The sequence below is a fragment of the Streptomyces sp. CoH27 genome (assembly GCF_020181035.1).
Taxonomy (GTDB): Bacteria; Actinomycetota; Actinomycetes; order Streptomycetales; family Streptomycetaceae; genus Streptomyces; species Streptomyces camelliae.
On record NZ_JAIQYY010000004.1, the window covers coordinates 184,215 to 397,384 of the forward strand.

Here is a 213,170-nt window from a genome sequence, read left to right on the forward strand (position 1 = left end):
GGGAGCGCGGCTGGCTGCTGGAGCGGGAGCGGGAGAGCGCCGCCGAGGCCGCCATCGCGGCCGAACGCGACCGGATCGCCCGGGAGCTGCACGACATCGTCAGTCACAACGTCAGCCTCATGGTCGTCCAGGCGAGCGCCGCGCGCGAGGTGCTGGGCACCATGCCGGACGAGGCCGCGACCGCCCTCAGAGCCGTCGAGGACGCCGGCCGGGGCGCCATGACCGACCTCAGACACCTGCTGGGCCTGCTGGCACCGGCCCCGGACGGCACGGAAACCGACACCGACGCCGGACCGGGCGCGGACCGGTCGAGCACCCCGCTCGCCCCGCAGCCCGGCCTCGACCGGCTCGGCTCCCTGGTGGACCGGATATCGTTCGCGGGACTCCCCGTCGAGGTCCGCGTTTCGGGCGAGCCGCGCCCGCTGCCCCAGGGCATCGACGTGACCGCCTACCGCATCGTCCAGGAGGCCCTGACCAATGCGCTCCGGCACGGCGACGGCGGCACGGCGGAGGTGAGCGTGCGCTACGCCGACCACGCCCTGCGCGTCGAGGTGCTCAACTCCGGCCCCAGCGTGCTCACGGGTGACGCACCGGCCGCGCCGAGACCGCGCGGCGAGGGCACCGGCCGCGGCCTGCTCGGGCTGCGCGAACGGGTCGCCGTCTACGGCGGTGACTTCGACGCCCGGCGCCGGCTCGGCGGTGGCTACCGCGTCCGCGCCCGCATCCCGCTGGACCGCCCATGACGCCGGACACCCCCGAGTGGGCGCCCCGCGTCCTGATCGCCGACGACCAGACCCTGATCCGCACCGGCTTCCGGCTGATCCTCACCGCCCGGGGCATCGAGGTGGTGGGCGAGGCAGCCGACGGCGCCGAGGCGGTCGCCGCGGTCCGGGAACTGCGCCCGGACGTCGTGCTGATGGACATCCGCATGCCGGTCATGGACGGCCTGGCGGCCACCCGGCGCATCCTGGAGCGGGTCCCCGACTGCCGGGTCCTCATGCTGACCACGTTCGACCTGGACCGCTACGTCTACGAGGCTCTGTCGATCGGCGCCAGCGGCTTCCTGCTCAAGGACGTCACCCCGGAGCACCTCGCTGCGGCCGTACGCCTCGTCGGCACCGGCGACGCCCTGCTGGCCCCGCAGATCACCCGGCGCCTGGTGGAGCGGTACGCGGCCGAGGCTCGGCACACGGCCGAGGCCCCGCCCGCCGACCTGGCCGCTCTCACCCCGCGCGAGCGTGAGGTGCTGACCCTGATGGGCCGAGGCCTGTCCAACACGGAACTGGCCACCGAACTGACCTTGAGCGAGGCCACGATCAAGTCCCACGTGGCCCGCATCTTCGCCAAACTGGGCCTACGGGACCGCGCCCAGGCCGTCGTCCTCGCGTACGAGACAGGGCTGGTGGCGCCCCGAAGGGGCGCGGGGCCGTGTTGAATGTGCGGCTCTGCCGCGTGGGCGCGACCAGCCACGACGCCGCAGACGCCTGACGGCCTTCCCGGCACTCCACTGGGCGCTGTCGCTCAAGCAGACTCGCGCCGCACCAACTCCGTAGGAAGAATCACCGCCGCCGGATCCTCCCCGCCCATCTGAGCGAGCAGCACCCGCACCATCTCACCGCTGATCCGGTCCCACGGCTGCCGGATCGTGGTGAGCTCCGGCGTCGCGGCCGTCGCCGCCGGGGAGTCGTCGAAACCCCCGACAGCGATGTCATCCGGCACCCCCTTGCCGGCCCGGTGCAGCGCCGCCAGCACGCCCTGCGCCATCAGGTCGGAGGCCACGAACACCGCGTCCATGTCCGGTGCCTGCGCCAGCAGCCGCTCCGCGCCCGCCTCACCGCTCGCCCGGCTGTAGTCACCGGAGACGATGAGCTGCTCGTCGACCCCGATGCCCGCCTCGGCGAGCACCTCCTTGTACCCGGCGAGCCGCTCCACACCACCGGGAGTGTCCAGCGGACCGGTGACCACACCGATCCGCCGCCGGCCCAGCGACAGCAGGTGCCGGACCATGTCCCGGGCGCCGTCCCGGTCGTCGGCGGCCACGTAACTCACCTTGGAGCCCAGGCCGATGGGCTTGCCGCAGGCGACGAGCGGCACGCCCGCCTCCCGCAGCTCCTCCGCGACCGGGTCACCGGAGTGGCTGGAGACCAGCAGCACCCCGTCGACGTGCCCGGCGGTGATGTACCGCGTGATCCGCCGCCGTTCGTCCTCGGTGCCCGCCAGCATCAGCAGCAGCGGCACGTCGTGCGCGGCCAGCGCCTGGGTGCAACCGCGCAGCAGGACATTGAAGTTGGGGTCCTCGAAGAACCGCTCCTGCGGCTCGGTCAGCAGAAAGCCGACCGAGTCGGAGCGCCCGGTGATCAGCGAACGGGCGTGCCGGTTCACGACGTACCCGGTCTTGCGTATGGCGGCGTTGACCGCCTCCTGCGCGGCGGGACTGACGTAGTGCCCGCCGTTGAGCACGCGCGAGACGGTGCCGCGCGAGACGCCTGCCTCGCGCGCCACGTCGTGGATCGTCGGCGGTTTGCGCCGGCCCCCCGGATTGCTCATGGTCATGACTTTACGGCCCCGGAGAGCAGGTCGAGGCTCCAGAACCGCTGAATGATCAGGAACAGCGCGATCAGCGGGAGGACCGCGAGGAACGCGCCCGTGATCACCAGCGTGTACAGAGCCGGCGTGTTGGAGCCCTGTTCCAGCAGCGTGTACAGACCCAGTGTGAGCGGGAACTTGTTGTCGTCGCTGAGCATGATGTACGGCAGCAGGAAGTTGTTCCAGATCGCGACGAACTGGAACAGGAACACGGTGACCATGCCCGGGATCATCATCGGCAGCGCGATGCGGGTGAAGATCCGCCACTCGCTCGCCCCGTCCATCCGGCCGGCCTCCACCACATCGGTGGGGACGGCGGCGGAGGCGTAGATCCGGGCGAGGTAGACGCCGTACGGGGAGAGGATCTGCGGCAGCAGCACGGACAGGTAGGAGTCCGTGAGGTTGGCCTTCGCCAGCAGCAGGTACTGCGGGACGGCGAGGATCACCGGCGGCATCAGGACGCCCGCGAGCAGCACGTTGAAGATCGTCTCGCGGCCCTTGAACCGGTAGGTCGCGAGCGCGTAGCCGCTGAACGCCGACACGGCCGTGGACAGCAGGGCGCCGACACCGGAGTACAGGGCGGAGTTGCCCATCCAGCTCCAGTAGATGCCGCCCCGGTAGGCGTTCAGGTCCTTGATGTTCTGCGTGAACCCGGTGCCGGGCAGGAAGGTGAAGGTGGAGAACAGCTCGTGCCCGGACTTGGTGGACGCGATCACCACCCAGGCGACCGGCAGCAGCGTGTAGATCGCGCCGAGCAGCAGGGTGATCGTCGGCACCAGCGCGATCCGGCGGCGCAGCGGCGGGCGCCGTGCCGTACCGGGTGTGGTGCCGGCCGCCGGGGCGGCCTTGTGGACGGCGAGGGTGCTCATCGCGCCTCCTGCTTGTTGCGGCGGTTCGCGGCCCGCAGGAAACCGAACGACAGGACCAGCGTGACCAGAGCGATCAGGACCGCCTCGGCGGCCGCCGAGTAGATGTCGTTCCGGTGGAAGGCGTCCTGGTACACCTTCATCAGCGGACTCCAGCTCGTGTCGACGGAGTTGGTGAGCGGTTTGAGGGTGGTCGGCTCGTTGTACACCTGGAGCGTCGCGATGATCGAGAAGAAGAAGGTCAGCACCAGCGAGGGTGCCACCATCGGGATCTTGATCTTCAGGGCGATCTGCAGCGGCGTCGCGCCGTCCAGCCTCGCCGCCTCGTACACCTCGGCCGGTATGGACCTCAGCGAGGTGTAGATGACGATCATGTTGAAGCCGGTGCCGCCCCAGACCGCGATGTTCGACAGAGCGAGATAGAGCGGACCGCCGTCCAGCAGGTTCGGCTGCGGCAGGTGGAGCTTGGCGAGGACGTAGTAGAAGGGGCTCACGTCCGGCAGGTACAGGAAGCCCCACAGCAGCGCCGCCACCACACCGGGGATGGCGTACGGCAGGAAGATCGCGAGCCGGGTGAACGGGGTGAACCGCACCTTGTCGGAGTCCAGCATCAGCGCGAACAGCAGGGCGAGGCCCAGCATCACCGGGACGACGATGCAGCCGTAGCCGAGCACCCGCAGCGCGCCGTGCAGCAGCTCGCTGTCCTTGAAGGCGCCGGTGTAGTTCTCGACGCCGGCCCAGACCTCCTTGCGGGCGTTGGCACCGAGCCCGAGCCCGGAGACGTGCACCTTGCGGAAGCTGAGGAAGACCGCGTAGCCGATGGGCAGCGCGAAGAAGAGAGCGAAGAGGATCGTGGCGGGGAGGAGGAAAAAGTAGGGGGCGCTTCGCGCTCGTCTGAGGGTGGTGGTGGGAGACGGGTGGGCGTACGGGGCCCCCTTGGCCCCGTACGACGTCCGGCTTGCGGGGCTTGTCACTGGGAGACCTCGAAGCCCTGCTTCTTCATGTCGGCGACCGTGGCGTCCTGCATCTGCTTCAGGGCGGCGGCGAAGTCCGACTTGTTCTTGGCGGCGGCGCCGAACGCGTCGTTGAAGGTGGCGTACGCGACGTTCACGTTCGGGCCCCAGGCCGACGGCGCGGTGGTCTTGGCGATCTCGGCGGCCTTCGGGTAGAAGTCGGCCTGGTTGGAGAAGTACGCCGGCGGGTTCGAGAAGGCGCCGCTGAGCTGCGCGGACGTCGAGGCCGGGTAGATCCCGCTGTCCTTGGCCAGGGCGTCGAGGGCGTCGTGGTCGGTGTTCAGCCAGGCGGCGAACTTGGCGGCGGCGTCCTTGTGCGCGGAGTCGGTGGTCACGGCCGTCGAGGAGCCGCCCCAGCTGCCGGTCACGTCCTGGCTCGCCGACCACTGCGGCAGCGGGGCCATGGCCCACTTGCCCTTGGTGTCGGGCGCGGCCGTGGTCAGCGTGCCCGGCGCCCACACGGCGCTCACCCAGGCGATCTGCTTACCGGTGTCGAGAGCCTTGTTCCAGGACGGCGTGTACATCGGCTGGTTGTCGATGACGCCCTCCTTGACCAGCCCGCCCCAGAACGTGGCGACCTTCTGGGTGGCCGGGTCGTCGATCGCGACCTTCCACTTGCTGCCGGAGGTGGTCCACCACTTGGCGCCGGCCTGCTGGGCGAGGCCCGCGAAGAGACCGGAGTCGTTGGCGGAGAAGGTGGTCAGCGCCTTGTCCGGAGCCTTCTTCTTCAGCTGGCGGGCGGTCTCGGCGAACTGGTCCCAGGTGGTCGGGACCGTCAGGCCGTACTGCTTGAACAGGTCCTCGCGGTAGTAGAACATCATCGGGCCGATGTCCTGCGGGACCGCGTAGACGGCGTCCGTGCCGAGCGTGGTCTGCTGCCAGACGCCCTCGGCGAACTTGTTCTTGACGTCGCCGACCTGCTTGGAGATGTCGGCCAGCGCGCCATTGCTGACCAGGGTCGGCAGCGCCTGGTACTCGGCCTGCACCAGGTCCGGGGCCTGCTTCGCCTTGTGCGCGGTGAGGATCTTGGTGATCAGCGTGTCGCCGCCGGCCTGCTTCTTCGCCGTGACGGTGATCCGGTCCTTCTTGCCCGGCCCCTTGTTCCACAGGTCCACGACCTTGTCCATGCCGGGCGTCCAGGTCCAGTACGTCAGCGAGACCGGACCGGACTCGGACTTGCTGTCGTCCCCGGAGCCGCAGGCGGCGAGGGTGGTCGCGCCCAGCGCGACGGCGAGGGCGGTTGTCACGAGGCGACGGCGCTTCGTGTGCGGCATGGTTTCTCCCCTGACCTGGGTCCCCGCCCGCTGCGGGGACCTGCCATGCAGATGTGCGCTGTGCACGTTCACATGACCTGGGTGCTCGCCCGTCGCAAGCCCCTGCCATGCTTCTGTGAGCGTTCACAGTAGAGAAACATCCCGGACACTTGTCAATGGTTGTTGCTGTGCGGTTATGTTGGGCTCGCACCGCCGCCGCTGTGTGTGCACGTTCCCAAATGATCGATTAAGCGGGAGACATCCATGCCGGACACCAGCCCCAGGGGCCTCACCAGGCTCGCCTTCGGTGGCGACTACAACCCCGAGCAGTGGCCGGAGAGCGTCTGGCAGGAGGACGTCCGGCTGATGCGGGAGGCCGACGTCACGATGGTCAGCGTCGGGATCTTCTCCTGGGCCCTGCTGGAACCGGCCCCGGGGGAGTACGACTTCGGCTGGCTGGACCGGATCATCGGCCTGCTGCACGAGAACGGCATCCGCGTCGACCTCGGCACGCCCACCGTGGCCCCGCCCGCCTGGTTCTACCGGGCGCACCCCGAGGCCCTGCCGGTGACCGCCGAGGGCATGCGCCACGAGTTCGGCTCCCGCGGCGCGATCTGCCACAGCAACGCCGACTACCGGGCCGCCGCCAAGGCGATCACCGTGAAGCTCGCCGAACGCTACAGCGACCATCCCGCCCTCGCCCTGTGGCACGTGCACAACGAGTACGGCGTCCCCGTGTCGGCCTGCTACTGCGACTCCTGCGCCGCCCACTTCCGCCGCTGGCTCGCGCGGACCTACGGCACGGTCGACGCGGTCAACAAGGCCTGGGGAACGGCATTCTGGGGCCAGCGCTACACGAGCTTCGAGCAGATCAACCCGCCCCGGGCCACCCCGACCGTCGGCAACCCGGGCCAGGCCCTGGACTACAAGCGGTTCGCCGACGCGACCATCCGCGAGAACTTCCGCGCCGAACGCGACATCCTGCACCGCCTCTCACCCGGCGTCCCGGTCACCACCAACTTCATGACCGCGCTCAGCCAGTGCGACTCGATCGACTACTGGGCCTGGGGCCGCGAGGTCGACCTCGTCACCAACGACCACTACCTGATCACCGACGGCCGCCGCACCCACGTCAATCTCGCGATGGCCGCCGACACCACGCGTTCGGTCGCTGGCGGCTCGCCCTGGCTGCTGCTGGAGCACTCCACCTCGGGCATCAACTGGCAGCCCCGCAACCCCGCCAAGGCCCCCGGCCAGATGGCCCGCAACTCCCTGGCCCATGTGGCCCGCGGCTCCGAGGGCGCGATGTTCTTTCAGTGGCGCCAGTCCCGGCGCGGCGCCGAGAAGTTCCACTCGGCGATGCTGCCGCACGGCGGCACCGACACCCGGGTGTGGCGCGAGGTCGTCGAACTCGGGGCGTCCATCGACTCGTTGAGCGCCGTCCGCGGCACCCGCACCCAGGCCGACGCCGCCATGCTGTGGGACTGGCAGTCCTGGTGGGCGCAGAATCTCTCCTGGCGTCCCAGCGAGGACCACGACGCGCGTGAGCGCGCCGACTCCTTCTACGAGGCCCTCTACGACCGCCACCTCACGGTCGATTTCGCCCACCCGGAAGCCGACTTGTCGGCCTATCCCCTTGTCGTCGTACCGGCCCTGTACCTGATGACGGAGGCGGCCGGGAACAACGTCCGGGAGTACGTCGAGAACGGCGGCACGCTCGTGGTGTCGTACTTCTCCGGCATCGTCGACGAGCACGACGCCGTGCACGAGGGCGCCTACCCGGGTGCGCTGCGCGACGTCCTCGGCCTGACGGTGGAGGAGTTCTCGCCGCTGCTGAAGGACGAGCGGGTGCGGCTGACTGGCCCCGACGGCTCCGAGCTGTCCGGGGACGTGTGGACGGAGTTCGTCGTGCCGCGCGGCGCCGAGACCGTGTGGACCTACGCCGACGGACTCACCGCGGGCCGCCCGGCCGTCACCCGGCACCGGCTCGGCAAGGGCACCGCCTGGTACGTCTCCACCCGACTCGGCGCCCAGGGCCTGGACGCCCTGATCGGCTGGGCGGCCGACGACGCCCAGCTCGCCCCGCGCGCCGACCTGCCCCGGGACGTCGAAGTGGTGTGCCGCAGCGGCGAGTCCGGCACCTACCTCTTCGCGATCAACCACACCGCCGGCGACACCAAGGTGCCGCTGGACACGCCCGGCACCGAGCTGCTGACGGGCGAACGCGCCGCGGGCCGCCTCCCGGTCCCGGCGGGGGCCGTCCGGGTCGTACGACTCGACGGCTGAGCAGGCTCCCCTCCGCCCGCGTGTGCCACGAGAGCCGTGGGCGGAGGGGTTCTCCTCCGGCCCCACCGGAGGCCCCCTCCCCAGTTACGTCGAAGGGACGACGGACGATGAAGTTCCATCCCAGACGCACCATCAGAGCTCTGCTGCTGCCGCTCACGGCCGGGCTCGCCCTCACCTTCCTGCCCGCGCAGGCCGCGCACGCCGCGAGCACGCTGACCAACGGCGGTTTCGAGGCCGACGGCACCGGCACCGCCACCCCCTCCGGCTGGTCCGAGTACGGCGACACCGGCGCCTCGTACACCGAGGCCGGCGGGCACAGCGGGAGCTACCGCCTCACCCACTACTCGGCCTCCGCCTACAAGGTGGAGACGTACCAGTACCTGTCGGGCCTGACCAACGGCACCTACACGTTGACCGCCTGGGTCCGCTCCAGCGGTGGGCAGAACGCCGCGTACATAGCCCTCAAGAATTGCGGGAGCGCGGAGCAGCGCACCGATCTGCCCATCTCGTCCAGTGGGTGGATCCGTATCGTCACGCCGATCAATGTGACGAACAATCAGTGCACCATCAGCATCAACAGCGACGCGAACGCCGGCAACTGGATCAACGTCGACGATCTGACCTTCACGTCCGGCACCACCGGCACGTCCATCCACGGCGCCGACATCTCCTCCCTCGCCAAGAGCGAGGCCAAGGGCGGTGTCTACAAGACCAGTTCGGGCACCACCAGCGACGCGCTCGCCGTCCTGAAGTCGTACGGCATGAACTACGCCCGCCTGAAGGTCTGGGTGAACCCGGCGGACGGCTTCAACGACAAGACGCACGTCCTCGCCATGGCCAAGCGCATCAAGGCGCAGGGCATGAAGCTCCTGGTCGACTTCCACTACTCGGACACCTGGGCCGACCCCGGCGCCCAGACCAAGCCGGCCGCATGGACGGGCCATACATACAGTCAGCTCAAGACTGATGTGTACAACCACACGTACGACGTGTTGAACGCCTTGAAGGCTCAAGGCACCACCGCCGACATGGTCCAGATCGGCAATGAGATCAACGGCGGCATCCTGTGGTCCGAGGGATCCACGTCCAACTGGAGCCAGCTCGCCGGTCTGCTCAACTCGGGCTACGACGCCGCCAAGGCGGTCAGCTCCGCCACGGTCGTCGCGCTGCACCTGGCCAAGGGCGGGGACAAGGCCGGCACCGAGACGTTCTTCGACAACGCGGTGGCCAACGGCGTGAAGTTCGACGCGATCGGCCTGTCGTACTACGGCTACTGGCACGGTCCGCTCTCCGACTTCCAGACCACGCTGGACGACGCAGGCTCCCGCTACGGCAAGCCCGTCTTCGTCGCCGAGACCGCCTACCCCTTCACGCTGGCCAACGACGACTCGCTGGAGAACCAGATCGACACCACCGCCAAGCTGGTCTCCGGCTACCCGGCGACGGTGGCCGGCCAGACCAAGTGGATGAACGACGTGGCGAGCATCGTGGAGGCCGTCCCGAACCACCGAGGCCTCGGTGTCTTCTACTGGGAGGCCACCTGGACCGCCGTCACCGGCAACGGCTGGGACCCCACCGACGCCACCTCGGGCAATGGCTGGGAGAACCAGGCCCTGTTCGGCTACGACGACAAGGCGCTGTCCTCCATGACGTGGTTCAGCCACCGCTGAACCATGCCACGGGGCCCGGCCGTAAGGGGCGGCCGGGCCCTCTCCCTGTTCAGGGGCTGCGCAGGACGCTCCTCGGCCGCCCTGCGCCGCGTACCGGACAACGACGGGCGAGTCCCTGACGCGACGGCGTCGCCCGGACCACAGTGGGAACACTGCGTACGAGGAGGCCGGGACGGAGGGCGGACGGATGACGGGAACTCCCTCGGGCCGGATGCGGAAGACGATCCTGGAATGGCTCAAGGACCCGGCGGCCCACTTCCCGGCCCATGGCCCTGGTGACCTCGCCGAGACCGGTGTCACCGCGCGGGCCGTGGCCGCCAAGCTGGGCGTGCCCCACCGGACCGCCCGCGCCCACCTGGACTTCCTCACCCGCCTCGGCCTGCTGCGCACCCGCCGCGTGCGGTGCCGCGTCTGCTACCGGCGCGACGAGATCCGTATCGCCGAGGTGTCCCGGGTGTTCGAGAAGGGCTGGTGAACACGGGGCTCGGCGGTGCGACGGTACCCTGGTGCCCGGCCGTGATCACCCGTCGGGGCGGCCGAACAGGAGACGTACGAGCATGACAGCCCCGGAAGCCGAGAGCATCCGAGTCCGTCCCGCGCCGCGGGGGCGGTCGGAGTGGCGTGCCCAGGCGCCCGTCGTCGCGGTGGTCGCGATCGGCGGCGCCCTCGGCGCGTGCGGCCGGTACGGGCTGAGCCTCGCCTGGCCCACGCCGCCGGGCTCCTTCCCCTGGGCGACCTTCTGGACCAACGTCATCGGCTGCGCGGTCATCGGCGTGTTCATGGTGCTCATCACCGACGTGTGGGCCGCCCACCGCCTGATCCGCCCCTTCTTCGGCACCGGCGTCCTCGGCGGCTTCACCACCTTCTCCACCTACGCCGTCGAGATCCGCAGGCTGGTCGACGGCGGGCGCCTGGGCATCGGGCTGGCCTATCTCGCCGCGACGCTGTGCGCGGCCCTCGCCGCGGTGTGGCTCGCCTCGGCCGCCGCCCGCCGGATCATCGTAGGGAGGCAGCGATGACGTCTCTCACCGGCCGGGCCCTCCGGCTGACCGTCTACATCGGCGAGGACGACACCTGGCACCACAAGCCCCTCTACTCCGAGATCGTGCGCCGCGCGCACGCGGCCGGGCTCGCCGGGGCCAGCGTCTTCCGGGGCGTCGAGGGCTTCGGCGCCTCCTCGCGCATCCACACCTCCCGCCTGCTGTCCCTGAGCGAGGACCTGCCCGTGGCCGTGGTCGTCGTGGACACCGAGGAACGGGTGCGGGCGTTCCTGCCGCAGCTCGACGAACTCGTCGACGAGGGCCTTGTCACGCTGGAGGAGTGCGAGGTGGTCCGGTACGTGGGGCGCTCCGCGGATTCGGACACAGGGGAAGCGAAGGGTAAGAATTCATTGTGAACTGGCTCCTGGTGATCGCGGGGGCCGTGGTCGGCGCGCCCCTGCGCTATCTCACCGACCGTGCCGTGCAGGCCCGCCACGACTCGGTCTTCCCCTGGGGCACCTTCGTCGTCAACGTCGTCGGCAGTCTGGTCCTCGGACTGCTGACCGGCGCGGTCTCCGCCGGGTCCGCCGGGCCTCACCTGCAGCTTCTCCTCGGTACCGGGTTCTGCGGGGCGCTGACGACGTACTCGACGTTCTCCTACGAGACTCTGCGGCTGACCGAGGCCGGCTCGGGGCTCTACGCTGCCGTCAACATCGTCGGTAGCGTGGCGGCCGGGCTCGCGGCGGCGTTCGCCGGGTTCTCCCTCGCCGACGTGCTGTTTGCCTGACTCTTGCTCTACGGTCGGGCATAGTAAGAATGTCTACAGCACTGTCGACCAACTCTTACCCAGAACTGGATCCCATGAGCGCCATCTCCGTCGGTCAAGCCGTCGTCCTCGGTGTCGTCGAGGGGGTGACCGAGTTCCTCCCGGTGTCCTCCACCGGTCACCTGAAGATCACCGAGGGGCTCATGAACATCCCGGTCGACGACAAGTCCGTCGTCGGCTTCTCCGCCGTCATCCAGGTCGGCGCCATCGCCGCCGTGCTCGTGTACTTCTTCAAGGACATCAAGCGGATCGTCTCCGCCTGGTTCCGCGGTCTGACCAACCGCGAGGAGCGCTACCACCACGACTACAAGTTCGCCTGGTGGGTGATCGCCGCCACCGTCCCGATCGTCCTGGTGGGTCTGGCCGCCAAGCCGCTGATCGACGGCGCGCTCGGCTCTCTCTGGGTGGTGGCCGGCTCACTGATCGTCGGCTCCGCCGTGATGTGGTGCGCGGACCAGATGGGCCGGCACAAGCGCGGCGAGGACGACACCTCGTTCAAGGACGCGATGTGGGTCGGCTGCTCCCAGATCCTCGCCCTGCTCTTCCCCGGTTTCTCCCGCTCCGGCGCCACCATGTCCACCGCGCTCATCCTGGACCTGGACCGTGTCGCCGCCACCCGGCTGTCGTTCTTCCTCGGTATCCCGGCCCTGACCGGTGCCGGGATCTACGAGCTCAAGGACGCCCTCGGCGCGGGCGTGGGCGCGGCCCCGCTGGCCGTCGGCACCATCGTGTCCTTTGTGGTCGCCTACGCCTCCATCGCCTGGCTGCTGAAGTTCGTCGCCAAGCACTCCTTCAACGCCTTCGTGATCTACCGGATCGTGATCGGCGCAGGCCTGCTCGGCCTGCTCGCCACGGGCGTGCTCGACGCCTGACCGGACACCGCTGATCACCCACGGGGTGCGGATGCCAGTTTTCAGGCGCCGCACCCCGTGAATGTTTCCTTGCATGATGCCTTGACAGTCCTGGCACGCAACCCGCAGGATCGCTCCCGTGAACCTGTCAGACAGCCAGACAGGTGGTCCGGGCCCTCGGCGCGTGAGCGCCATGGAAGCGGTTCTCGGCCACCTCCGCGGCGCCATCGAACGCGGCCAGTACGCCATAGGCGACAAGCTGCCTTCCGAGGCCGAGCTGTGCCGCACCCTTGAGGTGTCCCGGCCCGTGCTGCGCGAGGCGCTGCGCGCGCTGCAGACGATGGGCCTCACGGTCTCCCGGACCGGCAAAGGCACCTTCGTCGTCGCGAACGCCGTCGAGGACCCGACGTTCGGTGACTACGCGGCCAGCGACCTGCTGGAGGTGCGGCGGCACATCGAGATCCCGGTCGCCGGGTACGCGGCCGCCCGCCGCACCCCGGAGAACCTGGACCACCTGGCCCACCTGCTCGACCGCATGGAGCGGGAGACGGACACCACCGCGTGGGTCGCGATGGACACCCTCTTCCACCTCGCCGTGGCCGAGGCCGCCCAGAACCCGGTCTTCCGCCGGGTCATCGAGGAGATCCGGGACGCACTGGCGCGTCAGTCGGCCTTCCTCAACGAACTGGGCGGCCGCCGCGAGCAGTCCAACCGGGAGCACCGGGCCATCGTCGAAGCGCTGATCGACGGTTCCGAACACGACGCGGTGGAGGCCATGAGTCACCATCTGGACCGCGTCGAGACGACCCTCACCGACATCGTGCGTCCCCAGCGGACGGACGACCTCCCCACGGAAGGCGGACCCGAGGCGTGAGCGAGCAGCACCTCAAAGACGAGACGCGCCCCTCGTCCGGCCATGTCGACGCCGGAGACGCCGGCTACAGCAAAGGCCTGAAGCACCGGCACGTCAACATGATCGCCATCGGCGGAGCCATCGGCACCGGCCTCTTCCTCGGCGCGGGCGGCCGGCTCGCCGACGCCGGGCCCTCCCTCTTCATCGCGTACGCCGTGTGCGGCGTCTTCGCCTTCCTGGTCGTGCGCGCCCTCGGCGAACTCGTCCTGTACCGCCCGTCCTCAGGCGCCTTCGTGTCGTACGCCCGGGAGTTCCTCGGCGAGAAGGGCGCGTACACCGCGGGCTGGATGTACTTCCTGAACTGGGCCACCACCGGTATCGCCGACATCACCGCGGTCGCCACCTACACCCACTACTGGGGCATGTTCTCGGACATCCCTCAATGGTTGATCGCATTGATCGCCCTGGCCGTCGTGTTGACCGTCAATCTGATCTCGGTCAAGATCTTCGGCGAACTGGAGTTCTGGTTCGCGATCGTCAAGGTCAGCGCGCTGGTCGTCTTCATGTGCATCGGCATCTTCCTGCTGGTCACCCAGCACCCGGTCGCCGGCCACCACCCCGGCCCGTCGCTGATCACCGACAACGGCGGAATCTTCCCCAACGGCCTGCTGCCCATGCTGCTGATCATCCAGGGCGTCGTCTTCGCCTACGCCTCCGTCGAGCTGGTCGGCGTGGCCGCCGGCGAGACCGAGAACCCCGAGAAGATCATGCCGAAGGCGATCAACTCGATCATGTGGCGCGTGGGCCTGTTCTACGTCGGCTCCGTCGTCCTGCTCTCGATGCTGCTGCCCTGGAACAAGTACCACGCCGGCGAGAGCCCCTTCGTGACCGTCCTGTCGCACATCGGCGTCCCCGCGGCCGGCGGCGTGATGAACCTGGTCGTCCTCACCGCGGCCATGTCCTCGCTCAACTCCGGCCTGTACTCCACCGGCCGCATCCTGCGCTCCATGGCCATGAGCGGCTCGGCGCCGAAGTTCACCGCGAAGATGAGCCGCAGCCAGGTCCCGTACGGCGGAATCCTGCTGACCAGCGGTATCTGTGTCCTCGGCGTGGGCCTCAACTACGTCGTCCCCGCCGACGCGTTCGAGATCGTCCTGAACTTCGCGGCGATCGGCATCCTCGCGACCTGGGGCATGATCATGATCTGTCACGCGCTCTTCTGGCGGAAGACCCAGAAGGGTGAGCTGACCCGGCCGTCCTATCGGCTGCCGGGCTCTCCCTGGACCGAGATCGTGACGCTGGCGTTCCTCGTCTCCGTCCTGGTCCTCATGTACGCCGACGGCGGCGCCGGACGCACCACCGTGCTGTGTCTGCCGCTGATCGTCGCAGCGCTGGTCGCGGGCTGGTACGCCATCCGCGGCCGCATAGCGCGCACGTCCACCGGCGCCGACGCGTGACCCGCGAACCGGCCCGCCCCGACCCATCGATGCAGGCAGTGATGTACAGCAGTTCCCCCGCCGACGCACCCGTCGTCCGCGAACCCCTCCACACCCCCGTCGCCCACCTCGTCCGCGGCGGGGTCGTCGAGGGCATCCACTACGGCTCCGTCGTCGTCCTCGGCGCCGACGGCCGGGTGGAGTTCCAGCTCGGCGACATCGAGGCCGCCTTCTACCCGCGCTCGGCCCTCAAGCCCGTCCAGGCCGTGGCCATGCTGCGGGCGGGGCTTCCCCTCGACGGCGACCTGCTCTCGCTGACCGCCGCGAGCCACTCCGGCGAGGAGCGTCACCTCGCAGGCACCCGGCGCATCCTCGAACTCGCGGGGCTCACCGAGGACGACCTGCGCAACGTCCCCGACATGCCGTTCGACCCGGTCGTCCGGGACACCTGGGTCCGCGAGGGCCGCCTGCCCTCCCGGCTCGCCCAGAACTGCTCCGGCAAGCACGCGGCCATGCTGTGGACCGCCAAGCTCAACGGCTGGTCCCTCACGGACTACCTCGACCCGGCGCACCCGCTCCAGCAGGCCATCCAGGAGATCGTCGAGGACCTCACCGGCCAGCACGTCGCCCGGGTCACCGTCGACGGCTGCGGCGCGCCCCTGTTCTCCATCTCCCTGCACGGCCTCGCCCGCGCCGTCGCCCGGATCGCCTCCGCCGCGCCCGGCACGCCCGAGGCCAAGGTCGCCGACGCCATGCGCTCGCACGCCGAGATGGCCTCCGGCTCAGGGCGTGACGTCGCGGCGCTGATGCGGGCCGTGCCGGGGCTGCTCGCCAAGGACGGCTTCGAGGGCGTACAGGTCGCCGCGCTGCCGGACGGCCGGGCCATCGCTGTGAAGATCGCCGACGGGGCGAACCGGGCGCGTGTGCCGGTCGCCGCGGCCGCGCTCGCGCGCGCGGGCGTGGCTCCCGAGTCGCTGACCGAGTTCGTGGGTGAGCCGCTGCTCGGGGGCGGGGAGCCGGTGGGGTCCGTGCGTGTGGTGCGTGCACTGGATCCGGTTCCGTTCACTGCTTGCGCGTAGTTCACCGAACACAGATCACCTCTGTAGCCCAGAAAGAGGACCTGAACCCTCATGACCGCCGCCGCCACCCGCAGCGAGCACGATCTGCTCGGCGACCGTGACGTACCCGCCGACGCCTACTGGGGTGTGCACACCCTGCGTGCCACCGAGAACTTTCCCATCACCGGTACGCCGATCTCCGCGTACCCGCATCTGATCGACGCCCTCGCCGCCGTCAAGGAGGCCGCCGCGCTCGCCAACGAGGAACTCGGGCTGCTGGCGCCCGAGAAGGCGCGGGCGATCGTCGCCGCCTGCCGGGAGATCCGGACCGGCAAGCTGCACGACCAGTTCGTCGTCGACGTCATCCAGGGCGGCGCCGGCACCTCCACCAACATGAACGCCAACGAGGTCGTGGCGAACCGGGCGCTGGAACTGCTCGGGCACGCCAAGGGCGCGTACGCATATCTGCACCCCAACGAGGACGTCAACCTGGGTCAGTCGACCAATGACGTCTACCCGACCGCCGTCAAGATAGCGACGGTCTTCGCGGTGCGTGGACTGCTCAAGGCGATGGCTGTACTGCAGGACTCGTTCGCCCGTAAGGCCGTCGAGTTCCGTGACGTGCTCAAGATGGGCCGTACACAGTTGCAGGACGCCGTGCCGATGACGCTCGGTCAGGAGTTCTCCGCCTATGCCGTCATGATCGAGGAGGACCGCAGCCGTCTCGCCGAGGCCGTCGAGCTGATCCATGAGATCAACCTCGGTGCCACGGCGATCGGCACGGGCCTCAATGCGCCCGTCGGCTACGCCGAGGCCGCCCGCCGCCACCTGGCCGCGATCACCGGGCTGCCGCTGGTCACCGCCGCCAACCTGGTGGAGGCCACCCAGGACTGCGGTGCCTTCGTCCAGATGTCCGGCGTGCTCAAGCGGATCGCGGTCAAGCTGTCCAAGAGCTGCAACGACCTCAGGCTGTTGTCCTCCGGTCCGCGCGCGGGCCTCGGCGAGATCAACCTGCCGCCGGTGCAGGCCGGTTCGTCGATCATGCCGGGCAAGGTCAACCCGGTCATCCCCGAGGTCGTCAACCAGGTCGCCTTCGAGGTGATCGGCAACGACGTCGCCATCACCATGGCCGCCGAGGCCGGACAGCTCCAGCTCAACGCCTTCGAGCCGATCATCCTGCACTCCCTGTCGGAGTCGGTCACGCATCTGCAGAGCGCCTGCCTGACGCTGGCCGAGCGCTGCGTGAACGGCATCACCGCCAACACCGAGCGGCTGCGCGCGAGCGTCGAGAACTCCATCGGCCTGGTCACCGCGCTCAACCCGCACATCGGCTACACCGCGGCGACCGACATCGCCAAGGAGGCCCTCGTCACGGGCCGCGGGGTGGCCGAGCTCGTGCTGGAGAAGGGCCTGCTGCCCGCCGAGCGGCTGGCCGAGCTGCTGCGTCCGGAGATCGTCGCGGGCAGTGCGGCACCGGTCGCCTGACCTGCGGTGACGCGGGCCCGATGACGCTCCGGGACCGGCGGGAGGCACAATGGTGATCATGACAATGACGTCGTCCCACACCTTCCTGCCGGTCCTGGAGCGCATCGCCGAGGAGATAGGCCGCACCCCCGGCCGCGGCCGTCCCGCCGACTACATCCCGGCCCTCGCCGCCCGCGATCCGCGCAGCTTCGGCATGGCGGTCGCCGAGCTGGACGGCACCGTGTACGGGGTGGGGGAGTGGCGGGAGCCGTTCTCCGCGCAGTCCATCACCAAGGTCTTCACGCTCGCCCTGGACCTGGCCCGTGAGGGCGACGAACTCTGGGAGCACGTGGGCCGCGAACCCTCCGGCAACCCGTTCAACTCCCTGGTCCAGCTGGAGTACGAGAACGGCATCCCGCGGAATCCTTTCATCAACGCGGGCGCGCTCGTCGTCACCGACCGCCTCCACACCCGTACCGGCGACGCGGCCGGACATCTCCTGGACTTCCTGCGCGCCGAGAGCGGCAATCCGGCGCTGGACTTCGACAAGGAGGTCGCCGCCTCCGAGACCGCCCACGGCGACCGCAACGCCGCCCTCGCCCACTTCATGGCGTCCTACGGCAACATCGACAACGACGTACCGGTCCTGCTCGACCAGTACTTCCGGCAGTGCTCCGTCGCCGCCTCCTGCGCCGACCTGGCCCTGGCCACCGGCTTCCTCGCCCGGCACGGCATCCGCGCCGACGGCGGGCGGCTGTTCACCCGCAGCCAGGCCAAGCAGGTCAACGCGGTGATGCTGACCTGCGGGACGTACGACGCGGCCGGAGACTTCGCCTACCGCGTGGGCCTGCCCGGCAAGAGCGGCGTCGGCGGCGGCATCATCGCGGTCGTACCGGGCCGCTGCACGCTGTGCGTGTGGAGCCCTGGGCTGGACGAGCGGGGCAACTCGGTGGCGGGGGTGGCGGCCCTGGACCGTTTCACGACGCTCACCGGACTGTCGGTGTTCTGACGGGTGCCTCGCGCCCCTTGGCCGGTTCCCACCCCCCGCCGGTCACATCTCGGCCCCCGCCCGGTGGGCTCGCCGTATCCTTCCGGCCACCCGGCGTTGACACGCTGAAGCAGTGTTGGCCATGGCATTCCCCGTCGATCTCCGCCGCTGCCGGCTGCTCGGGCTGGCCGGTACCGCCTTTCTCGCGCTGGGCGGTGAGACCGCCGGTGCGCTGCCGGTGCAGGACCTGCTGGCGCCCGCCTCGGCGCAGGCGGCGCTCGGGCTGGTCGGCGTGTACTTCGGTGTCGTCCTGCTGATAGCGGCCTGGGTGCTGCTCGGGCGGCTGGTGCGCGGACCGCGGCCACCGAGCCCGCGTGCCCTGCTGCTCGTGCTGGCTGCGTGGACGGCCCCGCTGCTGCTCGCCCCGCCGCTGTTCAGCCGGGACGTCTACAGCTATCTCGCCCAGGGCGCCATGGTCGACGCCCACATGGACGTCTACGCCCACGGTCCGGACCAGCTCGGCGGCCCGCTCGCCGGCGAGGTCGCGCCGATGTGGCAGCACACCGGCGCCCCCTACGGCCCCGCTTTCCTCGGGCTGGCCTCCGCGCTGTCCGGCCTGACCCGCGGGGAACTGCCCGCCGGCCTGCTCGGCATGCGCCTGGTCGCGCTGCTCGGTGTGGCCCTCATGGCGCTCGCGCTGCCCCGGCTCGCCCGGCACAGCGGCGCCGACCCGGCCGCGGCCCTGTGGCTCGGCGCCCTGAACCCGCTCGTCCTGCTGCACCTGGTGGCGGGCGCCCACAACGACGCCCTCATGCTCGGCCTGCTGGGGCTCGGCCTGGTCGCCGCGCGCGGCCGGCACCCCGCCGCCGGGATCGGCGCGGCCGTCCTCGTCACCCTGGCCGCCCTGGTCAAGGCGCCGGCCGCGCTCGGACTCCTGGCGGTGCTCGCCCTTCAGGTCCGCTCCGGCCGCCGTCCGCTGCCCGCTCTCCTCAGCACCGCGGCCGCCTCCGCCGCGACCACGGTTGCCGCCACCGCCGTCGCCGGTACGGGCTACGGCTGGATCGGCGCTCTGGCCACCCCGGTCTCCCCGCAGAACTGGGCCCTGACCAGCCTGCTCGGCCGGGCCACCGGTGCCCTGCTGCACCACCTCGGCAGCGGCCTGGCCCCGCTCGCCATCCCGGCCTGGCATCTGCTGGGCCTCGCGGTCACCGCCGTCCTCGTCGCGCTGATATGGCTCCGGCTGCGCCTCAGACCCGTGTACGCGCTGGGCCTGAGCCTGCTGACCGTCGCCGTGTTCGGCCCGGCGATCCGCCCCTGGTACGTGCTGTGGGGCCTGTTCCTCATCGCCGCCGCCGCGCCCGACACCTCGGTACGGCACCGCGTCGCGGCCCTGGCCGGTGTCCTCGCCCTCGCCGTCCTGCCCAGCGGCGGCCCCGCCGACCCCGGCCAGCTGGTGCTCGCCGTCTCCGGCGGGGTGCTCGGCGTGGTCGTCCTGTGGCAGGCCCACCTGGCGGCCCAGGCCCCGGCACCGGGACGTACGGCGTGAGCGCACTCGGAGTGACCGGGCCGCGCACGACCCGGGGCCGGCTGCTGCTGGTCCTGGTCCTCGCTGCCACGGTCACCGTCTTCACCGCGACCGTGCCGCTGCTGCGCGACTTCTTCGACCTGCGTGTCTACTACGGGACCGTGCACACCTGGGTGCACCACGGGGGCCGCATCTACGACTACCACGTCCCCGGCACCGCCTACGGCTTCACCTATCCGCCGTTCGCCGCCCTCGCCATGCTGCCGCTGGCCCTGCTCGGCCGGACCACCGCGATCGCGCTGTCGCTGCTGGTGAACCTGGCCGCGCTCGCGACGGTCCTGTGGATCCTGGCCGGCTCCGGCCGCCGGCGGCACGGCTGGTACCGCTGGTCGCTCGCCCTGTGTGCGCTCGCGCTGTTCGAACCGCTGCGGGACACCTTCAGCTTCGGCCAGGTCAACCTGGTGCTCCTCGCCCTCGTCCTCGGCGACTGCCGGCTGCTGACGAGCGGCCGGGGGCGCTGGGCGGGCGCCGGGATCGGGCTCGCCGCCGCCGTGAAGCTGACGCCCGCCCTGTTCATCGGCCTGCTGCTGCTCGCCGGGCGCCGCCGGGCGGCCGGTGTCGCGACGGCCGTGGCCGTCGCGGCGAGCGCGCTCGCGGCCTGGGCGGACCCGAGCGCGTCCCGCTTCTACTGGACCGATGCGCTGTGGGACACCAGCCGGGTCGGCCGCCTCGCCTACGTCTCGAACCAGTCGCTGCAGGGTGTGCTGGCCCGCCTCGGCGAGACCGGCCGCCCGCTGTGGGCCACGGCGGTCCTGCTGACCTTGTGCGTGTGGGCCTGGCGGGCCCGGCGGGCGGTGACGGCCGGGGACTGGACGGCGGCCTTCGCGCTCACCGGCGCGGCGGCCTGTCTGGTCAGCCCGATCACCTGGGTGCATCACCTGGTGTGGCTGCTGCCGTCGTTCGCGGTCCTGGTCCGCGCCGGACACCCGCGCATCGCGGGGGGCCTGTACGCGGTGATGTGCACGAGCGTGGTGTGGCTCTGGTACGACGGCGCCTCGGGCGTCGGCGGGTTCCTCGGCGGCAACCTCTACACGTGGATCACCCTCGGCCTGCTGCTCGGCCTGCCGGTGGGTCAGTCGCGCGCGGCCTTGCCCTTGGCCCGCAGCACCAGCGCCACGGCCGCCCCGGCGCCGATCCCCGAGAGCCCCGCGACGAGCGCGGTACCGGACCAGCCCGAGTCGTCGTCCGGGACTCGCGACGCGGCCGCGGCCACCGGTACCGCCGGTTTCGCCGGGCGGGGCTTGACGCGCAGCCCGTCCAGCGAGCCGACCGGATCGACCTGCCCGGCCGCGTCGAAGCCCCAGTCCAGCAGCTGACGGGCCTCCTTGTACACCGTGAACCCGCCGCCCGCCTGAGGGTTCATCACGGTCACCACGAGCGTGCGCCCGTGGTGGCGGGCCGCGGCCACCAGAGTGTTGCCCGCGTGGGACGTGTAGCCGTTCTTGATGCCGATCAGCCCCGGATACGGTGCGACGCCGTCCCGGCCGGTCAGGAGCCGGTTGGTGTTCGAGATCCCGAATGCCCATCCGTCGGCGGGGAACGTGGCCTCGGCGGTGGAGCAGTAGCGGGCGAAGTCGGGGTTGCGCAGCCCCTCCCGGCCGAAGACCGCCAGGTCGTAGGCGGAGGACACCTGGCCGTCCGCGTCGTAGCCGTCGGGGGAGACGACATGGGTGTCCAGGGCACCGAGCGAGCGGGCCTTGGCCTGCATCCGCGCGGCCGTGGCGTCCCAACCGCCGGCCATCGAGGCGAGCACGTGCACGGCGTCGTTGCCGGACCTGAGGAACACCCCGCGCCACAGATCGGCCACGTCGTAGGTGCGCCCCTCCTGAATGCCGACCAGGCTGCTGCCCGGGCCGATGTCCGCAAGCTCCGCGTCCCGCACGGTGTGCCGCATCCCGCCCGGCAGCTCGGGCAGCACGGTGAGGGCGAACAGCGTCTTCAGGGTGCTGGCCGGCGGCAGCCTGAGGTGGGCGTCGCTCGCGGCCAGCACGTCCCCGCTGCCGGCGTCGGCCACCACCCAGGACAGCGCCGACACCTCCGGCACCTCGGGCGCCCCCCGGTGCGGCCGGACCTGCGTACCTGAGCGGTACAGCTGGGACGGCCCGGGCATCACCGCCTGGGGGCCGGGCGGAGCGGGGTCCCCCGTGTGCTGCCCGGCGGAGACGGCGGCCGGCGCGAGCGCCAGCACCCCCGTCACGCACAGGGAACAGGCCGACAAGGCCGCCCGATGAGAAAGTCCGGTGATCATGTGATGAACGTACGAATACCTCTCTCGTTCTTCGCGCTCTCCGGGCCGTTCGGCCCACGCGAGCAACCCGGACGAGGCACCTCGGGCGAGGCGTGCCGGGGCGGTGGTCAGCCGGCCGGCAGTGTGGGCCGGATCTGCCGCAGGAACGCGGCGTTGCCGGGGGTGGCGCGCAGCCGCTCCAGCAGGGTCTCCAGTCCGGAGGGACCGCCCTCCCGGCCGCGCAGCACGCGGCGCAGCCCGTGCACGGCCGTCAACTCGGCCGGAGTGAGCAGGAGTTCCTCGCGGCGGGTTCCGGTGGCGTCGATGTCCACGGCGGGGAAGAGGCGGCGGGCGGCCGCCTCCCGGTCGAGGCGCAGCTCCATGTTGCCGGTGCTCTTCAGCTCCTCGAAGTAGTACTGGTCGGCGCGGGAGCCCGTGTCCACCAGCACGGTGGCGAGGATGGTGAGCGAGCCGCCCTCCTCGGCCTGGCGGGCGGCGCCGAAGAACCGCTTCGGGCCGAGCAGCGCACCGGCGTCGACACCGCCGCTCAGGGTGCGTCCGCCGGCGGCGGAGGCGTTGTTGTGGGCCCGGCACAGCCGGGTCAGCGAGTCCAGCAGGACGACGACGTCCTCGCCGGCCTCGACCAGGCGCTTGGCCCGCTCGACGACGAGTTCGGCGAGCGCGATGTGCTCCTTGGGCGTCCGGTCGAAGGTGGAGGCGTACACCTCGCCGCGCACCGAGCGGCGCATCTCGGTGACCTCCTCGGGCCGCTCGTCCAGCAGCAGGACCATCAGCCGGCACTCGGGGTGGTTGCCGGCCACGGCTGCGGCGAGCTGCTGGAGCAGCACCGTCTTGCCGCTCTTCGGCGGGGCGACGATCAGGCCGCGCTGGCCCTTGCCGACCGGCGCGAGCAGATCGGTGACCCGGCCGGCCGGCCCGGAGGCGGGATGTTCGACGCGGAGGCGGTCGTGCGGGTGGAGCGGGGTGAGGTCGCCGAAGCGGCGCCGGCCGACCGGGCCCGCCGGATCGCGGCCCTCGACGCGCGTGATCTCGGTCAGCGCCCGCCGCTCGCCCCGGACGCCCTCGACGAGGTCGCCCTTGCGCAGCCCGTGGCGCCGGATCAGGGCCGTGGGGACCTGGGGGTCGGCCGGCGTGGACAGGAGGTTCGTGGCCCGCAGATGTCCCTTCCCCTGCGCGTCGATGTCGAGGACACCGGTGACGAGCCGGGCGGCCGGGGCCTGCGGGACCACGGGAGGATGGTCGAGTGTGGTGGTCATGGTGGGAGGTCCTTTCGCGGACGGGAGAAACAGCGTGGGAAGGGGGAGGGGCCGCGAGCGGCAGGCGGACACATGCCTGCGGGCGGCGGGAACGACACCTCGGGGTACGGCGGAAACGCCCTGGTCCGAGGTGGTGCTGAGAAGAAGCCCGGGCCGGTCGAGAGTCCTGGCCGAAGGGCTGGTGGAGAGAAGAGCGACACCGATGTCCGTACGACGGGACACGCACATGCGCTGATCGCACTATACCCGTGCGTCCGGTGACGTCAACATGAGGGCGTCCACGTCTATTCCTGCCCCGCCCGACCGTCAGAAGAACCCCGTGGAACTTCCTCCCGCCCGGCCCCGTCCCCTCCGGCGGCCGCCCGTACGCCGTCAACGCGCGCCTGCGGGCGCAGGGCACCGTGGCCCCGGTCGAACTGCCCGGCGGCATCGAGGGGACGGTCGTACTCGGCACGACGCGCCCAAGGATCCCTCCGGCATCCCGAAGTCGCCAAGGACACACGGCACTTCACGGCCCTGCGGGAGGGGCGGATCGTTCCCGGCCGGCCGCTGCCGACCTTCGCGACCGTACGGGGGCATGACCACCGCCGACGGCGACGACCACCGCCGGCTGCGGTCCCTGGCCGGCCGCGCCCTCACCCCGCGCCGGTGGCGGAACTGCGGTAGCAGATCGAGGAGTTGACCTGAGAAGATCTCGACGGCCTCGCCCGTGCCGCCGACGCGGGCGACGGTGTCGCCGATCTACGCCGGCACTTCGCCCTGCCCCTGCCGATGGGCGTCATCAGCGAACTCATCGGCGTGGACGGCGAGTTCCGTGACCGGCTGCATCACATGAGCAACCAGGTCGTGGCCACCGACATCATGCCGGCCCGGGCCGGTGCCGCCAACCTCGAACTCGTCGCCGTGCTCGGTGAGATCGCCGCGGCGAAGGCCGCGCAACCGGCCAGGAGGACGCGATCGCGCTGAAGCGGCTGTTCACCCGGTTCCCCCCGAACTCCAACTCGCCCCACATGAAGCCGACTTGCAGCCTCACTCCGGCTTTGTCGGCACCAGCGTCCGGACAGACCGTGCCCGTCCCCCTCCGGCCGCATGTCCTCAGACCGTAACGATCCTGGACGTCAGGGGACTTGCCCGATAAGCGTGCACTATGTTCAGGACATGTCCACGCCATCGCAGCCGCCTCAGCCGGCCGATCAGCCGGCACCACAGCCCGCGCAGCCGCCGCAGCCGGCCGTCCCGCCGCAGCCGACGGCCTACCCGTACCCGAGCCCGCAGTCCCCGCCGCCCGGGAACTTCTATGCGCAGCCCACCCTGGTCGGCCAGCCCGCCGCCCAGCCCCTGCCGGTGCCGCACGGACAGCAGGTGCAGCCGGGGCAGTTCGGCGGGGCGGGGCAGCCCCAGCCCGGCAACCCCTATGCCCAGGCACCCCAGTACGGCCCCGGCGCTCCTGTTCCCCCATCAGGTGGCGGCGGGGCGGGCAAGGCGGTGCTGTGGGCGGTCGTCGGCGCGGTCGTCGCGTCCGCCGCCTGGGCGGGCGGTGTCTTCCTCATCGGCGGCAAGAGCGACAGCGCGGACCTGCGGGGCTACGCGGCGCCGGCCGACATGTGCTCCCGCGCCGACTACTCCTCCTTCAAGAGCGAATACCCGCAGGACGACACCACGCCCACCAAGAACACCCTCAAGAACCCGGCGCTGGACGAGAGTTACTGCAGTCTCGGTCTGAAGAAGACCGGTTCCACCTACGCCGACGCCTACCTGACCATGCAGCTGGACCTGCACAGAAAGACCGATCCGGGGCCCGAGTTCACCGCCCTGTGGAAGAACTACGCTGACAGTCACAGCGGTTACGAGGTCTCCACGGTCAACGGCATCGGCGACGAGGCCTACCTGGTCAGCCAGGACACCACCGGCGGCTCCGCCGGCAGCGGCTCCCGCTATGCCACGCTCGCCGTGCGCGACGGCTGGGTGACGTACGAGATGACCTACAACACGTACCTCAGCTCGTACGACCAGGACAAGAACCCGCCCAGCCTCGGCAGTGTGACCGACTGGCTCAAGAAGGACGCCAAGGCGACCCTGGGGCAGCTGAAGGGCTGACGCGTCACGCCGATCGTGCCTCCGCCTCCTTCGCGATCTCGTCGAACCGCGCGCCCATGGCCTCGGCGAGGGCATGGGCGCCGGACAGGGGGCGGACCATGACCATGAAGTCGTCGATCAGGCCGTCCTCGTTCACGTGGATGAAGTCGCAGCCGGTCAGCTCGCGGTCGCCCACCCGGGCCGTGAAGACCAGCGCGTGGTCGGCGCCGTCCGGGGCCCCGATCTCCCGGACGTAGCGGAAGTCCTCGAAGACCTGGGAGACCGCGCGCAGGATCGCCGCGGTGATCGCCTTGCCCGGATACGGCTTGAAGACGACCGGGCTGGTGAAGACGACGTCCTCGGCCAGCAGCGCCACGGCGGCGTCGATGTTCCCGGCCTCCACCGCCTCGCGGAACGCGCGCATCGGATCACCTCACATAGTCAATTAATTGATTAGGTGCGGATGAGATTAATCAAGGGCTGCTAACCTGTCCACATGTCGCTCAAGTACGCCGTCCTGGCCGCTCTGCTGGAGGGCGAGGCCTCGGGCTACGAGCTGTCGAAGGCGTTCGACGTCTCGCTCGCGAACTTCTGGCCTGCCACCCCGCAGCAGCTCTACCGGGAGCTGGAGCGTCTGGCACAGGACGGGCTGGTCCAGGCCCGGACCGTGCAGCAGGAACGCCGGCCCAACAAGCGGATGTTCACGCTCACCGGGGCCGGCCGGGCCGAGCTGACCGCGTTCGCCGCCGAGCCGCCGAAACGGCCCACCGCCGTGCGCGACGAGTTCCTCATCAAGATCCAGGCGATGGACGGCGGCGATCCGGAGGTCACTCGCACGCTGGTCGAGGAGCGGATGGGCTGGGCGCGCGGCAAGCTCGACCGCTACTGGCGGGTCCGCGAACGACTCCTCGACGGGCGGAGCGAGGAGGAGTACCTCCGCACCGCCGAGCGCGTCGGCCCGTATCTCACCCTCATGGCCGGGATCGCCTTCGAGGAGGACAATCTGCGCTGGTGCGAGCGGGTCCTCGCGGTCCTCGCCCAGCGAGTGGCCCTGGGTTGAGACGATGTTCGGTCCCGAAGGTCCCCGCCTGCATGAACTCGCGGTCCAGGCGCTGTCGTCCGTCGAGCGCGGCTACGACCTGCTCGCCCCGAAGTTCGACCACACCCCGTTCCGGACCCCCGACGAGATGCTGGAGTCCGTCGCCAGGGCGCTCGCCCCGCTCGGCCCGTTCGCGGACGGGCTCGACCTGTGCTGCGGCACCGGCGCGGGCGTGGAGGCGCTGACCGGGCTGTGCCGGCGGAGCGTCACCGGCGTCGACTTCAGCGCGGGCATGCTGGAGGTGGCCCGGCAGAGGGTGCAGCCACCGGCCGGCGGGCCCGGAGTCGCCTGGGTGCGCGGCGACGCCCGCGCCCTGCCGTTCGTAGCCTCCTTCGAACTCGTCGTCTCCTTCGGGGCGTTCGGCCACTTCCTGCCGCGTGAGCTGCCAGGGCTGTTCGTGCAGGTCCACTCGGTCCTGCGGCCCGGCGGCCGGTTCGCCTTCCCGGTGCTCGCCCCGCCCCGCCCGACCCGGCCCGGCTACTGGCTGCTGCTCGGTTTCGACGCCGTCATGCGGGTGCGCAACGCCCTGTGGCGGCCGCCGTTCGTCATGTATTACCGCACCTTCCGGCTCGGCGACGTGCTGCGGGAGCTGGGGCATGCGGGCTTCGAGGTCGAGCTGCACCCCCTGCCGGAGTTCGGGCGGCGGGACGACGGCAGCCCGCGCGCCCGGCTGGTGGTGGCCCGGCGAGGTCAGCCCGCGGCGGGCAGCGTGAACTCGTAGACCAGCATGTCCTGTTCGTTCACCACCAGGTCGGTGATCTCCAGCGGCCGGGCGTACTGGTCGTGCACCCGCCGGGTCACCCGCACCGAGGAGGCGTCGCCGACCTGGCTGATGGCGTCCCGGTGGTGCAGGGCCAGACCGGCCTTGCGCATCCAGTCGTAGGCCCGCAGCAGCTGCGCGGGCGTGGCCCCGTCGGCCCGGTCCCGGTACCGGGCCAGCTCGGCGACCTCGGCCAGCGCCACCGCCGAGAACGACGTCACCGCCGTCCGCAGCGAGCGGCCGTCCGGCGTGGCCGACCGGTAGCGGTGCACCAGTGTCGGCCGGTGCGGGGCCATGCCCAGCGCCCGGGCGTGCTCCGGCGGCGGCGCCTCCCAGGTCACGGTGGCCCGGTCGACCGCACACGGGTCCGCCGGGCGGGCGCCCAGCGGGAACACAGGCGTCGCCGGGGCCTCGACCGGTCGGCCGGGCAGCGTGGCGTGGCTGCCGCGCCGGTCGGTCGCGACCAGACCGCCGCGCCGCAGCACCTCCAGGGCCTGCCGGACGGTCTCCCGGCTGACCCCGTAGTGCGTGGCCAAGTGCCGTTCGCCCGGCAGCCGTTCGCCCGGGGGAATGGTGCCGGCGCGCAGTTCGCCGAGCAGCAGAGCCGCGATCCGCCCGTACAGGGGCCGGTCGTCGTGCGGTGCGGATTCGTGACTCTGCGCGGATTCGTGGCTCTGGTCGGGTTCGTGCGGGGTGGTGCGGGCCATGCCGCGCCCTCCTGTGGTGACAAGACGTAGCCGTGCGGGCTCATTGCGCGACCACAATTAGCATTGGTCTAAACCACGAGGGAAGAGCGGCCTGCCGGTTCGGCCGAAACCCGCCCCGCCGGCTCAGGAGCCCGCCCCGCCTCTCAGGCGTACGACCGCAGCCAGCGCACCTTCGCCGCCTCGTGGAAGGGGCCGCCGCCCTCGTGGTCGTTGAAGTCGTACACCTCGATCGCCTTGTCCTCGTGCGCCCAGGCGTTGAAGGCCGCGAACACCGTCGACGGCGGACAGGTCTGGTCCTCCAGAGCGGCCGAGAACAGCGCCGGCGCCCGGCCCCGGGCCGCGAAGTGCACACCGTCGAAGTACGCCAGGGTGCGCTGCACCTCCGCCGAGCGGCCGCGGTGCGTCTTGAGGAACAGGGCAACCTCCCGGTACGGATGACGGTCCGTCAGGACCGTCGCACGCGGGAAGTCGCACAGGAACGGCACGTCGGGCGCGATCGCGGCCAGATCCGGAACCAGACCGCCGACGGCCAGGGCGATGCCGCCGCCCTGACTGGCGCCGAGCGCCACCGTGCGTGCCGCGTCGGTCAGCGGATGCGAACGGGCCGCCTCGACCGCGCGCACGGCATCTGTGAACACCCGCCGGTAGTAGTAGTTCTCGGGCGCCTCGATGCCCCGCGTCATGAAGCCCGGGTACGCCGGGGCCGCGCCCACCGGGTCCGCCGTGCCGCCCCCCGCGCCCCAGGTGCTGCCCTGGCCACGGGTGTCCATGGTGAAGTGCGCCCGGCCCGTCGAGGCCCACAGCAGGTTCTCGTGCGCCAGTCCCCGCCCGCCGCCGTACCCGACGAACTCCACGATCAGCGGCAGGGGCTCCGTCGCGCCGGCCGGCAGTCGCAGCCAGCCCTTGACGGGGTGACCGCCGAACCCGGCGAACGTCACGTCGTACACCTCGACCGTCGACAGCCCGGTGTCCACCGGCTCGAAGCGGGCGTCCAGCTCGTGCTCGCGCGCCTCCTCCAGGGTCTTGCCCCAGAAGGCGTCGAAGTCCTCGGGTTCGGTGGACTCGCTGCGGTACGCGTGCAGTTCGGCGAGGGAAAGGTCGAACAGGGCCATCAACAACCGCCTTTGTGAAGGGACAGTGCGTCAGCTCACCGTACGTGGATGATCGGAGGACTGACCAGGCCCGGGAGGCGCGCCCGAACGGTTTCTTGGTGGTCGACGTGCCTGGTCATAGGGTGAGCGAGCGCTTGCTGTCGGGAGTGGCGGTGTGCGTCGGGCGGAACGTGGTGATCGGGTGACCGTCAGGCCTGATGCTGGGTCCACCTCGGCCCGGTCCGCGCCCACGCGCGCTCCCACTCCGCCATCCGGCGGCGCAGCGCGATCCGCCGCTCCACGGCGTACCCGAACAGCACGACAGCGGCCGTACCGCCCGCCGCACACACGCCGACGGTCACCGCGTGCTGCCAGACGGCCGCGTCGCCCGGGGGCGGGGCGACCGCGCGGCCCCGCGCGTCGAACCACACGGAGACCGTGTCGCCGGTACGGGTCCCGGAGGGCACCCGGGCCCAGGTGGTACGGGGGCCCTTGCCGGGTTCGGTCCAGCGGACCTCGGCGCGATAGGGGCGCCGGCGGTCGCCCTCCACCGCCGGTACCCGACGGGGCGGGTCGCCGATCACCACGGCGCGCACCTGGTGGCGTTCGGCGCGGGCCGCCGCCGCGAGCGCCCGGGCCTGGTCATGAGCGTGCAGGCCCGCGGCCGCCCCGGCCAGCGGCGCCACCACGAACAGCAGGACGGTGACCACCAGCACCGTCCACGCCTCCACGACGTCCGAGTGGCGCCGCAACGGATTGCGCTGCCAGCGCCAGCCACGCACCCGGGTCCGCATGTCCACCTCCTCGCCCCGTCGGAGCTGGAGCGCCGACGGACCGCTGTCGCGCGCCCGCCGTCCCCCCGCCGCTCACGCACACGAGCGTCCACACCCGTCTCGTACCCCGTACGGTGCCCCTCGTTCACGCTGCGAACCGTGAGTTCAAGCCCGTTTGGAGCGCGGAACGAGCCACGCGCCCCACGGCCACACGGCCGGCCTACGGCGTGCGACCGGGGTGCCCGGGCGTCAGAGGACGGACGTGGCTGGCCACCGGGCTCGGACAGGGTTCCCCGAAGGAGCGGGCGGGAGGTTCAGCCGAAGCGTTCGATCCGGATCCGTTCCACCGGCTGGCCGGCGGCGACCAGGAGCCGGGAGGCGTGCTCGGCGAAGCCGTTGGACCCGCATACATAGGCCTCCCACCCACCTGGAGGCTGCTCGGACAGGAGGGGCGCCACATGTGCGGACGTCATACGCCCCACGGGCACCCCCTGTGGGGCGCTGCGTGTGAACACGGGCGTCGTCTCCGCGCCCAGCTCCGACGCGTAGAACAGCGACTCGGGGCTGCGCGCGGACACCAGCAGACGCAGCGGCACGGTGAGGCCGCGCAGCCGGTGGTGCCGCACCATCGACATCAGCGGTACGACCCCGGAACCGGCACCGAGCAGCAGCGCGGGCCGGTCGCCTTTCCAGGCGAAGAAGCCGCTCAGCGGTCCACGCACCTCGATCGTGTCCCCGGGCCGGGCCACGGTGTGGAACCAGCCGGAGACCTCTCCGTCCGGCACATGGTCGAGAGTCAGTTCGATGTGTCCGGAGTCGTCGGGTGCCGACGCGATGGAGTAGTGGCGCTGCGCCGTGTAGCCGTCCGGCGCGGTCAGCCGCAGCAGCAGATGCTGTCCGGGCAGATGCCCCGCCCAGCCCGGCACGGCCAGCCGGAACGTGGCCGCGTGCGCTGTCTCGCGCCGGATCTCCGTGAGTGTGGCCGTCTGCCAGACCGCCGCGGCCTGGTCACTCACCGCGATCCGCCCGGGCACCGCGAACCGGGTCACCGCCGGGTTCGTCGTCACCGTCTCAGTCACCGGAGTACCGCTGCTCCTCCCAGGGATTGCCGCGCTCGTGGTAGCCGTTGCGCTCCCAGAAGCCGGGCTCGTCGTGGTCGAGCAGGGTGAGACCCGCGATCCACTTGGTGCTCTTCCAGAAGTACAGATGGGGCACGATCAGCCGCGCCGGGCCGCCGTGCTCGGACGGCAGCGGCTCGCCGTCGTACTCCCAGACGATCCAGGCCCGCCCGCCGGTGAGGTCGGCGAGTGGAAGATTGGCGGTGTAGCCCGTGTGGGAGTGGGCGACGGCATGTGTGGCGGACGCCTGGGGCCGCACCCTGTGGAAGAACGCGTCCAGCGAGACACCGCCGAACCGCACGCCGAACTTCGACCAGCCGGTCACACAGTGGATGTCCCCGGCGTACGCCGACTCCGGCAGGGCGTGCGCCGCGTCCCAGTCCCAGGTGTGCGGCCGCTCGACCAGGCCGTCGATACGGAAGGACCAGTCGGCCGGGGCGAGGTCGGGGGTGACCTCGGCGGACAGGACGGGCCAGTCCTCGCCCGCGTCGTACTGGCCGGGAGGCAACCCGGGGTTGTGTACGCGCGGGCGGCCCGTGAAGCCTCGCGTGACGTTCATCCGTCAACCGTACGCTGTCACATCCCGCGCTCCGTCCCAGCTCACTGTCCGGATCTTCCAGGCCACCGCGCGATCGTTGCGTCCGTATGAACTCTTTCGGGCCCGGGGAATAGCTCTGCGGCGCTTCTCCTTTGCGCTCGATGCCGGCGCCGGTACACCGGTGACAGCGCGAGAGAAGCGAGGAAATTGCATGCCCAAGGCATACGTCTATACGCGGCACGGCGGACCGGAGGCCGAGGCGCTGACCGAGCTGGACCGGCCGCACCCCGGCCCCGGCGAGATCCTGATCGCGGTCCGCGCGGCCGGGGTGAACCCCGTCGACTGGAAAATGCGCCAGGGCTTTCTCCGCCCCGGCGAAGACCCCCGCGACTTCCCCACGGTCTTCGGCAGTGAGGCCGCCGGGGTCGTGGCGGAGACCGGCCCGGGTGTGACCGGGTTCGCGGTCGGCGACGAGGTGTTCGGCAGCACGGTCCACGGCGGATATGCGGAGTACGCGCTCCTCTCCGCCGACGTGACCGCCCACAAGCCGGCCGCGCTGTCCTTCCGTGACGCCGCCACCCTCCCGGTCGCCGCGGCCACCGCCTACGACGGCGTCCGCCAGCTCGGCCTGCCGGGCGGGACGACCCTGCTGGTGACGGGCGCGGGCGGCGGGGTCGGCAGCGCGGTCGTGCAGATCGCCCGCGCCTTCGGACTGCGGGTCGTGGGCGTGGCGAGCGAGGGCAAGAAGGACTTCGTGGAGTCGCTCGGCGCCGTCCATGTGGCCTCCGGTCCCGGCCTCGTCGAGCGGGTGCGGGCCGCCGCCCCCGACGGGATCGACGGGGTGTACGACCTGATCGGCGGCCCGGTGCTGGCGGAGGCCGCCGAGCTGCTGAAGGACCGCGGCAAGCTGATCACGGCCGGTTCCCCGCTGGAGGCGGTCGCCGCGCTGGGCGGGGACCGGGTGCAACGCGCCCGCACCGCCGCCGTTCTGGACGCGGTCGCCGACCTCGTCGTACGCGGCGACCTGAAGCCGCACGTCACCCGCACCTTCCCCCTGGAGCAGGCCGGCGCGGCGCTGCGCGCCGTGGAGGACGGGCACACCCGCGGCAAGATCGTCATCGAGGTGGCCGCATGAGCCACATAGTCGGCCCGGGCGGCGCCCCGGCCACCGCCGCCCCGCAGCTCCTGGACGATCCGGCCGTCACGGCCACTGCCCCTCAGGGCATGGCCGATTCCGCCGCCGCCACCTCTCAGGCCCTGGCCGGATCCGCCGGCCCGCACATCCTCGACAACCCCGCCCTGGCCGCGCTGACCGGCCCGCACGCCCGCTTCGCCGAGCGGCGCGGGCGGGTGCTGCGGTACCCGGTGGACGTCTCCCCGTGGCTCGCCCTGCCCGACGAGCCGGACGCGCGGGACTGGGCGGATGCCGCCGCGCTGGCGGGTCCCGGTGCCGAGGTCCCGCTGCTGGGGTTCAGCGGTGAGGCGCCGGAGGACTGGGAGATCACCTTCCGGGTCGAGGGCGTTCAGCTCGTGGACGACGGCCTCGTCGCAGAGCCGGACGCGGAAGCGGTCCCGCTCGGCCCGGCCGATGTACCCGAGATGTTCGACCTCGTGGCCCGCACCCAGCCCGGACCGTTTCTGCCGCGGACCATCGAACTCGGCACCTACCTCGGCATCCGCCGCGACGGCGCGCTGATCGCGATGGCGGGGGAACGGCTGCACCCGCCGGGCTGGACCGAGATCAGCGCGGTCTGCACCGACCCGGCCCACCGCGGCGAAGGCCTCGCCACCCGGCTGATCCGCGCGGTGGCGCACGGCATCCGCGAGCGTGGCGAGACGCCGTTCCTGCACACGGGCGCGCAGAACACGAACGCGATCCGGCTGTACGAGTCGCTGGGTTTCCGGCTGCGCCGCCGTACCGCGTTCGGCGCGGCCCGCGCCCCGGAGCACCTGGCCGGTGACCGCGCGGCGGTACCGCTGGCGTAGCCGGCACGCGTACGTGGGGGCGCGTCCCGGTCGTACCGCTGCCGGAGCCGGGGCGCCCGGCTCCGGTCAGTCGGACCCGGTACCGCCCGGGCCCCCGTTGTACCGCTCCAGATAGGCCGCGAAGCGGATCAGGTCCTCCTCCGGCCAGCCGGTGAGCCGCTCGCGGAAGGCGGCCCGGCGGCTGCGGGTGACCCGGTCGAGGATCTCCTGGCCCGCCTCCGTCAGATGCAGCACCTGGACCCGGTGGTCCTCCGCGTCCAGCCGGCGCTCGATCAGCCCGGCCCGCTCCAGTGCCGCCACCTGGCGGCTCACCGTGGACTTGTCCAGGGCGTAGTGCGCCGCCAGGTCCGTCGCCCGGCAGCCGCCCTGCTCCTCCAGATGGCCGAGCAGGGTGTACGACACCAGCGACAGCTCGGGGTGCATACGGCCCGCCGAGGCACGGGCCCGGCGGGCGAAGATCGTCATCTCGCGCTGGATCGTCTCGACGGCCGACTCCGCTGCGCTCACGGGAATACCTCCTCAGGCGTTCTAGTTGTATAGTACAACTTAAACTGAGAGTTGTATAAGCCAACCTTTGGAGGTCTGCGCGATGAGGTCACCGGCACTGCGCCATGTGCTCACGCACCTGATCACCCCGCTGCTGATGTGCATAGGCATGGGGCTGGCGTACATGGGGGCCTTCGTCACCCCCGAGCCGCACCACCTGCCGGTCGCCGTCGTCGGCACCACCCCGCAGGCGAAGGTGTTCGCCCAGACGGTCAAGGACACCGCGGGGGACAAGCTCGACGTCCGTACGGTCGCCACCCGTGCCGACGCCGTACACCTTCTGAAGTCCCGCGATGTGACCGGCGCCTATGTGCCGAGCGCACACAAGCCCGAGCTGCTCGTGGCCAGCGCCGCCTCCGACATGGGCGCGACGGCCGTCGAGAAGGTCTTCACTCCGGTCGCCGCGGAGCAGGGTGTGCCGCTGAAGGTCACCGACGTGGCCGCGCCGGTCGCCGACGACCCCACGGGCCAGGGCCTGTTCTTCCTGCTGATCGCGGTCAGCATCGGCTCCTACGCCTCGGTCGCCGCCCTCGGTGCCGCGGGCGCCGAGCTGCCGATGCGGGTACGGGCGCTGCTCGCGCTCGGTGTCTCCGCCGTGGTCGGCGGTATCGGCACGCTGCTCGCCGGGCCGGTGTTCCATCTCGCGCACCACGACCTCGCGAGCGTGTTCGGCATGGCGTGGCTGTACTCGGCGGGCATCCTCCTCATCGGCGTCGGCCTGCACACCTTCCTGAAGCGGTGGACCACGCTCACCATGATGGTGCTGTTCGTGATGCTGAACTTCACCAGTTCCGGCGGCCTGTTCCGCCCCGAGCTGCAGAACGGCTTCTTCGGCACCCTGCACGCCTTCTGGAACGGCGCCGGCTTCGTCGAGGGCATCCGCAGCCTGCTGTACTTCGGCGACGACGGCCTCGCGCGCACTGTATGGACCCTCGCGGCCTGGCTGCTGGCGGGCCTCGTGGTGACCGGGATCGCGGCCCTGTACGAGCGGCCCCGGCGCGCCCGGCACGCGGCCGCCCACGGCGAGACGGCCACCGCCGGGCCGACCGCCGCTCCCGCCGTGCAGCGGACGGCGGCGGACCAGGCGGAGGCGGAAGCGGAGACCGAGGAGGAGATCGAGGAGACGGTCGGCGTCTGATCCGGCACCGGCCACCGAGGACAGGGAGCGCACCGCCCGGCCTGGGGCGGTGCCCCTGCCGGTGTGTCAGCCCGGCCCGGAACCGATCGTCACCACCCGTGCCCACGCGGGTGGTTCGTCCGGTCGGTAGTCGGGATCGTTCTCGTCGTACGACCCGCCGGCCCGGGAGAAGAGGCCCACCACGGTCCGGCAGGCGGGCCGCGCCTCGGGCCACGGGGTCTGGCCGTCGGTCAGCACCACCACCACGTCGGGCCGGGTCCGCAGTGCCCGCGCGAACCCGGCGCGCAGGTCCGTCCCGCCACCGCCCGTCAGCTCGATGCCCTCTGCCCGGCACAGCGGCTGCACGGTCCGGGCCGCGGCGTCGCAGGACAGCACGGAGACCAGGTCCCGCCGTCCGCCCAGGGCCCGGCAGATGGCGGCCACCTCCAGCAGCGCACTGCCCAGTTCGGCGTCGCTGACCGAGCCCGAGGTGTCGACGACCACGCAGACCCGGGGCGGACGGCGCCGCAGGCTCGGCAGCACCACCTTGGGCACTCCGGCCGAGCGTCGTGCCGGACGGCCGCGGTGATAGTCCTCGCCCGCACCCGGTGCACAGACGGCCGAGCGCAGCGCCGAGCCCAGCAACTGCCGCCACGGCTGCGGCGGATGGAACACCTCTTCCGCCCAGCGCCGCCAGCTCTGCGGGGCGCTGCCGGGAGCGCCCTTGATGCCCTGGGCCACGCGGAAGCGCACCGCGTCCCGCTCCTGCTCGCTGAGCCCGTGTGCGCCGTCGGGGCCCAGCTCCCACGCCCGCTCCAGCCCGTCCGCGCCGCTGCCGCAGTCCAGCCACCCCAGCCGGTCCAGCGGCGGCCCGAGCCGGACATGCCGTAGGTAGTCCTCCATCAACCAGCCTGCGGGCACCCCCAGTTTCTGCGGTGTCACCGCGTCCTCGGGACACACCAGACCGTCGCCGTAGACGTCGTCGTTGATCTCGCAGTCCGCGGCGATGTTCATCCGGAGCCGCTCCGCCGGGCCGGTCAGTCCGCGCTCGCGCGCGATCCGGTCGCCGCGCCCGTGGTGGTCGCGCAGCAGATGCGCCACCTCGTGCACCCACACCGCGGCCAGTTCCTCCAGCGCAGTGCGGTCCACGAACGCCGGGGAGACGTAGCACCGCCAGTACTGGTCGACCCCCATCGTCGGCACCTGCCGTGACTCCACCGGGCGCAGCGCGAACAACGCGGTCGCCAGGTACGGCCGGGCGCGGGCCGCGTGCAGCCGGGCCGCGAAGAGCTTGCCGAGGTCCAGCGCCCCGGGTGTCCGCGTCGTCATCGCCGGGCCCCGGCGGTCCGCACGGAGCGGCGGGCGGCCTCGTCGGCCCGCCGGGACAGGGACACCACCCCGGCCAGCCGCTCGACCGCCGCCGGCACCTCCCAGTCCTCCCGGCGCAGCGAGGCCAGCGTGGTCGCCGGGACGACCACCACGTCCGGCGCGCCGGTCTCCATCGCCCGCACCAGCAACGCCCAGGCCGCGTCCCAGCGGGCCCGCTCCGGTCGCCCCCGCACCGCGGCCACCACTCCGTCCAGCGCGGCCTGGCGCAGATCCCCGCGCTCGGGCAGCACGGCACCGGCCGGGTCGGCCAGCAGCGACTCCGGGTCGGGCAGGTCCATCCGGTCCAGGCTCGCCAGCAACTCCAGCCCCGGACCGTCGCCCACGGTGCCCCGGACCAGCAGCGACAGCACGTCCCGCGAGGATCCGGCGGACGTGGCGAAGGCGATCAGCCGCAGGGTCGCCTCCCAGCTCCGCGGCGACGGCCATGCCCCGCCCCGCCGGCTCTCCCCACTGGGCAGCCGGTGCACGAGCCCCGGCCGCGCCTGAAGGAAGGCGCACACCGCGCGCCGGGCGAAGTCCACCGCCTCGGGCAGCCGTTCGGCGTCGAGCCGGGGCAGGGTGGCCCGCGGCCAGGTCCCGCCGAGACCGCGTACGACGACGTCGTGGTCGTGGACCCACTGCAGATGCACGAACCGGTTGGCGAGCGGCGGGCTCAGTTCCCAGCCGTCGGCGGCCGAGGAGCGCGGGTTGGCGGCGGCCACGATCCGCACCCCGGCCGGCAGCCGCAGCGCACCGATCCGCCGCTCCAGCACGAGCCGCAGCAGCGCCGCCTGCACGGCCGGGGGAGCGGTGGACAGCTCGTCCAGGAACAGCAGCCCCCGCCCGGCACGCACCAGCCGCACCGCCCAGTCCGGCGGCGCCATCGGCACGCCCTGTACGGCGGGATCGTCGCCCACGACGGGCAGCCCCGAGAAGTCGGACGGCTCGTGCACGCTCGCGATCACGGTGGTCAGCGGCAGGTCCAGAGCGGCGGCGAGCTGGGTCAGCGCGGCCGTCTTGCCGATGCCGGGCTCGCCCCACAGCAGGACCGGGAGGTCGGCGGCCACGGCCAGGGTCAGCGCCTCCAGCTGGATGTCGGCGCGCGGCTCGGTGGTGGTGTCGCGGAGCAGGGTCAACAGAGTCTCGGCTACGTCGAGTTGAGGGAGGGCGGGCAGGGCGGAAGGAGTCATGTGGCATCACCTGAAGTCGGGAGAAGGGAAGGGGTTTGCGCCAACGGGGCAAGAAATAAAGGGAGTTCAGTGCAGACGGTTGGGCTGCCGGTGCCGGATCCGGTTGCGGTACGGGTCGGCCGGGGCGTGGGCGGGGCCGGTCAGGCCGGCCCGGTAGATACCGTGGGCGATGCGCCGTTCGGCCGCGGCCGCCAGTGCGTCCCGCAGTGGACCGTCGCGCAGCACCGCCTGAGGACCCAGCAGCGCTTCGACCACGGCCAGGGCCCCGGCGCTGTCGCCGTGGTCCAGTCGCTCGCGGACGCCGGTGAGGCAGTCCGGACGCCGGTGCGCCTCGTCGATGACCCGCAGGCAGGGCAGCGCAGGACCACCGAGCGAGGCCAGCAGCTCCTCGCGCCGGATCTCGTCCGGGGCGTGGTCCAGTGGGACCAGGACACCGTCGACCAGGCCGATCCGGTGCCGCTCGCCCCGGCACTCCACGACATGGGCCCCGGCCACCGGATCGGCGTCGGGCGGCGGCCCCTGCGGCCGGTGGCCGGGGGCCAGCGCGGCGGCCACCAGGGGATGCAGCCGGTCCGGGCCGAGCAGCCCGGCCCGCAGCAACTCCAGATCGGGTGTCACCCAGGTCGCCGCGTCGGGCAGCACCGGCACGGCGCGCAGGCCGCCCGGCACGCGCTGGGCGACGATCCGCGGACAGGGCGCACCGTCGCCGTCCGCGACGAGGTGCGGGTGGTCACGGGGCCGTGGCCCGGACAGGCCGGGGAGTTCGTCGGCCTGTCCGGCCGCGTGCCGGTGTCCGGTCGGCTCCGGGGTGTCGTCCGCGTCCACCGCCAGGATCAGCCGGTGCCGGCTGCCGAGCCGTACGGCGAAGACGCCGGCGGACCGTTTCTCGGCGCCCAGCAGGACGCGCGCCTCGGCCGCCCACCGGCCCACGGCACAGCCCTGCTCCGGCGGCGCGAGCCCCAGCGGGTCGGCGTCCGGCGGCGCGGGCCCGCCGGCGCCCGAGCGGTCGCGCAGTTCGGCGGTCCTGCGGGCGTCCCACAGGTGCCGGTGCAGATCGAGCCGGTAGCGACGGTTCGGGCGGGGATGCGGATGGCCGCCGCTGTGCGCGCGGGCCGGATCCCACAGGGCGAGGCTGATCCGCTGGCCGGCATCGGCCCAGGCCGGCGGGGTACGGGCCACGAGATGCAGCGGACCGGCCCGGCCGGAGGTGCCGTACCGGGCCAGGGTGAGGGTCAGCCCCGGGCGCAGCAGCCCGTCGGGCGCGATCCTCGGCATGTGCCAGCGCAGCAGGTCGGGGGCGAGATGGCGGAGATCGGTGCGGAGCAGGGCCGCCAGTTCCCGGCCGTGGGCGCGGGCGACGGAACGCAGATCGAGGTCGACGTCGACCCGGGCGGCGGCGCAGGCCCCCGCCCAGTCCCCGACGGCACGGCGGCCGGCGGCCAGCTCGATCATGGACGGTGGCACGGCGTACGCACGCACACGCTGCCACAGGGAAAGCCGGGTGTCCCGGTACGCGGTCGAGGTGGGCATCAGCACTCACCTTGCGCGGACGGGACCCCCAATCGCTGAGTCGAGTGAGTGGTCATCGCCGGGATCGTAACCACGGTCCGGGCCGGGCGTCACCCGTTTTTCCCGGCGGCCCCGGTACGGCGACCCCGCGCGGCCGTCGGTGTAGGGTGGCCGTCCGGTCGCGAACGGTCGCGGCCCCGATCGCCGAGGAGGTGGGACCCATCACCGCTGTGTCAGCCGGGGTGCTCTCTCCTCAGGACGGCGCGGTGCACCGGCAGCGGTGACCGCGGGAGCGCCCATCCGGTATCGCGCTCCCGAAAGGCTCTCGCCCGCCGTGCTTTCCCCCTCTTCCCCTTCCGCCGTCGTCTCCGCGCTGCGCGCCGCCGGGTGCGTCTTCGCCGAGGACGAGGCCGAGTTGATCCTCGCCACCGCCCGCAGCGCCGAAGAGCTGACCTCGATGGTGGACCGGCGTGTCGCCGGGCTCCCGCTCGAACAGGTCCTCGGCTGGGCCGAGTTCCACGGTCTGCGCATCCACGTGGAACCGGGGGTGTTCGTGCCCCGCCGCCGTACCGAGTTCCTCGTCGGCCAGGCGCTGGCCCAGGCGCCGGACGCGTCCGTCGTCGTGGACCTGTGCTGCGGTTCCGGTGCCCTCGGCGCGGCCCTCGCCGCCGCCCTGGACGGTGCCGAGGTGCACGCCGCGGACATCGACCCGGCCGCCGTCCGCTGTGCCCGCCGCAACCTCGCCCCCTTCGGCGGCCGGGCGCACGAGGGCGACCTCTACGACGCCCTGCCCTCGCACGTGCGCGGCCGCGTCGGCGTCCTCATGGCCAACGTGCCCTACGTCCCCACCGCCGAGGTGCCGCTGCTGCCGGCGGAGGCCCGCGACCACGAGCCGCTGGTGGCGCTGGACGGCGGCGCGGACGGCCTCGACGTACTGCGCAGAGTGGCCGCCGGGGCGCGTGAGTGGCTCGCCCCGGGCGGCTGCCTGCTGACCGAGACCAGCGAACGCCAGGCACCGGCCGCCGTAGAGGCCTTCGCCGACGCCGGCCTGACGGCTCGTCTGATGGTGTCGGAGGAGCTGTACGCGCATGTGGTGATCGGTGAACTGCCGTAAGTATTAAGGCAGTTGCTGTGCCCGAGCGATGAGCAGGGCCACGTCGTCGTGGTTGTCGGGGTGGTGCAGGGTCCGCAGGAGGAAGTCGCAGGTCTCCTCCAGCGGGCGTGCGGGGTCGTCGAGCAGGGACAGCAGGAAGTCCAGGCGCTCGTCCAGCGAGTGGCGGCGGGTCTCCACCAGCCCGTCGGTGTAGAACACCAGCACGTCGCCGGGCTCGAAGTCGACGGCGACGGTGGAGAAGCCGACCCCGCCCACCCCCAGCGGCACCCCGGTGGGCAGGTCGAGCAGTTCCGGCGGCCGGCCGGGGCGGACCCGGGCCGGCGGAAGATGGCCGGCGTTGGCGATCCGGCACTGCCGCAGATGCGGATCGTGGACCGCGTACACACAGGTCGCGATGGAGTGGTCCAGGGCCGACGTCGTGCTGTCCAGGTGCTCCAGCAGCATCGCCGGGTCCAGGTCGAGGGCGGCCAGCGTGGTGGTCGCCGTACGCAGCCGGCCCATGGTCGCGGCCGCGCTGATGCCGCTGCCCATCACATCGCCGACCACGAGCGCGGTCTTGCCACCCTCCAGCGGGATCACGTCGAACCAGTCGCCGCCGACCTCGCTGGTGGCCCCGGCCGGCTGGTAGCGCGAGGCCACCTCCAGGCCGGTGGTGACCGGCGGATGACTGGGCAGCAGACTGCGCTGGAGGGTGAGGGCGGTGTTGCGAGCGTTCTGGTACCAGCGCGCGTTGTCGATCTGCACCGCCGCGCGGGCGGCCAGCTCCCGGGCGAGCAGGACGTCGTCCTCGTCGAACGGCGCCGGATTGCGGGTGCGTTTGAGGTCCAGGGCGCCGAGCACCTCGCCGCGCGCGATCAGCGGTACCGCGAGATACGAGTGCAGTCCCGCCCGGGCCAGCAGCGCGGCGGCCTCGGGGGAGCGGGCGATGCGCGGCAGGTCCTCGTCCTTGACCTGCCGCACCAGCACCGCCTCACCGGAGCGCACGCACTCGGTGACCAGGCGGTCGGGGCCGTACGTCGCGATCCGGCCGGGCCGGTCGGCGGCCCGGAGCGCGTCGGAGCCGTCCTGCGGACGCACGGCGAGGGCCCGGATCACCGCCGGCTCCGCCGGGCCCAGCGTGCTGCGCCGGCCCTCCACCACCGGGTCCAGCAGGTCCACGGCGGCCACGTCGGCGAGTTCCGGCACGGCGACGTCGGCCAGCTCGCAGGCGGTGCGGTCCAGCTCCAGCGTCGTCCCGATCCGGGCGGAGGCGTCGGCGATGACCGCCAGCCGGCGCCGGGCCGCCTCGGCCTCCAGGGAGGCCCGGTGCTGCTCGGTGATGTCGACGATGGAGGCCGCGACGCCGAGCACGTTGCCCAGCGCGTCGTCCAGGCGGTACAGCGACAGCGACCAGGAGTGGTCCTCCTCCGGGTCGGCCGCGGTACGGCCCACCACGAGCCGGTCGATCAGCGGCACGCCGGTGTCCAGCACCCGCCGGGCCTCCGCCTCCAGGACGTCGGTCTCCAGCAGGGGCACGACCTCGTGCAGCGGGCGCCCCACGTGCTCGGCGGCGGACAGCCCGTTGATCCGCTCCAGCGCCGGGTTCACCGAGACGAACCGCAACTGCGGGTCCAGGACGGCGAGCCCGCTCGGCGACTGCTTCACCACCCGCTCGGACAGCGCCACGTCCTGCTCCAGCCGCCGTACGGTCGACTGGTCGGCGGCGAGTCCGAGCGCGTACACGTCACCGCGGTCGTCCAGCAGCCGCATGTTGCGGAACTCCACCACGCGGGTGCTGCCGTCCTTGTGCCGGATCGGGAAGCCGCCGGCCCAGCTCTGCCCGGTGCGCATCACATCGGCGAAGAGCCTGCCGACCAGCTCGAAATGCCGCTCGTGGACCATGAGCCGGGCGGCGTACTGGCCGAGCGCCTCGCCCGCGCTGTACCCGAACAGCTCCTCGGCCTGCGGGCTCCACAGCACGATCCGGCCGTCGGTGTCCAGCACCACCGACGCCACGCCCAGCACGTCGAGCAGGCCGCCCGGGCGCACCGGGCCGCGCACCGGCTCGCCGCCCTGCGTCACCGGAGCCTCGGCTGCACCCATGCCCTGCACCGCCTTCGCCCGTCGGCTCGGCACGTCGTCCCCCGTGCCGGCTCCCCTTGGTCCACCGCGTCACACCCGACTCCCCGGCACCCTCGCCGGCTACCTCCACCATCTCTCACCACGGCGGCGCACGTCCGCCGGAGCCGCCGTGCCCGGCGTCCGCTCCCGCGCCGTCCCGCCGTGCCCCGCACGGGTTCCCGTCCCGCACATCCTGCACGCGCCGTGCGCGGGCCGGGAGAGTTCACGCCCATGTTGCTGTATTGGTCTGTACATGACTACCGCGCCACGCCAGACTGTCCGCCGACCGAGTACCCGTCCCCCCGCCCGAGGAGTCGGCCATGCCCGCGCCCGCCCGGCAACGTTGTCACGCAGTCCTCGCCGGACTCGTCACCCTGGCCACCGCCGCCGTCGTGTCCCTCGCCGCCCCCGCGCCCGCGTCCGCCGCCGACACCTGGACGGAGACCGGCTCCGACCGCGCCGACCCGCTGACCGAGAGCCAGGGCCTGACCTCGGTGGAGGTCCCGGCGAACAGCCCCAACCGGTACACCGGCATCGGCACCATCCCGCTCAGTGTCTCCGTCCGCGGCTGGAACCACGTCGGCGACCCCGACGCCTCCTACAACGGCTACTACATCGAGCCCTACCAGGAGGACTCGGGCAATGCGAAGATGTACCGCGCGCAGGCGCCCGACGGCACCTGGTCGGAGTACGTGCACACGCTCAGCCCCGGCGAGGCCCTGAACAACTCCTGGGACGCGATCTCCCCCGACGGCCAGTGGATGCTCTCGGGCGAGTGGGGCACGATGAACCGCTTCCTGGTCTTCCCGACCCCGGGCGTCAACGCGAGCACCTCGCCCTCGGCGAACCTCCCGCTGGCCTCGAAGGTGAACCTGGACCACCCGGTCCGTGACGTCCAGGGCTGCGACTTCTCCGGCCCCACCACCCTGCTGTGCTCCTCGGACGACCCCGACGGCACCCTCTTCGGCATGACCAAGCCGCTGCTCCGGATCGACCTGTCGGCCACGCCCGGCTCCTCGGACGTCACCGGCCACGTCACCGCCCTGCGCCAGCTGCCGCTGCGCAGCTCCTGCTCCGGCACCTTCGAGGTGGAGGGCATCGACTACGACCGGCGCACCGGCATCCTGCGCGTGATCGTGATGTCGCCCGGCTTCTGCATCCTCACGGACAGCAAGACGTACAAGTTCTCGCGCGGCTGAGCCCGGCTGGGGGTGTGTTCCGCGGCCGGTGGTGCTTTCCTGAGGATGGACGCGGTTCGGCGGGGTACTCCCTTCCACCGCAGCACGGCCACGAAAGGAGCGATCAATGGCACACACGGAGCGGTCGCATCCGGAAACCGTCACGGTGGAGATCAGCGGCTCCAAGGAGGACGCCCGGATCGTCTTCGACGCCCTGAGGTCCTGCTTCGCTTCCGACCGGGGCGCGGACGAGGTGCCGCAGCAGTTCCACGAGGTCCGGCCGATGGTGTGGCTCGGCACGTACGACGTCGCGGACGAACACGTGCCGCACTGTGCGCCGGTCCACCTCGGCGCGTCCGTCCAGGCGGACGTCCAGGGCGGCTACTGGGCGGTGAACCGGTTCCGGCACACCCTGGACTCCATCTTCACCGTCCAGGAGACCTGCGCGGCCTCCGGCGACCAGGAGCGGGACCTGCATCTGCGCCTGGAGAGCGCCTGACGCCGATCGCGCAGCGCGATGACAGCGCCCCGGCCGGCTCCTCGCCGTCCGGGGCGTACGTTCGCCGGATCCGTGCCGGTGCGCTCGCCTGTACATACGAGTGGTCACAGAGTGGCTGGGGTCACCCTCCGTCGGTTATGCAACTAGTTGCATAAAGGGGTTCGCGTCCTCTACAACAAGAGGCGACGACACCGCGCACGGAGGGCCCGATGAGCCGTTACCCGCATCTGATGACCCCGCTCGACCTGGGCTTCACCACCCTGCCCAACCGCGTGCTCATGGGCTCCATGCACGTCGGCCTGGAGGAGGCCGAGCGCGGCTTCGAGCGGATGGCGGCCTTCTACGCGGCCCGGGCGCGTGGCGGCGTCGGCCTCATCGTCACCGGCGGCATCGCGCCCAACGACGAGGGCCGGCCGTACGAGGGCGGTGCCCGGCTCACCACCGAGGCGGAGGCCGAGCAGCACCGCATGGTCACCGAGGCCGTGCACCGCGAGGGCGGCCGGATCGCGATGCAGATCCTGCACTTCGGGCGGTACGCCTACCACCAGGACCTCGTCGCGCCGAGCCCGCTCCAGGCGCCGATCAGCCCCTTTGTGCCGCGCGAGCTGACCGACGCCGACATCGAACGGACCATCGACGACTACGCCCGCGCCGCCTGCCTCGCCCGGCAGGCCGGCTACGACGGCGTGGAGATCATGGGCTCCGAGGGCTACCTCATCAACGAGTTCATCGCCGCGCAGACCAACCAGCGCACCGACCGCTGGGGCGGCTCCTACGAGAACCGGATGCGCTTCCCCGTCGAGATCGTCAAGCGGGTGCGCGAGGCCGTCGGCGAGGACTTCATCGTCATCTACCGGCTCTCCATGCTCGACCTGGTCCCCGGCGGCTCCTCGCTGGAGGAGGTCGTCACGCTCGGCAAGGCGGTCGAGGCCGCCGGGGCGACGATCATCAACACCGGCATCGGCTGGCACGAGGCCCGCATCCCCACCATCGCCACCTCGGTACCGCGCGGCGCCTACACCTGGGTCACCAAGAAGCTCATGGGCGAGGTGTCGGTGCCCCTGGTGACCACCAACCGCATCAATACCCCGGAACTCGCCGAGGAGTTGCTGGCCGGCGGCTTCGCCGACATGGTCTCCGTGGCCCGCCCGATGCTCGCCGACCCCGACTTCGTCGCCAAGGCCGCCGCCGGCACCCCGGAGGCCATCAACACCTGCATCGGCTGCAACCAGGCCTGCCTCGACCACACCTTCAGCGGGAAGATCACCTCCTGCCTGGTCAATCCGCGCGCCTGCCACGAGACCGAGCTGGTGCTCTCCCCGACCCGGCTGAAGAAGCGTGTCGCCGTCGTCGGTGCCGGACCGGCGGGTCTGGCCTGCGCGGTCTCCGCCGCCGAACGCGGCCACGAGGTCACGCTGTTCGACGCTGCGAGCGAGATCGGCGGCCAGCTCAACGTCGCCCGCAAGGTCCCCGGCAAGCAGGAGTTCGACGAGACCCTGCGCTACTTCCGCCACCAGCTCGACGCGCACGGGGTCGACGTACGCCTCGACACCTGGGTCACCCCCGAGACGGTCGGCGGTTACGACGAGGTCGTCGTCGCTACCGGCGTCACCCCGCGCACCCCCGACATCCCCGGCGTGGACCACCCTCGCGTCCTCGGCTACCTGGACGTCCTGCGCGACGGCGCCCCCGTCGGCGACCGGGTCGCCGTCCTCGGTGCCGGCGGCATCGGCTTCGACGTCGCCGAGTACCTCACCGACGGCGGCGACAAGGCGAGCGAGGACCCGGCGACGTACTTCCGCGCCTGGGGCGTCGACATGGACTACCGGGTGCCCGGCGGGCTCGCCACGCCCGAGCGGCCGGCCCCGCCGCGCCAGGTCCACCTGCTCCAGCGCAAGACCACCAAGGTCGGCGCCGGACTCGGCAAGACCACCGGCTGGATCCACCGCACCGAACTGAAGCACCGCGGCGTGACCATGGTGCCGGGCGTGCGCTACGACCGGATCGACGACGCGGGCCTGCACATCACCGTCGGCGAGGAGAGCACGGTCCTGGAGGTCGACACGGTCGTCCTGTGCACCGGCCAGGAGCCGCGCCGCGACCTGTACGACGCCCTGACCGCCGCCGGGCGCAGCGTGCATCTGATCGGCGGTGCGGACGTCGCGGCCGAGCTGGACGCCAAGCGGGCGATCAAGCAGGGTACGGAGCTGGCGGCGACGCTGTAGGGCTCGTCCCGCGCGTCCCTAGGATGAACCCATGTCACTCCCGCACGCGATCCTCACCGCCCTGCTGGAAAAGCCGTCGTCGGGACTGGAACTGACCCGCCGGTTCGACAAGTCGATCGGCTACTTCTGGTCCGCGACGCACCAGCAGATCTATCGCGAGCTGGGGAAGCTGGAGGCCGAGGGGCTCATCCGCACCCTGCCGTCCGAACAGCCCGCCCGCGGGCAGAAGAAGAGCTACGAGGTGCTGCCCGCGGGCCGCGCCGAACTGGCCCGCTGGACCGCCGCCGCCCAGGACCCCAAGCCGCTGCGGGACACGCTCCTGCTCCGGCTGCGCGCGGCGGCGGTGGTCGGCACGGCGGGCCTGGGGGCGGACCTGCGCCGCCATCTGGAGCTGCACCGGCGCCAGTTGACCGAGTACCAGGAGATCGAGCAGCGCGACTTCCCACCGGACCGGGACGCCCCCGAGGACCGGCTGCGTCATCTCGTGCTGCGCGCCGGCATCGACCTGGAGACGTTCTGGACCCAGTGGCTCACCCATGCCCTGACGGAGTTCGACGACCTGCCCGACGCCGGCTGAGCCCCGCGCTGAGCCGGTACGGCCGTGCCGTTCGACGCGTTGCTCAGAGCCGGTACGGCTTCGAACGGCGGCGAAGGTACCACCCCGTGGCGATCACGCCGGTGCCGACCAGCGCCGCGCCGAGGCCCAGCGTCAGCGGGCCGTAGTCCCGGGCGGCGCCGCCCAGGCCGCCCAGCACACCACGGGACGGGGCCGGCGAGGACGTGGCGGAGATCGTCGGCGCCGAGGGCGAGGATACGACCACCGACTGGGTGCCCGCCGTGCTGCCGCTGGAGCAGACCACGACCACCGTGTACGTCCCCGGGCGCACTCCCGGCCAGGCCGCGGACTGGCTGACGGTCGTGCCCGCCAGGGCCATCTGCCGGCCCTGCGCGAAGTTCGCCTGCCGGCTGGTGAGCAGGGCCGCCTTGCCCCAGCTGCCGTTGATCTGCGCGCACGCGCTGGTCACCACCGAGACGGTGGAGCCGGTGGTACTGACGGAGATGCCCGAGGCGGCGGTGGACGGACCGGCGAGGACGAGGGGCAGCGCGGCGGCGGCCACCAGGGCCGGACCGGTGCGCAGGAGGAGTCGCGAGGTGTGCATGGGCTGGCCTCCGGCGGCACGGTCGGCGGTACGTCCCATGCGCCGCCGAGGGTCGGGAAACGTCCGTGCTGCCTGGTCAGCAGCCAACGCGGCCACGGGGGTGCGCGCACCTGGGGACAGCCGGTCAGGTGACGGTTTCCTTCGTGCGGCGCAGGCCGGGTGGGGCCGGGCCGCCCGCCATCACCGGCGGCAGCGGACGCGCGGCCTCACTCACCCGTCGTCACGGTTCGTTCCGCCGACCAGCCGCCCCACGTGCCGTCCGGCAGCTTTGCCCGCAGCCGGACCCGGTGTTCCTCGCCGGAACGGGAGTTACGTATGCTGATGCTCCCTGCGGCTGAACTACCCGAGAGGGCAGGGGAGTTCATGCCGTCGGCGCGGACACGCTGTCGTCGCTGGAGCCGCGCCGTCGCGGGCGGCCGGGGGATCCGGCCGGAATCGTCCCGGATCCCCGGCCCCTGTTGTCCGTCGACATTCCTCTTGTCCCTCACGGGGCGTCAGAAGCGTGCTCCATCCGGCCCCTTCCCAGTGCTCCGGACGGACCAGGGCCCGGGCCCGCACCACAGTGGGCTGGATGCCGGCCCGTTCCTCGACGGGCCGGATGTCCGTCCCGTCCCCGACGAGAGGGTCCCTCATCGTGCGTGTCCCGTTGCTGACGCTGGCCGCGGCCGGCACGGCCCTGCTCGCCCCGGCCGCGCTGTCCGATCAGGCCGCCGCCGTTCCGCCGCCGCGGCGGCCCGTGGTGCGGAGCGAGGGGGCCGTCGCCGCGGTGGATCTGCTGGCCCGGCTGGGCGAGTGCCACCAGATCTCCCACGGCCGGTACCGCACCGACGCCGGCAGCCCGGCGACCGTCCCGGTGTGCGGCACCCGGGACGCCGTCTACTGGAAGGCCGACCTGGACATCGACTGCGACGGCCAGGCCACCGCGCGCTGCAACCGCCGTACCGACCCGGTGTTCGCCACCACCACCTCGTTCCAGCAGTCCGACGGGCGGCACCTGAACGCCGAGACACTGCCCTACATCGTCGTCCCGGCACCGAGCCGGATCTGGGACCATCGCGCCGCCGGCGTCCAGGGCGGCTCCGTCGCCGCTGTCGTCTACCGGGACAGGGTGCAGTACGCGGTGGTCGGCGACATCGGCCCGCGCGACCTCATCGGCGAGGCCTCCTACGCCACCGCCCAGGGCCTCGGAATCCCCACCGACCCGCGCGGCGGCGGGGTGCCCTCCGGCGTCACCTACATCGTCTTCAGGAACTCCCGCGTCGTTCCCATCGAGGACCACGCGGCGGCGGCAGCGGCAGGCGAGCGCATGGCCCGCCTGTTCCTCACCGACCACTGACGATTTCCGGCCTCGGCCACGCACCACTGACGGAGCCTGCCCGGGCAGCGAGCCGATGACAGGGCCCCTCGTCCCGGCTGTGCGTCGATGACAGGGCCCCTCGTGCCGACTGTGCGTCGATGGCAGGACCTGGTCCCCGTCGGGGGTCGATGGCACGGTCTGGCTACGCGCCGTCGACCAGGAGTTGCGCCGGCGGCGCGCTGCTGACTGGCGCGGTGCCGGTCCGCGCACCGCGGACCGGCTCCGGCGACACCACAGACCGGCCCCCTTCTGGCCGCGCGCCGATGAAATGGGCCGGTCACGTGCCGGTCACCGGCCGCGTCACGAGCCATGCGTCGTCGGGCGGCCGGGCCACGGGCCACGCGTCGTCAGGGGCCTGGGTCAGCGGCCGTGTACAGCTCAGGCCGGCCCCGCTCCCGCCGCGCCACCCGGGGCCGCGTCACGTCTTGCGGTAGCTGTACGCGTCCGTTGCCGCGGCTTCCACGGCGGCCAGGTCGGCGCCCGTGGAGGCGGTGACCACCGCTGCGACCGCGCCCTCGACGAACGGCGCGTCCACCAGCCGGGTGCCGTCCGGCAGTTCGTCGCCTTCGGCGAGCAGCGCCTTCACGGTCAGCACGGCGCTGCCGAGGTCGGTGAGCACCGCGACCCCGGCACCCCGGTCGACCGACGCCGCCGCGGCGGAGATCAGCTCGGCGCTGGTGCCGAGCCCGCCGCCCTCGGTGCCGCCCGCCGGGGCCACCGGTACCGCCGTGGCCCCACCCGCGAGGGCCTTCGCCAGCTCGGCGACCGACGCGGCCACCCCCGCGCTGTGCGACACCAGCACGATCCCGACCAGCTTCTCCCCGCTCACGCCTCAGCCCTCCGCCGACTCGGCCGCCGCGGAGAGTCCGGCGATCAGCAGCGCCGACGAGGTCGCCCCCGGGTCCTGGTGGCCGATGCTGCGCTCGCCGAGATAGCTCGCCCGGCCCTTGCGGGCCTGCAGCGGGATCGTGGCCTCGGCGCCCTGCTCGGCGGCGGCACGCGCGGCGGCGAACCCGTCCCCGAGCGCATCCACGGCCGGCACCAGCGCGTCGATCATGGTCTTGTCACCGGGCACCGCCCCGCCGAGCTTCATCACCCCGTCCACGCCGTCCCGCAGCGCCGCCGCCAACTGCCCCTCACTGACCTCGGCGGCCTCGCCGAGCGCCTTGCCGGTCCGGCGCAGCAGCGTGCCGTACAGCGGTCCGGACGCGCCGCCGACCTTGGAGATGAGCTGCCGACCGGCCAGGATCAGCACGGCACCCGGGGTGTCCGGCGCCTCCTCCGCCAGGGCGGCCGTCACGGCGGTGAAGCCGCGCTGCATGTTGATGCCGTGATCGGCGTCCCCGATGGCCGAGTCGAGGTCGGTGAGCCGCTGCGCCTCACGGCCGACGGACGCGGCGGTCGCCGCCATCCAGCGGCGGAAGAAGTCGGCGTCGAGCACTGGAACTCCTTGCGTGGTAAAGGGGTTGATCGGTGGGGCAGAGGTGTCGGTCGCGGTGGCGGTCGCCTTCCGCACCGCCGTATCACATCCCCCAGCGCAGCGCCGGGGTCTTCACCGGCGCGTCCCACAGCCGCAGCAGCTCCTCGTCGACCTGGCACAGCGTCACCGAGGCGCCCGCCATGTCCAGGGAGGTGACGTAGTTGCCCACCAGCGTGCGGGCCACGGCCACACCGCGCTCGGCGAGCACCCGCTGCACCTCGGCGTTGAAGCCGAACAGTTCCAGCAGCGGGGTCGCGCCCATCCCGTTGACCAGCACCAGCACGGGGTTGCGCGGAGGCATGTCCTCCAGGATCGCATTCACCGCGAAGTCGGCGATCTCCCCGGAGGTCATCATCGGCCGCCGCTCCCGGCCCGGCTCGCCGTGGATGCCGACGCCCAACTCCAGCTCGCCGTCCGGCAGATCGAAGGTCGGGCTGCCCTTCGCCGGGGTCGTACAGGCGCTCAGGGCCACACCGAAGCTGCGGGAGTTGCTGTTGACCTGGCGGCCGATCGACTCCACGCGCTCCAGCGGCTGTCCCTCGGCCGCGGCGGCGCCCGCGATCTTCTCCACGAACAGGGTCGCCCCGGTGCCGCGCCGGCCCGCCGTGTAGAGGCTGTCGGTGACGGCGACGTCGTCGTTCACGAGCACCTTGGCGACCTGGATGCCCTCGTCCTCGGCCAGTTCGGCCGCCATGTCGAAGTTGAGCACGTCACCGGTGTAGTTCTTCACGATGAACAGCACCCCGGCGCCGCTGTCCACGGCGGCCGCGGCGCGGGCCATCTGGTCCGGCACCGGCGAGGTGAACACCTCGCCCGGGCAGGCGGCGGACAGCATGCCCGGACCCACGAACCCGCCGTGCAGCGGCTCGTGCCCCGACCCGCCGCCCGACACGAGCGCGACCTGCCCGGCGACCGGGGCGTCCCGGCGGACGATCACCCGGTTCTCCACGTCCACGGTCAGATCGGGATACGCGGCCGCCATCCCGCGCAGCGCGTCCGCCACGACGGTCTCCGGAACGTTGATCAGCATCCTCATCGATGTCTCCTCGTGCGGCTTGCGGGAGCGGGGTGGAGTACGGAGCTACTGGCAGTATCGACCTTGGACCCGGCGAGGTCACGCGCAGAAGCGATGATCACGGAGCGCGATGTGTGTCGCCCCGGCGGTGATGGCCGGGACGGCGGGAGGAATCACCCTGGCCGCCGTCGCGCGCCGGCGGTCCGGTGGCGTACGCCCGCTCGACGGAACGGGACGGCACCAGGACCGGAGGGTCCGGCGGCCGGCACCCGACTCACCTGGCATTCTGGCCAGTTGCTTCCCGGACGGCCGGACGCTGAGCAGGAGCCGCCGGGCCACAGCCCATTCCGCGTCCCCGCCGGGAAACGGCCCGTTGTTCCCCGGGGGAGCCAGGCCCTGTACGCGGCCCGCCACGGCGGGCAACTCCGGGTGCGCGCACCGGCCTTCAAGCCCTCATCGCCGCCATCGCGGGCTCCGTGCCGGCGGGGCTGAGCTCGCGGGGCCGGGAGTTGGCGGCCGGGGCGGCGTCGGAGCACATCCGTTCGGTGGCGTCGCCCGGGGGTGCGACACGCCCGGGGAAAGTCGTTGCATCGAGCGGACGCGCGGAGCACAGTGAAGCCCCGGTCAAGACGCGGCTGGCTGATCCTTCCCCACTCAGGAAGCCCGATCCCATGGAAAACGGTCAGCCGTCCCGTGCTCACGCCCACCCCCGTGGCCCGGCCCCGCTGCTTCTGCAGACCGTGCACGAGCGGCGTCCCGAGGTCGGCGTGATCAGCGTTCTGAAGGCCCGGGGCACGGTCGACGCCTCCAACGCCATGGAGTTCTCCGAGGTGCTGGCCGAGCACATCGCCCACGCCGACAAGGCCGGAGAACACCCCCTGCTGGATCTGACCGAGATGTACCTCGCCTGCGCCGCCGCCGTGCGCTCCCTGGACCGGGCGACCGGCGTCCTCGCCTTCTCCGGTCGCGCCCTGCCCGTCGTGCAGCCCCGCCCGCACGCGCGGGACGCGCTGCGCACCGCCGGGCTGCCGGGCGTCCGGGTGCACGCCACGATGGCGTCCGCCCTGAACGCCCTGGAGGCCCGAAGGGACGCCGTGGACGCGGACGTGGACGCGGGTACGGAACCGGGGGCCGCACCGGACGCCGTGACGACGCGACGACGGGCGGGACCATGACACCCGCTTCCGGCAGCTCGGGCGCGTCGGCCCCGCTGGTCATCGAGTCGTCCGTGGTCGAGGGACTGCCCGCCGAGGGCGCACTGCTGCTACGCATGTCCGGCAGCCTCGACGCCGAGGGCGCCCGCTCCTGGTCGGCGCAGCTGCGCGGCCACCTGGAACAGGCGGACCTGGCGGGGCTGCGGCCCGTCCTCGACCTGGCCCATGTGCAACTCGGCGGTGCCGCCGTGCTGCGCGCGCTCAGCGAGACGACACGCGCCCGCACCGGCCGCCCGGACCTGATCGTCGTCCGGGCCCGGCCAGGGGTGCGTGAGGCCGTGCACCTCGCCCGCCTGGACGGCGTACAGCTCTACGCCACCCTCGACGAGGCGCTGCGCGAACTGGCCCGTGCCGCCACCAGCAGGGCGGACCTGCCCGCCTGGCGGTCGCAGATGGCGGACCCGCTGCGGCCCAGCTACGAGGATCTGCGCAAGGAGGTCCGCGCGCTGCGCTCCCGGGTGCGCACCGCCCCGGTCATCGGCCTGGCGCAGGGCGTGCTCATGGTCCGCTACGGCCTGCCCGACGCCGGCACCGCCTTCCGGGCGCTGCGCGAGGGCTCGCAGCGGTTCAACGTGCCGCTCCGCGTCCTCGTCTCCGCCGTGGTGGTGGCCCGGCCGCCGGACGGCGCGGTGTGGTTCCCGGGCCGTCGGCCCCTGCCCGTGCCACCGCTGCGGATCCTGGCCCGCGAGGGCCGGGACCCGCGCAGCCGGCGGCAGATGATCGACGCCGTGCTGCACGAGGCGCTCGCCCTCGGGCGGGCCTCGGCCGGTTACGTGCAGTGCGTCGACCCGGCCGTGAACGCGCTGGTACCGGAGTCCGACCACGGCTGTGCGGATACGTTTCTGGACCATCTGGTGCGCGGCTGGGACGAGGGTACGGCGGACGCGCTCGCGTACCGGCGCCGGCGCCCGGTGAGCGTGCCCGACGTGGCCGCCGACACACTCCTGTCCGAGGAGTCCCGGCGCGTCCTGCTGGCCACGGGCACCCGTGCCGTGCAGAGCGTCCCCGTACTGTCCGGGTCCGGGTCCTGCGCCGGCGTACTGACCCTGCACTGGCCCGACGCCGGACACCGCCCCACCACCGACCGGTCCGAGGCCCTCGCCCTGCTGGCCTCCGACACGGCGGCCTGGCTGAGCTGGTACAACCGCTCGGTCCTTCTCGACGCCCTGGAACACCTGCATCGCGTCCTGACCGCATCGGCCGAGCCATGACCTGAGCCCGGGCGGCCGACGGCCCACGATATGACGGCGCCATGGCGGTGTCAGTGCCGGTGGTCGGCCCTGGCTCGCCTCGATCATCGCAACGGCGTCTGCGGCAGGTCAGTCGCGGTCGCGCTTCATCCCCGGGTTCTGCCGGGCGAGCGCGGGCAGCAGGACACGTCGGGGTGTAAGGCCGGGAATTCGTCGCTGTCCAGACCGGCGGAGTGGACGAACTCGGTGCGCACGGGCCCGGGACACAGCACGGCGACCGTGACACCCGTACCGGCGAGCTCCGCGCGCAGGCCCTCACTGCAGATCTGGACGAACGCCTTCGTCCCGGCGTATCCGGCCTGGCCCGGAGTCGGACAGAAGCCGCTGACGGAGCCCACGTCGAGGATCGCGCCGCGTCCGCGCGGCACCATCTGCTGCACCGCCCAGGTGGTCAGATCGACGACCGCCCGGGCGTTCACCCGCAGCTGCGCGACCTCGGCCTCGACCGGCGAATGGGCCACCGTGTAGACGGTGCCGATGCCGGCGTTGTCGACCAGGACGTCCACCGTCAGCCCGCGCTCGGCGACGGTGTCGAACAGTCCCGCCCGCTGCCCGGCTCGCGCGTGGTGTCGGCGCCGATGCCCGGGGAGGCGCCGGTGACGACAGCGGTGGTGGGGGTCGGCTTCGGCAGAGCCGTGCGTCCGCCCTTCACGGTCGACCTTGCCGGGCAAGGTGTGGACGGTGGCTATGCGGTGTCGAGGGTGCCGACACCGGCGCGCAGAAAGGCCATCGCCATGCCGATGTCGGCTTCCTGTGTGCGATGGCAGACCTCGCCGATGACCGCTGCGGCTGCCGCTGCCGCCATGCGGGGACCGAAGTCGTCCGGCGCGGCCCCTCGTTCCTCGGCGAAGATGCGGGCGCCCTCCTGGATGACCTCTGTGAGGCGGGCGTTGGCGATGGCCCTGAGCTGCGGGTTGAGGTCGAGCATGCGGTCGTGGAGATCGTCCAGGTCGCTGCGCTGGGCCCCCTCGCCGCGTAGCCAGTGCTCCAGTGCGTCCAAGGTTGTCTGCCCGTCCGGCCGTTCGCGCAGCGCGGTGCCCAGCCGGTCGGCGAACGCGTCGAAGTGGGAGGTCGCCAGTTCCAGCTTCGAGGGGAAGTACAGCGTGACGGTACGCGGCGACACCTCGGCGGACGCCGCGATGTCGGCGATCGTCGTCGCCTCGAAGCCGTGATCGGCGAACAGCTCGTACGCAGCCCGGAGGATCGCCTCCCTGCGGCGCGCCTTGGACCGTTCCCGTAGACCCTCGCTCATGACAGCAACGTTACCACTCGTAGTGAATTTACAGTGGACTGCAAAAATGCCGTACGGTGTAGCGAGTCCGGATCGGACCACCGTGGAAGAGAGGAAACACGGGCATGGCCTCACGCCTGTACACATGGGCGCGCTGGGTGGTACGCCGTCGCGGCCGGGTCATCGCGGTCTGGCTGCTGCTGCTCGCTGTCGTCGGCGGCCTCGGGATCACCCTGCACGGCAAGGTGACCACCGAGTTCTCGGTGCCTGGGATCGAGTCACAGAAGGCGCAGGACCTGCTGAAGGAGAAGTTCCCCGAGGCCGCCGGCGGCGTGGCCCGGGTGGTCTTCGCGGCGCCCGAGGGGCAGAAGCTGACCGAGCCGAAGACGGCGGCGGCCGTTGAGGCGAGCCTGAGGAAGGCCGCCGGGGTCTCCGGCGTCGTGAACGTCTCCGATCCGCTCAAGACCAAGACGGTCTCGCCCGACCTGCGCATCGGCTATGCGGACGTACGCTTCCGCCGGCAGGCCAGTGATGTGCCGCAGTCGGCCAAGGACGCCCTGTCCCGCGCGATGGCCCAGGCCCGCGACGCTGGACTGCGGATCGAGTTCGGCGGTTCGGCGATGGATGCCAAGACGGAGGTCGGCGGCCCGGCCGAGGTGGTCGGCGTCGTGATCGCCTTCGCCGTCCTGGCCCTGGCCCTCGGCTCCCTCATAGCCGCCGGGCTGCCGCTGCTGACCGCCCTCGTGGGCGTGGCGATCGGTGTCCTGGGCGTTGAGTTCATGACCCGATACGTCGAGATGACCAGCACCGCCACCGTGCTCGCCCTGATGATCGGGCTGGCCGTGGGCATCGACTACGCGCTGTTCATCATCTCCCGCCACCGCGAGCAGCTTGCCGACCCCGAACAGGACACGGAGGACTCGATCGCGCGTGCCGTGGCCACGGCCGGCGGCGCGGTCGTCTTCGCCGGTGCGACGGTGATCATCGCGCTGGCGGCGCTCGCGGTCACCGGCATCCCGTTCCTGACGGTGATGGGCCTGGCCGCGGCGGTCACCGTACTGCTGGCGGTCCTGGTCGCCGTCAGCCTCGTACCCGCCGTCCTCGCCCTGTTCGGCGACCGGCTACGACCGCGCAGTCGCGCTACAGCCGAACGCGCCCCCGGCGCCTGGGGCCTGACCTGGGCCCGCGTGGTCACTCGCAAGCCGCTGCTCGTCCTGCTGGCGGGAGTGATCGGTCTGCTCGCGCTCGCCGTACCCGCTCGCGAGTTGCGCCTCGGCCTGCCCAGCAACGCTTCGCAGCCTGTCGACAGCACCCAGCACAAGAGCTACGACCTGCTGACAAAGGGATTCGGGGCCGGCTTCAACGCCACCCTGACGGCCGTGGTCGACCTGCGTGACATGCCGGCGGCCGATCGCGGCTCGGCAGTGACGCATCTGCGGGCGAACCTGGCCGGTGACCGCGGCGTGGCCGTCGTCACCCAGCCGGTCGCCAACGCCGACTCGACCCTCGCCGTCATCGCCGTCGTCCCGAAGACCGGGCCGGACGCCCGGGCCACCACCGACCTCGTGCACCGGCTGCGGGAGAACGCCCCCGCCGTCGACAAGGCGGGCGGCACCCTCTACATCGCGGGTACGACCGCGGCCGCGATCGACGTGGCGGGCAAACTCGCCGACGCACTACCGCTGTTCATCGCCATCATCGTGATCCTGGCCCTGATTCTGCTGACCATCGCCTTCCGGTCCCTGCTGGTCCCGGTCAAGGCCGCGCTCGGCTTCCTGCTGTCCGTCGCCGCGTCCCTGGGAGCCACGGTCTGGGTCTTCCAGGACGGACATCTCAACGGTGTCCTCGACATCCCGTCGGCGGGCCCGGTCACCAGCTTCCTGCCGGTCCTCCTCATCGGCGTCCTCTTCGGACTCGCCATGGACTACGAGGTCTTCCTCGTCAGTCGCATGCGCGAGCACTACGAGCACACCGACGACGCCACCGAGGCCATCACCCACGGTGTCGCCCGCAGCGGCCGGGTCGTCAGCGCCGCGGCGCTGATCATGGCGGCGGTCTTCGGCGGCTTCGTCTTCAACCATGACCCGATCATCAAGTCCATCGGTTTCGCCCTGGCGTTCGGTGTCCTCGTCGATGCCTTCGTGGTCCGCATGACCCTCGTCCCGGCGGCCATGGCCCTGCTCGGCCGCCGCGCCTGGGGTCTGCCCCGTTGGCTCGACCGGATCACGCCGGATGTCGACATCGAGGGTGCGCGGCTTCCCGTGCGCGCGGAGGCCGAGGCGGACCGGAAGCCGGACGAGGTCGCCGTGCGCTGAACCTTCGGCAGCTCGTCCATGGTCTGTCGGTCCGGTGGCCGAAGCGGGGTGTCGTGGGGTCTGTCCCCACTGCGCTGCTCCGGCCACCCCCTGTTCGGCACCCTTGCAGAAGGAGGGCACTGGTTCCCGAACCGGAATGTGCTTCCGCCTTCGAGGAGCCCGTTCTGACCCTTGTGAGTCGGTGTCCGACCGCTACGGCGCCCACGCCCGCAGCGCCGCGTCCACCACACTGTCGACCGTGTCCGGGCCGAGCGGGGAGCCCACGAGGAAGCGCTGGTAGACCAGGGGGCCGACGGTGGTCATGGCGAATGTCTCGGCGGTGACGTCGACGCGGAGCCGGCCACGCTCGGCGGCGGCGGCGACGGCGGGGCGCAGGGCGTCGACGATCTGGGTCAGTAGTGTCTGCCGCAGGTGTTGCATCCTGCCGTCGTGCTGGGCCCCGCCCAGGACCGCGGCGAGGACTGCTCCGGCCTGGGCGTCGTCGAGCCGCTCGCCGAGCTGGCGCAGATAGTGGACCAGCTCGGCGCGCGGTTCGGCACCGGACGCGGCCCGCACGTCCTCGGGGGCCGGCGACAGGGGTGGCATCCCGGCCTGCAGCGCGGCCAGGCGGAGGCCGAGCAGGTCGGGCCAGTGGCGGTAGACCGTGGCCCGACCGACCCCGGCACGGGCGGCCACTGCCTGATGACTCACGGCCTCCAGCCCCCCCTGCGTGAGCAGCTCGGTGGCCGCGGCCACCATGGCCTCACGGCTGCGCACCTGGCGCGGGTCGGCTCGCTCCTCCGGCATGCTGCACCTTCCTGTGAGACAACTTGACTCACATGTTAACCGCAAGGTGCCGTGGCAGGGCCGTGCCGGGCGTCTCCTGACCGTCGGCCGCACGGGCCCGCCCGACCAGGGCGTACGACCTGGTCGTCTGACGCATGACGAGGGTGCGCAGCGCCAGCTGGAGTCCGCGGTCGACGTCGCCTCCCACTGTCAGCCAGAAGTCGGCGGCGTGATCGGCGTACGCCTCCGGGTGCCGCAGTACCAGATCCTCATACTGTTCGGCCGCCCGGTCCCGCCATGCCTGCGCTTCCCGGTGCCGGTCGGCGGCCCGCAGGGCGCGCGCGAGATGGGCGGCGTACTCGGGGTCGTCGCTCGTTTCCGCCAGGGAGCGCAGCCGGACCACGGCGGCCCGGGGATCTCCGAGGAGGAGTTCGACTTCCGCGAGGTGGCCGGTTGCCGGCGCGTAGCCCGGCACCCGGCGACATGCTGCCTCGAACCACCGCCGGGCCCTGGGCAGATCGCCCTCCTGCATCCACATCACACCCCGCCGGAAGTCCAGTTGGGCGAGCGGGAAAGGAGAGACGCCGTGACAGCGCCGTCGCGCCTCCTCGAAGACGTGCTCCGCCTCTGCGGTCTCACCGCGTTCTGCCCGGAACACCGCAAGGGCCCCCAGCATCGCGAAGCCGGGCTGGTGCAGGGCGGCCTTTCTCAGCAGGGAACGGGCTTCGGCGTGACAGCCGACCGCCTGCAGAATCGCCGCCCGTTCCGCGTCCGGAGTGGCCGGTGCGGCGCCGAGCCGGTCCGCCGCGTCGAGGTCCGCCATGGCTTCGGCGAAACGGTGCAAGGTTGCCCGCGCCCGGGCGCGGGCCAGCAGGGCGGCGGTGCGCTCGGGAGCGCGGCGTACCAATCCGTCGGCGAGCCGGGCCGCCTGCTCGTAGTCGGCGATGCGACCGAGGAAGTGCCCGCGCAGCGTGAGCAGGTCGACCAGGCCCGCCTGTGGTGCGACGGTGAACGGTCCGGCGTGGTCCGCCTGCCCTGCTTGTGCCGTCAGGCCGTCGATCCGGGCCGACAGGTTCACCAGGGCGATGGTGCCGTTCGTCGTGATCGGCTCGTGGTCGCCTCGGACGGGTGCGGGTGTCATGCCGCTTCCCCCTCCGGCTCGGGCGCCGCCGGCAGCGCGGTCATCACGGTCATGAGGTCCGGCGGGTTCGGGTTGGGGGCCACCAGGTAGGGGAAGCGGTGGGTGGCCGGCCGGGTCCCGTGATCGACGCCGTCGCTGATGCGGGCTCCGTCGACACCGTGCACCAGCAGCGTGTACAGGGTGTCCACGATGTCGTCGTTGGGAGCCCTGCCGCCACAGGTCGTGTGTTCGCGGCCGGCGAGGAGAGCGGTCTCGATCTCGAAGCAGCTGCTCTCCGAGAACTGCTTGGAGACATCCACGACGAGGAAGTCCGCGAGAAGCAGCCCGGTCAGCGGGTGACCGCCCTGTCCGTCCAGCGGCCAGACGGTCTCGCCGTCGAGGCGGTCGAAGAAGGCCAGGTTCGCGTCGAACCGTGCCCGGTAGGCGCCGGCGTAGTCCGGTCGTACGGCGAAGGCGTCCTCCTCGTTGTACAGGTCCCGGATTTCGAGGTTGCTGTTGACGGGGTCGAACTTCCTGCTCGCCAGGACGACGTTCTTGATCTCGGGCTGGCCCATGCGCTCCAGCCGGACAGGACGTCCGCCCGAGGTCACGGTCTCGCCGACGACGGCGAGCAGCGGGCCGCTGTCCGGGCCGAACACCGTCTCGGGGTCGACCTCGACGACGATGCTCAGGACGTTCATGCCTTCGAGGGTGTTGGCCGCGCCGGGCCGGAAGGCCAGCTTCTGTGTGGCGTCGGCGGCCAGTACGCCCGCGAGGTCGATGAAGAACGGGTCGAGCCGCGGCCCGGCGAAAATCCGCAGGCCATCGGTGTCGACGGGCGTCTCGTCGCCGACCTGGAAGACGACCTGTCCACCGTCCGGCGTCGTGCAGAGGCCTGTCTGCACCGACCCGTCGACGCCGAGGACCCGGTCGGGCGCGGCGAAGGTGAAGTCGAGGGCGTACTCGGCATCGCCGACGACGAACGCGGCCCCCTCGGACGCCGGCGAGACCGGGCGGACCCGGAAGCGGTAGGTGAGGGCGTCGGAGAACAGCGCCGTGGGTGTGGCGGCCGGGAAGACGTCGAGGACGAGGACCAGACGGCCGGGCCGGTCCGGGCTCGGGAAGACGAAGACGTCGGCGACGTCGGACGCGGGATCGAAGAGGATGCGCGGTCCGGAGAAGTGATCCGCCATCGGGAACTCCTTTGGGAGGGATGGATGTGCCGGAGATCCTTCAACTGTGAGACAGGCTGACTCACAGAAGTGTTGTGAGTCAACTTGTCTCATAGTGGTGTGCGTCATGCCGCTGATTGCGAGCGGCGCGTTGACAGGTCGGACGGGTGAACTGATGATGTAATCAGTTATGTGGACTTAGTCAGAGGTGTCGACCGGCAGGTGGGCGCCCCGAACCCGAGGAGAAGTGCCATGAGCGAGAAGGACCTGCACGCGAAGTTCCAGACGCTGCCCGAGGCCGTCCGTGAGAAGGCCGACTCGGCACTGGCGGACGCCAAGATCGCACTCAAGCTGAAGGTCGCCGAGATCCTGGCCGACAAGGAGGAGGTGGCCGAGCACGCCGTCACGACAGCCGGCCGGATCGGCGCCAAGAGCGGCGAGGTCTCCGAGCTGACGACGATCCTGCCGCTGAAGCCGGGCGGTGCCGAACGGCTGCGGAAGTTCTTCAAGCTGGTCGGCGGGAACCTGGCCGGCGCCGGTCAGGTCGGAACGCTGCACAACATGCGGTTCGTGTTCCTGGACAACGACACCAAGCTGCTGTTCGCGACCGCCTTCGACGGCGAGTGGGACCCCTACATCGACGACTTCGCCACCAAGATCCCCGACTTCATGGACTACCTGTTCAGCAACGTCGAGGGCTGGCCCGGCATCACCTCGCCGGACGTGAAGGACTTCATCGTGAAGTACCAGATCCCGGCGGAGGCGTGGTTCGTCGCCCACCCCAACCTCACCGTCGCTGAAGGCCACCGGCTCAAGCGGCAGGAGGCCGCCGTGCAGCGTTTCCTGTCGGACCTCAACTGAAGGCAGGCGCGCCATGCCTTCTCCGCTGTTCCGACGCCTGCGCCGCCCGCCCACCCTGGACCTCGACGACATCCAGGCGACCCTGCTGCGAGCCCGGCCGGAGCCCTACTTCGGCACCCACGCCATCCTGGAGATCACCGAGCCCGCCGCGGGCAGAGAGCTGCTGCGGCGGCTGGCGCCCCGGGTGACCTCGGCTGCCCGATGGGACGAACCGCGGCCGTCCTGGCTGGCTCTCGCCCTCAGCTATCAGGGACTCGTAGCCCTTGGTGTGCCGCACGAGTCGCTGGCCTCCTTCCCGGCCAACTTCCGTGCCGGGATGGCCGCCCGCGCCGAGCGGCTCCGTGACACCGGCCCGAACGCGCCGGAGCGCTGGGAGTTCCCGTTCGGCACGCCGCGCGTGCACGTCGCCGTCACGGTCTACGCCGCGAGCGAGCACGACTGGCGTGCCGAAGTCGCCGCCTACGAGACCGAGTTGCGCGAGGTGCCGGGGGTGCGGCTGCTGTCGCACCAGGACTTCGCGGCCGACGGGTTCAATGTGTTCGGGTACCGGGACGGCTTCAGCCAGCCGGTGGTCGAGGGCAGCGGCGCCGAACCCCTGCCCGGCGACGGCCGCCCGATCAAGGCCGGCGAGTTCGTGCTGGGCTACCCGAGCGAGACCGGCCATCCCCTGCCCGTACCGGCTCCGGACGTCCTCGGCCGTAACGGCACCTACGTGGTCTTCCGCAAGTACCACTCCCATGTCGCCGCCTTCAACACGTGGCTGCACGACAACGCCCGCACCGAGGCCGAACGCGAACTGCTGGCCGCCAAGCTCGTCGGCCGCTGGCGCAGCGGCGCGCCCTTGGCCCTGGCTCCGGAGCGTGACAACCCCGCGATCGGCGAGGACCCGAACCGGATCAACGACTTCGACTACGCCGCCGACCCGCGCGGCCTGCGCACGCCCCTCGGATCGCACATCCGCCGGATGAACCCCCGCGACACGAAGCTGACGGTCCTCACCGACGTCAACATCCGCCGCATCATCCGGCGCGGCACCTCCTACGGCACCCCTCTGCCCCCGGACCGCCTCAAGGACGACGGCAAGCCGCGCGGCCTGGACTTCATCGCGCTCGGCGCGCGTGCGATCGACAACGTCGAGTTCCTGCAGAGCGAGTGGGTCGGCTCGGGCAACTTCATGGGCCTGGGCAAGGAGAAGGACCCGATGATCTCGATTCAGGACAAGGGCGCCTACTTCACCGTGCCCGGCACCCCGCCGCGCCGGGTGCAGAACATCCAGTCCTTCAACACCCTTCTCGGCGGCGAGTACTTCTTCATGCCGAGCCTGACCGCAATCCGCTGGCTGAGCAGCATCTGACCCCACCCCGCGCGGAGGCATCCCATGACCTCGTACGTCCGCTACCGGCCCGACCTCGAACAGCCCTTTCCGAACGAGCAGGAACTCGTCCGCCAGGTCGTCGAAGCCATGGGCAAGGCCAACTGGCAGGTCGCCGACAAACACCGCCACGGCCTGCGCGATGCCCACGCCAAGAGCCACGGCGTCCTCGCCGGCGAACTACGCGTCCAGCCGAACCTGCCGGCCCACCTCGCCCAGGGGCTGTTCGCCGAACCCGCCGTCTACCCGGTCATCGTCCGCTTCTCCTCGGCGCCGGGCGACCTGCGCTCCGACCAGGTACCCGTCCAGCGCGGCATCGCGATCAAGGTGATCGGCGCACCCGGACCCCGTGCCGTCGACGACGGCTTCACCACCCAGGACTTCCTCCTGGTCAACCACCCCACCCTGCCCTTCGGCAACATCGCCGAGTACGCCAAACTGCAGGACCTGCTGGAAAAGCAGCCCGCCAAAGCGACCAGCAACTCCAGCTCACCGGACTGGCCGCCCGCATCGCCGCCAAGGCCCTCACCCGCGCCGGACGCCCGCTTCCACCGGCCGTCGAAACCCTGGCCGCGGCCAACCACCACATCCTCGGCGAGACCTTCCACTCCATGGCGGCGCTGCGCTACGGCCACCACGTCGCCAAGATCTCGGCCGCGCCGCGCTCGGCCGACGTCAAAGCCCTCACCGGTCGGCCCGTCGACCGGAAGGCCGGAGAGTCGGCACTGCGCGACCTCGTCGTGGACTTCTTCGCGCACAACAGCGCGGACTACGACATCAGGGCCCAACTGTGCACGGACATCGACCGCATGCCCGTGGAGGACGCCTCCGTCCTGTGGCCCGAGGAGCTGTCGGCGCACGAGGTCGTCGCGGTGCTGCATCTGCCCGCCCAGGACGCCTACAGCGACGCCCGCCGCCGCTACGCCGACGACGTCCTGTCCTTCAGTCCGTGGCACGCCCTGGAGGCCCACTGCCCGCTGGGCTCCATCATGCGCTCGCGCCGGGCCGCCTACCCTGCCTCCAGCGACTTCCGTCACCGCCTCAACGATGTGGAGCCGCAGGAGCCGTCCGACATCAAGGAGCTTCCTGCCTGATCCTCCCCGCCTGTCCTCCCGGCGTGATGTGCGGATGCGGCCGCAGATCGCGCCGGGCGCTCGCATGTCAGAATGGAGGCGCTCGTACGTCGTCCGGTCTTCATCGAGGTTCTCCGTGTCCCAGCCCGTCGGCCGCGTGCCACAGCGACGCAACGCACGGTCCAATCGGGCGCGCATCCTGGCCACCGCACGCCAGGAACTCGGACGGAACCCCGACATCACCCTGGAGGAGCTGGCCCGCGCCTCCGGTGTCGTCAGGCGCACCCTTTTCGGACACTTCCCCGGACGGGCGGCGCTCCTGGAGGCGCTGGCCGAGGAGGCTGCCGAAGCTCTTGAGACCGCCGTGGCGGTCGGGGCGCCGCCGACGGAGCCGGCCGAGCGGGCGCTCGCGCGATTCACCCTGTCGATCTGGCCGGTGGGCGACCGCTACCGGATGCTCTGGGCGCTCGCCCACCGTGACCTGGGCACGGAACGTGTCGACGAGATCCTCACGCCCGCCCGGGTCAGGGCCACCGCCATCGTGGAGTACGGACAGCGCGACGGCGTCTTCCACTCCCATCTGCCGCCCGCAGTGCTCGGCGCTGCCCTGGAGGCCATGACGGTCGCCCTCCTGGAGGAGGTCAACACCGGCACGTTCGAGGACGACGGCACCCGGGTGGCTGTCGCCACGCTCATCGCGGCAGGTGTCCCGGAGAAACAGGCGCGCGTCGTGGTCGACGAGGTGGTGGCCACGGCAACGGCGGAGGATGCCGTGGACGGCTGAGCCGCCGTGCGGCCGGCCAGGCAGAGGTCCGATCGGACCCCGGTGCACATGCACCGGGGTCTCGTCATAGGTGCCGCTGCTACTTCAGTGAACCGCTCCCATTCCGGCGGACCGCACTGGGAGCCGACGGCCAGTTGCGGCCGACCTGCTGACAGCCGGGGAAACCGCGGTTCTGTCCGGGTGCGGACAGCGAAAAAGGGACGGTGCCGGGCGTCCCCTCCCGGCACCGTCCGGGGCCGTGCGCCGCTCAGGCACGGCCCGTCCTTGGGTGGTGGAGGCCGGATCGGGTGTCCGGCCCGTCACCTCGTGGGGCTCAGGCGGCGCCCACGGACTCGGTCTCCTCCGGCGCGACCACCGTGTCCTGCTGGCGGTGCTTCCCGGTGTGCTTGCGGCCGGGCAGGACCGCGATGACGATCACGGCTCCGACGGCCATGATGATGCCGCCGATGAGGCTGGTGTGGGCGATGGCGTGGGCGAAGGACTCCTGGACGGCCGCGACCAGGGCCTGGGCCTGCTGGGCTCCGCCCTGCGGGTTCTTCGCGACCTGCTCCGCGACCGCGAGGCCGCCGCCCACCGAGTCCTTGGCGGTGCTCATCGCGGCGGCGGGGAGGTGGCCGCCGACCAGGTCGGTCAGCTTGTGCTTGTAGGACGTGGCGAGGAGCGAGCCGAGGATCGCGATGCCCAGGGAGCAACCGAGCTCCAGCGCGGTGTCGTTCGCACCGCCGCCGACGCCCAGTTCCGATTCGGGGAAGGAACCCATGATGGTGTCGGTGGCCGGGGACAGGCTCAGCCCGATCGCGAAGCCGAGCACCAGCAGGGAGGGCAGGAAGTCGGTGTACGTGGAGCCCGCCTCGACCCGGGTGAGCAGGACGACGCCCGCCGTGCCGAGCACCATGCCGACGCCCACCACCGCCTGCACACCGAGCTTCGGCGTCAGCTTCGCGGTCACGGCGGCGCCGACGAAGACGGCTCCGGCCAGCGGCAGCAGCCGTATACCGGTCTCCAGGGCGTCGTAGCCGAGGACGAACTGCAGGAACTGGGTGGAGTAGTAGATCGAGCCGAAGGTGCCGAAGAAGAAGAACAGCACCGCGAGCATCGAACCGGAGAAGGGGCGCTCGGTGAACTTGCGCACGTCCAGCATGGGGTTGGAGTGACGCAACTCCCAGGCGACGAAGGCCAGCAGGCCCACGCCGGCGACCACGGCCGCGGTGATCGGGCCGGCGCCCCAGCCGAAGTGCGGGCCCTCGATGGTCGCGTAGACCAGGCAGCCGACCGAGACGATCGACAGCAGACCACCGACGTAGTCGATGCGGCCCATGCCCTCGGCCCTGGACGGCGGCACGAGGAGCAGCGCCCCGATGACGCCGAGGACGGCGATGGGCACGTTCATCAGGAAGGTGGAGCCCCAGGCGTGGTGCTGGAGCAGCCAGCCGGCGGCCAGCGGGCCTGCGGCGATGGCGAGTCCGGAGGTGGCGGACCACGCGGTGATGGCCTTGGCGCGCTCGGACTTCGGGAAGATCGCGACGAGCAGGGACAGGGTGGCCGGCATGACGACGGCGGCGCCGACGCCCATGATCGCGCGGGCCGTGATGACCAGGTCGGTGTGATGGACCTGGCTGCCCATCACCGAGCCGCCCGCGAAGATCAGCAGACCCAGGACCAGGGCGCCACGGCGGCTGTACTTGTCGCCGATCGCACCCAGCACCAGCATCAGCGCGGCATACGGGACGGTGTAGCCGTCGATGACCCACTGCAGGTCACTGCTGGACAGGCCCAGGTCCCTCGTCATGTCCGGCGCCGCCACGATCAGCGACGTATTGGCCATGACGACGATCAGCAGGCTGAGGCACAGCACCAGCAGCGCCCACCAGCGCCGGGGGTACGGCCCCTTCATCTTCTCGACGGGGGTGGTGGCAAAGAGCGGCATCGAAAGCTCCTCGGCAGAGGCGAAGCAGAGGCTTCGGAGGTTCGTGGATCGGTGTGAGCGGTGCGGGCGCGGCCGGGAGCCTGCGAAGCACCGGGGCAGTTAATTGCCCATCGATGTGCAGGCTAGTTTATTGCCCATGGATGTGCAACTATCGAGGAGCCCCCTCCCACCGTCGACCGGAGATCCCCGCATGACCAGCGCACACGTGGCAGACAGCCCGGGACGCAGCCGCACCCGCATGACCCGGGCCCGGATCCTTGAGGCGGCCAGACAGGAACTCGGCCGTGACCCCGACAGCAGCCTCGGAGACATCGCGGAGGCCGCCGGCGTGGTGCGTCGTACGGTCTACGGCCACTTCAACGGCCGGGCCGCACTGGTGGAGGGGCTGGTGGAGGATGCCACGCAGGCGCTGCGGCGGGCGCTTGAGGTCCCCCATGCTTCCGAGCCGGATGCCGTCGCGGCTCTGGCGCGTTTCGTCCTCGCCGTGTGGCCTGTCGGTGGCCGTTACCGCATGCTGCTCCGCCTCGCTCCCCAGGATCTGGGGGCCGAACGGGTCGCCCAGGTGCTCGCACCCGCGCGCGAGACGGCGGCGACGATCATCGCCCAGGGGCAGCGGCAGGGGGTCTTCCAGAGCAGCGTCCCGGCCGATCCGCTGAGCCGGGCCCTGGAGGGCCATCTGCTAGGGCTCCTGGAGTGTGTGAACGCAGGGACGTGGACCGATGACGGCACGCACACTGCGACCGCCGCCCTGATCGCCATGGGCGTGGACCGCGACATCGCCGTCGCCTGCGTCCGACACCTCCGCCGGCCGGACCTCGCCGGTGCCTAGCTGCACATATCGGTTCCAGACACATAGCCCGAGAAGTTCCCGAGCACGTCCAGGAAAGGACGCTCATGTACCAGTCGCAGCCCTATGGCGAATTCGACAGTCGGTCCAGCTACGACGACGCCACTGTCTACGCGAGCCCGCCCCCTCCCGGGAGGCGACGCAGGATCGTCATCGCCGCGTCCCTGGCTGCGTTGCTGGTGGGCGCCGTCGTGGTCGACCGCACTGCCGCCGCCCATGCGGAGAGCCGTACGGCGGAGGCGTTCCAGGAGGGCATGGGCACATCTGACCAGCCTTCGGTGCACGTCAGCGGCTTTCCCGTGCTGACGCAGCTGGCCCGGGGCAGTCTGCGGCACGTCGAGATCACCGCCCGCGACATACCGGCCCGCGGCACGACCCGGCCGCTGCCGGTGACGAAGCTGACCGTCGGCCTCAACGGCCTCAAGACGTCGGGGAGCGCCAAGGAGGCCCATGCCCGCAGCGTCGATGCGACCGCCTTCGTGTCCTACGACGACCTGTCGAGTGCCCTCGGCGTACAGATCTCAGCGGGGGACAAGCCCGGACGGGTCGACGCCACGGTCGGCCTTCCGCTCGCCGGCGACGTCACCGTGAGCGCGGCCGTCTCGGCGGCCGACGGCAACAGCATCGCCTTCTCGGACATCCGCGTGGCCCAGGGCGAGTTGATCCCTCCAGCCAAGGCGCTGCTCGACAAGGCCCTGTCGAAGCCCGTCCCGCTTCAGAACATTCCGGAGGGGCTGCACCTTCGATCGGTGACCCCCACGGAGAGCGGCATCGATGCCCGCTTCACGGGAACGTCCGTCACCTTCCGCCCGAGCACGTCGCCCGCCGCGTAGACGTGCCAGGCGGTCAGTCGAGGGTGGGGAGGGGGCGCCGGGCGACCTCGTGGGCGTCGTCCGGCGGGACGCCCAGCATGCGCAGGACCATTTCTGCGAGGTTCACCGCCGCCTCTTCGCCGTCCACGTCGGGACGGGCGAATCTCAGCTCCACCATGGACAGCAGCGTTCCGCCCAATGCCGACAGCGCGACCGTCGGGTCGACGGCGGTGAAGCGGCCGGAGGCCATGCCGGCCTGGAGGTCGCGCAGCGCCCGGACGGCGAGGCCGTTGTCCGAGTGGATGTGGCCGAGGCCGCGGCGGCGCACGACCTGCATCAGCTCCGGATGGGACGCGGTCAGCCGTGCGCTGAGCCGGAATCCCGCCGCGACCAGCTCGGCCGGGTCGTCGATCCCCGCGAGGTGCTTGTCGAAGTTCTGGCCGAACTCCTCCAGGGCGTCCACCACGGCCGCCTCGAAAAGCTCCGTCTTCGACTCGAAGTGGTTGTAGAAGGAGCCGAATCCGACGTCGGCGCGCTCGGCGATCACCTGGATGCTGGCGCTGGTGTCACCGGTCTCGGCGAGGATCTGCCGGGCCGCGCGAATGAGCGCCCGCCGGGTCTCGGCGCGGCGCCGCTCGAACCGGTTGCTGGGCGGGGCTGACGTAGACATGCGCCGAGTCTAACGGCAGGGCGATGGCGATCGCAGTCCTGATGAATTCATCATTTCCTGCCGTGAACAGCTTGACGACAGAACTGTCACAGTTGATGATTTCCTCATTACGGCAATGTTGCTCGGAGGGCACCATGTCTGAAACCCGCAACAAGGGGGCCGTCGTCAAGACGGCCCACCAGGACCTCCACAGCGAGCAGGGCGCCCTGCGTGGCGAACATCCGGGCAGGTCCCGCAACCCGGTGATCAAGGTGGCCGACCTGGCCTGGCTGGAGTTCGAGAAGCCGGACCTCGACCGGGCCGAAGTCTTCGCCCGCGACTTCGGCTTCCAGGTCGCCGCGCGTACCGAGCGCGAGCTGTGGCTGCGTGGCACCTTCGCCGGCTCGCCCTGCATGGTGATCCGGCAGGGCCGCACCTCCCGATTCATCGGCCCGGCGTTCCGGGCTTCCGAGCGGGCAGACCTGGAGCGGCTGGCGTGCGCCACCGGTACCGACGTACGGGACGCGGACGTGCCCGGCGGTGGCAAGACGGTCGGCCTGCTGGACCCGTCAGGCTTCCCGGTGCGCGTGGTGCACTGCGGTGAACAGCTGCCAGAGCTCCCCGAGCAGCAGCCGCTGCTCCTCAACTTCGGCACCGACCACCGCCGTACGAATGCCGCGCAGCGGCCTCCGCGCGAGCCGTCCCGTATCCAGCGGCTGGGCCATGTGGTGCTGGAGACCCGAGTGTTCGGCCGGGCCCTCGACTGGTACCTGGACACCCTCGGAATGATCGTGTCCGACTTCCTGTTCCTGGACGGACAGCGCGACCGCGGGCCGACCATGGCGTTCATCCGCTGCGACCAGGGCAGCGTGCCGGCGGACCACCACACGCTGGCCATGCACCTGGGGCCGGGAACGGGGTACGTCCACTCCGCCTACCAGGTCACCGACCTGGACGCGATCGCCGTCGGTGGCGAATACCTCAAGGAGCGCGGATACAAGCGAAGTTGGGGGATCGGCCGGCATATCCAGGGCAGCCAGCTCTTCGACTACTGGCGCGACCCCGACCACTTCATGCTGGAGCACTTCGCCGACGGCGACCTGTTCTCCTGCGACGTCGAGCCCGGCTGGGCGCCGATGTCGACGAGCGGCCTCGCCCAGTGGGGACCGCCCGCCACCCGAGACTTCCTGGGCGCCAGTCCCTCTCCGCAGCGTGTCCGCGACGTCGTCCAGGCGCTGCGCGGCGACAACGAGCTGGACCCCGCCCGCCTGCTCGGCCTGCTCAAGGCCGCCAACTCCTGAGCCCGACTCCCCTCACAAAGGAACCGATCATGAGCACCAACGTCCTGCGCACCGCCGACGGCTGGTGGGCCGTCCGCGGCGACCGCGCCGTCCCCGTCGACACCAAGGCCGCCACCACCGCCGAACTGATGGCCGACCGCGTCGCCGTACGCGAGGCGACCCTCTCGGACGATGCGGGCACCCCCGTCGCCGACCTGGTCGCCCTCTCACCGGTCACCACCCCGTGCCGCGTGGTCGCCCAGATGGTCAACTACCGCAGCCACGCCCGTGATTCGGGCTTCACCGGCGACATCCCGCCCGCCTTCTTCCGCAAGGCGTCCGGCTCGGTCAGCGGCCCGGCACAGAGCATCGTCCGGCCTGCGCACGTGAAGTTCCTCGACTACGAGATCGAACTCGGCCTGGTCATGGGCGCACCGTTGCCCGTCGGCACCGTCGTCGAGGAACGCGACCTGCCGTCGTACGTCGCCGGTCTCGTGATCACCAACGACGTCAGCGCCCGTGACGTCCAGCTGACCAAGACGCAGTTCTACGAGAGCAAGTCGTACCCCACCTTCACGCCGACCGGTCCCTACCTGACCCTGCTGGAGCCGGAGGAGTTCGCCCATCTTCTCGACCTGCGGCTGAAGCTGTCGGTCAACGGCGAACTGCGCCAGGACCGCACCCTCGCCGACATGATCGTCCGCCCGGCACGGGCACTCACCCTGCTCGCCCGCTTCCAGAGCCTCGACCCGGGCGACCTGCTGCTGACCGGCACCCCCGGCGGCACCGCGCTCAAGGCCCCGCCGAAGGCTGTGGAGAAGATCGGCTCGCTGCTGCCCCCCGCCGCGAAGTGGAAGGCGTTCTTCAAGAGCCAGGCCCGCAACCCGCACTACCTGCGCACGGGTGACGTGATCACGGCGACGATCTCGACCCCGGACGGCCGGATGGACCTCGGTGAGCAGCGCACGCCCGTCACGGACGCCAAGTAGGGACCCGAGGTGAGCCGCACATGACCGCCGACCAGGCACCACCCCCGGACTCCGCACCGCACGCACCCGTCGTGATCATCGGCGCCGGGCCGGTGGGCGTGACCGCCGCCCTCCTGCTCGCCCGGCGCGGCGTCCGCACCGTCGTGCTGGAACGCCACCGGGAGGTGTACCCGCTTCCGCGCGCCGTCGCCACCGACGACGAGGTGTGCAGGATTCTCCAGGCGGCGGGCGTAGGAGAGGAGTTCGCCGCGATCTCCCGTCCCGCCAAGGGGCTGCGGCTGCTGGACGCCGGGCACCGGGTGATGGCCGAGTTCCGCCGCTCCGTGCACGGCCATCACGGCTACCCGCAGACCAGCATGTTCGACCAGCCCGAGCTGGAGCGTGTGCTGCGCGACGCCCTGGGCCGCACCCCTGAGTGCGAACTGCGGGGCGGAGTGGAGGTCACCGCCGTCGGCCCGGACACCACGGGTCCCGTGCGCGTGACCTACCGCGATGACAACGGCGAGCACCATCTGTGGGCAGAAGCGGTCCTCGGCTGCGACGGCGCGAACAGCCTCACCCGCGAGGCCATCGGCGCCGTGTGGGAGAACCTGCGCTTCGAGGAACGCTGGACGGTCATCGACGTCCGGACGAACGCCGACGTCCGCTGCTGGGAGGGCGTCGACCAGGTCTGTGACCCGGACCGGCCGGCGACCTTCATGCGTGTCGGCGAGGACCGCTACCGCTGGGAGTTCCGCCTGGGGGAGCGGGACGAGCCGGTCCGTGAGCTGGTCGCCCCGTGGGTGTCGCCCTCGTACGACGGAGACTTCGAGGTCGTCCGCAAGACGCAGTACACCTTCCGGGCGCGGGTCGCCGACCGGTGGCACGGTGGACGGGTCTTCCTCCTCGGCGACGCCGCCCACCTCACCCCGCCCTTCATCGGACAGGGGCTGTGCTCCGGCCTGCGGGATGCCTACAACCTCACCTGGAAGCTCGCCCGTGTCCTCCAGCAAGGCGCCGAGGAAAGCCTGTTGGAGACATACGAGAGCGAACGCAAGCCGCACGCACGGCACGTGATCCGGCTCGCGGTCGCCATGGGCTGGGCCATGACCGGCGGCCAGGACGGCGCCGCCGCGCTCCGCCGCAATCTCCTGGCCGTCGCGTGCCGCATCCCCGGCCTGGCCGAAGCGGCCGGCCGCGACCTCAGCCCGGCCCTGACCGCAGGGCCGCTCGTGCGGCGCCGTGCGCGCCGGGGTCTCGCGGGCACACATTGCCCGCAACCGTGGGTGAACGCCGACGGGCGGCGCAGCCGTCTCGACGAGGTGCTCGGCGACTCCTTCATCATCCTGACCGCCACCGACCCCTCGCCCTCGCTGACCGCGCTCGCCCACGGGCTCGGCGTCCGGGCGGTCCCCGTGACCGAGCTGCGTGACGACGGCACGCTCGCCGCCTGGCTGCGCGCCGGCCGGGCGGACGCCGCACTGCTGCGCCCCGACCGCGTCGTCCTGGACATCGTCCCGGCCGGCGGCCGGGGCTTCACGGACACCGCCACCTGGGCGCCCCTGCTGCACACCACGCGCGGACCCCATCCCTCCCCACGAACCGCCGAGAAAAGCCTGTTGAGGAGCGCCACACGATGACCAGGCCATATCCGGACCCCTTCACGATGCCCGACCCGCAGGCCGTCGCCGGCAGCCGCATCATGGACTTCGCCCGCCACGCCGGGCAGGACGGCACCGACTACGCCGCCCTGCACCACTGGTCGGTCACCGACCTGGAAGGCTTCTGGGGCGCGGTGTGGGACTACTTCGGCATCGACGCGGACACCCCGTACGCGTGCGTCCTGGCCGAGGAGACCATGCCGGGTGCCCGCTGGTTCCCGGGCGCCACCCTGAACTACGCCCAGCACGCCCTGCGTCATGTGCCGGACGACGGTGTGGCGGTCATCGCGCTGGACGAGACCGGCTCGGGGTACCAGGTGACGGGGAAGCAGTTGCGCTCCCTGGTCGCCTCGGTGGCCGCGACGCTGCGCGACCTGGGTGTGGGGCCGGGCGATCGGGTGGCGGGCTATCTGCCCAACACCCCGCACGCGATCGTCGCGTTCCTGGCCGCCGCGAGCCTGGGCGCTGTGTGGTCGGTGTGCGGACAGGACTATGCGCCCAGGGCTGCCGCCGACCGCTTCGCCCAGCTCGAACCCACCGTGCTGATCGCGGCCGACGGCTATCTCTTCAACAGCACCGTCCACGACCGCCGCGAGGCAGCCCTCGAACTGGCCAAGTCCCTCCCGACGCTGAAGGCCACGCTGCTGGTCGATCATGTGGGTCTGCCCTGGCCCGAGGGCTCCTGTCCGTCCCTGGTCATCCCGTGGGAGGACGCTTCCACCCGCACCGAGGAACTCACCTGCGTGCCGGTGCCGTTCGACCACCCCCTGTGGGTCGTGTTCTCCTCCGGCACCACCGGCCTGCCCAAGGGCATCGTCCACGGCCATGGCGGCGTGCTGCTGGAACATCTGAAGACCCTCGGCCTGCACTCCGACCTCGGCCCCGGTGACCGCCTCCTGTGGTACACCACCACCCACTGGATGATGTGGAACCTGGTCGCCTCCACCCTGCTGACAGGCGCCACGACCTGCACGTACGACGGCAGCCCGGCGCCGCACGCCAAGCCCGACGTCCTGTGGGAGCTGGCCGCGCGCCACCGGGTGGCCGTCTTCGGCACCAGCCCGCAGTACCTGCTGGGCATAGCCAAGTTCGGCATCGACCCGTCCGTGCACGACCTGTCATCCGTCCGCGTGGTCGGCTGCACCGGCTCCGCCCTGCCCGCCTCCGCCTACCCCTGGGTCCGCGATCACGTCGGCGACCACGTGCTGCTCGTCTCCATCAGCGGCGGCACGGACGTGGTGTCCGGCTTCGCCGGCAGCGCGCCCAACACACCCGTGTGGGCAGGTGAGTTGTCCGCGCCTCACCTCGGCGTGGCCCTGAGCGCGTACGACGCCGAGGGCCTCCCGGTCACCGACCAGGTCGGTGAACTGGTCGTCACGCGCCCCATGCCGTCGATGCCGCTGTCCTTCTGGAACGACCCCGACGGCACCCGCTACCGCGACGCCTACTTCTCCACCTACCCCGGCGTCTGGCGCCACGGCGACTGGATCACGGTCACGGGACACGGCTCGGTGATCGTCCACGGCCGGAGCGACAGCACGCTGAACCGCAACGGCGTGCGCCTGGGCAGCGCCGACATCCACGACGTCGTCGAACGCCTCCCCGAGATCGCCGAGGCCCTGGTCATCGGTGCGGAGGAGCCCGACGGCGGCTACTGGATGCCGCTGTTCGTCGTGCCGGCCGCCGGAGTGACCGTGGACGACGTCCTCCGAGAGAAGATCAAGGAGGCCATCCGCACCGGCGCCTCACCCCGTCACGTCCCCGACGAGATCATCGAAGTGCCTGGAATCCCGCACACCCGGACCGGCAAGAAGCTGGAGGTCCCGGTCAAACGCCTGCTGCAGGGCGCGCCGGTCGAGCAGGTCCTCAACCCCGCTGCGGTGGACGCTCCCGACCTCATCGAACACTTCGCCCGCCTGGGGGCCGAACGGCGGGAACGGTCGGCATGACGACCGTGCACGTCATCCTCGCCGTCGCGTCGGCCGCGGTTTTCCTCCCGCTCGGTCTGGCGAAGCTCGCCGCGGTGCCGTTCATGCGCCGGGCGGCGGCGCACCTCGGCATGACGACCGGCCTCTACCGGGTTGTCGGCTCCCTGGAGGCGGCCGGAGCCGTCGGGCTCCTGCTCGGACTGGCAGTGGTTCCACTCGGGTTGGCCTCCGCGGCAGGGCTCGCGCTGCTCATGGCCGCGGCCGTGATGGTGCACCTGCGCCATGGAGACCCGCCGGTACGGGCCGTGCCCGCCGCTGTCCTGGCCCTGGCAGTGATGGCATACGCCGGGGCGGCGGTGGCCGCCGGCTGACGGAGCGGGATGTGTACGGCCTGATGAGGAGGTCCGTCGACCGGTCACGGGTTTCCCGTCGGGCGTAACGTCGACAGTGTGGACCTCACGGCCGACGGCCTCGTGCGCCGTGCCGTACATGAGCTTGCCCCGCAGGCGGACGAGCTGATCGTGGACGTGGCGCGGCGCCTGCGGAGCGAGGTTCCCGAGCTGTGGGACGACCCGCACCTGGTCCGCATGACCTCCGAGAACATCGCCGAGCACGTCCGTGGCGTCCTGGCCGGCCTGGAACTCGGCATCGAGCCGAGCGGCATAGAGCCGCCGTCGGCCGCCGCGGAGCGTGCGCGTGAGCTGGCCCGGCGCGGCATTTCCGTCACCGTGATGGGGCATGTGCTGCCCGCCGTGGTGACCCGCGACGGAACGGCCGACCTACTCGACCTGCCGCCCGGCCCGCCTCTGGGCCTGGGCGGCCTGCCGTTCGAAGCGACGGACATCGACCTGCCCGAGGGCAGCCTGCTCGCCCTGTACACCGACGGCCTCATCGAAGCCCGCGACCACGATCTTGAGATGGGTATCAATCTGCTGCGTCACGCTCTCGCCCAGCCCTCCGCCTCCCTGGAGGACGCCTGCGACATCGTGCTCCAGTCCCTCTTGCCGACTGATCACTCCCACGACGACGTCGCCCTGCTGCTGGCCCGCACACCGGGGCCCGTTCGAATCGGACTGCTCCGCCGTACGCTGCGGGAGAAGACTGCGCTGCAACGTGATGTCCGCAATTGATGTCATCGAGCTATCGAGCTCTCCGACCTGCGAGGATAGAGTCGCACATGATCATCTCCGTCTCCTCCGACATGGACGAACCCGTGGCCCGGCTCCTCCTCGCCGAGCTGGAGAAGCGCGGCCACGAGGTGCGGGCGCACGGTGCGCTGCGGCCCGGGGCCGACCCCCAGTGGGCCGTGTGCTCCGAGGCGGCAGCCCGGGACGTGGCAGAGGGTGTCGCCGACCAGGCCGTGGTGTGCTGCTGGACCGGTACGGGCGCGTCCATCGCGGCCAACAAGGTGCCCGGCGTCCGCGCGGCCCTGTGCACGGACGCCGGGACGGCGGACGGCGCCCGCCGCTGGAACGACGCCAACGTCCTCGCGCTCAGCCTGCGCCTGACCTCGGGACCGCTGCTGACGGAGATCCTCGACGCCTGGTTCGCCGCCGAGCCCAGCGAGGACCCCGAGGACCGGCAGAACGTGGCCCGCGTCGGCCGCCTGGACGCCGCCCGGAAGAACTCCTAGGGGCATACGGCGGGCCGGGGCTGTCAGGGGCGGGGCCGAACCGGCTCGGGGATCAGTGGGCGCCGAGGCCGCCGCCACCGAACGAGCCGCTGGACCCCCTGCTCCAGCGCGGCCGCTCCTTCGACGCGCTCGGCCTGGTGTCCTGGTTGCTCAGCTGGTACGGGGTGAGCGGGCGGCCGCCCTCGGGGGGCACGGGAACCTCCTGGGATTCCCTGTTCTCCCGCACTTCGCGCACCGGCCCCTCCGGCGGCAGCTTGGGCTGCTCCTCGGGGCGCGGCCGGGGGGATTCGCGGTACTTGACGCGGGAGGTCAGCCAGAAGCCGCCGGCGAGAAACCCGAGCACAGCCACGGCTACGACGAACAGGACGAGGCTCATGAGGCCGCTCGCTGCGGCCAGCTGCGTCGATGCGGTACTCATAGGACAGGCATACCCCACTCAAACCCGGGCGAACCAGACACAATGCGTGACCAATTCTTCCCGGGCACGCCATTCCCAATTTCTGTAACACGTTCTACGGTGTGCGCCGTCAGGACCGCCCTTGGGGAGCCTGGAGGCGCCGTGCACCTCGACCACACGCCCGAGCAGCAGCGACTGCGCGCCGAGCTGCGCGCCTACTTCGCCGAACTGGTCCCGGACCATGCCTACGCCCGCTACGGCGACAAGGCCGCACAGAAGCGGTTCTACCGTGAGACCGTCCGCCGGCTCGGGACCGACGGCTGGCTCGGCGTCGGATGGCCCGAGGAGTACGGCGGACGCGGCATGACGGCGATGGAGCAGTTCATCTTCTTCGACGAGGCCGCGCAGGCCGGCGTACCGCTGCCGCTGATGGCGCTGAACACCGTCGGCCCCACGCTGATGCGGTACGGCACCGAGGAGCAGAAGGCGTACTTCCTGCCACGCATCCTCTCCGGCGAGATCGACTTCGCGATCGGCTACAGCGAGCCCGGCGCCGGCACCGACCTCGCCTCCCTGCGGACCAGGGCCGTACGCGACGGCGAGGAGTACGTCGTCAACGGGCAGAAGATCTGGACGACGAACGGCGACACCGCGGACTGGGTCTGGCTGGCCACCCGCACCGACCCCGCCGCCCCGCCGCACAAGGGCATCACCATGCTGCTGGTGCCGACCTCCGACCCCGGTTACTCGTGCACCGTCATCAACACCCTCGCCTCCCACGACACCACCGCGAGCTACTACGAGAACATCCGCGTCCCCGTCTCCCGCCGCGTCGGCGAGGAGAACCAGGGCTGGCGGCTGATCACCAACCAGCTCAACCACGAGCGGGTCACCCTCGCCGCCCACGGCACCATGGCCGTCCGCGCCCTGTACGACGTCCAGCGCTGGACGATGGAGACCAAGCTCGCCGACGGCCGCCGGGTCGCCGACCTGCCCTGGGTACGCCGGCTGCTGGCCCGCACCCACACCCGCCTCGACGCGCTGAAACTCATGAACTGGCAGATGGTCACGGCTGTCCAGGAGGGCACCCTCACCCCGCAGGACGCCTCCGCCGTCAAGGTCTACGGCTCCGAGGCCCGCCGGGACGCCTATGCCTGGCTCATGGAGATCGTCGCCGCGGCCGGACCACTGAAGGAAGGCTCCGCGGGCACCGTCCTCCACGGCGAACTGGAGCGCGGCTACCGCTCGGCGGTCATCTTCACCTTCGGCGGCGGCAACAACGAGATCCAGCGCGAGATCATCTCCTGGATCGGCCTGGGGATGCCGAGGGTGCGGCGCTAGCCTGCGGGCATGGGCGATCCCGGGCTCTTCACGCCGAACTCCGTGACCTGGCAGATGCACGGCGACCCCATGATGTGGGTCGCCGGTGTCCGCGCGCTGTACCTGCAGGCGCTGCACCCGCGCGCGGTGCGCGGGGTGATCCAGAACTCGGACTTCCGGCGGGACGCCTGGGGCCGGCTGATGCGCACCGCGAACTTCGTCGGCACGACGACCTACGGCACCACCGAGGCCGCCGAGCGGGCCGGCGTCCGCGTCCGGAAGATCCACAGCATGCTGACGGCGACCGACCCGGACACCGGCGAACGCTACGGCGTGGGCGAGCCGCAACTGCTGCTGTGGGTGCACTGCGCGGAGATCGACTCCTATCTGCACGTGGTGCGCCGCTCCGGCTTCCCGCTCACCGACGCCCAGGCCGACCGCTACATAGCCGAACACCGGGTCAGCGCACGCCTGGTGGGCCTCGACCCGGCGACCGTACCGGCGAGCCGCGCCGAACTCGCCGCGTACTTCGAGAAGGTGCGCCCGGAACTGGCCGCGGGAACCGAGGCACGCGTCGTGGACGACTTCCTGCTCCGCCCGCCGACGCATCCCCTTCTCGTACCGGCGCGCGAGCTGCTGTGGCGGCGCGTGGCGCAGTTGGCATACGCCGCCCTGCCGTCGTACGCCCATGAGCTGTACGGCAGACCGGCCCCCGCACCCGCCGTCGTCACCCGTCGGCTGCGGGCCACGGGCAGGCTCCTGCGTGCTGTTCCTGCAACGGTGCGCTGGCAACTGCCGCCCAAACACATCCTGCGCGCGACGGCGAGGCTCGGACCGGGCGCGCGTCCGGCACCGTACAAACTCGGACGATAGGCCGTCATACTGGACGAGCAGGGGGTGTGGCGCGGATCGGGCCGGCGCGGTGTGTCCGGCCGCGGTCCGGGGCGCATCCCGGGGCGGGGCGGACGGCGACGGGGGCGGCGGATCGCTATGGGGGAGAACAGGCTGGTTCAGGGCCGGTACCGGCTGCTCGAACTGCTCGGGCGGGGCGGGATGGGCGAGGTGTGGCGGGCCCGGGACGAGTCCCTGGGCCGGCACGTCGCGGTGAAGTGCCTCAAGCCGCTCGGCCCGTACCACGATCCCGCCCTCGCCCGCGTCCTGCGGGAGCGGTTCCACCGCGAGGCCCGGGTCGCCGCGTCGCTCTCGCACCGCGGAGTGACCGTCGTCCACGACTTCGGCGAGTGCGACGGCATGCCGTACCTGGTGATGGAACTGCTCGACGGCCGCGATCTGAGCCGGCTGCTGGAGGAGAACAAGGGCCACCCGCTGCCCGTCGACGACGTCGCGGACATCGCCGCCCAGGTCGCCGCCGCCCTGGCCTACACCCACCAACACGGCATAGTCCACCGGGACTTGAAGCCGGCCAACATCGTGCGGCTGACCGACGGTACCGTGAAGATCTGCGACTTCGGCATCGCCCGCCTCGGCCACGGCATCGGCTTCACCGCCCGGCTGACCGGCACCGGCGTCGCCCTCGGCACCCCGCACTACATGTCCCCGGAACAGATCGGCGGCGGCGAGGTGGACCAGCGCAGTGACCTGTACTCGCTGGGCTGTGTGCTCTACGAAATCGCCACCGGGGCACCGCCGTTCGACCTGGAGGACGCCTGGGCCGTCCTCATCGGCCACCGCGACACCCCGCCCCGCCCCCTGCGCGAGCTGCGCCCGGAACTGCCCGGCCACCTCCAGGAGATCATCCACGCCCTGCTGGCCAAGCGGCCGGAGGAACGGCCGTACGACGGTGGGGAGTTGCTGCGCAGAATCCGGACCGGGCACATAACGAGCAAGCCAGTCAAGGCCGTTGAGTCAGCTGTCGCGGAGGAGGGGGGCCGACTGCCGTCCTGGACCCATCGCATGACCACCGGGCACAAGGCGCTCGGCGCCGGACCGGGCGCCCTGCCGCCGGACCCCGGGGCGGTGCTGTCGGGCCGTTGGGTCGTGACGCCGGAGGCGGTCGCGCCCCTAAGGAGCGCGGGGTCCCATCTGACCTGGGGCCACCGCCGCGGAGGCGCGAGCGGCCGCAACGGACCGGCGGGCGACCGGCACCCCGTTCCGGCCCTCCCCGCGGAGCGCCTCGGTCCCGACCGCCCCGAGAGCCTGGCCGACCGGTACGAGGCCGCCTTCACCCTCCTGCGCGCCGGCCGGGTCACCGAGGCGCTCGACGCCTACACGGACGTCGCCGAGGCCAGAGCGCGCGTACTCGGTGCCGACCACCCCGACACGCTTGCCGCCCGTCAGGAGACCGCCTACGTGCTCGGCCGGCTGGGCCGCCACTTCGAGGCCCACCAGGTGTACAGCACGGTGCTCGCCGCCCGGGTGCGGGCCATGGGCCCCGACCACCCGGACACCCTGCGCTGCCGGCACAACCTCGCCTGCACCCTCGGCCGGCTCGGCCGGCCGGCCGACGCGCTGCGCGCCGCCCTCGACGTGGCCGGGGCGAGGGCGCGGGTGCTCGGCGCCGACCATCCCGACACCCTGGTCTCCCGCTGTGAAGTCGCCTACGCGCAGGGGCAGTCGGGCCACTGGGAGGAGGCCCTGCGGCTCTACCGCGAGGTCGCCGAAATCCGGGCCCGCGTCCTCGGCGAGGATCACCCCGACACCCTGGCCGCCCGCTACGAGACCGCCCTCAGCCTCGGCCGGCTCGGCCGCAGCGCGGACGCCCTGCGCCTGTACCGCGACCTGATCGAGGACCGCACCCGTGTCCTGGGTCCCGGCCACTGCGACACCCTGCGCGCCCGGCACGGCCTCGGGGTCAACCTCGGCCGGCTCGGTCGCTGGGAGGAGGCCCTGGCAGAGGCCCGCGACGTGTGCCTGCTGCGCGAGCAGGTGCTCGGCCCCGCCCACCCCGACACGCTCGTCAGTCACCGTGAGATCGCCGTGGCCCTGGGCTGGCTCGGCCGCTGGGAGGACGCCCTCACCGAGTATCGCCGGGTCGCCGCCACCCGCGAGCGGACCCTCGGTCCGGACCATCCCGACACCCTCGCGGGCCGCAACGACGAAGCCCACTGCCTGGAGCGGCTCGGCCGGGGCACCGAGGCCGGCGAGCTGTACCGCCGGGTCGCAGTGGTCCGCCACCGGCTCGCGCCCGGCAGCGCCTGACCACGGCGGGGAGCGTGTCGGCGGGGCGGGACTGGTCAGGCCGGGGGTCTGCCGGGGGGTGGGGCGTCTGGCCGCGCCCCGGGGCGTGCCGGTGGGACGGGACTGGTCACGGCTGGGTGTTTGCCAACAATGTGGAGCGCCTGAGCACGGCTGGTGGCTGCCGGTGGCGTGGGGCGTCCGGCCGCGCCGGTGGGGAGGGGCCTGATCGCGGCCGGTGTCTGGCGGTGGCGGGGCGCCCGACCGCGGCCTGCGCCTGCGCCCGACCACCCCCGAGGCCCGCCTGGGCTCCACACGCGGATTCTCCCGAGGCCCGCCTGGGGCTCCGCGCCTGACCACCCCCGAGGCCCGCCGGTGCCGCCGGGCCTGGACACCCCCGAGCCCCGCCCGGGGCTCCGCGCCTGACCACCCCCCGAGCCCCGCCGGTGCCGCCGGGCCTGGACACGCCCGCGGCCCGCCGGGCCCGGATACTCCCGAGGCCCGCCTGGGGCTTCGGGTCCGGACACGTCAGGGGCGCACCTCTGGCCGCCGTGGATCAACACGTGTTACGAAGAACCATGGCTGCCCCTCACGCAACCCGCACGTACGACGCCGTCATCGTCGGCGGTGGACACAACGGCCTGGTCGCCGCCGCCTACCTGGCCCGGGCCGGCCGCTCTGTCCTGGTACTGGAACGGCTCGACCACACCGGCGGCGCCGCCGTCTCCACCCGCGCCTTCGCCGGCGTCGACGCCCGGCTGTCGCGCTACTCCTACCTGGTCAGCCTGCTGCCGCGGAAAATCGTGCGCGATCTCGGCCTCGACTTCCGGGTCCGCGCCCGCACCATCTCCTCGTACACCCCCGCCGAACGCGACGGCCGACCCATCGGCCTCCTCGTCGGCGGCGGCGAGCAGCGCACCCGGGAGGCCTTCGCCCGGCTGACCGGCGGCGCACGCGAGTACGCGGCCTGGGAGCGCTTCTACGGCATGACCGCCCGCGTCGCCGAACGGGTCTTCCCGACCCTCACCGAGCCCCTGCCCACCCGAGAGGAACTGCGCCGCCGCATCGACGACGAGACCGCCTGGCGCACCCTGTTCGAGGAGCCGATCGGCGTCGCCGTCGAGCAGGACTTCGCCGACGACCTGGTGCGGGGCGTGGTCCTCACCGACGCCCTCATCGGCACCTTCGCCGACGCTCACGACCCCTCCCTCGTCCAGAACCGCTGCTTCCTCTACCACGTCATCGGCGGCGGCACCGGAGCCTGGGACGTACCCGTCGGCGGCATGGGCGCCCTCACCGACGCGCTGGCCGCCGCAGCCCGTTCGGCGGGCGCGGACCTCCGCACCGGTCACGAGGCGGTCCGGATCGCCACCGACGGCGACCGTGCCGAGATCACCTACCGCACGGCCGACGGAGAGGGCGTCGCCGCCGCCCGGCACGTCCTGGTGAACGCCTCCCCGCACGAACTGGCCGCACTCACCGGGGACTTGGCACCCGAGCCGGCCGAGGGCGCCCAGCTCAAGGTCAACATGCTGCTCACCCGGCTGCCCAGGCTGCGTGACCCGGACGTCGACCCGCGCGAGGCCTTCGCCGGCACCTTCCACATCGCCGAGGGCTACCGGCAGCTCGCCACCGCCCACGCCCAGGCCGCCGCCGGCGAACTCCCCGCCGTACCGCCCTCGGAGATCTACTGCCACTCCCTGACCGACCCCTCGATCCTCGGCCCCGAACTCGCCGAGCGCGGCTACCAGACGCTCACCCTGTTCGGCCTGCACACCCCTGCCAGGCTCTTCGACCGGGACAACGACGCCGTGCGCGAGGAACTGCTGAAGTCCACGCTCGCCCAGCTCGACGCCCACCTCGCCGAGCCGCTCACCGACTGTCTGGCCACGGACGCCGACGGCCGTCCCTGTATCGAGGCGAAGACCCCGCTCGACCTCGAACGCGACCTCAGGCTGCCCGGCGGCAACATCTTCCACCGCGCCCTGTCCTGGCCCTACGCCCAGGAGGGCACGGGCCGTTGGGGAGTGGAGACGGGCCACGCGAACGTCCTGCTGTGCGGGGCGGGCGCGGTGCGCGGGGGAGGGGTGAGCGGGGTGCCGGGGCACAACGCGGCGATGGCGGTGCTTCAGGCCACCGCGTGACACCGCTACCGCTCACAGACCACCGGTCCCCAAAAAACTGACGGTACGTCAGAAAAACTCTTCCGTCGTCCGGCCGGCTGCGGCATCCTGCGCCCATGCAGACGGAGCTGAGCAAGAGACTGGGAGTCGAGCACGCCGTCTTCGGCTTCACGCCGTTCCCTGCCGTCGCCGCGGCCATCAGCCGGGCCGGCGGCTTCGGCGTGCTCGGCGCGGTCCGCTACACCGCCCCCGACGACCTCAAACGCGACCTCGACTGGATCGAGGCGCACGTGGGCGACCGGCCGTACGGGCTGGACGTGGTCATGCCCGCGAAGAAGGTCGAGGGCGTGACCGAGGCGGACGTCGAGGCGATGATCCCCGAGGGGCACCGGCAGTTCGTACGGGACACCCTCGCCCGGCACGGGGTGCCGGAACTGGCCGAGGGCGAGGCGTCCGGGTGGCGCATCACCGGGTGGATGGAGCAGGTCGCCCGCACCCAGCTCGACGTCGCCTTCGACTATCCGATCAAGCTGCTCGCCAACGCCCTCGGCTCGCCGCCCGCCGACGTCGTCGCCCGCGCCCACGAACGGGACGTCCTGGTCGCCGCGCTCGCCGGCAGCGCCCGGCACGCCCGCAAACATCAGGAGGCGGGCATCGACATCGTCGTCGCCCAGGGCTACGAGGCCGGCGGCCACACCGGGGAGATCGCCACGATGGTGCTCACCCCCGAGATCGTGGACGCCGTCGACCCGCTGCCCGTCCTTGCCGCCGGCGGCATCGGCAGCGGACAGCAGGTGGCCGCCGCGCTCACCCTCGGCGCCCAGGGTGTGTGGCTGGGCTCCATATGGCTGACCACCACAGAAGCCGATCTGCACTCGCCCGCTCTGACCCGCAAGCTGCTCGCCGCCGGGTCCGGGGACACCGTCCGCTCCCGCGCGCTGACGGGGAAGCCCGCACGGCAGCTCCGTACCGAGTGGACCGACGCCTGGGACGATCCGGCCGGACCCGGCACCCTGCCCATGCCGCTGCAGGGGCTGCTGGTGGCCGAGGCGGTCTCCCGGATCCAGAAGTACGAGGTCGAACCGCTGCTCGGCACCCCCGTCGGGCAGATCGTCGGCCGGATGAGCAGCGAGCGCAGCGTCCAGGCCGTCGTCGACGACCTCACCCGCGGCTTCGAGCGGGCCGTGGACCGCATCAACCGCATCGCCGGAAGGAGCGGCCGACCGTGAGCGCACCCGTGAGCACGCCGCCCGCCGGTTTCTGGGCCGAGGCCGCCCGGCATCCCGATCACACCGTCCTCATCGCCCCCGACGGCGAGGAGTGGACCGCCGGACGCCTGCACGCCGCCGCCAACCGGCTCGTCCACGGGCTGCGCGCGGCCGGTCTCGAACGCGGCGACTCCTTCGCCGTCGTGCTGCCCAACGGCGTCGAGTTCTTTACCGCCTACCTGGCCGCCACCCAGGCCGGCCTCTATCTGGTCCCGGTCAACCACCACCTCGTCGGCCCAGAGATCGCCTGGATCATCGCCGACTCCGGTGCCAAGGTGCTCATCGCCCACGAGCGGTTCGGCGCCGCCGCACGCGCCGCCGCCGACGAGGCGGGACTGCCGTCGCGTCACCGGTACGCGGTCGGCGAGGTCGAGGACTTCCGGCCGTACGGCCAACTCCTCGACGGACAGCCGGAGTCGGTCCCCTCGGGCCGCGAACTCGGCTGGGTCATGAACTACACCTCCGGTACGACCGGACGCCCGCGCGGTATCCGCCGACCGCTGCCTGGCAAGGCCCCGGAGGAGGCCTATCTCGGCGGCTTTCTCGGCATCTTCGGCATCAAGCCGTTCGACGACAACGTCCACCTGGTCTGCTCACCGCTCTACCACACGGCCGTCCTGCAGTTCGCGGGCGCGTCCCTGCACATCGGCCACCGGCTGGTGCTGATGGACAAGTGGACTCCTGAGGAGATGCTCCGCCGCATCGACACCCACCGGTGTACGCACACCCATATGGTCCCGACCCAGTTCCACCGGCTGCTGGCCCTCCCGGACGAGGTGAGGGCCCGTTACGACGTCTCGTCCATGCGGCACGCCATCCACGGCGCCGCCCCCTGCCCGGACCACGTCAAGCGAGCCATGATCGACTGGTGGGGGCACTGTGTGGAGGAGTACTACGCGGCCAGCGAGGGCGGTGGTGCCTTCGCCACTGCCGAGGACTGGCTGAAGAAGCCCGGCACGGTCGGCAAGGCCTGGCCCATCAGCGAACTCGCGGTCTTCGACGACGACGGCAACCGGCTGCCGCCCGGCCGGCTCGGCACCGTCTACATGAAGATGAGCACCGGTGGCTTCTCATACCACAAGGACGAGGCCAAGACCCGCAAGAACCGCATCGGTGACTTCTTCACCGTCGGCGACCTCGGCGTACTCGACGAGGACGGCTACCTGTTCCTGCGCGACCGCAAGATCGACATGATCATCTCCGGCGGGGTCAACATCTACCCGGCGGAGATCGAGTCCGTGCTCCTCTCCCACCCGGCCGTCGCCGACGCCGCCGCCTTCGGCATCCCGCACGACGACTGGGGCGAGGAGGTCAAGGCCGTGGTCGAACCGGCCCCCGGCCACGAGACCGGCCCGGACCTCGCCGCCGCCCTGCTGGACCACTGCGCGCGGCAACTCGCCGGTTACAAGCGGCCCAAGAGCGTCGACTTCATCGCCGAGATGCCCCGCGACCCCAACGGCAAGCTGTACAAGCGGCGCCTGCGGGACCCGTACTGGGCAGGCCGCACACGTCCGGTCTGAGCAGGTGTGGTCCCGCCCCATGTGGGACGGGACCACATACTCAGCGGTCGTGCACGTGGACGACCTGGAGCGCGGGCGAGGACAGGATGTCCTTCTCGCAGAACCGGGCCGTCACCCACCGCTCACCGGAGAACAGCCGGGTCTGGTCGCTGGAGTGGGGCGAGTCCGGGTTCGAGGACTGGGAGTACGTCAGCAGCGTGCGGGCCACCGGGCAGGGGCTGCCGTCCCAGCCGACGGCCTGGATGTGACTGGAGCCCGTCGTCACGTCCGCGTAGCCGCCCTGCGCCGCGTTCCAGACGCCCTCGACCTTGTTCCACACGCCGAGCCGCTCCGTGCCGCCGGGCACGGGGATGCGCCGGCCGTCGCGCACCACGAACTGGTGCTCCCCGAGCGGGGAGTCCAGCGCGAAGCCCGCCGCCCGCAGCTCCTGCACCGTGTCCGCGAGCGCCGTGGCGAAGGCCGGGGTGCCGGTGTTCAGCGTGTTCGGCGTGCGGACCGGATCCGCCGTCGAGAACGGCACCTTCCACAGCCGGCCCGACGGCACCGCGTTCGTCAGCTTCCGCCAGAACCGGTCGAACAGCAGGGCGCCCCGGCTGCCGGTGCCCATGGTCCGGTCCCATGCGGCGAGCACCGGGCAGGCCGCGCCGACGTCGACCCGTGTGCCATCGCTCGCCGTCGCGGTGCCGCCGGGCAGCGCGGCACAGGCCCTGGCCGTGTCGGCCGCGGCGAGCTCTCCCGCGGGCGCCCGGTCGGTGAACTCCTGGTGCTGCAGGTCGCGGACGGTCAGCCCGCCTCGCTGCGCCATGGCCGCCACGTCCTCGATCGCGCCCCGGGTGCGCAGCGAGCGTTCGGTGCCGACCGTGCCGAAGATCCGCTCGTACCCGGTCAGCGGCCGGTCGGCGTTGGTCAGCCAGGCGCTGTTGTTGGAGTTCTCCGCGTACGGGGCGTCCTTGAGCGTGGGCATGCGGGCGGGCCCGAAGATGCCGGGCTGGACGGCGTCGGGGTCGCTGCCGGGCGCGCAGTCGCCGCGGGAACCGTCGAGCACCGCGAGCCCCGCCGCCGGGTAGGTCTGCCTGCCGAGGTCGGTGGAGCACCGCGCCACGAGGTCGTCGGTGATGCGGGGCAGCACCTGCGACTGGGTGTAGAGGGTGTGGCCCGAGGAGTCCGCGGCGATGGTGTTCACCCAGGGCAGTCCCTGATGCCGGTCGAGGGACGCGAGGACGTCCGCCGTGGAGCGCGCCTTGGCGAAGTCCAGCGAGGTGTCCGCGAACCGCATGTTCGTGGCGTTCGGGTCGCTGAACGCATAGGCCGTCGTGGTGGTCCAGGGCAGCGGCGGGTTGCCCTGGCTGTGGGCGACGACCGGGCCGTAGCGGGTCCACCACTGGGTCCGGGTGACCGGAGTGCCGTCCTTGACGGCCACGGTCACGGTCCGCCGGGTCATCCGCTCCCGCTCGCCGTCGACCAGGTAGACGGTGGGGTCGGCCGGGTCGAGGGTCAGCCGGGTCAGGTTGTACGGCACCCCGGTGGCGACGGTATGACTCCACGCCACATGTGCGTTGTAGCCGATGGAGATGACCGGCGAGCCGAGCAGCGAGCCGCCCGCGACGTTCAGCTCGCCCGGAATGGTCTCCTGCGACTGCCAGAACCGGCGTCCGCCCTGCCACGGGTAGTGCGGGTTGCCCAGCAGCAGGCCGCGGCCGTTCGCCGTGGTGGCGCCGCTGAAGGCGACCGCGTTCGAGCCCATGTCCGAGTCGGCGGTCCGGGCCCGCACGGACGTGATCAGTGCCTGTGCGTCCACGTTTCGCGGGCGGGCCGCGGAGCCGGTGGGGGGCTGCGCCGAGGTGATGTCGTCCACGGCGCCGCCCTGGCCGCCGAGCACCGCGAGGGCGTAGAACCGGGCGGCCACGTCCAGGGTGCTGACGGGCCGCACCCAGGCGGCGTCCCGGCACGCCGGATCGGTGATCCGGTGCTGCTTCAGCCAGGCGTTGTAGCCGGCGGCGAAGCCCCGCATCAGGTCCTTCACGTCCTTGCTCGGGCCCAGTGGTGCGGGTGCGGCGAGGAGCTTGCGCACCGTGCCGGCCTGCCGCACTCCGCGGAAGTACAGGTCGCTGGAGAGGTTGTCGGACGCGGAGGACAGCGACAGATCGGTCTTCGCGTCCGGTCCGAAGAAGCGCGAGCGGTCGCCGCGTACGGTCACGAAGCCGTCGGCGAGCGTGCACACCTGGTCGGCGGCCTGCGCCCAGCCCGTGCCGAAGCCGAGGTCCGGGTAGTCCTTGGCGACGATGTGCGCAATGCCGTACTCGGTGTAGCGGATGACGGCGGACAGCCCGCCGTGCGAGGGGTGTTCCGGCGGGCTCGGCCGCCCGGCCGCGGCGGCCGGGAGCGCGGACGAGGCGGTGAGCAGGGCGACGGCCGTGACGGCCAGTCGTCTCAGGTGGCTGCGCAATGTGCCTCCCAACGTCATTGAGGGAAGGAGCGGTTGAACCCACCGGGGGGACCATCCTCCCCGGTGCTTGACCTGCCCCGGCGACGGACCGAGGATCATGAGTCATGACGCAGGGACACGGCAGCACGGTTGACGGGGTGCTGCGGCGCAGCGCCCGGCGCACCCCGGCACGGGTCGCGGTGCAGTACGGCGAGCGCCGTTGGACCTACGAGGAACTCGACGACGCCGTCTCCCGCGCGGCCTCGGTGCTGCTCGCCGAGGGGCTCGCGCCGGGCGACCGGGTCGCCGCCTACGGCCACAACTCCGACGGCTACCTGATCACCTTCCTCGCCTGTGCCCGCGCGGGGCTGGTCCATGTGCCGGTCAACCAGAGCCTCACCGGCGACGACCTGGCGTATCTCCTCACCCAGTCCGGCAGCACCCTCGTCCTCGCCGATCCGGGCCTGGCCGCCCGACTCCCGGACGGCGTACGGGTGTTGCCGCTCAGGGACGCGGCGGACTCGCTGCTGGCCCGCCAGGCGGAGGCGCCGCCGTACGAGGGCCCGGAGCCGCGCACCGAGGATCTGGTGCAGTTGCTGTACACCTCCGGTACGACGGCCCTGCCCAAGGGGGCGATGATGACCCACCGGGCGCTGGTGCACGAGTACTTGAGCGCGATCACCGCCCTCGACCTGAGCGCCGGCGACCGCCCGGTGCACGCGCTGCCGCTGTACCATTCGGCGCAGATGCATGTGTTCCTGCTGCCGTATTTGGCGGTCGGCGCGACCAGCATCATCCTGGACAGCCCTGACGGGGACCGTCTCTTCGACCTGATCGAAGCGGGCCGCGTGGACAGCTTGTTCGCACCGCCCACGGTGTGGATCGGCCTGGCGGGCCGGCCCGACTTCGCCACCCGTGACCTCGACGGCCTGCGCAAGGCCTATTACGGCGCCTCGGTCATGCCCGTCCCGGTCCTGGAGCGTCTTCGCGCACGCCTGCCGGGGCTGGCCTTCTACAACTGCTTCGGGCAGAGCGAGATCGGCCCGCTCGCCACGGTGCTCGCCCCTGACGAACACGAAGGCCGGCTGGACTCCTGCGGCCGTACGGTGCTCTTCGTGGACGCGCGGGTCGTGGACGACAAGGGCGAGGACGTGCCCGATGGCACCCCCGGTGAAATCGTGTACCGCTCACCGCAGTTGTGCGAGGGCTACTGGGACAAGCCCGAGGAGACCGCCGAGGCCTTCCGGGACGGCTGGTTCCACTCCGGTGACCTCGCCGTCCGCGACGCCGACGGCTACTTCACGATCGTGGACCGGGTGAAGGACGTCATCAACTCCGGCGGCGTACTGGTGGCTTCGCGCCAGGTCGAGGACGCCCTCTACACCCACGAGGCCGTCGCCGAGGTTGCGGTCGTCGGCCTGCCCGACGACCGCTGGATCGAGGCCGTCACGGCGATCGTCGTCCCCCGCGGCGAGGTGACGGAAGAGCAGCTCATCACCCATGTGAAGGAGAAACTCGCCCCCTTCAAGGCTCCCAAACGGGTCGTGTTCGTCGACGAGTTGCCCCGCAACGCCAGCGGCAAGATCCTCAAACGCGAACTACGGGACCGCTTCGGCGGCTAGCGCACCCGGCGCCGGGACAGCGTCAGACGGCGTCGCTCCCGGTCGAGGCCGGTGACGACGACCTGGCGTCCCGGCACCCTGGCGTCCCGGCACCCTGGCGTCCCGGCACCCTGGCGTCCCGGCACCCTGGCGTCCCGGCACCCGGGCGCCCCGGCACCCGGGCGCGCCCCGCCCCGGCATCTGTGCCCGTGGCGCCCGGTCGGTCGGAGGCTCCGGCCCAGCTCGGCGACGAGGCCGGCGATGCGCTCCTCGTCACGCTCGTAGTGGGTCCACTTGCCCACCCGGGTGGCCCGGACCAGGCCCGCGCGCCGGAGCTCGGCCATGGAGGCCGACACGGTCGACTGGGCCAGTCCCGCCTTCGCCTGGATGTGGCTCACGCACACACCGACCTCGGCCGGGTCGGCGATGGCCTTCTCCGTCGGGAAGTGCCGCTCCGGCTCGCGCAGCCGGCGCAGCATCTGCAGCCGCATCGGGTTGGACAGCGCCCGCAGCGCGTTGACCAGGTCAGGGTCGGTGTCCCGGAGGGGGGCGGTGTCCGTCATGGCTCCGGAGTACAGGTCGCCGACGGCGTTTCGAGGTACGTCGATACGATCACCTCTCACTGCCCTGCGTCCCGCGACCGCAGGTCCACGATCCGGCGGATCTTGCCCACCGACCGCTCCAGCGACTCCGGGTCCACGATCTCCACGTCGACCGAGACCCCGATGCCGTCCTTCACGGCCACGACGATGGAGCGGGCCGCCGCCTCACGCGCCTCGGGCGGTGCGTCCGGGCGGGCCTCGGCGCGGACGGTCAGCCGGTCCAGGCGGCCCTCCCGGGTCAGCCGGAGCTGGAAGTGGGGTGCCACCCCGGGCGTGCGGAGCACGATCTCCTCGATCTGGGTCGGGAACAGGTTCACCCCGCGCAGGATCACCATGTCGTCGCTGCGCCCGGTGACCTTCTCCATCCGCCGGAACACCCGGGCCGTGCCGGGCAGCAGCCGGGTCAGATCCCGGGTCCGGTAGCGGACGATCGGCGTGGCCTCCTTGGTCAGCGAGGTGAACACCAGCTCACCCCGCTCGCCGTCCGGCAGCACCTCGCCCGTGATCGGATCGACCACCTCCGGATAGAAGTGGTCCTCCCACACGGTCAGCCCGTCCTTGGTCTCCACGCACTCCTGCGCCACACCGGGACCGATCACCTCGGACAGTCCGTAGATGTCGACGGCGTCGATCGCGAACCGTTCCTCGATCTCGGACCGCATCTGCTCGGTCCAGGGCTCGGCACCGAAGACACCGACCCGCAGCGAGGTGGTGCGCGGGTCCACGCCCTGTCGTTCGAACTCGTCCAGGAGCGTGAGCATGTACGAGGGGGTCACCATGATCACGGCCGGTTTCAGATCCCGGATCAGCTGCACCTGCCGCGCCGTCATGCCGCCGGAGGCCGGGACGACCGTACAGCCCAGGCGCTCGGCACCGTAGTGAGCGCCCAGGCCACCGGTGAACAGCCCATAGCCGTAGGCGACATGCACGATGTCACCAGGCCGCGCGCCCGCCGCCCGGAGCGAGCGCGCCACCATGTCGGCCCACATGGACAGGTCGTTGTCCGTGTAGCCGACCACCGTGGGCAGGCCCGTGGTGCCGCTGGAGGCGTGCAGCCGGCGGATCCGCTCCCGGGGCACCGCGAACATGCCGTACGGGTAGTGCTCCCTCAGATCGGCCTTGGTCGTGAACGGGAAGCGGGCGAGGTCCGCCAGTGAGCGGCAGTCCTCGGGGCGGACGCCGGCCTTGTCGAAGGAGTCGCGGTAGAACGGCACGTGCGCGTAGGCGTGCCGCAGCGAGGCGCGCAGCCGCTCCAGCTGAAGTGCCCGCAGCTCATCGGGCCCGAGCCGTTCGCCCGCGTCGAGCAGCTCCGTCGCATCCACCATCGACACGCCTCCCTCGCCGACCGTACATTCCGGACGACCGATCATTCGGTCGATCTGTTCGGGGCCAGTAATTCAGGCCATCGGCCGTCAGGCAAGAGGGCTGCGCGGATTTTCCGTACGGCCGTCTCGCTTCAAAGGCGTTGCGCCCCGCCACCCCGGACCGAAAGGATCACACCCATGCCGACCTTCACCGCACCCGACGGCACCCCGCTCGCCTACCACCTGCGGGGCGAGGGCGATCCCCTGGTCGTCCTGCCCGGCGGCCCCATGCGCGCCTCGGCCTATCTCGGGGACCTCGGCGGGCTGACCGCGTACCGCCGCCTGGCCCTGCTGGACCTGCGCGGCACCGGCGACTCCGCACTGCCGGCGGACCCGGCGACGTACCGCTGCGACCGGATGGTCGAGGATGTGGAGGCGTGGCGTGCGCACCTGGGCCTGGAACACATGGATCTGCTCGCCCACTCGGCCGGCGCGGCCCTGGCCACGCTCTACGCGGCCCGCTACCCGCAGCGGATACGCCGCCTGCTGCTGATCACCGGCAACCCCTTCGTCCTGGGCCTGCGGACGACCCCCGAGGACCGGCTGGCCGCGGCCCGGCCGCGCGCGGCCGAACCCTGGTTCACGGAGGCCTTCCCGGCCTTCCGGGCCTGGCTGGCGGGCGAGGCGGACTTCGACGACGCATTCGTACCGTTCTTCTACGGCCGCTGGGACGCCGCCGCCCGGAAGCACGCGGAGGCCGAGCCGGCGCAGACCAACGACGAGGCGGCCGACCGTTACTTCGGCGACGGGGCCTTCACTCCCGACGCGACCCGGACCGCTCTCGCCGCCCTGACCGCACCGGTCCTGGTGTACGCCGGCGAAGTCGACGGCGGCCCTCGTCCCGGCCTCGCTCGGCGTGCCGCCGAGGCCTTCCCGAAGGCCGAGTTCACCGTCCAGCCCGGCGCCGGCCACTTCCCCTGGCTGGACGATCCGGAGTGGTTCGCCGACCGCGTCCTCGCGTTCCTCGACGGAGCCGCGGCCACGGCTCTGCCCCCGGCGGAGTAGGCGGCCGGGTCCCGGCCCGCCCGGCCGGCGTGCCGGCCTGGGCACCGCGCAGCCGCAGATCGTCAAGGCCGATGGCATGACCCTCCGGGCCGATGACGACCAGCGGGCGCCGTCGGGGTCCTGTCACCGGCCCGGCTGTGGCCCGTACGCCGTCAGGAAACGGTCGCGGAAGGCGTCCATCGGCCAGAGGGGGGCGTCCGGGGCGGGTTTCAGGCCCTCCGTCCAGCCCCAGCCGGAGATCCGGTCCAGCACCGTGGGGTCGTGGGCCACGATGGTGACCGGCACGTCCTTGCGGGGGCTGTTCGCGGTGACCGTCGGCACGGGCTGGTGGTCGCCGAGGAACACCAGGACCGTGTTCCTGTCGCCGTAGCGCTGGAGGAATCCGACGAGGCTGTGCAGCGAGTACTCGATGGAGGCGCGGTATTCGGCGCGCACGCTCTCCGGGCTCTTCCACACCTCTTCCTGGGACTTGCCCTCGCGCCTGATCTGCTGGAAGACCGAGCCGTCGCCCAGCTTCGCCCAGTCGGTCATGCGCGGCACGGGCGCCCAGGGGTAGTGGCTGGAGGTGAGGATGATCTCCGCCATCAGCGGGCCCCGGCCCGCCTTGCCGAACTCCTCGCGCCGGAAGGTCTCCAGGGTGAACTGGTCCGGCACCTGTGACCAGCCGAAGTCCGGGCCGTGGTAGCCGAGATGATGGCCGTCGTAGATGTGGTCCAGGCCGAAGAACCGGCCCTCCGGCCAGGCCACCAGCACGCCCGGCACCACGCCGACCGAGCGCCAGGCACCGGTTCTGCGGAAGGAACCGGTGAGGGTGGTGCGGTCGCTGGAGGTGAGGCTGCGGAACCGCTGCTGGTTGCTGATCCACAGGCCGGACAGGAAGGTCGAGTGGGCGAGCCAGCTGCCGCCGCCCGTCACCGGCGAGCGCAGCCAGCCACTGCGCGCCTGGAACCCGGCCGCCTTCAGGCTCGCCGTGCTCTCCTTGAGCACCGCGTCGATCCGCGGGGCCATCGCCGGGTCCTCGATCGCCGAACGGCCGTAGCTCTCGACGAAGGTGAACAGCACGTCCTTGCCGCGCAGACCGGTGAGCAGCCGGTCGGCGGGGGTGTGAGCGAAGGCGTCGACGGCGGCCTGGCGGCGGAAGATCCGGGCGTCCGCGAGCGAGGCGCGGACCTGGTGGGCGCGGTCGCCGAGCAGGTCGGCGTCGAGCGTGGCGGCCACGGGCTGCCCGGCGCTGTGCAGGCCGAGCACGACGCAGGTGACCCAGGCGGTGCCCAGCGCCAGGGTGCCGCGGACCGAGCGGGCGCGGTGCCGGGCCATCAGCGTGGTCAGCCGGACGGTGGCGCCCGTGGTCAGGACGAGGACCGCGACCGCGAGCAGCACGGCGCCGGCGATGGTGGCCAGCTCACCCGTCCGGCCGGACGTCTCCCGCAGATAGTCCGCCGCGCTGCCCAGCAGGCCCCAGTCCAGGACCAGGTCGAAGGGGCGGTACAGCACCGAATAGAAGCCCAGGTCCAGGCACTTGAGGAGGACGAGCAGCCCGATCAGCACGCCGCCGGCCACCGCCCCGGCCCGCCGCATCCGGGCCGGCAGTGCGAGCAGCAGCGCGGCGAGCAGGATGCCCTCGGCCGGGAGCCGCACGAACGCCTTGGGTGTGAGGTGGTCGGGCTGGTCGGGCAGCACCAATGCGACCAGCAGGAGGGCAACCGCGAGGACGGTCGTGCCGATGGCCACCCCCCGCCCCGTCCTGGTGTGCCGACGCAGCCACGCGAGCCGTGGACGAGGCGTGGGGTGCGACACCTGGGGGTCCTTCCGTGCGGGGCCGTACGACCGAACGCCACCGTCAGTGATGAAGTGACGTCGATCGCGCACACAGAGTAATCCTCCGGTGTTGTTGAGACGGCGGGACACCCCGGATCTACGGCCGGTCCGCCGCCACCGCCACCTCCCGCGCCCACCGGTAGTCGGCCTTGCCGCTCGGGGAGCGCTGGATGGACTCCGTGATCACCAGCTGGCGGGGGACCTTGTAGCCGGCCAGCCGGGTACGGCAGTGGGTCTGGATGTCGGCCAGGGAGGGCTGGGACGCTCCCTCGCGCAGCTGCACCACGGCCGCCACATGGTTGCCCCACGTCGCGTCCGGTACTCCGGCGACGAGCGCGTCGTACACGTCCGGATGCGCCTTGAGCGCCTGCTCGACCTCCTCGGGATAGACCTTCTCGCCCCCGGTGTTGATGCACTGCGAACCCCGGCCGAGCACGGTGACCACGCCGTCCTCGTCGACCGTCGCCATGTCGCCGAGCAGCACCCAGCGCTGTCCGTCCTGCTCGAAGAAGGTCTCGGCGGTCTTGCGCGGGTCGTTGTAGTAGCCGAGCGGCACATGGCCGCACTGGGCGACCCGGCCGACCTCGCCCACCGCGACCGGCTCGTGTGTCGCCGGATCCACCACCTGCGTACGGGAGTTGACCCGGATGCGAAAGCCCCGCTCGGGCCCGGAGTCCTCGGTCGCCGTGCCGTTGAAGCCGGACTCGGAGGAGCCGAAGTTGTTCAGGAGCATCGCGTTCGGGACCAGCTCCCGGAACTGCCGGCGCACCGTCTCCGACATGATCGCGCCGGAGGAGGAGACGCTGAACAGGGTCGAGCAGTCCGTGCCCTTCAGCGGTCCGCCGAGCGCGTCGATCAGCGGGCGGAGCATCGCGTCGCCGACCAGCGACATGCTGGTGACCTTCTCCTTCTCGATGGTCCGCAGCACCTCCTCCGGCACGAACTTACGGTGCAGGACGACGCGTTGGCCGAAGTTGAAGCCGATGAACGCGGTGAGCGTCGAGGTGCCGTGCATCAGCGGGGGAGTGGGGAAGAAAGTGATCCCGGTGCCGCCGGCCGCGACTCGTTCGGCCAGTTCCTCCGGCGTCTTCACCGGCTCCCCGGTCGGTGCCCCACCGCCCAGCCCCGCGAAGAACAGGTCTTCCTGACGCCACATCACCCCTTTGGGCATACCCGTCGTGCCACCGGTGTAGATGATGAACTGGTCGTCCCCGGAACGCGCCGGGAAACCCCGCTCGGGCGACCCGGCCGCCTCCGCGTCCGCGAACGGCACCGCCCCCGGCACCCCGGCCGCACCCGCCCCCGGCACCTCTGCCGCCCCCGCCCCCACGCACAGCAGATGCCGCAGCCCCGGTGCCCGCGGCAGCGCCCCCGCCACCCGGTCCGCGAACTCCGCGTCGAAGACCAGCGTGACCAGATCGGCGTCCCGATAGAGGTATACCAACTCCTCTTCGACATAACGGTAGTTGACGTTGACCGGGACGACCCGTGCCTTCAGGCAGGCCAGCACCGTCTGGAGGTATTCGACGCCGTTGTACAGGTGGAGGCCCAGGTGCTCCCCGGGGCGGATCCCGCTGTCGATCAGGTGGTGGGCGACGCGGTTGGCGGCCGCGTCCAGCTCCGCGTAGGTCAGACGGCGTTCCGCGCCGGTGCCGGGACGGTCGAGGTACACGAGCGCCTCGCGGTCCGCGGCCACGTCGACGACCGACTCGAACAGATCGGCAAGGTTGTACTCCACCGCTCCTCCTGACCCCGGCAGTCCCGGCGAAGAAAGGTGATCGCTTCGCCGGTCATCAGAGCAAAGGGCGCCGCAACTGTGAAGGGGCCGCACCAAACAAATCTGACTGACTGTCAGAAAACTCTTGAAGTGCCTCCCCGGCTACTGCAACCTGTTCTCGTTCTCACCGAGGGAGGATGGCCCATGGGCGGGACGGAACACCTCACCGTGCGGCGCGAGGGTGCCACACTGGTGCTCACACTCAACCGGCCCGACGCCAGGAACGCGCTCTCGCTTCCGATGCTCGTCGGCCTGTACGACGGCTGGCTGGAGGCCGACGCGGACGACGAGATCCGCTCGATCGTGCTCACCGGCGCGGGCGGATCCTTCTGCGCCGGCATGGACCTGAAGGCGCTCGCCGGGAACGGCATGGCGGGAGAGCACTACCGCGACCGGCTGGGGGCCGACCCCGATCTGCACTGGAAGGCGATGCTGCGCCACCACCGCCCGCGCAAACCGGTGATCGCCGCCGTCGAGGGGTACTGCGTCGCGGGCGGCACCGAGATCCTCCAGGGCACCGACATCCGGGTCGCGGGCCAGTCCGCCACCTTCGGCCTCTTCGAGGTCCGGCGCGGCCTGTTCCCGATCGGCGGCTCCACCGTGCGCCTGCAACGCCAGATCCCGCGCACCCACGCCCTGGAGATGCTGCTCACCGGACGGCCGTACACCGCCGAGGAAGCCGCCCGCATCGGCCTGATCGGCCATGTCGTCCCCGACGGCACGGCACTCGGCAAGGCTCTGGAGATCGCCGAGCGGATCAACGCCTGCGGCCCGCTCGCCGTCGAGGCCGTCAAGACGTCCGTGTACGAGACCGCCGAGCTGACGGAGGCCGACGGCCTCGCCGCCGAACTCACCCGCGGCTGGCCGGTCTTCGACACCGCCGACGCCAAGGAGGGCGCCCGCGCCTTCGCCGAGAAGCGGCCCCCCGTCTACAAGCGCGCCTGAACCGCCGAAGGAGTCCCCAAGGATGCCCGAAGTCCTCCGAGCCCCCCTCGTCGTCGAGTTCCCCTTCACCCGCTCCCTCGGCCCCGTCCAGAGCGCCTTCCTCACCGGCCTGCGCGAACGCGTCGTACTCGGCGTGCGGACCACCGACGGACGCACCCTCGTCCCGCCCGTCGAGTACGACCCCGGCACCGCCGAGGAGATCCACGACCTGGTGGAGGTCGCCCCCACGGGCACGGTCACCACCTGGGCCTGGAACCAGGCCCCGCGCCGCGGCCAGCCCCTCGGCAGCCCCTTCGCCTGGGTCCTCGTCCGGCTCGACGGCGCCGACACCGCTCTCCTGCACGCCCTCGACGCCCCCGGCCCCGACGCCGTCAGCACCGGCATGCGGGTGCGCATCCGCTGGGCCGAGGAGCGCACCGGCGCCATCACCGACATCGCCTGCTTCGAGCCGTACGACGGAGAGCCCCAGCGACCCGATGGCCACACCGGCGAGTTCGAGGACCCGCTCACCGGGATCGTCGCCCCGGCCCGCCTGGACTACATCTACTCACCCGGCCGTGCCCAGTCCGACTACATCAACGCCCTTTCCGAACGACGGACCGTCGGCGAACGCTGCCCCTCCTGCCGCAAGGTGTACGTCCCGCCCAGGGGGGCCTGTCCCACATGTGGTGTCGCCACATCCGAACGGGTCGAGGTAGGTCCCCGGGGCACGGTCACCACCTTCTGCATCGTCAACATCAAGGCCAGAAACCTGGACATCGAGGTGCCGTACGTCTACGCGCACATCGCCCTCGACGGCGCGGACCTCGCCCTGCACGCCCGTATCGGCGGCATCCCCTACGACCAGGTGCGCATGGGCCTGCGGGTCGAGCCGGTGTGGGCGGAAGGGGCTCGGTTTCCCGACCACTACCGCCCCACCGGCGAACCCGACGCTCCGTACGAGACCTACAAGGAGCTGCTTTGAATCCTCCCCCTCGCGAACGACGGGGATTCCTGGCTCACGCTGCTCGATCGCTCAGCGAACAATCCAGTCTCACGCGATCAGCGCCAGCCGGGTTGAAACCAGCCCGGTTGTATGAAGTTTTGGAAGGAACTGCCATGCGGGCTTGGCTCTCGCTCCGCAGTCAGGACTCTACAGCCTGGAGACCTCGTGACGCGTGAGATCGCAGTAATCGCCTTCGCCCAGACCGACCACCGGCGCTCCACCGAGGAATCCTCCGAGGTCGAGCTGCTCATGCCGGTGCTGCACGACGTCCTCGCGCAGACCGGCCTGAACACCGCCGACATCGGCTTCACCTGCTCCGGCTCCAGCGACTACCTCGCCGGCCGCGCCTTCTCCTTCACCCTCACCCTCGACGGCGTCGGCGCCTGGCCGCCCCTCTCCGAGTCGCACGTCGAGATGGACGGCGCCTGGGCCCTGTACGAGGCCTGGACCAAGCTGCTCACCGGCGACGCCGACACCGCGCTCGTCTACTCCTACGGCAAGTGCTCACCCGGCTCCGTACGCGACGTGCTGACCCGGCAGCTCGACCCGTACTACGTCGCCCCCCTGTGGCCCGACTCCATAGCTCTGGCCGCCCTGCAGGCACAGGCCCTCATAGACGCCGGCCACACCGACGAACCGGCGCTCGCCGCCGTCGGTGCCCGCAGCCGGGCCGATGCCGAAGCCAACCCGCACGCCCAGCTCAAGGGCCGGGTCCCCCAGGGCGACTACGCCGTACGGCCGCTGCGCACCGGCGACTGCCCACCCGTCGGCGACGGCGCCGCCGCCGTGATCCTCGCAGCGGGGGAGCGGGCCCGCCGGCTGTGCGCGCGGCCCGCCTGGATCCGCGGCATCGACCACCGCATCGAGGCCCACGGCCTCGGCGTCCGGGACCTCACCGACTCGCCCTCGGCCCGGCTCGCCGCCGAGCGGGCCGGCGCCTTCGAACGCCCCGTCGACACCGCCGAGCTGCACGCGCCGTTCACCGCCCAGGAGGTGATCCTGCGCAGGGCCCTCAGGCTCGGCGACGACGTGCGCGTCAACCCCTCCGGCGGGGCGCTGGCTGCCAACCCGCTGATGGCCGCCGGACTCGTCCGCATCGGCGAGGCCGCCGCCCGCATCCACCGCGGCGCCTCGGACCGCGCCCTCGCCCACGCCACCTCCGGCCCCTGCCTCCAGCAGAACCTGGTCGCCGTACTCGAAGGGGATGCACGATGAGCAAGGAGCCCGTGGCCGTCACCGGCATCGGCCAGACCAGGCACGTGGCCGCCCGCCGGGACGTGTCGATCGCCGGACTCGTCCGCGAGGCGGCCCGAAGGGCATTGGCCGACGCCGAGTTGACATGGGCCGACATCGACGCCGTCGTCATCGGCAAGGCGCCCGACTTCTTCGAGGGCGTCATGATGCCCGAGCTGTACCTCGCCGACGCGCTCGGCGCCGTGGGCAAACCCATGCTGCGGGTGCACACGGCCGGTTCGGTGGGCGGGTCGACCGCGCTGGTCGCCGCCAACCTGATCGCCGCCCGGGTCCACGGCACCGTACTGACCCTGGCCTTCGAGAAACAGTCCGAGTCGAACGCCATGTGGGGCCTGTCCCTGCCCATCCCCTTCCAACAGCCCCTGCTGGCCGGGGCGGGCGGCTTCTTCGCCCCGCATGTGCGCGCGTACATGCGGCGCAGCGGCGCCCCCGACACCATCGGCGCCCTCGTCGCCTACAAGGACCGCCGCAACGCCCTGAAGAACCCCTACGCCCACCTCCACGAGCACGACATCACGCTGGAAAAGGTGTTGGCCTCACCCATGTTGTGGGACCCCATCCGCTACTCCGAGACGTGCCCCTCCTCCGACGGCGCCTGCGCCATGGTCCTCACCGACCGCGCCGGAGCCGCCCGCGCGCCCCGCCCGCCCGCCTGGATGCTCGGCGGCGCCATGCGCAGCGAACCGACCCTGTTCGCCGGGAAGGACTTCGTCTCCCCGCGGGCCGGCCGGGACTGCGCCGCCGACGTCTATCGGCAGGCCGGTATCGCCGACCCGCGCCGGGACATCGACGCCGTCGAGATGTACGTGCCGTTCTCCTGGTACGAGCCCATGTGGCTGGAGAACCTCGGCTTCGCAGCGGCGGGCGAGGGCTGGAAGCTCACCGAGTCCGGCGTGACCGAACTCGACGGGGACCTGCCCGTCAACATGTCGGGCGGCGTGCTGTCCGCCAACCCCATCGGCGCCTCCGGCATGATCCGCTTCGCCGAGGCGGCGCTCCAGGTGCGCGGCCAGGCCGGGGAACACCAGGTGGACGGTGCCCGGAAGGTCCTCGGGCACGCCTACGGCGGCGGCTCGCAGTTCTTCTCCATGTGGCTCGTGGGATCCGCGCCGCCCGACGCCTGACCGACCGGGCGGCGACTGACCGAAGTCCTTCCCACGTGGCCTGTCGGCCGTCGTGACCGGTCGCTAGGCTGACCCGCGGACGACGAACCGGGAGGAGCACGGACGTGGCCGAGAGCACCATCCAGCAGCAGCCGTTCGCGGGCTGGGACAAGCCGGACCTCGACCTCAGCAACGCGGAATGGCAGTCCAGCAGCCGGGGTCTGGGCGATGTCCAGATCGCGTTTGTCGAGGGTTTCATCGCGATGCGCAACAGCGGCCGCCCGCAGAGCCCTTCGCTGATCTTCACGCCCGCCGAGTGGGGAGCCTTCGTCTCCGGCGCGCGCGAGGGGGAGTTCGACCTGACCTGAGCCGGACCGGGGGTGTTCCGGCCGGATTTCCGGACACGCGACCAGCGGCGCCGCGCTGGGGCCGGGCCTTGCGTCAGGCTGGCCCCAGCAAGGGGAAGGTCGTGTTCCGGAGGTGAGGAACGATGAGCACTGCGCCGGTCATCGCCGCGGTCGACGGTTCGGACGACAGTCTGCGCGCGCTGGACTGGGCCGTCGACGCCGCCCGGCGCCGCGCGGCACCGCTGCGGGTGGTCCACGTACGGCAGTACGCCGCCTGGGGACAGGCCGACGTGCTGGTCGCCGGGCCGCCCGACGCGGAGGGCGATCCGGTCCTGGACGAGGTGCGCGCCCGGCTCGCGGACCGCGCCGTGGCACCCGCCGTGGAGTACGTCGCCCTGGAGGGCGTACCGGGCGCCGTACTGCCCGAACTCGGCAGTGACGCCGAGCTGTTGGTCCTCGGGTCCCGTGGCCGCGGCGGTTTCGCCAGCCTGCTGCTCGGCTCCAACGGCCTCGCCGCGGCCCGGGACGCCGGGTGCCCGGTGGTCGTCGTACCCCGGCCCGGCCGGGAGGTGCACGGCGACGGGCCGGCCGAGCCCGGACCCCGGGTGGTCGTCGGCCTGCACGTCGACAGCCCCGACGACGGAACCCTCGCGTTCGCCTTCGCCGAAGCAGCCCTGCGCGCGGCCCGGGTGCAGGTGATCGCCGCGTACCCGTGGCCGGTGCAGACCTGGTCCGCGCCCGGACAGCTGATGCCGCCCGCGCTCGACCAGGACGCCGTGGAGAGCGAGACCCGCACGCTCGCCGAGGGCTTCCTCGCCCCGCACCGCGAACGGCACCCCGAGGTCCGCGCCGACACCGAGGTCCTGCCCGGCGACGCGGCCGGCCACCTCGTCGCCGCCTCCAAGGAAGCCGACCTGGTGGTGGTCGGCCGCCACCGCCGCCGCCTGCTCGCCCCGGCCCGCATGATGGGTTCGGTCACCCAGGCCGTCCTGCTCCACGCGGCCAGCCCGATCGCGGTCGTACCACCGGCACCGGCGGGGGACTGAGGCCGGCACGCCTGCCACTCCACCGCCCCGCGCGCTTCCCCACCGATCCCCAGCCGCTGAAGCCGAGGGGGTCCTGGACCGGGCAGCCGGGGGGCGGTGCGTCCGGCCGGGTTCGTGGCTCGGGCACGGGCGAGGGAGCGAAGGCGACACGTACGACGACCGTGCCGAGCGCGACAGCACCGGCGCGCAGGCTTCCCGGCCCGGTCCGTGCCGCGTGCCCGGCCGTCGGCCCGGCACCTGTCCGGCCACGTGCTCGTGGCCCACGCGCGCGTGGCCGCCGGGAACCGCCGGGCCTCGGGCCGGTTCATCCGCCGGGCGGCGCTCACCCGTGGCCACGCCGGCCCACCGGGCCGGGCGCCCGCAGCGGCGGGTTGTGCGCGGCGGCAGGCCGACGGCCACAGCGGCTCCTCATCTCACGTCTTCGCCCGCCCGGCACCTTCCCCGGGCCGCGTGGGCCGGTCGTCCCGGGCCGCAGGTGCCCGTCGTTCGCCGGGTGCGGTCCGTGATGCCCGGTCGTGTCCGCGCGGCCGATCCGCGGCGCGGATGGAGCCCGTGCCTCCCGGGCTTCTCCCGGCGCCCCGGTCCGAAGCCGCTGCCGGTCGGCCGCTTCACCGGCCCCCGCCGAGCCTTCCCCGGCGACCCCGGCCGCGCCTGTCACCCACACCGCCCCCGCACCCCCTGCTCGGGTGCCCGCAGGTCACCCCCCGAGGCGTGGGCACGTACCATGGCCGCATGTCGTTCCTCCGCCGCCGCAGCGCCACTCCTGCCGGACCCGACTTCGATGTGCTGGCCATGGATCCGGGCGACTGGCCCGGCAATCTCGGTGCGGGTCTGCTGCCCGCCCCCGACGGCACCTGCCAGGGTGTCTTCCTGCGCTACGACCTCTTCGGCGGCCGCGGGCCCGCGATGATCATCGGCAATCTCCCCGAGGGCTCCCCTGCCCGCGAGGTCGCCGAGGGCGAGATCCCCTTCGAGGTGGGTCAACTGCTGCTCGCGCTGGAGAACGACGAGGAGGTCACCGTCGTCGGCACCGAGGACACCCCCGTCCTGCAGGGCGACAACCTTCTGATCGTGCGGCGGCTGAAGCTCTCGGAGAGCCGGATCTCCTGCGTCCAGTTCGACCGCAGCGACGGCGTGCTCGTGACCATCGCCGCCTGGGACCGCCCCATCACCGACGACCTGTACGCCCTGCTGAAGCCGCTCCCGGCGGAGCTTTTCCAGCAGGGCTGAGCGATCGCCGGCGCCCAGGGCTCTAGGGGGTGTCGGCCGAGCCCTCCAGGGTGACGTCCGCGGCACGGACGAACGCGACCCGGTGGCCGTACTGGATCTCGTAGTACAGGTCCTTGCCCACCACGACCCGGTGCGAGTCTGTGGTGAAGGTGACCGAGTAGTAGTACTCGCCCGGCACCTCGTCACCGACCACGTACCGCTGCCCGGCCGGGATCGTGTACGGCAGCGGCACGACCGACTGCGCGGGGACGCCCGTCGGGTAGGCCTCCTTCTCCGGGTAGGCGCGGCCGTACACGGGAACGCTCGCCAGGCCCTCCTTCGGCGTCACCACCAGGCCCTTCGCCGCGACAGCCGTCGGCGCGGTGCGCGGGTTCTGGAACCAGGCCATCTGCCCCAGGTACCAGATGGCCGTCCAGTCGCCCCAGCGGTCCGCCACCGCGTACTGCTGGCCGGTGGAGGCCCGCGAGGACAGGTCGTTGACGTCGATTGTCGGGTCCTTGCCCCGGCCGATGTCCTTGATCAGCGGCGCGGTCACGTCGTGGTCCGCGTACAGCCGCACCTCGCTGGAGCCGTGCGCGGTGCAGGGCTGGCCCGATGCGGTGCAGCCCGTGTACGCCGGCTGGTTCGTGGCGTAGTCCGGCAGGATCGTCACCAGGCCGGACCGCTTGCCGGCGGTGCGCTTGAAGGGGTGGCCCAGCAGCTGGAAGTAGTGCCGCCAGTCCCAGTACGGGCCCGGGTCCGTGTGCATGCCGGGGATGGTCGACGTGGTCGGACCGGGCACATTGTCGTGGCCCAGGATGTGCTGCCGGTCCAGCGGGATGCCGTACGTACGGCTCAGATACTTCACCAGCCGCGCCGAGGACCGGTACATCGCCTCCGTGTACCAGGCGTCCGGGTTGGCGAGGAAACCTTCATGCTCGATGCCGACGGACTTGGCGTTGATGTACCAGTTGCCCGCGTGCCAGGCCACGTCCTTCGCCTTCACATGCTGGGCGATCAGACCGTCCGTGGAGCGGATCGTGTAGTTCCACGACACATAGGTGGGGTCCTGGATCAGATTCAGTACTCCGTCCCAGGCGCCCTCCGTGTCATGGATGACGATGTACTTGATGCTCTGCGACGCCGGCCGGTCGCCGAGGTCGTGGTTGCCGTAGTTGTTGTTCCCGAACTGGGAGTACGGCGCCCACACCGCCTCGCAGGACACCGACTTCGGGCACTCGACGCCGTCCGTGGGCAGCGTGCGCAGGCCGGCGTGGATCAGCTGGGCCGTGTCGGCGGTCAGCCGCGGCTGGGCGGCCAGCGCGACCAGCTGGCCGTCGTCCGTGGTGCGTTCCTCGCCCGTGCGCAGGACGTCGTACACGTCGTTCGCGTACGCCGCGGCCGTCGCGGTGTCGTCCGCGCCGGAGAAACGGGCCACCGCGCCGTACCAGTCGGCCGGGTCCTCGCTCAGCGGCTCGCCCAGCTGCTTCTGCGTGGCGGCGAGCAGGGCGGCGCCGCCGGTCACGTTCGCCACCGGGTCGGTGCGCAGCCGTTCGGCGGACAGGCCCGTCAGCTGCGCCGCCCTGGACAGCGTCTTCAGCCGGGCCGGGAGCACGGACTCGGCCGGCGCCTTGACGGCGGGACGCACGGCCGGGCGGATGCCGTCGCCGCGGGCGTCCTCGGTGCCTTCCGCGTAGTGCTCCGTGGTGGCGATCGCGGTCCGGGCGTCGGTCAGATGCATGGGGCCGTAGCCGCCGGTCACGCTGGGCGCGCCGCCGTGCCAGTCCCAGCGGGACTGCAGGTAGGAGACGGCCAGCAGAACGCTCTGCGGCACGTGGTACTCGGTGGCGGCGGTGGCGAACGCGCGCTGGAGCCGGCCCGCGGAGGAGTCGCCGGCGCTCTGCGCGGGGGCTGCGCCGAGCAGCGGCAGCAGCAGGGCCGCGGTGGCCAGGGGGGCGGCGGCGCGGCGGAGATGTCTGTCGGGTCTGGACGTGGGATCGGTGGCGGAACCTCGCAATGCGGCCTCCTGTGACGGGCGGGCGTGGCGGGGCGTACGGCGCCGAGCTGGGTCAGTGGTACCCGCTTGCCGACGATCCGTCAATAATGCCTTCGAATCGGCGATTTCCCACGTCACGGAGGGTTTTCGGCGAGTTTCGCCGTGATGGTGCCCGGGCCTGCGGGGCGTCACTGGCATACACCAGTGGCCGCGGACCGGCCCGGACGCACGAAGGTCCGCGATGCGCCGCCGCTCTGGCGCACCGCGGACCCGTCGTCCCCGTCAGCGAGTGCCGACCGCCGCCCGGACGGCCTTGCGGGCCATCTGGCAGTCGTCGTGCAGCCGCCGGAGCAGCAGCCGCTGTTCCTCGCCGGACGGCGCGGCACCCGGGTGGGCCGTACCCGGTGCCGCCGGGGCCACCTCGTGCATCGAACGCTGTACGGCCGTCTCGTACGTCCGGATCTCCCGGGTCAGCAGCAGCATCAGGTTCACCAGGAAGGCGTCCCGGGAGGCCGGGCCCGCCGACTGGGCGATCTGGCTGATCTGACGCCGTGCCATCGGCGCGTCTCCGAGGACCAGCCACAGCGTCGCCAGGTCGTACCCCGGCAGATACCAGCCGGCGTGATCCCAGTCCACCAGCACTGGACCGGCCGGGGACAGCAGGACGTTCGACAGCAGGGCGTCGCCGTGGTTGAACTGGAGCATGCCGTGCCGGCCCACCTCGTGGGCGATGCCGTGCAGCAGCTTCTGGAGGTCGCCGAGATCCCGGTCGGTGAGCAGGCCCAGCTCGTGGAACCGGGAGATCCGGGCGCCGTAGTCCAGCGGCATGTCGAACGTGCCGGCCGGGGGCCGCCAGGCGTTCAACCGGCAGATCGCGCCCAGCGCGGCCCGGATGTCCGGGCGCGGCGGCGCCTCCACCGGATGGCGCTGCAGCGCCGTCACCCGGCCCGGCATCCGCTCGATCACCAGAGTGCAGTTGTCCGGATCCGCTGCGATCAGCCGGGGCACACGGACCGGGGGCCGGTGCCGGACGAACGAGCGGTATGCGGCTATTTCGTGGCGGATCCGCTCCGCCCAGGCGGGCGAGTGGTCCAGCAGACACTTGGCCACGGCCGTACTGCGCCCGGTCGTCCCGACGATGAGCACGGACCGCCCGCTGCGGCGCAGCACCTGCACCGGAGCGAACTCCGGACAGATCCGGTGCACCGAGGCGATCGCGGAGCGCAGCTGCGCCCCCTGGGGACCGGACAAGTCGAGTCTCCCGCTGAGCGGTGGCGTGCCCGGCTGTCCCGGGACCCGCCGGAGCCGGCCCGCGACCGGCACGGGCCCGCCCGGACGCGCCACCGGGTCGAGGTACGGCCCGCCGCCCGCCGGGCGGGAGCGCAGCGGCCGGGGCGGGGCGGACACGGAGGACGATGCTGCGTACATGGGAGATACAGATCCCTTCGTGTGCCTGCGGTGCCTGCCTGTGCAAGTCCTTGCGCGCAACCCGGCCCGGTCGCCCAAGGGGCACCCTGGGGAATGCCTCTGTCATATTGACGGGAGACCGGGTCGGGGTGGCGCTTTCCTACCTGACACCCGATGGGCAGTGGCACACCATCTGGCGCACCCTGGCGAACCGTGGCGAATAGTCGCTCGGCAACCTCCACCGGGCTACTGTCAACTCAGCCGAGAACCTGGGGGCTTGACGTGAGCGGACAACCCAACACCCGCCTATCGGACCTGTTCGGCCTGGCCGGCTGGTCCAAGGGTGAACTCGCGAGGCTGGTCAACAAGCAGGCGGCGGCCATGGGCCACCCCCAGTTGTCGACCGACACCTCCCGGGTGCGGCGGTGGATCGACATGGGAGAGATCCCGCGCGATCCCGTGCCGCGGGTGCTGGCGGTGCTGTTCACCGAGCGTCTCGGCCGTGTCGTGACCATCGAGGACCTCGGTCTGGTGCGGCACGGGCGTAACGGGAAACGGCAGGGCGACGGGATCGAGGAACATCCCGACGGCGTGCCGTGGGCGCCCGAACGGACCGCCGCGGTCCTCACCGAATTCACGGGAATGGACCTCATGCTCAACCGACGCGGCTTGGTGGGCGCGGGTGCCGCGCTCGCCGCGGGATCCACACTCAGCAGCGCCATGTACGACTGGTTGCACACCGACCCGGCCCTGAAGGCCGACGCCCCCGTCCTCGACGATCCCCTGCACGCCGACCCCGCTGGGTTCGACCGCTATGAGGCCGCCCCCATCGGGTCGCAGGAGATCGAGGAACTGGAGCGCTCGGTCGAGGTGTTCCGCGCCTGGGACGCGGCCCGCGGCGGCGGGCTTCAGCGCAAGGCGGTCGTGGGCCAGCTCAACGAGGTGGGCGGCATGCTCGCCTACCACCACCCTCCCCATCTCCAGCGCCGCCTGTGGGGCGTCGCGGCCAACCTCGCGGTCCTCGCGGGCTGGATGTCGCACGACGTGGGCCTGGAGCCCACGGCGCAGAAGTACTTCGTCATCGCCGCCCACGCCGCCCGTGAGGGCGGTGACCGGCCCCGCGCCGGGGAGGCCCTGTCCCGGGCGGCCCGGCAGATGGTGCACCTCGGCCGGCCCGACGACGCGCTGGACCTGATGAAGCTCGCCCAGGACGGCTCCGGCGACCGCCTGCAGCCGCGCACGAAGGCGATGTTCCACACCATCGAGGCCTGGGCGCAGGCGTCGATGGGCAAGGGCCAGGCGATGCGCCGGACCCTCGGCCAGGCGGAGGACCTCTTCGTCTCCGACCGGCAGAACGAGGAGACGCCGGACTGGATGCAGACCTTCAAGGACGAGGACCTGTACGGCATGCAGGCCCTCGCCTACCGCACGCTCGCGGAGTTCGACCCGGCCGCGGCCGCGTACGCCCAGCACTACGCGGAGAAGGCGCTCGCCCTGCGCATCGACGGGCGGGAGCGCTCGAAGATCTTCGACCATCTGTCCATGGCCTCGGCCTGCTTCATCGCCGACGACCCGGAACAGGCCGACCGCTTCGCCCGGCTGGCCCTGATGTCGATGGGCTCGAACTCCTCCCGCCGCACCTGGGACCGGCTGCGCCAGATGTACCAGCTCACCGCCCAGTACGCCGAGTACCCGAAGATCCACGAGCTGCGGGAGGAGATCAGGAACGCCCTGCCCAAGCCGAGGGCCAAGGGCGGTAACAGCGCACAGGCGTGAGCCCACGGGCACAGGAGGCCCGTGGGCGCGACGTCCCTGTCATCACTACCGGTTCACGCGGTGACCCTGGCGACGAGCACGCATGCCTCGTCCTCGCGCCCGGCTCCGCCGAACTCCTCGACCACTGTCCGGACACAGTCCTGCGCGGTGCGCGCCGCGTCGAACCGTGGGGCGAGGTCAAGCAGTCGGTCCACGGCCGCCGTGGTGATCCGGCCCGGTACCAGCCCGTCGGTGTGCAGCAGCAGCAGGTCGCCCGGCTGGAGAGTCTCCTCGGCCTGCCCGTAGACGGCACCCGAGGTCGCGCCGAGCAGCACGCCGTCCGGCGCGGTCAGTACACGCCCCGTCCCGTCGCGGTACAGCAGCGGGGCGGGGTGTCCTGCCTGAGCCCAGACCAGGGTGCGGTTCTCGGGCCGGTAGCGGCAGCAGACGGCGCTGCCCAGGGCGGGCTGCACGGTGGTGTCCAGTAACCGGTTGAGCAGGCCGAGGAGTTCACCGGGCCGGGTGCCGGCCACCGCCATGCCGCGTACGGCGCCGAGCACCATCGCCATGCCCGAGGCGACGGCCACCCCGTGTCCGGTGAGGTCGCCGACGCTGAGCAGCATCTCGCCGTCGGGCAGGTCCAGCGCGTCGTACCAGTCACCGCCGATCAGGGTGCTCGTCTCCGGCGGCAGATGGTGCGCGGCGAGATCCAGGGTGCCCGGTCCCCGGTGCGGGAGCCGCAGGGAGCCGAGCCAGGGCGGCAGCACGGCTTCCTGCAGTTCGGCCGCGATCCGGTGCTCGGTCTGCTCCTGCCTGCGCTGACGGTGCAGCGAGTCACGGGTCTCGCGCACCGTGCGCTGACTGCGGCGCAGTTCACTGACGTCCCGCAGCACCGCCCACATCGAGGAGGTGCCGCCGTCAGCGCCGAGCACCGGCTCGCCCATCATGTGGACCGTGCGCACCGAGCCGTCCGGCCGGACGATGCGGAACTCGCCGTCGATCGGCCTGCCGTCGACCAGACAGCCCGTGACCATCGCGGTGAGCTGTGGCCGGTCCTCCTCCAGGACCAGCGAGGGCAGCTCGTCCAGGGTGAGGGCGGGGTCGGCCGGGTCGCGGCCGAGGATCTGGTACAGCTCACCGGACCAGGTCGCCTCGTCCGTCAGCAGGTTCCACTCCGCGCTGCCGACCCGGCTGAGCAGCGAGCCGCGCGGGCTCACGGCCGGTGCCGTGCGCAGTCCGGACGCCTCGGCGGGCTCGGCCGGGGCCTCGGGCGCCGGGTCCGGGCCGTCGCGGAGCTGGGCCAAGTGGGCGTCCAGGTCGTTCAGTTGATGCAGCGCGAGGTCGTACAGAGCGCGCTGCCAGCGTTCCTCGGGGTCCGCACCGTCGCTCTGGGTGTCCCGCCGTACGGCGTCCACGTCGCCCCGGAGTCGCCGTGCCTGCGTGATCAACGCTTCGACCGAGCCATGTCCGGGTGGCTGGGCGGCTGGGCGGCCCGCGGAGACTGGGGACGGCATGACGCACTCCGATGGGGGACGATACGGCCAAGCAGGACGGGGGACCGTTACGACTCTTGCACAGCCCGCGACGCCCTGTAAGGGATTTGGCAACACACGATACGGTGGTGCTTCCGGCATATGCCAGAGTCTCCCCGGAGTGATCCGGAGGCGTGAATGACGTACGCGCCCGGCGGTCCATGTCGTAGAAATCCTACGAGAGTTGTCCCGCGTGGGTGATCTTCGTGTAGCGCTCACGCGGCTGTTCGACGCACTTGTGTTCGCCAGTGCCGCGACCGGCCGGTACCCGTCGAACTCTGACCGGAATTGGGGGCATGCGAACGGCCTTCGCGCACTCCATATAAGCATGGACACCACTGTCGAACAGCCCGTGCTCGCCCGGCTCATCACCGCGGAGGACCAGGAGATCCCCGTGTCCGCCACGCTGCGCTACACCACCGGGGATCCGCTCGCTGTCTTCGTGGACTTCCCCGCCGAGGCAGCCCTGGAGGGCGAGGACGTCACGTGGACGTTCGCGCGCTCCCTGCTCGACCAGGGGCTGCGGGCCCCGGCGGGTCACGGGGACGTGCAGATCTGGCCGTACGGGCGCACGCGGACGGTCATCGAGTTCCACTCGCCGCACGGCCTCGCCCTGTTGCAGTTCCACGCCCTCGCCCTGCGCCGCTTCCTGCTGCGCAGCTACGAGGTGGTGGCGCCCGGACAGGAGGACGTGGTCAGGGTGGTGGAACGAGGGCTCAGCGCCCTGTTCGGCGGGGTGTGACCGGCCCGGGGCCGACTTTGACTTCTGTTCACCTTCGCCTCACCACACGGGTATGGACCCTGACGTTCCCCCCGTGCACCCTGTCGCGCGGTGTGCCGGAGGGGCACACGAGCTGACGAGGACGGGGCGAATGACACCGATCAGCCGAAGAGGCTTCGTGGGACTGGGCGCGTCCGTCGCGGCGGGGGTGGCGCTGGGCGCCGGCACCCCCCGGACGGCGGCTGCCGCACCGGCCACGGCGACCGGCACGATCAAGGACGTCCGGCACGTGGTGATCCTGATGCAGGAGAACCGCAGCTTCGACCACTACTTCGGCCGTCTGAAGGGTGTGCGCGGCTTCGACGACCGCAGTGGCATCACCCTGAGCGGCGGGTACCCGGTCTTCGACCAGCCGAACGGGCTGGGCCGTCAGTACCCGTGGAAGCTCAGCGCGACACCGTCCGCCGCGGGCGCGGACGGCGAGACCCTGGCCCAGTGCAACGGCGACCTGCCCCACTCCTGGTCCTCGCAGCACTCCGCGTGGAACAAGGGCCGGATGGACAACTGGGTCGCGGGCGTCGGCAACGTCCGCTCGCTCGGCTACCTGGACCGCTCCGACATCCCGTTCCACTACGCGCTCGCCGACAACTACACGATCTGCGACGCCTACTTCTGCTCCACACTCAGCGCCACCGGCCCCAACCGGACCTACCTGTGGAGCGGCAAGGTCGACTCCTCCTCTTACGACGGCGGCGACGAGTCGGGTCTGACCTGGCAGAACTACGCGGAGGCGCTGCAGGCCGCCGGGGTGAGCTGGAAGGTCTACCAGAACGCGGCCGACAACTACGGCGACAACGGCTGCGCCTACTTCAAGAACTTCGCGAACGCCAAGGCGGGCGACCCGCTGTACGACCGCGGCATGTCCTCGGTGCCGAAGGTGACCGGCTCGACCCCGGACGACATCGCCGCCGCGATCAAGGCCGACGTCCTCGCGGGTACCCTCCCGCAGGTCTCCTGGATCGTCCCCAACCAGGCCTTCTCCGAGCACCCGTACGCCCCGCCCGGCGACGGCGCCCACTTCGTCAGCCTCGTCTACCAGGCCCTCGCGGCCGACCAGGACGTCTTCGACTCGACCGTCCTGTTCCTCAACTATGACGAGAACGACGGCTACTTCGACCACGTGCCCCCGCCGGTGCCGCCGGCCGGAACGGCCGGGGAGTTCCTCAACGGGGTGCCGTACGGCTTCGGCTTCCGCGTCCCGATGATCGTCGTCTCACCCTGGACGCGCGGCGGCTGGGTCTCCTCGGAGGTCTTCGAGCACACCTCGGTGCTGCGCTTCCTGGAGACCTGGACCGCCGCCCTCGGCACGCCCGCCACGTGCCCCAACGTCAGTGACTGGCGGCGCACGGTGAGCGGCGACCTGACCGGCGTCTTCGACTTCGCCAACCCGGTCTACGGCGCGGTCTCGCTGCCCGCGACCAGCGTCATCGGCATCAACACCTGCGGCCCGCTGCCCAATCCGGTGCCGACGGACAACGCCCTGCCCGCCCAGGAACCCGGCACCCGGCCCGCCCGCGCGCTGCCGTATCAGCCGAACGGCTATCTGGACCACCTGGAGTTCGGCGCGGCCGGCCAGATCCTCGCCTGGTTCACCATGACGAACCAGGGGGACCCGGCCACCCGCGCGGCCCACTTCTCCATCCACCCCAACGCCTACCGGGACACCACGCCGTACCAGTACACGGTCGGCGCGGGCGGAACCGCCTCCGACTACTTCAACATCGGCACGGGCTTCGGCGGCGGCAGGTACGACCTGACCATGGTCGGCCCCAACCGCTTCCTGCGCCGCTTCCAGGGCGATGCCACCAAGGCGGGCAAGTCGGCGGAGGTGAGCACCCGTTACGCCGTCGAGCCCGGCACCGGCAAGCTCGCGATCTACTTCAAGATGACCAACTCGGGCTCGTCGTCGGTGAAGTTCACCATCACCTCCAACCACTACCGCGGTGACGGTCCCTGGACCTACACCGTGGCCGCGGGCGGCTCGGCGGAGGACTTCTTCAACGCCGTCGCGTACCAGAACGGCTGGTACGACTTCACGGTGACCGTCGACTCCGACGCGACCTGGTCGCGCCGGTTCACCGGGCACCTGGAGACGGGCGCCGCGAGCGTCAGCGGCTGACCCCGGCGCAGGGGTCGTACAGGTCCGGGCGCGGGGCCAGGCCGACGGTCACCCGGCCGCCGCTCTCCAGCGCCCGGACCCCCGCCTCGGCGACGACCGAGGACGCGTAGCCGTCCCACGCGCTCGCGCCGGTGACCTCGCCGCGCCGGGTGGCGTCGACCCAGGCCTGCACCTCGCGGTCGTAGGCGGCGGTGAAGCGGACGAGGTAGTCCTGCGGCACCTCCTCGCGTGCGGCGCCGCCGGTGGTGACCACCATGGTGTGCTCGTCGCCGATCCGGGCGCTGCCCCGCTCGCACACGGCCTCGCAGCGCACCTGGTAGCCGAAGCCGCAGTTGACGAAGACCTCGACGTCGACCAGCGCGCCCCCGTCGGTCTCGAACAGCACGAACTGCGGATCGAGCAGGCCGGCCGGAGCGTCCGAGGACGGTGCGGGCCGCAGCACGGTCACCGCCGTCAGTTCTTGTCCGAGCAGCCAGCGGGCCGCGTCGATCTCGTGCGAGACCGAGCTGTTGACGAGCATGGCGCTGGTGAAGTCGGGTGGCGAGGAGACATTGCGGTGGGTGCAGTGCAGCATCAGCGGCCGGCCGAGACTGCCCCCGTCCAGCAGGGCCTTCAGCCGCCGGTACTCGGTGTCGTAGCGGCGCATGAAGCCGATCTGTGCCAGCCGGCGGCCCACCCTGGTCTCGGCCTCCGCGATCCGCAGCGCGCCGGCGGAGTCCGGCACCATGGGCTTCTCGCACAGCACTGGCAGGCCCCGGGCGAAGGCGGCGAGCAGTGCCTCCTCGTGGGCCGGGCCGGGAGAGGCGATCAGCACGGCCGCGACCCCGGGTGCGTCGAGCGCGGCCTCCGCGTCCGGGTGGACACTCACCCCGGTGAGGCCGGCCACCGCTTCCTTCGCCCGCTCGACGTCCGGGTCGGCCACGGCCACGACCCTGGCTCCGCTCACCACCTGGTCGAGCCGTCGTATGTGATCGGCGCCCATGTGTCCGGCACCCAGTACCGCCACACCCAGCAGGTCACCCATGCGTGCGCTCCCTTACGCCGACGATCACGCCGTAGCGTACGCCGCGCAGGGAGCGCCGCCAGTGGGCTCAGTACCGCAGCACTCCCGCGATCCCGTCGGCGTCGCCCAGGGTGCCGTCGGGCACGAAGCGGACGTCGGCGCCGGTCTGCAGGCACTGCTCGACGATCTCGTCCACGATGTCCTCGCGGGCGTCCAGATCGCCGGGCTCGGCCGGCACCAGATGCGCGCCGAGGTCGCGGACGGTGGCCCGGAAGTTCTCCTCGACGGCGAGCAGCCGCACCCGGCCCTCGCGGGCGCTCTGCCACAGCTCGTCCAGACCGGCCGCGTAGGTCTTGCGGCCGCGCGCGGAGGTCAGCTCGTCGATCACGGACCTGGTGTCCTTGCGGGCCTCGTCCTCCAGCACCGGCCGCAGTGCCTGCCACACGGCCTCGGGACCTGCGTGCGTGAGGCCGCCGTGCGGGACCTGGACGGCGCACTTGGCCACGCTGCCGGCCTCCTCCAGCAGCGACAGCGCCGCCTGCTCACCGGTGACGTACAGCGGCCGGGGCTCCTCGCGCAGCAGCGCGGCCATGGCGGTGTCCGCCTCGCGCAGGAACTGACGGGTGGCCTCGTCGCTGTACGCGCTCGGCATGTCGCCGATCTGCTCCTGGCGCTCGGGGTCGAAGTTCGGCTGCCGCCGCTCCAGCGGGAAGCCGCCGGACTCGTCCGCCACGACACGGCCCTCGCCGCCGCTCCACAGGGCGACGCGGTCCGCGGACACCGACAGCACCCAGAAGGGCCGTTCGGCCGCCTGTGCGGCGACCAGGTTGCGGGTGAGGAAGGTGTCCGAGAGCACCACCCGCTCGGGGACGGATCGGGCCAGGGACCAGACCTGGTGCTCGCCCGGCGCGGCGAAGATCACCAGACCGTCCTCGGCGTGGGCCAGGTCCACCTCGGCCAGTGCCCGGTCGAGCTGGGCCTCGACGTCGTTGCGCCGTTCACGGGTGACGGCGGGATCGGCCTCCAGGCGCTTGCGCGCCTCGGTGAGGACATTGCGCAGCCGGACGGGATCCTGCCCGTTCTCCGGTTCACGGCGGTGCGTCGGGGTCAGTACCGACACCGCCGGGTAGGGACGCGGGCGCCGCAGTTCGGCCAGGGTCGCGGGACTCAGTGCGTGCTCCATGACAGCACGATAGGGCGGATTCACGCGTACGGCATTCGGGGTAAACCGGACCCGCCTGCCACCGGGAGTTCCCCGGCGGAAGGCGGTGACGCGCCGCCCCGGGCCGGATACCGTACCCGCCAGTAACTACATGCTGCCGCACCCCTCAGGAGGCCCCCATGCCGCAGTTCGACGTCGCCGGAGCGACCCTGACGTACGACGACGAGGGTCCCCGGGACGCGCCGGAGGTGCCCCTGGTGTTCGTGCATGGCTGGACCGCGAACCGGCACCGCTGGGACCACCAGACGGCGCACTTCTCCGAAAGACGCCGGGTGATCCGGCTGGACCTGCGCGGGCACGGGGAGAGCAGCGGGGCCGGCGTGCGCACGATCGCCGAGCTGGCCAACGACGTGCTCGCCCTGCTCGATCATCTGCGGGTCGAGCGGTTCGCGCTGGTCGGCCACTCGATGGGCGGGATGATCGCGCAGACCATCACCCTCGCCCACCCCGCGCGGGTGGAGCGGCTGGTGCTGGTCGGATCCATCGCCCGGATGGCGTACAGCCGCGGCCGGGGGCTGCTCATGGCCGCCTCCACGCTGGTGCCGTTCAGGCTGTTCGTGGCGGCCAACATCCGGCGCGCCTTCGCGCCCGGTCATCCGCGCGAGGAGATCCGCGCGCACATCCGCGCCTCGGCCGGCACCCCGCGCGAGGTCGTCATGACGCTCTACGGCGCCATGCGCGCCTTCGACGTCCTCGACCGTGCCGGTGAGATCCGCACGCCCACCCTGATGGTGCACGGCTACCACGACGTCCAGCTGCCGGTGCGGCAGATGCTGCGGATGGCCAGGGTCTGGCCGGACGCGGTCGTGCGCATCCTCGACGCGGGTCATGAGCTGCCCCTGGAGAGGCCTGCCGAGCTGACCGACGCACTGGACCGGTTCCTGACCGAAGCCCGACCCCTCCTGACCGAAAACAACTGACGGATGTAGCGCTTGGGGAAGTTTTTGCCTCTGGCCGGTTCCTGGCGGCGCCGGCCCGACGGTGCGGCTTCCACCGGATTTCGCGCGAGCAAAAAGCGGCCGAAAGCATGGGGGAGGTGGAGCCGTCCGTGTTACGCCCACGTTGACTGCCTCGGGCAACTGACGGACGCTCGTACCTATAGGTGCTCAATACAACCGGTTTGCCGACCGGAACCCGGATCACCACGGAACGCACAGGTGAAAGCGGAGAACGGCAGCGAACCGGAGGCAGGAGGCAGCGCATGTGCGGCATCACCGGATGGGTGTCCTTCGACCGTGATCTGACCGTCGAGGCCACCACATTGGATGCAATGACCGAGACGATGGCCTGCCGGGGCCCCGACGACCGCGGCATCTGGACCGAGGGCCCGGCCGCCCTGGGACACCGCCGGCTCGCGATCATCGACCTTCCCGGCGGCCGTCAGCCGATGTCCCTGACGACCCCCCAGGGAACCATCGCCATGGTCTACTCCGGGGAGGCCTACAACTTCACCGAGCTGCGCCGCGAACTCGAAGGCCGCGGCCACCGGTTCACCACCGACTCCGACACCGAGGTCGTGCTGCACGGCTACCTCGAATGGGGCGACGAGGTCGCCGAACGCCTCAACGGGATGTACGCGTTCGCCGTCTGGGACGGCCGGCACGACAAGCTCGTGATGATCCGCGACCGGATGGGCATCAAGCCGTTCTACTACCACCCCACCCCCGACGGCGTGCTGTTCGGCTCCGAGCCCAAGGCCATTCTCGCCAATCCGTTGGCCCGCCGCCGGGTCACGCTGGACGGCCTGCGCGAGCTGTTCGTGCTGATCAAGACGCCCGGGCACGCGATCTGGGACGGCATGCGCGAGGTGGAGCCCGGCACCGTCGTCACCGTCGACCGCTCCGGCATCAGCACCCGCGTCTACTGGCGGCTGCGGACCCTCGCGCACCCCGACGACCGTGAGACCACCATCGCCACCGTGCGCTCCCTCCTCGACGACATCGTGCGCCGCCAGCTGGTCGCCGACGTGCCGCGCTGCACCCTGCTCTCCGGCGGCCTCGACTCCTCCGCGATGACCGCGATCGCCGCCCGGCACCTCGCCGAACAGGGCGAGCGCGTAAGGAGTTTCGCCGTCGACTTCGTCGGCCGGACCGACAACTTCATCGCCGACGAACTGCGCGGCACCCCCGACACGCCCTTCGTGCACGACGTGGCCGAGCTCGCCCGGACCGACCACCAGGACATCGTGCTCGACGCCCAGTCCCTCGCCGACCCCGCCGTGCGCGAGCGGGTGATCCGCGCCCGCGACCTGCCGGCCGGCTTCGGCGACATGGACTCCTCGCTGCTGCTGCTCTTCCGCGCCATCCGCGAGAAGTCCACCGTCGCCCTGTCGGGTGAGTCCGCCGACGAAGTCTTCGGCGGCTACCTGCAGTTCTTCGACGAGGAGGCGCGCCGCGCCGAGACCTTCCCCTGGCTGGCCAGTTTCAACCGGCACTTCGGCGCAGACGGCGACGTACTGCGCGACGACCTGACCAAGTCCCTCGACCTGGAAGGCTACGTCGCCGACGGCTACCGCACCGCCGTCGCCGGCATCGAACGGCTCGACGGTGAGAGCGACTTCGAGTACCGGATGCGGCGGATGAGCCATCTGCACCTGACCCGCTTCGTGCGCGCCCTGCTCGACCGCAAGGACCGGATGAGCATGGCCGTGGGACTGGAGGTCCGGGTGCCGTTCTGCGACCACCGGCTGGTCGAGTACGTCTACAACGCCCCCTGGGCCCTGAAGTCCTTCGACGGCCGGGAGAAGAGCCTGCTGCGCGAGGCGGCCGCGGACGTCCTGCCGCGCTCGGTGTACGAGCGGGTGAAGAGCCCGTACCCCTCCACCCAGGACCCTCGGTACGCCGCCGCCCTGCAGGAACAGGTCAAGGAACTGCTCGCCCGGCCCTCCCACCCGGTGTTCGACCTGCTGGACCGGGAGCGGGTCCGTGCGGCCGCCGAGCGCGAGGCACCGGTGAGCACCCAGGTGGAGCGGCGCGGGCTGGAGCGCGCCCTGGACCTCGCGGGCTGGCTGGACGCCTACTCCCCCGAGGTGGTGCTCAGCTGAGACCGATGGCCCGGTCCGCGGCCGCCGCCGTGGGCTGCCACCACGTCGTCACCGGCTCCCACACCAGGACCTGCTTCCCGGTGCCGAGCCGGCCGGCGGTGAAGGAGCGGCCCCGGTGTGCGGCCGAGGCGGCCACGGTGAGGTCGTCCGTCCGGCGGGCCTGAGGGTCCGCCGGGTCGGCGATGGTCCGTACGTCCGCGTAGGCGCTCCGGCCCGCCGCGAGCCGGTAGGTGCCGGTGCCGCCCGCCGGCACCGGCAGCGCCGCTCCGTCGAGGTTCCCGAACGTCACGGTGGGCACGAGGTCGACCACGCAGGCGCGGGCGCCGCGGTTGGTGACGCTCGTGCGCACCACCGTCGGGTGGCCGGGCACGGCCTTCGCCCGGAGTGCCAGTGGCGGCTCGGCGCAGCGGACGGTCCGGGCGTGATCCCTGCCGGCCGTGGTGGCGTGGCCCGGCTGTGCGGTCAGCAGCAGGACCGCCACGGCGGCCGGGGCGGGTACGGCGAGGGCGGCGCGGACACGCATGGCGGTCTCTCCCTGTCGCGGTCACGTACACCTGTCATCCGTCGTCGGTGTTCCCCGTCGCGCTCCAGTCCTCCCCGTCCGCCGGGCAGGAACTGCCGTTCGGCGGCAGGGTGCCGTACAGCAGGAAGTCGTCGATCTTCCGGTGGACGCATGGCGAGGAGTCGTACCCGGTGTGGCCGTCCCCCTTGTTGTCGAGCACCACAGCCGACGGGCCGAGCCGCGCCGCCGTCTCCACGGTCCACCGGTACGGCGTCGCGGGGTCGCCGCGCGTGCCCACGAGCAGCATCTTCGCGGTGTCGACGGCCTTCACCCGGTCGCGGATGAAGTCGGTGCCCCTGGGGCGGCCGTAGCACATCAGCAGCTCGGTGAGCCGGTAGCGGCCGAAGACCGGGGAGGCCTGCTCGTACCGGGCCGGCAGGTTCTTGAGGTCCTCGGTGATCCGGGCCGCGCCGGGCCGGTCGGGGTCGTCCGCGCAGTTGATCGCCATCAGTGCGGCCAGGAGGTTGTCCGCCGGGACGTCCTGCGGCTCGACCAGCCCGCCGTCCGTACGGATCCCGGCGTACGCCGTTGCCGTTGCCGTGCCCGAACGGACCGGCAGGCTGGTGCCCCCGGCCGCGAAGTTCAGCACGCCCCGGGTGTCGCCGTCCTGGACCAGTGAGGCCAGCGCCCGCTCCAGCGAGGGCCACAACTGCTTGCTGTAGAGGGCCTGTCCGATGGCTCCCACCAGGTCCTGGCCGGAGATCGTGCCGCCGACGTCGGTGGGGACCGGGTTCTCGTCGAGCGAGTTCACCAGCCGTACGACCTGGTCCCCGGCCGCCCGCCGGTCCTGCCCGAACGGGCATGCGATGTCCGTCGTGCACCAGTCCAGGAAATCGTCCAGCGCGGTCTGCTGCCCCTCGGCCCCGGCCACCCCCTGCTCGGACAGCGGCTCGGTCAGGGTGTCCACGCCGTCGAGGGCGAAACGGCCGACCTTGTGCGGGAACTGCGCCGCGTACACCGCGCCGAGCCGGGTTCCGTAGGAGAAGCCCAGGTAGTTGAGCTTCTTGTCGCCGAGCGCCTGGCGGATGACGTCCAGGTCGCGGGAGGCGTCCACGGTGCCGATGTGGGCCAGCACCGGGCCGGAGTACCGGGCGCACTCCTCGGCGGTTCGCTTCAACTGCCGTAGCAGTGCCTGCGGATGGCCGAGGTCGGTGTGGTCGTCCGTCGTGCCGGAGGCGTCGTCGCCGCCCTCGCCGCAGCTGACGGGGGAGGAACGGCCGACGCCGCGCGGATCGAAGGTCACCACGTCGTAGCCGTTGGTCAGGTCCATGAACTTCCGGCCGTCGGAGGCGAGTTCACTGACCCCCGGACCGCCGGGACCGCCGAAGTTCAGCAGCACCGAGCCCTGTGACGTCCCTGTCGCCCGGTAGCGGGCCAGGGCTATGTCGAGGGTGCCGGCGCGGGGGCGGGCGTAGTCGAGCGGGACGGTGACCTTGGCACACTGCAGGTCCTTCGGCATGTCCGGACCCTTGCAGCCCGTCCAGGCCGGCTTCTGCCGGTAGAACCGGGACAGGTCGGGTTGCGACGGCCGGTCGACCGCGGCCGCGGGCAGCCCGGCGCCGAGCAGCGCCAGGGTGAGGGCTCCGGCGCCCGCGCAGCGCCGCACGGCGGGTCGTGGGGACAGCTTGACCAGCATCGATCGCCTCCCGGGACGCCTGTCGCGGACCGGAGGGACGGCGCCCTCGGATCACCATAAGCGGGCCCCGGAGCGCCCGCCTCCGGACGAGCGGGGCGGCGCAGGGTGTCGTATGGTCCGCCCCTTCTGTCGCCTGTCGATGATCATTGATCCGCTTTACATGCGGTTAGCAACAGGTGTCACTCGATGGGGTGAAAGAGCGATAAGCCATAACTCGGATGGTTCGCATGCGTTTTTACAAGGTGCGGGTGAGTGCCCGTGATGATGTCTGGAAGGCAGGGAACCTCATGAGACGGGCTACCCGAAACGGCGTGATCGCCCTCGTCGCAGCCTCCGGGGCGATGGCCGTGGCGCTGCCGGTGTCCGCCGCCTTCGCGGCCGACGGCGCCTCCGCCGACGGCTCCGCGGCCGACTCGCCCGGGTTGATCTCCGGCAACGGCATCCAGCTCCCGGTACACGTACCGGTGAACCTGTGCGGCAACACCGTGAACGTGGTGGGACTGCTCAACCCCGCCGCGGGTAACGGCTGCGCGAACACCGGCGGTACGGCACAGGCCGGCTCGGCCGCCTCCGGCGGCGCCTCGGCTCATGGCACCGCGCAGGACTCGCCCGGCGTGCTCTCCGGCAACGGTGTCCAGCTCCCGGTGCACGTACCGGTGAACGTGTGCGGCAACACCGTGAACGTGGTGGGACTGCTCAACCCTGCCGCGGGTAACGGCTGCGCGAACGCCGGCACCGTCGCCCAGCCCCCGCGCAGCCGGCCCTCCACGCCGCCGGTCTCCACGCCGCCGGTGTCTACACCTCCGGTCTCCAGGCCCCCGGTGTCCACACCTCCGGTCTCCACACCCCGGGTGTCTACACCTCGGGTCTCCACACCCCGGGGGTCCGTGAAGCGCCGCCTCGCCCCGGCCGCACCGCGGCAGACCGTGTCCTCCCTGGCCCACACCGGTGCGGACGTCACCCTCCCTGCCGTCGCCGGCAGCGCCGCGCTGCTCCTCAGCGGCGCGATCCTCTACCGCCGTTTCCGCCCGGCCCGCACCTCCTGAATCCCCCCACGCCGCATGGCCCCACCGGACGCCGGCCCGGTGGGGCCGGATCATGAGTGCAGTACGTCGTCCCGGTGACGGACGGCATACGCGGACGATGGCGGGCGCTGCCGCGCCGGGCGCGGACGGGTTCTCCTGGTCTGCGCTGCCGGATTCCCGGAAGGGACCGGCGACCACGCCCTGTACCTGGCGCGCGGCGGACTGCCCGCCTATGCCGGCTTCGGCCCCCCGCCGTTGCAGGTGTTCTTCGTCGCTCTGGTCGTCCTCGACCCGCTCGCCGCCGTTCTGACGCTGTGGCTACGGCCCTGGGGCTTCCGGCTGGCGGCCGCTGTCATGACACTGGACGTCCTCGGCGACTGGAACGTCAACTGGCCCTGGGTGAAGGCGCATCCCGAAGAACTGCTGCGGCCGGTGGGGCTGCTGCCCATCACCCTCTTCGGGCTGTTCGTGGTCGCGACGGCGCCGGTGATGACGCGCGTGGTGCGGGGTGCCGTAACGGCTGATCTTCCCGTGGCGCGGCCCCCGTTGATCCGGAAGGATGCGGCACGGCATTCCGGTCCCGACGGAAATGGAGCGCATCGATGACCTCTGCGGCCCCGCACGACCTCGTCGTCACCCAGGCCACCCTCGCCGACTGGCCGGTGATCGCCGGCTGGGCGGCGGCGGAGGGCTGGAATCCGGGGGTGTCCGACGGGCCCGCGTTCTTCGCGCAGGACCCGGACGGATTCTTTCTCGGCCGGATCGACGGGGAGCCCGTCTCGGCCATCTCGGTCGTCACCCACGGCCCCGACTACGCCTTCCTGGGCTGCTACCTGGTCCGCCCCGACCTGCGCGGCCACGGGCACGGCCTCACCACCTGGAAGACCGCCCTGGCCCACGCCGGGAACCGCACCGTGGGCCTGGACGGAGTCGTCGCCCAGCAGCACAACTACCGCCAGTCCGGGTTCGAACTCGCCTACCGCACCGTCCGGTTCACCGGCACCGCCCCCGAGGCCCAGGTGCCCGCCGGTGTCCGCCCGGCCGGTCTCGCCGACCTCGCCGTCATCAGCGCCTACGACGGTGCCTGCTCCCCGGCCGACCGTCCGCGCTTCCTCGCCGAGTGGCTCACCGGCCCCGGCCACCGGGCCTTCGTCCGCCACGACGGCGAGCGCGTCACCGGCTACGGCGTGCTGCGCCCCGGCCACGACAGCCTGCGCATCGGCCCCCTCTTCGCCGACACCCCCGAGGACGCCCGGGCCCTGTTCGCCGCCCTCACGGCCGAGGCCGCCGGACGCGAGGTCGCCATCGACGTGCCCGAGCCGAACACGGCCGGCGTCGCCCTCGCCGAAGCGGCCGGATTCCAGGCCTCGTTCGAGACCGCCCGGATGTACACCGGACCGGTCCGCGCCCATGCCCAGCACCGCGTGTTCGGCGTCACCACCCTCGAACTGGGCTGAAACAACCAGGAGTTTTCGGAATCGGCTGAGTGGCAGGGGTTACGACAGCAGGCGGCGCCGGTGCAGCTCCCGGACCTGGTCCAGCAGCTCCGGCTCCGGCCCCTCCACGGCCACGCCGGGCGCGATGTCCTGGACGGGCAGCGGCCGCACCGGCGGCTGCGGTGCGCCCAACTCCGTGAGCCATCCGGACAGCTGGGCGGACGAGGCGACGTACACGATGCGGCCGAGCCCCACCCAGGCGTGCGCGGCCGCACACATCGGGCAGTGCTCGCCGGAGGTGTAGACGGTGGCCCCCGCCCGCTCCCCGGGTGTCAGATGCGCGGCCGACCAGCGGGCCAGCTCGAACTCGGGATGCCGGGTGTGGTCCCCGCCGGCCACCCGGTTGCGGTCCTCGGCCAGCACCGTGCCGTCCGCCGCCACGAGCACCGAGCCGAACGGCTCGTCACCGTCCCGAAGCGCCTCGCCGGCCAGCTCCACACAGCGGCGCAGATACCGCAGCTCACTTTCCTTCACCATCGTCCACCGACCTCCTCACGGCATGATCTCCGGCGGCGCACGGTACGGCCACCGGGCAGGGCTCGGCCGGCGGGTTCGCCTCCGGGGCAACACCGCGCCGCACGGCGGGGAAGGCGTACCGGCGACCCGCCGCGACCACCCCGAGCGCCACCACGGCCGGTGCCAGCGCGGTCCAGGGCAGGGCCCCGGCACCCAGCACGTCAAGTGCCACCCCGCCAGTGAGGGAACCGGCTGCGATGCCCGCGTTGTACACCGTGGTCTGCAGCGAGGTCGCCACATCGGCATCGGCCGGACCGGAGGCGTCGACCAGCGCCGTCTGGATCAGCGTCGGCGCCCCGCCGAAGGCCACGCCCCACACCGCGACCGCCCCGACCAGCAGCACATGCGCCGCCGCGCCCAGGCCCAGTGCCAGCAGCACGCCCGCGAACAGGGCGAGCGCCATCAGCAGGGTGCGGCGCGGCCACCGGTCGATCAGCACCCCGGTGAGCCAGATCCCGGCCACCGTGGCCGTCCCGAACACCGCGAGCAGCAGTCCCGTGCGGCGGTATCCCGCGTGCGCGGCGAACGGGGCGACATAGGTGTACATCACCTGGTGCCCCAGCAGCAGGAACAGGGTCACAGACAGCACCGGGCGGATCCCGGGCCGTCGTGCGACCCGGGTGAGCGGCACGCGCGCGTGCGCCGGTTCGCCGGGGAAGGCGGGCACGCGCAACCGTATCCACGCCACGAGCAGCACCGCGAGCACGGCCAGCGTGCCGAAGGCCGCGCGCCAGCCCACCGCTCCGGCCAGCGCCGTACCGGCGGGCACCCCGAGCGCCAGGGCCAGGGTGATCCCGGCGAGCACGATCGCGATGGCCCGCCCGCGCCGGTCGGCCGGCACCATCCGGGCCGCGTAGCCGGCCAGCATCGCCCACAGCGTGCCGCCCATGGCCCCGGCCAGCAGCCGGGCCGCGAAGGTGAGCGGGTACGCCGAGGACAGCGCGACCAGCGCGTCGCTCGCGGCGAACCCGAGCAGCGCCCCGCACAGCACCGTCCGCCGCGGCAGCCCGCGCAGCGCCGCGGTGACCGGGACCGCGGCCACGAACGACGCGGCCGCGTAGGCGGTGACGAGGAAGCCGACCCGGGACTCGGCGACCCCCAGCGGTGGCGCCATCACGGGCAGCAGCCCGGCCGGGAGCAGTTCCGTCAGGACGGCGGTGAACGCGGCACAGGACAGGGCGAGCAGCCCCGACCACGGCAACCGACCGCCCTTGAGCTGGGGATACGTGGAAGACACGGAGAACACGGTCATGCGACCATGGTGGGAGCTTCACATCAGTGTGAAGGTCAAACACGTGCCGGGAGAACATGATGCGGATCGGTGAGCTGTCGCGCCGCACCGGCGTCCCGACCCGGCTGCTGCGCTACTACGAGGAACAGGACCTGCTCCACCCCGAGCGCTCCGGCAACGGCTACCGCAGCTATCCCGAGTCCGCGGTGGCCGACGTCCAGCAGATCCGCGGCCTGCTGGACTCCGGGCTCACCACCGAGATGATCCGTGTGATCCTGCCGTACCTGTCCGGGCCCGGCGAGCTCCATCCGCCCGCCGCGTGCGTGCCCCCGCAGACGGCCGCCCTGCTCCAGGGGCACATCGACCGCATCCAGGCGCGCATCGACTGCCTGGCCCGCAACCGCGACCGGCTGACCGCCTACCTCGCCGCCGTACGGCCGGACGGAAGCGGGCCCGACGCGCGGTAATCCCCGTTGCCCGGCCGGGGCCGGGCTGATCGGCTGGGCGCATGGATCACACCACGGTACTCGCCCGCTACGACCGCGACATGCGCGAACGTGCACGCCCCGACGGCCCTGGCGCCCGGATCGAACGGGCCGGCGCGGTCGTGCGCCAGGTCGCGGACGCCCACGGCTGGAACGGCGTGCTCTGGAGCGCTCTGGACGCGGCCGGCGCCGACCGGGCGATCCGCGAGCAGATCGACCACTTCACCGCCCTCGGCCGGGACTTCGAGTGGAAGCTCTACGGCCACGACCGGCCCGCGGATCTGGGCGCCCGGCTCACCGCCGCCGGATTCCGGGCCGAGCCGGAGGAGACGTTGCTCGTCGCCGACGTCGACGCCCTCGCCCTGGACGCCGAACCGCCCGCGGGCATCCGGCTCGTGGCGGCCGACGACGAGGCCGGCGTCGATCTCGTCGTCGGCGTGCACGAGCAGGCCTTCGGCACCGACGGCACCCGGCTGCGGCACCGGCTGCTCGCGCGACTGGCCGCCGACCCCGGCACGGTCGTCGCCGTGGTCGCGCTCGCCGGGGACGAACCGGTCAGCGCCGCCCGCATGGAGCTGGTGCCCGGCACCCCGTTCGCCGGGCTGTGGGGCGGCGGCACCGCCCCGGCCTGGCGCGGCCGGGGCATCTACCGCGCGCTGGTCGCCCACCGCGCCCGCGTCGCCGCCGCCCGCGGCTACCGCTACCTCCAGGTCGACGCCTCACCCATGAGCCGCCCGATCCTCCAGCGCCTCGGTTTCCACGCCCTGAGCACCACCACGCCCTATCTGTACGGGGATTGAGCTCGGACCCGCCGAGAGGGGAGGGCGGGGCCGGCTCGTTCATTGCCCGGACTTTCTGTTCACCGGACCGTCATGCCATGTACCTTTCAAACAGTCCACGCGTGTAGAACCCTCAATCCGGTTCTACGCGCGCAGATTTGGCGTCCCCCACCGCCACTCCCCACCCCTCAACGGAGGTTCGCCGGATGCTTGGATCCATGAGATCCCGCCGCAGACTCACCACCGCCCTGGCCGGATTCGGGCTGCTCCTCACCGGAGCCGCCGTCCAGGTCGGCAGCGGCAGCACCCCCGCCCACGCGGCGACCGCACACCGCATCCTGTTCGACAACGCCCACGCCGAGACGGCCGGCAACGCAGACTGGATCATCTCGACCAGTCAGCCCGACCCGCTCGGCGAGAACTCGTCCCCGTCCGCCGAGACCGACTGGACCGGCGCCATCTCCTCCTGGGGCGTGGCGCTGCAGAAGACCGGCAACTACAGCCTGAAGACGCTGCCGTCGGGCTCCAGCCTCAGCTACGGCGGCTCGTCCTCGCTCGACCTGTCGAACTTCGACACGCTGGTCCTGCCGGAGCCCAACACGCTGTTCACGAGCGCCGAGAAGACGGCGATCATGAACTTCGTGAAGAACGGCGGCGGGCTGTTCATGATCTCCGACCACACCGGAGCCGACCGCAACAACGACGGCTACGACGCGGTCCAGATCCTCAACGACCTGATGACGAACAACAGCGTCGACTCCAGTGACCCGTTCGGCTTCTCGATCGACTCGCTGAACATCTCCTCCGACCACCCGGCCGCGATCAGCGACAGCACCGACCCGGTCCTGCACGGCTCCTTCGGCACCGTCACCAAGAGCCTGATCGCCAACGGCACCACGGCCACCCTCAAGCCGTCGGACAACGCCGCCGTCAAGGGCCTGCTGTACCGCACCGGTTACTCCGCCAACACCGGCGCCTTCTTCCTGACGTCCACGTTCGGCAGCGGCCGTGTCGCCTTCTGGGGCGACAGCTCCCCGATCGACGACGGCACCGGCCAGTCCGGCAACACCCTGTACGACGGCTGGAACGACTCCAGCGCCACCAACGCGGCTCTCGCCCTCAACGCCACCGAATGGCTCTCCGGCGCCAGTGGCACCAGCGGTGGCGGCGGGACGGGCGGCGGCACCGGCGGAGGTACCGGTGGCGGCACGGGCGGAGGTACCGGCACGTGCACCGCCGCGCAGCTCCTCGGCAACCCGGGCTTCGAGTCCGGCAACACCACCTGGAGTGCCTCCAGCGGTGTCATCACCAACTCGACCGGGGAGTCGGCCCGTTCGGGCTCGTACTACGCCTGGCTCGACGGCTACGGCACCGCCACCACCGACACGCTCTCCCAGTCGGTGACCATCCCGTCCGGGTGCTCGGCCACGCTGAGCTTCTACCTGCACATCGACACCGCCGAGACCTCCACCAGCACCGCCTACGACACCCTCAAGGTCCAGGTGCTGAACAGCTCGGGCACGGTCCTGGGCACCCTGGCCACGTACTCGAACCTCAACGCGGCCTCCGGTTACACCCAGCGCAGCTTCGACCTCAGCAGCTACGCCGGGCAGACCGTCACGCTGAAGTTCACCGGCACCGAGGGCTCCCAGTACCAGACGTCCTTCGTCGTGGACGACACCGCGCTCAACGTCGCCTGAACCGCACAGCGGTACGGGGGCGGGCCCGAACGGCCCGCCCCCGCTCCGTATGTCCGTCATGCCGCCGGGACCGTCCGCTCCGGTGTGTGCCGGCCGGTGCCCCGCACACTCGGCGCCGAGCCGTGCAGATCGGGCCATCGAGGAGAGCCCCTTGAGGTCGGCCTGGCCGGACCACGTCCGCGTCGGTCTTCACCGGCCTGCTCGGCGGCTCCCGCGTCCCCTACGACGCCGCACGCGACCGCGCCCTCTTCCGCCCGTACGAGAAGCTGCACCCGAGGCACCGCTTTCCCGCGCCGGGACTCGCGACGCTGGGTGTGATCACCGCGGTCGGCTTCCTGATCGGCCGGCACACCGACCTCGCCACGCTGATCCAGTTGCTCACCACGGTCGTGGTGATCGTCCAGGCGCTCGCCCAGATCATCGCGCTGACCGTGCCGCGCCGGCGGCGGCCGGACCTGCCCCGAGGAAGCCACGACCGACAAGCCCGGCTTCGGCCGGCCGGCCGTGCTGTCCGACCTCAAGTCGCTGCTGGAGACCGGGCGGGCCTGCCGCAGGCGCCCTGGCTGGTGCCGAGCCGCTGAGCGGGCGCGGCGAAGGCCGGTCCGCCCGGGCGGACCGGCCTCACCTGGTCACCTGTCCTTCCTCGCCTCTTCCTCTTCCTTCTCTCTCGCGTCTCCAGCTACGGCCTGGGTGTGCTCTTCGCCGCCGTGCCGGCACAGAGCAGTCCGAGGAGAAGCGCCAGGGCGCCGATGACGACGTTGTTGATGATCACGCCCCTGTCCGGGCCGCTGCCCACGATCCACGGGGCGATGATCAGCCAGACGCCCATGGCGCACATGGCCCAGCTGAGGCCGTACATCCGCTCGGGGGCCCTGGTGAAACCGAGTGCCAGCAGGCCGATCGCTATGCCCATGATCAGGTTGTGGGTCATGAGCGCCGGCTGGCTCGCCGTGTAGTGCACGATCCACGGTGATGCCGCGCAGTACAGGCCGAGCAGGAACACCGGCCCGTCCACGAGCGCCACATCACGACCGCCGAGCATGCGGGCGTAGCGTGCCCGCATTTCGGAGACATCGGGGTGAGTCGTCATGTCACCCCTGTGCGAGACATTGGCCATGACTCGTCTCCTTTGACTTCGCTGGCCAGACCGCGTCTGGTGCAGTACGGGTAAGCACCGCTTGCTACCATTTTGCTCTTATTTCTTCTTTATGTGTAGGCCTGTGGCGGGTCGTCCCGGACCCGCGCCGGGCGCGGGTCCGGGATACGAGACCGGTCGGGTTTTCCTTGACGGCCCTCACCGGCGGCTGCCACGATCAACAGCATGACGATGCGACTGGACCTCACGCGGCGACGCCATGTCGACCTCGCGCGCGTTGCCAGTGCCTCCTGTTGCGCCGCGGCCTGATCACTTCTCGGCGATCCGCCGCGCTTTCTCCTTTTCCCGCCTGAGTTCACCGTGCCGGCACCTCTCTTGGCGTGCCCGCGCACCCCTTGGGTTCGGCGTGCCTGAAGGCTCTCCGCACCAGGAGTCCAGCGGGTGCTGCCATCGACGTGCGGGCGAAGAACCGGAGTTGGTCTCCGTCGCGGCCCACGGCTGACCGCCGGCAGCACCCCGCACTCCCAGAAACGAGGCACCCATGGCCACCGTCCTGTCCGTCTCCGGCAGCCCCTCCGCCACCTCCCGCACCGGCCGTCTGCTGCGCCACCTGGACCAGCGCCTGACCGCCCAGGGGCATGACGTGATCCCGCTCGACGTCCGCAGCCTCCAGGCCGAGGCCCTGCTGGGCGCGGACGTCCGGCACCCGGCGATCGCCCGGGCCGCCGAGCTGGTCGCCCGCGCCGACGGCGTCGTGATCGGCACGCCCATCTACAAGGCGTCGTAGTCCGGTGTCCTCAAGGCGCTGCTCGACCTGCTCCCGCAGTACGCCCTCACCGGCAAGACCGTGCTGCCGCTCGCCACCGGCGGCTCCACCGCGCACGTCCTCGCCATCGACTACGCGCTGCGCCCGGTGCTGAACTCCATGGGTGCCGCCCACATAGTCCAGGGCTGGTTCACCCTCGACAAGGACATCACCGTACGCGAGGACGGCTCGCTGACCATCGCCCCGGCCACCGCCGAGGCGCTCGGTGAGGTGGTGGACCGGTTCTCGGCCGCCCTCGGCCGGACCCCGGTCCTGGCGGCGGCGAGCTGACCGGCCAGCGCGCTTCGTGGCCGGCACCCGTTCGGCACCCAACTCCTCCCACCCGTGCCGTGATCGGCGCGGCACCCGCATCCACACCCGGTACCCCCCGCCCCGCCGCGGCCTGCTCTGACGCACGATCCCGAACGGAGAGTCCCGTGTCCCTCACCTTCCACTGGTTCCTGCCCACCAACGGCGACAGCCGCGATGTCGTCGGCGGCGGTCACGGCACCCCGGCGACCGCCTCCGGTCTGGACCGGCCGCCCACGGTCGGCTATCTGAGCCAGATCGCCCGGGCCGCCGAGCAGCTCGGCTTCGCCGCCGCGCTCACGCCGACCGGTGCCTGGTGCGAGGACGCGTGGCTGACCACCGCCATGGTCAGCCAGAATTCCGAGCGGCTGAAGTTCCTGGTCGCCTTCCGGCCAGGCTCCGTCTCGCCGACGCTCGCCGCGCAGATGGCGTCCACCTTCCAGCGGCAGAGCGGCGGCCGGCTGCTGCTCAACGTCGTCACCGGCGGCGAGACCCAGGAGCAGCGGGCGTACGGCGATTTCCTCGACAAGGACGCCCGCTACCGCCGTACCGGTGAATTCCTGCACATCGTGCGCCAGTTGTGGGAGGGCAAGAGCGTCGATCTGCACGGGGAACACCTCCAGGTGGAGGACGCGAAGCTGAGCCGGCTGCCCGACCCGGTGCCCGAGGTGTACTTCGGCGGCTCCTCGCCCGCCGCCGGCGAGGTCGCGGCCAAGTACGCCGATGTGTACCTGACCTGGGGCGAGCCGCCCGCGCAGGTCGCCGAGAAGATCGCCTGGATCCGTGAACTGGCCGCCGCGCACGGCCGTACCCTGCGCTTCGGCATCCGGCTGCACGTCATCACCCGGGACACCTCGGAGCAGGCCTGGGCGGAGGCGGACCGGCTGCTCGACGGCTTCGACCCCGAGACCGTCAAGGCCGTCCAGACGGGGCTCGCGCGCAGCGAGTCCGAGGGCCAGCAGCGCATGCTCGCCCTGCACGGCGGCAGCCGGGAGAGCCTGGAGATCCACCCCAACCTGTGGGCCGGCATCGGCCTGGTGCGCGGCGGCGCGGGCACGGCTCTGGTCGGCAGCCATGACGAGGTCGTGGAGCGGATCAAGGAGTACCACGCCCTCGGCATCGACGAGTTCGTCCTCTCCGGCTACCCGCATCTGGAGGAGGCGTACTGGTTCGGCGAGGGCGTACTGCCCCGGCTCGCCGCCCAGGGACTGTGGACCCATCCCGACGCCCCCGCACCGGGCCCCTCGGCGCAGGTGCCGTTCGCGAGCTGACCAACCCGCCCTGGCAGACTGCCGTTTCATGACGCGAGAACCGGACGAGGCCTCCGCTGCCGTCACCTGAGGCCTGCCGGCCGCCTGGGCCCTGCACGACACCGAGGAAGTGGTCATGGTGCCGCGTTGGGTGCGGGCCCATCTGCCGGAGCTGCGCAAGCGGTTCCGCCCGGTGCCGCAAGGCGGTGTGGCGGGGCCGGAGTCCGCGGACGCGCGGGAGTTCGCCCCCGCGGTCGACGCGATGGCGGTCGTGGTGGCGGCAGCGGCCGCCGACGGCCATCGGACCGGCGGCCGCTGCGCCGTCCACCAGACCGCGCTCAACGCCTTCGGGCTGCACGGCCTGGTCCATCTGGCACAGGCGGCCGCGATGCGCGGCTGCACACCGGGTTCGCTGACCACCCCCCTGGTGGTTCTGCCCTTCACCGTGTGGGCCCGGGGCCGGCTGCGCCGCTCGGGCGTCCTGCGCCCCACACGGCCCCGGGACCTGGCACAGGGCCTCGCCTTCGCCGCGGCCGCCGCGGTCGCCACCCACGCGCCGGCCCAGGGAGTACGGCACCGACGGTGAAGGCTCAGCCGCCCGTCAGCGCCCGCAGATGGGCCGTACGAGTCTCGGCCGTCTGCCCCTGCACCAGCAGGAACAGCGCCTCCCGGGCGAGGCGCTGGGCCCGGCTCGTCAGGGCCATGGAACGGCCGCCCCCGGCGACCACCGCCGCCGTGGTGGCCGTACGCAGCACCTCGTACGCCTGTGCCCGCACCGCCAGCCGTTCCTCGGCCCGCTCCAGCGGCACCGGGTGGTCGGCCAGGGCGTAGGCCCGCCGGCGGACGTCGGCGAGGCGGGCGCGCAGCGGGGCGGCCCGCTCCTCGTCCAGCAGGGACAGGGCGGCCTCGGCGACGCCGAAGACCGCGGGGCCGGCGTTGAGGGTCCGGGCCCGGTCGCCGGGCGCCCAGCGTTCGTACGGCGTCCGCAGGGCCACCGCCTCCTCGGGCAGCCACAGCCCCGCCAGCTCCAGCGACACCGTGCGCGCGGCGGTGAGGGCGGCCAGGCGCATCGGCGCCGAGGCCCGCAACCCCGGCTGGTCGCGGGCCTCGGCGAAGGCGAACAGCACCTCGCCGGTGTCGGTCACCCCGGCGAGCAGCAGCACGTCGTTCAGCCCCCAGCCGGTGTACCAGGGCACGGTGCCGTCGAACCGCCAGCCGCCGCCCTCCCGGCGCACGCGCACCGGCACGCGCGGATACGACCGCAGATGCGCGTACGCCACCCCGGACAGCAGCTCCCCGCGCGCCAGCGGGCCCAACAACCGCTCCCGGACAGGCAGTTCGCTCTGTGTCAGGGTCTGCACCGGCGTGTGGTGCTGGGTCTGCACGAACCATGTCGCACAGCACGCCCCGGCCAGGATCTCGGCGGTCTGCCGCAGTACGGCGGGCGGCGCGCCGGAGCCGCCGTACGCGACGGGTGCCACCACCCCGAGCAGCCCGGACCGTTTCACCGCGGCGATGTGGCTCGCGGGCACGCCCTCCTGGTCCACCCGCTCGGCCTCGGGGACGAGCAGCTCGGCGGCGAGCCGCCGCGCCCGGGTGACGAGGGGGTGTGCGCTGGTGGTCATGACGAAGATTCTTCCGGACTTTTCCCGGCGACTCGTGGGCCGGGTGTCGATCCGGGGGGCCGCCGTTCGTGTAGGAGGTGACAGGGAGCCGAGAGACCCTGAGAACACAAGGAGAACGTCATGAAGCACTACCTGCTCAGCGTGGTCACCCCGGCCGGCGGCACCCCGCCCGCCCCGGACGCGCTCGCCGCGATCATGCGGGACGTCGAGGCCTTCAACGACGAGCTGCGCGCCGCCGGGGCCTGGGTCTTCGCCGGCGGACTGCACGGCCCCGAGACCGCCACCATGCTCCGCCCCCAAGGCGGCGACGTCCTGATCACCGACGGCCCCTACGCCGAGGGCAAGGAGTACCTCGGCGGACTGTGCCTGATCCGGGCCGCCGACCTGGACGAGGCGCTGGAGTGGGGGCGCAAGGCAGCGCTCGCGACCACGCTGCCGATCGAGGTGCGGCCCTTCGTCGACCAGCACTGATGTCCGGCGCCCCCGACATCGAGGCCGTCTTCCGCGCCGAGTACGGGCGCGCGGTCTCCGTCCTCGTCCGCTTCCTCGGCGACATCGACCTCGCCGAGGAAGTGGTGCAGGACGCCTTCACCACCGCCGTACGCACCTGGCCGGAGACCGGCGTGCCGCCGAGCCCGGCCGGCTGGATCATCACCACCGCCCGGAACCGGGCGATCGACCGCCTGCGCCGCGAGTCCTCCCGGGACGCGCGGCAGGCGGAGGCCGCGCTGCTGCACGCGCCCGACCCGTCCGCGCCCGACACATCGCCCGAGGAGGGCCCCGTGCGCGACGACCGGCTCCGCCTGATCTTCACCTGCTGCCACCCCGCGCTCGCCCTCCAGTCCCGCGTCGCCCTCACCCTGCGCCTGCTCGGCGGCCTCGGCACCGCCCAGATCGCCCGCGCGTTCCTGGTGCCGGAGCCGACCCTGGCCCAGAGACTGGTGCGGGCCAAGGCCAAGATCCGCGACGCGCGCATCCCGTACCGTGTGCCGCGCGACGCCGACCTGCCCGACCGGCTCGGCGGAGTCCTCGCGGTGCTCTACCTGATCTTCAACGAGGGCTACACCGGCGACCCCGCCCTGTGCGCGGAGGCGCTGCGGCTCGGCCGGCTGCTCGCCGCGCTGATGCCGGACGAACCCGAGGCCACCGGCCTGCTCGCGCTGATGCTGCTGACCGAGGCACGCCGGCCGGCCCGGCAGGACGCGGACGGCGCCCTCGTACCGCTGCCCGAGCAGGACCGCACCCGCTGGGACCGGGCGCTGGTCGCCGAGGGCCAGGACCTGGTCCGCCGCTGTCTGCGCCGGAACCGGCCGGGGCCGTACCAGATCCAGGCCGCGATCAACGCCGTGCACAGCGACGCCCCGACCGCAGGCGCCACCGACTGGGGGCAGATCCTGGCCCTGTACGACCAGCTCATGGCCGTGGCACCGTCCCCGGTCGTCGCCCTGAACCGGGCGGTCGCGGTGGCCGAGACCGAGGGACCGGCCCAGGCGCTCGACCTGGTCGAGGCACTGGACCTCGGCCGCTACCACGTGCTGCACGCCGTCCGCGCCGACCTGCTGCGCCGGCTGGGCCGGACCGCCGAGGCGGCCACGGAGTACGGCCTGGCCGCCGGGCTGGCCGCGAGCGAGTCCGAACGGGCCTATCTGGAGCGGCGCGGGCGCGATCTGGGCGTGTGAGCGTGATCACTTCCCTCCGCCGGAATCAACTTGAGGACCTGAAAGGTTGGCATTTACATCCGACTGTGAGAGATCCGAGATCCGGGCCGAACCGCCCGGCACCACCAGCGAGGCCCCCGTGAACCACCCCGCCATCGAGCAGCCCGCCGACATCGTGGCCCGGCTGCGCGCCACCTTCGCCACCGGCCGCACCAAGCCCGTCGAGTGGCGCACCGACCAGCTGCGCCGCCTGCGCGCGATGCTCACGGAACGTGGTGCGGACCTCGCCGCCGCCCTCCGCGCCGACCTGGGCAAGAGCCGCACCGAGGCCTACCGCACCGAGATCGACTTCACGATCCGCGAGATCGACCACACCCTGGAGCACCTCACGGACTGGCTGCGCCCCGAGCCCGCACCCGTCCCCGCCCACCTCGGTGCCGACGCCACGGCCTGGACGCAAGTCGACCCGCTGGGCGTCGTCCTCGTCATCGCCCCGTGGAACTACCCGGCGCAGCTGCTGCTCGCCCCCGTGGTCGGCGCCCTGGCCTCCGGCAACGCGGTGGTCGCCAAGCCGAGCGAACTGGCCCCGGCCACCTCGGCCGTCCTCGCCGAGCTGATCCCCGCCTACCTCGACACCGACGCGGTCGCCGTGGTCGAGGGCGGCATCCCGGAGACCACGGCCCTGCTGGCCGAGCGCTTCGACCACATCTTCTACACCGGCAACGGCGCCGTCGGCCGTGTCGTGATGCGTGCCGCCGCCGAGCACCTCACCCCTGTCACCCTCGAACTCGGCGGCAAGTCCCCGGTGTTCGTGGACCGTGATGCCGACCTCGACGTGGTCGCGGACCGGCTCGCCCGCGGCAAGTTCCTCAACGCCGGGCAGACCTGTGTCGCCCCCGACTATGTGCTGACCGACCCGGAGACCGCCGCCGCGCTGGAGTCCGCGCTGGTGCGCGCCGTCGGGACGCTGTTCGGTGCCGACCCGGCCGAGTCGCCGGAGTACGGCCGCATCATCAACGAGCGCCACTTCGACCGCCTGTCGGCACTGCTCGACTCGGGCCGGGTGGCGGTCGGCGGCACGAGCGACCGTACGGCCAAGTACATCGCGCCGACCGTCCTCGCGGACGTCGACCCGAAGGCGCCGGTCATGCAGGAGGAGATCTTCGGACCGATCCTGCCGATCGTCACCGTGTCCGGCCTGGACGAGGCGATCGCCTTCATCAACGACCGCGACAAGCCGCTCGCGCTGTACGTGTTCAGCGAGTCCGAGCAGACGCGCGGGCGCATCGCCGCCGAGACCTCCTCCGGCGGCCTCGGCTACGGCCTGCCGCTCGCCCATCTCACCGTCTCCGATCTGCCGTTCGGCGGCGTGGGGGAGAGCGGTATGGGCAACTACCACGGCCGCTACTCCATCGAGACCTTCAGCCACCGCAAGGCGGTGCTGGACAAGCCGCTCGGCTGAACTCCCTTGTCCGGTCGGCCGGATGTGCGAAACTCCGCCGAATGACTGCTGACACGATCACCGCGGACGCCTCCGGCACCTGGGAACTCGGCGACCTGCCCGTCCACCGCATCGGCCTCGGAGCCATGCGGCTGACGGGCAGCGCCGCGTTCCATCTGGGCACACCCAGCGACCGGGAACGCTCGATCGCCGTGCTGCGACGGGCGGTGGAGCTCGGCGTGAACCACATCGACACGGCCGCGTTCTACTTCTCCGCCACGCGCTCGGCCAACGAACTGATCAACACGGCCCTCGCCCCGTACGCCGACGACCTGGTCATCACCACCAAGGTCGGCCCCTTCCGGGACTACCACGGCGAGTGGGGCGCCTCGGCCCGCCCCGACCAGCTGCGCGGTCACGTCGAGGAGAACCTGCGCCAGCTCGGCCGCGACCACCTCGACGTCGTCAATCTGCGCCGGATGCGCCAGGACTCGATCGCCGAACACTTCGGCGCCCTCGCCGAGCTGCGTGAGGCCGGCCTGATCCGTCACCTCGGCATCTCCGGCGTCGAACCGCGCCACCTCGCCGAGGCCCTGGAGATCGCCCCGGTGGTGTGCGTGCAGAACCGCTATGCCCTGGACCGCCCCGACCCCGTCGACGACGAGATGCTCCGCCTGTGCGGCGAGCACGGCATCGCGTTCGTCCCCTTCTTCGCCGTCGCCGGACAGGCGGGTCCCCAGGCCGCACCCGACACCCACGGCGACGAGGTACGGTCCATCGCCCGGGCGCACGGCGCGACCCCCGCCCAGATCCGCATCGCCTGGACCCTCCACCAGGGCCCTCACGTCCTGGCCATCCCCGGCACCGGCAATCCCGCCCACGTGACCCAGAACATCGCCGCCGGGGCCCTGCACCTCACACCGGAGGAACTGGCCCGCCTGAACGCCGTGCACGACGCGGACCGGTAAGCCGGGGCTGGGGCTTCTGGTGGGGGGCTCGGTGGGCTGCCACCTCCCGTCGCGCCGGCCCCCGCATCCTCAGCCGCCGCCCCTCTCGCCACCGCGCTCTCCCATAATGGGCATGTCGGCGCACAGGCGTGCGAAGGTGCGGTTGACTACCATCGTGTAGACGGTCTCCGGGCCGCAGAGAAGGGCAGCGAAGGACGGGGTGAGGAACGTTTCATGACCGAGGCGAAGGACGAGCGCCGGCCGGCCGGTGAGCTCGAAGCGAGTGTCATGGCCGCGCTCTGGGCCGCAGGCGGGCCGCAGACGCCCGGCCAGGTCCAGTCGACCCTCGGCGCGGAGCTGGCCCGGACGACGGTGACGACGATCCTCACCCGGCTGCACGACAAGGGGGTCGTCCAGCGGCACCGGCAGGGCCGCGGGTACGCCTACTACCCCGTGCGGGACGTCCAGGACGCCCAGGGGCTGACCGCCCGCCGGATGCACAGCGAGCTGGACCGGGACGGCGACCGCCAGACCGTGCTCGCCCGGTTCGTCGCCCAGCTCACCCCCGACGACGAACGCATCCTGCGGGACCTGCTCGAATCCGACGAGTGATGACCGGCCTTCTCCTGCTGCCCCTGCTGCTGCCGTTCGCGCTGCCGGCCCTGGCCCGCCGGGCGCTGGACCGGCTGGCCCCGGTCGCCGCGCTGTGGGCCGTCACCGGCTGTGCGGTCGTCCTCGCAGGCTGCTCACTGGCCGCGCTCGGCGGTTTCGTGCTGATCGGTCTGCTGAAGGTGCCGCTCTTCGCCGCGCTCGGCCGGCTGGTCCAGCCCCTGCACACCGCATCGGACCTCGTCGTCCTGCCCGCGGCCGCGACGTCCGTCGGCGTGCTCGCCGTGTGCGGCTGGACCCTCGTACGGTCCGTGCTGCACCAGACCCGCGCCTTCCGTGCCGCCCGCACCCAGGCCGGGAGCGGGCCCGCCGCCGGTGATCTGTGCGTCGTGGACTCGCCCCGTCCGGACGCCTACGCCCTGCCCGGCCGCCCGCACCGCATCGTCGTCACCACCGCGATGCTGCGCAGCCTGGACGGCCCCGAGCGGGAGGCGCTGTTCGCGCACGAGCGGGCGCACAACGACGGCCGTCATCACTACTTCCTTGCCGCCGCCGAGCTCACCGCGCACTGCCACCCCGCCCTGCGCCGGGTCCGCGAGACGATCCGCCTCGCCGTCGAGCGCGCCGCCGACGAGGCCGCCGCGGCCCGGGTCGGCGACCGGCGGCTGATCGCCCGGGCCATCGCCCGTGCGGCCCTGGCCGGACAGGCCACCCGCTCCGAGCGCCCCGACTTCGCGCCCGCCGCGAACGCGGGCCCTGTCCCGCTGCGCGTCCAGGCCCTGCTCGCCGCCCCGCGCGCCGCCCGGACCGGCCGTACGATCGCCGCCCTCCTCCTCGCCTGCACCGCCGTCTCCGGCGTGGCCGCGGTCGCCGGGATGGCCGACGTCCACCACCGGGTGGAGGTCGCCCAGGGCGAGGATCGGCCCTGAGCCGGCCTGCCCCACACCACCCGCGCCACCCCTGCGGAAACCTGTACTGGGACGCCCTGGTGCGACGCGCGTAGAACAGGACTGGCGCCCGTGAAGTTTTACGTATAACCTCACCGGCTAACCAACCCCACCGGAAGGTCCCGATGCGACGCGTCGCCCTGGTCACCCTTGTCGTGGACGACTACGACGAGGCCATCCGCTTCTACACCGAGGCCCTCGGCTTCCGGCTCGCCGAGGACGCCCCACGCCCCGACGGCTCCCGCTGGGTCGTCGTGGAGCCCGGCGGCCCCGCGGCCGGCACCGGGCTGCTGCTCGCCCGCGCCAAGGACGAGGAGCAGCGCGCCCGCGTCGGCGACCAGACCGGCGGACGCGTCGGGTTCTTCCTGCACACCGACGACTTCGCCCGCGACCACGCCCGCATGACCGCGGCCGGAGTGACCTTCCTGGAGGACCCGCGGCACGAGCCGTACGGCACCGTCGCCGTCTTCCAGGACCTCTACGGCAACCGCTGGGACCTGCTCCAGCCCGCCGCCTGATCACCGCTGAACCACCTGCCGAGGAAAGCCCTGCCATGACCGCGCCCCGCATCGACACCGAGACCCTCCGCCGGCTCCCCAAGGCCGTGCTGCACGACCACCTCGACGGCGGCCTGCGCCCCGCCACCGTCGTCGAACTCGCGGCGGAGATCGGTCACACCCTGCCCACCACCGACCCCGACGAGCTGGCCGCCTGGTACTTCGAGGCCGCCAACTCCGGCGACCTGGTCCGTTACATCGCCACCTTCGAGCACACCCTCGCCGTCATGCAGACCCGCGAGGGCCTGCTGCGCACCGCCGAGGAGTACGTGCTGGACCTCGCCGCCGACGGCGTCGTCTACGCCGAGGTGCGCTACGCCCCCGAGCTGAACACCCGCGGCGGGCTCACGATGCGCGAGGTCGTCGAGACCGTCCAGGAGGGCCTCGCCGCCGGCATGGCCAAGGCGGCCGCCGCCGGCACCCCGGTCCGCGTCGGCACCCTGCTGTGCGGCATGCGGATGTTCGACCGGGTCCGCGAGGCCGCCGATCTGGCCGTCGCCTACCGGGACGCCGGCGTCGTCGGCTTCGACATCGCCGGTGCCGAGGACGGCTTCCCGCCCGCCGACCACCTGGCCGCCTTCGAGCACCTGCGCCGCGAGAGCGTGCCGTTCACCATCCACGCCGGTGAGGCGCACGGCCTGCCCAGCATCCACCAGGCCCTGCAGGTGTGCGGCGCCCAGCGCATAGGCCACGGTGTACGCCTCACCGAGGACATCCCCGACCTCGCGGCCGGCAAGCTCGGCCGGCTCGCCTCCTGGGTGCGCGACCGCCGGATCGCGCTGGAGATGTGCCCCACTTCCAACCTGCAGACCGGCTGTGCCACCTCGATCGCCGAGCACCCGATCACGGCCCTGAAGGACCTCGGCTTCCGGGTCACCCTCAACACCGACAACCGCCTGGTGTCGGGCACGACGATGACCCGCGAGATGTCCCTGCTCGTCGAGGAGGCCGGCTGGACCGTCGAGGACCTGCGCACCGTCACCGTGAACGCCCTCAAGAGCGCGTTCATCCCGTTCGACGAGCGCACGGCCCTCATCGAGGACGTGGTCCTGCCGGGTTACAAGGCGGCGCTCTGAGCGAGCCCCCTGAGGTAGGCGGCCTGTCCGACGTGCTGAAGGTCGTCGGACAGGACGCTCACCAGGCGCACCCCCAGCGAGACCGGGGGATCCCAGCGCTCGTCCACGATCCGTTCCAGGTCCTTGGCGGCGAGCCCCCTGAGCGCGTCGAGGGTCTGCTCGTGGACGGCGTCGTAGTACCCGCTCAGCAGGTCGGCGGAATCGACCCTGACCTTCGCGACCTGGGCGGTGGAGTGCCCGAACCCGTGGTCACGGGGCGGCAGGCCGAGGCCGAAGCGCTTGTGCCAGTCCTGGGCGAGCCAGACCTGTTCGAGCCCGAACGCGTCGGCGATGTGGTCGTCCTGCACCCGGGTGAGGTGCCAGACCAGCCAGGTGATGGAGTTGGCGTCGGGCGCCGGGCGGTGATTGAGCTCGTCCGGTCCGAGGCCGTCGAGGGTGGCGTGGACTTCTTCCTGGATGCGGCCGTAGCCGTCGATGAGGATGTCCTTGGCATGCATACCGTCCACCATCCCAAACGACGGCCGTTCACGCGCCCGGAAATTCAGCTCCGTGCACTCCCGCGCCACGAGGACCGTGCCCACCGCCCCGGGCGCGGCCCGGCAGGCCGGATCCCGTCAACTCCCTTGCGCGGCAAGCCGATGCGGGGCGCCGGGCGACGGCCTTGAGCCCGGTGCGGCGGACGGCCCGGCGGGCATCAGGAGGCCTCGGTCCCTTCCCGGAGCGGTGCCAGGCCCTCGGTCTCCAGAAGCGTGACGAGCGCGCGGGCGGCGGGGCTGGTCGCGCGGTCCGGGGGCAGCAGGGCGACGGTCTCGTACTCCGCCTCGCCCGTGCCCTTCAGCGGCAGTGCCGTGAGCGCGGGCCGCTTGTGCCGGAAGTGCCGGGGGACGACCGCGATCCCCAGGTTCTCGTCCACCAGGTCCAGCAGGCTGTGCACGTCGTTCACCTCCAGCGCCACCGTGCGCCGGATCCCGGCCGCGGTGAACGCGGCGTCGGTCGTGCGGCGCGGGCCCCAGTCCGGATGGAAGTCCACGAAGACCTCCCCGGCCAGGTCCTCCGGGGTGAGCGCCGCGCCCGCCGAGGCCAGCCGGTGCCCGGGATGGCACAGCACGGTCATCGGCTCGCTCGTCAGCGCCACCGAGCGCAGCTGGTCGGAGTCCGCCTGGGTGCGGTAGGCGAAGGCCAGGTCGAGCCGCCCGGCCGCGACCTCCTCGGCCAGCGCGCCCGAGCCGGCCTGCCGCAGCCGGATCTCCACGTCCGGGTGCAGCCTCCGGAACCCGGCCAGCAGCCGCGCCACATGCACCCCGGCGATGCACTGCTCGGTGCCGAGCGCAAGCGTGCCGCGCAGCACGCCCTGCACGGCGGCCACCGCCTCGTGCGCCGAGCGCACCTGCGCCAGGATCCGCTCGGCCTCCACCAGCAGCGCGCGCCCCGCCTCGGTGAGCGTCACCCGCCGGGTGGTCCGCACGAACAGCGGCGCCCGCAGCTCCCGCTCCAGCGCCCGGATCGACGCCGACAGGCCCGACTGGGACACCATCAGGCGTTCGGCGGCCCGGGTGAAATGCTGGTCCTCGGCGACCGCGACGAAGTGCTGGAGATGACGCAGTTCCATGATTGAGAAGCTTATCCGCTGAATTCCATCGGATTCTTCTGTTGGACCACTGCGCGGCACCCGGGGAAGAGTGGGTCCGGTAGACCGTGTGCCAACCCCTCTGGAGTCGCGTTGTACACCGCACACCCCGGCCGCTACGACGGCATGCCCTACCGGCGCACCGGACGCAGCGGGCTGAAGCTCCCCGCGCTGTCCCTCGGCCTGTGGCACAACTTCGGCCCGGACCGGTCCGTCGAGACCCAGCGGGCCATCCTGCGCCGCGCCTTCGACCTGGGCGTCACCCACTTCGACCTCGCCAACAACTACGGCCCGCCGCCCGGCGCCGCCGAGTCCGCGCTCGGTGAGGCGCTGAAGGCGGACTTCGCGCCGTACCGCGACGAGCTGGTCATCTCCACCAAGGCCGGCTACCTCATGTGGCCCGGCCCGTACGGCGAATGGGGCTCGCGCAAGTACCTGCTGTCCTCCCTGGACCAGAGCCTGAAGCGCATGGGCCTGGACTACGTGGACATCTTCTACTCGCACCGTCCCGACCCGGACACTCCGCTGGAGGAGACGATGGGCGCGCTGCACTCGGCGGTGCAGCAGGGCAAGGCGCTCTACGTCGGCGTCTCCAACTACTCGGCCGAGCAGACCCGCGAGGCCGCCCGCATCCTCGCCGACCTCGGCACGCCGCTCCTCATCCACCAGCCGCGCTACTCGATGCTCGACCGGCGCCCCGAGGACGAGGGCCTGCTCGACGCCCTCGACGAACTCCAGGTCGGCTCGATCGTCTTCTCCCCGCTGGAGCAGGGCCTGCTCACCAGCCGCTACCTCGACGGCATCCCCGAGGACTCCCGGGCCGCGAGCGACAGCCCCTTCCTCGACTCCGACGCGGTCACCGAGGACCTGGTCGCCCGGCTGCGCGCCCTGGACGAGATCGCCAAGTCCCGCGGCCAGACCCTCGCCCAGCTGGCCCTGGCCTGGGTGCTGCGCGGCGGCCGGGTGACCTCCGCACTGGTCGGCGCGAGCAGCGCACGCCAGATCGAGGACAGCGTCGGCGCGATCCAGAACCTGGACTTCGACACCGAGGAACTGGCCCGCATCGACGCCATCGTGAAGCCCTGAGAACGCCGGGCGGCGGCTGCCGTCAGGGGGCAGGGGGTGAGCCGAGACCCCGGGGCAGGCCGTATGCCACGGGAGGTCGGCGACCGCTTGCCCGGGCGTACGGCGCTCGGCCTGCCCGTAGCCGCGGGGCGGCCCGTGGCCACCGACCGGGGTGCGTGGTGCCGGCCTGGGGTGCCTGCCGAGGGTGGGCCGTGGCCGCTGGTCCGGGTTGCACGGCGCCCGCGCGGTCGCCCGCCGGGCCTCCTCGGTGACGTGCTGGGCGAGATGCCGGGCTGCACGGCGAAGCGCTATGCCCTTCGCCCGGCCCCAGCCCTGCGCCTGGTGCACGCAGGCCCCGCCCCCGTCGGGGGACCGCCGGGAGCTGAGCCACCGCAGCCTGTTTCAGGCGCCCGCCGGCACCCGGTCCAGGAAGCCCAGCACCTGGCGGATCCGGCCCTCCTCGTCCAGGGTGACCACGTCGAAGCCGGCGACCGGGGCCGAGCCGTCGGACTCGCCGACCAGCTCCCAGGCGAAGCGCGCGGTGTCGTGGTGGCCGTCGACCGGGCCGAGCGGGCGGAAGACGAAACCGGGGAACTGCTCGTGGACCGCGGCGATCACGGCGGCGACGCCCTCGTGCCCGCGGACGTCCGCGAGGGGGTCGGTGTACCCGCCGTCCGTGGTCCACGCGGCGGCGACCGCCTTCCGCAGCGCCTCCGGCTCGGTGGCGTTCCAGGCCTCGAAGTAACGGGCGGCCGCGGTCTCGTAACGGTTGGTGTTCACGGACATGGTGAATCAGCCTCCATCGAGGTCGTCACTGCTGGTCAGGCCCGGATCCGGGGCTTCGCCGATCCGGTGTGACCACCATGCCGGAGACCGGCGAGGCGGGTCGATTACCTCCCCGGTAATGCCGGGCGGCCCGCACACGCCGGTGCAATCTCGGCCAGAACGGGCACCGAATATGCCAACAGGCTGGCCGGAAAGTCATGGTGACAGTGTTTCGGGAGAGGCGATACTCGAACGTCAGGGGCACTTCACCGCACAGGAGCCGCACGGAAAGCGAGGCCTGAGCCGGCACACCAGCGAGGCGACGGGGGAGTCAGACGTGCACGACGAATTCCTGTGCCATGTCACGGCATACGGCATGTGCGACGGCCGGCGCATCGGCGTACCGCTCGGCACCTATCGCGCGCCGACGCTGGCCCTGGCCCTGTGGTGGCTGCGGGACCGTGCGTCCTGGATCGCCGAGCGGCTCGACCCCAGCCCGGAGGATCCCGCCTTCCCCGCGGGTGCGCTGGTGCCGGTGGCCGAAACCGTCGCCGACGTGCCCGCGCTGCTGCGTGCCTGGTGTGCCGACGACGTCCGGCAGGAGCTGGTCGCCGACGAGCTGGCCGGCGGCCGGCTGGTGCGGATCGCCGCCAGCGACGACACCACCGAGTACGAGCTGCTCGCCGAGTCCGTCGACGCCCTGCGGATGCAGCGGACCCTGCCCGTCCTCGTCGTACCCGTCGCCTGACACGTGTCCGCACGCCGGGCACCGCACCATCTCGCTGCGGCGCGTATGTGAACAAATCGGTAGAATTCTGGCCATGGCGGAGCGGCCGGTCGCCCCGACGGCGCCCGAGCTGGTCCTGGAGACCGACACGGGCTCCACGGTGATGAGCCCGGGGCGTGACTACCACGTCGGACGTGACCCGTTGAGCGACATCGTCTTCGACGATGCCCGGGTCTCGTGGCACCACGCCGTGCTGCGCTGCGACCACGATCACTGGACCCTGGCGGACCGGCACAGCACCAACGGCACCTATGCCGACGGCCGCAGGATCGAGGAGTGGGAGGTGCGTCCCGGCAGCGAGATCCGCTTCGGCAACCCCGCCGACGGCCCTCGCGCGGTGCCGGCCGGCGCCCCGCCGCCCACCCCCGACCGCCCCTCGGCGGTGTCGCTGCCCCTGCTGACCGGCACCTTCCGCCGCCCCACCAGCGTCCGTCCGCTGCCCGTGCGCACCGTGCGGATCGGCCGGGCACCCGACAGCGACCTGGTGGTGGACGACCTGACCGTCTCCCGCCGGCACGCCGAACTGCGCGCCCACGCCGACGGCACGTACGAGATCGCCGACGTCGGCAGCCACAACGGCACCTACCTCAACGGCCGGCCCGTCACCCGGGCCCCCCTCGGCCCCGGCGACATCGTCGGCATCGGGCACTCGGCGTTCTGCCTGGTCGGCGACGAACTGCAGGAGTACGTCGACACCGGCGAGGTCTCCCTCGACGTGCAGGAACTCACCGTCGCCGTCGACCGCGGCCGCAAGATCCTGCTCGACGGCGTCTCCTTCCCCGTGCAGGAGAAGTGCCTGCTCGCCGTGGTCGGGCCGAGCGGCGCCGGCAAGTCCACCCTGCTGAACGCCCTGACCGGGCAGCGGCCCGCCGACCACGGCACCGTGCTCTACGACGGCCGTGACCTCTACCGCGACTACGCCGAACTGCGCCAGCGCATCGGCCTGGTCCCCCAGGACGACATCCTGCACGTCCAACTGACCGTGCGCAGCGCCCTCACCTACGCCGCCGAACTGCGCTTCCCCGAGGACACCGCGAAGTCCGAGCGCGTGCAGCGGGTGGAGGAGGTGATCCGGGAGCTGGGTCTCGAACAGCGTGCCGAGCAGCCCGTGCACAGCCTCTCCGGCGGGCAGCGCAAGCGGGTCAGCGTGGCCCTGGAGCTGCTGACCAAGCCCTCCCTGCTCTTCCTCGACGAGCCGACCTCCGGCCTCGACCCGGGCATGGACCGCTCGGTGATGAACATGCTGCGCGGCCTCGCGGACGACGGCCGAACCGTCATCGTCGTCACCCACAGCGTGCTCAGCCTGGACGTCTGTGACCGCCTTCTGGTGCTGGCGCCCGGCGGGCGGACCGCCTGGTTCGGCCCGCCCGGAGACGCCCTCGGCTTCTTCGGGTTCGAGGAGTGGCCGGAGGCCTTCGAGGCGTTCGAGCGGGACACCGGCCGGGACTGGGCGGGCGAGTACCGCGCCTCGTCGTGCCACCGGGAGTACATCGTGAACTCCGGAGCGCAGCCGCGTGTGCCGCGTACCGGCCCGGTCGCCCCCGCACCGCCGCCGAGGCCGCGCAGCTGGGGAGCCCAGTTCGCCACCCTGGTGCGGCGCTACGCGGCCGTCCTCGCCGCCGACCGCACCTTCCTCGCCATCATGATCGGGCTGCCGTTCGTCATGGGCGCGATGGCCCGGGCCGTCGCCGGCAGCAAGCTGACCGCCGACACCGCGACCAACGCGCTGCTCACCCTGTGCGTGGGCGGGGTGCTGACCGGCGCCGCCAACGCCGTGCGCGAACTGGTCAAGGAACGCGTCGTCTACCAGCGCGAGAGAGCCGTCGGCCTGCCCCGCTCGGCCTACGTGATGTCGAAGGTCGCCGTCCTCGGTGTGATCACCGTGCTGCAGGCGGTCGTCCTCACCCTCGTCGGACTCGCCGGTGTCGACCTGAACGCGCCCCGCGGCGACGGGGTGCTGCTGCCACCCCTGCTGGAGATCACCGTCGCCGTGGCCGTGCTCGCCTTCACCGCGATGCTGCTCGGCCTGCTGATCTCCGCGCTGGTCCGCAAGGAGGAGGTGACGATGCCGCTGCTGGTGCTGCTCACCGTCGTCCAGGTCGTCTTCTGCGGGTCCCTGCTGAAACTGAACGGCGTGCCCGGCCTGGAGCAGTTCGCCTGGCTGGTGCCCTCGCGGTGGGCGCTGGGCGCCATGGCCGGCACCGTCGACCTGGGCCGGATCGTGCCGGGCACGCTCACCGCGGACCCGTTCTTCCGGCACTCGGCCGGCGTGTGGCTGCGCAACATGATCATGCTGGTGGTGCTGGCGGCCGTCTTCGGCTGCGCGCTCTCCCGGCTGCTGCGCCGGCACGAGCCGGCCGTGACGCGGAGGTAGACGGCACGATGACCCATGCCCCGGACACAGACACGGACACACTGGCAGGCGCCCGATGAGCAAAGCGCCCGGCCCCGGATTCCGGCCCACGCACGTCGTCCCGCCGCGCGGCATGCCCGCCTGGGAAGCCCCCGACCCGGCCCGGCCCACCGTGCCCCTCGACCCGCTGCTGCCGGTCCAGCTCATGGAACGGCGCGGCGACTGGAGCCACATCCGCTGCGCCAACGGCTGGGCCGCCTGGGTCGACGGCCGCCACCTCATCGCCGTACCCGAGGACCCGCCGGCCGCCGAAGGCCCGGCCGGTACCGCCGACCCCCGGCCGCTGCTGGCCCGCGCCGCCGAGGCCCTCGCCGACTACCGCGCCGCGGTCGGTGAACTGACGGCCGGCGCGCTCGACGGCGAGGACTTCGCGGACCGCACCCGGGACCTGCGCATCGGGATCGTCGTCGACGGGGAGAAGATGTGGCTGTACGACCCCGAGGAGAGCCGCTGGATGTACGGCGACGGACGGCGCCTGACCACGTACGCCACCGACCGCCCGGTCACCGGCGACACCGACGCCGGACACGCTCCGACCCGGCTGGTGGCGTCCGACGGTGAGCCCTGATGGCGCGCGAGACCAGCCTGTTCTCCGGCCGGCCCTCCGAACTGATCGGCCGGAAGGTGGCGAACTACCTGGTCGAGAGCGAGGTCGGGCGCGGCGGCATGGCGGTCGTCTTCCGCGCCCGCGACCTGCGCCTGGACCGCACGGTCGCCCTCAAACTGCTCGCGCCCGAGCTCGCCCGCAACGACACCTTCCGCAAACGCTTCACCCACGAGTCCCAGGTGGCCGCCGCGATCGACCACCCGCACATCGTGCCGGTCTTCGATGCCGGCGAGACGGACGGCGTGCTCTACATCGCCATGCGGTACGTCTCCGGCAGCGACCTGCGCCATCTGCTGGACGCACGCGGCCCGCTGCCGCCCCCCGACGCCGTCCGCATCGCCGCGCAGGTGGCCTCCGCCCTCGACGCCGCCCACGAGCACGGCCTGGTCCACCGGGACGTCAAGCCCGGCAACGTCCTGATCGCCGAGGGCACCGACAGCGACCACCCCGAGCACGTGTACCTCACCGACTTCGGCCTCACCAAGAAGTCGCTGTCCCTGACCGGCTTCACCAGCGTCGGTCAGTTCGTCGGCACCCTCGACTACGTGGCCCCCGAGCAGATCTCCGGCCGCCCGGTCGACGGCCGCTGCGACGTCTACGGCCTTGCCTGCGTCGTCTACGAGACCCTCGCCGGCCGTCCGCCCTTCCAACGCGACGACGACATGGCCCTGCTGTGGGCCCACCAGTACGACGAACCGTCCCCGCCGAGCGCGGCCCGGCCCGGTATCCCCCCGGCCGTCGACGCCGTGTTCGCCAAGGCCCTCGCCAAGAGCCCGGACGACCGGTACGACACCTGCCTCGACTTCGTGGCCGCCCTGCGCGCCACCCTGGCGACCGGTCCGGCCGAGGTCCGCCCGGCGCCGGAGACCGGGCCGGAGCCGGCCCGCACGGTGACCGAGACCCCGCCGCCTCCGCACTGGGCCGGGCCGGTGTTCCACGGCTGAGCGCGCCTGGACACTGGCTCAGCGCGGCGGTGCGCCGACGTCACCCCGGCGGCGCACCGGCAGGGCCAGCAGCCCGCCCAGCAGCCCGGCGACCAGTCCCCACAGCGCGCCCAGGCCCACTGCCTGCCAGAGCATCGGCCTGAGGAGCAGTTCGCCCGACAGACCGCCGCCCAGATCGCCGATGCCGAGCAGGGACAGGCCGTAATGCGCCGAGACACGGACCGTCAGACAGATCATCAGCACCGTCAGCGCCAGTGCGACGGCCAGGCGCAGGGCGTGCTGCCACAGCCGGATCCGGGCCGGTGAGCTCACCGCCATCCGGAAGGCCACGGCGAGCAGCAGGAGTGCGTCCACGACCACCAGCCACCACCAGCGGCCGTCGTAGCCGGTGAGCGAGCGCAGACTCAGCGTGGACACGTCCGGGGTGCGCAGCAGCACGTCCAGGACATGCGGCATCGGCAGCCCGAACGGGCCGTCCACCCGGCCGTGCCAGGTCGCGCCCAGACCGAGGGTGAGGGCCAGCCAGGCCAGGTTGGGCAGGCCGAGCAGGATCAGCGCGAAGGTCGCGGAGGCATGTCCGCGGCCGGCCGCCGCGATCAGCGCGACGACCAGGGCGACGACGACGTAGCCGAGGAGCAGGACCACCATCGCGTGGGCCGCCGGGCGCACCGACTCCTGGCAGCGCACCAGCCGCCCCGGCAGCGGAGCCCCGCGCGCGACCAGCACCGCCAGCAGCAGCACCCCGGCCAGCCACACCAGCCCGAGCAGCACGGTCAACGGCACGTCGGTGGTGAAGCCGACCCTCGGTGCGGCCTCGAACAGCCCGGTCAGATCGCTGAGGGTGCCGCTGCCCACGTCGACGGCGAAGGTCTGCCGGGCGCCGAGGGCCAGGCCGATCAGCACCAGCAGCCACAGCGCCGCGATCCGGGCGGCCCAGCCGGCCAGCTCCGCGGCCGAGGCCACCGCCCGGTGCCGCAGCGGGCGCAGAAAGCCGGCCCCGATCACCAGGGCACCGGCCAGCGTGACCGACAGCGGGAGCACGGTGAGACCGGCCCGGCTCTGCGCCAGCGCCCCCGCGTTGCCGGACAGCTCCACGCTGCCGCCGACGGCCGTGGCCACGGTCGCGGCCACCACCCTCGGGAACGCGCCGTCCGGCAGATCCGCCGCACCGGCCGCCCACAGTCCCAGTGCCGCCACCAGGACCATGACGGCCAGGCCGGTCAGCACCACACCCAGGGCATGGGCCCAGCCGTGGCGGGAGGCGGGCCGCGCGGTGACGGTCGGAGGGCTCACACCGGCCACGCTAAGCAGCCGCCGGGCATCCCGCCCGTCAGCTTGCGAGCATCGCGACCTTGAGACACACAATGGGACCAATGTGCATCCAAATGCATGAAACGGAACTTGACTGCGAAAAGCCGCACTGAGAAAAGCCGCGCATCGCGACGGGAAGAAGTGCTCGTGAGCGTCGAACCTCCGTCATCCGGCCGCCCCACCGGGCCGCCCTCCGGCCCGCTGTCGGGCCCGTCCCAGCCGCCCTCCGGCCCGCCGCCCGCAGGGCCGCCACCCGGCGGCACCGGGCCCAAGGGGCCGCACGGGCCGTGGTGGAAGTCCGTACCGCGCGTCGGAGCCATCAGCGCCCTCGTGGTCGCCGCCGTGGTACTCGCGGTCGTCTTCACCCGTCCGGGTGGCGGCAAGGGCGGCGAGGTCTTCCTGCAGTCCGCGGCCAGCACCGGCCAGGACCCGTTCACGGAGTCGACGGCCAAGCAGAGTTCGGCCCCGCCGCCCCCCTCGGCCTCCGCCGCGCCCTCCGGCACGGCCAACGCGGTGCAGGGCGTGCAGGGCGGGGCGCCCGGCCTGTACGGCGGCACCCAGCAGGTCGCCGCCTGCGACGTGGAGCAGCAGATCAAGGCACTCCAGGCGGACCCGGCCAAGAACAGGGCGTTCGCGTCCGTGGCCGGCGTCCAGCCGTCCGGCGTGCCCGCCTATCTGCGCTCGCTCACCCCGGTCCAGCTGCGGGTCGACACACGCGTCACCAACCACGGCTTCCGCGACGGCGCCGCCACCAGCTACCAGTCCGTGCTCCAGGCGGGCACCGCCGTACTGGTCGACAACCGCGGCGTGCCCCGGGTGCGCTGCGCCTGCGGCAATCCGCTGACCTCCCCGGTCCCTGAGAAGAACACACCCAAGCTGGTGGGCCCGCGCTGGCCGGCGTACCGGCCCTCGAACGTGGTCGTCGTGACGCCCGCGCCGGTGGTCGTCAACGTCTTCGTGCTCTACGACTCCCACCACGACGACTGGATCCAACGCCCGCACGGCGACCAGGGCTGGCACCACGACGAGCACGCCAGGCCGCCGGAGCATCCGCACCCCTGGAACCCGCCGCCGTCCCCGTCGCCGTCCCCGTCCCGGTCGTGCCCGCCCGGCGCGAAGCACTGCCCGCCCCCGTCCCCGTCGTGCCCGCCCGGTGCGAAGCACTGCCCGTCGCCGTCCCCTTCCCCGTCCCGGTCGTGCCCGCCCGGCGCGAAGCACTGCCCGCCCCCGTCGCCGTCGTCCACCTCGGGCAAGCCGAGCCCGTCGACGTCGTCCTCCTCGCCGAGCGCGTCCCCGTCGTCCTCGTCCAGCGGCGCGTCCCCCTCGACCTCGGCGCCGTCCTCCTCCTCGTCATCGCCGTCGTCGTCGAGCGCGTCCCCGTCCTCGTCGTCGTCCGCACCTTCGACCTCGGCCTCGTCGTCATCCGCGCCGTCGGCCCCGTCGTCGGGACCGAATTCGGTCGTGTCGACCTCGGCCGGGTCGTCGTCGGCCTCGTCGTCCTCCGCCGGGCCGTCGTCACCGGCCCCGGGCTCGCCGGGAGGTACGACAGAGCAGTCCACGCAGCAGCAGACGAGCGTCTCCGCGCCTCCGCCCACGCAGAGCTCCGCGCCTCCGCCCACGCAGAGTTCCGCGCCCGGCGCGGTGACCCCCGGGACCACCGGCGCGCCGCCGCTGCCCGCCACCCAGCAGCAGTCGCAGGGCTCCTCGCAAGGGTGACCATCGCCACTGTGCGCGGTCGGCGAACGCTTCGGGGACTGCCGGGCCCGGCTCGGGGTACCAGAACCGGTGCAACAGGCGACCGGCCCGACCCGGCATTCGAGAGAGACAGCATGACCGAGCACCTGGGCGGGGACGTGATACCGACTGGTTTCGACGTACCCGTGGAACCGCTGAGACGCGCGGCGCACTACACCGGCGAACCCGGCTCCATCGCGGAGGCACGGGCCTTCGCCGCACGGTTTCTGGAGCAGTTGAAGACCGAGTGGTGCGCCATGCCCGACCGCCATGCCGACGGCGAGCTGCTCCTGCTCGTGAGCGAGCTGGTCACCAACGCCGAGCAGCACAGCGACGGCCCCTACATCCTGGAGCTGGAGGGCACGGACAGCGCGGTCACGGTGTGCGTCTACGACAGCAGCTCCGCCCTGCCCCGCCGTTACCCCAGGGACCCCGCGCGCGTCGGGCGGCACGGCCTGGAGATCGTGGATGCCCTGGCCACCGAGGTCACCGCCGAGCGCGTGCCGGTCGGCAAGCGGGTCCGCGCCCGCTTCCCGCTCAAGCGCTGAGCCGGTTTCCCTCAGGGCGCAACGCCGGGCCCTTGCCCCGCGCCCCCCGGCTTCTAGGCTGACGCGGGTGAGCAACCAGGTGAGCAACGAAGCCCGAGTGATCCCGCTGCGACCGGCGCCCGCTCGCCCGCAGCAGCCCGAGCCGAAGCCCGGGGAGACCGCGAAGGAGCCCCTGTGGCGCGATCTGGTCGGTGAGGTGCTGCGGCGCGAGCGGCGAGCGCAGGACCGCACCCTGAAGGACGTGGCCGACGCGGCCCGGATCTCGCTGCCCTACCTGTCCGAGGTCGAGCGCGGCCGTAAGGAGGCCTCCTCGGAGGTCCTCGCCGCCGCCGCGCACGCCCTCGGTCTGGGCCTCGGCGACCTGCTGTCGCTGGCGTACGGCGAGCTGACCCGGCGGACGAGCCCGCACCGCCGCCCGGCCGCCGCGCCGCACCGGCCCTACAACGGACTCTGCCTGGCCGCCTGACCCGGCGCCCGGCCCGCGTCCGCACCGGCCCGAGGGACCTCACGTCTCCGGTGGCTGCCGGAGGAGCTCACTTCTCCCGCAGCTGCCGGAAGAATGCCCGCACATCGCCGACCAGCAGGTCCGGCTCCTCAGGTCCGGCTCCTCCATGGCCGCGAAGTGCCCGCCCCGGTCGAACTCCGTCCAGCGCACGAGGTTCTCGGTCCGCTCCGCCCGGTGTCGTAGCGGAAGCTGGAGCTCGGCCGGGAACACGGCCAGCGCCGTCGGCGCCGTGGACGGCTCGGCGGGCTCGGCCCTGCGACCGGTGGCGTGCGCCCGTTCGCAGGAGGTGCGCGCCGAAGAACCGGCCGTGCCGGTCAGCCAGTACAGCATCGCGCCGGCGAGAATCCGGTCCCGGTCCATCGTCTCCTCCGGCAGTTCCTCGGAGTCCGCCCACGACCGGAACTTCTCGACGATCCAGGCGAGTTGACCGACCGGCGAGTCCGTCAGCGCATAGCCGAGGGTGTGCGGCCGGGTGGACTGCAGAGCGGCGTACGCGCTGTCCTCGCGGGACCAGTCCGCCCACCGGCGCCAGGACCGCAGCGTGCGCTCCCGCTCCTCGGGCGCGAGCGCGGCCGGCTCCTCCTCGGTCGGCTCGGCCGTCGCCTGCGCGCCGGGCAGCAGATCGAGGTGGACGCCGATGATCCGGTCCGGGTGGGCGCGGCCCAGCTCGCGGGAGATCGCCGCGCCCCAGTCGCCGCCCTGCGCCCCGAACCGCTCGTGGCCGAGCCGCCGCATCAGCTCCACCCGGGCGTCGGCCACCCGGCCCGCCTCCCAGCCCGGCTCGGTGGCGGGCCCGGACAGCCCGAAGGCGGGGATGCCGGGCATGACGACAAGGCGTCGGCCGGGTCGCCGCCGTGCGCCACCGGATCGGTGAGCGGACCGACGACGTCCGGGAACTCCACGACCGAGCCGGGCCGGCCATGGGTCGGCAGCAGCGGGGTGGCGTCCGGTTCGGGCGAGCGGACATGGGCGAAGCGGACACGCGCGCCGTCGACCGTGGTGGTGAACTGCGGCCACCGGTTCAGCTCGGCCTCGGCCGCGCGCCAGTCGTACGTGTGCCGCCAGTAGCGGACCAGCTCCCGCAGACAGCCGGCCGGGACGCCGTACTCCCAGCCCGCGCCGGGCAGCTCGGCGGGCCGGCGGGTGGGGTCCAGGCGGTCGTACAGGTCGTCGAGGTCGCTCTGCGGCACCGACAGCCGGAAGGGTTCGATGCGCTCGCCGGATGTCTCGCCAGGTGCGGAGATCATGATCCGGATGCCAGGCGGGAACGCGTGCTCACCCAGGTGGATTTTCCGCCGGTCCGGCCGATGAGTTTCGCCGCGAGGACCGGTCGATACAGATGACTGTGTTCCCCGCCCAGGAGGTATCCATGACCACCGACGGTTTCGTCACCTGTCTCTGGTTCGACGGCCGGGCCGAGGAGGCCGCCGAGTTCTACGTCTCGGTCTTCAAGAACTCCAGCGTCGGCCGTGTCAGCCGCTACACCGAGGCCGGGCCCGGTGAGACCGGCTCCGTGCTGACCGTCGAGTTCACGGCCAACGGCCAGCGGTTCATCGCGCTCAACGGCGGCCCCCAGTTCACGTTCAACGAGGCCGTCTCCTTCCAGATCCTGTGCGCCGACCAGGAGGAGATCGACTACTACTGGACCAAGCTCACCGAGAACGGCGGCGAGCCCGGCCCCTGCGGCTGGCTCAAGGACAGGTACGGCGTCTCCTGGCAGGTCGTCTACGACCGGCTGTCCGAGATGATCCACGACCCCGACCGGGAAAAGGTCGACCGTGCCACGAAAGCCATGATGGCCATGGGCAAACTGGACGTCGCCGCGCTCGACAGGGCGTACGCGGGGGAGTAGCCGCAGGCGCTTCTCATCCGGCCTCGGCGAGGATCCCGGCGATGACATGCCGGGAGTTCTCCGCCAGCGCCGGATTGGTGGCCCAGTAGTACGGCAGCTGGATCAGCGAGATCGACAGGGCCCAGCCGCGGCCGCGCGCCCACTGGGCGTCGTCGGCGCCGACAGCCTCGCGGAAGGCGCCCCGGGCGCTCGCCGGCAGCAGGTTCCAGGCGACGATCAGATCCACGGCCGGATCGCCGGCGCCGGCGCAGCCGAAGTCGATCACGGCGGTCAGCCGGCCGCCGTCGACCAGCACATTGCCGGGGGAGAGGTCTCCGTGGGCCCACACGGCGGGCCCGGTGTGGTCCGGGGTGTCGAGGGCCCGCTCCCACAGGGCGGTGACCGCGTCGGTGTCGATGCGTCCGCCCAGTTCGGAGATGGCCGTGCGGGTCGGCTCGTCCCGTTCCCGGAGCGGACCGGCCCGGTAGCCGGGCGGTGCGTCCCGCGGGTCGACACGGCGCAGCGCACGGACGAACGCCCCGAGATCCGCGGCGAGTCGGCCGGGTCCCCGGATGGCCGTGGGCACCGGATTGTGCCCCTCCAGCCACCGGTAGACGGACCACGGCCAGGGGAACTCCTCGTCGGGTTCCCCGATGCCGAGCGGCTCGGGCACGGCCACCGGAAGGTGCGGCCCGAGCCGGGGCAGCCAGTGCTGCTCGTGCAGCACGTCCGGTACGGCGCCGGGCCGCCGGGGCAGCCGTACCAGCAGATCGGCGCCGAGCCGGAACATGGCGTTCTCGGTGCCGGAGGACACGAGGCGCCGTACCGGCAGGCCGGCCCAGCGCGGGAACCGGCGGGCGACCAGCCGGCCGACCAGCGGGGCGTCGAGGGGAATCTCGTCCGCGTGCATGCGCGGCGGTGGGGTGACGGCGTTCATCGCCGGCCATCCCAGCGCCGCGGCGCCCGCGCTGTCGACCGCATTTCGGTACGGCCGATCACTTTCGGCTCAGATACGGTCCGCCACGATCAGCAGATACTGGAAGCTGCCGTTGCGGTAGGCGTCCAGGAACGCGTCCTCGATGCCCGTCACCAGATGGTCGGCCTCCTTGCGCAGCTCCCAGTAGGGGATCGTCGCGTCGGTCAGGTCCTCGACATGGACCGGCACCAGCCGGTTCTTGGCCATCGCGCGGAAGTACTCCGACCTCGGGTGGATGTCGCAGATGTAGTGCGCGTTGATCAGGGACACCTCGCGCGAGGCCCGGCCGTAGGTGTCGTTGTAGCAGCCGGTGATCGTCACATAGCGGCCGCCGCGGCGCAGCAGCCGGGCGTGCTCGGCGAACAGCAGGTCCAGCTCGACGTACATCGTGGACTCGTTGTTCCACGAGGCCGCGTACGCCCCCGACTCGAAGCCGGTGTCCAGCATGTTGCGGTGGTGGTAGCGCACCTTGTCGCCGACGCCCCGCTTGCGGGCCATCTCGTTGGCGAAGTCGCACTGCTTGGCGGAGATCGTGACCCCGTCGGCGTGGCAGCCGTGGCGCAGGTTCGCCACGATGCTGCCGCCGCCCCGGCCGCAGCCGGCGTCGAAGACCCGGTCGTCCGGGGTGAGCGGGCCGAGGTGCGAGGCCAGCACCTCGGCCTGGGCGTGCTCCAGGCGGTGCAGCTCGCCGGTGATCCGCTCCTTGCGCAGCTCGGGGTCGGGTTCGTCGAGCACCGACCGGTCGGCCTCACCGATGCCGTAGTGATGGTGGTACAGATCGTCGATCTTGCCGAGTTCGAGGTTGACCGGGTTCTCCTCGGCGTTCCAGTAGTCCGCGACCCGGTTCTGGTAGATGGACTGGGTCGGGACCGGAACCACGTGGGGTCGGGCGGGGGCGGTGGTCAACGATGACTCCTTCGGTACGGATGTGACGGCGTTGCGGAGAGGCTGAAGGCACCCGTGGCCGGGCGCATCACCAGTAGTCGGGCAGGTGGTAGCGGTTGCTGTTGGTGGCGTGCCACTCGTGGTTGCCGGAGACCCAGGCGGCCAGGCCCTCGGCGTAGCGCGCGATCAGGGGCGAGGTGGCGGACAGGGTGGCCGACTCCTCCTCGAAGGCCTCCATGACCTGGTTGTGGATCTCGACGGACTTCAGATAGGCCGCCTTCAGCCCGCATCGGTCGTTGGCGGCGACCACCTGCGGCAGATTGAGGTGGTCCGGATCGCTCGCCAGCTCCTTGGTGAAGGAGTACAGGTCGTTCACGATGGTGGTGGCGTTGCAGGCCAGGGCGGTGATCCGCTGGATCTCCGGGCTGGCGTAGAGCTGCTCGGGCAGTTCGTAGCCGTCCACGGCGTCGACCAGCGACAGACAGGGGCGGAAGTTGTTGAACTGCCGCATGACCAGGTACTCCCAGATCCGGGGCGTGTACCGGGTCTCCATCCAGGCGGCCTCGCCGAGATAGCCCAGGTGCAGCCGGGCCATGTCGTGCACGAACCGGTCGGTCTGGCTGGGCGTGGCGAAGGTGGCGTAGTCCGCGAGGGCGTGCTGGTACGAGCGCAACGCGGGGTCGGCCTGGAGGCCCTCGCGCCACTCGGCCTCCAGCTCCGGGACGCCGTGGAAGGGGTCGAGCGCCGACTGGGCGATGATCAGGGGGCCGCCGAGGCCGCGCCGCGATCCGCCCCGGCCCTCGTCCTCCTCGCAGTAGCAGGAGTCCACGATGTTCTCGGCGAGCAGCAGCTTGCCCGCGGCGGTGAGCCGGTCCAGGTCGAGGCCGCCCGGGTGCTGCAGGACGACGGCCCGGCCGCACTGGAAGTCCGAGAAGTCGCCCGTCCAGGACTCGGGGAACAGATCCAGCTCCCGGGCCCAGGTCTCCAGCCGGCGGTCGATCTCGGCGGCCTTCTCCGGGTCGGCGGGCACGGCCGGCCGGTAGCGCAGGCCGGGGATCACACCGGTGCGCCGGGCCGGGCGCAGGGACTGGGCGATGTTCGGCGGGCCGGGCAGGGTGTAGGCGGTGGTAGGTGTGCTCATGGCGTGCTCCGGGCCCGTCAGTCGGCGGTCCGGCCGAGCTGGACGTTCTCCAGGATCCCGGCCGCGTCGGGCACGAGGATCGCCATCGAGTAGTAGGCGGTGACCAGGTAATTGATGACGGCCTGCTCGTTGATGCCCATGAAGCGCACGTTCAGGCCCGGCTGGAACTCCTCCGGGATGCCGGTCTGGTACAGGCCGATGACGCCCTGGTCGGCCTCGCCGGTGCGCAGCGCGATGATGCTCGTGGTGTGGTCGTCGCTGATCGGGATCTTGCTGCACGGATAGATCGGCACCCCGCGCCAGGCCGGCACCTCGTGCCCGTCGACGCTCGCGGTGCCGGGCATCAGACCGCGCCGGTTGCACTGGCGGAAGAAGGCCGCGATCGCCTTCGGGTGGGCGAGGAACACCTTGGTCTTGCGCCGCATGGACAGCAGCTCGTCCATGTCGTCCGGGCAGGGCGGGCCGGTGAAGGTGCTGATCCGCTGGCCGTAGTCGACGTTGTGCAGCAGCCCGAACTCGCGGTTGTTGACCAGCTCCCACTCCTGGCGCTCGCGGATCTCCTCCACGGTCAGGCGCAGCTGCTGCTGCGTCTGGTCCATGGGGTGGTTGTAGAGATCGGCGATGCGGGTGTGCACCCGCAGCACGGTCTGGGTGAGGGACAACTCGTATTCGCGCGGGGCGAGTTCGTAGTCCACGAAGCCGCCCTGCAGGGTCGGCTCGCCGGTGTGGCCGGCCTGCACCGGCACCTCGGCCTCGCCCTTGCGGTTCACGGGCTTGCGCTGCCGCTCGACGTACGCCTGGAGATGCGCGGCGAGGGACGGCGCCCGGTCGGTGACCTCCCGGACGACGTTCCACGGCAGGGCGAGGACCACGCCCGGGGTGTCGGCCCGCACCGAGGACAGCCACAGCGGGTCGGACTGGCCGACCGCCTCGTCGCCCATCTGGTCGCCCGCGGTGACGACGCCGGTGATCTCCTCGTCGCCGTACTTGCCGTTGGTGAAGCGGGTGAAACGGCCGTGGACGACGAGGTACGCCTCGGTGACGGGCTGGCCGGCCTCGAACAGCACCTGCCCGGCGCGCACCTCGCGGGGCTGGAAGCGTCCGGCGATCTCCTGCAGGACCTCGCCGTCGGGGTAGCCGCGCAGGATCGGCAGCTCGGTCAGGGTCTCCGGGATGACCCGGATGTCGTCGGCGCCGTTGTGCTCGAAGTGCACCCGGCCGCGTCCGGTGCGCAGCTGGAGCCGGCGGTTGACCCGGTAGGTGCCGCCCTTGACGTCCACCCACGGCAGGGTCTTCAGCAGCCATCGGGAGGTGATGGCCTGCATCTGCGGTTCGGACTTGGTGGTGGTGGTGAGCTGGCGTGCCGCCCGGGTGCTCAGGCTGGTGAGCTGTCCGTCCGGGTCGGGGACGGGTTCATCGATGACGGAACCGGTGGCGTCCGGTGTGGACACATTCCCTCCAGCGGGGCGCAACGGGGGTGACGGGATTGGTCGGTGGTGCTCCGGGTGGAGCTGCGCACGGACCAGCCAAACAGGCCGGATGATCACCGGGTAAGGCGTGAAAGGGGCGGTTGAGCGCGCGGGTTGTGCAAACTTGCCGTTCGCGTCAAACAGTCGGGGCGCGGCTGTGTGCACGCTTCCGGTCGCCTCCGCGCAGGGGTTTGTGGGCCGCTCTTCACCCGTCCGAGCGAACTGATGGTGTCCGCAACCTCACTCTCCGCGACCCTTTGCGCGGCCGGCGCCGGCCCCGGCCGCTCGGCGCGCGGGCCGACGGGTGGATGGCTAGCGTGAGCAGCGGGGTGGGCAAGCGGGAGTAACCGGGACATACAGCACCAGGAGGGCCGTGACCATGGCCGTGCAACCCGAGGGAACGCCCTGTTGGGCCGACGCGATGTTCAGTGACGTCGAGGGAGCCAAGCGCTTCTACGGCGACGTCCTCGGCTGGACCTTCGGCGAGTCGTCGCCGGAGTACGGCAACTACACGCAGGCCTATGCGAACGGCAAGGCGGTGGCCGCCGTCGTCCCGCCCATGCCCGGCCAGGAGGGCCAGTCGCGATGGTGCCTCTACCTCGCCTCGCCGGACGCCGCCGCCACCGCCCGGAAGATCCGGGACAACGGCGGCGAGGTGCTGATGGAGCCGATGAAGGTGGGCGACTTCGGCACCATGTGTCTGGCCCGGGAGCCCAGTGGAACCGTGTTCGGCGTCTGGCAGGGCGGCACCCACGAGGGCTTCGAGGCGATCGGGACCCCGGGCGCCTACTGCTGGGCCGAGGTCTTCACCCGGGAACCGGAGAAGGCCGACACCTTCCTGTCCGCCGTCTTCCCGTACCGGATGAAACAGATGGAGGACCAGGCGATCGACTACCGGATGTTCGACGTGGCCGGCCGGACCGTGCTCGGCCGGATGAAGATGACCGACGACTTCCCGCCCGAGGTGCCGTCGTACATCAATCTCTACTTCAGCGTCGACGACTGCGACCAGGCGGTGGAGCGCGCCGTCAAGCTCGGCGGCGTCCTGCGCTTCGGGCCGATGAGCAGCCCCTTCGGCCGGTTCGCGGCGCTGAGCGACCCGCAGGGCGCGGACTTCTCGGTGATCGACACCGCGACCACCGAAGGGGAGATGCCGGCGGTCAGGGACGTCTGAGGGCGGTGCGCGCGACCGGCGGGGTGCCGGGGAGGCCGTCCGCGTGCCCATGGCATGATCGTGCGCATGCGTGAACGTGTGGTGGCCGCGTGCGACGGGGCTTCGAAGGGAAACCCCGGACCGGCCGGATGGGCATGGGTGATCTCCGACGACGAGCGGACCCCGGCCCGCTGGGAGGCCGGCCCGCTCGGCCGGGCCACCAACAACGTCGCCGAACTCACCGCTCTGGAGCGTCTGCTCTCGGCGGTCGAGCCGGATGTGCCGCTGGAGATCCGCATGGACTCCCAGTACGCGATGAAGGCCGTCACCACCTGGCTGCCCGGCTGGAAGCGCAACGGCTGGAAGACGTCCGCCGGCAAACCCGTCGCCAACCAGGACCTCGTCGTCCGCATCGACGCGCTCCTCGACGGCCGCACGGTCGAGTTCCGCTACGTCCCGGCCCACCAGGTCGACGGCGACCCGTTGAACGACTTCGCCGACCGCGCGGCCAGCCAGGCGGCCTCCGTGCAGGAGGAGGCCGGCAGCGTGCTCGGCTCCCCGGAGCCGCCGGCCTCGCCCGACACCCCGAAGGCGGCCGCCCCGCGGAGGAAGGCGCCCCGCCGCGCCGGCGGCGGGGCCTCCTCCCGCACGATCAAGGCGAAGTTCCCCGGCCGCTGCCTGTGCGGCCGCGCCTACGCGGCCGGCGAGTCCATCGCCAAGAACGCGCAGGGCTGGGGCCACCCGGAGTGCCGTACCGCCGAGGCCTGATCGGCCTTCCTCAGCTGTCGAAGGTGTAGAACTTCGTGTGGTCCAGCAGGTCCGCCGGGCGTACGTCGTTCCACGGCTTCATCGTCTCGTCCAGGTCGACGACGTCCGGCGTGCCGCCCGTCGGGACGTAGCCCGCGTCCGGGTGCCGGCGCTGCCACTCGGCCCACAGCTTGTCGACGTAGGCGTGGTGCAGCCAGAACACCGGGTCGTTGGGGGAGACCCCGGTGGCCATCTGCCCGCCGACCCAGACATGGACCCGGTTGTGCAGATTGACCCCGCGCCACCCCTCCAGGTTGTTGCGGAAGCCGTCCGAGGCGCTGTTGTAGGGCGCCATGTCGTACGTCGACATGGACAGCACCGACTCCACCTCCGCACGGGTCGGCAGCTCGCGCACGGCCGTGCCGAGCGAGCGGCGCAGGAACGTACGGCCGTCCACCCGCACGTTCATCGGCCAGTTGCCGGCCGCCGCGGCGAACGGACCGTCCATCACCCGGCCGTCCGTACTGCGCCCGGTGCCGCCGAGGAAGTCCGGCGCCCACAGCGAGGCGCGCACGGTGCGGTCCGTGCTCCAGTCCCAGTACGGCAGGGCGACCGAGGAGTCCACCGACTGCAGCGCCTGTTCGAAGTCGAGCAGGAATCTGCGGTGCCAGGGCAGGAAGGACGGGGAGCGGTGGCCGGTGCGCTCGCCGGTGTCTGTGTCCGACATGATGAACTCGTTGTGCGTGCGGACGAAGTCGTCGTAGCGTCCGCTGTGCTTGAGCGCGAGGACCGCGTCGACGAATCGCTTCTTCTCGTCGGTGGTCAGGGTGGCTTGGTTCTTGCGTACGGTCATGGTGCGTGAAGCTCCGGAATTCCTTGCGGCGGCGGTCAGTTGGCGGGAACGGGCATCTGCATGGGCAGCAGCTGGGCGCCCTGGAGCTCGTCCACCGCGGCCCGGGCGGCGGCGCGCGGGGTGGCCACCGGGGCGTAGTGGCTGACGACGCTGATCCAGGTGCCGTCGGCGTTCCGCATCAGGTGCAGCTGGACACCGTCGATCAACACCTCGAATCCGCCCCCGTGTTCGTGGTGGTGACCGCCCCCGCCCATCGGACGGCCCTGTATCCGGCGGCCCTTGTAGACCTCGTCGAAGTTCTCATGGGGCTCCGGCATCGGCATGGGGTGCGCGTGGTCCGCCGCCGAGGCGGCGGGCGCGGCGATCACGCCGGCGGCGGTGGCCGTCGCGGCCAGGGCTGCCGCGGCGGTGAGCGCGCGGCGACGGCTGATGTCGGGCATGCGGGTCCTCCTGGAGGGTGCTTTCCGTGGTGACCAGGCATGCCTATCGGGGCCTTCGGGACGGGAAGAAATCGCCCGGAACCGGTTGGCTACGATCCGGACAAGTAACCACATGTCGTGCAGAGTTGAACGAAGTTGATCTTGCTGTCGTCGATGCCGATCTGCTCCGGAACAGGGAATTCCTTGCCCCGCCGGCCGCCTTTTCGGTGATCTTTCTCGGGTTCCGTCCGTCCGAGTGGCCCTGCTCACCACGCCAAACTGGCGCGATCGAAAGGCTCGCCCCGCCTGCTACCCTGCGGTCCCGTCCGGCCACGTTCAGTGATGTACAGGGGTGTCTGCGTGAAGGTCGTCTGTGCCGGGGGCGGGCCCGCGGGTCTGTACCTCGCCATCCTGCTGAAGCGGCAGAACCCGTCGCACGACATCACCGTCCACGAGCGCAACCGCGAGGGCTCGACCTACGGCTGGGGCGTGACGTACTGGCACAGCCTCCTCGACCGGCTCCAGGAGCACGACCCCGACTCGGCGCGGGCGATCGCGGACGCCTCCGTCCGCTGGAGCGACGGCGTCGCCCACGTCCGCGGCCTGTCGACCCGTCACCACGGGGACGAGGGCTTCGGCATCGGCCGCCACCGGCTGCTCGGCCTGCTCGCCGACCGGGCCCGCGCGCTCGGCGTACGGCTGGAGTACGAGAGCGAGCTCACCGAACCGCCCGCGGGCGCCGACCTCGTCGTCGCCGCCGACGGAGTGCACAGCGCCCTGCGCGCCCGGCACGCCGACGCCTTCGGCACCGAGATCAGCGCGGGCCGCAACCACTACATCTGGCTCGGTACCACCAAGGTCTTCGACGCCTTCACCTTCGCCTTCACCGAGACCGCCCACGGCTGGATCTGGGCCTACGGCTACGGCTACGGCGACGGGCACAGCACGTGCGTCGTCGAGTGCGACCCGCAGACCTTCACCGGCCTCGGCCTGGACCGGGCGGACGTGGCCGAGGGGCTCACCCTGCTGGAGAAACTCTTCGCGGACGTCCTCGACGGCCCCCCGCTCATCGGCCGCCCCGGCGCCGGCTGGCTGACCTTCCGCACCCTCACCAACCGCACCTGGCACCACGGCAACGTGGTGCTGCTCGGCGACGCGGCCCACACCACTCACTACTCCATCGGCGCCGGCACCACCCTCGCCCTGGAGGACGCCATGTGCCTCGCCGACGCCCTGCACACCCACGCCGGCCTCCCCGAGGCCCTCGCCGCCTACGAACGCCGCCGCATGTCCGAGCTGTTGTCCGCGCAGAGCGCCGCCCGCTACAGCGCCCGCTGGTACGAGAACCTGCCCCCGCACCGGATGTTCGCCCTGCTCGGCCAGCGCCACTCACCGCTGCTGCCGTACGTCCCGCCGCAGGCGTACTACGGCCTCGACAAGGCGGCCGGACAGCTGGAGGCGCTGCGCCGGTTCAAGCGGTGGCTCGGACCGCGGGTGGCCGGCGCCCTGCACGCCCGGTCCGCCCCCCGCCGCGGCTAGCCGGATCCCCGGTCCCCCCCCGAAATCCCCCCACCGAATCCCCCCCACACGCAAGGAGCCCTGCCCATGACCGTGCCCGAAGTGTTCGACCGGACCACGCCCGGCTACAGCGTGCAACGCGCCTACTGGCTGGCCCGCGCGGCCGACCTCGCCTACAAGGACCGTGCCGTCATCGAGGACCAGGCCGCGAAGTGGGGTTTCGGCCAGGTGCGGCACCACGAGACCCGGTTCACCCCGCCGTTCCCGCTGCAGGACACCCAGGCGTACACGATGGCCGGCGACCGGATGATCGTCACCGCGTTCCGCGGTACCGAACCCACCCAGATCAAGGACTGGCTCACCGACGCCACGACCCCGCCGGTCACCGGCCCCGGCGGCAACGGACACGTCCACCACGGCTTCGCCGAGGCCTTGCGCTCGGTGTACCCGGACATCGCCGACACGCTCGCGGACCTGCGCACCGACGGACAGACCCTGTACTTCACCGGGCACAGCCTGGGCGGCGCCCTCGCCATGCTCGCCGGTGCCCGGATGTACCTGGAGAAGCCGCACCTCGCGGCCGACGGCATCTACACCTTCGGCCAGCCGCGCACCTGCGACCCGGTGCTCGCCGAGGCGTTCCACCAAGGCCTCGGCCGGTGCACGTACCGCTTCGTGAACAACAACGACATCGTCCCCCAGCTGCCGCCCGAGCCCGTCTTCACCCATGTCCGTGCGCTGCGTTACATCGACTCCAAGGGCAAGCTGCACGACAGCATGCCGATGTTCTCGGCCCTCACCGACCGGGCCGCGGGGCTGACCGCCGACGTCTTCGCGCCCGCGTCCGACGGAATCCGCGACCACTTCATGCACAACTACCTGGCGGCCCTGGAGAAGAACCTGGGCTGAGCCGGGGCCGACGGACCGGCCTGCTCGGCGAACTCGCTCTCGTGCAGGCCGGACCGGCCACGGAAGGCCGGCTCGGGACTCAGCGCTCCTCGCCCGGCCCGGTGAGCAGGGCCTCGGCGGACCTGCGGAAGGCAGCGACGAGCCGGCCGGTGTCCGTCGCGCGGGTTGCGAGGACGACATGGCTCGGCTCGACCCCGCGCAGCGGGACCGTGGTGCACTTCGGCTTCCGCGGCCGGTTCGCCGGGGCCGGCATGCCCGCGTCGAGCGCGCCGACCCGCACGCTCCTCGGCTGGGAGCCGCGCGAGACCGGATTCCTCGCGGACCTGGACGAGGGGCACTGCTTCCAGGCCTAGTCGGCTTCCAGGCCTGGTCGGCGCAGCAGCCGGTCCAGGAAGGCATTGCCGAACACCCGGTGCGGATCGAGGCGGTCGAGGGTCGCGACCGCCCGTGTCCACACCTGCCGGCCGAAGGTCCCGGGCACGACGGTGCCGAGCACCTCCGGGTCGCTCCAGGCGGAGCCGTCGGTGTACGCCCAGCCCTTGGACCACTCCGCACGGGCGAGGGCGTACCCGCCGTCGTAAGCGTCGAACAGGAACCGCTCCAGCTCGCGCAGGAACGTCTCCGCGTACGGCGTGCCGGGCAGCGTCAGCACGTCCAGCCACACCGCGGTGTCCCACTCGGGATGCTCCGCGCTCGGCCGCAGCGCCGACAGCAGCGGGGTCCGAGCCCCGGGCACACCGCTGTCGGCCGGATCGTCCAGGCCGGTCACCCGGATCTCCACCGAGCCGTTGACCGGGAAGCGGCCCCGCGCGGCGTACGCGGCGAGCAGTTCCCGGTAGCGACGGGTGAACTCGTGGACCACGCGCTGCACTCCGGTCCGCGAGGTGAGCACCGCGTACCCGTTCGCGGTCACCCTGAGCGTGGTCGGCCGCAGATACAGCAGCGTGTTCTTCGACGGCCCCCACAGATCGGCGGAGCCGGTGGCCGCCAGCCCGAGCCTGGCCACCGTGAGCTGCGCGGCGCCCAGCTCCGGCGCCAGATACCAGCCCGCGCCCGCGACCAGCCGCCCCACCAGGTCGGCCACGAGCGTCGGCACACTGTCGGAGAACGGGTAGTTGTACGGCGTGGTGACGTGCCGTGAACCGGCCGGCCGGACCGGCGTGACGCTCCACTCCTTCAGCCACGGGAACTCGGTGAAGGCGAACCAGATCGCCTCGACCCGGCCCGAACGGCGCAGAAAGCTCTCCAGAGTGCGCCCGCCGGAGCCGGGCGCCGCGAACAGTTCGCGCGCCGGGATGTCCGTACGGCTGACACAGCGCAGGTTGCTGTCCGGGCCGGCCCGCAGCACCACCTCGGTGACGAAGGCCCGGCCGAGGTGGGTCAGCAGTGCGGCACAGTCCGCCTCCTGCCGGCGGAACGTGCGCAGGACGTACGCCCCGCGGTCCGCGTCCCACACCACCGCCGTCAGCTCCAGGACACGGTTGCTGAGCGAGCCGTACGTGCTTCCCGGCGGCGGGCGTTCGCCGTCGGCCGGAACGGCGGTGCCGTGCGCGTCGATCGCCAGGGCGCCGCCGAGGGTCAGGTCGCCGGGCGCGGGTGTCGCGGTGAGGCCCAGCCCGTGCCCCTCCAGGAAGGTGAGCAGGGCCTCCAGGGTCACCCCGGCGCCGGCGCGGACCGCCGAGCCGGACTCCAGGGCCAGGCCGGTCAGATGAGGGGTGGTGTCGACCAGCAGGGTCCGGGTCCGCGCCGTCGTCCCCTCGGTGATCGTGAGCGGTGACCAGCCGTGCGAGCCGCCCCGCGCGCGGACCCGCCAGCCGCCGCGCCACGCCCAGTTCACCACGGCGAGCACCTGCTCCGGCCCGGTCGGGGCGCAGGCCCACAGCCCGTCGGCGGTGATCTCGCCCACCCAGTTGCGGTAGGCCGAGCGGTAGAGCGTCACCTCGGCCGGAAACCCGGGGAGTTCGGCCGCGGCGACCGCCGGGTCGGCCGCGAGCAGGACCGGTACGGCGGCGAACGCGGCGGCGCCGCGCAGCAGACCGCGACGGCTGACGGCACCCGGACCGCCGTTCACAGAAGGGAAGTTGGCTGACATGTCCACGGATCGATCGATCACGGGCTCACCGTAAGGGGGCGCTTGACTCCCACCGTGCTTTGTCCACCCAGATCACCCATGTGGGTGAAAAACATGCCGTCGACGCACAGACAGCGTGCCGGAGCAGCCCGTTCCGCGCCGGCCGGTTCCGGATGCCACACTGGCGCCATGGACGAACGCGAATTCGGCAGGCCGGGCCAGTGGGCCTCGGTGGTCGGTCTCGGCACCTGGCAGCTGGGCGCCGACTGGGGCGACGTGGACGACAAACAGGCCGTGGCCGTCCTGGAGGCGGCGGCCGAGTCGGGGGTCACCTTCTTCGACACGGCCGATGTGTACGGCGACGGGCGCAGCGAGGAGACCATTGGCTCGTTCCTGCGCGGCCGCCCCGATCTGCATGTGCTGGTGGCCACCAAGATGGGCCGCCGGGCCGAGCAGCTCCCCGAACACTACGTCCTGGACAACTTCCGCGCCTGGAACGACCGTTCGCGCCGCAACCTCGGTGTCGACCGCATCGACCTCGTCCAGCTGCACTGCCCGCCGACGCCCGTCTACTCCTCCGACGCGGTCTACGACGCGCTGGACACGCTCGTCGCGGAGGAGCGGATCGCGGCGTACGGGGTGAGCGTGGAGACCTGTGCCGAGGCGCTGACCGCGATCACTCGGCCGAACGTGGCGAGCGTGCAGATCATCCTCAACCCGTTCCGGATGAAGCCGCTGTACGAGGTGCTGCCCGCCGCCCGCGAGGCCGGGGTCGGCATCATCGCCCGCGTGCCGCTCGCCTCCGGCCTGCTGTCCGGCAAGTACACCAAGGACACGGTGTTCGCGGCCGACGACCACCGCACCTTCAACCGGCACGGCGAGGCCTTCGACCAGGGCGAGACCTTCTCCGGCGTCGACTACGAGGCCGGTGTCGAGGCGGCCGCCGAGTTCGCCGCGCTCGCCCCCGAGGGGTACACCCCGGCCCAGCTGGCGCTGCGCTGGATCATCGAGCAGGAGGGCGTGACGACGGTCATCCCCGGCGCCCGCACCCCCGAGCAGGCCCGCGCCAACGCGGCTGCCGCCAAGCTGCCGCCGCTGCCCGAGGAGACGTTCACAGCCATCCGCGAGCTGTACGACCGCCGGATCAAGGACCAGGTCGAACGGCGCTGGTAGCCGTCCGGGCGACCGCCGTTTGCCGGGTGGTCACCGTTTGAGCGAACGGCCCGACGGTTACCCGCACCGCATGACGGAGGACGGAGGGCGCAGGGGGCGGCACGAGACCGAGGAGGAGCGGGCCGACCGGATGTGGGGCGAGCTCATCCAGGAGGTCCGGGTCGCCCAGACGGGCGTGCAGATCCTGTTCGGCTTCCTGCTGACCGTCGTCTTCCAGCCCAAGTACGACCGGCTTCCCCACAGCGACCATGTCATCTACATCGTCACCGTCGTCCTCGGTGCCTGCGCGACCGGCGCCCTGGTCGGACCGGTGTCCCTGCACCGCCTCGTCTCCGGTTTCCGGGTCAAGCCGCGTGCGGTGCGGCTGGCGTCCCGGATGACGTTCGTCGGCCTGGTGCTGCTCCTCGCGACGATGACGTCCGCCCTGCTGCTGATCCTCCGGGTCGCCACACACGCCGGCTTCGTGCCGTATCTCGTGGCGGCCGTCGTCGCGTGGTACCTGCTCTGCTGGTACGCGCTGCCGCTGTGGGCCCGCCGCCGGCACCCGGTCCGCCCCGGCGACCGGGCCCCGGACCTGCCGCCGGGCGGCCCGGACCCCGGACCCCGCCAGGGCCGGACGTAGGGCCGGGTCATGATCTCCCTGTTGTGCCCGGACGGGTCGGCGAAGTAGGCGCCACGGCCGCGCAAGAGGCCGTTGACGCGCCCGGGTTCGCCGTGGTGGGGATCGGCGAAGCAGGTGACGCCGAGCGCCTCCGGACGGGTGACTGGGACGGCCGCCCGCCGAAACCGGCGGGCCCGGCGCGGGAAGCGGGCCGGGATGCGCTGCGGTCACGGCCGGGCTCCTCGGCTCGGGGCGGCACCGGGAGCCCGTCGTGGCGCCGGGCGGGGCACGGGCACGAGTACGGCCGCTCACCGCTTTGGCGGACCAGGGCGGACCCGGGCGGGCGCCGCCGGCCCGGTCAGCCGAAGGCCTCCCGCAGCGCGGGCAGCAGGGTCTTCGCCGCCCAGTCCAGGTACGCGGACTGTGCGTCGCCGCCGATCTGCACCAGGGCGATCTCCCCGAACCCGGCCTCGGCGTAGGGCCGCACGGCGTCCACGAAGGCGTCCGGGTCGTCGCCGCACGGGATCGCGGCGGCGACGTCGTCCTCGTCCACGAACCGGGTCGCGGACTCGAAGGAGTCCGGGTGCGGCAGCTCGGCGTTCACCTTCCAGCCGAGGCCGAACCAGCGGAACTGGGAGTGTGCGCGCTTGACGGCGGTGTCCCGGTCGGGGTCGTAGCAGACCGGCAGCTGGCCGACGCGGGGTTTGCCGCTGCCGCCGTGCCGGTCGAAGGACGCCAGCAGCCCCGGCTTCGGTTCGGTCGCGATGACCAGGTCGGCAAGGTGCCCGGCGAGCTCGCAGGACTGCTCACCGGAGACGGCGATGCCGATCGGCGGCGGCTGCTCCGGCAGGTCCCACAGCCGGGCGGAGTCCACGTCGTAGTGCGGCCCGTGGTGGGTGACATGACCGCCGGCGAACAGCGCGCGGATGATCCCCACGGCCTCTTCGAGCATCTCGTGCCGCACGTCCGCGGGGGGCCAGCCGCCGCCCACCACATGCTCGTTCAGGTTCTCGCCCGCGCCCAGGCCGAGCCGGAACCTGCCCTGCGACAGCAGCTGCACCGTGGCCGCCTTCTGCGCCACGATCGCTGGGTGGTAGCGGAGGATGGGGCAGGTCACGAAGGTCATCAGCGGGATCCGCGAGGTGGCCTGGGCAGCGGCGCCCAGCACACTCCACGCGTACGAGGAGTGGCCCTGCGAGCGCAGCCACGGAAAGTAGTGGTCGGAGATCACCGAGAAGTCGAAGCCGGTCTCCTCGGCCCGCACGACGTGGTCCACGAGGTCCCGGGGCCCGGTCTGCTCCGTCATCATCGTGTATCCGATGTGCACCATGACCGGCGAGTCCCCACGCCCGGGGACCGGAAACGGACCACCGGCACCGGTCAGCCCCGCGGCTCGCGGAACGTCGCCAGGAACGTCTTCAGCGCCAGCCGGTTCGCGGCGTCGTCCCAGGTCGCGGCCGGGGTGGTGAAACGCAGTGAGAAGCTGCGCCCGCCGCCGAGCAGGAAGCCGCGCCCGAAGGTGTGCACCCGGGCGCTCCCCGTCCCCGACAGCCACTCCAGGTCGGCGGCCTTGTGGCCCCGATAGGTCGTGGCATGTGCGTCGGCCACGTCCTGGTAGCCGGGGAGCCGCTCCAGGTGCGGTTCGACGTCGTCCTGCCAGATGGCGACCGGGTCCGGGCCGGCGTGCTCGCTGTAGGTGACGGCGAGCGTGGGGGAGGAGCCGCCCGTGCCGAAGGTGATGCGGTAGGAGTCCGTGGCGCGTGTGGTGACGAGCCGCTTCCAGCCGTCCGGCAGCGCCACCGAGAAGCCCTCCGGAGCCGTGTAGCGGTGGTATCCGGCGGGCAGCGCGGTCGGGGCCGTCGCCGTCGCCGTCGCCGTCGCCGACGCGGTCGGCGTGGGGGTGGGCGTGGGCTTCGCGGAAGCGGAGGGCCGCTCGGCCGGGGCGGACGGGGTGACCGGTGCGGCAGAGGTGACGGGCCGGTCCGGCGCGTGGGCGGTGCCGGTGCCCGGCAGCTGATGGGTGACGGCCAGGGCGGTGACGGCCACGGTGACCACGGCCAGCGCGCTGCCGGCGGCCAGCACCCGTCTGGCGTGCACCCCGCCGGGGAGCCGCACGCTCGGGTGGACACCGCGCAGCCGGGGCACGGGGGCCGTCAGCTGGTCCGCCTCGCCGTCGCCGTCCAGCGCCCGGGTCAGGGCCGCGCGGACCACCTGCCGGGTCAGCCGCTCCCGCGAGCTCTTCCGCAGCAGCCCCTGCACGGCCTGGTGGAGCGGGCCCGCGCGCAGCGGGGTGCGCAGCGGCAGCCGGTCCACGGCCTTCAAGGTGGCCTCGGGCCTGCCCCGGTCCCGGAACGGCGGCCGGCCCTCCACCATCGTGTACAGCAGCGCGCCCAGCGCCCACAGGTCGGCGGCCGGGCCGATCCGCTCGTCGCGGGCCTGCTCCGGCGAGGCGTACGACGGTGCCGTGAGCCGGGGCACCAGGGTCGCTCCGGCCAGCCCGAACCCGGTGACGATCACCGGGCCGCCCTCCGGGACGAAGACCTGGCCGGGACTGAGCTCGCCATGGGTGATGCCCTCGTCGTGCGCGGCCTGGAGCACGTCGAGCAGCTCCAGGCCGATCCGGGCCGAGCGCGCCGGCTCGAACGCCCCCTCACGGTCGAGGAGTTCGGAGAGCGGTGTGCCGTCGATCCACTCGGTGACCGTCCACAGGGTGCCGGCCTCCACCACGGCGTCCACGACCGCGGCGATCTGGGCGGGGCGCAGCAGCCGCATGGTCTCCGAGGTCCGGACGACCCGGGCCGTGACCCGGCGCACGGTGTCGTCGGTGAACGGCTCCGGCAGGGCGGTCTGGGCCACCAGCCGGGGCTGGTCCGCCGTCACGTCCTCGGCGTACCACCACAGGCGGTTCGTCTCGCGGGCGAAGACCTCCAGCAGCCGGTACCGTCCGGCGACCAACTCGTGTGCGGAGACGTGCGCCTTGACCATGGTCATCCCTCGCTGAAACCCCTGTTCCGTGTCTCCCAGGGGTACGCGGGGCGCGTGGGGGTGCGTTCAAAGAAATCCCGGATGCGCCCCTTTTTCCATGGATTCCGGGACGCGCCCCCGGCTCAGCGGATTCCGGGACGCGCACCCCCTGCTCCGCGGACGCTCACCTCAGCCCGAACTCATCGGCCCATCCCATGAGTTCCCGGGGTGTCGTGTTGCCGCCGCACACCACGAGGCCCAGCCGGGCGCCGTCGCCGACCCGGGCCAGCACGTGCCGGGCCGCCGGCAGCAGACAGCCCGCGGCCGGCTCGGCCCACACCTTGGCGTGCTCGGCGAGGTCCAGACAGCCCTGCACCGCCTCCCGGTCCGGCACCACGAGCACCTCCTCCACCAGCGCGGAGACATGGTCGTAGGTCAGCTGGGACACGGACGGCGCGCTCAGTGTGGTGACGAGCGAGGACACCGGCACCTGCAGTGGACCGCCGGCCTTCAGCGCGGCCGACATCGCCTCGGCACCCGCCGTCTCCACGCCCCACACCCGCACATCCGGGCGCCGGGCACGCAGCGCGGCCGCCACTCCGGCGATCAGGCCTCCGCCGCCGATGCTGACGATCACATCCGTCAGCTCCCGCGCGTCCTCGGCGAACTCCAGCCCCACGGTGCCCTGTCCGGCGATCACGACCGGGTCGTCGAACGGGTGGACCAGGGTCAGCCCCTCGTCCCGCAGCCGGAGCACCAGCTCGAACGCGCTGCCCATGCCGTCGGTCAGCCGCACCGACGCCCCGGCCGCCTCGGCGAGTTCGACGGAACGCGCGGGAGCGGTCCGGGGCATCACCACGGTCGCCTTCACATCGAGGGCCGCCGCCATCACCGCGAGGGCGATGCCGTGGTTGCCGCCGCTGACCGCGACCACGCCGGCCGCCCGCTCGGCCTCGCTCAGCGACAGCAGCTTCGCCGTGGCCCCGCGTGCCTTGAACGAGCCCGTGCGCTGGAGGAGTTCGAGCTTGGTGGTGACCGGGGCGCCGAGCAGCGCGGCCAGCCCCGGGCTCGGTACGGTCGGCGTCCGTACCACGTGCCCGGCGATCCGTTCCGCGGCGGCTTCGATGTCCGAGATGCCGATCAAGGTGCTTCACCCTTCCGGCGCGGGGTGTGGGAACCGCGCCCCTGGCACCCTCACCCGCCCGGACTCCCCAGGTCAACACCGTTTCGCCACCGGCCCCGAGGAGCTCACAGCTCACGGTCCGCCAGATGGTCCAGCAGCGTGCGCAGCTGTCCGGCGGCTCCGGCGGCCAGCGGTGCTTCGGCGAGCAGCGCCCGTGCGGCGGCCGTGTGCGCCCGCGCTTCGGCCAGCGCCGCTGAACGGCCGCCCGCCGCCTCGATCAGCGCGGCCGCTTCCGTGGCTCGCTCCGGCCGGCCGAGCAGTGCGGGCAGCCGGCCGGCCACTGGGGAACCGAGCGCGACCAGCACCGGGTATGTCATCTTTCGCATCCGCAGATCGCCGTCCGCCGGCTTGCCGGTGACGGCCGGATCGCCCCAGATGCCCAGCACGTCGTCGACCAGCTGGAAGGCGATGCCGAGGTGCCGGCCGGCCCGTGTCAGCACGCCGACCGTGGCCTCGGGCGCCCCGCCGAGCGCGGCGCCCAGCGCGAGGGCGCAGCCCAGCAGCGCGCCGGTCTTGCCCTCCGCCATCGCCCGGTACTCCTCGGGCGTCACCCGCTGCGGGCCGGCGTGCGGCCGGGCGGCGAACAGCAGGTCGTCTGCCTGCCCGCGCACCAGGTCGGCGAGGGCCGCAGACAGCAGCCGCAGGGCGCCAGGACCGCCCGCCGCCGTGGCCAGGGTCTCCACTGCGAGGGCGAACAGGGCATCCCCGGCGAGTACGGCCGGTCCGGTGCCGTAGGCCCGCCACACGGCCGGGCGGCGGCGCCGGGTGCCGTCACCGTCCATGATGTCGTCGTGCAGCAGCGAGAAGGCGTGCACCAGTTCCACCGCCACCGCCGCCGGTACGCCGGCCCGGCCGTCGGCGCCCGCCGCCTCGGCGCCGAGCACCGCGAGCGCCTGCCGTACCCCCTTGCCGCCCGGCGCGGCCGCGGGCGCCCCGCCGACCTCGCACCAGCCGAAGGAGTACGCGGACATCTCGGCCACCCACGGATGCATCCCGCCCACCGCCTCCTCCAGCGCCGGCCGCACCAACTCCCGGCAGCGAGCGAGGACTGCGGGCGCGCGAGGCGGAGCTTGTACAGCGGTCATCGCACGTCCTCCAAGCCGGCACCGAGCTCCTCGGGTGCCGGCTGCGTCAGGTCCCGACGGGGGGCGAGGTTTTCGGGTGCGCGGGGCGGAGCTTGTACGGCGGTCATCGCTCGTCCTCCATGCCGAGGCCGAACTCCTCCTGGGCGCGGGCCACCATCTCCCGCGCGTGCTTGAGCCCGCCGCGCTCCAGCATCCGGGCCAGATCGGCGAGTTCGGCCGCCGTCTCGGCGCGGTCCCGGCCGAGCTGAGCCAGCGACTTGGCCAGCCCCAGCCGGGCCAGCGCCGTGCCGCGCGGTTCGCCCATCGCGCGGAACTCCTCCAGCGCCAGCTCGTACAGCTTTCGCGCCTCGGCGTAACGCCCGGCGCGGTAGAGGACGTTGCCGCGCATCTTGTGGTTGTAGGCGAGCGCGCTGGACAGATTCATCGCGCGGCAGCCGGCCTCAGCCCGGGAGAGCAGCTCCAGGGCACCCTCGGTGTCCTTGTCGCGGACCGAGAGGATGTCGGCGAGCCCGCGCAGCGCCCAGGCGTGCCCCCGCCGGTCCTCGGCCCGCTCGGCTATCCGGGCCGCCTCCTCGAACTGTGCGTACGCCCGGTCGAAGTCCCCGGTGTTGCGGTGCATCTGTGCGATGCCCTCCAGCGCCCATACCGTGTGCCGGGCCTCCCCGCGCCGGCGGGCCTCGGCCAGCAGCTGCTCGTGCAGCCGGCCCACCGCCGCGTAGTCGCCCTGGATGCGGCCGGTCTCCGCCAGTCCCGCCAGCGAATAGCCGCGCACCACCACGTCCCCGCCGCGCTCACCGAGGTCGGCGGCGAGCCCGAGCAGCCGCCAGGCGAGCGGAAACGCGCCGCGCTGCCGGGCGAGGGTGCCGCCGCTCCACAGCGCCCACGCCATCGCGCCGGTGTCGCCTGCCTGGCGGGCGGCGCGGTAACTCGCCTTCCAGGCCCGGTCCGCGTCCTCGATCCGGCCGAGCCGACGCTGGGCCTCGGCGACGGCGAGCCCACAGCGGGCGGCCTCGCCGAGGCGCCCGGCCCGCTCGGCCTCACGCAGCCGCTCGGTGGCCTCGGCCAGCACGTCGACCAGCGAGGAGTTCACGGAGAGGGAGGTCAGGGCGCCCTGGTACTCCGGGGCGAAAGCCTTGCCGTACATACGCACCTTTCTATACACGACATGTATAGATGCCATGTATACATCCCGTGTATAGGGGGTCGAAAAGATGCCCCGGCCCGGGAGCCGGGGCGCATCGCTCTGTTGCCGGTCAAGACGCGCGTACGGCGACGGAGGTTGCCCGTGCGACGCGGATCACGTGCTGAGGGGCGCGCCGCCTCAGTGCTGCTGGGCCTTCTGCGGGGTCGCCTCGCTCGGTCGCACCACGACGAAGCCCTCGCCCTGGAGCATCAGCTGTACGGCCTCGCCCGAACCGCCGCGCAGCATCGACCCGATGGACTGGGAGCGGTGCAGCGAGGTCTGCAGCTGCGCGGTCCAGCCGACCACCGCGTCCGTGTCGACGTACACCGGGGCCTGCGCGGAGACCGGGATGACCAGCGGATTGCCCTCGCAGACCAGACCGAGCCGGCCCTGCCCGCTGAACACGCTGTTGAACAGCCCGCCGCCGGCGATGCCCGACCCCTTCACCGTCTTGATCTCATACGACAACGAGGGGTCGAAGCACAGCACGTTGCGCCCGTTGACGGTGAACCGGTCACCCGCTTCGACCTCGACGATGAAGCAGTTCTGCGCCTCGTGCGCGAACCAGGCCTCGCCCTGCCCGCGCACCGCCATGAGGGGCAGCCCCTCACCGGTGACCGCACGCTTCAGCATGCCGCCGACGCCCTGGCCCTTGCGCTCGAACTTCAGGTCGCCCCGGTAGGCGACCATCGAGCCCTGGCGAGCGTACATCTCGCCGCTCACCGCGTAGCGGAGGCACTTGGCGTTCTCGACGGACATGCCCGGCGCCATGGCCGGCTGCACCACGTGCGCACTGGAAAAGAGATCACCCTTCATGCCGGGCATGGTGTCCCGGAAGCAGTCGTTCCGCCAAGATCACGCAAAGTGGCCGGTCAGCCACCGAACAGCTGGCACCAGTAGGTGCCCGCCCGGCCGCCGCCCGCGAAGCCGACGCCGATATGGCCGAACTCCCGCTTGAGGATGTTGGCCCGGTGCCCGGGGCTGTTCATCCAGCCCGCCACGACCTCGGCGGCACTGCGCTGGCCGCAGGCGATGTTCTCGCCGATCGTCCGCAGCCGGGAACCCGCCGCGGCGGCCCGGTCCCACGGCTGGGCGCCGCCGGGGGAGACATGGTCGTAGAAGTCCCGGGCCACCATGTCCGCACAGTGCGCCTGCGCGGCGGCCGTGAGCTGTGGATCTGCTGCCAGCGGGGCCAGCCCGGCCCGCCGGCGCTCGGTGTTGGTGAGCGCGAGGACCTCGGCGGCCGCGCGGTCCAGCGCCTCCGGGGTCAGCGGAGCGGCCCACAAGGCGGTCCAGTACCGGTCCCCGGCGTCGGCGTGGGCGAGGGCGGCATGCCGGAACCCGGGATCGAGCAGGATCCGCCGGGACCGCTCCGATCCCAGGCAGTACTCCACGAACTCGGCCGGAGTGCGCGGCCCCGAGACCAGATGCTCCCCGACCCTGATGTACGCGTACCCGGCCCCGGTGATCCGCTGATGCACCGACACCCCGTCCCGCCCCTCGGCCCCCAGCCGCCCGGCGTCCGCCATGGCCCGCGCATGCGACCGCGCGGCTGACACGAGACGCGGTTCGAGCGCGATGCGCACCGAACCGGCTTGCGTACGTGCGGAGTTGACCAGCCGAAGGAAGTCGGCATCGGCGGGGGAGCTGTCCTCGGTGGTGGAGCCGTCCTCGCCGACCTCCACCCCGAAGTCCCGGGCGAGCCCGGCCAGCCCGTCGGCGTACCCCTGCCCGATCGCCCGCAGCTTCCACCCGGTGCCGGGCCGCAGATACAGCTCGGCGAGCAGCAGCACGGTCTCCGAACCGGGCCGCGGCGGCACGAACCGGGCCACCGTACGACCGGAGGCGTCCGTGATCTCAAGCCGGGGAGCGGGCAACCGTCCGAGCGGCGTCCCCGGCTCGGCGGCACTCACGACGACGGTGACCCGGCACGCCCCGGCCCGCAGCCGCCCCGGCTCGACGGCCAGGGCGTCACCGAGCAGCCGGACACCGGGCGCCTGTGGCTGGTTGTAGAACACGAAGTCGCCATCGGAGCCGACCTTGCCGTCCACCCCGGTGACGAGAGCGGACACATCGAAGTCGCCGGCCACCCGAAGCCGCAGCACGCCACCGGGCAGCGGCACATTGCCCCCGGCGACAAGCTCACTGGTCACATCGGGGTCAACGCCTAGCCCTCATGGAGGAGTTCCCCGCTTGCCGACCCCAACCCCTTGGCCGACTTCGACGCCCCGCAGAACGCGGACTCCAGCACACCTCCCATCGCACTGGCCACCTCCCCGTTGTTGGACGTGTCGGCGACAGCCGCGACACTGCGCGAACCGTCCTTCGTGGCGAAGGCATACGTGGAGTACCCCTGCACGATGCCGGTGTGCCCGTACACGAACACGCCGCACGACAGCGCCCGCCGCCGCAGCCCGAGCCCGTACGCCGTCGTCGCGTTCACCGCGCTGAACCGCTCCATCTCGGCCAGCCGCGCGGCGGACACCAGCCTGCCGCTCAGTAGCGCGGAGTAGAACGTGTCCAGATCCCGCGCGCTGGAGATGATCGCCCCCGCGCTCTGTGCCCAGGACACGGTCTGGACGGTGGCGTCGACCAGCGGCTCACCGGCGGTGTCGGGGGTGAGGTAGCCGTGGGCGTACCGGCCGGGGATCGTGGTCTCGGGGTGGACGTAGAACGTGTCGTGCAGCTTGAGGGGCTTGAAGATGCGGTCCTCGTACGCGGTCCGCACGGACTGACCCGTGAGCTTCTCGATGAGCATCCCGGCGATGACGAAGTTGGTGTTGGAGTAGGAATAGGCGGCGCCGGGTGCGTTGGTGCGGGGCTTCTTCAGGGAGAGTTCGACCAGCTGACGGTAGGTGAAGACCTTGTTCCGTACCGCCTCGAAGCCGGCGACGCTGTCGGCGAACATGTCATTGGTGTAGTCGTACAGCCCGCTCCGGTGGCCGAGCACCTGGCGGACGGTGATCCGGTCGTCCGGCAGCAGCTTCGGCAGATAGTGGTTGACCGGCGCGTCGAGTGCCAGCCGGTGTTCGTCGGCGAGCTGGAGCAGGACGACGGCCGAGAAGGTCTTGGTGACGCTGCCGATACGGAACCGGTCGTCGGTGGTGAGGGCCCGCCGGGTGTCGCGGTCGGCGAGGCCGCGGGCCACCTTGTACGTCGTGCCGTGGTCGTCGATCAGTGCCATGGCGCCCGGCGCGCCCGCGTCCACCGACGACTTCAGCGCCGCGGCCACCCCCCGGGTGTCGGGCGCCGCGAGCGAGGCTCCCCTCGGCGTGTCCGGCTCCGCCGTCGCGGCCCGTGCCGGAACCGCGAGAAGCGACAGCGCGATCGCGCCGAGGACCGCACCTTGCCCCACCCTTGCTGACACCATCCGGCACCCACTCCCGTCCGTACGACATGTGATGCGACATCGGTCACATTCCGGCCCTGGAACCTAAGGGATTGACGCCACGTCTCCACAGCCGACACACAGTTGATCAGATTGTGATCACTCCGTGGCGCCCTTTCGTAAAGGAATTACATAGAAGTTCACGAAATAGATCATTCCGTCTTTACGTGGACATGACTGATCCGTAAGGGTTGTCCCCGGGGCCCGACCAGCCCCCGTGGTGCCCAACAGCACCATGTCTCAAGGCGGTTGGCCATCCCGGCCGCCTTCGAACGAAGGAACCCTGATCAGTGCGTAGACCGCACATACGCAGCGTCGCCGTTGCCATCGCGGTGACGACCGCTGCCACGGGCCTGGCCGGTACGGCTTTCGCGGGCTCCGGCACGGGGGTGGAGCGGCCTGTCGCGTCCGCCGGCACGAACGCCTCGGCGGTGGTGAGGGCGGCGCAGACCGCGGCCTTCGCGCACGCCTCGGCGACCGGCGTCTCGCAGGGCGACGAACTGCACGCCCAGGACGTGATGATCGACCCCGAGGGAGCCCGGCACGTCCGCTTCATCCGGAGCCACAACGGCATGCCCGTGCTCGGCGGCGACCTCGTCGTCCACCTCGACCGCGCGCTGGCCTACACGGGCGTGACTCGCGCGGCCGACCACGCCGTAGCGCCGGCCACCTCCCGGGCCAGGCTGACTGCGGACCAGGCCGCGGCCAAGGCCGCTCAGGCCGCCAAGGGTGAGGCGGGCAGCGCCCAGCTCGTGGTCGACGCGCGCGACGGCGCCGCCGCCCTCGCCTACCAGGTGACGGTGACCGACCAGCAGGGCACCAGCACCGTCGTCGTCGACGCCGTCACCGGCAAGGTGCGCAGCAACACGCCCGACAGCGACGAGTTCCTGTCGCCGAAACTGCTCGCCGACCTGCGGGGGCGAGGCGAGACGCTCGACCCGGCCACCGGCACCGCCTCCGGCGCGCCCGAGGCCGGCCTGCTCGGCTCCGGCGTCTCCGGTGCCACCACGTACCCCTCGCCCGCGAAGGGCACCGGCAAGACCCTCTTCGTGGGCAGCGTCGGCCTGACCACCACGGCCACCTCCAAGGGCCACTACCGGCTCAAGGACCCGAGCCGGTACGGCACCGAGACACGTGACGCCAAGGGCACGTACACCGAGAAGTTCAGCGCGGGCACGGCGTTCACCAGCACGACCGACGTGTGGGGCAACGGCACCACGAGCAACCGGGCCAGCGCCGCCGCGGACGCCCAGTACGGCATCACCAAGACCCTGGACTTCTACAAGGCCGCCTTCGGCCGCAAGGGCATCGCGAACAACAGCAAGGCCGCCCAGGGCATGGTCCACTGGGGCAGCAAGGTCGCCAACGCCTTCTGGGACCCGACCTGCACCTGCATGCTGTACGGCGACGGCGACGGCAAGACCTTCAAGAAGCCGCTCGTCGTCCTCGACGTCACCGGCCACGAGCTGACCCACGGCGTGGTCGACGCGACCGCGAAGCTGGAGCCGACCTTCGTCGACGCCAAGGGCAACCAATACGGCGAACCCGGTGCGCTGAACGAGTCCCTCGCGGACATCTTCGGCTCGAACGTCGAGTTCTACGCCAACAACCCCAAGGACACGCCGGACTACCTGATCGGCGAGAAGCTGGGCCTCGCGCAGAAGTTCCTGCGCCGCCTCGACCACCCGTCGCTCGACAAGCTTGAGCACACCATCGACTACTGGTCGCCGGACGCCTACTACACCGAGGTGCACGCGGGCTCCGGTGTCTCCTCGCACGCCTACTACCTTCTCGCCGAGGGCAGCGGCAAGAAGACGATCAACGGCGTCGCCTACGACTCGCCGACCTACGACCACGCCACGGTCAAGGGCATCGGCCGCGCCAAGGCCACCGCCATCTTCTACCGTGCGCTCACCCGCTACATGGTCTCCACGACCGACTTCCACCAGGCGCGCTTCGCGACCCTGCAGGCGGCCAAGGACCTGTACGGCGCGAACAGCACCGAGTACAAGACGGTGGACAGCGCGTGGGCCGCGGTCAACGTCACTGTCGCCAACACGCCGGCCGCCCGGCACTGACGTCACCGTCGTACGGACCGCTGTACCGGATCGTGTCCATGGTCCGGGGACGCGGGGCGGCCCGCGGCCGGAGGCCGCTGATGAACAGGGCCTCACGCTCTGGGGCCACCGGTGCGGCCTGGACGGTCCGATGCCCGCACCCATCGCTCTGGTGGGTGCGGGGCGGTGCCGTCCGTCGCCGGATCGGGTGTCCCAGGGCGCGCCTGCCGATCGCCACGGCGGCAGCGTCGTGGCGAGTGGGCTTGCTGTTCGTGGTGGTGAGGGGCTTCTGCCCGTGCTGGGCGCCCCACTTGCTGGTGTAGGCCGGGTCGACGGCGATGACGGGGATGCCACGTTCGGCCGCCATGCTGACCAGCCGGGCCCGCAGCCTGGACACCGGCATGCCGGAGATGAGGCGGCGGAACCTCTTGCGGCGGCCGTGCTGTACTCCCGCCCGGGGCACCTCGCACTGCTGCCGGCCCTGCCGGCCCTGCCGGCCCTGCCGGACGCCTGGGCGGCGGCCGGCCCGGTGACCGGGGCCGGGGCCCGCGGCGGGTCCGTCGTCGACCTCCACTGGCGCAACGGGACACCCACCGAGGTGCGCATCCGCAGCATCGGCGGGACCATGACCTCCGTGGGAAACGCAGGGCAGTCCCGGACCGTCCGCATACGCCCCGGCGAGTCCGTCACGCTCCGGGACTTCGCCCGGTGAGCGGCCCGATCGGACGCGGCTGCCGCGCCGTCGCCGCCCTGCTGACCGCCTCCGTCTGCCAGTCCGCACCCGCCCAAGCGGCCGAACCCCTGCCCGCCACCGCCACCCGCGCCTCCGGGGTCGTCACCTGGGCGGCGAGCGCGGACCGGGTCGGCGCGGGTACGGCGGACGCGGACTACCGGCTGATCGTGCACACCAGTGTCGGCGGCAGCGGCCTGCGCGTCCGTGTCACCAACGCCTTCGGCGACCGCCCGCTGACCCTGGACAGCGTCTGGGCCGGCCTGCGCGACCACGGCGCCGCCCTGCGTCCCGGCAGCAACCGGCGGCTGACCTTCGGCGGCTCCCGCACGGTCACCGTGCCCGCGGGCGCCCTGGCCTGGAGCGATCCGCTGCCCGGCAGCGTCCCCGCCGGCACCGACCTCGCCGTCAGCCTGCACACCCCGGACGCGGCCGGCCCGGCCGGCGGCCACGGGACGGCGATGCAGACGTCGTACACCGGCCAGGGCGATCACACCGCCGAGGAGAGCGACACCGACTGGACGCGGACGACCGGCTCCTGGTGGTATCTCGACGCCGTGTCCGTACGGCCGTCCCGTGCGGCCACCCGGGCCGTGGCCGCGCTCGGAGACTCGATCACCGACGGCTGGCAGTCCACCGGCGACCGGAACCGCCGCTGGCCCGACTACCTCGCGCGCCGCCTGATCACCGCCCGGACCCGCATCAAGGGCGTCGCCGACGAAGGGATCTCGGGCAACAAGGTCCTCGCGGACGGCGCCGGGCAGAGCGCCCTGCACCGGCTGGACCGGGACGTGCTGTCCCTGCCCGGCGTGCGCACCGTCTTCCTCTTCGAGGGCGTGAACGACATCAAGGCGCACACCGGCGTCACCGCGGCCGATCTGATCGCCGGGTACCGGGAGATCGCACGCCGGGCCCACGCGGCCGGAAAATGCGTCGTCGCCGCCACGGTCGGCCCGTTCAAGGGCTGGCCCGAATGGGACCCGGCCGCCGAGACCGTACGCCAGGAGGTCAACCGGTACCTGCGCACCAGCCATGACGTCGACGCCGTGACCGACTTCGACCGCGCCCTGCGCAGCCCCTACGACCCCGAGCGGATCCTGCCCTTCTTCGACGGCGGCGACCATCTGCACCCCGACGACAAGGGAATGCGGGCCCTGGCCGACGCCGTCGACCTCGGCCGCCTGGACTGCGCCCGCTGACCGAGGGCCGGCCCGGTCAGCCCGACCCGGCCGGCTCCGGCGCGATCAGCCCTGTGCGGTAGGCGATCGCCACCGCCTCCGTACGGCTCGCCGCGCCCAGCTTGGCCAGGATGTTGGAGACGTGCACGCTCGCCGTCTTGCCGGTGATGAACAGCTCCTCGCCGATCTGCCGGTTGCTGCGGCCCCGCGCGAGCAGCCGCAGCACATCCCGCTCCCGGGCGGTGAGGGACACGGTGGGGGCAACGTCAGCGGCAGCGGCCTGGTGGTCCCGGCGGGACAGCGCGTCGATCTGCTCCAGCAGCGGCGCCGCGCCGAGCCGGGCCGCCGTCTCGCGGGCGAGCCGTATCTGCTCCGCCGCCTCGGTACGGTGCTCCCCGGCGAGCAGCGCCTCGGCGAACCGGACCCGGCAGCGGGCCTGTTCGTACACGTCGCCGTACCCGAACGCGGCGACCGCCTTCGCCCAGGCCGCCGGATCCGGCCCGGACACGGCCGTCGCCCACTCCGCCTCGGCGCGGGCCAGCCAGGCCTCCCCCTCCGGGCCCCGCGTGCGGCCCTCCTTGCCCGAGGCGGCCGTCGCGCGCGCCAGCTCCACCAGTTCGGTCGCCTTGTCCGTCCAGCGGGCGAGCTCCCGGTCGTCGCCGGCCCGGCGCGGCTCGGCCGTGCGGTCGGCCACCGCCGTCAGACACAGCGCTGCGAGCCGGACCAGCACACCCGGCCGGTGCGTCGTCTCGTCGGACAGGGCCGCGGCCGCCTCCCGCATGTGCTCGACCGCCGCCTGCGGATCGCCGGCCCGCGCGGCCGCGTCGGTGAGGACGACCCCGGCCACCAGCGTGCCCATCCAGTCGAACGGGCCCGCCAGCAGCGCGCGGGCCCCGGCGACGGCGCTCTCCTCGCCGCGTGCCAGCGCCACGTACAGCACCGGGCTGTCGGCGAAGCCGGCGCTCGCCGGGGCCGGCACCGCCGGGTCGGCCGCGGCGGCCAGGCATTCGTCCCAGCGGCCCAGCGTGTACAGCGCCAGCAGCCGCAGATAGCGCAGGCCCAGCGGATACGTCGAGGACAGCAGCCCCGCCCGGCGCGCCCGGTCCAGGCCCTCGCCCAGCAGGGACAGGCAGGCTTCGAGGTCACCGCTCTCGAAGGCGCCGACAGCCAGGTTGAACAGCGCGCGCATCTCCACCGGAGCGTGCCCGGCGGAGCGGGCCAGCTCCCGGGCCCGGTGCAGCCGCTCCCTGCCCTCCCGGGTGCCCCGGCTCGCCCCGTCGAGGCCGACGAGGGAGATCAGCAGGTCGGCCTGGGCGCCGGTCACGCCCAGATCCTCGGCGACGGGCAGGGCCTGCCGGGCGACGCGCAGCGCTGTCTCGTCCTCGCCGACCTGCCGGGCCGCCGCGACATGCGTGGCCGCCGCCCACACCCACGTCCGGGACGGCGGCTCGGCGGGGATCAGGGCCAGCGCCTCGCTGCTGTAGCGGTACGCCGCCGTCAGGCTGTCCACGCTCAGCAGGTTCCCCGCGAGGGTGTACCGCACCCGGGCGGCCAGTTCGGAGTCGGCGTCCCGGCCGATCCCGGCGAGCGCGGCACGGGTCAGCGCGACCGCGCGGTGCGCGTCCCCGGCGTGCGCGGCCGCCGCCGAGGCGCGCAGGGTCAGCGTGATCCGGTCCCGGCCCGCCGCCCCGGGCCGCTCGGGCTCCGGCACCGACGGCCACAGGTCCAGGGCGGTCTCCAGATGCCGCAGCTCCTCAGCGGGCGCCCCCAGCCGCCGGGCGTGGTCGGCCGCCTCCAGACAGGCGGCGAGCGCCCCGGGCAGGTCGTGGCTCTCGCGGGCGTGATGCGCGCGCTCCGCGGCGGTCTCCGGGGCCCGGCCCCGCGCGGCGAGCAGCCGGCCGTACGCGCCGTGCAGCCGGGACCGCTCGCCGGGCAGCAGATCGGTGTAGACCGCCTCGCGAGTCAGTGCGTGCCGGAAGGCGTAGGTGTCCGCCGGTCCGGGGACGAGCAGTTGCCGTCCCACCGCCTCGCGCAGCGCCGCCTCCAGCTCGTCCTCCGGGAGCCCGGCGGCATCGCGCAGCAGGTCGTGCTCCACCCGGCGCCCGGCCACCGCGGCGGTCCGCAGCACCTGCTGGGCGGTCTCGGACAGCTGCTCGACCCGGATGAGCAGCAGATCCGCGAGCCCGCTCGGCACCCCGCCGCAGTCGGCGCCGGCAGCCGCGAACAGCTCCTGCGCGTAGAACGCGTTGCCCTCCGCGCGGGCCACGATGCCGCGTACGACGGACTCCGACAGCGGACGGTCCTCCAGGGCCCGGACCAGCCGCGCGACCTCCGGGTCCGGCAGCGGCCGCAGCTCCAGCCGCTCCACGGCCGGCAGCCGGACCAGCTCGGCGAGCAGCGGTCGCAGGGGGTGGCGGCGGTGCAGATCGTCCGCCCGGTACGAGGCGAGGACCGTCAGGCGCCGGCCGGGGACGCTGCTGCCCGGCCGGTGCAGCATGCCCCGGCTGAGCAGGAAGCGCAGCAGGTCCCGGGACGACTGGTCGGCCCAGTGCAGATCCTCCAGGACGAGCAGCAGCGGTGCCACGGCGGCCAGTTCGGCCAGCAGCCCGGCGACGTCCTCGAACAGCCGCAGCCGGCCGTCCGGACCGTCCGCCGCGTCCGTGCCCGCGCCCAGCAGCCGGTCCACCACCGGATGCGCGGCCAGCACGGACGTGAAGCGCGCGTCGGCCGCGAGCGCGCCGAGGATCTCGGTGAACGGCAGATACGGCAGGCCGACGTCCCCAAGGTCCACGCAGTGCCCGGTGACGACGGTCGTCCCCGCCCGCGCCGCCCGCCCGGCGACCTCGTCCAGCAGCCGCGTCTTGCCGACCCCCGCGTCCCCGGCGACCAGCACACCCCGCGCCTCACCGCCCCGGGCACGCTCCAGCACGCCCAGGAGCCGGGCCAGTTCCTCGTCCCGCCCGATCAACGGCGGCGCAGTGAAGACGGTCTGTGACACGCGCCTATCGTGACACGGGCCACCGACAACGCCGTGCGTGCGGCCGGGTACGGATCAGCGCAGCGTCTCCGCCCAGTTCGCCGGCACCCGTCCCGCCGGGCCCGGTACCGGCTGGTCGGCCGGATGGCTGGCCGGCGGGGCCAGTTCGGGCCCCGAGGCGTACAGCTCGTCCGTGGCGTAGTTCCAGAACCACTCCTCGCCCGGCTCGAAGCTCCGGATCACCGGGTGCCCGGTGGCGTGGTAGTGGGCGGTGGCGTGCTTGGCGGGGGAGTCGTCGCAGCAGCCGACGTGCCCGCACTGCGCGCAGCGGCGCAGGTGGAACCACCAGCCGCCGGCCTCCTCGCACTCCAGGCACCCGGTGCCGCTGGGCGCGGCGGTCGGGTCGAGTCCCTCGACGTCGTTCATACGCGTTCCTCGGCTTCCTGCGCGTCCTCTTCCGGTGTCTCGGCGGTCAGCGGGAGCAGCACCTGGAAGCGGGTGTCGCCGGGCACCGACTCCACACGCAGCGTGCCGTGGTGCTTGTTGACGACGATCCGCCAGGAGATGTCCAGGCCCAGCCCGGTGCCCTCGCCGACCGGCTTCGTGGTGAAGAACGGGTCGAAGATCCGGTCCTTGATCTCCGCCGGCACCCCGGGTCCGGTGTCCCGGAACTCCACCAGCAGCCGTTCGTGGTCGAGCGCCGACCGCACGGTCAACGTGCCCGTGCCGCCCGAGCCGTTCATGGCGGAGACCGCGTTGTCGATCAGGTTGGTCCACACCTGGTTCAGCTCCGCCGGATAGGCGGGCACCGGCGGGAGCGTGCGGTCGTACTCCTTGACGACCTCGATGCCCGAGCCGATCTTGCCGGAGAGCATCAGCAGGGTGCTGTCGAGGAGTTCGTGCACGTCGACCACCCGGTAGGGGGCCCGGTCCAGCTGCGAGTACTGCTTGGCCGCGTCGACGAGATGCGAGATCCGGGTGGTGGAGTCCTCGATCTCGCTCATCAACAGCTCGGTCTCGATGGTGTAGTTGAGCCAGGCGACCGCCCCGGGCAGGATCTCCTCGTCGACGGCCGCCGCGACCTGCTCCAGCCAGTCGACATCGAGCCCGGCCTGCACGAACGTCGGCGCCAGCTGCCAGCCGTAGTCGATGCCGTGATCCTCCAGCCAGTCGGTGAGCAGGTCCTCCCGGTCGGCGGCCTCCAGCGGACTGAGCACCGGGGCCTTGGCGACCCGCTCCGCGGTGCGCTCCTGGATCTCGATCAGGCCCGCCAACTGGTCGCGGGAGAAGGGACCTTCGGCGATCACGGCGAGCTTGTGCCGCATCTTCGCGACCCGTTCGCGCAGCGTGGCCGTGGCCCGTACGGCCGCCGCCGCGGGGTTGTTGAGCTCGTGCGTGAGCCCCGCCGACAGCGAGCCGAGCGCCAGCAGCCGCTCCCGCTGCCCGATCGCCGCCTGGGTGCTCTTCGACCCGAAGAACAGCCCCTCCAGCAGATGCACGGCCATCGGGAACCAGTCGGTCATGACCTCCGCGAAGACGTCCGCCGGCAGCACGAAGAACCGGGTCGGCTCCGTCACCCGCATCGAGTTGTTGTACACCTGCCGTACCCGGTCACCGAGATAGGCCTGCATCGCGCCCGCGTACACCCCGGGCTGGGAGGCACGGATGACCTCCACGTCGTCGCCGCCGACCCGGCGGGAGAGCACCACCGTGCCCTCGATCATCACGAAGAAGCAGGTGGCGGCGTCGCCCTCGGTGTACACCGGGCCGGGCTCGAACAGCTCCACACGCCCGTCGCTGCACAGCCGCCCGAGCTGTTCGGGGCTCAGCTTCTCGAAGAGGAACAGCGAGCCGATCTCCTTGGGGCTGCACGGCATGATCCGCCCGCTCATGACTGCTCCAGATACCGGTGGACGAGCATCACGGCCATGGCTCCCTCTCCGACGGCGGACGCGACCCGCTTGGCGGACTCGGCACGGGCGTCGCCCGCCACGAACACGCCCGGGACGCTGGTCTCCAGGTGGTACGGCGCCCGGTCCAGCTCCCAGCCGGCCGGCGGCCGCCCGTCGGCGGTCAGATCGGGCCCGGCCAGGATGAACCCGCGCTCGTCGCGCAGCACCGCATCGCCCAGCCAGTCGGTCAGCGGGGCGGCGCCGATGAACACGAACATCCACTGGGCGTCGACCCGTTCGCTCTCGCCGGTCGCCGTGTCCCGCAGCGTGAGCTGCTCCAGGTGGTCCGAGCCGTGCGCCGCGGTCACGGCCGTGTGCGGGCGCACGGAGATGTTCGGCGCCTCATTGATCTGCTGGATCAGGTAGTGCGACATCGAGGCCGACAGGTCGGGTCCACGCACCAGCAGGGTCACCGACTTCGCGCCCCGGGACAGATACATCGCCGCCTGGCCCGCCGAGTTGGCGCCCCCGACGATGTACACGTCCTGCCCCTGACAGGCGGACGCCTCGGTCAGCGCCGAGCCGTAGAACACCCCGCAGCCCGTCAGATCGACGCAGCCGGCGGCCTCCAGCTGACGGTACTGCACGCCGGTCGCGAGGATCACGCTGTGCGCGGCGATCGCCGTGCCGTCCGCGAACCGTACGACGCGGGCGGGGCCGTTGACCTCCAGGCCGGTCACCTCCCGCGCGGTCAGGATCTCGGCGCCGAACTTGGCCGCCTGGCGCCGCGCCCGGTCGGTGAGCTGGGCGCCGGAGACGCCGTCCGGGAAGCCCAGGTAGTTCTCGATCCGGGAGCTCTGCCCGGCCTGTCCGCCGGTCGCCGAGCGCTCCACCAGCACGGTCCTGAGCCCCTCGGAGGCCCCGTACACGGCTGCGCCGAGCCCGGCGGGCCCGCCGCCGATGACGATCAGGTCGTAGAAGTCGGCCGTGGGTGTCGTCGCCAGCCCCACCTGCGCGGCCAGTTCCGGCGCCTCCGGCTCGACCAGGGCGGTGCCGTCCGGGGTGATCACCAGCGGCAGCCGCCGCCCGTCCTGCCCGGCGGCGCTCAGCAGCCGCTGCCCCTCCGGCTCGTCCACCGAGTACCAGCGGTACGGCACCTGGTTGCGGGCCAGGAACTCGCGCACGTCCGACGACCGCGCCGACCAGCGGTGCCCGACCACCTTGGTGCTGGGCACGGGCCGGTAGGCGCTGGTCCGCCAGGCCTCCAGCAGGTCGTCCAGGACCGGGTAGAGCTTCTCCTCCGGCGGGTCCCAGGGCTTGAGCAGATAGTGGTCGAGGTCGACGACGTTGATCGCGTCGATCGCCGCGTTGGTGTCCGCGTACGCGGTCAGCAGCACCCGCCGTGCCCCCGGATACACGTCGAGCGCCTGCTCCAGGAACTCGATGCCGTTCATCTGCGGCATGCGGTAGTCGGCCAGGATCACGGCCACCAGGTCGCCGCGCAGTTTCAGCTCGCGCAGCGCCTCCAGCGCGGACGCGCCGGACTCCGCGCGCACGATCCGGTACGACTCGCCGTAGCGCCGCCGCAGATCGCGGGCGACGGCACGGGAGACTCCCGGGTCGTCGTCCACGGTCAGGATGACGGTCCGCGCGGTATCGGCGGCCTGTGCCATACGTCTCCCACCCCGAGCATCGGTTCCCGCGGCCCGGCGTCGTGGGGACCGCCGCACCGGTTCCCCGCCATCGTATGTTCGATCGCTCCGGTTCGCCCCGGGATGGGACGGGGACCGCGCCGTACGGCGTGCGCGGTGCCCCGCGGGGGATGATCGTTGCCGTGCGTGCCGCTGCCCGGCCCCGGGCACCGGCAGCGCGAGACGCGCCGCGACGACGAGGAGGCCCACGCATGACACGCCCGATCACGGCAGGGGTGGACGGTTCGCAGGAGAGCCTGGCCGCGCTGGCGTGGGCCGGCCGGGAGGCCGTACGCCGGGGGCTGCCGCTGCGCGTGGTGCACGCGTGGCGCTACGCCGAGCAGCTCGCCACGGCCGACCGCTGCACCCAGCGGGGGTGGGCGTCGGACGCGGTGACCGAGGCCGTGCGGGCCGTCGCCGAGCGGCATCCGCAGCTCGCCACGACCGTCGACGTCGTCGAGGGCGAGCCCGTGCACGCGCTGGTCCGCGCGGCGGCGGACGCCGAGATGCTGGTGCTGGGCTCGCGCGGACACGGGCCCGTCGTCGGTTTCCTGCTCGGCTCGGTCGGCCAGCAGGTGATCGCCGGCACGGCACGGCCCGTGGTCCTGGTCCGCGCCGAGGACAGGCCCGCGGCCGAGGCGGCCGGACGGGACGTCGTCGTCGGCCAGCACGGCGACAGCGAGGACAGTGCGGCCGTGCTGCGCTTCGCCTTCGAGACGGCGGCGGCCCGCGGCGCCGGCGTGCGGGCCGTACGGGCGTGGACGCTGCCGCCGGTCTTCGCCTACAGCCCCGGATCGCTCAAGCTGCTGGACGACGCCGGCGGTCTGGAACCGTACGAGAAGGAGGCGCTCAGCGCGGCCCTCGGGCCGTGGCGGGAGCGGTTCCCCGGCGTTCCGGTGACCGAGCACGTCGAGATGGGCAGCGCGGGCCAGGTGCTGCTCTCGGCGGCCGCGCGGGCCCAGCTGCTGGTCGTCGGCCGGCGGGCGCACCGTTCGGCCGTGGGCGCCCGGATCGGCTCGGTCGCGCACGGGGTGCTGCACCACGCCGAGTGCCCGGTCGCCGTGGTCCCGCACGAGTGAGCTACTCGGGTGCGGTCGGCTCCAGGGTCGCCCGCGCCTTCGGCAGGACGTTGGCGATGTAGTCCTGGACGGCCGTGTCCAGGCCGATGTCGTGCTGCGCGCGCTCGGACAGGTACCAGCGGTGCTCCAGGAGTTCGTGGTAGATCTCCGCCGGGTCCATGGCGCCGCGCAGCTCGGGCGGCACGGCCCGCACGGTGGGCCGGAACACGTCCCGGACCCAGCGGTGGGCGAGGACCTCGGGGCGGGCGGCAAGGGGATCACCGGGGGCGTAGTCGTCCTGGGTGGCCATCCAGCTCTCCAGGTCGCTCAGCAGCCGCCGCGCCTGGTTCTCCTCGGTGTCCAGGCCGGTCAGCCGCAGCAGCTGGCGCTGGTGGTGGCCGGCGTCGACGACCTTCGGCACGAAGGTGACCGAGTCCCCGTTGGAGGAGTGCTCGATCTGCATCTCGGCCACGTCGAAGCCCAGCTCGTTCAGCCGGCGGATCCGGCGTTCGATGTACTGGTACTTGCCCGCCGGGTACACCGAGGTGCGGGTCAGCTCCTGCCAGAGCCCCTCGTACCGGGTGCAGATCTCGTGCCCGAACTCCACCGCGTCGACGGACGGGTGCAGCGCGCCGGACGCCTCCAGATCCAGCAGCTCGCCGCTGATGTTCACCCGGGCCAGATCGAGGTCGTACTCCCGCTGCCCGGGGCTCAGCTGCGGGTGCAGGTCGCCTGTCTCGGCGTCGACCAGATAGGCGGCGTAGGCGCCCGCGTCCCGCCGGAACAGCGTGTTGGACAGCGAGCAGTCGCCCCACGCGAAGCCGGCCAGGTGCAGGCGGACCAGCAGCACCGCGAGGGCGTCCATCAGCCGGTGCATGGTCGCGGGACGCATGGTCGTCTCGAACATCGAGCGGTACGGCAGCGAGCCGCGCAGGTGCCGGGTGACCAGGACCGGCTCCAGCGGTGCGCCAGCGTGGTCGGTGCGGCCGGTGATCACCGCGAGCGGGTCGACGGCCGGGATGCCGAGCCGGTCGAGGTCGCGCAGCAGCTCGTACTCGCGCAGCGCGGGCCGCTCGGCCAGCTCCTTGACGGCGATCACCTCGTCACCGGCGTGCGCATAGCGCACCACGTGCCGGGAGATGCCCCTCGGGAGCGGGACGAGGTACTCCTCGGGCCACTCCTCCAGGGGCACGTCCCAGGGCAGGGCGAGCAGGAGCGCGGGGTGCTCCGGGTTCGTGGCGCTGATCTGCAAGGCCATGACACGAACCCTAAGGCCCCGCGCCGGAGTCCCAGCAGGCCCCTTCCCCGGTTGCGGCGGGTGCCTCCCCGGTTCCAGGAGCCCGCTCCCGCGTTCTAGGAGGCCCGCTCCAGGGCCTGCTCGGCCGCCGCGCGCACGGGACCCCGGTGGACCGGCCCGTGCCCCGGCAGCAGGGTGTCGCCCGTCAGCTCGCCGATCAGCTTCAGGGAGGCGATCGCCTGGGGGCGGTCGTGGTGGAAGAAGTCGGTCAGCAGCTGCGGCCCCTTGACCTGCGAGATCGCGTGCCCGGTGACCAGCGCGTCGCCGGAGATCACGATCCCCGCGTCGGGCAGGTGGTAGACGCAGTGGCCGTCGGTGTGGCCCGGGGTGTGCACGGGCACCGGGCGGCCGGGCAGGTCCAGCGGGCCCTCGGCCGGGAACGGCTCGGGGGCGGTGACGGGGTGCTGCTCGGTGCCGCCGACCCGGATCGTGTGCACCGCCCAGGGCAGCACACCCGGCCGCCAGATGTTGCGCACCACGTCGCCGATGGTGGCCTGCTGCAGGAACTCCCGGCGCGCGTGCGGGACTTCGACGGGATGCAGATGGACGGGGGTGCCGTGGGCGGCGCGCAGATACTCTGCCGAGCCCAGGTGGTCGTTGTGCGCGTGGGTGATCAGCACGGCGGCGACCGCCTCCGGTGCACTGCCGACCGCCGCGAGGGACTCCAGGACCCCCTGCCGGTCGCCGGGGTAGCCGGTGTCCACGAGGGTGACGGCGTCCCCGTCCTTGAGGATCACCCAGTTGACGTTGTTGCCGTGCACCAGATATGTGCCGTCGGCGACTTGCTGTACTTCTGCCCGCATGCTCATCCCGCCCTGGTGGCCGCTGATCGTCTCGGGACAGCCAACCAGATGGGGCACCGTCAGGTGCAAGCGGTCGCGGGACACGTCACAGCACGCCCCTCGGCCGGAACTGCACGCTGATGCGCGGTCCCGTGGCCCGCGCGCTCTTCGGTACGCAGTGCTCCCACGTGCGCTGGCAGGAGCCGCCCATCACGATCAGGTCGCCGTGCCCGAGCGGGCGCCGCACGGTCGCACCGCCTCCGCCGGCGGGCCGCAGCAGCAGGTCCCGGGGTGCGCCGACGGAGAGGATCGCGACCATCGTGTCCTCGCGGGCGCCCCGCCCGATCCGGTCCCCGTGCCAGGCCACGCTGTCCCGGCCGTCCCGGTAGAAGCACAGCCCGGCGGTGGCGAACGGTTCGCCCAGTTCCTCGGCATAGTGCCGGGACAGGGCCTCGCGCGCCTCGGCCAGTACCGGATGGGGGAGGGGGTCCTCGGCCGCGTAGAAGGCCAGCAGGCGCGGTACAGCCACCACGTTGTCGTACATCTTCCGGCGCTCGGCCCGCCACGGCACGTCCGCCGCCAGCCGCTCGAACAGGGCGTCGGCGCCGCTGAGCCAGCCCGGCAGCACATCGATCCAGGCACCGGCGGACAGTCCGGTCCGGCGCAGCCCGTCGAGCGGGCCGAGCCGCAGCTCGTCGGTCTGGTCGAACAGGGAGCCCTGGAGGTGCGTGGACATGAGCCCAGCGTACTCCTTAATCGAAAATGCGTTCCCATCTGCTCTTTTTGTGAGAAGAGGTCATCGCGCTCTTTCGATACATCGATGTATCGGATACATTCCCGTATCGAACGAGGGGCGGAGGAGCCGGTACCGATGAACGACACACCCAAGCGCGTCACCCGGCGCCGGGTCGCCACGCGCGCCCGGCTGCTCGACGCCGCGTTCGAGGTGTTCGCCGCCAAAGGCTTCGGGCGGGTCTCCATCGAGGAGATCTGCGAGGCGGCCGGCTACAGCCGCGGCGCCTTCTACTCGAACTTCGCCACCCTCGACGAGCTGTTCTTCGCGCTCTACCAGGAGCGCGCCGACCTCATCGCCGCCCAGGTCGCCGATGCCCTCGCCCAGGACGGACCCGACCTCGACGTGCCGGCCTCCGTGGACCGGGTCACCGAGGTGCTGCTGCTCGACGTGGACTGGCTGCTGGTCAAGACCGACTTCCTGGTGCACGCGGCCCGGGACCCGGCGGTCGCCCGGGCCCTCCTCGACCATCGCGCCCGGCTCCGCGAGGCCGTAGCCGACCGGCTCTTCCGGGCCCGTGGCCACACCGAACTGCCCGCCGTGCTCGGCGACGTGGACGGCGCCGCGCACGCCGTGGTCGCCGCGTACGACGGGGTCACCACCCAGCTGCTGCTCGACAAGGACGTCGAGGCCGCGCGGACCTGGCTGAAGCAGCTGCTCACCGCGCTGCTGACCGACGGCAGCCGCACCCCCGTATGAGCACCCTCCGAGCACCCTCAGGAAGGACACAGTCGCCATGGACGCGGACGTCATCGTCGTCGGAGCGGGCCTCGCCGGCCTGGTCGCGGCGCACGAACTCACCAGCCGGGGCCGCCGGGTGGCCCTGGTCGACCAGGAGAACGCCGCCAACCTCGGCGGCCAGGCGTTCTGGTCCTTCGGCGGGCTCTTCCTCGTCGACTCCCCCGAGCAGCGCCGCCTCGGCATCAAGGACTCCTTCGACCTCGCCTGGAACGACTGGCAGGGCAGCGCGCGGTTCGACCGGCTGGACGACGAGGACGCCTGGGCGGTGCGCTGGGCCCGCGCCTACGTCGAGTTCGCGGCCGGCGAGAAGCGCTCCTGGCTCCAGGGCCACGGCATCGAGCTGCTGCCGACCGTCGGCTGGGCCGAACGCGGCGACCTGAGGGCGAACGGGCACGGCAACTCCGTCCCCCGCTTCCACATCGCCTGGGGCACCGGCACCGGCGTGGTCGAGCCCTTCGTCACGTACGCCCGCCAGGCCGCCCGGGACGGGCTGCTCACCTTCCACCACCGCCACCAGGTGGACGAGCTGGTCATCGAGGACGGCACGGCCCGCGGGGTGCGCGGCACGGTGCTCGCCGAGGACCGTTCGCCGCGCGGGGTGGCCTCCAGCCGCGACCGCGCCGGCGACTTCGAACTCACCGCCCAGGCGGTCGTCGTCACCACCGGCGGCATCGGCGCCAACCACGACATCGTCCGCCGCCACTGGCCCGCGCGGCTCGGCACCCCGCCCACCGAAATGGTCACCGGCGTCCCCGCCTACGTCGACGGCCGCATGCTCGACATCAGCGCCGGGGCGGGCGTCCGCCTGGTCAACCGGGACCGCATGTGGCACTACACCGAGGGTCTGCAGAACTGGGACCCGATCTGGCCCGGCCACGGCATCCGCATCCTGCCCGGCCCGTCCTCCATCTGGCTGGACGCCCTCGGCCGCCGGCTGCCCGACCCCTGCCTGCCGGGCTACGACACCCTCAACACCCTCAAGCACCTGCGCACCACCGAGGACATCGCCGGGTACGACCACTCCTGGTTCATCCTCACCCGGAAGATCATCGAGAAGGAGTTCGCGCTCTCCGGCTCCGAGCAGAACCCCGACATCACCGCCAAGGACCGGGGCGCCGTGCTCAAGGACCGGCTGCTCGGCAAGGGCGCCCCCGGACCGGTGCAGGCCTTTCTCGACAAGGGCGCGGACTTCGTCACCGCCGGCACGCTGGAGCGGCTGGTCGAGAAGATGAACGGCCTCACCGAGAAGCCTCTTCTCGACGCGGCGGAGGTGCGCCGCCAGATCGAGGCCCGCGACCTGCAGATCGCCAACCCCTACAGCAAGGACTCCCAGGTCCAGGGCATCCGCAACGCCCGCCGCTACATCGGGGACCGGCTCGGCCGCGTCGCCACCCCGCACCGCATCCTCGACCCGGCCGCCGGCCCGCTCATCGGCGTCCGGCTGCACGTGCTGACCCGCAAGACGCTCGGCGGCATCCAGACCGACCTCGACTCCCGCGCCCTGGCCGCCGACGGCACCCCGATCGAGGGGCTGTACGCGGCGGGCGAGGTGGCCGGCTTCGGCGGCGGCGGGGTGCACGGCTACAACGCGCTGGAGGGCACGTTCCTCGGCGGCTGTCTGTTCTCCGGCCGGGCCGCGGGCCGGCACGCGGCCCGGCAGACCGGCTGACGTCAGCCCCTCAGCAGGTCCGGCACGACCTGCGCGTGGCTCTGCTCCGGCGTCCTGGACGCCGTCAGCAGGGCCACGCACCTGCGGCGGGCCGCCTCGCACAGGCCGTCGACGAGCTCGGCGGCCTCGGGAGCGTCCGGCTCCGCCTCGTAGCGGCTGCGGAACTCCTCGTACCCGCTCGACCAGCACCCGCAGAGCCGTCGTCGGGTGGGCTCGCCGTGGATCCGGCGCACACGTACGCTCGCTTCGGCCCCTCTCGGGTCGCGGACGGCGCCGTGAGCCTGACCCCGGTGCGCTCGGCCGCCGGCCGCGACGCGGCGTAACGTGACCTGAAGGAGCGGATCACCAGGACCGGGCCGCGCCCTACGCTGGGCGGCCAGACGATCACCGGCCACTCCCCGAGGAGCGCATGTGACGCCATTCCGCAGACAGCCCGCCCGGCGCCGTACCACTGCCTCGCGCCGCCGCGCGGTCCTCGCCTCCGTCCCCGTCGTCCTCGCGGCCCTCACCGGCACCACCGGGCCCACGGCACCCGGCACTGCCGGCGCGCCCGGCGCGGGCGACCCCTACTTCCCGCTCAGCGGCAACGGCGGCTACCACGTCCGGCACTACGACCTGACGCTGCGCTACGACACCACGACCCGGCACCTCGACGGCACAGCGGTCCTCAGCGCCCGCGCCACCCAGCGGCTGAGCCGCTTCGACCTCGACCTCGCGGGCCTGACCGTCACCGGCGTCACCGTCGACCGCACCCCGGCCACGTTCCGCCGCGACGGCCAGGAACTCGTCGTCACCCCGCCCCGCACCCTGCCCGCCGGAGGCGCGTTCCAGGTCGCCGTCACCTACCAGGGCACGCCGGCGCCGGTCACCGACCCCGACGGCTCCCAGGACGGCTGGATCCCCACCGACGACGGCGCGTTCGTGGCGGGCGAGCCGCAAGGCGCGATGAGCTGGTTCCCGGCCGACGCACACCCCAGGGACAAGTCGTCGTACGACTTCACGCTCACCGTCCCGCAGGGGCGCACGGCCGTCGCCAACGGCGAACTGCTCTCCGAGCACACCGCGCACGGGCAGACGACGTTCCACTGGCGCGAGACCCGCCCGATGGCCGCCTATCTGGCCACCGCGACCATCGGCACCTTCAAGGTCGAGCGCTCCACCACCCCCGACGGCATCCAGATCTACAACGCCGTCGACCCGCGTGAGGCGTCCGCCGCCGCGCCGGTGCTGAAGCAGCTGCCGGCCGTCCTCGCCTGGGAGAGCAAGCTGTTCGGGCCGTACCCGTATCGCTCCGCCGGGGCGATCGTCGACCACGCCCCGGACATCGGCTACGCGCTGGAGACCCAGACCCGGCCGGTGTACGACTCCGCGCCCGACCTGACCACCCTCGTCCACGAGAGCGCTCACCAGTGGTTCGGCGACTCCGTCTCGCTGACGTCCTGGAAGGACGTCTGGCTCAACGAGGGCTTCGCCACCTACGCCGAGTGGCTGTACAGCGAACAGCACGGCGGCGACAGCACCCAGAAGACCTTCGACGCCCTCTACGCCTCCCCGGCGAGCGACGCGCTGTGGGCCTACCCGCCGGCCGATCCGGGCAGCGGCAAGAACATCTTCGGCACGCCCGTCTACTCGCGCGGCGCCATGGCCCTGCACGAACTGCGCAGGGCGGTCGGGGACCGGGACTTCTTCAGGATCCTGCGCGCCTGGGCGACCGGCCACCGCGACGGCCACGGTACGACCGCACAGTTCACGGACCTGGCCGAGCGGCTGTCCGGAAAGCGGCTGGACGGGCTGTTCCACACCTGGCTGTTCACCAAAGGCAAGCCGAACAAGGCCTGAATCCTCACCGGTTCCAAACAAGTGTCGGCCAAGGTCGGCGCCATGATCCAGCGCAGAACCGCCGTCGCGTTCCCCGCCTCCCCGCTGCTGTCCACCGGCTGCGGCGGCGGAGCCGACCGGCGGGCCGCCTAGGATCCGCACTCGTGTGCGCACATGTGCTGGTCGCCGAGGACGACGAGAAACAGGCCGAGCTGATCCGCCGCACCCTGCTGGCCGAGGGACACACCGCGACGGTGGTGCACGACGGCGCCGCCGCGCTGGACGCCGCCCGCCGGCTGCGCCCCGACCTCGTCGTCCTGGACCTGATGCTCCCGGTCGTCGACGGCTTCGGCGTGTGCCGGATGCTGCGCGGCGGCGAGGACCCGGAGATCCCGGTCGTCATGCTCACCGCCCGCTCCGCCGAGGACGACGTGCTGCTCGGCCTCGAACTGGGCGCCGACGACTACATGACCAAGCCGTACAGCCCGCGCGAGCTGATGGCCCGCATCCGCACGGTGCTCCGGCGCAGCGGACGCGGCACCGGAGCCCGGGACGGCGACCTCGTCGTCCGGGCCGCCGGGATCAGCGTCGACCCCGAGCGGCACGAGGTGCGCTGCGACGGTGTGCCGGTGGAGTGCACGCCCGCCGAGTTCCAGATCCTGCTGGCCATGGCGGGCGAGCCGGAGCGGGTGTTCACCCGGCGGCAACTGCTGCACTGCACCCGCGGCTTCGACCGGGCCTCCACCGAACGGGCCGTCGACGTCCACATCATGAACCTCCGCCGCAAGATCGAGCCCGACCCCCGCCATCCGGTCCGCCTGCTGACGGTCTTCGGCGTCGGCTACAAGCTGACCGGCACACGGCCGTGAAACACCGGGAGCCGGGGGCGGGGCAGGGGACGCCGGTGACGCGTGGGCTGTCCCGGCCGGGGCGGGAAGCGGGCGTGAAGCGTCGGATCCCGCTCCGCAAACGGCTGCTCGTCCGGCTGCTGTTCGTCTCCGCCCTGATCGCCGTCTGCTCGGTGGCCGCCACCGCCTGGCTGGCGGTCACGACGACGACCAGCGCCCTGAAGGAGGAGCAGGGCCAGGATCTTGCGGCCGACAACAGCATCCTGGCCCAGCTCAGCGGGTACGCCGCCACCCACGCCGACTGGTCCGGGGTCCGGCGCACCGTGCGGGAGCTGGCCGTGAAGACCGGCCGCCGGATCGCGCTCACCACCGCCGACCGCACCCCGGTCGCCGACTCCGCGCCCCGTGGCACCCCGCTGCCACCCCGGCCTGCCGCCACCGTCGACCCGCTGCGCACCGACACCTACAGCGAGACTGGTGCCCAGCTCAGCGGCATCGACCCACGCGTGGTCGGCCCTTACCGGCTCCCGGCGGCGGAACAGGCGAAGCTGGACGCGCTGGCCGCCGCGCGCAAGCGGTGCTACGAGCGCTTCGGTCTCCAGGCCACCGTGGTCCGCACGGCGAGCGGGCGGCCCGTCGTCTCCGGCTCGGACGGCACCGACCCCGCCGGCTACGGCGTCACGGCGTGCGAGGACGGACAGCTGAACACGCCCACCCCGACCGAGCACAGGGCCCTGGACGCGCTCACGGACCTCGCCCGCCCCTGTCTGAAACAGGCCGGGCTGGACCTCGAAGGCCCGCTGTTCCTCACCTACGACCCCAGCGGCAAGGACCCCTTCGGCGGCGGCTACCTCGTCGCCAAGTACGCCAAGGCGGGCAAGGCGGCGACGGCACGCGCGGCCCAGCGGTGCGTCCTGACCGCCCGGCGCACCCAACTGGAGCCCTACGTCGCCCCGGTGGCGGACCTGTTCCTCGGCATCGGTGACCAGAGCCCGTCCCGCTTCGACATGTCGACGGCCAACAAGGCCAAGGTGATCGGCGCGGCCGGACTCGTCCTCGCCGTCACCGTCGCCGTGACCGCCGTCGTCGCGATCCGGCTGGTACGGCCCCTGCGCGCGCTGACCGAGGCCGCGGGAGCACCGCCCGAGCTGCACATACGGGTGCCGGTGACCACCCGGGACGAGACCGGCATCCTCGCGGAGGCCTTCAACGACCTGACCGAGCGCCGCGCACGTCTGGAGGCCCAGCGCAGGGCGATGGTCAGCGACATCGCCCACGAACTGCGCAGCCCGCTCACCAACATCCGCGGCTGGCTGGAGGTCGTCCGGGACGGAGTCGTGGAACCCGAACCGGCTCTGCTGGACTCCCTGCACGAGGAGGCGCTCGTCCTCCAGCGGATCATCGACGACCTCCAGGACCTCGCCGCGGCCGACGCCGGCACCCTGCGGCTGCGCCGCGAACCGCTGCGCGCCGCCGACCTGTTCGACCAGGTGGCCGCCGCCCACCGCGTCGCCGCCGACGCCGCCGGGGTCGCCCTGCGCACTGCCGCCGATCCCGCGGCCTGGCTGGACGCCGACCCGGTGCGGATGCGGCAGGCGCTCGGCAACCTGGTCTCCAACGCGCTGCGGCACACCCCGGCCGACGGAGCGGTCACGCTGGCCGCCTGCCGTGACGGCACCGATGTCGTGGTCACCGTCACCGACACCGGGGCGGGCATCGCGGCCGAGGATCTGCCGCATGTCTTCGAGCGGTTCTGGCGTGCCGAGAAGTCCCGCAGCCGCCGCACCGGCGGCAGCGGGCTGGGCCTTCCCATCGTGCGCCATCTGGTCGCCGCCCACGGCGGCATCGTGACGGCCGCGAGCGAGCCGGGCGGGGGCGCGGCCTTCACCCTGCGACTGCCCGGCACCGAACCGCCCGGCGACGACCCGATCGGCACCGGCCTGCCTGGCACCGGCCTGCCTGGCAGCGGCCTGCCTGGCGACGACCCGATCGGCACCGACCTGCCCGGCACCGACCTGCCCGGCACCGGCCTGCCTGGCGACGACCCGTCCGGCGGCACCCCGGTCGGCGCCCAGCCCTGACGGCCGCGGGTGCGCGGTCAGCGCAGACGTGGCCGGGAAGGGGTCCGGCGCCGCAGCGCCCGGCGCTCCGTCTCGGTCGTACCGCCCCAGATGCCCGTGCCCTGACCCGTCGCCAGCGCCCAGTCCAGGCACGGCTCCCGGGCGGGGCAGAGCCCGCACACCGCCTTGGCCCGCTCGGTCTGCACCAGCGCGGGACCGGTGGTGCCGACGGGGAAGAACAGGTCGGGGTCCACGTGACGGCAGACGGCGTGGTCGCGCCAGTTGTCCATCGAAGTCTCCTGGATCGTCTCCTGGATGGGATCGAAGTCGTCCGTGCCGGTCGAAAGCTGTTCTGAGGATTCGGCTGACCGCTCGACGCGATGTGAAACAGCGCAATCGGCGGGAATCGCGCGACGGCCGCGATCCGGACACGGGCGCGGCTACGGGCCCGCGAGGGCGCCGTACGCGCTCAACAGGTCGGCCAACGGGGCGAACGGGCCCTGGGGGGAAGCCCGGTGACCGGGCCTGGGCCGAGGGACACCCGTGCCCGACCGGGCACCGGGAGCGCGGAGTCGGGGGCGACGGGCGGGTGGGCCGCCGTCCACCGCGCCACCGTCCGGACACCGTACTGCGCCGGCGGCCGTCCGGGCACCGGTCGGACGGCACGATTCCGGTGTCCGGACGCGTCAGCCCCGCAGTGCCTGAGCCGCCGTCGCCGTCACCGCGTCGGCCAGGGCGGCCAGCGCGGGGGAGTCGAGCCTCCACTGCTGCCAGTACAGGGTGACGTCCACCCACGTCCTCGGGGCGAGCACCGTCAGCCGGCCCTCCGCCAGCAGCGGCCCCGCCTGGGACTCGGGGACCATGCCCCAGCCGAGGCCCGCGGCGACCGCGGCGACGAACCCGTCCGAGGTGGGCACGTAGTGGCGCAGGGGGCTCGCGGCCCCACGGCCCAGCCGGCGTACGAAGGAGTCCTGGAAGTCGTCCTTGCGGTCGAAGACCACCACCGGGGCCGCGGGCAGCAGCTCCGGCAGCGGACCGGCCAGCTGCCGCTCGGCGAAGTCCGGTGCGGCGACCGGCAGATAGCGCATCCGGCCGAGCGGGCGGACCGTGCAGCCCGGCACGGGGTCGGGCAACGTGGTCACCGCCGCCATCACCAGCCCCTCGCGCAGCAGCGCTGCCGTGTGGGACTCGTCCTCCCGGTGCAGTTCGAAGCAGAGCCCCGGCACCCGGGTCAGCGCCGGCAGGAACCAGGTCGCCAGCGAGTCCGCGTTCACCGCGACCGACACCCGGGTCGGCTCCCCGGCGCCGCTCAGCCCCAGCTCACCCCACGCGTCCCGCTCCAGCCTGGCCAGCTGCCGGGCGAACCGCACCAGCACCGCCCCGGAATCCGTGGGCCGCACCGGCTTGGTGCGCTGCAGCAGGACCCGGCCCGTGCGCTGCTCCAGCGCCTTGACCCGCTGGCTGACCGCGGACGGGGTCACATGCAGGGCCGCGGCGGCGGCGTCGAAGGTGCCCTCGTCCACCACGGCGAGCAGCGTCCGCACCTGGTCCAGGGGAAGCTCTGCCATCATGAAAGCTAATGATACGTAAGAATCTTTAGCTGTACTTGTATGACGTGTGTCTCCTAGCGTCGACGGCATGAACCACGCACTGACCGCCGCGATCGCCGGATTCGGCAGCGGACTCTCCCTGATCGTCGCCATCGGCGCCCAGAACGCCTTCGTCCTGCGCCAGGGGGCGCGCCGGGACGCCGTGCTCGCCGTGGTCGGCATCTGCGCGCTCTCCGACGCGGTGCTCATCGCGCTGGGCGTCGGCGGCGTCGGGGCGGTCGTGGTGGCCTGGCCGGGCGCGGTCCGCGCGGTCGGGATCATCGGCGGCGCCTTCCTGCTCTGCTACGGCGCCCTCGCCGCCCGCCGGGTGCTCCGGCCCGGTACGGCCGGACTGAGCACCGAGGGGGAGGCGGCCGGTTCCCGGCGCCGGGCCGTGCTCACCTGCCTGGCGCTGACCTGGCTCAACCCGCACGTGTACCTGGACACGGTGTTCCTGCTCGGCTCCCTCGCCGCCGACCGGGGGGCGCTGCGCTGGACCTTCGGGCTCGGCGCCGCGCTCGCCAGCCTGTGCTGGTTCACCACGCTCGGCTTCGGCGCCCGGCTGCTCGGCCGCTTCCTGGCCCGGCCCGCCGCCTGGCGGGTGCTGGACGGCCTGGTCGCCGTCACCATGCTGGTCCTCGGCGTCATGCTCATGGCCGGATCCTGAGACAAACCGTTCGGCACACACGGGACTTCCTGAGATAGTCAGCCTCGCGAACGGAAAAGATGTAGCGAGCAACCAGGACATCCGTGGACACGAGTGAGCGCAGCAGCACCGAACCCGGTTCCGCGACGGACCAGGAGGCGGCGCCTCCGCCCCGGCGTGGCTGGCGCCGCTGGGCGATGGACACCCGCCCCCTGCGCATCCCCGCCTACCGGCGCCTGTGGACGTCGACCATCGTCACGGCCGTGGGCAGCCAGCTCACCGCCGTCGCCGTACCCAAGCAGATCTACGACATCACGCACTCCTCGGCCTGGGTCGGCTACGCGAGCCTGGCCGGACTCGTGCCCATGGTGGCGTTCGCGCTGTGGGGCGGGGCGGTCGCCGACACCGTGGACCGGCGCAAGCTGCTGCTGGTCACCAACAGCGGCATCGCGGTGACCTCGCTGCTGGGGCGCAGGCGGTCACCGGTCTCGGCTCGGTCGCGGTCCTGATGGTGCTGCTCGCGCTCCAGCAGGCCTTCTTCGGCCTCAACTCCCCGGCCCGCAACGCCTCCATCGCCCGGCTGGTGCCCGCCGGGGAACTGGCCGCCGCGAACGCCCTCGGGTCCACGGTCACACAGACCGGACTGGTCGCGGGTCCCCTGCTCGCCGGTGTGCTCATCCCGGTCATCGGGCTGCCGGAGCTGTATCTCATCGACGCCCTCGCGCTCTGCGTCACCGTCTGGGCCGTCCACCGGCTGCCTGCGCTGCCGCCGCTCGGTGACGGCGCCGCCCGCCGGGCCGGGATACGCGCGATAGCCGAGGGCTTCCGCTACATCTCCCGGCACACGGTGCTGCTGCTGTCCTTCCTCGCCGACATCGTCGCCATGGTCCTCGGCATGCCCCGCGCCCTGTTCCCGCAGCTGGCCGCGGAGACCTACCACTCCTACGGCGAGGGGCTCGCGCTCGGCGTGCTGTTCGCCGGGATCCCGGTCGGCGCGGTGCTCGGCGGACTGTTCTCCGGGGTGTTCTCGCGGGCCCGCCGGCACGGCTGGATGGTGATCGGGGCGGTGGCCGGCTGGGGCGTGGCCGTCGCCGGGGCCGGGCTGAGCGGGAACCTCTGGGTGGCGATGGCCTTCCTCGCCCTGGCCGGGGTCGCCGACATGGTCTCGATGGTGTTCCGCGGCGCGATCCTGCTGTCCGCCGCGACCGACGAGATGCGCGGCCGGATGCAGGGCGTGTTCACGGTCGTCGTCGCGGGCGGACCCCGCCTGGCCGACGTGCTGCACGGCACCGCCGGCTCCGCCTTCGGCCCGCGGGCGGCGGTGGCGGGCGGCGGCGCCCTGGTCGTCGTGGTGATGCTGACCCTGGCCGCCACGTTCCCGGCGCTGCGCCGCTACCGGATCTGAGGTCCGGCTTCAGAGAGGGCCGCCGCGCCGCCGGATCGCGTACTGGTCCAGCAGCTTGCCGCGGGTCGTCTCCAGGCGGCCCGCGAGGACCTCGGCCACCGTCCGCACCAGCGACAGTCCGAGCAGCGGATCCTCCACGCACAGCGCGAGCACCGCGGGCCCGTCGAACTGATAGGCCCGTACGTCGGTGAAGGCCACCGCGCCGAAGTCCCACTCGTACGGCGGGAACAGCCAGGACCAGCCGAGCAGGTCGCCCGCGCCGAGCGTGGCCACCGTCACCCGCTGCCGGGAGGTGACCTGCTGGTCCAGATGGACCGCGCCGGAGCGGATCACCCAGAACCGGTCGGCGGTGCCGCCCGCCTCGAAGATGCGGGTGTCCTCCGGGAAGGAGACCTCCTGGGCCAGCTCCATCAGGCGCTCGCGCTGCTGCTGGGGCAGGGCGGTGAGCAGTTTGATCGCTTTGGTCATGGCACGGGGCTCCTCGCCGGCGGCGGTTCCGGGTGATGTCCGTAAGCCCATTTCAGCCGCTGCCGCCGTACGGGGCACCTCGAAGGTGGGGTATGTCCGCGCCGGATCACCTGTCCGGTGGCGCGCGGGGAGTGAAAAGCCCTGGCTGGACGGGGGAGGCCAGCCAGGGCCGCTTGTGGTGACGCGCAGTGGGAGGGAAGGACGGTTCCGGTCCGCTCCGGCATCACGTATGTGTGAACGATAAACCATTTGATATGCCGGAGCATCATCAGGAGCGGGTCACGTGACCTGTTTCACCTTCGCGCCCGAGCCCGAGCCCGCGTCGGCGCCCGGCCGGGGCACGCCCAGCGGCCGGGCCAGACCCGAGACCGCCTCGTCCAGGCGCTGGAGATGGCGCAGCACCCGGTCGGTCACCCGGCCGTAGCGCGGGGTGCGCAGGGTGCCCGGCTCGAGCATCGAGGCGATGCTCGGACCGGTCTCGATGGCAGCCGCGGAGCGGGGGTCGGCGACATGGGCCGCGATCGCCTCGATGTTGCGCAGCATCCGCGCACACGCCCCGCTCAGCCGGGGATCCGCGGCGATCGAGGGGTGCGTCGGCAGCAGCTCGGCCGTGGCCGCGAGGGAACGCGCGTGATAGGCGCAGGTCTCCAGCAGCGCCACGACGTACCGGGCGGTGTCCCGGCGTGAGCGCAGCGGGGTGATCGGATGCGTCAGCGGGTCGATGGCCGCGCGCAGATCGGCCAGTGCCTGGTCCAGCTCGCGCGCATGCTCCACCAGGTCGGCGCCCGCCCCGCCGCTCAGCTGGTCGACGGCGGCCCGGGCGACCCCGGCCAGCCGGTCCAGCACCTCGACGAGCAGCTCGTTGGTCCGGCGGTCGGTGTGGATCGGCAGCACCACCGCCGCCGCGATCACCCCGCAGGCCGCGCCGAGCGCCGTCTCCTCCACCCGCAGCACCAGCACCGACAGGCTGTAGGTGTTCAGCAGCGTGTACAGCAGCCCCAGCGCCGCCGTCACGAAGAACGACATCAGCGTGTACGACAGGGGCGCCGTGTAGAACATCGCGAAGACGAACACCAGCACCAGCGCGAACGCCGTCCATGTGTGGTGCCCGACCAGCCCGGCGAGCCCGATGCCGGCCACCACGCCGAGCACCGTGCCCAGCAGCCGGCGGTAGCCCTTCACCAGGATCTCGCCGGTGGAGGCGGTGTTGATGAACACGATCCAGCAGGTCAGCACCGCCCAGTACCAGCGGTGGCTGGACAGCAGCTCGCCGCCCGCGATGGCCAGCGAGGAGCCGACGGCCACCTGCACCGCGGCCCGTGTGGTGGGACGCCTGAGCCCGGTCGGCTCCGCCTTCTCGGCCTCGCGCTCCTCGCCCGCCCCGATTGCGGCGTCCTCCGCGTCCAGCTCCTCCCGTGAACGGGTGGTCGCCGGGCTGTCGTCCGACTCGTCCTGCGCCCCGTCCAGGGCGACCCGCAGACCGAGCGCGGCCCGCGCGGCCTCGCCGAGACCGCGGAAGACGTCCTGCACGGCCGGGGAGGCCTTCGGCAGGTTGTCCTCCTCGCGGTACCCGAGCAGCCGGTTGCGCAGATGGGCGAGCGCGGTGCCCCGGGCCTCGCCGACCGGCCGCAGCATCAGCAGCCGCAGCGCCTGAAGGTCCCTTCGCAGCGCCGCCGTCGCCTCGTCCCGCACCGGCAGCGAGCCGCCGGAGGGCAGGTGGGCGCCGGGCAGATGCAGGGTGAGGGTGTCGGTCCGCTCGGCGCTGCGCGCGGTGAGCAGCAGCAGGCCGAGCCGCTCGGAGGCGATCTCGGCGTCGGCGATCCGGCGCTGCAGCAGCCGCGCCACCGCCGGGTCGGAGGTGCCGTCCTCCAGCCGCCCCTGGATCATCAGCGCCGTCTCGTGCAGCCGGGCGGTGGCGGCGCGCAGTTCTTCCAGCACCTTGTCGACCGCGTCCGGCCCGGCGTCCAGCAACTCGGCCTGTACGGCGATCAGCTGGGCGAGCCGGGCGCGGAACGCCCGCCGCAGCCGGTCCAGGGTGCCCGCCGGGGTCTGCGGCAGCAGCACGAACCGCGCGAGGGCGCTGCACGCGAACGCCACGCAGATGACCCCGTACAGCGCGGGCAGCACGGCGGTGGTCGCGTGGACGAACAGCGACAGGAAGTAGATCTGGAAGCCGATCAGCCCCAGCGCCGTACCGCGGTCACCGAAGCGCCGGCCGTAGACCGCGGCGAAGATGAGCACGACGAAGAACAGGTCGCCGACGACGACCCGTTGGTTCAGCAGCGCGCCCAGCGACACCGAGGCCAGCGCCACCGGCAGGCCGAGCGCGAGCGTGACCGCCTGCTGGGCGCGCGACTTCTCCCGGATGGCGAAGGTCGACACCATCGCCGCCATGGCACCGGCGACCAGATGCGGCACCGGCACCCGCAGGGCGGCCAGGACGGCGAGGGTGAGGGCGATCGCGGTGACCGTGCGCAACCCCGCGGTCAGCCGCAGCAGCCCGGGATCGGACGCCGCGAGCCGGTCCCGCATCCGTACCCGCCCCGACCGTCCCGCTGCCTTCACGCCGCCGCGCTCTCTCCCGTGCCAGAAATCGATCTCCGTCCCAGCATCGCACGTCGTGATCGGAGGAACGCCACCCGGTGGGGACCGGTCAGGAACTCCCGCCCGCCCAGCCCTCCACCCGGGCCCGCAGCTGCTCCGGGGTCAGATACGCGTCCGTGTGCTCGAAGTCCTTCAGCCGGCCGGACCTGTGGGCCTGGAAGCCGGTGCGGACGAAGTCGTCGCCGCCGACGGCGTTCAGCAGCCAGTTGGTCATCACCCTGGTCTTGGCCACGTTGGTGCGCAGCGCCGACCAGTGGTAGCCGCGGGCGACCGCCTGGGCGGGCACCCCGCGCAGCTCGACGCCCAGCGGCTTGGACACCGCGTCCTTGCCGCCGAGGTCCACGACGAGTCCCAGGTCCCTGTGCACGTACGGCGTCAGGGTCTCGCCGCGCAGGGTCGCGATGACGTTGTCGGCGGCCTTCTTGCCCTGCCGCATGGCGTGCTGCGCGGTGGGCGGGCAGACCGCGCCCGACTCGTCCTTGGCGAGGTCGGGCACGGCGGCCGCGTCCCCGAGGGCGAACACCCCGTCGTGCCCGGGCACGGTCATCTCCGCGGTGACCGCCAGCCGGCCGCGCACCGTCTCCGCGCCGAGCGTGCCGATCAGCGGGCTGGCGACCACACCGGCCGTCCAGATCAGCGTGTGCGTCGGCACCACCCGGCCGTCGGTGAACGTGACTTCCTCGGCGCCGGCCTTCTCGACCGACACCCCGAGCGAGACGTCGATACCGCGCCGGCGCAGGATCTCCTGCGCGCTGCGCCCGAGCTTCTCGCCGAGCTCCGGCATCAGACGCGGCGCGATGTCGATGAGATGCCACTTGATCAGGCCGGGGTCGATGCGCGGATAGCGCTGTACGGCGGCGTGGGTGAGCCGTTGCAGACAGGCGGCGGTCTCGGTGCCGGCGTATCCGCCGCCCACCACCACGAACTGCAGTCGCGCGGCCCGCTCGACCGGGTCGTCGCAGGCGTCGGCGAGGTCCAGCTGGGTGATGACGTGGTCGCGGAGGTAGGCGGCCTCGGCGAGGGTCTTCATCCCGAAGGCGTGCTCGGTCAGCCCCGGGATGTCGAAGGTGCGGGTCACGCTGCCCGGGGCGAGCACGATGTAGTCGTACGGCTCGTCGACGACCGTGTCGTTGATGGTGCGTACGACGCACACCTTGGCCTTCAGGTCCACGCCGATCGCGGCGCCCGGCAGGATCCGGGTGCGGTACTTCTTGCTGCGGCGCAGGCTGAGGGCGATCGACTGCGGGGTGAGCACACCCGAGGCGACCTGGGGCAGCAGCGGCAGATAGAGCTGGTAGGAGAACGGCGTCACCAGGGTGACGTCGGCCTCGTCGGGGGCGAGCTTCCGCTCCAGGCGGCGGACGCACTCGACTCCGGCGAAGCCTGCGCCAACCACCAGGATCCTGGGTCGTGTCACGGTGTTCATCCCTTTCTGCGGCTCCAGGCGGTCCGACTCGACGCCGTTCGCGTGCCCTGGATCGCTGCACACACACCCTTCGATCCCACCGTGACCCGAGCCGTTCCGCCAGCTGGGGTGTGGCAGGCAGACGAACGCGTGGGCTCCAGCATGCCCCCACATCGGGGCGAGTAACCGGTTTTTCACACAGATACTCGTCGCACACATGCCGATCCGGTCCGACCGTGTCCGCTCAGCGGAACGGGTGCCTCCGCTCAGCGGAAGACGTCGTCCGGCTCGTCCCAGTCCGCCGGCTCCGGCACACCCCGCCCGGCCCGCGAGCGCGCCCGGTACATCGCGTCGATCTCGGCGGCGTAGTGGCGCACGATCGCGTCCCGGCGCAGCTTCATCGACGGGGTGAGCAGGCCGGCCGTCGCGGCGAACGGCTCCGGCAGGACGCGGTGGACCCGGATGGACTCCGCACGGGAGACGGCGCTGTTCGCGGAGGCCACGGCACGGGCGATCTCCTCCCGCAGCGCGTTCTCCTCACGGCTCTCCCGGCCGGGGCCCTCGCCGTGCAGCGCCAGCGTGCCCCGCCAGTGCGCGAGGAACTCCGGGTCCAGCGTGATCAGCGCGCCGACACAGGGACGGTCGTCACCGAGCACGACGGCCTGGTGGACCAGCGGGTGCATGCGCAGCCGCTGCTCCAGCAGGGCCGGGGCCACGCTCTTGCCGCCGCTCGTGACGATGACGTCCTTCTTGCGCCCGGTGATCGTCAGATAGCCCTCGGAGTCCAGCCGTCCGATGTCCCCGGTGGCCAGCCAGCCGCCGCGCAGCACGGCCCGGGTCGCCGCCTCGTCGCCGACGTACCCCTGGAACACCGACGGGCCGCGCACCAGGATCTCCCCGTCGTCGGCCACCTGCACCTCCGTGCCGGGCAGCGGCCGGCCCACGGTCCCGGACTTCGCCCGGCCGAGCGGCTGCATGGTGATCCCGCCGGAGGCCTCGGTGAGCCCGTAGCCGTCGTTGACGACGATCCCCATGCCCTCGTAGAACAGGGTCAGTTCACGGCTGAGCGAGGAGCCGCCGGAGGTGCCGCGCACCACCCGGCCACCGAGCGCCGCGCGCAGCCTGCGGTACACCGTCCGCTCGAACAGCGCGTGCTGCAGCCGCAGGTCGAGCCCGGGACCCGGCCCGGTGCCCAGCCGCCGGCGCTCCTCGGCCGCGGCGAAGTCCCGCGCGGTCTGCGCGGCCCGCTCGAACAGGGTGCCCCGGCCCGCCTGTCCGGCCGCGCGCAGGAAGTTCTTGTACAGCTTCTCGAACACCGACGGCACGCCGTACAGATACGTCGGCCGGAACGTGCCGAGCGCCGACGCCAGCGCGGTCTCGGACAGCTCCGGCTCGTGCGCCATCAGCACACCGCCACGGACACACGTGAGCATGATCATGATGCCGTACACATGCGAGAACGGCAGGAAGGCCAGCACCGACGGCTGTTCGCCCGGCGGTGCGGCCGTGTGCAACCAGCCGGCCAGCACGGTGTCACAGGGGTAGGCCAGGCCGCGGTGGCTCAGCGCGCAGCCCTGGGGACGGCCCGAGGTGCCCGAGGTGTAGACGACGGCCGCGGTGGCGTCCGGCAGTACGATCCGGCGCAGCGACTCCACGGTGGTGTACGGCACCGTCGCGCCCTGCTGGACGAGGCCGGGCAGCGCCCCCGCGTCCAGCTGCCACACATGGCGCAGCCGGGGCAGGCGGGTGCACACCGTGCCGACGGTCATGACGCCCTGCTCGTCCTCCACGACCACGGCCACACAGCCGGCGTCCCGCAGGATCCACTCGACCTGCTCGCGCGAGGAGGACGGATGGACCGGCACCACCTCCGCGCCCACGGCCCACAGCGCATGGGCGAAGACGGTCCACTCGTAGCGGGTGCGGGCCATCACGGCCACCCGGTTCCCGGGCGAGATCCCGGCCGCGACCAATCCCTTGGCCAGGTCGACCACCTCGTCCCGCAGCTCGATCGCGGTCACCTCCTGCCACACGGTGGCCGCGGGGTCCGCGCGGTGGGCGAGGAGCGGCAGCGCGGGGCTGCGCTCCGCGGTGTCGAAGACGCTGTCGGCGAGGCCCCCGGTGAGCGGTGGGGCAACGGCGGGAGCGAGGGCGACGTCGCGCATGCGCTGCTCCTGGAGGTACGGAGGGTCACACCGCCGATCGGCTCTGTGGTCGGCGGTGCTCGAATGTAGCCGAGGTGAGCGCGTTCGGTGGAGCGAACGGGGAAGTCGTGATCGGTTGATGACCTGGCCGTGTCCGTTCCTGGCGAGGTGCGTCCCCCGACGGCGGATCGCTCAGCTCTCGGCGCTCAGCCCTGGGTGCGCCGGACGCACTCGGTGACGACCTCGCGCAGGCTGCCCGTGCGCTCCATCAGCCGGAGCTGCTCGCGCGCGCCCGTGCCCCGGTGCAGCAGCTCGTCGACGGCCTCCTCGGCCAGGGCTGTGTCCCCGCTGTCGGCGAGCGCCTCCCCGCTGTGCTCCAGCAGGGTGCGCACCACCTCGGGCGCGGGCCGGGGCCGCATCGTCAGGGGGTCGAGCAGCTCCCGGTCCAGGCCGGTGTGGGCGGCGTGCCAGGCGGCCAGCCGGAGCAGGCTCACACTGTGGTCGGGCGCCGGCCGCCCGGCCCGCCACTCCCGGGCGGCCGTCTCCACCAGGGCGCGGGCCAGGGTGGCGAGCAACATGGTGGTCTCGGCGCGCAGGCACACGTCCGCCACCCGGATCTCCACCGTCGGGTACTTCGCGGACAGCCGCGCGTCGAAGTACACCATCCCCTGGTCGAGGATGACCCCGCTGGCCACCATCTCCGCCACCTGCCCGTGATAGCGCGCGGGCGAGCCGAACAACTCGGTCGGCCCCGCCGACGGACAGCGGCTCCACAGTCGGCTGCGAAAGCTGACGTACCCGGTGTCCCGGCCCTGCCAGTACGGCGAGTTGGCGCTGAGCGCGCGCAGCACGGGCAGCCACGGCCGCAGCCGGTCGAGGACGGCGACGCCCTCCTCGTCGGACTCCACCGCCACATGCGCGTGACACCCGCACACGAGCCAGTCCTGGGTGGCGATCCCGTACTGCTCTGCCATCCACCGGTAACGGTCGTTCGGGGTGAGCGCGCCGGTGACCGGCATCGGGCAGGTGGCCAGCGCGGCGACCGAGCAGCCCACCTCGCCCGCGAGCCGGGCCGCCTCCTTGCGGGAGCGCACGACATCGGCGCCGAGGTCCGCCATGTCCGTGTGCGGACGCGTGGCGAATTCCAGCATCTGTCCGAACAGCTCCAGCTGGAACAGGTTCTGCCCGGGATCCTCCTGGACGGCCCGGGTGAGGACGGCGGCCGACAGTGCCTTCGGCTCGCCGGTGTCCGGATCGACCAGAAGAAGTTCCTCCTCCACACCGACAGTGCGCACGTGGGGCCGCCCTTCTGTTCAGGCCACGAGGGGCAGACGAGAGTCCGTACGACCCTGACTGCCCCTCGGGCGTCCGCCCGACTCCTGCGAGTTCAGGGCACGGGCGTCAACCAGACAGTGGCGAGCGGCGGCAGCGTGACCCGCACAAACCCGTCCTTCGGCCGGAAAGGAACCCCGGGGGCCCCGGCGCCGACACCGCTGCCGCCATAGCGCGTGTCGTCCGTGTTCAGGGTCTCCTGCCAGGCCGGGAAGGGATCCGGAACCCACAGGCGGTAGGCGTCGCGGACCACGGGGGAGAAGTTCGAGACCGCCAGCAGGGCGGAACCCTCGGCGTCGAACCGGAGGAACGCGAATACGTTGTCGTCCGCCGCGTCACACAGCACCCAGTGGAAACCGCCCGGATCGGTGTCCCGCTGCCACAGGGCCGGCGTCGCCCGGTACCTGGTGTTCAGGTCCCGTACGAGATCCTGGACACCCCGGTGGTCGCCCGCCGAGTGGTAGTCGTCGCCGAGCAGCCACCACTCGGGGCCGTGCGCCTCGGACCACTCCGCCCCCTGCGCGAACTCCTGCCCCATGAAGAGGAGTTGCTTGCCGGGGTGGGCCCACATGAAGCCGAGGTAGGCCCGGTGGTTCGCGCGCCGCTGCCACCAGTCGCCCGGCATCTTCGACACCAGTGCCTGCTTGCCGTGCACGACCTCGTCGTGGGAGATCGGCAGGACGTAGTTCTCGCTGTACGCGTACACCATCGAGAACGTCATCTCGTCGTGGTGGTACTTGCGGTGCACCGGCTCCTTCTGCACGTACTCCAGCGAGTCGTGCATCCAGCCCATGTTCCACTTCAGCCCGAAGCCGAGCCCGCCGCTGTCCGTCGGCCGGGTCACCCCGTCCCACGCGGTGGACTCCTCCGCGATCGTCACCACCCCCGGGCAGCGCCGGTAGACCGTCGCGTTCATCTCCTGCAGGAAGGCGACCGCGTCCAGGTCCTCCCGCCCGCCGAAGACGTTCGGCTCCCACTGCCCGGAGTCCCGCGAGTAGTCCAGGTAGAGCATCGAGGCGACGGCGTCCACCCGCAGCCCGTCGATGTGGAACTCCTGGCACCAGTACACGGCGTTGGCCACGAGGAAGTTGCGCACCTCGGTCCGCCCGAAGTCGAACTCGTACGTCCCCCAGTCCGGATGCTCCGCCCGCCGCCAGTCCCCGGGCTCGTACAGCGGCTCCCCGTCGAACCGGGCCAGCGCCCAGTCGTCCTTCGGGAAGTGCGCCGGCACCCAGTCCATGATCACGCCGAGCCCGGCCTGATGCAGCCTGTCCACCAGGTACTTGAAGTCGTCGGGAGAGCCGAGCCGGGGCGTCGGCGCGTAGTACGAGGTGACCTGGTAACCCCACGACCCGCTGAACGGATGCCCCGCGACCGGCATCAGCTCCACATGGGTGAAGCCCAAGTCCTTGACATACGCGGGGAGTTCCTGAGCCAGCTGACGATATGTCAGGCCCGGCCGCCAGGAGGGCAGATGGACCTCGTACACCGAGAACGGCGCCTGGTGCACGGGCGTGTCGCCCCGGTGGGCCAGCCACTGAGCGTCGCCCCACTCGTAGCGGGACACCGCGACGACCGACGCCGTGTCCGGCGGCACCTCGGTGCGCCGCGCCATCGGGTCGGCCTTGAGGAACCGGTGGCCGTGCCGGGAGGTGATCTCGAACTTGTAGCGGGCGCCCTCGCCGATCCCGGGCAGGAACAGCTCCCACACCCCGGACGCGCCGAGCGAGCGCATCGGGTACTGAGTGCCGTCCCAGTAGGTGAAGTCCCCGGCCACCCGCACCCCCTGGGCGTTCGGCGCCCACACGGTGAAGCGGGTGCCGGTCACCCCCTGGTGCGTCATCGGCTCGGCGCCGAGCGCCTGCCACAGCTGCTCGTGCCGGCCCTCCCGGATCAGATGCAGATCCAGCTCGCCGAGGGCGGGCAGGAAGCGGTACGGATCGTGTACCTCCTGCTCGGTGTCGTCGTACGTCACCAGCAGCGTGTACGACTCCGGGATCCCCGGGAACGGCAGCACGGCCGCGAACAGTCCGCCGCCCTCGGACACCAGCGGGTGCCGGGTGCCGTCGGCGACGACGTTCACCGCGCGGGCGTTCGGGCGCAGCGCCCGGAACAGGGTGCCGCCCGGCACCGGGTGGGCGCCCAGCAGGGCGTGCGGATCGTGATGGGCGCCGCCGAGCAGCCGGCCGCGC

The 213,170-nt window shown here is 72.2% G+C and carries 185 protein-coding genes and 11 pseudogenes; 110 read left to right on the forward strand and 86 right to left on the reverse strand.

What is annotated here, in order from left to right:
* The coding region (locus LE548_RS07895; RefSeq protein ID WP_225095934.1) for a sensor histidine kinase at window positions 1-743 on the forward strand (743 nt) is incomplete at its 5' end.
* Window positions 740-1,435: a response regulator transcription factor gene (locus LE548_RS07900; protein ID WP_225095935.1), complete on the forward strand. Its 696-nt coding sequence runs from the start codon at window positions 740-742 to the stop codon at window positions 1,433-1,435. The genes LE548_RS07895 and LE548_RS07900, both read left to right, overlap by 4 nt.
* Window positions 1,436-1,521: 86 nt before the next feature.
* On the opposite strand, the gene LE548_RS07905 is transcribed toward LE548_RS07900, so the two are convergent.
* Genes LE548_RS07905 through LE548_RS07920 form a run of 4 tightly spaced genes read right to left on the reverse strand, consistent with a single transcriptional unit; the run spans window position 1,522 to window position 5,739 of the window.
* Window positions 1,522-2,553: a LacI family DNA-binding transcriptional regulator gene (locus tag LE548_RS07905; RefSeq protein WP_225095936.1), complete on the reverse strand. Its 1,032-nt coding sequence runs from the start codon at window positions 2,551-2,553 to the stop codon at window positions 1,522-1,524.
* Window positions 2,550-3,455, reverse strand: a complete 906-nt coding sequence (locus LE548_RS07910; protein WP_225095937.1) for a carbohydrate ABC transporter permease — start codon at window positions 3,453-3,455, stop codon at window positions 2,550-2,552. Before LE548_RS07910 ends, LE548_RS07905 begins: the two co-directional genes overlap by 4 nt.
* Complete coding sequence (locus tag LE548_RS07915) at window positions 3,452-4,426, reverse strand: carbohydrate ABC transporter permease (RefSeq protein ID WP_225095938.1); 975 nt, start codon at window positions 4,424-4,426, stop codon at window positions 3,452-3,454. The genes LE548_RS07910 and LE548_RS07915 overlap by 4 nt, the downstream gene beginning before the upstream one ends.
* Window positions 4,423-5,739, reverse strand: coding sequence for an ABC transporter substrate-binding protein (locus LE548_RS07920; RefSeq protein WP_225095939.1), 1,317 nt, complete (start codon window positions 5,737-5,739; stop codon window positions 4,423-4,425). The genes LE548_RS07915 and LE548_RS07920 overlap by 4 nt, the downstream gene beginning before the upstream one ends.
* Before the next feature lie 243 nt (window positions 5,740-5,982).
* On the opposite strand from LE548_RS07920, the gene LE548_RS07925 reads away from it, so the two are divergent.
* The 14 genes from LE548_RS07925 to LE548_RS45950 all read left to right on the forward strand — a co-directional run bounded on the left by LE548_RS07925 (window position 5,983) and on the right by LE548_RS45950 (window position 21,031).
* Entirely contained in the window at window positions 5,983-8,004 is a 2,022-nt protein-coding gene (locus LE548_RS07925; protein ID WP_225095940.1) for a beta-galactosidase, read from the forward strand.
* A gap of 107 nt (window positions 8,005-8,111) precedes the next feature.
* Complete coding sequence (locus LE548_RS07930) at window positions 8,112-9,674, forward strand: glycosyl hydrolase 53 family protein (RefSeq protein ID WP_225095941.1); 1,563 nt, start codon at window positions 8,112-8,114, stop codon at window positions 9,672-9,674.
* 187 nt (window positions 9,675-9,861) lie between these two features.
* Entirely contained in the window at window positions 9,862-10,149 is a 288-nt protein-coding gene (locus LE548_RS07935) for a helix-turn-helix domain-containing protein (protein ID WP_225095942.1), read from the forward strand.
* A gap of 82 nt (window positions 10,150-10,231) precedes the next feature.
* Window positions 10,232-10,693 carry a fluoride efflux transporter CrcB gene (gene crcB / locus LE548_RS07940; protein ID WP_225095943.1) on the forward strand — a complete coding sequence of 154 codons (462 nt, stop codon included), beginning with the start codon at window positions 10,232-10,234 and terminating at the stop codon, window positions 10,691-10,693.
* On the forward strand, window positions 10,690-11,070 hold the full coding sequence (locus LE548_RS07945; protein WP_225095944.1) for a DUF190 domain-containing protein: 381 nt from the start codon (window positions 10,690-10,692) through the stop codon (window positions 11,068-11,070). Before crcB (LE548_RS07940) ends, LE548_RS07945 begins: the two co-directional genes overlap by 4 nt.
* Window positions 11,067-11,441, forward strand: coding sequence for a fluoride efflux transporter CrcB (gene crcB / locus LE548_RS07950; protein ID WP_225095945.1), 375 nt, complete (start codon window positions 11,067-11,069; stop codon window positions 11,439-11,441). The genes LE548_RS07945 and crcB (LE548_RS07950) overlap by 4 nt, the downstream gene beginning before the upstream one ends.
* A gap of 74 nt (window positions 11,442-11,515) precedes the next feature.
* Window positions 11,516-12,352, forward strand: a complete 837-nt coding sequence (locus LE548_RS07955; RefSeq protein WP_225095946.1) for an undecaprenyl-diphosphate phosphatase — start codon at window positions 11,516-11,518, stop codon at window positions 12,350-12,352.
* Between the two features lie 172 nt (window positions 12,353-12,524).
* Complete coding sequence (locus LE548_RS07960; protein ID WP_225096118.1) at window positions 12,525-13,205, forward strand: FadR/GntR family transcriptional regulator; 681 nt, start codon at window positions 12,525-12,527, stop codon at window positions 13,203-13,205.
* Window positions 13,202-14,641, forward strand: a complete 1,440-nt coding sequence (locus tag LE548_RS07965; protein ID WP_225095947.1) for an amino acid permease — start codon at window positions 13,202-13,204, stop codon at window positions 14,639-14,641. Before LE548_RS07960 ends, LE548_RS07965 begins: the two co-directional genes overlap by 4 nt.
* A 41-nt stretch (window positions 14,642-14,682) precedes the next feature.
* On the forward strand, window positions 14,683-15,699 hold the full coding sequence (locus LE548_RS07970) for an asparaginase (protein ID WP_225095948.1): 1,017 nt from the start codon (window positions 14,683-14,685) through the stop codon (window positions 15,697-15,699).
* 51 nt (window positions 15,700-15,750) lie between these two features.
* Window positions 15,751-17,163 carry an aspartate ammonia-lyase gene (aspA, locus tag LE548_RS07975; protein ID WP_225095949.1) on the forward strand — a complete coding sequence of 471 codons (1,413 nt, stop codon included), beginning with the start codon at window positions 15,751-15,753 and terminating at the stop codon, window positions 17,161-17,163.
* A 49-nt stretch (window positions 17,164-17,212) separates the two neighbouring features.
* Window positions 17,213-18,151 (forward strand): glutaminase, encoded by a 939-nt coding sequence (locus LE548_RS07980; protein WP_225095950.1) that lies wholly within the window; start codon window positions 17,213-17,215, stop codon window positions 18,149-18,151.
* Between the two features lie 121 nt (window positions 18,152-18,272).
* Window positions 18,273-19,676: a polyprenol phosphomannose-dependent alpha 1,6 mannosyltransferase MptB gene (mptB, locus tag LE548_RS07985; protein ID WP_225095951.1), complete on the forward strand. Its 1,404-nt coding sequence runs from the start codon at window positions 18,273-18,275 to the stop codon at window positions 19,674-19,676.
* Window positions 19,677-19,687: 11 nt separating this feature from the next.
* Window positions 19,688-21,031: a glycosyltransferase 87 family protein gene (locus tag LE548_RS45950; RefSeq protein WP_308030067.1), complete on the forward strand. Its 1,344-nt coding sequence runs from the start codon at window positions 19,688-19,690 to the stop codon at window positions 21,029-21,031.
* Between the two features lie 98 nt (window positions 21,032-21,129).
* Here the strand turns inward: LE548_RS45950 and LE548_RS07995 are convergent.
* Together LE548_RS07995 and rho are read right to left on the reverse strand one after the other, a co-directional pair.
* Window positions 21,130-21,963, reverse strand: a pseudogene (locus LE548_RS07995) (D-alanyl-D-alanine carboxypeptidase family protein); the annotation flags it as partial.
* 107 nt (window positions 21,964-22,070) lie between these two features.
* Window positions 22,071-23,219 (reverse strand): transcription termination factor Rho, encoded by a 1,149-nt coding sequence (rho, locus tag LE548_RS08000; RefSeq protein WP_225095953.1) that lies wholly within the window; start codon window positions 23,217-23,219, stop codon window positions 22,071-22,073.
* 290 nt (window positions 23,220-23,509) lie between these two features.
* Between rho and LE548_RS08005 the strand changes: the two are divergent.
* Window positions 23,510-24,161: pseudogene (locus LE548_RS08005) on the forward strand (cytochrome P450); the annotation flags it as partial.
* A gap of 216 nt (window positions 24,162-24,377) precedes the next feature.
* Complete coding sequence (locus LE548_RS08010) at window positions 24,378-25,316, forward strand: DUF2076 domain-containing protein (protein ID WP_225095954.1); 939 nt, start codon at window positions 24,378-24,380, stop codon at window positions 25,314-25,316.
* A 4-nt stretch (window positions 25,317-25,320) separates the two neighbouring features.
* Here LE548_RS08010 and LE548_RS08015 read toward each other — a convergent pair whose 3' ends face one another.
* Entirely contained in the window at window positions 25,321-25,719 is a 399-nt protein-coding gene (locus tag LE548_RS08015) for a nuclear transport factor 2 family protein (RefSeq protein ID WP_225095955.1), read from the reverse strand.
* A gap of 72 nt (window positions 25,720-25,791) precedes the next feature.
* On the opposite strand from LE548_RS08015, the gene LE548_RS08020 reads away from it, so the two are divergent.
* Together LE548_RS08020 and LE548_RS08025 are read left to right on the forward strand one after the other, a co-directional pair.
* Window positions 25,792-26,355, forward strand: a complete 564-nt coding sequence (locus LE548_RS08020; protein WP_225095956.1) for a PadR family transcriptional regulator — start codon at window positions 25,792-25,794, stop codon at window positions 26,353-26,355.
* Between the two features lie 4 nt (window positions 26,356-26,359).
* Entirely contained in the window at window positions 26,360-27,115 is a 756-nt protein-coding gene (locus LE548_RS08025) for a class I SAM-dependent methyltransferase (protein ID WP_225095957.1), read from the forward strand.
* On the opposite strand, the gene LE548_RS08030 is transcribed toward LE548_RS08025, so the two are convergent.
* From LE548_RS08030 to LE548_RS08050, 5 genes are all read right to left on the reverse strand, one after another.
* Window positions 27,085-27,861 (reverse strand): GntR family transcriptional regulator, encoded by a 777-nt coding sequence (locus LE548_RS08030; protein ID WP_225095958.1) that lies wholly within the window; start codon window positions 27,859-27,861, stop codon window positions 27,085-27,087. The genes LE548_RS08025 and LE548_RS08030 overlap by 31 nt on opposite strands.
* A gap of 143 nt (window positions 27,862-28,004) precedes the next feature.
* Complete coding sequence (locus LE548_RS08035; protein WP_225095959.1) at window positions 28,005-28,973, reverse strand: acetylxylan esterase; 969 nt, start codon at window positions 28,971-28,973, stop codon at window positions 28,005-28,007.
* A gap of 188 nt (window positions 28,974-29,161) precedes the next feature.
* Window positions 29,162-29,746 carry a hypothetical protein gene (locus LE548_RS08040; protein ID WP_225095960.1) on the reverse strand — a complete coding sequence of 195 codons (585 nt, stop codon included), beginning with the start codon at window positions 29,744-29,746 and terminating at the stop codon, window positions 29,162-29,164.
* A gap of 293 nt (window positions 29,747-30,039) precedes the next feature.
* Window positions 30,040-30,804: a ferredoxin reductase gene (locus tag LE548_RS08045; protein WP_374116035.1), complete on the reverse strand. Its 765-nt coding sequence runs from the start codon at window positions 30,802-30,804 to the stop codon at window positions 30,040-30,042.
* The gene (locus LE548_RS08050; protein ID WP_225095961.1) at window positions 30,797-31,402 is read right to left on the reverse strand and encodes a sulfite oxidase-like oxidoreductase; all 606 of its coding nucleotides are present in this window, start codon (window positions 31,400-31,402) and stop codon (window positions 30,797-30,799) included. The genes LE548_RS08045 and LE548_RS08050 overlap by 8 nt, the downstream gene beginning before the upstream one ends.
* 190 nt (window positions 31,403-31,592) lie before the next feature.
* Here LE548_RS08050 and LE548_RS08055 point away from each other — a divergent pair, with 190 nt between their 5' ends.
* Both LE548_RS08055 and LE548_RS08060 read left to right on the forward strand, forming a co-directional pair.
* Window positions 31,593-32,516 carry an NADP-dependent oxidoreductase gene (locus LE548_RS08055; RefSeq protein ID WP_225095962.1) on the forward strand — a complete coding sequence of 308 codons (924 nt, stop codon included), beginning with the start codon at window positions 31,593-31,595 and terminating at the stop codon, window positions 32,514-32,516.
* An 89-nt stretch (window positions 32,517-32,605) separates the two neighbouring features.
* Complete coding sequence (locus LE548_RS08060; RefSeq protein ID WP_225096120.1) at window positions 32,606-33,367, forward strand: GNAT family N-acetyltransferase; 762 nt, start codon at window positions 32,606-32,608, stop codon at window positions 33,365-33,367.
* A 66-nt stretch (window positions 33,368-33,433) separates the two neighbouring features.
* On the opposite strand, the gene LE548_RS08065 is transcribed toward LE548_RS08060, so the two are convergent.
* Window positions 33,434-33,874 carry a MarR family winged helix-turn-helix transcriptional regulator gene (locus tag LE548_RS08065; RefSeq protein WP_225095963.1) on the reverse strand — a complete coding sequence of 147 codons (441 nt, stop codon included), beginning with the start codon at window positions 33,872-33,874 and terminating at the stop codon, window positions 33,434-33,436.
* An 82-nt stretch (window positions 33,875-33,956) separates the two neighbouring features.
* On the opposite strand from LE548_RS08065, the gene LE548_RS08070 reads away from it, so the two are divergent.
* Complete coding sequence (locus LE548_RS08070; RefSeq protein ID WP_225095964.1) at window positions 33,957-35,051, forward strand: hypothetical protein; 1,095 nt, start codon at window positions 33,957-33,959, stop codon at window positions 35,049-35,051.
* 66 nt (window positions 35,052-35,117) lie between these two features.
* On the opposite strand, the gene LE548_RS08075 is transcribed toward LE548_RS08070, so the two are convergent.
* The 3 genes from LE548_RS08075 to LE548_RS08085 all read right to left on the reverse strand — a co-directional run bounded on the left by LE548_RS08075 (window position 35,118) and on the right by LE548_RS08085 (window position 39,118).
* Entirely contained in the window at window positions 35,118-36,359 is a 1,242-nt protein-coding gene (locus LE548_RS08075) for a VWA-like domain-containing protein (RefSeq protein WP_225095965.1), read from the reverse strand.
* The gene (locus LE548_RS08080) at window positions 36,356-37,588 is read right to left on the reverse strand and encodes an AAA family ATPase (RefSeq protein ID WP_225095966.1); all 1,233 of its coding nucleotides are present in this window, start codon (window positions 37,586-37,588) and stop codon (window positions 36,356-36,358) included. The genes LE548_RS08075 and LE548_RS08080 overlap by 4 nt, the downstream gene beginning before the upstream one ends.
* Window positions 37,589-37,654: 66 nt before the next feature.
* Complete coding sequence (locus tag LE548_RS08085; protein ID WP_225095967.1) at window positions 37,655-39,118, reverse strand: hypothetical protein; 1,464 nt, start codon at window positions 39,116-39,118, stop codon at window positions 37,655-37,657.
* A 313-nt stretch (window positions 39,119-39,431) separates the two neighbouring features.
* Here LE548_RS08085 and LE548_RS08090 point away from each other — a divergent pair, with 313 nt between their 5' ends.
* Window positions 39,432-40,211 (forward strand): putative protein N(5)-glutamine methyltransferase, encoded by a 780-nt coding sequence (locus LE548_RS08090; protein WP_225095968.1) that lies wholly within the window; start codon window positions 39,432-39,434, stop codon window positions 40,209-40,211.
* Window positions 40,212-40,214: 3 nt separating this feature from the next.
* Here LE548_RS08090 and LE548_RS08095 read toward each other — a convergent pair whose 3' ends face one another.
* Window positions 40,215-42,293, reverse strand: coding sequence for a SpoIIE family protein phosphatase (locus tag LE548_RS08095; protein ID WP_225095969.1), 2,079 nt, complete (start codon window positions 42,291-42,293; stop codon window positions 40,215-40,217).
* Between the two features lie 338 nt (window positions 42,294-42,631).
* Here LE548_RS08095 and LE548_RS08100 point away from each other — a divergent pair, with 338 nt between their 5' ends.
* The 4 genes from LE548_RS08100 (at window position 42,632) to LE548_RS08115 (ending at window position 46,790) form a co-directional block, all read left to right on the forward strand.
* The gene (locus LE548_RS08100; protein ID WP_225095970.1) at window positions 42,632-43,510 is read left to right on the forward strand and encodes a hypothetical protein; all 879 of its coding nucleotides are present in this window, start codon (window positions 42,632-42,634) and stop codon (window positions 43,508-43,510) included.
* Window positions 43,511-43,616: 106 nt separating this feature from the next.
* Complete coding sequence (locus LE548_RS08105) at window positions 43,617-43,988, forward strand: hypothetical protein (protein ID WP_225095971.1); 372 nt, start codon at window positions 43,617-43,619, stop codon at window positions 43,986-43,988.
* Between the two features lie 209 nt (window positions 43,989-44,197).
* On the forward strand, window positions 44,198-46,213 hold the full coding sequence (locus LE548_RS08110) for an NADPH-dependent 2,4-dienoyl-CoA reductase (protein ID WP_225095972.1): 2,016 nt from the start codon (window positions 44,198-44,200) through the stop codon (window positions 46,211-46,213).
* Window positions 46,214-46,244: 31 nt separating this feature from the next.
* A complete protein-coding gene (locus LE548_RS08115; protein WP_225095973.1) occupies window positions 46,245-46,790 on the forward strand; it encodes a PadR family transcriptional regulator in 546 nt (181 codons plus the stop codon).
* Between the two features lie 43 nt (window positions 46,791-46,833).
* Here the strand turns inward: LE548_RS08115 and LE548_RS08120 are convergent, their stop codons facing one another.
* Both LE548_RS08120 and LE548_RS08125 read right to left on the reverse strand, forming a co-directional pair.
* On the reverse strand, window positions 46,834-47,373 hold the full coding sequence (locus tag LE548_RS08120) for a hypothetical protein (protein WP_225095974.1): 540 nt from the start codon (window positions 47,371-47,373) through the stop codon (window positions 46,834-46,836).
* A gap of 206 nt (window positions 47,374-47,579) precedes the next feature.
* Window positions 47,580-47,672: pseudogene (locus LE548_RS08125) on the reverse strand (hydrolase); the annotation flags it as partial.
* A 335-nt stretch (window positions 47,673-48,007) separates the two neighbouring features.
* On the opposite strand from LE548_RS08125, the gene LE548_RS08130 reads away from it, so the two are divergent.
* Entirely contained in the window at window positions 48,008-48,709 is a 702-nt protein-coding gene (locus LE548_RS08130) for a glycoside hydrolase family 75 protein (protein ID WP_225095975.1), read from the forward strand.
* A gap of 439 nt (window positions 48,710-49,148) precedes the next feature.
* Here the strand turns inward: LE548_RS08130 and LE548_RS08135 are convergent, their stop codons facing one another.
* From LE548_RS08135 to dhaK, 3 genes are all read right to left on the reverse strand, one after another.
* Window positions 49,149-49,559: a PTS-dependent dihydroxyacetone kinase phosphotransferase subunit DhaM gene (locus LE548_RS08135; protein WP_225095976.1), complete on the reverse strand. Its 411-nt coding sequence runs from the start codon at window positions 49,557-49,559 to the stop codon at window positions 49,149-49,151.
* A gap of 3 nt (window positions 49,560-49,562) precedes the next feature.
* Entirely contained in the window at window positions 49,563-50,171 is a 609-nt protein-coding gene (gene dhaL, locus LE548_RS08140; protein ID WP_225095977.1) for a dihydroxyacetone kinase subunit DhaL, read from the reverse strand.
* Between the two features lie 82 nt (window positions 50,172-50,253).
* On the reverse strand, window positions 50,254-51,246 hold the full coding sequence (gene dhaK, locus LE548_RS08145) for a dihydroxyacetone kinase subunit DhaK (protein ID WP_225095978.1): 993 nt from the start codon (window positions 51,244-51,246) through the stop codon (window positions 50,254-50,256).
* Window positions 51,247-51,896: 650 nt separating this feature from the next.
* On the opposite strand from dhaK, the gene LE548_RS08150 reads away from it, so the two are divergent.
* The gene (locus LE548_RS08150; protein ID WP_225095979.1) at window positions 51,897-52,400 is read left to right on the forward strand and encodes an anti-sigma factor antagonist; all 504 of its coding nucleotides are present in this window, start codon (window positions 51,897-51,899) and stop codon (window positions 52,398-52,400) included.
* Entirely contained in the window at window positions 52,397-53,650 is a 1,254-nt protein-coding gene (locus tag LE548_RS08155) for an ANTAR domain-containing protein (protein ID WP_225095980.1), read from the forward strand. Before LE548_RS08150 ends, LE548_RS08155 begins: the two co-directional genes overlap by 4 nt.
* Window positions 53,651-53,775: 125 nt before the next feature.
* On the opposite strand, the gene LE548_RS08160 is transcribed toward LE548_RS08155, so the two are convergent.
* Both LE548_RS08160 and LE548_RS08165 read right to left on the reverse strand, forming a co-directional pair.
* The gene (locus tag LE548_RS08160; protein WP_225095981.1) at window positions 53,776-54,360 is read right to left on the reverse strand and encodes an SDR family oxidoreductase; all 585 of its coding nucleotides are present in this window, start codon (window positions 54,358-54,360) and stop codon (window positions 53,776-53,778) included.
* Between the two features lie 14 nt (window positions 54,361-54,374).
* On the reverse strand, window positions 54,375-54,941 hold the full coding sequence (locus LE548_RS08165; RefSeq protein WP_225095982.1) for a TetR/AcrR family transcriptional regulator: 567 nt from the start codon (window positions 54,939-54,941) through the stop codon (window positions 54,375-54,377).
* Between the two features lie 104 nt (window positions 54,942-55,045).
* Here LE548_RS08165 and LE548_RS08170 point away from each other — a divergent pair, with 104 nt between their 5' ends.
* Entirely contained in the window at window positions 55,046-57,235 is a 2,190-nt protein-coding gene (locus LE548_RS08170; protein WP_225095983.1) for an MMPL family transporter, read from the forward strand.
* 192 nt (window positions 57,236-57,427) lie between these two features.
* On the opposite strand, the gene LE548_RS08175 is transcribed toward LE548_RS08170, so the two are convergent.
* Genes LE548_RS08175 through LE548_RS08185 form a run of 3 tightly spaced genes read right to left on the reverse strand, consistent with a single transcriptional unit; the run spans window position 57,428 to window position 60,313 of the window.
* Complete coding sequence (locus LE548_RS08175) at window positions 57,428-58,021, reverse strand: TetR/AcrR family transcriptional regulator (RefSeq protein WP_225095984.1); 594 nt, start codon at window positions 58,019-58,021, stop codon at window positions 57,428-57,430.
* A gap of 28 nt (window positions 58,022-58,049) precedes the next feature.
* Window positions 58,050-59,141 (reverse strand): tetratricopeptide repeat protein, encoded by a 1,092-nt coding sequence (locus LE548_RS08180; protein ID WP_225095985.1) that lies wholly within the window; start codon window positions 59,139-59,141, stop codon window positions 58,050-58,052.
* Window positions 59,138-60,313 (reverse strand): DUF4331 family protein, encoded by a 1,176-nt coding sequence (locus tag LE548_RS08185; RefSeq protein ID WP_225095986.1) that lies wholly within the window; start codon window positions 60,311-60,313, stop codon window positions 59,138-59,140. The genes LE548_RS08180 and LE548_RS08185 overlap by 4 nt, the downstream gene beginning before the upstream one ends.
* Before the next feature lie 231 nt (window positions 60,314-60,544).
* Between LE548_RS08185 and LE548_RS08190 the strand changes: the two genes are divergently transcribed.
* Window positions 60,545-61,153, forward strand: a complete 609-nt coding sequence (locus LE548_RS08190) for a hypothetical protein (protein ID WP_225095987.1) — start codon at window positions 60,545-60,547, stop codon at window positions 61,151-61,153.
* Window positions 61,154-61,166: 13 nt separating this feature from the next.
* Window positions 61,167-62,507: a peroxidase gene (locus LE548_RS08195; protein WP_225095988.1), complete on the forward strand. Its 1,341-nt coding sequence runs from the start codon at window positions 61,167-61,169 to the stop codon at window positions 62,505-62,507.
* Window positions 62,508-62,705: 198 nt separating this feature from the next.
* On the opposite strand, the gene LE548_RS08200 is transcribed toward LE548_RS08195, so the two are convergent.
* Window positions 62,706-62,924, reverse strand: coding sequence for a hypothetical protein (locus LE548_RS08200; protein ID WP_225095989.1), 219 nt, complete (start codon window positions 62,922-62,924; stop codon window positions 62,706-62,708).
* A gap of 212 nt (window positions 62,925-63,136) precedes the next feature.
* On the opposite strand from LE548_RS08200, the gene LE548_RS08205 reads away from it, so the two are divergent.
* Both LE548_RS08205 and LE548_RS08210 read left to right on the forward strand, forming a co-directional pair.
* A complete protein-coding gene (locus tag LE548_RS08205; RefSeq protein WP_225095990.1) occupies window positions 63,137-63,619 on the forward strand; it encodes a hypothetical protein in 483 nt (160 codons plus the stop codon).
* 115 nt (window positions 63,620-63,734) lie between these two features.
* Complete coding sequence (locus tag LE548_RS08210; RefSeq protein WP_225095991.1) at window positions 63,735-64,382, forward strand: TetR family transcriptional regulator; 648 nt, start codon at window positions 63,735-63,737, stop codon at window positions 64,380-64,382.
* A gap of 313 nt (window positions 64,383-64,695) precedes the next feature.
* Here the strand turns inward: LE548_RS08210 and LE548_RS08215 are convergent, their stop codons facing one another.
* Window positions 64,696-66,309 carry an MFS transporter gene (locus tag LE548_RS08215; RefSeq protein WP_225095992.1) on the reverse strand — a complete coding sequence of 538 codons (1,614 nt, stop codon included), beginning with the start codon at window positions 66,307-66,309 and terminating at the stop codon, window positions 64,696-64,698.
* Between the two features lie 190 nt (window positions 66,310-66,499).
* Between LE548_RS08215 and LE548_RS08220 the strand changes: the two genes are divergently transcribed.
* Window positions 66,500-67,138, forward strand: coding sequence for a TetR/AcrR family transcriptional regulator (locus LE548_RS08220; protein ID WP_225095993.1), 639 nt, complete (start codon window positions 66,500-66,502; stop codon window positions 67,136-67,138).
* 65 nt (window positions 67,139-67,203) lie between these two features.
* Window positions 67,204-67,989, forward strand: coding sequence for a DUF2993 domain-containing protein (locus LE548_RS08225; RefSeq protein ID WP_225095994.1), 786 nt, complete (start codon window positions 67,204-67,206; stop codon window positions 67,987-67,989).
* 13 nt (window positions 67,990-68,002) lie between these two features.
* Here the strand turns inward: LE548_RS08225 and LE548_RS08230 are convergent, their stop codons facing one another.
* Entirely contained in the window at window positions 68,003-68,638 is a 636-nt protein-coding gene (locus tag LE548_RS08230) for a TetR/AcrR family transcriptional regulator (RefSeq protein ID WP_225095995.1), read from the reverse strand.
* A gap of 134 nt (window positions 68,639-68,772) precedes the next feature.
* Here LE548_RS08230 and LE548_RS08235 point away from each other — a divergent pair, with 134 nt between their 5' ends.
* The 7 genes from LE548_RS08235 to LE548_RS08265 all read left to right on the forward strand — a co-directional run bounded on the left by LE548_RS08235 (window position 68,773) and on the right by LE548_RS08265 (window position 76,087).
* The gene (locus LE548_RS08235) at window positions 68,773-69,918 is read left to right on the forward strand and encodes a VOC family protein (protein WP_225095996.1); all 1,146 of its coding nucleotides are present in this window, start codon (window positions 68,773-68,775) and stop codon (window positions 69,916-69,918) included.
* Between the two features lie 29 nt (window positions 69,919-69,947).
* The gene (locus LE548_RS08240; RefSeq protein ID WP_225095997.1) at window positions 69,948-70,886 is read left to right on the forward strand and encodes a fumarylacetoacetate hydrolase family protein; all 939 of its coding nucleotides are present in this window, start codon (window positions 69,948-69,950) and stop codon (window positions 70,884-70,886) included.
* 20 nt (window positions 70,887-70,906) lie between these two features.
* On the forward strand, window positions 70,907-72,505 hold the full coding sequence (locus LE548_RS08245; protein WP_225095998.1) for a bifunctional 3-(3-hydroxy-phenyl)propionate/3-hydroxycinnamic acid hydroxylase: 1,599 nt from the start codon (window positions 70,907-70,909) through the stop codon (window positions 72,503-72,505).
* Window positions 72,502-74,475, forward strand: a complete 1,974-nt coding sequence (locus tag LE548_RS08250) for an acetoacetate--CoA ligase (RefSeq protein WP_225095999.1) — start codon at window positions 72,502-72,504, stop codon at window positions 74,473-74,475. The genes LE548_RS08245 and LE548_RS08250 overlap by 4 nt, the downstream gene beginning before the upstream one ends.
* Window positions 74,472-74,825 carry a DoxX family protein gene (locus LE548_RS08255; protein WP_225096000.1) on the forward strand — a complete coding sequence of 118 codons (354 nt, stop codon included), beginning with the start codon at window positions 74,472-74,474 and terminating at the stop codon, window positions 74,823-74,825. Before LE548_RS08250 ends, LE548_RS08255 begins: the two co-directional genes overlap by 4 nt.
* A 78-nt stretch (window positions 74,826-74,903) precedes the next feature.
* Window positions 74,904-75,584 carry a SpoIIE family protein phosphatase gene (locus LE548_RS08260; RefSeq protein WP_374116036.1) on the forward strand — a complete coding sequence of 227 codons (681 nt, stop codon included), beginning with the start codon at window positions 74,904-74,906 and terminating at the stop codon, window positions 75,582-75,584.
* 47 nt (window positions 75,585-75,631) lie between these two features.
* Window positions 75,632-76,087, forward strand: a complete 456-nt coding sequence (locus tag LE548_RS08265; protein WP_225096001.1) for an RpiB/LacA/LacB family sugar-phosphate isomerase — start codon at window positions 75,632-75,634, stop codon at window positions 76,085-76,087.
* Between the two features lie 52 nt (window positions 76,088-76,139).
* Here the strand turns inward: LE548_RS08265 and LE548_RS08270 are convergent, their stop codons facing one another.
* On the reverse strand, window positions 76,140-76,505 hold the full coding sequence (locus tag LE548_RS08270; RefSeq protein WP_225096002.1) for a DUF6479 family protein: 366 nt from the start codon (window positions 76,503-76,505) through the stop codon (window positions 76,140-76,142).
* A gap of 141 nt (window positions 76,506-76,646) precedes the next feature.
* On the opposite strand from LE548_RS08270, the gene LE548_RS08275 reads away from it, so the two are divergent.
* The 6 genes from LE548_RS08275 to LE548_RS08300 all read left to right on the forward strand — a co-directional run bounded on the left by LE548_RS08275 (window position 76,647) and on the right by LE548_RS08300 (window position 85,850).
* The gene (locus LE548_RS08275) at window positions 76,647-77,825 is read left to right on the forward strand and encodes an acyl-CoA dehydrogenase family protein (RefSeq protein WP_225096003.1); all 1,179 of its coding nucleotides are present in this window, start codon (window positions 76,647-76,649) and stop codon (window positions 77,823-77,825) included.
* Between the two features lie 9 nt (window positions 77,826-77,834).
* Window positions 77,835-78,677 carry an oxygenase MpaB family protein gene (locus LE548_RS08280; RefSeq protein WP_225096004.1) on the forward strand — a complete coding sequence of 281 codons (843 nt, stop codon included), beginning with the start codon at window positions 77,835-77,837 and terminating at the stop codon, window positions 78,675-78,677.
* A gap of 117 nt (window positions 78,678-78,794) precedes the next feature.
* Window positions 78,795-80,963, forward strand: a complete 2,169-nt coding sequence (locus LE548_RS08285; protein ID WP_225096005.1) for a tetratricopeptide repeat protein — start codon at window positions 78,795-78,797, stop codon at window positions 80,961-80,963.
* 554 nt (window positions 80,964-81,517) lie between these two features.
* The gene (locus LE548_RS08290) at window positions 81,518-83,083 is read left to right on the forward strand and encodes an NAD(P)/FAD-dependent oxidoreductase (RefSeq protein WP_225096006.1); all 1,566 of its coding nucleotides are present in this window, start codon (window positions 81,518-81,520) and stop codon (window positions 83,081-83,083) included.
* A 95-nt stretch (window positions 83,084-83,178) separates the two neighbouring features.
* Window positions 83,179-84,291, forward strand: coding sequence for a nitronate monooxygenase family protein (locus tag LE548_RS08295; RefSeq protein ID WP_225096007.1), 1,113 nt, complete (start codon window positions 83,179-83,181; stop codon window positions 84,289-84,291).
* Window positions 84,292-84,299: 8 nt separating this feature from the next.
* The gene (locus LE548_RS08300) at window positions 84,300-85,850 is read left to right on the forward strand and encodes an acyl-CoA synthetase (protein WP_225096121.1); all 1,551 of its coding nucleotides are present in this window, start codon (window positions 84,300-84,302) and stop codon (window positions 85,848-85,850) included.
* 40 nt (window positions 85,851-85,890) lie between these two features.
* On the opposite strand, the gene LE548_RS08305 is transcribed toward LE548_RS08300, so the two are convergent.
* Window positions 85,891-88,296: a penicillin acylase family protein gene (locus LE548_RS08305; protein ID WP_225096008.1), complete on the reverse strand. Its 2,406-nt coding sequence runs from the start codon at window positions 88,294-88,296 to the stop codon at window positions 85,891-85,893.
* A 104-nt stretch (window positions 88,297-88,400) separates the two neighbouring features.
* On the opposite strand from LE548_RS08305, the gene LE548_RS08310 reads away from it, so the two are divergent.
* A complete protein-coding gene (locus LE548_RS08310; RefSeq protein ID WP_225096009.1) occupies window positions 88,401-89,897 on the forward strand; it encodes an acyl-CoA synthetase in 1,497 nt (498 codons plus the stop codon).
* Here LE548_RS08310 and LE548_RS45955 read toward each other — a convergent pair.
* Both LE548_RS45955 and paaK read right to left on the reverse strand, forming a co-directional pair.
* Complete coding sequence (locus tag LE548_RS45955; protein ID WP_308030033.1) at window positions 89,894-90,439, reverse strand: metalloregulator ArsR/SmtB family transcription factor; 546 nt, start codon at window positions 90,437-90,439, stop codon at window positions 89,894-89,896. The two genes, LE548_RS08310 and LE548_RS45955, sit on opposite strands and share 4 nt — an antisense overlap.
* A gap of 56 nt (window positions 90,440-90,495) precedes the next feature.
* Window positions 90,496-91,803 carry a phenylacetate--CoA ligase PaaK gene (gene paaK, locus LE548_RS08320; RefSeq protein ID WP_225096010.1) on the reverse strand — a complete coding sequence of 436 codons (1,308 nt, stop codon included), beginning with the start codon at window positions 91,801-91,803 and terminating at the stop codon, window positions 90,496-90,498.
* Window positions 91,804-91,980: 177 nt separating this feature from the next.
* On the opposite strand from paaK, the gene LE548_RS08325 reads away from it, so the two are divergent.
* Complete coding sequence (locus LE548_RS08325) at window positions 91,981-92,847, forward strand: alpha/beta fold hydrolase (RefSeq protein ID WP_225096011.1); 867 nt, start codon at window positions 91,981-91,983, stop codon at window positions 92,845-92,847.
* Window positions 92,848-92,970: 123 nt separating this feature from the next.
* Here the strand turns inward: LE548_RS08325 and LE548_RS08330 are convergent, their stop codons facing one another.
* Together LE548_RS08330 and LE548_RS08335 are read right to left on the reverse strand one after the other, a co-directional pair.
* Window positions 92,971-94,578, reverse strand: coding sequence for a sulfatase (locus LE548_RS08330; RefSeq protein WP_308030035.1), 1,608 nt, complete (start codon window positions 94,576-94,578; stop codon window positions 92,971-92,973).
* A gap of 184 nt (window positions 94,579-94,762) precedes the next feature.
* A complete protein-coding gene (locus LE548_RS08335) occupies window positions 94,763-96,403 on the reverse strand; it encodes an acyl-CoA synthetase (RefSeq protein WP_225096013.1) in 1,641 nt (546 codons plus the stop codon).
* Between the two features lie 183 nt (window positions 96,404-96,586).
* Between LE548_RS08335 and LE548_RS08340 the strand changes: the two genes are divergently transcribed.
* The 7 genes from LE548_RS08340 to LE548_RS08370 all read left to right on the forward strand — a co-directional run bounded on the left by LE548_RS08340 (window position 96,587) and on the right by LE548_RS08370 (window position 103,352).
* Window positions 96,587-97,387, forward strand: a complete 801-nt coding sequence (locus LE548_RS08340) for a crotonase/enoyl-CoA hydratase family protein (RefSeq protein WP_225096014.1) — start codon at window positions 96,587-96,589, stop codon at window positions 97,385-97,387.
* Between the two features lie 22 nt (window positions 97,388-97,409).
* The gene (locus LE548_RS08345) at window positions 97,410-98,351 is read left to right on the forward strand and encodes a Zn-ribbon domain-containing OB-fold protein (RefSeq protein ID WP_225096015.1); all 942 of its coding nucleotides are present in this window, start codon (window positions 97,410-97,412) and stop codon (window positions 98,349-98,351) included.
* A gap of 186 nt (window positions 98,352-98,537) precedes the next feature.
* On the forward strand, window positions 98,538-99,587 hold the full coding sequence (locus tag LE548_RS08350; RefSeq protein ID WP_225096016.1) for a thiolase domain-containing protein: 1,050 nt from the start codon (window positions 98,538-98,540) through the stop codon (window positions 99,585-99,587).
* Window positions 99,584-100,750, forward strand: a complete 1,167-nt coding sequence (locus tag LE548_RS08355) for a thiolase domain-containing protein (RefSeq protein WP_225096017.1) — start codon at window positions 99,584-99,586, stop codon at window positions 100,748-100,750. Before LE548_RS08350 ends, LE548_RS08355 begins: the two co-directional genes overlap by 4 nt.
* Window positions 100,751-100,854: 104 nt before the next feature.
* A complete protein-coding gene (locus tag LE548_RS08360) occupies window positions 100,855-101,097 on the forward strand; it encodes a DUF397 domain-containing protein (RefSeq protein ID WP_225096018.1) in 243 nt (80 codons plus the stop codon).
* A 122-nt stretch (window positions 101,098-101,219) separates the two neighbouring features.
* Window positions 101,220-102,122, forward strand: coding sequence for a universal stress protein (locus tag LE548_RS08365; protein ID WP_225096019.1), 903 nt, complete (start codon window positions 101,220-101,222; stop codon window positions 102,120-102,122).
* 732 nt (window positions 102,123-102,854) lie between these two features.
* Complete coding sequence (locus LE548_RS08370) at window positions 102,855-103,352, forward strand: hypothetical protein (protein ID WP_070026621.1); 498 nt, start codon at window positions 102,855-102,857, stop codon at window positions 103,350-103,352.
* Window positions 103,353-103,374: 22 nt separating this feature from the next.
* Here LE548_RS08370 and LE548_RS08375 read toward each other — a convergent pair whose 3' ends face one another.
* Both LE548_RS08375 and LE548_RS08380 read right to left on the reverse strand, forming a co-directional pair.
* A complete protein-coding gene (locus LE548_RS08375; protein WP_225096020.1) occupies window positions 103,375-105,348 on the reverse strand; it encodes an N-acetylmuramoyl-L-alanine amidase in 1,974 nt (657 codons plus the stop codon).
* Between the two features lie 261 nt (window positions 105,349-105,609).
* A complete protein-coding gene (locus tag LE548_RS08380) occupies window positions 105,610-106,755 on the reverse strand; it encodes an aminoglycoside phosphotransferase family protein (RefSeq protein ID WP_225096021.1) in 1,146 nt (381 codons plus the stop codon).
* A 261-nt stretch (window positions 106,756-107,016) separates the two neighbouring features.
* Here LE548_RS08380 and LE548_RS08385 point away from each other — a divergent pair, with 261 nt between their 5' ends.
* Complete coding sequence (locus tag LE548_RS08385) at window positions 107,017-108,510, forward strand: hypothetical protein (RefSeq protein WP_225096022.1); 1,494 nt, start codon at window positions 107,017-107,019, stop codon at window positions 108,508-108,510.
* 53 nt (window positions 108,511-108,563) lie between these two features.
* Here LE548_RS08385 and LE548_RS08390 read toward each other — a convergent pair whose 3' ends face one another.
* Entirely contained in the window at window positions 108,564-110,003 is a 1,440-nt protein-coding gene (locus LE548_RS08390; RefSeq protein ID WP_225096023.1) for a PP2C family protein-serine/threonine phosphatase, read from the reverse strand.
* Between the two features lie 346 nt (window positions 110,004-110,349).
* Between LE548_RS08390 and LE548_RS08395 the strand changes: the two genes are divergently transcribed.
* Window positions 110,350-110,763: an SsgA family sporulation/cell division regulator gene (locus LE548_RS08395; RefSeq protein ID WP_225096024.1), complete on the forward strand. Its 414-nt coding sequence runs from the start codon at window positions 110,350-110,352 to the stop codon at window positions 110,761-110,763.
* Between the two features lie 130 nt (window positions 110,764-110,893).
* Window positions 110,894-112,921 (forward strand): phosphocholine-specific phospholipase C, encoded by a 2,028-nt coding sequence (locus LE548_RS08400; protein ID WP_225096025.1) that lies wholly within the window; start codon window positions 110,894-110,896, stop codon window positions 112,919-112,921.
* On the opposite strand, the gene LE548_RS08405 is transcribed toward LE548_RS08400, so the two are convergent.
* Both LE548_RS08405 and LE548_RS08410 read right to left on the reverse strand, forming a co-directional pair.
* Window positions 112,911-113,945 (reverse strand): Gfo/Idh/MocA family protein, encoded by a 1,035-nt coding sequence (locus tag LE548_RS08405; protein ID WP_225096026.1) that lies wholly within the window; start codon window positions 113,943-113,945, stop codon window positions 112,911-112,913. The two genes, LE548_RS08400 and LE548_RS08405, sit on opposite strands and share 11 nt — an antisense overlap.
* Window positions 113,946-114,012: 67 nt before the next feature.
* Entirely contained in the window at window positions 114,013-115,107 is a 1,095-nt protein-coding gene (locus tag LE548_RS08410; RefSeq protein ID WP_225096027.1) for a chemotaxis protein, read from the reverse strand.
* Window positions 115,108-115,265: 158 nt separating this feature from the next.
* On the opposite strand from LE548_RS08410, the gene LE548_RS08415 reads away from it, so the two are divergent.
* Entirely contained in the window at window positions 115,266-116,066 is an 801-nt protein-coding gene (locus tag LE548_RS08415) for an alpha/beta fold hydrolase (protein WP_225096028.1), read from the forward strand.
* Window positions 116,067-116,347: 281 nt separating this feature from the next.
* Window positions 116,348-118,189, forward strand: a complete 1,842-nt coding sequence (gene asnB, locus LE548_RS08420; RefSeq protein ID WP_225096029.1) for an asparagine synthase (glutamine-hydrolyzing) — start codon at window positions 116,348-116,350, stop codon at window positions 118,187-118,189.
* Here asnB and LE548_RS08425 read toward each other — a convergent pair.
* Complete coding sequence (locus LE548_RS08425) at window positions 118,182-118,712, reverse strand: DUF4232 domain-containing protein (RefSeq protein ID WP_225096030.1); 531 nt, start codon at window positions 118,710-118,712, stop codon at window positions 118,182-118,184. The two genes, asnB and LE548_RS08425, sit on opposite strands and share 8 nt — an antisense overlap.
* 34 nt (window positions 118,713-118,746) lie before the next feature.
* Window positions 118,747-120,387, reverse strand: a complete 1,641-nt coding sequence (locus LE548_RS08430) for an alpha/beta hydrolase (protein WP_225096031.1) — start codon at window positions 120,385-120,387, stop codon at window positions 118,747-118,749.
* A gap of 311 nt (window positions 120,388-120,698) precedes the next feature.
* Between LE548_RS08430 and LE548_RS45960 the strand changes: the two genes are divergently transcribed.
* The 3 genes from LE548_RS45960 (at window position 120,699) to LE548_RS08445 (ending at window position 122,869) form a co-directional block, all read left to right on the forward strand.
* The gene (locus tag LE548_RS45960; RefSeq protein ID WP_225096032.1) at window positions 120,699-121,433 is read left to right on the forward strand and encodes a chaplin; all 735 of its coding nucleotides are present in this window, start codon (window positions 120,699-120,701) and stop codon (window positions 121,431-121,433) included.
* A 240-nt stretch (window positions 121,434-121,673) separates the two neighbouring features.
* Window positions 121,674-122,018: a hypothetical protein gene (locus LE548_RS08440; RefSeq protein ID WP_225096033.1), complete on the forward strand. Its 345-nt coding sequence runs from the start codon at window positions 121,674-121,676 to the stop codon at window positions 122,016-122,018.
* Entirely contained in the window at window positions 122,015-122,869 is an 855-nt protein-coding gene (locus LE548_RS08445) for a GNAT family N-acetyltransferase (RefSeq protein WP_225096034.1), read from the forward strand. The genes LE548_RS08440 and LE548_RS08445 overlap by 4 nt, the downstream gene beginning before the upstream one ends.
* 39 nt (window positions 122,870-122,908) lie before the next feature.
* Here LE548_RS08445 and LE548_RS08450 read toward each other — a convergent pair whose 3' ends face one another.
* Both LE548_RS08450 and LE548_RS08455 read right to left on the reverse strand, forming a co-directional pair.
* Window positions 122,909-123,385: a nucleoside deaminase gene (locus LE548_RS08450; RefSeq protein WP_225096035.1), complete on the reverse strand. Its 477-nt coding sequence runs from the start codon at window positions 123,383-123,385 to the stop codon at window positions 122,909-122,911.
* Window positions 123,369-124,676: an MFS transporter gene (locus LE548_RS08455; RefSeq protein ID WP_225096036.1), complete on the reverse strand. Its 1,308-nt coding sequence runs from the start codon at window positions 124,674-124,676 to the stop codon at window positions 123,369-123,371. Before LE548_RS08455 ends, LE548_RS08450 begins: the two co-directional genes overlap by 17 nt.
* A gap of 59 nt (window positions 124,677-124,735) precedes the next feature.
* Here LE548_RS08455 and LE548_RS08460 point away from each other — a divergent pair, with 59 nt between their 5' ends.
* The 4 genes and pseudogenes from LE548_RS08460 to LE548_RS08475 all read left to right on the forward strand — a co-directional run.
* On the forward strand, window positions 124,736-125,122 hold the full coding sequence (locus LE548_RS08460; protein WP_225096037.1) for a MerR family transcriptional regulator: 387 nt from the start codon (window positions 124,736-124,738) through the stop codon (window positions 125,120-125,122).
* Between the two features lie 41 nt (window positions 125,123-125,163).
* On the forward strand, window positions 125,164-125,940 hold the full coding sequence (locus LE548_RS08465; RefSeq protein ID WP_225096038.1) for a GNAT family N-acetyltransferase: 777 nt from the start codon (window positions 125,164-125,166) through the stop codon (window positions 125,938-125,940).
* A 185-nt stretch (window positions 125,941-126,125) separates the two neighbouring features.
* Entirely contained in the window at window positions 126,126-127,619 is a 1,494-nt protein-coding gene (locus LE548_RS08470; protein WP_225096039.1) for an immune inhibitor A, read from the forward strand.
* 170 nt (window positions 127,620-127,789) lie between these two features.
* Window positions 127,790-128,083: pseudogene (locus LE548_RS08475) on the forward strand (amino acid permease); the annotation flags it as partial.
* A 215-nt stretch (window positions 128,084-128,298) separates the two neighbouring features.
* Here LE548_RS08475 and LE548_RS08480 read toward each other — a convergent pair.
* Entirely contained in the window at window positions 128,299-128,736 is a 438-nt protein-coding gene (locus LE548_RS08480; protein ID WP_225096040.1) for an SPW repeat protein, read from the reverse strand.
* Between the two features lie 210 nt (window positions 128,737-128,946).
* Here LE548_RS08480 and LE548_RS46435 point away from each other — a divergent pair, with 210 nt between their 5' ends.
* The 4 genes and pseudogenes from LE548_RS46435 to LE548_RS08495 all read left to right on the forward strand — a co-directional run bounded on the left by LE548_RS46435 (window position 128,947) and on the right by LE548_RS08495 (window position 131,665).
* Window positions 128,947-129,024 carry a putative leader peptide gene (locus LE548_RS46435; protein ID WP_373878043.1) on the forward strand — a complete coding sequence of 26 codons (78 nt, stop codon included), beginning with the start codon at window positions 128,947-128,949 and terminating at the stop codon, window positions 129,022-129,024.
* A gap of 232 nt (window positions 129,025-129,256) precedes the next feature.
* Window positions 129,257-129,811, forward strand: a pseudogene (ssuE, locus tag LE548_RS08485) (NADPH-dependent FMN reductase).
* Window positions 129,812-129,957: 146 nt separating this feature from the next.
* Window positions 129,958-131,100, forward strand: coding sequence for an LLM class flavin-dependent oxidoreductase (locus LE548_RS08490; RefSeq protein ID WP_225096041.1), 1,143 nt, complete (start codon window positions 129,958-129,960; stop codon window positions 131,098-131,100).
* Between the two features lie 73 nt (window positions 131,101-131,173).
* Window positions 131,174-131,665 (forward strand): HXXEE domain-containing protein, encoded by a 492-nt coding sequence (locus tag LE548_RS08495; RefSeq protein ID WP_225096122.1) that lies wholly within the window; start codon window positions 131,174-131,176, stop codon window positions 131,663-131,665.
* A gap of 4 nt (window positions 131,666-131,669) precedes the next feature.
* Here LE548_RS08495 and LE548_RS08500 read toward each other — a convergent pair whose 3' ends face one another.
* The gene (locus tag LE548_RS08500; protein WP_225096042.1) at window positions 131,670-132,704 is read right to left on the reverse strand and encodes an acyl-CoA dehydrogenase family protein; all 1,035 of its coding nucleotides are present in this window, start codon (window positions 132,702-132,704) and stop codon (window positions 131,670-131,672) included.
* A 120-nt stretch (window positions 132,705-132,824) separates the two neighbouring features.
* On the opposite strand from LE548_RS08500, the gene LE548_RS08505 reads away from it, so the two are divergent.
* The 8 genes from LE548_RS08505 to LE548_RS08540 all read left to right on the forward strand — a co-directional run bounded on the left by LE548_RS08505 (window position 132,825) and on the right by LE548_RS08540 (window position 139,939).
* Window positions 132,825-133,175 carry a YciI family protein gene (locus LE548_RS08505; protein WP_225096043.1) on the forward strand — a complete coding sequence of 117 codons (351 nt, stop codon included), beginning with the start codon at window positions 132,825-132,827 and terminating at the stop codon, window positions 133,173-133,175.
* A complete protein-coding gene (locus LE548_RS08510; RefSeq protein WP_225096044.1) occupies window positions 133,175-134,383 on the forward strand; it encodes an RNA polymerase sigma factor in 1,209 nt (402 codons plus the stop codon). The genes LE548_RS08505 and LE548_RS08510 overlap by 1 nt, the downstream gene beginning before the upstream one ends.
* 118 nt (window positions 134,384-134,501) lie before the next feature.
* Entirely contained in the window at window positions 134,502-135,824 is a 1,323-nt protein-coding gene (locus LE548_RS08515) for an aldehyde dehydrogenase family protein (RefSeq protein WP_225096123.1), read from the forward strand.
* A 41-nt stretch (window positions 135,825-135,865) separates the two neighbouring features.
* Window positions 135,866-136,771, forward strand: a complete 906-nt coding sequence (locus tag LE548_RS08520) for an aldo/keto reductase (RefSeq protein WP_225096045.1) — start codon at window positions 135,866-135,868, stop codon at window positions 136,769-136,771.
* Window positions 136,772-136,984: 213 nt separating this feature from the next.
* On the forward strand, window positions 136,985-137,362 hold the full coding sequence (locus LE548_RS08525; RefSeq protein ID WP_225096046.1) for a BlaI/MecI/CopY family transcriptional regulator: 378 nt from the start codon (window positions 136,985-136,987) through the stop codon (window positions 137,360-137,362).
* Window positions 137,362-138,288, forward strand: coding sequence for a M48 family metalloprotease (locus LE548_RS08530; RefSeq protein WP_225096047.1), 927 nt, complete (start codon window positions 137,362-137,364; stop codon window positions 138,286-138,288). Before LE548_RS08525 ends, LE548_RS08530 begins: the two co-directional genes overlap by 1 nt.
* A gap of 143 nt (window positions 138,289-138,431) precedes the next feature.
* Entirely contained in the window at window positions 138,432-138,824 is a 393-nt protein-coding gene (locus LE548_RS08535; RefSeq protein WP_225096048.1) for a VOC family protein, read from the forward strand.
* 35 nt (window positions 138,825-138,859) lie between these two features.
* Window positions 138,860-139,939 carry an adenosine deaminase gene (locus LE548_RS08540; RefSeq protein ID WP_225096049.1) on the forward strand — a complete coding sequence of 360 codons (1,080 nt, stop codon included), beginning with the start codon at window positions 138,860-138,862 and terminating at the stop codon, window positions 139,937-139,939.
* On the opposite strand, the gene LE548_RS08545 is transcribed toward LE548_RS08540, so the two are convergent.
* A complete protein-coding gene (locus LE548_RS08545) occupies window positions 139,921-140,436 on the reverse strand; it encodes a DinB family protein (RefSeq protein ID WP_225096050.1) in 516 nt (171 codons plus the stop codon). The two genes, LE548_RS08540 and LE548_RS08545, sit on opposite strands and share 19 nt — an antisense overlap.
* Window positions 140,437-140,633: 197 nt before the next feature.
* Window positions 140,634-141,548, reverse strand: a complete 915-nt coding sequence (locus LE548_RS08550) for a LysR substrate-binding domain-containing protein (RefSeq protein ID WP_225096051.1) — start codon at window positions 141,546-141,548, stop codon at window positions 140,634-140,636.
* A gap of 111 nt (window positions 141,549-141,659) precedes the next feature.
* Between LE548_RS08550 and mgrA the strand changes: the two genes are divergently transcribed.
* Window positions 141,660-142,652, forward strand: a complete 993-nt coding sequence (mgrA, locus tag LE548_RS08555; RefSeq protein WP_225096052.1) for an L-glyceraldehyde 3-phosphate reductase — start codon at window positions 141,660-141,662, stop codon at window positions 142,650-142,652.
* 381 nt (window positions 142,653-143,033) lie between these two features.
* Here mgrA and LE548_RS08560 read toward each other — a convergent pair whose 3' ends face one another.
* The gene (locus LE548_RS08560; RefSeq protein ID WP_225096053.1) at window positions 143,034-143,417 is read right to left on the reverse strand and encodes a nuclear transport factor 2 family protein; all 384 of its coding nucleotides are present in this window, start codon (window positions 143,415-143,417) and stop codon (window positions 143,034-143,036) included.
* A 316-nt stretch (window positions 143,418-143,733) separates the two neighbouring features.
* On the opposite strand from LE548_RS08560, the gene LE548_RS08565 reads away from it, so the two are divergent.
* From LE548_RS08565 to LE548_RS08580, 4 genes are all read left to right on the forward strand, one after another.
* Window positions 143,734-144,144, forward strand: a complete 411-nt coding sequence (locus LE548_RS08565; protein WP_225096054.1) for a hypothetical protein — start codon at window positions 143,734-143,736, stop codon at window positions 144,142-144,144.
* A gap of 73 nt (window positions 144,145-144,217) precedes the next feature.
* Window positions 144,218-146,557: an FHA domain-containing protein gene (locus LE548_RS08570; RefSeq protein ID WP_225096055.1), complete on the forward strand. Its 2,340-nt coding sequence runs from the start codon at window positions 144,218-144,220 to the stop codon at window positions 146,555-146,557.
* Window positions 146,558-146,612: 55 nt separating this feature from the next.
* Window positions 146,613-147,164 (forward strand): hypothetical protein, encoded by a 552-nt coding sequence (locus tag LE548_RS08575; RefSeq protein WP_225096056.1) that lies wholly within the window; start codon window positions 146,613-146,615, stop codon window positions 147,162-147,164.
* Window positions 147,164-148,147: a serine/threonine-protein kinase gene (locus tag LE548_RS08580; protein ID WP_225096057.1), complete on the forward strand. Its 984-nt coding sequence runs from the start codon at window positions 147,164-147,166 to the stop codon at window positions 148,145-148,147. The genes LE548_RS08575 and LE548_RS08580 overlap by 1 nt, the downstream gene beginning before the upstream one ends.
* Before the next feature lie 18 nt (window positions 148,148-148,165).
* Here the strand turns inward: LE548_RS08580 and LE548_RS08585 are convergent, their stop codons facing one another.
* The gene (locus LE548_RS08585; protein WP_225096058.1) at window positions 148,166-149,440 is read right to left on the reverse strand and encodes a streptophobe family protein; all 1,275 of its coding nucleotides are present in this window, start codon (window positions 149,438-149,440) and stop codon (window positions 148,166-148,168) included.
* Between the two features lie 165 nt (window positions 149,441-149,605).
* On the opposite strand from LE548_RS08585, the pseudogene LE548_RS45965 reads away from it, so the two are divergent.
* The 3 genes and pseudogenes from LE548_RS45965 to LE548_RS08600 all read left to right on the forward strand — a co-directional run.
* Window positions 149,606-150,826 (forward strand): annotated as a pseudogene (locus tag LE548_RS45965) (DUF6777 domain-containing protein); the annotation flags it as partial.
* 461 nt (window positions 150,827-151,287) lie between these two features.
* A complete protein-coding gene (locus tag LE548_RS08595) occupies window positions 151,288-151,740 on the forward strand; it encodes an ATP-binding protein (protein WP_225096059.1) in 453 nt (150 codons plus the stop codon).
* Between the two features lie 67 nt (window positions 151,741-151,807).
* Window positions 151,808-152,206, forward strand: coding sequence for a helix-turn-helix domain-containing protein (locus tag LE548_RS08600; RefSeq protein ID WP_225096060.1), 399 nt, complete (start codon window positions 151,808-151,810; stop codon window positions 152,204-152,206).
* 67 nt (window positions 152,207-152,273) lie between these two features.
* Here the strand turns inward: LE548_RS08600 and LE548_RS08605 are convergent.
* Window positions 152,274-153,492, reverse strand: a pseudogene (locus LE548_RS08605) (epoxide hydrolase family protein).
* Between the two features lie 122 nt (window positions 153,493-153,614).
* Here LE548_RS08605 and LE548_RS08610 point away from each other — a divergent pair.
* Complete coding sequence (locus LE548_RS08610) at window positions 153,615-154,097, forward strand: VOC family protein (RefSeq protein ID WP_225096061.1); 483 nt, start codon at window positions 153,615-153,617, stop codon at window positions 154,095-154,097.
* Between the two features lie 13 nt (window positions 154,098-154,110).
* Here LE548_RS08610 and LE548_RS08615 read toward each other — a convergent pair whose 3' ends face one another.
* The 4 genes from LE548_RS08615 to LE548_RS08630 form a co-directional block, all read right to left on the reverse strand.
* Window positions 154,111-155,013 carry an aminoglycoside phosphotransferase family protein gene (locus LE548_RS08615; RefSeq protein ID WP_225096062.1) on the reverse strand — a complete coding sequence of 301 codons (903 nt, stop codon included), beginning with the start codon at window positions 155,011-155,013 and terminating at the stop codon, window positions 154,111-154,113.
* Between the two features lie 69 nt (window positions 155,014-155,082).
* The gene (locus LE548_RS08620) at window positions 155,083-155,958 is read right to left on the reverse strand and encodes a geranyl diphosphate 2-C-methyltransferase (RefSeq protein WP_225096063.1); all 876 of its coding nucleotides are present in this window, start codon (window positions 155,956-155,958) and stop codon (window positions 155,083-155,085) included.
* 67 nt (window positions 155,959-156,025) lie between these two features.
* Window positions 156,026-157,078, reverse strand: a complete 1,053-nt coding sequence (locus LE548_RS08625; RefSeq protein WP_225096064.1) for a family 2 encapsulin nanocompartment cargo protein terpene cyclase — start codon at window positions 157,076-157,078, stop codon at window positions 156,026-156,028.
* Between the two features lie 17 nt (window positions 157,079-157,095).
* On the reverse strand, window positions 157,096-158,529 hold the full coding sequence (locus tag LE548_RS08630; RefSeq protein ID WP_225096065.1) for a family 2B encapsulin nanocompartment shell protein: 1,434 nt from the start codon (window positions 158,527-158,529) through the stop codon (window positions 157,096-157,098).
* Window positions 158,530-158,926: 397 nt separating this feature from the next.
* On the opposite strand from LE548_RS08630, the gene LE548_RS08635 reads away from it, so the two are divergent.
* Together LE548_RS08635 and LE548_RS08640 are read left to right on the forward strand one after the other, a co-directional pair.
* Window positions 158,927-159,721, forward strand: a complete 795-nt coding sequence (locus LE548_RS08635; RefSeq protein ID WP_225096066.1) for a VOC family protein — start codon at window positions 158,927-158,929, stop codon at window positions 159,719-159,721.
* Between the two features lie 54 nt (window positions 159,722-159,775).
* Window positions 159,776-160,468 carry a ribonuclease H gene (locus LE548_RS08640; protein ID WP_225096067.1) on the forward strand — a complete coding sequence of 231 codons (693 nt, stop codon included), beginning with the start codon at window positions 159,776-159,778 and terminating at the stop codon, window positions 160,466-160,468.
* A gap of 10 nt (window positions 160,469-160,478) precedes the next feature.
* Here the strand turns inward: LE548_RS08640 and LE548_RS08645 are convergent, their stop codons facing one another.
* Window positions 160,479-161,300, reverse strand: a complete 822-nt coding sequence (locus tag LE548_RS08645; RefSeq protein WP_225096068.1) for a tyrosinase family protein — start codon at window positions 161,298-161,300, stop codon at window positions 160,479-160,481.
* A gap of 35 nt (window positions 161,301-161,335) precedes the next feature.
* The gene (locus tag LE548_RS08650) at window positions 161,336-161,740 is read right to left on the reverse strand and encodes a tyrosinase cofactor (protein ID WP_225096069.1); all 405 of its coding nucleotides are present in this window, start codon (window positions 161,738-161,740) and stop codon (window positions 161,336-161,338) included.
* A 339-nt stretch (window positions 161,741-162,079) separates the two neighbouring features.
* Here LE548_RS08650 and LE548_RS08655 point away from each other — a divergent pair, with 339 nt between their 5' ends.
* Window positions 162,080-163,258 carry an FAD-dependent monooxygenase gene (locus LE548_RS08655; protein WP_225096070.1) on the forward strand — a complete coding sequence of 393 codons (1,179 nt, stop codon included), beginning with the start codon at window positions 162,080-162,082 and terminating at the stop codon, window positions 163,256-163,258.
* Window positions 163,259-163,324: 66 nt separating this feature from the next.
* Complete coding sequence (locus LE548_RS08660) at window positions 163,325-164,146, forward strand: lipase family protein (RefSeq protein ID WP_225096071.1); 822 nt, start codon at window positions 163,325-163,327, stop codon at window positions 164,144-164,146.
* Between the two features lie 79 nt (window positions 164,147-164,225).
* On the opposite strand, the gene LE548_RS08665 is transcribed toward LE548_RS08660, so the two are convergent.
* Both LE548_RS08665 and LE548_RS08670 read right to left on the reverse strand, forming a co-directional pair.
* Window positions 164,226-164,399, reverse strand: coding sequence for a hypothetical protein (locus LE548_RS08665; RefSeq protein WP_374116037.1), 174 nt, complete (start codon window positions 164,397-164,399; stop codon window positions 164,226-164,228).
* Window positions 164,400-164,495: 96 nt separating this feature from the next.
* Window positions 164,496-166,238 carry a cholesterol oxidase substrate-binding domain-containing protein gene (locus LE548_RS08670; protein WP_225096124.1) on the reverse strand — a complete coding sequence of 581 codons (1,743 nt, stop codon included), beginning with the start codon at window positions 166,236-166,238 and terminating at the stop codon, window positions 164,496-164,498.
* A gap of 168 nt (window positions 166,239-166,406) precedes the next feature.
* Here LE548_RS08670 and LE548_RS08675 point away from each other — a divergent pair, with 168 nt between their 5' ends.
* Together LE548_RS08675 and LE548_RS08680 are read left to right on the forward strand one after the other, a co-directional pair.
* Entirely contained in the window at window positions 166,407-167,390 is a 984-nt protein-coding gene (locus tag LE548_RS08675) for an aldo/keto reductase (RefSeq protein ID WP_225096072.1), read from the forward strand.
* Between the two features lie 70 nt (window positions 167,391-167,460).
* Window positions 167,461-168,012 (forward strand): DUF6328 family protein, encoded by a 552-nt coding sequence (locus tag LE548_RS08680; protein WP_225096073.1) that lies wholly within the window; start codon window positions 167,461-167,463, stop codon window positions 168,010-168,012.
* Here LE548_RS08680 and LE548_RS08685 read toward each other — a convergent pair.
* From LE548_RS08685 to LE548_RS08725, 9 genes and pseudogenes are all read right to left on the reverse strand, one after another.
* Window positions 168,000-168,155, reverse strand: a pseudogene (locus LE548_RS08685) (VOC family protein); the annotation flags it as partial. The gene LE548_RS08680 and the pseudogene LE548_RS08685 overlap by 13 nt on opposite strands.
* A gap of 194 nt (window positions 168,156-168,349) precedes the next feature.
* Window positions 168,350-169,321: an LLM class F420-dependent oxidoreductase gene (locus LE548_RS08690; RefSeq protein WP_225096074.1), complete on the reverse strand. Its 972-nt coding sequence runs from the start codon at window positions 169,319-169,321 to the stop codon at window positions 168,350-168,352.
* A 50-nt stretch (window positions 169,322-169,371) separates the two neighbouring features.
* The gene (locus tag LE548_RS08695) at window positions 169,372-170,982 is read right to left on the reverse strand and encodes a protein kinase (RefSeq protein ID WP_225096075.1); all 1,611 of its coding nucleotides are present in this window, start codon (window positions 170,980-170,982) and stop codon (window positions 169,372-169,374) included.
* A gap of 157 nt (window positions 170,983-171,139) precedes the next feature.
* Window positions 171,140-172,099, reverse strand: a complete 960-nt coding sequence (locus LE548_RS08700; protein WP_225096076.1) for a threonine/serine dehydratase — start codon at window positions 172,097-172,099, stop codon at window positions 171,140-171,142.
* Between the two features lie 104 nt (window positions 172,100-172,203).
* Entirely contained in the window at window positions 172,204-173,223 is a 1,020-nt protein-coding gene (locus LE548_RS08705) for a polyprenyl synthetase family protein (RefSeq protein WP_225096077.1), read from the reverse strand.
* A gap of 103 nt (window positions 173,224-173,326) precedes the next feature.
* Window positions 173,327-174,367 (reverse strand): tetratricopeptide repeat protein, encoded by a 1,041-nt coding sequence (locus tag LE548_RS08710; RefSeq protein ID WP_225096078.1) that lies wholly within the window; start codon window positions 174,365-174,367, stop codon window positions 173,327-173,329.
* Window positions 174,368-174,544: 177 nt separating this feature from the next.
* Window positions 174,545-175,222, reverse strand: a complete 678-nt coding sequence (locus LE548_RS08715) for an AIM24 family protein (RefSeq protein ID WP_225096079.1) — start codon at window positions 175,220-175,222, stop codon at window positions 174,545-174,547.
* A 56-nt stretch (window positions 175,223-175,278) separates the two neighbouring features.
* Window positions 175,279-176,559, reverse strand: a complete 1,281-nt coding sequence (locus LE548_RS08720; protein WP_225096080.1) for a CAP domain-containing protein — start codon at window positions 176,557-176,559, stop codon at window positions 175,279-175,281.
* Window positions 176,560-176,573: 14 nt separating this feature from the next.
* Window positions 176,574-177,776 (reverse strand): serine hydrolase, encoded by a 1,203-nt coding sequence (locus tag LE548_RS08725; RefSeq protein WP_225096081.1) that lies wholly within the window; start codon window positions 177,774-177,776, stop codon window positions 176,574-176,576.
* Between the two features lie 308 nt (window positions 177,777-178,084).
* Here LE548_RS08725 and LE548_RS08730 point away from each other — a divergent pair, with 308 nt between their 5' ends.
* Window positions 178,085-179,872 (forward strand): M4 family metallopeptidase, encoded by a 1,788-nt coding sequence (locus LE548_RS08730; protein WP_225096082.1) that lies wholly within the window; start codon window positions 178,085-178,087, stop codon window positions 179,870-179,872.
* Here the strand turns inward: LE548_RS08730 and LE548_RS08735 are convergent.
* A pseudogene (locus LE548_RS08735) lies at window positions 179,838-180,296 on the reverse strand (transposase); the annotation flags it as partial. The gene LE548_RS08730 and the pseudogene LE548_RS08735 overlap by 35 nt on opposite strands.
* Between LE548_RS08735 and LE548_RS08740 the strand changes: the two are divergent.
* Together LE548_RS08740 and LE548_RS08745 are read left to right on the forward strand one after the other, a co-directional pair.
* Window positions 180,291-180,563, forward strand: a pseudogene (locus LE548_RS08740) (glycoside hydrolase family 95-like protein); the annotation flags it as partial. The pseudogenes LE548_RS08735 and LE548_RS08740 sit on opposite strands and share 6 nt — an antisense overlap.
* Complete coding sequence (locus LE548_RS08745; RefSeq protein WP_225096083.1) at window positions 180,560-181,780, forward strand: SGNH/GDSL hydrolase family protein; 1,221 nt, start codon at window positions 180,560-180,562, stop codon at window positions 181,778-181,780. The pseudogene LE548_RS08740 and the gene LE548_RS08745, both read left to right, overlap by 4 nt.
* Before the next feature lie 16 nt (window positions 181,781-181,796).
* On the opposite strand, the gene LE548_RS08750 is transcribed toward LE548_RS08745, so the two are convergent.
* Genes LE548_RS08750 through LE548_RS08765 form a run of 4 tightly spaced genes read right to left on the reverse strand, consistent with a single transcriptional unit; the run spans window position 181,797 to window position 188,301 of the window.
* Window positions 181,797-184,757 (reverse strand): helix-turn-helix transcriptional regulator, encoded by a 2,961-nt coding sequence (locus tag LE548_RS08750; RefSeq protein ID WP_225096084.1) that lies wholly within the window; start codon window positions 184,755-184,757, stop codon window positions 181,797-181,799.
* A 54-nt stretch (window positions 184,758-184,811) separates the two neighbouring features.
* The gene (locus LE548_RS08755) at window positions 184,812-185,162 is read right to left on the reverse strand and encodes a UBP-type zinc finger domain-containing protein (protein ID WP_225096085.1); all 351 of its coding nucleotides are present in this window, start codon (window positions 185,160-185,162) and stop codon (window positions 184,812-184,814) included.
* Window positions 185,159-186,628 (reverse strand): ATP-binding protein, encoded by a 1,470-nt coding sequence (locus LE548_RS08760; protein ID WP_225096086.1) that lies wholly within the window; start codon window positions 186,626-186,628, stop codon window positions 185,159-185,161. The genes LE548_RS08755 and LE548_RS08760 overlap by 4 nt, the downstream gene beginning before the upstream one ends.
* Window positions 186,625-188,301, reverse strand: a complete 1,677-nt coding sequence (locus LE548_RS08765) for an FAD-dependent oxidoreductase (protein WP_225096087.1) — start codon at window positions 188,299-188,301, stop codon at window positions 186,625-186,627. Before LE548_RS08765 ends, LE548_RS08760 begins: the two co-directional genes overlap by 4 nt.
* Window positions 188,302-188,531: 230 nt before the next feature.
* Here LE548_RS08765 and LE548_RS08770 point away from each other — a divergent pair, with 230 nt between their 5' ends.
* Entirely contained in the window at window positions 188,532-189,398 is an 867-nt protein-coding gene (locus tag LE548_RS08770; RefSeq protein WP_225096088.1) for a universal stress protein, read from the forward strand.
* 1 nt (window position 189,399) lies between these two features.
* Here LE548_RS08770 and LE548_RS08775 read toward each other — a convergent pair whose 3' ends face one another.
* From LE548_RS08775 to LE548_RS08785, 3 genes are all read right to left on the reverse strand, one after another.
* Complete coding sequence (locus tag LE548_RS08775; protein ID WP_225096089.1) at window positions 189,400-190,635, reverse strand: DUF4032 domain-containing protein; 1,236 nt, start codon at window positions 190,633-190,635, stop codon at window positions 189,400-189,402.
* Window positions 190,636-190,730: 95 nt separating this feature from the next.
* Complete coding sequence (locus LE548_RS08780) at window positions 190,731-191,477, reverse strand: MBL fold metallo-hydrolase (protein ID WP_225096090.1); 747 nt, start codon at window positions 191,475-191,477, stop codon at window positions 190,731-190,733.
* Between the two features lie 85 nt (window positions 191,478-191,562).
* On the reverse strand, window positions 191,563-192,192 hold the full coding sequence (locus LE548_RS08785) for an alpha-ketoglutarate-dependent dioxygenase AlkB (RefSeq protein WP_225096091.1): 630 nt from the start codon (window positions 192,190-192,192) through the stop codon (window positions 191,563-191,565).
* Between the two features lie 135 nt (window positions 192,193-192,327).
* Here LE548_RS08785 and LE548_RS08790 point away from each other — a divergent pair, with 135 nt between their 5' ends.
* Both LE548_RS08790 and LE548_RS08795 read left to right on the forward strand, forming a co-directional pair.
* Entirely contained in the window at window positions 192,328-192,948 is a 621-nt protein-coding gene (locus LE548_RS08790) for a TetR/AcrR family transcriptional regulator (protein ID WP_225096092.1), read from the forward strand.
* Window positions 192,949-192,985: 37 nt separating this feature from the next.
* The gene (locus tag LE548_RS08795) at window positions 192,986-194,659 is read left to right on the forward strand and encodes an FAD-binding dehydrogenase (RefSeq protein ID WP_225096093.1); all 1,674 of its coding nucleotides are present in this window, start codon (window positions 192,986-192,988) and stop codon (window positions 194,657-194,659) included.
* A 2-nt stretch (window positions 194,660-194,661) separates the two neighbouring features.
* Here the strand turns inward: LE548_RS08795 and LE548_RS45970 are convergent, their stop codons facing one another.
* A complete protein-coding gene (locus LE548_RS45970; protein ID WP_225096094.1) occupies window positions 194,662-194,892 on the reverse strand; it encodes a DUF488 family protein in 231 nt (76 codons plus the stop codon).
* A 178-nt stretch (window positions 194,893-195,070) separates the two neighbouring features.
* Here LE548_RS45970 and LE548_RS08805 point away from each other — a divergent pair, with 178 nt between their 5' ends.
* The 3 genes from LE548_RS08805 to LE548_RS08815 all read left to right on the forward strand — a co-directional run bounded on the left by LE548_RS08805 (window position 195,071) and on the right by LE548_RS08815 (window position 199,406).
* On the forward strand, window positions 195,071-196,498 hold the full coding sequence (locus LE548_RS08805) for a M1 family metallopeptidase (protein WP_225096095.1): 1,428 nt from the start codon (window positions 195,071-195,073) through the stop codon (window positions 196,496-196,498).
* A gap of 143 nt (window positions 196,499-196,641) precedes the next feature.
* Window positions 196,642-197,346 carry a response regulator transcription factor gene (locus tag LE548_RS08810; RefSeq protein WP_225096096.1) on the forward strand — a complete coding sequence of 235 codons (705 nt, stop codon included), beginning with the start codon at window positions 196,642-196,644 and terminating at the stop codon, window positions 197,344-197,346.
* A gap of 74 nt (window positions 197,347-197,420) precedes the next feature.
* Complete coding sequence (locus LE548_RS08815; protein WP_225096097.1) at window positions 197,421-199,406, forward strand: cell wall metabolism sensor histidine kinase WalK; 1,986 nt, start codon at window positions 197,421-197,423, stop codon at window positions 199,404-199,406.
* Between the two features lie 17 nt (window positions 199,407-199,423).
* Here the strand turns inward: LE548_RS08815 and LE548_RS08820 are convergent, their stop codons facing one another.
* Together LE548_RS08820 and LE548_RS08825 are read right to left on the reverse strand one after the other, a co-directional pair.
* Complete coding sequence (locus tag LE548_RS08820; RefSeq protein WP_225096098.1) at window positions 199,424-199,675, reverse strand: WhiB family transcriptional regulator; 252 nt, start codon at window positions 199,673-199,675, stop codon at window positions 199,424-199,426.
* Between the two features lie 396 nt (window positions 199,676-200,071).
* Window positions 200,072-200,956: a LysR family transcriptional regulator ArgP gene (locus LE548_RS08825; RefSeq protein ID WP_225096099.1), complete on the reverse strand. Its 885-nt coding sequence runs from the start codon at window positions 200,954-200,956 to the stop codon at window positions 200,072-200,074.
* A gap of 67 nt (window positions 200,957-201,023) precedes the next feature.
* Here LE548_RS08825 and LE548_RS08830 point away from each other — a divergent pair, with 67 nt between their 5' ends.
* Window positions 201,024-201,641, forward strand: coding sequence for a LysE/ArgO family amino acid transporter (locus LE548_RS08830; protein ID WP_225096100.1), 618 nt, complete (start codon window positions 201,024-201,026; stop codon window positions 201,639-201,641).
* An 83-nt stretch (window positions 201,642-201,724) separates the two neighbouring features.
* Window positions 201,725-203,025: pseudogene (locus LE548_RS08835) on the forward strand (MFS transporter).
* A 9-nt stretch (window positions 203,026-203,034) separates the two neighbouring features.
* Here LE548_RS08835 and LE548_RS08840 read toward each other — a convergent pair.
* From LE548_RS08840 to glgB, 6 genes are all read right to left on the reverse strand, one after another.
* A complete protein-coding gene (locus LE548_RS08840; RefSeq protein ID WP_225096101.1) occupies window positions 203,035-203,493 on the reverse strand; it encodes a cyclic nucleotide-binding domain-containing protein in 459 nt (152 codons plus the stop codon).
* Window positions 203,494-203,772: 279 nt separating this feature from the next.
* Window positions 203,773-206,025, reverse strand: coding sequence for an FUSC family protein (locus tag LE548_RS08845; protein WP_225096125.1), 2,253 nt, complete (start codon window positions 206,023-206,025; stop codon window positions 203,773-203,775).
* Window positions 206,026-206,146: 121 nt separating this feature from the next.
* Window positions 206,147-207,523 (reverse strand): NAD(P)/FAD-dependent oxidoreductase, encoded by a 1,377-nt coding sequence (locus LE548_RS08850; RefSeq protein WP_225096102.1) that lies wholly within the window; start codon window positions 207,521-207,523, stop codon window positions 206,147-206,149.
* A gap of 245 nt (window positions 207,524-207,768) precedes the next feature.
* Window positions 207,769-209,667: a long-chain fatty acid--CoA ligase gene (locus LE548_RS08855; RefSeq protein ID WP_225096103.1), complete on the reverse strand. Its 1,899-nt coding sequence runs from the start codon at window positions 209,665-209,667 to the stop codon at window positions 207,769-207,771.
* 185 nt (window positions 209,668-209,852) lie between these two features.
* Window positions 209,853-210,941 carry a glutamate--cysteine ligase gene (locus LE548_RS08860; protein WP_225096104.1) on the reverse strand — a complete coding sequence of 363 codons (1,089 nt, stop codon included), beginning with the start codon at window positions 210,939-210,941 and terminating at the stop codon, window positions 209,853-209,855.
* A gap of 92 nt (window positions 210,942-211,033) precedes the next feature.
* The coding region (gene glgB, locus LE548_RS08865; RefSeq protein WP_225096105.1) for a 1,4-alpha-glucan branching enzyme at window positions 211,034-213,170 on the reverse strand (2,137 nt) is incomplete at its 5' end.

Bases quoted from the DNA above. Each gene is read 5' to 3' on its own strand.
- LE548_RS08030 (WP_225095958.1), bottom strand. From the start codon at position 27,861: ATGGCCCGCACCACCCCGCACGAACCCGACCAGAGCCACGAATCCGCG.
- LE548_RS08310 (WP_225096009.1), top strand. From the start codon at position 88,401: ATGACGCAGGGACACGGCAGCACGGTTGACGGGGTGCTGCGGCGCAGC.
- LE548_RS08365 (WP_225096019.1), top strand. From the start codon at position 101,220: ATGAGCACTGCGCCGGTCATCGCCGCGGTCGACGGTTCGGACGACAGT.
- LE548_RS08290 (WP_225096006.1), top strand. From the start codon at position 81,518: ATGGCTGCCCCTCACGCAACCCGCACGTACGACGCCGTCATCGTCGGC.
- LE548_RS08785 (WP_225096091.1), bottom strand. From the start codon at position 192,192: ATGTCCACGCACCTCCAGGGCTCCCTGTTCGACCAGACCGACGAGCTG.
- LE548_RS08500 (WP_225096042.1), bottom strand. From the start codon at position 132,704: ATGACCACCAGCGCACACCCCCTCGTCACCCGGGCGCGGCGGCTCGCC.
- LE548_RS08050 (WP_225095961.1), bottom strand. From the start codon at position 31,402: ATGAACGTCACGCGAGGCTTCACGGGCCGCCCGCGCGTACACAACCCC.
- LE548_RS08665 (WP_374116037.1), bottom strand. From the start codon at position 164,399: ATGCCGGCCCCGGCGAACCGGCCGCGGAAGCCGAAGTGCACCACGGTC.
- LE548_RS07900 (WP_225095935.1), top strand. From the start codon at position 740: ATGACGCCGGACACCCCCGAGTGGGCGCCCCGCGTCCTGATCGCCGAC.
- LE548_RS08415 (WP_225096028.1), top strand. From the start codon at position 115,266: ATGCCGCAGTTCGACGTCGCCGGAGCGACCCTGACGTACGACGACGAG.
- LE548_RS08270 (WP_225096002.1), bottom strand. From the start codon at position 76,505: ATGAGTACCGCATCGACGCAGCTGGCCGCAGCGAGCGGCCTCATGAGC.
- LE548_RS08085 (WP_225095967.1), bottom strand. From the start codon at position 39,118: ATGCCCACCTCGACCGCGTACCGGGACACCCGGCTTTCCCTGTGGCAG.
- LE548_RS08055 (WP_225095962.1), top strand. From the start codon at position 31,593: ATGCCCAAGGCATACGTCTATACGCGGCACGGCGGACCGGAGGCCGAG.
- LE548_RS08710 (WP_225096078.1), bottom strand. From the start codon at position 174,367: ATGTACGGCAAGGCTTTCGCCCCGGAGTACCAGGGCGCCCTGACCTCC.
- mptB (WP_225095951.1), top strand. From the start codon at position 18,273: ATGGCATTCCCCGTCGATCTCCGCCGCTGCCGGCTGCTCGGGCTGGCC.
- LE548_RS08215 (WP_225095992.1), bottom strand. From the start codon at position 66,309: ATGCCGCTCTTTGCCACCACCCCCGTCGAGAAGATGAAGGGGCCGTAC.
- LE548_RS08635 (WP_225096066.1), top strand. From the start codon at position 158,927: ATGGCCGTGCAACCCGAGGGAACGCCCTGTTGGGCCGACGCGATGTTC.
- LE548_RS07930 (WP_225095941.1), top strand. From the start codon at position 8,112: ATGAAGTTCCATCCCAGACGCACCATCAGAGCTCTGCTGCTGCCGCTC.
- aspA (WP_225095949.1), top strand. From the start codon at position 15,751: ATGACCGCCGCCGCCACCCGCAGCGAGCACGATCTGCTCGGCGACCGT.
- LE548_RS08240 (WP_225095997.1), top strand. From the start codon at position 69,948: ATGAGCACCAACGTCCTGCGCACCGCCGACGGCTGGTGGGCCGTCCGC.
- LE548_RS08245 (WP_225095998.1), top strand. From the start codon at position 70,907: ATGACCGCCGACCAGGCACCACCCCCGGACTCCGCACCGCACGCACCC.
- LE548_RS08035 (WP_225095959.1), bottom strand. From the start codon at position 28,973: ATGGCCCTGTTCGACCTTTCCCTCGCCGAACTGCACGCGTACCGCAGC.
- LE548_RS08190 (WP_225095987.1), top strand. From the start codon at position 60,545: ATGAGCGAGAAGGACCTGCACGCGAAGTTCCAGACGCTGCCCGAGGCC.
- LE548_RS08660 (WP_225096071.1), top strand. From the start codon at position 163,325: ATGACCGTGCCCGAAGTGTTCGACCGGACCACGCCCGGCTACAGCGTG.
- LE548_RS08460 (WP_225096037.1), top strand. From the start codon at position 124,736: ATGCGGATCGGTGAGCTGTCGCGCCGCACCGGCGTCCCGACCCGGCTG.
- LE548_RS08195 (WP_225095988.1), top strand. From the start codon at position 61,167: ATGCCTTCTCCGCTGTTCCGACGCCTGCGCCGCCCGCCCACCCTGGAC.
- LE548_RS08550 (WP_225096051.1), bottom strand. From the start codon at position 141,548: ATGGAACTGCGTCATCTCCAGCACTTCGTCGCGGTCGCCGAGGACCAG.
- LE548_RS08690 (WP_225096074.1), bottom strand. From the start codon at position 169,321: ATGGTGCACATCGGATACACGATGATGACGGAGCAGACCGGGCCCCGG.
- LE548_RS08115 (WP_225095973.1), top strand. From the start codon at position 46,245: ATGTCACTCCCGCACGCGATCCTCACCGCCCTGCTGGAAAAGCCGTCG.
- LE548_RS08425 (WP_225096030.1), bottom strand. From the start codon at position 118,712: ATGCGTGTCCGCGCCGCCCTCGCCGTACCCGCCCCGGCCGCCGTGGCG.
- LE548_RS08370 (WP_070026621.1), top strand. From the start codon at position 102,855: ATGTCGTTCCTCCGCCGCCGCAGCGCCACTCCTGCCGGACCCGACTTC.
- LE548_RS08070 (WP_225095964.1), top strand. From the start codon at position 33,957: ATGAGGTCACCGGCACTGCGCCATGTGCTCACGCACCTGATCACCCCG.
- LE548_RS08675 (WP_225096072.1), top strand. From the start codon at position 166,407: ATGGACGAACGCGAATTCGGCAGGCCGGGCCAGTGGGCCTCGGTGGTC.
- LE548_RS08470 (WP_225096039.1), top strand. From the start codon at position 126,126: ATGCTTGGATCCATGAGATCCCGCCGCAGACTCACCACCGCCCTGGCC.
- LE548_RS08445 (WP_225096034.1), top strand. From the start codon at position 122,015: ATGACCTCTGCGGCCCCGCACGACCTCGTCGTCACCCAGGCCACCCTC.
- rho (WP_225095953.1), bottom strand. From the start codon at position 23,219: ATGACCACCACACTCGACCATCCTCCCGTGGTCCCGCAGGCCCCGGCC.
- LE548_RS08025 (WP_225095957.1), top strand. From the start codon at position 26,360: ATGTTCGGTCCCGAAGGTCCCCGCCTGCATGAACTCGCGGTCCAGGCG.
- LE548_RS08505 (WP_225096043.1), top strand. From the start codon at position 132,825: ATGAAGCACTACCTGCTCAGCGTGGTCACCCCGGCCGGCGGCACCCCG.
- LE548_RS08640 (WP_225096067.1), top strand. From the start codon at position 159,776: ATGATCGTGCGCATGCGTGAACGTGTGGTGGCCGCGTGCGACGGGGCT.
- LE548_RS08095 (WP_225095969.1), bottom strand. From the start codon at position 42,293: ATGGGTGCAGCCGAGGCTCCGGTGACGCAGGGCGGCGAGCCGGTGCGC.
- LE548_RS08155 (WP_225095980.1), top strand. From the start codon at position 52,397: ATGACACCCGCTTCCGGCAGCTCGGGCGCGTCGGCCCCGCTGGTCATC.
- LE548_RS08770 (WP_225096088.1), top strand. From the start codon at position 188,532: ATGACACGCCCGATCACGGCAGGGGTGGACGGTTCGCAGGAGAGCCTG.
- LE548_RS08395 (WP_225096024.1), top strand. From the start codon at position 110,350: ATGGACACCACTGTCGAACAGCCCGTGCTCGCCCGGCTCATCACCGCG.
- dhaK (WP_225095978.1), bottom strand. From the start codon at position 51,246: ATGAGGATGCTGATCAACGTTCCGGAGACCGTCGTGGCGGACGCGCTG.
- LE548_RS08595 (WP_225096059.1), top strand. From the start codon at position 151,288: ATGACCGAGCACCTGGGCGGGGACGTGATACCGACTGGTTTCGACGTA.
- LE548_RS08650 (WP_225096069.1), bottom strand. From the start codon at position 161,740: ATGCCCGACATCAGCCGTCGCCGCGCGCTCACCGCCGCGGCAGCCCTG.
- LE548_RS08255 (WP_225096000.1), top strand. From the start codon at position 74,472: ATGACGACCGTGCACGTCATCCTCGCCGTCGCGTCGGCCGCGGTTTTC.
- LE548_RS08830 (WP_225096100.1), top strand. From the start codon at position 201,024: ATGAACCACGCACTGACCGCCGCGATCGCCGGATTCGGCAGCGGACTC.
- LE548_RS08220 (WP_225095993.1), top strand. From the start codon at position 66,500: ATGACCAGCGCACACGTGGCAGACAGCCCGGGACGCAGCCGCACCCGC.
- LE548_RS08795 (WP_225096093.1), top strand. From the start codon at position 192,986: ATGGACGCGGACGTCATCGTCGTCGGAGCGGGCCTCGCCGGCCTGGTC.
- LE548_RS08755 (WP_225096085.1), bottom strand. From the start codon at position 185,162: ATGAACGACGTCGAGGGACTCGACCCGACCGCCGCGCCCAGCGGCACC.
- LE548_RS08430 (WP_225096031.1), bottom strand. From the start codon at position 120,387: ATGCTGGTCAAGCTGTCCCCACGACCCGCCGTGCGGCGCTGCGCGGGC.
- LE548_RS08170 (WP_225095983.1), top strand. From the start codon at position 55,046: ATGGCCTCACGCCTGTACACATGGGCGCGCTGGGTGGTACGCCGTCGC.
- LE548_RS07980 (WP_225095950.1), top strand. From the start codon at position 17,213: ATGGTGATCATGACAATGACGTCGTCCCACACCTTCCTGCCGGTCCTG.
- LE548_RS07910 (WP_225095937.1), bottom strand. From the start codon at position 3,455: ATGAGCACCCTCGCCGTCCACAAGGCCGCCCCGGCGGCCGGCACCACA.
- LE548_RS08760 (WP_225096086.1), bottom strand. From the start codon at position 186,628: ATGAGCGGGCGGATCATGCCGTGCAGCCCCAAGGAGATCGGCTCGCTG.
- LE548_RS08040 (WP_225095960.1), bottom strand. From the start codon at position 29,746: ATGCGGACCCGGGTGCGTGGCTGGCGCTGGCAGCGCAATCCGTTGCGG.
- LE548_RS08100 (WP_225095970.1), top strand. From the start codon at position 42,632: ATGCCCGCGCCCGCCCGGCAACGTTGTCACGCAGTCCTCGCCGGACTC.
- LE548_RS08060 (WP_225096120.1), top strand. From the start codon at position 32,606: ATGGCCGATTCCGCCGCCGCCACCTCTCAGGCCCTGGCCGGATCCGCC.
- LE548_RS08765 (WP_225096087.1), bottom strand. From the start codon at position 188,301: ATGGCACAGGCCGCCGATACCGCGCGGACCGTCATCCTGACCGTGGAC.
- LE548_RS08530 (WP_225096047.1), top strand. From the start codon at position 137,362: ATGACCGGCCTTCTCCTGCTGCCCCTGCTGCTGCCGTTCGCGCTGCCG.
- LE548_RS08345 (WP_225096015.1), top strand. From the start codon at position 97,410: ATGCCCGAAGTCCTCCGAGCCCCCCTCGTCGTCGAGTTCCCCTTCACC.
- LE548_RS08340 (WP_225096014.1), top strand. From the start codon at position 96,587: ATGGGCGGGACGGAACACCTCACCGTGCGGCGCGAGGGTGCCACACTG.
- LE548_RS08015 (WP_225095955.1), bottom strand. From the start codon at position 25,719: ATGCGCGCGTTCCGCGAGGCGGTGGAGGCCGGGAACATCGACGCCGCC.
- LE548_RS46435 (WP_373878043.1), top strand. From the start codon at position 128,947: ATGCGACTGGACCTCACGCGGCGACGCCATGTCGACCTCGCGCGCGTT.
- LE548_RS08450 (WP_225096035.1), bottom strand. From the start codon at position 123,385: ATGGTGAAGGAAAGTGAGCTGCGGTATCTGCGCCGCTGTGTGGAGCTG.
- LE548_RS07945 (WP_225095944.1), top strand. From the start codon at position 10,690: ATGACGTCTCTCACCGGCCGGGCCCTCCGGCTGACCGTCTACATCGGC.
- LE548_RS08705 (WP_225096077.1), bottom strand. From the start codon at position 173,223: ATGACCGCTGTACAAGCTCCGCCTCGCGCGCCCGCAGTCCTCGCTCGC.
- LE548_RS08680 (WP_225096073.1), top strand. From the start codon at position 167,461: ATGACGGAGGACGGAGGGCGCAGGGGGCGGCACGAGACCGAGGAGGAG.
- LE548_RS08410 (WP_225096027.1), bottom strand. From the start codon at position 115,107: ATGGAGCACGCACTGAGTCCCGCGACCCTGGCCGAACTGCGGCGCCCG.
- LE548_RS08295 (WP_225096007.1), top strand. From the start codon at position 83,179: ATGCAGACGGAGCTGAGCAAGAGACTGGGAGTCGAGCACGCCGTCTTC.
- LE548_RS08010 (WP_225095954.1), top strand. From the start codon at position 24,378: ATGTCCACGCCATCGCAGCCGCCTCAGCCGGCCGATCAGCCGGCACCA.
- LE548_RS08545 (WP_225096050.1), bottom strand. From the start codon at position 140,436: ATGCATGCCAAGGACATCCTCATCGACGGCTACGGCCGCATCCAGGAA.
- LE548_RS08840 (WP_225096101.1), bottom strand. From the start codon at position 203,493: ATGACCAAAGCGATCAAACTGCTCACCGCCCTGCCCCAGCAGCAGCGC.
- asnB (WP_225096029.1), top strand. From the start codon at position 116,348: ATGTGCGGCATCACCGGATGGGTGTCCTTCGACCGTGATCTGACCGTC.
- LE548_RS08510 (WP_225096044.1), top strand. From the start codon at position 133,175: ATGTCCGGCGCCCCCGACATCGAGGCCGTCTTCCGCGCCGAGTACGGG.
- LE548_RS08535 (WP_225096048.1), top strand. From the start codon at position 138,432: ATGCGACGCGTCGCCCTGGTCACCCTTGTCGTGGACGACTACGACGAG.
- LE548_RS08265 (WP_225096001.1), top strand. From the start codon at position 75,632: ATGATCATCTCCGTCTCCTCCGACATGGACGAACCCGTGGCCCGGCTC.
- LE548_RS08020 (WP_225095956.1), top strand. From the start codon at position 25,792: ATGTCGCTCAAGTACGCCGTCCTGGCCGCTCTGCTGGAGGGCGAGGCC.
- LE548_RS08570 (WP_225096055.1), top strand. From the start codon at position 144,218: ATGGCGGAGCGGCCGGTCGCCCCGACGGCGCCCGAGCTGGTCCTGGAG.
- LE548_RS45955 (WP_308030033.1), bottom strand. From the start codon at position 90,439: ATGACGGACACCGCCCCCCTCCGGGACACCGACCCTGACCTGGTCAAC.
- LE548_RS08150 (WP_225095979.1), top strand. From the start codon at position 51,897: ATGGAAAACGGTCAGCCGTCCCGTGCTCACGCCCACCCCCGTGGCCCG.
- LE548_RS08400 (WP_225096025.1), top strand. From the start codon at position 110,894: ATGACACCGATCAGCCGAAGAGGCTTCGTGGGACTGGGCGCGTCCGTC.
- LE548_RS08235 (WP_225095996.1), top strand. From the start codon at position 68,773: ATGTCTGAAACCCGCAACAAGGGGGCCGTCGTCAAGACGGCCCACCAG.
- LE548_RS08110 (WP_225095972.1), top strand. From the start codon at position 44,198: ATGAGCCGTTACCCGCATCTGATGACCCCGCTCGACCTGGGCTTCACC.
- LE548_RS08405 (WP_225096026.1), bottom strand. From the start codon at position 113,945: ATGGGTGACCTGCTGGGTGTGGCGGTACTGGGTGCCGGACACATGGGC.
- LE548_RS08225 (WP_225095994.1), top strand. From the start codon at position 67,204: ATGTACCAGTCGCAGCCCTATGGCGAATTCGACAGTCGGTCCAGCTAC.
- LE548_RS07925 (WP_225095940.1), top strand. From the start codon at position 5,983: ATGCCGGACACCAGCCCCAGGGGCCTCACCAGGCTCGCCTTCGGTGGC.
- LE548_RS08625 (WP_225096064.1), bottom strand. From the start codon at position 157,078: ATGAGCACACCTACCACCGCCTACACCCTGCCCGGCCCGCCGAACATC.
- LE548_RS08575 (WP_225096056.1), top strand. From the start codon at position 146,613: ATGAGCAAAGCGCCCGGCCCCGGATTCCGGCCCACGCACGTCGTCCCG.
- LE548_RS08380 (WP_225096021.1), bottom strand. From the start codon at position 106,755: ATGTACGCAGCATCGTCCTCCGTGTCCGCCCCGCCCCGGCCGCTGCGC.
- LE548_RS08165 (WP_225095982.1), bottom strand. From the start codon at position 54,941: ATGAGCGAGGGTCTACGGGAACGGTCCAAGGCGCGCCGCAGGGAGGCG.
- crcB (WP_225095943.1), top strand. From the start codon at position 10,232: ATGACAGCCCCGGAAGCCGAGAGCATCCGAGTCCGTCCCGCGCCGCGG.
- LE548_RS08230 (WP_225095995.1), bottom strand. From the start codon at position 68,638: ATGTCTACGTCAGCCCCGCCCAGCAACCGGTTCGAGCGGCGCCGCGCC.
- LE548_RS08580 (WP_225096057.1), top strand. From the start codon at position 147,164: ATGGCGCGCGAGACCAGCCTGTTCTCCGGCCGGCCCTCCGAACTGATC.
- LE548_RS08645 (WP_225096068.1), bottom strand. From the start codon at position 161,300: ATGACCGTACGCAAGAACCAAGCCACCCTGACCACCGACGAGAAGAAG.
- LE548_RS08780 (WP_225096090.1), bottom strand. From the start codon at position 191,477: ATGCGGGCAGAAGTACAGCAAGTCGCCGACGGCACATATCTGGTGCAC.
- LE548_RS08825 (WP_225096099.1), bottom strand. From the start codon at position 200,956: ATGATGGCAGAGCTTCCCCTGGACCAGGTGCGGACGCTGCTCGCCGTG.
- LE548_RS08105 (WP_225095971.1), top strand. From the start codon at position 43,617: ATGGCACACACGGAGCGGTCGCATCCGGAAACCGTCACGGTGGAGATC.
- LE548_RS08775 (WP_225096089.1), bottom strand. From the start codon at position 190,635: ATGGCCTTGCAGATCAGCGCCACGAACCCGGAGCACCCCGCGCTCCTG.
- LE548_RS08615 (WP_225096062.1), bottom strand. From the start codon at position 155,013: ATGAACGCCGTCACCCCACCGCCGCGCATGCACGCGGACGAGATTCCC.
- LE548_RS08325 (WP_225096011.1), top strand. From the start codon at position 91,981: ATGCCGACCTTCACCGCACCCGACGGCACCCCGCTCGCCTACCACCTG.
- LE548_RS08120 (WP_225095974.1), bottom strand. From the start codon at position 47,373: ATGCACACCTCGCGACTCCTCCTGCGCACCGGTCCGGCCCTGGTGGCC.
- LE548_RS08205 (WP_225095990.1), top strand. From the start codon at position 63,137: ATGGCGGCGCTGCGCTACGGCCACCACGTCGCCAAGATCTCGGCCGCG.
- LE548_RS08250 (WP_225095999.1), top strand. From the start codon at position 72,502: ATGACCAGGCCATATCCGGACCCCTTCACGATGCCCGACCCGCAGGCC.
- LE548_RS08560 (WP_225096053.1), bottom strand. From the start codon at position 143,417: ATGTCCGTGAACACCAACCGTTACGAGACCGCGGCCGCCCGTTACTTC.
- LE548_RS08715 (WP_225096079.1), bottom strand. From the start codon at position 175,222: ATGAAGGGTGATCTCTTTTCCAGTGCGCACGTGGTGCAGCCGGCCATG.
- LE548_RS07955 (WP_225095946.1), top strand. From the start codon at position 11,516: ATGAGCGCCATCTCCGTCGGTCAAGCCGTCGTCCTCGGTGTCGTCGAG.
- LE548_RS08845 (WP_225096125.1), bottom strand. From the start codon at position 206,025: ATGCGGGACCGGCTCGCGGCGTCCGATCCCGGGCTGCTGCGGCTGACC.
- LE548_RS08185 (WP_225095986.1), bottom strand. From the start codon at position 60,313: ATGGCGGATCACTTCTCCGGACCGCGCATCCTCTTCGATCCCGCGTCC.
- LE548_RS08855 (WP_225096103.1), bottom strand. From the start codon at position 209,667: ATGCGCGACGTCGCCCTCGCTCCCGCCGTTGCCCCACCGCTCACCGGG.
- LE548_RS08670 (WP_225096124.1), bottom strand. From the start codon at position 166,238: ATGTCAGCCAACTTCCCTTCTGTGAACGGCGGTCCGGGTGCCGTCAGC.
- LE548_RS08075 (WP_225095965.1), bottom strand. From the start codon at position 36,359: ATGACGACGCGGACACCCGGGGCGCTGGACCTCGGCAAGCTCTTCGCG.
- LE548_RS08790 (WP_225096092.1), top strand. From the start codon at position 192,328: ATGAACGACACACCCAAGCGCGTCACCCGGCGCCGGGTCGCCACGCGC.
- LE548_RS07920 (WP_225095939.1), bottom strand. From the start codon at position 5,739: ATGCCGCACACGAAGCGCCGTCGCCTCGTGACAACCGCCCTCGCCGTC.
- LE548_RS08080 (WP_225095966.1), bottom strand. From the start codon at position 37,588: ATGACTCCTTCCGCCCTGCCCGCCCTCCCTCAACTCGACGTAGCCGAG.
- LE548_RS08540 (WP_225096049.1), top strand. From the start codon at position 138,860: ATGACCGCGCCCCGCATCGACACCGAGACCCTCCGCCGGCTCCCCAAG.
- LE548_RS08390 (WP_225096023.1), bottom strand. From the start codon at position 110,003: ATGCCGTCCCCAGTCTCCGCGGGCCGCCCAGCCGCCCAGCCACCCGGA.
- paaK (WP_225096010.1), bottom strand. From the start codon at position 91,803: ATGGTGGATGCGACGGAGCTGCTCGACGCGGGCGAACGGCTCGGGCCC.
- LE548_RS08285 (WP_225096005.1), top strand. From the start codon at position 78,795: ATGGGGGAGAACAGGCTGGTTCAGGGCCGGTACCGGCTGCTCGAACTG.
- LE548_RS08355 (WP_225096017.1), top strand. From the start codon at position 99,584: ATGAGCAAGGAGCCCGTGGCCGTCACCGGCATCGGCCAGACCAGGCAC.
- LE548_RS08610 (WP_225096061.1), top strand. From the start codon at position 153,615: ATGACCACCGACGGTTTCGTCACCTGTCTCTGGTTCGACGGCCGGGCC.
- LE548_RS07935 (WP_225095942.1), top strand. From the start codon at position 9,862: ATGACGGGAACTCCCTCGGGCCGGATGCGGAAGACGATCCTGGAATGG.
- LE548_RS08525 (WP_225096046.1), top strand. From the start codon at position 136,985: ATGACCGAGGCGAAGGACGAGCGCCGGCCGGCCGGTGAGCTCGAAGCG.
- LE548_RS08520 (WP_225096045.1), top strand. From the start codon at position 135,866: ATGACTGCTGACACGATCACCGCGGACGCCTCCGGCACCTGGGAACTC.
- LE548_RS08180 (WP_225095985.1), bottom strand. From the start codon at position 59,141: ATGACACCCGCACCCGTCCGAGGCGACCACGAGCCGATCACGACGAAC.
- LE548_RS07905 (WP_225095936.1), bottom strand. From the start codon at position 2,553: ATGACCATGAGCAATCCGGGGGGCCGGCGCAAACCGCCGACGATCCAC.
- LE548_RS08455 (WP_225096036.1), bottom strand. From the start codon at position 124,676: ATGACCGTGTTCTCCGTGTCTTCCACGTATCCCCAGCTCAAGGGCGGT.
- LE548_RS08465 (WP_225096038.1), top strand. From the start codon at position 125,164: ATGGATCACACCACGGTACTCGCCCGCTACGACCGCGACATGCGCGAA.
- LE548_RS08725 (WP_225096081.1), bottom strand. From the start codon at position 177,776: ATGGTGTCAGCAAGGGTGGGGCAAGGTGCGGTCCTCGGCGCGATCGCG.
- LE548_RS08175 (WP_225095984.1), bottom strand. From the start codon at position 58,021: ATGCCGGAGGAGCGAGCCGACCCGCGCCAGGTGCGCAGCCGTGAGGCC.
- LE548_RS07970 (WP_225095948.1), top strand. From the start codon at position 14,683: ATGTACAGCAGTTCCCCCGCCGACGCACCCGTCGTCCGCGAACCCCTC.
- LE548_RS08820 (WP_225096098.1), bottom strand. From the start codon at position 199,675: ATGGACAACTGGCGCGACCACGCCGTCTGCCGTCACGTGGACCCCGAC.
- LE548_RS08695 (WP_225096075.1), bottom strand. From the start codon at position 170,982: ATGACCATGGTCAAGGCGCACGTCTCCGCACACGAGTTGGTCGCCGGA.
- LE548_RS08850 (WP_225096102.1), bottom strand. From the start codon at position 207,523: ATGAACACCGTGACACGACCCAGGATCCTGGTGGTTGGCGCAGGCTTC.
- LE548_RS07960 (WP_225096118.1), top strand. From the start codon at position 12,525: ATGGAAGCGGTTCTCGGCCACCTCCGCGGCGCCATCGAACGCGGCCAG.
- LE548_RS08480 (WP_225096040.1), bottom strand. From the start codon at position 128,736: ATGGCCAATGTCTCGCACAGGGGTGACATGACGACTCACCCCGATGTC.
- LE548_RS08280 (WP_225096004.1), top strand. From the start codon at position 77,835: ATGGGCGATCCCGGGCTCTTCACGCCGAACTCCGTGACCTGGCAGATG.